Below are 227,825 nucleotides of genomic sequence, written 5' to 3' on the forward strand. Positions count from 1 at the left end.
CTTCGGCCAACTGGTAGTCGCTGCGGTGGCGTTCCAGGGCGCGGGTCGCCAGTTGCTTGCCGCGGGCCTGCTGGGTGAACAGGCCGGGGTAGTCGTAGTCTTCCAGGTCCGGCATGGCCCCGGACTTGGCCGCGCCTTCGGGCAGCAGCCGTGGTTTCTCGAAGTCGTAGTCGCGGCGGCTGACGCGACTGGTGCGGGTTTCCAGGCGCAGGTTGAAGCGCTTGATCACCGGCTGTTCGGCGGCCATGCCGGAGTCCTGCTGGTAGTTCACGGCCGCCAGCTTGCGGAACACCGTCTGGTCGTCGCCGAACACCAGCTTGTGGCCACCGGCACTGTGCTGGAAGTGGAAGTGAATGCCTTCTTCTTCGCACAGGCGCTGGATGAAGTGCAGGTCGGACTCGTCGTACTGGGTGCAGTAGACCCGTTCCGGGTAGGTGGCGCCGAGCTGGAAACTGTAGGCGTCGGCCAGGATGCCGCGGGCTTCGAGGACCTGGGCGATGATCTTCGGCACGCTCAGGTGCTGGTAGATCTTCTGGTTGACGCTGTGGCGCAGGTAGTTGAGCTGCGGGGTCAGGCTGATGCTGTAGCGGGTCAGCTTGCGCCCGGAATCGCCCTGGGCGATGCGGTACACCAGGCCATGGATCAGGCCTTTGCCACTGCCTTTGCCTAAGCCGCCGAAGGTCAGGCGGGCCGGCTTGTGCAGCAGTTCTTCGAGCTTGAGGTCGGGACGCGCGCTGACCAGTTCGATATCGAAGCAGAAGGGCTGATTGAGGGCTTCGCGGCCAACGAAACTGAGGACCTGAAGATCGACCGAGGCGCCTTCGATCGTCAGGGAAATATGGGTAGCGTTAGCATCCAGCATGCCGTGAAATCCATCCGTTGAATAAGCAAGGGCTGAATAGTGGGGGACGCCTCTCCCGAAACTCAATACCGGCCAACTCCAATCACGATAAAGAACAGAAAATCAGACGATTCCTACATCTCCCGAACTTACCTACTTACAAAATCGGGACGGTTATGCCCTACCTCCTACAGTCGCCCACTCTGCACTCTTTGCCTGAACACCCGTGCCAACCGCATATCCCCCCGACTATCTTCAGCCTCTGGAAAAAAAACCGCTGGCCCCTGCGACGGCGGCCAACGGCTGTGTATGATTGATCACTCTTGCAAGACGGCAATCCAAGGTATGGAGCGCCGGCACCCGAACCGACGCCGGGTGCGAACCCAAGCGGCCCGGTTCATCACCGCACGCCGACTGCCCCGGAACAAGGATGTGACACCCATGAGATCCATACCCCTGAGCGACAACTGGCCGGAGCAGGTCTGGAACGGCGCCCGCCAACTGCTCGACGTCCCCCCCATCAACCTTGCCAGCCTGGTGCCGCCCGGCTTTCGCGCGGTGGTCATCGCCCCGCACCCCGGCGACGAAGTGCTGACCTGCGGCGGCCTGCTGCAGGTACTGGCCCACCACGGCCATCCGCTGCAACTGATTTCCGTCACCGACGGCAGCGCCAGCCACCCCGGCTCCGACCTGTGGTCCGAGCGGCGCCTGAGCGTGTTCCGCCCCCAGGAAAGTGTCGAGGCCCTGCGCCGCCTGGGCTTGCCCCTGCACAGCCTGCAGTGGATTCGCGGCGGTTTTGCCGACAGCGGCCTGCAGGAACGCGAGCACCAGTTGAGCCAGTTCATCGGCCGCTACCTGCGCCCCGATGACGTGGTGTTCAGCACCTGGCGCGAAGACGGCAACGACGACCACGACGCCGTCGGCCGGGCCAGCGCCAAGGCCGCGGCCCAGGCCGGCGTGGCGTTCCACGAAGTGCCGGTATGGGCCTGGCACTGGCCGGCGCGCGATGAGCACCTGCTGCCCTGGCACCGCGCCCGCAAGCTGCGCCTCGACACCTGGACCGTGGCCCGCAAGCGCCATGCGGCGCATGCCTATGCCAGCCAATTGCAGGGCGACCCGGGCATCGGCCTGGCCCCGACGCTGACGCCGGTGGTGCTGGAGCGGCTGCGCCAGTCCTACGAAATCATTTTCATGTAGGGCTGCCCGCTGCAGGCAGACCGGGGAAAAACCTGAACTGACCGGCAAAGTGTCAGTCGCATGAGTAACCGCCCTGATTACGAGGAGTGAGCGTGAGCACCGATTCAACCAGGCGCCCGGTCACGTCGGCAGCGCCAGACGAAACCCCGGCGATCCATCGCCTGCGCATCCTGACCGTCAATACCCACAAGGGCTTCACCGCCCTGAACCGCCGTTTCATTCTCCCGGAGCTGCGTGACGCGGTCCGCAGCACCCAGGCCGACCTGGTGTTTCTCCAGGAAGTGCTGGGCGAGCACGATCGCCACGCCAACCGCTACAGCAACTGGCCCCAGCAGTCGCAATACGAGTTTCTCGCCGACAGCATGTGGAGCGATTTCGCCTATGGGCGCAACGCGGTCTATCCCGACGGCCATCACGGCAACGCCCTGCTGTCGAAATACCCGATCCGCCAGTACCGCAACCTCGATGTCTCGATCACCGGCCCCGAGCGCCGCGGGCTGTTGCATTGCGTGCTGGATGTACCGGGGCATGCCGAAGTGCACGCGATCTGCGTGCACCTGAGCCTGCTGGAAAGTCATCGCCAGCTGCAGCTGGCGCTGTTGTGCCAGTTGCTCGAGTCGCTGCCGGACGATGCGCCGGTGATCATCGCCGGCGACTTCAACGACTGGCAGTTGCATGGTAACGCCACCCTCGCCCGTCGCAACGACCTGCACGAAGCCTTCGAACGCCACCATGGCAGCCCGGCCAAGACCTACCCGGCACGCTGGCCGCTGCTGCGCCTGGACCGCATCTACCTGCGCAATGCCAGCAGCCACGCGCCGAAGATCCTCGGGCACAAGCCCTGGACTCATCTGTCGGATCACCTGCCGCTGGCGGTCGAAGTGCACCTCTGAATATCCGCTCGAACATTCGCCGTGCACCGCCGGCGATTGTCACCAATACTCGACCACTCTCATTCCGACGCTGCCCACAGCGTCGGGGCGCTGTCTGGTGTGTTTACCAAGGAGTCATCCCATGAGTGACAAACCCGTGATTGTGCTGGTCCATGGTTTCTGGGGCGGTGCCGCCCACTGGAACAAGGTCATTGTCGAGCTGTTGCAACGGGGCTACACGCGGATTCGCGCGGTGGAGCTGCCGCTGACCTCGCTGGCCGACGACGTCGAGCGCACCCGCAAGCTGGTGGCCCAGCAGCAAGACCCGGTGCTGCTGGTCGGGCATTCCTATGGCGGCGCGGTGATCACCGAGGCCGGCCTGGCACCGAATGTCGCGGGCCTGGTGTACATCGCCGCCTTCGCCCCCGACGCCGGCGAAAGCCCGGGCAGCATCACCCAGCAGCATCCGCCGGTGGCCGCGGCGAACCTGCAACCCGACAGCGACGGTTACCTCTGGGTCCAGCCGGAGCTGTTCCATGAAAGCTTCTGCCAGGACCTGCCGGAGCAGGACGGGCTGGTCATGGGCCTGACCCAGAAGGCGCCGCTGGCCAGCACCTTCGGCGACCCCATCGGCACCCCCGCCTGGAAGCACAAGCCGTCCTGGTACCAGATTTCCACCGAGGACCGGATGATCGCCCCGCAAAACCAGCAGCGCATGGCCGCGCGCCTGGGGGCGAAAAAAATCATCAGCCTGGCCGCCAGTCACGCCTCCCTCGCCTCCCAGGCCAGCGAGGTCGCCGGGCTGATCGACGAAGCGGCCAGCGAGCTGGCCAAGGGCTGACACCGTCCCTGGCGCAGGAAAATGACCGACTCGCGCGCCCAGGGCGAGTCGGTAGCGGGCTACCGAAAATCGCTTTCTCTCGCCTTTCTTGACGTTTTTCCGCGCAAACAAGAACTTAGAGAAACGCTTTTTTTCAGTCGGTTACAACGCCTAAATATCCTACGCCGCTGGTCGGTCATTTTCTTGACGGCTGCCCTGTCGTCTCCTTAGCTACAGCTTACTACCCCCGGAAATACAACCAGGGGCAAGCCTCGGATACCTGCTCTAGAGCGGGTCGCCGAGCCTTGCCTCAACGAACTCGGTCGCCCCTCATTCGGGGTAGGAGAGACGCCACGGCGAGACACGGCATGCGATTGCAAGGTAGCCCTCCATGAAAACTTCACTCACCCCACAAGAGATCAAGATCATTCTGTGCACAGTTTCCGCTTCGGTATTGCTGTGTTCTTCCATGGAGGTACAAGCATCCCCTGCCGAGGATGAGGCGCAGCTCTGGTATCGCCAGGACCTGCTCCTGAACCGCCTGTTGACACCCGCGACATCCGCGACATCCGCGACGCCCATGCCGGCCAGCCAGCCCATGGGCAACAGCCTGGGCATCGTGCAAGGCAGCCCGCAGGTCTGGGACCCGTCGTACGGGCCCGCGGCGCGGCAGACCGAAGTCGGCTATCTCGGTTCGCGTTTTGCCAGCAGCATCAACGGTACGCCCGGCGGCTCGGTGCTCTACACCCTGGAAAGCAGCAGCGGGCATACCCAGCGCATCGGCCTGTTGGGCGGCCAGAGCCAGTTCCAGGCCAACAGCCAGGGAATGCCCGGCGGTTTCAGCGACCCGCGTAACGACAGTTTCAGTGTCCAGGGTCAAAGTCTTGGCGCGTTCTGGAGCCTGACCGGCCCGCAGGGCTGGCACGTCGACCTGTCGGCCAGCGGCGCCCGGGTCAGCGGCTTCAGCCGCACCGAGCAAGGCCAGCGGCAAGCCGCCGAAGGCAGCGCGGTGACCCTGTCGGTGCAAGGCGGGATTCCCATCGGTATCAGCGACAACTGGGTGGTCGAACCCCAGGCGCAATTGATCAACCAGCGCGTCAGCCTGGACAACCCGAATGCCGACAGCAGCACCCGCTCCGCCGGCAACCTGAACGCCTGGAGCGGCCGCGTCGGGGCCCATCTGCAAGGTCGTTATGACGTCGCCGGGCACTCGCTGGAACCCTATGTGCGCACCAGCTTGTGGCACACGGTGTACAGCGGCGATGTGCTGACCCTGGACAAGGTCGACAAGATCAGCAGCAGCCACAAGTCCTCCACGGTTGAAGTCGGCCTGGGCCTGGTGGCCAGGATTACCCCCGTCGTCAGCCTGTATGTGAGCGCCGACTACAGCAGCGACGTGGACGACAACGACCTCAACGGGCTGATCGGCAGCCTGGGTGTGCGGATGCGCTGGTAAAAACCTGCGTAGCCGCTGCCGCAGGCCGCGATCGGCGGCGCAGCCGAGGCAAAGGAGGCGTCGGCAATACGCGTTGTCCGGGTTGCGGGCTCTGCGAGCCCGATCGCAGCCTGCGGCAGCGGCTACAGGGATTGGGTTCTCAAGGACAAACTGATGATGCCTGAGCGGGCCTTATCGCGAGCAAGCTCGCTCCTACAGGATATATAGCGTCCTTTGTAGGAGCGAGCTTGCTCGCGATCCGCTGCGCGCAGCGGTCAGCCCTCGGGCTGCAGGATCAGCACCGCCAGCGGCGGCAGGTTCAACACCAGCGACAACGCCTGGCCGTGGCTCGGCTCATCCTCGGTGAAGGCCCCGCCACCGTTGCCATAGTTGGAGCCGGCGTAGGTGTCGGAGTCGCTGTTGAGCAACTCGCCCCAGCGCCCGGCGAACGGCACGCCGACCCGGTAGGCCTGGCGCGGCACCGGGGTGAAGTTGGCCACCACCAGCAGCGGCTTGCCCTCTTTGCTCCAGCGCAACCAGGCGTAGACGCTGTTGATCGCGTCGTCGCCGATCAGCCACTGGAAGCCCTGGGGCGCGTCGTCCTGGTCGTGCAGCGCCGGATGCTCGCGGTACAGCCGGTTGAGGTCGCCCACCAGTTTCTGCACGCCACGGTGCTCGGGGTATTGCAACAGGTACCAGTCCAGTTGCTGATCGTGGTTCCACTCGCGCCACTGGCCGAACTCGCAGCCCATGAACAGCAGCTTCTTGCCCGGGTGGGTCCACATGAAGCTCAGGTAGGCCCGCAGGTTGGCGAACTTCTGCCAGCGATCGCCGGGCATCTTGTCGATCAACGAGTGTTTGCCGTGCACCACTTCGTCGTGGGAGATCGGCAGGATGAAGCGCTCGGACCAGGCATACACCAGGCCGAAACTCAGTTCGTTGTGGTGATGGGCGCGGTACACCGGGTCCTGCTGGATGTAGTGCAGCGAGTCGTGCATCCAGCCCATGTTCCATTTATAGGCGAAACCCAGGCCGCCCTGCTGGGTGCTCTGGCTGACGCCGGGCCAGGCCGTGGACTCCTCGGCGATCACCAGGGCGCCCGGTGCCTCGAGGGACACCACGTCATTCAGGTGACGGAGGAAATCAATGGCTTCGAGGTTCTCGCGCCCGCCGTGGCGATTGGGCACCCACTCCCCGGCGTTGCGCGAATAGTCGCGGTAGAGCATCGAGGCCACGGCATCCACCCGCAGGCCGTCGACATGGAAATGCTTGAGCCAGTGCAGCGCCGACGCCAACATGAAACCGTGGACCTCGGTGCGCCCCAGGTTGTAGATCAAGGTGTCCCAGTCCTGGTGGAAACCTTCCAGCGGGTTGCCGTATTCGTACAGTGCGGTGCCGTCGAACTGCGCCAGGCCGTGGGCGTCGGTGGGAAAGTGTGCCGGCACCCAGTCGAGGATCACGCCGATGCCCGCCAGGTGGCAGGCGTTGACGAACGCCGCGAAGTCGTCGGCGCTGCCGTAGCGGGCGCTGGGGGCGAACTGCGACAGCGGCTGGTAACCCCAGGAGCCGCCAAAGGGATGCTCCATGATCGGCATCAGCTCGATATGGGTGAACCCCAGGTTCTGCACGTAAGGGATCAGGCGCTCGGCCAGTTCGTGCCAGTCGTACTGGCGCGCCACCTCGCCCAGATCGTCCACCTCGCATTGCCAGGAGCCGGCATGCAGTTCGTAGATCGACAGGGGTGCGTCCGCGCGCTGGCGCTCGCCCCGGGCCTGCATCCAGTCGAGGTCCTGCCAGTCGATGCTCAGCGGGCTGGCGACTTTCGAGGCGGTGTCCGGCGGCAGCTGGGTGGCCAGCGCCACCGGGTCGGATTTCAGCGGCAGGATGCCGTGGGCGCCGAGGATTTCATATTTGTAGGCTTCGCCCGGGCCCAGGCGCGGGATGAACAGCTCCCAGACCCCGGACGGATGGCGCAGGCGCATCGGGTGCCGCCGCCCGTCCCAGACGTTGAAGTCGCCGACCACCGAGACCCGCCGGGCATTCGGCGCCCAGACCGCGAAACGCACGCCGTCGACGCCATCCACGGTTTTCAGCTGGGCGCCGAGGCAGCTACTGAGGTCGCGGTGGTTGCCCTCGGCGAACAGGTACAGGTCCATCTCCCCCAGCAACGGGCCGAAGCTGTAAGGGTCTTCGCCGATGTGCTCGCCACCGGCCCATTGGGTGCGCAGCAGATAGGGCTGGGCCTGGGCAAAATGCCCGACGAACAGCCCCGGCACCTCGGTGCCCTCCAGGCTGCCCAGCACGGTAGTGCCATCGCGGGCCAGCACCTGCACACTCAGGGCGCCCGGCAGGAAGGCACGAATGAATTGGCCACCGGCGTCGTCGCCATGGGGGCCGAGTACGGCAAAGGGATCCTGGTGCTCGGCGCGCACCAGCGCCTCGACATCCCGGGCGCCGGGCATTGCCTGTTTGACCTCACCCTGTTCCTTGTTCGAGAAACTCATGACTGCTCTCCACCACTTTTTGTATCGGAAAAGGGTTTCACATCACTCAACCTTCATATCACTCAGCAGCGCCTGCAGCCCGCGCAGCGGTACCGCGAGCCAGGCAGGACGGTTTTCCGCTTCATACACCACTTCGTAGGCTGCTTTTTCCAGGCTGAACAAGGCCAGCGCGGCGTCCTCCCCGTTTTTGTCCTGCCAGGCATGAGCAAGACTAGCTGCCGCCAGCCGGTACGCCTGGACAAACGACTCGCGGGCTTCGTGCAGATAACGCTCGGCAACCCGCTGCCGGGCCGCCAGGGTGTGAGCCGAAGCGTCGAGGCTCTGGCCGCTGAGGGCCAGCGCCGCGGCATAGTCGAAGGAGCGCAGCACGCCGCTGACGTCCTTGTACGGGCTGTGCTTGCCCCGGCGCTCGTCCAGCGGCCGCGCCGGTTCGCCCTCGAAATCGATCAGGTAGGCATCGCCCTTGATCACCAGCACCTGGCCCAGGTGCAGGTCGCCGTGGACGCGCATGCGCAGGCCGCCGACCGCCTGTTTCGCCAGGCCCTGGATATGCGCCAGGATCGCCTGCTTGTGTCGGGTCCATGACGCCACGCGCTGTTGATCCTCGGCCGTCAGCTCGGCGTGATGCTGCTGGAGCAAGTGCAAGGCGCGTTCCAGCTGCGCGCCGATCTGCCTGGCCCAGGCCTGGGCATCCTTGTCCGTGCTCGGCTGCGCGCGAAAGTCCGGGTTGGCGGTCGGCGCCGCGAGGATCTGGTGCATTTCCCCCAAGCGCTGGCCGAGCATGCCGGCAAAGTCGCGCAGCTCGCCCAGGGCGTTGTAATGCTGGTCCTGCTCGGACATGGCGTCGGCCAGTTCGTCGCGGATCGCCCGTTCCAGGTTGTTCTGGGTCCACTCCCAGGCGTCGCCCTGATTGCTCAGGTAGCCCTGGGCGATCATCAACAGGCTGTCGCCCTGCCCGTCCCGACGAATCACCGAACCGAGCAAGGGTGAAATGTGCTGGAAGCCGGCGGCGGTCAGGTAGGCGCCCATCTCCAGTTCCGGGTGCACGCCGCTGGCCACCTTGCGGATCAGCTTGAGCACCAGGCTGCCACCGATCACCACCGAGCTGTTGGACTGCTCGGCGGACAGGTAGCGCACCTCGGAGTCCGCGCCCAGGCCGAGCGCGGCCAGTTGCTGCGTGGCCTCGAAGCGGATCTCGCCCTCGCCACAGGGCAGTACGGTGTGCGTCTGGATCGCCTGCAGGACATTGTGGACAAAACTTTCCAGGGCGAAGGCGTCGGTGATCAGCCCCACCTGGCGACCCCGGCGAACCCGGGCCAGGGCCAGTTGCTGCGGCAGCGCGGCGCCGATCTGCTCTTCGCCGAGCAGGCCGAACGGCAGTTGGTAGCGCCCGCTCTGGCCGCCGCCGCTGACCTCCAGCTCGCTGAGCAACACCGGATGCTGCGGATCGCCGAAGCGCACGCCGTAGGCGATATGCACCTGTTCGATGGCGCTGTCCTTGCCGGCGAACCAGCGCCGCTTGGGCAGCCAGGTCGGTAGCGAACTCTGCTCCAGAGTGGTGCGCGACGGCGCTTCGAGCAATTCCTCGAGGCGCTTTTTCAGCACCAGGGTGGTGAAGTCCGGCATGCTCTGGGCCGGTTCCACATGCCAGCTCGGCATCTGGTTTTCCGCCGCCAGGACGAACCAGTAGAAACCGTAGGGTGCCAGGGTCAGGAGGAAATTCAGCTGGCCGATCGGTGGGAAGGCGTTCCCGCCGAGCATCTCCACCGGCACCATGCCGGCGAACGCCGACAGGTCCAGCTCCGCCGCCTGGGCGCTGCGCGAGACGTTGGCCACGCAGAGGATGATTTCGTGCTTGCCGTCGGGCCCGGTGTATTCGCGGGTGTAGGCGAGGATCCGGCGGTTGCTCGGCGACAGCATCTTCAGGCTGCCGCGGCCGAAGGCCTTGGACTGTTTGCGGATCGCCAGCATGCGCCGGGTCCAGTTGAGCAGCGAATGCGGGTCGCCGGCCTGGGTCTCGACATTCACCGACTGGTAGCCGTACAGCGGGTCCATGATCGGCGGCAACACCAGGCTCGCCGGGTCGGCCCGGGAGAAGCCGCCGTTGCGGTCGATCGACCATTGCATCGGCGTGCGCACGCCATCGCGGTCGCCCAGGTAGATGTTGTCGCCCATGCCGATCTCGTCGCCGTAATACAGGGTCGGCGTGCCGGGCATCGACAGCAGCAGGCTGTTGAGCAGCTCGACCCGGCGCCGGTCGCGCTCCATCAGCGGCGCCAGGCGCCGGCGAATCCCCAGGTTGATCCGCGCGCGGCGGTCGGCGGCGTAGTAGTTCCACAGGTAGTCGCGCTCGCGGTCGGTGACCATCTCCAGGGTCAGCTCATCGTGGTTGCGCAGGAAAATCGCCCATTGGCAGTTGGCGGGAATCTCCGGGGTCTGGCGCAGGATGTCGGTGATCGGGAAGCGGTCTTCCTGGGCCAGCGCCATGTACATGCGCGGCATCAGCGGGAAGTGGAAAGCCATGTGGCATTCGTCGCCGTCGTTGCCCTTCACATCGCCAAAATACAATTGGGTGTCTTCCGGCCACTGGTTGGCCTCGGCCAGCAGCATGCGGTCCGGGTAGTTGGCATCGATCTCGGCGCGGATCTGCTTGAGCACGTCATGGGTCTCGGGCAGGTTCTCGTTGTGGGTGCCGTCGCGTTCGATCAGGTAGGGAATGGCGTCCAGGCGCAGGCCGTCGATGCCCATGTCCAGCCAGTAGCGCATCACCGACAGCACCGCCTTCATCACCTGCGGGTTGTCGAAGTTGAGGTCCGGCTGGTGGGAATAGAAGCGGTGCCAGAAGTACTGGCCGGCCACCGGGTCCCAGGTCCAGTTGGATTTTTCGGTATCGAGAAAGATGATCCGCGTGCCGTCGTACTTCTGATCGTCATCGGACCACACATAGAAATCCCGCGCCTTGGAGCCGGCCTTGGCCTTGCGCGCCCGCTGGAACCAGGGGTGCTGGTCCGAGGTGTGGTTGATGACCAGCTCGGTGATCACCCGCAGCCCGCGCTTGTGGGCCTCGGCGATAAACCGCCGGGCATCGGCCAGGGTCCCGTAGTCGGGACTGACGCCACGGTATTCGGCGATGTCGTAGCCGTCGTCGCGGCGCGGCGAGGGGTAGAACGGCAGCAGCCAGATGGTGTTCACACCCAGGTCGGCAATGTAGTCGAGCTTGGCGATCAACCCGGGAAAGTCGCCGATCCCGTCGTTGTTGGAGTCGAAATAGGATTTGACGTGAACCTGATAGATCACCGCGTCCTTGTACCAGAGCGGGTCCTTGATGAAGGTGGCTGACCTGGTTTTCTTCGCCATGGGTAACTCCTGAAAAATTCATTGGTCCGTGGCTGTGTCACTGCCCTGTAGCCGCTGCCGAGCCCGCGAGGCTGCGCCAAGGCTCGCAGGGCCTTCGACGGCCCCAAGAGCGCGTCCCGTTCCGGGCCGATCGCAGCCTGCGGCAGCGGCTACACCGATCGCGCCTGTAGCCGCTGCCGAGCCCGCGAGGCTGCGATAAGGCCCGCAGGGCCTTCGACGGCCCCAAGAGCGCGTCCCGTTCCGGGCCGATCGCAGCCTGCGGCAGCGGCTACATCGATCGCGTCAAGCAACGCTGATACGCCAGATGCCGAACGGTTGCTGCCAGGGTTCGATCCGCATGAACTGGGTCTTGCCGTACCAGGTCCAGCGATGGCCGTTCATCAGGTCCTCGCCCTGGGTTTGCGCATCGTCGGGCAGGCCCAGCTCCCACAGCGGCAATTCGAAATGCGCCTCCTGGGCGTTGAACGGGTCGAGGCTGACCGCCACCAGGATGAAGTTGCTGAGGTCGGCGGTACGCTTGCCGAAATACAGGATGTTGTCGTTCCAGGCGTTGTAGACCTGCAGGCCCAGGTGGGTATGCAGCGCCGGGTTCTGCCGGCGGATGCGGTTGAGCTGGGCGATCTCGGCAATGATGTTGCCCGGAGCGCTGAAATCCCGGGGGCGGATCTCGTACTTCTCCGAGTCGAGGTATTCCTCGCGCCCCGGAACCGGCGCCGACTCGCACAGCTCGAACCCCGAGTACATGCCCCACAGGCCCGAGCCCATGCTGGCCAGCGCGGCGCGGATAAGAAACCCCGGCCGTCCCGAGTCATGGAGAAAGAACGGGTTGATGTCCGGCGTGTTGACGAAAAAGTTCGGCCGGTAGCACTCGCGCCACGGCGACTGGTTGAGTTCGGTGAAGTAAGTCGCCAGTTCGCTCTTGGTGTTGCGCCAGGTGAAGTAGGTGTAGCTCTGGGAGTAACCGACCTTGCCCAGGCGCGCCATCATCGCCGGCGTGGTAAAGGCCTCGGCGAGGAAGATCACCTCCGGATACCGCGCCCGCACATCGGCGATCAGCCACTGCCAGAACGGCAGCGGCTTGGTGTGGGGGTTGTCCACGCGAAAGATCTTCACCCCCTCCTCGACCCAGCCGACCACGATGTCGCGCAGTTCCAGCCACAGGCTGGGGATGGCCTCGATGGCATAGAAATCGACGTTGACGATGTCCTGGTATTTCTTCGGCGGGTTCTCGGCGTATTTGATGCTGCCGTCCGGACGCCAGTTGAACCAGCCCGGATGTTGCTTGAGCCAGGGATGGTCCTGGGAACACTGGATGGCGAAATCCAGGGCGATCTCCAGGCCGTGCTCGGCGGCAGCCGCCACCAGGCGGCGGAAATCCTCGCGGCTGCCGAGCTGCGGGTGGATCGCCTCGTGGCCGCCCTCTTCGCCACCGATCGCATAGGGGCTGCCCGGCTCGTCGGGGCCGGCGGTCAGCGAGTTGTTGCGGCCCTTGCGGAAGCTGCGGCCGATGGGATGGATCGGCGGGAAGTACAGCACGTCGAAGCCCATGTCATGGATCATCGCCAGGCGCGAGTGCACATCATTGAACGTGCCGGGCCGGGCCGGATCGTCGGTGATCGAGCGGGGAAACAGCTCATACCAGCTGGCGAACTGCGCGCGCTCGCGTTCCACATCCAGCGGGTATTCCGGGCTCAGGCTCAGGTAGGGACGGTGGTCGGCCTCGGCCATCAACTGTGCACTGCGTTCGTGCAGGAACAACGCCACCTGCTCGGCTTCCAGCTGCGTCGCCAGTTCATGGTGCAGCGCCAGCAACTGCTCGCGCAGCGGCCCTTCGCTGCGCTCGGCGGCCTGCAACACGTGGCTGCGGCCCTCCTGCAATTCGAGGCTGACGGCGATGCCGGCCTGGTGTTTCTTCTGCAGGTCGTAGCAGAAGCTGGCGAACTGATCGATCCAGGCCTCGATGCAATACAGGTAGCGGCCCTGGCTGGGCACTGTGAACTGGCCTTCCCAGCTATTGTTGCCGAGGTCTTCCATGGTTTCGCTGTGCCAGTGGCTGTCGTTCTCGGCGCACCAGCGGATGCGCACGGCCAGCTTGTCGTGGCCATCGGCGAACACCTTGCTGCTGACCTTCACCACCTGCCCCACCACCGCCTTGACCGCGAACTGGCCACCGTCGATCAGCGGCCGGGTGTTCTCGATGACGATACGTGGCAGCAACAAGGCCTGCGACAGCGGCAGGTTCGGGTTGTATTGCAGTTCAGTCGGTCTTTTTTCGGCAGTCATCGAGCATCACTCCTTACGCCCCATGGACGCTCTGTTGCTGGTCTATTCCGGCGCGGCGCCATCTTTTGAGATCGGCCCTCGGTGTCGGCAACGTCCCGCGCGGATCAGCGAAGCACTTAGGTTCCGAGACACCAGGGCCGGGAAAGTTCACCCGGATTTGCCTCCCTTCGCGCCGGGAATCAAATCACCGGGTCGAGGGTCCACCTTGGGCGACTGTGCAAAACCAAGCACAAAGGAGGCCATGCCAATGAGTATCCCGATCCCTGCGGAAACGCCCGATCCGAACATCGATCGCCCGACCTTGCCGCCGATCGTGCCTCCAACAGGGCCGCAACCGGTACCCGAGGAAGATCCACCGGAAACGACCCCGCCGCCCAAGGAGGAGCCGCCGAGCGATCCGGCGCCGGTCATCGCTTGCGGTCACAGCATTACGCCCAAACCATGACAAGCGTAGACAATCGGTTGCCCGTCGCTGCCGTCGCCAACCCGTCGCGGGCATCCCTTCGTTGCTGGCGGCGAGCGTGTCCACAACGCTTCAGGGCGTTCCTTCGGGCGGTTCATCGTCGCCTTCCAGCTTGCGCACTATCCAGGGCATCACACTGAAGACCGCCAGCGCCAGCAAAGTGCTGAGCACCGCCGTGGCTTCGCGGCCAACGCCCACCGAGACGCCGATCGCCGCGGTCATCCATAGCCCGGCCGCGGTGGTCAGGCCCTTGACGTGCCCTTCCTCGTCCTGCTTGCCCTTGAGAATGGTGCCCGCGCCGAGAAAGCCGATACCGGCGATCACCCCCTGCACCACCCGGCTCATGGCATCGGCCTGGGAGCCGGACATCTGCGGCACCAGCACGAACAGCGCCGCCCCCAATGCCACCAGCATATGGGTGCGCACCCCGGCGGCCTTGCCCTTGTGCTCGCGCTCGAAACCGAGAATGCCGCCCAGCAGCGCGGCGATCAGCAAGCGTACGGTGATCTGGGTGAGTTGCCGGGCATCGCCGATGTCGGCGAACTCGGCTTGCAGGGTGACCCAGGCTTCATTCCACCAGGCGTTCATGCGCAGGTCCTTTTCCGTTCGGCGTCTTGTTGGCGGGCGGGCGACGCCCCTGGCGAGGCGGCCCTCCTTAATGAGAGGACAGCGACGCCAGGCAAAAGGTGCGATCTGCCGGCGGTCGACCTCGAAGGGCTGCGCATCTGCATCACCGAAGCAGAAGCCAACGCATTGACCGTAGCAGGCGCCACCGACGGCCGGCGCCATCTGCGCGCCAGTGACAGTGATTCGGTGATTTGACTGATCTGCATCACGGTATCCGCCACAGGCTTGTGCCAGACACCGCTTGCGCCCGATATCGGGCGCTTTGCCGGGTATGGCAAGTTGTCGCAGGGCGGCCCTTCGCGGTCATCTGATCTGCTTTTTATTGCGATACCTGAGTCTGTTATGCAAACAGATCGCTGGGCATAGTTCATTGGCCTGATGGAGGCTGATGAGCGAACGACCATGAGCGAAAGAATCCCCGTCCGATTAGTAGAAACATTCGAGCCTGCGCGCCCAAAGACGAAGGCCAAATCCAGCGACAACCTGATCCACACCCGCAGCTTCACCGGCTTGTTCCGCACCCTGCGCATGAGCGGCGCAGGGTTCCTGTTCCTGTTGTTCTTCGGCACCGTGTGGCTGAACTGGGGCGGCCGCCAGGCGGTGCTCTGGGACCTGGCGGAAAGCAAGTTCCATATCTTCGGCGCCACCTTCTGGCCGCAGGATTTCATCCTGCTCTCGGCCCTGCTGATCATCTGCGCCTTCGGCCTGTTCGCCATCACCGTGTTCGCCGGCCGCGTCTGGTGTGGCTACACCTGCCCGCAGAGCTCCTGGACCTGGCTGTTCATGTGGTGCGAGAAAATCACCGAGGGTGAACGCAACCAGCGCATCAAGCTGCAAGCCGCGCCCTGGAACCTGAACAAACTGATCCGCCGTTCGGCCAAGCACACCCTGTGGCTGGCCATCAGCCTGCTCACCGGGCTGACCTTCGTCGGCTACTTCACCCCGATCCGGCCGCTGGCCGAGGAACTGCTGACCCTGCAGATCGGCGGCATCAGCCTGTTCTGGGTGCTGTTCTTCACCGGCGCCACCTACCTCAACGCCGGCTGGCTGCGCGAGGCGGTGTGCATGCACATGTGCCCTTATGCGCGGTTCCAGAGCGTGATGTTCGACAAGGACACCCTGACCATCTCCTACGACCCGGCCCGTGGCGAAATCCGCGGCCCGCGCAAACGCGGCGTGAAACCCACCGATATCGGCCTCGGCGACTGCATCGACTGCCAGCTGTGCGTGCAGGTCTGCCCGACCGGCATCGACATCCGCGACGGCCTGCAGATGGAATGCATCGGCTGCGCCGCCTGCATCGACGCCTGCGATTCGATCATGGACAAGATGGGCTATGCCCGGGGCCTGATCAGCTACACCTCGGAGCACCAGTTGCAGGGTGGCAAGACCCACCTGCTGCGCCCGCGCCTGATCGGCTACAGCGCGGTGCTGCTGGTGATGATCGGCGCCCTGGCCCTGGCGCTGGTGGAGCGGCCGATGGTGTCGCTGGACGTCAGCAAGGACCGGGGCCTGTTCCGCGAAAACAGCCTGGGCCAGATCGAGAACATCTACAGCCTGAAGATCATCAACAAGACCCAGCAACGCCAGGATTACCGCCTGCAACTGGTGGACGGCGACGGCTTCCAGCTGCAGGGCAAGAGTGAAATCAGCCTGGCCGCGGGCGAGATCGTCGACCTGCCGGTGTCGGTGGCGATGATCGCCGACAAGCCGCAGAGCAGTTCCCAGGAGCTGAGTTTCAAGGTGGTCGACGCCGACCAGCCAGAGATCTACAGCGTGGCCAAGAGCCGGTTTGTTGCGCCCTTGAACCGTTGATCCCTTAGACTGGGCGCCGCTTTGCGGCTATCGCGAGCAAGCTCGCTCCTACCCGGGCCCCTGTAGGAGCGAGCTTGCTCGCGATAAATCCCTCAGCCACCGCAGCCCCCAACCCGAGCCGCCCCATGAAACGCTACGAAAAATTCGCCGACGACATCGCAGAACTGATCCGCTCCGGGGTGCTCGGCCCCGGCCAGCGCGTACCTTCGGTACGTTATGCCAGCCAGACCTATGGGGTCAGCCCGTCCACGGTGTTCCAGGCCTATTACCTGCTGGAACGCCGCGGCCTGATCCGCGCCCGACCGCGCTCCGGCTACTTCGTCAACACCCATGCGCCCAGCCCGTTCTCGGAGCCGGTGATCAGCAGCCAGGTCAACGAGTCCACCGAAGTCGATGTCAGCGAACTGGTGTTCTCGGTGCTGGACTCGATCAAGGACCCGACCACCGTGCCGTTCGGTTCGGCCTTTCCCAGCCCGACCCTGTTCCCGCTGCAACGCCTGTCGCGCTCCCTGGCCAGCGCCAGCCGCGAGATGGACCCGCGCGTGGTGGTCACCGACATGTCGCCGGGCAACCCGCAGCTGCGCCGGCAGATCGCCCTGCGCTACATGGTCGGCGGGCTGATGCTGCCCATGGAAGAACTGCTGATCACCAACGGCGCCCTGGAAGCCCTGAACCTGTGCCTGCAGGCAGTGACCGAACCCGGCGACCTGGTGGCCATCGAAGCCCCAGCCTTCTACGCCAGCCTGCAAGTGCTGGAGCGCCTGAAACTCAAGGCGGTGGAAATCCCCGTGCACCCGCGGGACGGCATCGATCTCGGGGTGCTGGCGCAGACCCTGGAACGGCATCCGATCAAGGCCTGCTGGTGCATGACCAGCTTCCAGAACCCCATGGGCGCGACCATGCCCGAGGCGAAGAAACAGGAACTGGTGGAGTTGCTGCGCAGCCATCAGGTGCCGCTGATCGAGGACGACGTCTACGCCGAGCTGTATTACGGCCAGCAGGCACCGAAACCGGCCAAGGCCTTCGACACCGAGGGCCTGGTGATGCATTGCGGCTCGTTCGCCAAGAGCCTGGCCCCGGGTTATCGCATCGGCTGGGTCGCCGCCGGGCGTTACGCGCAGAAGATCGAACGGCTGAAGCTGATGACCTCGCTGTGCGCCTCGATGCCGGCCCAGGCGGCCATCGCCGACTACCTGCAACACGGCGGCTACGACCGCCACCTGCGCAAGCTGCGCTACGCCCTGGAAGAACAGCAGAGCGCCATGCTCGCCGCCATCGCCCGCTATTTCCCGGCGCAGACCCGGGTCAGCCAGCCGGCCGGCGGCTACTTCCTGTGGCTGGAACTGCCGGCGCAGATGGATTCGTTGAAGCTGTTCCAGATGGCCCTGGCCCAGGGCATCAGCATCGCCCCGGGACCGATCTTCTCGCCGACCCAGCGCTTTCGAAACTGCATCCGCCTCAACTACGGCAGCCCGTGGAACGAAGCGGCGGAAAAGGCCATGGAAACCCTGGGCAGGATCGTGCGGTCGTTCTGAAGCCGGGACGGTGCTCTAGCTGTAGCCCTGTAGCCGCTGCCGAGCGCAGCGAGGCTGCGATCGGTCGCGCAGCGACCGCAAATCCTGAAACCACGATCTGCCTGGATAATTGCACCAGCCGGCCTTGCGACTGCTGCGCAGTCGATCGCAGCCTCGCTGCGCTCGGCAGCGGCTACAGGGCTACAGGATCAGCGGCCGCCGCCGAGGTCGATAAAGGTCCCGGTGGAATAGGAGGCCTTGTCCGACAGCAGCCAGATGATTGCCTCCGCCACTTCGTCCGGGCGCCCGCCGCGGCCCATGGGAATGGCGGACTCCAGTTTGCTGACGCGGTCGGCATCGCCGCTCAGGGCGTGGAAGTCGGTGTAGATATAGCCCGGGCGCACCCCGTTGACGCGGATGCCTTCGCCGGCGACTTCCTTGGACAGGCCGATGGTGAAGGTGTCCAGCGCCCCCTTGGAGGCCGCGTAGTCGATGTACTCGCCGGGCGAGCCCAGGCGGGCGGCGACCGAGGACACGTTGACGATGCTGCCGCCCTGCCCGCCATGCCTTGGCGACATGCGCAGCACCGCGTGCTTGGCGCAGAGGATCGGCCCGAGCACGTTGGTTTTCATGGTCTTCAGAATGCGGAATTCGGACATTTCGTCGAGCCGCGACTTCTGCCCGACGGTCCCGGCGTTGTTCACCAGCGCGGTGACCCGCCCCAGTTCGGCGTCGACCCGGTGGTACAGGCCAATCACTTCGTCCTCGATGCTGACATCGGCCCGCACGGCAATCGCCTGGGCTCCCAGGCCGCGCACCTGCTCCAGCACCTGGAAGGCCGCCTGTTCGTCGGCCTGGTAGTTGATGCAGATGCGATAGCCCTGTTGCGCGGCCAGCAGCGCGGTGGCCGCGCCAATACCGCGACCGCCACCGGTGATGAGGATGACTTTGTCCATGCTGCCAACTCCCTCGCTGATCTTTGAACGCCAGCAATTAAACACCCTGGGGCCAGCGTTGCAAACCTTCTCGGGGCCGTCATCCGTCCCGTGGCTGATCACCGGTCGGCGTGTCTATCCAGGCAGATCGCAGGCTTGGAGTTACGCTCGCTACGCGACCGATCGCAGCCTCGCAGGCTCGGCAGCGGCTACAGGAGTCGGCTACAACGCGATCGATGTAGCCGCTGCCGCAGGCTGCGAACCGGCGAAACAGACAGGCTTGCGAGGCCGCTCAGAGGGCCAACTGTTCGGCCTGATGGATGTTCTGCATGAAGCGCGCGGCCGGCAGCGGATGACCGAGGAAATAACCTTGCAGCGAATCGCAGCCCAGCTGGGTCAGGAAGCTTTGCTGCACATCGGTTTCCACGCCTTCGGCGACGATGCGCAGGCCCAGGGCCTGGCCCAGGGCGACGATGGCCGAGACGATTGCCGCGTCGTCGCTGTCGTGTTCCAGGTCGCGGACAAAACCGCGGTCGATCTTCAATTCGTTGGCCGGCAGGCGCTTGAGGTACATCAGGCTCGAATAACCGGTGCCGAAGTCGTCGATCGACAGGTCCACGCCCATGTCCGCCAGTTGCTTGAGCACGGTCATGCTGGCATCGGCATCGCTCATGGCCGTGGTCTCGGTGATCTCCAGGGTCAGGCTGTTGGCCGGCAGGTGGTGGCGGCTCAACGCCCTGGCCACGCTGTCGACCAGCCCGGCATGGCAGAACTGCAGCGCCGAAATGTTCACCGCGATCCGCCAGCCTTCGTAGCCTTCGCTGTACCACTCGCGCATCTGCCGGCAGGCCTCGTTGAGCACCCACTCGCCGATGGGGATGATCAGCCCGGTCTTTTCCGCCAGGTCGATGAACTTGTCCGGCAGCAGCAGGCCCAGTTGCGGGTGTTCCCAGCGCAGCAAGGCTTCGGCGCCCACCGGCAAGCCGTTGGCGGCGTCGAACTTGGGCTGGTAATACAGCCTGAACTCGCCGTGCTCGACGGCATGGCGCAGGTCCTGCAACAGTTGCAGTTGCCTGCGCGCGTCGCTGTTCATCGAGGCGTCGAAGAAGCTGTAGCCGTTCTTGCCGGTGCCCTTGGCGTGGTACATCGCCGCATCGGCATTCATCAGCAGTTCCTGGGGCGTCAGGCCGTTGCCCGGGTACACCGCGATGCCGACGCTGGCGGAGATCTGCAACTCATGCTCGGCCACCCGGAACACCTGGCCGATCAGCCCCACCTGGCGCGCGGCCAGGCGCAAGGCGTCGTCCGCCTCGTTCAGTTGCACCAGCAGCACGAACTCGTCGCCGCCGATCCGCGCCAGGGTGTCCTGGCTGCGCAGGTCTTCGCGCAGGCGCACCGCCACCTCGCGCAGCAACTGGTCGCCCATGTGATGGCCAAAGGCATCGTTGACCGGCTTGAAGCCGTCCAGGTCGATGAACATCAGGGCAAAACAGCCGCCCTGCTCCGTCACCCGCTGCATCGCCTGGTCGATCCGGTCGGCCAGCAGCGTGCGGTTCGGCAGGCCGGTCAGGGTGTCGTGCAGCGCCAGTTGGGTCAGCTCGCGGTTGGCCACGGTCAGCGATTCGGCCAGTACCGCGGTGCGCGCTTCCAGACGGGCGTCGAGTACCGAGGTCAGCAAGGCAATGACCAGCACCGCCAGGGTGGTGATCAGCACCAGGTTGTCCAGGCCCTTGCCGCTCAGGCCGTCCACCGCCGCGCCACAGAAACTGCCGTCGGCGAAACGCGCCGCGGCCATGCCGGTGTAGTGCATGCCGACAATGGCGATGCCCATCACCACCGCGGCCCCGCAACGGGCCAGGCGTACATAAGGGGTATTGCGGCGCAGGCGAAAGGCGATCCACAGCGCCGCGGCCGAGGCGCCGACGGCAATCAGCAGCGAGGCGCCGAACAGGCTCGGGTCATAGTCGATGCCCGGCTGCATGCGCATCGCCGCCATGCCGGTGTAATGCATGGCGCTGATCCCGGCGCCCATGACCAGCGCGCCGAAGGCCAGCTGCCACAGCGGCAGGCTCTGCTGGCTCACCAGCCACAGGGCGAAACCGCAGGACAGCACGGAAATCAGCAGCGACAGCGCGGTGATGCCGGTGTCGTAGCCCAGGTCGATGGGCAGGCTGAAGGCGAGCATGCCGATAAAGTGCATCGACCACACCCCGATGCCCATGGCCAGGGCGCCGCCGGCCATCCACAGCAACGCCGCTCGACCACGCGTGGTGGCGATGCGACCGGTCAGGTCGAGCGCGGTGTAAGAGGCGAGAATCGCCACAAACAGGGAAATCAGAACCAGGGCGGGAGAGTAGGTACCGGTGAGCATGAACGTCTCGTGGCGTGAGCCGGAAGCTTCCATGCCCGGCGGTAAAAAGGCGCAATTGTACTGATTGCGTACAGAAACACACTCACAAAGTAAGCAAAAAGCCATCAGTCGGACGAAAGTAGCCGGTTGATAAAACAAATCGGTGACAGCGACCCGGCTTCTGACAACGCCAGGCTCGCCGCTATCGATGTAGCCGCTGGCGCAGCCTGCGCGCGACCGCGTAGCGGTCGTGAAACCAAACAGCGCATTTATCCAGGCAGGCCGTGGTTTCAGGAGCTGCGGTCGCTACGTCGGAGTGCCGCCCAAACCGTTCGCAGCCTCGCGGACTCGGCAGCGGCTACAAGGGTCAGGCAGCGGTCGTAAACCCGGGCGGATCACGGATTCAGCCTGTTACTCCTTGCTGGCCTGCAGCTGGCCGTCCCAGCCGCCGCCGAGGGCGGCGATCAGTTGCACGCTGGTGACCAGCCGGCTTTGCAGCAGGCTCAGCACGCTGCGTTCGTTGTTCAACGCGGTGGCCTGTACCACCACCACGTCCAGGTAGGCGATCACCCCGGCCTTGTACTGGTTCTCGGTCAGGCGCAGCGACTCGCGCGCCGAATCCAGGGCCTGCTGGCGCACCGCGGCCTCGTCTTCCAGGACCTTGAGCTGCACCAGGTAGTTCTCCACCTCGCGGAAGCCGTCGAGCACGGTCTGGCGATACTTGGCCACGGTCTGGTCGTAGGCCGCCTCGGTGCGGTCGACTTCCGCCGAGCGCTGGCCGCCGTCGAACAGAGTCATGGCCAGTTTCGGCCCCACCGACCAGAAGCGGTTCGGCAGGCTGATCCAGTCGGCGTAGGTACTGCTGCTGTAGCCGCCGGCCAGGCTCAGGGTCAGGTCCGGGTAATAGGCGGCCTTGGCCACGCCGATATTGGCGTTGGCAGCGATCACCGAACGCTCGGCCGAAGCGATGTCCGGGCGCCGCTCCAGCAGTTGCGACGGCAGGCTCAGGGGCACCTGGGGCAAGGCCGGGATGTCCTGGGTCTCGGCCAGGCTGAACTCGGCCGGCGGCAGGCCGATCAATACCGCAATGGCGTTTTCCAGCTGGGCGCGTTGCCAGATCAGGTCGATCAGGTCGGCCTGGGTGGTTTTCAGCTGGGTTTGCGCCTGGGCCACCGCGTCCTTGCCGGAGACGCCGGCGCGGTACTGGTTCTCGGTCATGGTCAGCGAACGCTGGTAAGCCGCCACCGTGGCTTCGAGCAGGCGCTTCTGCTGGTCCATGACCCGCAGTTGCAGGTAGTTCTGCACCAGTTCCGACTGCTGGCTCAGGCGCATCGCCGCAAGGTCGGCGAAGCTGGCTTCGGCGCTGGCTTCGTTGGCTTCCAGGCCACGGCGCAGCTTGCCCCAGACATCAGCCTCCCAGCTCACCCCGAGCTGGGTGTTGTAGGTGTCGCGAATGCCGCTGGACGAGCTGCTCAGGGCCGAACTGCTGCTGCCGGTGCCCTGGCTGGCGCGGGTTTTCCCGGCGCTCAGGTCGACCGTGGGGAACAGCGAGCCACGGGCGCTGCGCACCAGGGCCTGGGCCTGGCGGTACTGGGCCTCGGACTGCGCCACGGTCTGGTTGGCGCTGTTGAGCTTGTCGATCAGGCCGTTGAGCTGTTGGTCGCCATACAGCTCCCACCAGGCGCCACGGGCCAGCGAATCGCTGGGGCTGGCCTGGCGCCAGCCTGCCGCTTCCTTGTATTGCGCAGGCTCGGCGACGGTCGGGCGCTGATAGTCCGGGCCGATGGCGCAGGCGCTGAGCAGCGCCAGACTCAAGCTCAGGCTCAACAGCCGCGAACCGCGGGCCAGGGCCAGGCGCTGAGGAAGGTTGCGGGGCGAGCAGTCAGTCATAGCGGCGTTTCCAGAGCGGCATCGGTACGGACCCCACGCCAGTGGTTGAATTTATGGCGCAGGCGATCGAGATAGAGGTAGACCACCGGGGTGGTGTAGAGGGTCAGGATCTGGCTGAAGACCAGGCCGCCGATAATGGTCAGGCCCAGGGGCTGGCGCATTTCCGCGCCTTCGGCGCTGCCGAGCAGCAACGGCAAGGCGCCGAGGATCGCCGCCAGGGTGGTCATCAGGATCGGCCGCAGGCGCAGCAGGCAGGCGCTGCGGATCGACTCCAGCGGGCCCAGGCCCTGGTGGCGCTCCAACTGCAGCGCCAGGTCGATCATCAGGATGGCGTTTTTCTTCACCACGCCGATCAGCAGGAACAGCCCCAGCAGCGAGATCAGGCTGAACTGGCTGCCCAGCACATAGATCGACAGCAAGGCGCCGACCCCGGCCGACGGCAGCGTGGACAGGATGGTCAACGGGTGAATGTAGCTTTCATAGAGCACGCCCAGCACCAGGTACACCGCCAGCAGCGCGCCAAGGATCATGAACGGCTGGCTCTTCTGGGTCGCGGCGAAGGCATCGGCAGTGCCGGCCATCTTGACGATCACGTCTTCGGGCATGCCGACCTTGGCGATCGCCCGTTCGATGGCCGCCGTGCCCTGCTCCACCGTCACCCCTTCGGCCATGTCGAAGGAAATGCTTTCCGAGGCGAACTGGCCTTCGTGGCTGACCCGGTCGTCTTCCAGGCTGTTCTCGTAGTGGGCGATGGTCGACAGCGGCACCCGTGCACCGTCGGCGGTGATCACCTGCACCTGGTTGAGGGTGATCGGGTCCTGGGCGTATTTCGGGTTGACCTCCATCACCACCTGGTACTGGTTGAGGCTGTCGTAGATGGTGGAAATCTGCCGCTGGCTGTAGGCGTTGTTGAGCACCGCGGTGACCATGTTCATGTCGATCCCCAGGCGCTTGGCCTGGTCGCGGTCGACCACCAGGGTCACCTGCTGGGCACCCTGCCCCTCGCGGGCGTCGATGGCGGTCAGCTCCGGCAAGGCACGCAGCGCGGTAACCACCTTCGGGTACCACTCGCGCAATGCCCCCAGGTCGCCGCTCTGGATGATGTAGGAATACTGCGAGGTGGTCTGTTCGCGACCGCCGCCGAACTGCAGGTCCTGGTCGGCCATCAGCATCAGCTGGGCGCCGGGCACCTTGGGCATTTCCTTGCGCAGGCGCTCGATGACCTTCTGCGCGGAAATGTTGCGTTCCTTGATCGGCTTGAGGCGCACCAGCATGAAGGCGTTGTTGGTGCCGTTGTTGCCGCCGATGAAGCCGGCCACGCTCTCCACCGCCGGGTCCTTGAGCACCTCGCGGCGGAAGATTTCCATCTTCGGCTGCATCACGGTGAACGACAGGCCGTCGTCGCCCCGCACGAAACCGATCAACTGGCCGGTGTCCTGCTGCGGCATGAAGGTCTTGGGCACCACCACGTACAGCGCAATGTTGACGCCGATGGTCACGAACAGGCTGAGCAGGGTCAGGCGTTTGTGGCGCAGCACCCAGTCCAGGCTGCTGGCGTATTTCGCCACCATCCAGTCGTTGCCGCGCTGGCTCCAGCGCTGCAGACCGTTCTCCTGGCCCGGCACATGGGGCTTGAGCCAGCGGGCGCAAAGCATCGGGGTCAGGGTCAGGGACACCACCAGGGACACGATGATCGCCGCCGCCAGGGTGATGGAAAACTCGCGGAACAGGCTCTCGATGATCCCGCCCATGAACAGGATCGACAGGAACACCGCCACCAGCGAGACGTTCATCGACAACAGGGTGAAGCCGACTTCCTTGGCTCCCAGGTAGGCTGCCTTCATCGGCGCGATGCCTTCGTCGATGTGCCGGGAAATGTTCTCCAGCACCACGATGGCGTCGTCCACCACCAGCCCGGTGGCGAGAATCAGCGCCATCAGCGACAGGTTGTTCAGGGAAAAACCGTACAGGTACATCACCGCGAAGGTGCCCACCAGCGACACCGGCACCGCCAGGGTCGGGATCAGCGAGGCGCGCAGATTGCCGAGGAACAGGTAGACCACCAGGATCACCAGGGCCACGGCGATCAGCAGGGTCATCTCGGCTTCATGCAGGGTGGCCTTGATCACCGGCGAGCGGTCCATCGCCAGGTTGAGCTTGACGCTGGCCGGCAACACCGCCTGCAACGCCGGCAACTGCGCCTTGATCTCATTGACCGTCTCGATGATGTTGGCCCCGGCCTGGCGGTTGATCACCAGCAGCACCGCCGCGTCGTCGTTGAAGAAGCCACTGTTGTAGCGGTCCTCGACGCCGTCGCTGACCTTGGCCACGTCTTTCAGGCGCAGGGCCGCGCCGTCCTTGTAGTGGATGATCAGCGGCTCGTAGTCCTTGGCCTTCTCCAGCTGGTCGTTGGCCTGCACCTGCCACATCTGCTCGCTGTTCTCCACCGAGCCCTTGGGCCGGCGCACGTTGGCCTCGGCGATGGTCTTGCGCACATCGTCGAGGGCCACGCCGTACTGGTTGAGCAACTGCGGCTCGAGCTCGATGCGCACCGCCGGCAGCGAACTGCCGCCGATCTGCACCTCGCCCACACCGGAAACCTGGGACAGGCTCTGGGACAGGATGGTCGAGGCCAGGTCGTACAGCTGGCCCTTCTCCAGCACATCGGAGGTCAGCGACAACACCATGATCGGCGCCTGGGACGGGTTGACCTTCTTGTAGGTGGGCATGCTGCGCATGCCGCTGGGCAGCAGGTTGCGCGAGGCATTGATCGCCGCCTGCACTTCCCGCGCCGCGCCGTTGATGTCGCGGTCCAGGTCGAACTGCAGGATGACCCGGGTCGAACCCTGGCTGGAGCGGCTGCTCATGGTGTTGACCCCGGCGATCGCGCCGAAGGAACGCTCCAGGGGCGTGGCCACGGTGGACGCCATCACCTCGGGGCTGGCCCCCGGCAGGCTGGCCTGGACCACGATCACCGGGAAGTCCATCTGCGGCAGCGGCGACACCGGCAGCAGGCCGAAGCTGACGCCGCCCAATAACATAATCGCCAGGCTCAAGAGCATCGTCGCCACAGGACGGCGGATAAAGGGTCCGGACAGGTTCATGGGCGGCAGCTCCAAGCTTCAAGCCGCAAGCTGCAAGAGAAAAGCAGGGATCGCGCAGGCTTTGACTTGCGGCTTGAAGCTTGAAGCTTGTAGCTCGCCGTCATACCACCACCTCTTTCGAGTCAGACTTGCCAAAGCGGCGTCCCAACCGATCGAAATACAGGTAAATAACAGGCGTGGTAAACAGCGTGAGGATCTGGCTCAGCAACAGGCCGCCGACCATCACCAGGCCCAGAGGCTGGCGCAGTTCGGCGCCGGAGCCGGTGGCCAGCATCAGCGGCACGGCGCCGAACAGCGCGGCCAGAGTGGTCATCAGGATCGGCCGGAAACGCAGGAGCGCCGCCTGGTAGATCGCCTGCTCCGGGGCCATGCCCTGGTTGCGTTCGGCGTCGAGGGCGAAGTCGATCATCATGATCGCGTTCTTCTTGACGATGCCGATCAGCAGGATGATGCCGATGATCGCTATCATGCCCAGGTCATTGCCGCTGAGGATCAGCGCCAGCAAGGCCCCCACTGCCGCCGACGGCAGCGTGGAAAGGATGGTGATCGGGTGGATGTAGCTCTCGTAGAGCACCCCCAGCACGATGTACATGGTCACCACCGCCGCCAGGATCAGCAGCAAGGTGCTCGACAGCGAGGCCTGGAACGCCTGGGCCGCGCCCTGGAACTGGGTCTGCACGCCGACCGGCATGCCGATGTCCCGCTGCACCTGCTCAATGACATTCACCGCCTCGCCCAGGGCCACGCCGGGCGCCAGGTTGAACGACATCATCACCGCCGGGAACTGGCCGATATGGGCGATGGCCAGTTGCGCCTGGCGCTCCTCGACCCGGGCCAGGCTCGACAGCCGCACCTGGCCGCCGTCGGCGGTCTTCACATGGATCTGTTCCAGCGCCTGCGGGCCGATGCTTTCCCCGGCCTGGGCCTGCAACACCACGCGGTACTGGCTGGCCTGGGTGTAGATGGTGGAAATCTGCCGCTGGCCGAAGGCGTCGTACAGCGCGTCGGTGATGTTCGACACCGAGACGCCGATGCGCGAAGCGGCGTCGCGGTCGATCACCAGGTACACCTGCAAACCCTTGTCCTGCAGGTCGCTGGCGACGTCGGTCAGCTCCGGCCGGTGAGCCAGGGCATCCACCAGGCGCCCGCTCCACAGGGCCAGCAGGTCGGCATCCGGCGACGACAGGCTGAACTGGTACTGGGTGCGGCTGACCCGGTCCTCGATGGTCAGGTCCTGCACCGGCTGCATGAACAGGCGGATGCCCACCAACTGGTCGACCTGGGGCTGGATGCGCGCAATCACTTCGGCGGCGCTGAGGTCGCGTTCGCGGTGCGGCTTGAGGTTGATCAGCAGCCGGCCGCTGTTGAGGGTGGCGTTGTCGCCGTCGACCCCGATATAGGACGACAGGCTTTCCACCGCCGGGTCGGCCAGGATGATTTTCGCCAGGTCCTGCTGGCGCTGGCTCATGGCGGCGAAGGACACCGACTGCGGCGCTTCGGAAATGCCCTGGATCACCCCGGTGTCCTGCACCGGGAAGAAGCCCTTGGGCACCACCATATACAGGAACACGGTCAACGCCAGGGTGGCGACGGCCACCAGCAGGGTCAGCGGCTGATGCTTGAGCACCCATTGCAGCCAGCGACCGTAGCTGGCGATCAGCCAGTCGATCCAGGCGCCGCTGGCGCGGTAGAACCGGCCCTGCTCTTGCTCCTTGGGCTCACGCTTGAGCAGGCGCGCGCACATCATCGGCGTCAGGGTCAGGGACACCACCAGGGAAATCAGGATCGCTACCGCCAGGGTGATGGCGAACTCGCGGAACAGCCGCCCGACCACGTCGGCCATGAACAGCAGCGGGATCAGTACGGCGATCAGCGACAGGGTCAGCGACACCAGGGTGAAGCCGATCTGCTTGGCGCCCTTGAGCGCGGCCTGCATCGGGCTGTCGCCCTCCTCTATGAAGCGCGAGATGTTCTCCAGCATCACGATGGCATCGTCGACCACGAAGCCGGTGGCGATGGTCAGGGCCATCAGGGTCAGGTTGTTGACCGAGAAACCCGCCAGGTACATCACGCCGAAGGTGCCGATCAGCGACAACGGCACGGCAATCGACGGGATCACCGTGGCGCTGGCCCGGCGCAGGAACAGGAAGGTCACCATCACCACCAGGGCGATGGCGATCAGCAGTTCGTGCTGCACGTCGGTGACCGAGGCGCGGATGGTCTGGGTGCGGTCGGTGAGCACGGTGACGTCGAGGCCCGCCGGCAGGTTGTCGGTAATGCTCGGCAGCAGCGCCTTGATCCGGTCCACCACCTCGATCACGTTGGCCCCGGGCTGGCGCTGGATATTGAGCAGCACCGCCTGGTTTTCATTGGCCCAGGCCGCCAGGCGTTCGTTCTCGGCGCCGCCGACGATCTGCGCGACGTCCTTCAGGCGCAGCGGCGCGCCATTCTTGTAGGCCAGGATCAGCTCGGCGTAATCCTTGGGCGAAGTCAGCTGGTCGTTGGCGTCGAGCATCGACACCCGGGTCGGGCCGTCGAAGTTGCCCTTGGGCTGGTTGACGTTGGAGGCGCCGATCAGGCTGCGCACGTCCGCCAGGTTGAGGCCGTTGGCCGCCAGGGCCTCCGGGTTGACCTTGATCCGCACCGCCTGGCGCTGGCCGCCAGCGATGCTGACCATGCCGACGCCGCTGATCTGCGCGATCTTCTGCGCCATGCGGGTATCGACCAGGTCGTTGAGCTTGGGCAGCAGCATGGTCTTGGAGGTGATGGCCAGGGTCAGCACCGGGGTGTCCGCCGGGTTGACCTTGTTGTACACCGGCGGCGCCGGCAGATCCGTGGGCAGCAGGTTGGTCGCGGCATTGATCGCCGCCTGCACCTGTTGCTCGGCGACATCCATATTGATGTCGAGGTTGAAGCGCAGGGTCAGCACCGAGGCGCCGCCGGAACTGGTGGAGGCCATCTGGGTCAGGCCGGGCATCTGGCCGAACTGGCGTTCCAGGGGCGCGGTGACCGCGCTGGTCATCACGTCGGGACTGGCACCGGGGTACAGGGTCATCACCCGGATGGTCGGGTAATCGACCTGAGGCAAGGCCGAGACCGGCAGCAGGCGATAGGCGATCAGGCCGGCCAGGACAATGGCCAGCATGCTCAGGGTGGTGGCTACCGGACGGAGGATGAACAGCCGCGAGAGGTTCATGCGCCGACCTTGCTCGCCGGGGCGTCAGCGGCCGGGGCCGTGGCAGGCGTAGTCGCCGAACTGGCCGGCTTGCCCTGCAGGTGCTGGGTCGGGGTGGTTGGCACTTCCTCGGTGGTGTTCACCACCTCCACTTCGCTGCCGTCTTTCAGGCGGTCGGTGCCTTCCAGCACCACGCGATCGCCGGCTTCCAGGCCGGCCTTGATCACGGTGGAGTCGCCGTTGCTGTCGCCGACCTGCAACTGGCGGATCTTGACCTTGTTGTCGCCGTCCAGGGCGTAGACGAAGGTGCCGTTGGTACCGAACTGGACCGCCGCCGACGGTGCCAGCACCACGTTTTTCAGGGTGTCGGCGAGCACGCGCACGTTGACGAACTGGTTGGGGAACAGCACCTGGTCGCGGTTCTCGTAGCGCGCCTTGAACTTCAGGGTGCCGGTGGTGGTGTCGATCTGGTTGTCGAGGCTTTGCAGCACGCCGCTGGCCTGCAGTGTCTGGTCGCCGCGGTCCCAGGCTTCCACCGGCAGCCTGGCGCCGCTGCGATAACGTTCCAGCACCCTGCTCAGGTTGTTCTCCGGCAGGGTAAAGGCAACGCTGATCGGCTGGGTCTGGGTGATGATCGCCAGCGCGGTGGTGTCATTGGCCGCCACCAGGTTGCCGACGTCCAGCTGGCGCAGGCCCACGCGGCCGGTGATCGGCGCGCGGATCCTGGTGAATTCGAGATTGAGCTTGGCGTCGTTGACCGCCGCCTGGTTGGTCTTGACCGTGCCCTGGTACTGGCCGACCAGCGCCGCGGCGGTGTCCAGGGTCTGCTTGGCGATACTGTCCTGGGCGTACAGGCCGCGATAACGCTCGTAGTCGACCTGGGCGTTCTTCAGCTGGGCCTGGTTCTGCAACAGCGTGCCTTCGGCCTGGAGCAAGGCGTTCTGGTAAGGCCGCGGATCGATTTCCGCCAGCAGGTCGCCGGCCTTGACCATCTGCCCTTCCTCGAAGGCCACCTTGACCAGCTCACCGGCCACCCGGCTGCGCACATTGATGGTGTTCAGCGCGGTGACGGTGCCCAGCGCCTTGTAATACAGCGGGAAGTCCCCGCGCGTGGCCGGTGCCACCCGCACCGGGATCGGCCCGCTCGCGCCACCGAACCCTGGCCGCATCGACCCGCTGCGCCCGGTGTGTCCGACGGCGGCCTTTTGCCCGGCGGCATCCTTGTGGGTGGTCGAGGCCGGCCAGAATTTCCAGCACAGGCCGACGATGGCCAACAGGACAAGCAGGCCGAGCAGCCAGCGACGGGAGTTGCGGGAAACGGAGGATTGCATGGAATGATCAACCATTGGGCGCGAGGGGATCTTTTTCAGAAGGCTGAAAGATAAGCACTGGCCGGTGTTTAGCAAAGCGCCTTTACCGGCAATTTACCTTGGGCTTACGTTTGCAAGTGTCTGCTAAGCCACTGAAGCACAAATAAAAACGGCCTGGACAGGGCCAGGCCGTGAATAATTGTAAAACCTGTTACTTCAGAACGGCCAAGGCCGCGTCGTAGTTAGGTTCTTCAGCGATTTCCTTGACCAGCTCGCTGTGCAGCACGGTGTCGTTCTCGTCCAGCACCACCACCGCGCGGGCGGTCAGGCCGGCCAGCGGGCCGTCGGCAATGGCCACGCCGTAGTTTTCGATGAACTCACGGCCACGCAGGGTCGACAGGTTCTGCACGTTTTCCAGGCCTTCGGCGCCGCAGAAACGGGCCTGGGCGAACGGCAGGTCAGCCGAGATGCACAGCACCACGGTGTTGTTCAGGTCGTTGGCCTGGGCGTTGAACTTGCGCACGGAGGTGGCGCAGGTCGGGGTGTCGACGCTTGGGAAGATGTTCAGCACTTTGCGCTTGCCGGCAAAGCTGCTCAGGGTGATGTCGGCCAGGCCGGCGCCCACCAGGGAGAACGCTGGCGCCTTGGAGCCGGCTTGTGGCAGTTGGCCGTTGACTTGAACCGGGTTGCCTTTAAGGGTGACTTGAGCCATGAACGGAGTCCTTTTAAACGATTGTCATTGAACAGCTGTAAAGAACATCGAGAGGCCGGAAGTTAAACATGAAACGCTCCGGCTACCTATGCCCGGGATACAAATTGTCGCCCTTTTGCGCCCTTGAGTGGATACAGGACGCGAGGCCGCCGCCATCCAGCCCGCAGGCTCGAAGCGACAGTCGTCAACCCGGCCAGCGCGCTGACCTCACGTATAACCAGCGTCCATGTCGCCGGTATGACACCCCCACATCCCGTGCCGAAAGCTGAACTGGCGCCCGGCACTGAGCCGCAGGCTATCGATACCCACACCTTTCACAGGGCTGATGCGCCCGGGAAAGATCTTCGGGAAGTTGGCGCCTTCAAGGCAGAAATCCAGCGCCTGGGCCGGGCTGAGACCGGCGATAAAAGTCGTGCGTCCGACCACAGGCATGCCAGCAAAGCTCCTTGAGAGCATCAATAATATGTAATTAATAACATCACAAATATTCTATAACTATATGTTTTTATTGAATTTGTTACTCTTGATAAATCACATTAACTTAACCATTCAAAAAACATGGAAATCATCACCATTCACATGAACATCCAGGCAGGCCTTGAAGCTCCGCTGCCATTCGATCCAGGAGCCCGTCACCCTGCTGCGGACGGAAAAAACCTGCCATGGACAATGCCGTCGGCAGGCCTTGTGCCCTCGCCTCGCCAGAGAAACCTGTGCTTTTGATTGACTGCCGGAGCTGCTCGTTGACGGGGTCAGGCACCCGCCCTGACCCCGACGCAGTGGGCAAAAAAATGCTCGGGAGATACCCCGGCCCCAACTACTTTTTCAGTTTCTTAAAGGACTGGTGCAGGTCTGAGGCCCAGCCGTCGATGACGTTTTTCACGTCCGCAGGCTGCATGACCTGGGTGTCGTTCTGCAGCGGCTTGCCGCTGCCCTTGCGCACCACCTGGGCGATCACCTTGTTGTTGCCGCCGTCGATGAACTGCGCCTCGGTACCCAGGGTAGTCTCCTGGTCGCGGATTCCGCTGGCCGTGCTCACCGCCGCCGCCACCAGGGCGATGGGAATGATTTCGTAGGGTTTCAGGCCTTCGGTCTTGCTGCTCACGGCGGTGATCGCCGCGCGCACCACAATCACGCCTGGCCCCGGTGCGCTGGCCAGCGGCATGGCCTGGCCGATCTCGCGCTTGAGCGCCTCGTCGTAATAGCGGTTGATACCGTACAAGGTGTTCTGCGGGATCTTCACCGTCGGCTGCGGCTTGGGATAGAACTGGGTGGGCTCGATATAGACGCTGCGGTACTGCTTCAGGTCCAGCTTGGGATCGACCCAGCGCATCACTTCGACGCCCGATGGCGACTTGGCCTCCTTGAGCTGGCTGTAGTCGCCGAGAAAACCGGAATACTCGTCGGGCTGGGTGACGTTGCTGGAACAGCCCACCAACCCGAGGGTGGCCAGGCACAGCGTGCTCATCATTGATGCGAGCTTCATGGGGTAACTCCTGTCAGAAATCCGGAAGCGCTACTGGTTTGAGGAAATCTAGGTATAGCCAATAGCGGGCATATCAGCACGGCAAAAGCGGATTAATCGCCAAGGCGGGCCAGAGAATTCTTGTCGGATTGAACAGATACAGGTGCGGCGTCAAAGCCGCACCTTGCCCAAGCCCGTTACCAGGCCGTCCGTTACCAAGTGGTTCCGCGCCTTGCCGCCGCCTCGCGCCGAGCGTCGATGCGCATGGCCTTGAGCAGGGAAAAGGTCCCGGCCAGGATGATCACGACGCCAAACACGAAGTCGATGCCGTACAACTGGTAGTCCTGCAGCGGCCCGACCAGGAATACCCGGACCGCCGCCACGCCCAGCAGCGTGGCGAGAAAATCGATGGTCGGCTCGTCGCGGTACAGCACCATCAGCAGCGGCAGGCACAGCACCAGCAACAACAGCAGCACGATGATCTTGAACGAGCCTTTGCGCTCGATGCTGAAGGCGCACTCGCTGGCGCCATAGGCCGGATAGTCGCCGGGCTGGACCAGGCTGTTCTGCTCGGCGATGTAGTCCGCCGGGTTGTACACCCGGGTCGGGGTGAAGGTATTGGACAGGTTCATCTGCGTGGTGATGCGCTTGAACGGCAGGTCGACCTGCTCGTTGCCCTTGAGGATGTACAGCACCGGCTTGTAGCCGTAACGGTAGACCTCGAAGGGAAACCGGCTGGACTCGCCGATCACCCGGATCGGCCGGCTTTCCAGGTCTGCGTAGGCGTTCTTGTGCGGCGAATTGAAGTTGCGGTTCAAGGGCTTGACCTTGACCTCTTCAAAGAACAGCGGCGGCAGGCTGTAGGTGGACTGCAACGGCTCCAGGCGCAATTTCAGCGGATAGCGGCCCAGTTCGTAGCGGTTGTAGGTGCGTTCGGAAACGTTGACCTCTCCCGATACCCTGAACTCGCCCTGGGTGCTGTTGGTGACCCTGAGCAGCAGATAGTCGCGCTTGAAGGAATGCGGCGAATCCGCGGCGGGGCCGCACCAGCCGTAGCTGTCGAGGGGGTCGCCGAGGCGCCCGCTGCGGGCATCCTGGTACACATAGAAATAGCCGACCCACAGGGTCAGGATCAGCAACAACGAAAACAACCCGAGTATCTTTTTAGCAACGCTCACAGCCGCGACTCTCTTCCATGGATGGCCCATGCCAGGCACGCCTGCGACTGATCGCCGGACGCCGATCCCTGGCTCCTTCATAAGGGGTGGGACTCTACCAAAGTGCCATCAGCGACCCAAGGACAAATGCCCCTGGCGGCCAGACAATGGCCGTTGCCTGCCCTGTTCACGGGCGACGGTGAGCATCGATGGAAGCGCCGGCCGGTGCCGGCGCCCCTCTTCAGCGCCTCCGGAACAGCGGCCGCGGCTCGATCGCCGAGCGCCCGTAAAGCACACTCATGCCCGCCAGCCCCTTGAGGGCGTCGTCGGCGCATTTGTCTTCGCGGATGGCAAAGCTGTCAAAACCGCATTGGCGCATATGGCTGAGCTGGTCACGCAACACATCGCCCACCGCCCGCAGTTCGCCCATCCAGCCCAGGCGGGTGCGCAGCAGGTAGGCCTGGCTGTAGGCGCGGCCGTCACGGAAGCTGGGAAAATCCAGGGCGATCAGCGGGATCAGCTTGAGCCAGGGCCTGAGGCTTTCCACCTCATCGTCCGGGCCGAGCCAGACCCCGTCCCGCGCCGGCTCGTGCTCGATGCGGCGGATCAGCCAGCGGGCCAGTGGCAAGATCAGCGGCCCCTCGGGCAGCGGGCCGTCCACCTCGCGCACCAGGTTCCAGGGATCGTCCTCGACCCGCCCAGCCTGGCCATCCTGCAAGCGCAACAGATTGTTCATGGTTTTAGTCTCTCGCTCACGGCTGTAATTCCTCGCTCACGGCTGTGCTTTCTGTTGCCCGGTCGCAGTGCTGGCTCATGGCTGTGCCTCCAGCACTTTCGGATAGACCCGCTCCTTGAACGGCTCCAGGCCGATGCGTTGCACGGTATCGACGAACAGCTCCTCGCTTTCCCGGTAACGCACGAAGGTGGCGATGATGCGTTCGATCACCCCGGGCACTTCCTCGGCGCTGAACGACGGGCCTATGACCTTGCCCAGCGCGCTGTGCTTGCCCTGGGCGCCGCCGAGGGTGATCTGGTACCACTCGCTGCCGTTCTTATCGACGCCGAGGATGCCGATATTGCCGATGTGGTGATGGCCGCAGGCGTTCATGCAGCCGGAGATGTTCAGGCTGATGTCACCCAGGTCGTGCAGGTAATCCAGATCATCGAAACGCGCCTGGATCGCCTGGGCGATGGGGATCGACTTGGCGTTGGCCAGGGCGCAGAAGTCGCCGCCGGGACAGGCGATGATGTCGGTCAGCAAGCCGACGTTGGCGCAGCCCAGGCCCTGCTCGCCCGCTAGCCGCCACAGTTCATGCAGCGCGGCCTTGGGCACGTCCGGCAGGACGATGTTCTGTTCGTGGGCGATACGGATCTCACCAAAGCCGAAGGCCTCGGACCACTCGGCCACCGCCTCCATCTGCGCCGCCGTCACGTCTCCGGGCGGCGAGGTGCTGCCGGGTTTGGTCGACAGCACCACGCTGGCGTAGCCCGGCACCTTGTGCGGCTTGACGTTGTGCGCCACCCAGCGTTCGAAAGCCGGCTCCTCGGCCAGGCGGCTGCCGTAGTCGAGATCGGTGGCTGGCTGGCGCTCGTAGAGCGGCGGGATAAAGGCACTGGCGACCCGCTGGTATTCGGCCTCGGTCAACTGCGCCGGGCCGTCCTTGAGGTGCTGCCACTCCTCCTCCACTTCCTTGGCGAAGGCCTCGATGCCCAGGGCCTTGACCAGGATCTTGATCCGCGCCTTGTACTTGTTGTCGCGCCGGCCGTGGCGGTTATAGACCCGCAGCACCGCCTCGACATAGGACAGCAGGTGCTGCCACGGCAGGCCGTCGCGGATCTGCTGGCTGAGGATCGGCGTGCGCCCCAGGCCGCCGCCGACCATCACCCGCAGCAGCATCTGCCCGCGCCAGTCGCGGTACAGGTACAGGCCGATGTCATGCATCATGATCGCCGCCCGGTCCTCGCGGGCCGAGCAGATGGCGATCTTGAACTTGCGCGGCAGGAACAGGAATTCCGGGTTGATGGTCGACCACTGGCGCAGGATCTCCGCCAGGGGCCGCGGGTCCATCAGCTCGTCGGCGGCCACCCCGGCGAAGGCTTCGGTGGTGATGTTGCGCACGCAGTTGCCGGAGGTCTGGATTGCGTGCATCTCGACACCGGCCAGGCGTTCGAGGATGTCCGGCACCTGGGCCAGCTCGATCCAGTTGAACTGCATGTTCTGCCGGGTGGTGAAGTGGCCGTAGCCGCGATCGTAGTCGCGGGCGATGCTGGCCAGGGTGCGCATCTGCCGCGCACTGAGGGTGCCGTAAGGGATGGCCACCCGCAGCATGTAGGCGTGTTTCTGCATGTACAGGCCGTTCTGCAGGCGCAGCGGCAGGAACTCTTCTTCGCTCAGCTCGCCAGCCATGAAGCGTTCGACCTGATCGCGAAACTGCGCCACCCGTTCAAAGACCAGGGCCCGGTCGTACTCGTCATAGTGATACATGTCACGGCCTCATCAGTACTGACCCCGATCCCGCCCCTGGCGCTGAAGCCGCTGTAATCCTGTAGCCGCTGCCGAGCGCAGCGAGGCTGCGACCGAGCGCGTAGCGTTCGCAATCCGGACGATGCGGTCTGGCTGATAGAACACATGTGTCGGTCTTTGCGGCTGCTTTGCAGCCGATCGCAGCCTCGCTGCGCTCGGCAGCGGCTACAGGGCTACAGAGCCACGGGGTTATGGCATTCCAGGGGTGATCCGGGGGTTTTGGTGTGGCGGTGACTATGCCCTTACGGCTCAGAGCGTTACAGATTCAGGTAAAAACTAAAAAACCGTATCAGCCGGCCCCGGACCTGCACCGGCAGGCGGGCAAATCTGATCCGTATTAATGGTTTTTTTCTGAGCCTGTTTTGTTTCGCCGCTGCTTTCTACAGTGCATGGCATGCCAGGCCGGGTGGCCTGGCAAGCCTTTGCAACCGTGGAAGCATTGACCATGAGCACAGCAACAATGGAACCGGCCTACAACTACAAGGTGGTGCGCCAATTCGTCATCGCCACCGTGGCCTGGGGCGTGATCGGCATGGCCATGGGGGTGTGGATCGCCTCCCAGCTGGTATGGCCACAAATGAACCTCGACCTGCCCTGGACCAGCTTCGGCCGCCTGCGCCCGCTGCACACCAGCCTGGTGATCTTCGGCTTCGCCGGCAGTGCCCAGTTCGCCGCCAGTTACTACGCGGTACAGCGTACCTGCCAGGTGCGGCTGTATTCCGACAAGCTCGCCGCCTTCACCTTCTGGGGCTGGCAGTCGGTGATCCTGATCATGCTGGTCACCCTGCCGCTGGGCTACACCACCACCAAGGAATACGCGGAAATCGAATTCTCCGGCGCGGTGTGGATGGCCGTGGTCTGGGTGGTCTACGGCATCGTGTTCTTCACCACCGTGGTGCAGCGCAAGACCAAGCACATCTACGTCGGCAACTGGTTCTTCGGCGCCTTTATCCTGGTGATCGCCATGCTGCACGTGGTCAATCACCTGTCGATCCCGGTGGACTGGTTCAAGTCCTACCCGGTGTACTCCGGCGCCACCGACGCCATGGTCCAGTGGTGGTACGGCCACAACGCCGTGGGCTTCTTCCTCACCACCGGTTTCCTGGGGATGATGTATTACTTCGTGCCCAAGCAGGTCGGGCGCCCGGTGTATTCCTATCGCCTGTCCATCGTGCACTTCTGGGCGCTGATCACCCTGTACATCTGGGCCGGCCCGCACCACCTGCACTACACCGCCCTGCCGGACTGGGCGCAATCGCTGGGCATGGCCATGTCGCTGATCCTCCTGGCACCGAGCTGGGGCGGCATGATCAACGGCATGATGACCCTCTCCGGCGCCTGGCATAAATTGCGCACCGACCCGATCCTGCGCTTTCTGGTGCTGTCCCTGGCCTTCTACGGCATGTCGACCTTCGAAGGGCCGATGATGGCGATCAAGACCGTCAACGCCCTGTCCCACTACACCGACTGGACCATCGGCCACGTCCACGCCGGCGCCCTGGGCTGGGTGGCGATGATCACCTTCGGTGCCATCTACCACATGGTGCCCAAGGTCTTCGGCCGTGAGCAGATGCACAGCATCCCGCTGATCAACCTGCACTTCTGGCTCGCCACCATCGGCACCGTGCTCTACATCGCTTCGATGTGGGTCAACGGCATCACCCAGGGCCTGATGTGGCGCGCGGTCAACGACGACGGCACCCTCACCTATTCCTTCGTCGAAGCCCTGCAGGCCAGCCACCCGGGCTTTATCGTGCGCTTCGCCGGGGGCGTGTTCTTCCTCAGCGGCATGCTGCTGATGGCCTACAACACCTGGCGCACCGTGCGCGTGGCCGACCCGCGCCTGGCCCTCAGCGACGCCCAGATCGCCTGATCGCCCAAGAGCACGACGCGAGCCACACCCGGCCCGCGTCGTTCATCCCTCTCCTGCAGCACAGCGAGCCCTCCGATGATCGAATTCGCCCTTGACCTGCTCGGCGTGACCTTCCTTTACCTCAGCATCGGCTACTGCCTGCGTCATCAATCGGCCAAGAGCCTCGACGACGCCAGCCTGATCCCCTTCGCCGACGACCCGGACGTGGCGCGCCGGGTGGAACTGGCCACCGGCAAGAAGATCGACGCCGTGGCGCCGGAACCGACCGAAGCCCGGCCGGGCTGGGGCAATGTAGAGATCTGACCCCGCCTCGCAGCCTGACCGCCGCTGTAACTGCAACGGAGCCCGATTGGCCAACGGCGGGTGTTTCGCTTAGTCTTCGCCGCTGAACAAACACGGACGTTTCTAGAATGAGCGGAAAACCGGCCGCGCGGGTAACCGACCCGACTTCCTGCCCGATGCCGGGCCACGGCACCAACCCCATCGTCAGCGGCTCCCCCGATGTTCTTTTCGACGGCCTGGCCGCGGCCCGGCACAACGACCAGAGCGCCTGCGGTGCGGCGATCGTCGGTGGGGTGTCGGCAACCGTCTTCATCAATGGCCGCAATGCCGCGGTACAGAGCAGTACCGGTGACCACGGCAGCATTATCGTCGGCGGTTCGGGCAGTGTGATCATTGGCGATACCGTTACAGCGGCGCCCGTCAGCGCGGTGTCGGCGATGCCGAACACAGCTGCCGTCGTGGCCGCCCTGCTGCCTCCCGCGCCTTCTGCCCCGCAGGCCGCAGCGCTGACTGGCGCGCCAGCTGTAGCAGCGCTGACCCCGACCAGAAAGAGACCAGCCTCTGCGGTCCGGCCACCTTCTTCTATGCCTTGTTGATGGATCGCCCCGACCTGTACGCAAAAGCCATCACCGAGCTCTGGGAAACCGGTGAAACGACCATCGGGCAGTTGCACATCAAGCCGAGCCACGGCGCCTGCAATCCAAAAAACTTCAGTCACGGTGCAGAAGGTGACCGCATCTGGGCTATCGACTGGATCACCCTGGCCAGCTTGCGTGACAGTGAAAACATATTGTTCGCCTATGACGAACCAGATGACATGTTCTCTGGGATCACCCTGCCCGCGGGGCTCAGAAAATGGTTCAAGCAAGCAGGAGCCGAGATCCTTTTCGACAACACCCAGTTCTCGTCCCATATAAACCAGAATCAGTTGAGCGAACTGTTCCAGTACATTCGCCCCGGTACTCATGTCGCGACCCTTATCGGCGCGGGGATGCTGGCAGCCAATGCAGGGCAAATGAAAAACCACTGGGTTACCTGGGAGCAACCGGCAAAAACCTTATCCGGCCCCATCACCCCGGCCACTGCACCGAGTGACACCATCAGTTCCTCGAGGATCTTTTCCTGGGGTGAGTTGTTGCATCAGATCCCAGCGGGATCGACCCTGCAGACCATTCTCAAATACATATACGGCGGCCTTGTGTTCAGCAAGATCCCTTGAACGGCCCCCAGGAAACTCCCATGAAGCGCGCACTGATTTCCGCTATTGCTCTTTCACTCATGCTCAGCGGTTGTGGGCTGGGATTTGTTCCCGGCTGCTATACCCGTCCGGATCTCACAATGCAGCCAGAGACACTGCCCAGTGCCGTCGCCGGCCAGCCGTTCAGCGTCAAGCTGGAGGTGGTGGGCGCCGATACGCCGCTGACCGGTTTTTATATCCACCCCGACTACCCGTTGCCCGAGGGGTTGGAACTGAGTTACCAGAAAAGAACCCATTACGTGCTGATCACTGGCAAACCGCTGACGCCGGGCACCTATACCATCAACGCGTATGCCAGTAGCTACGGGACTCAATGCCCAGGGCAGAAAGCGCAGAGGATCTATCAACTCAAGGTGCTGCCAGCTCCGCAGCCCTGATCCCTGACCTCACCCACGCTCCCGGGGAATCAGCACCTGCAGCTGCGACGCCAGGAAGTTGCCGTCGAAGGTAAAGACGTCGGGTTCCTTCAGGCCATTGGCCTTGCGCCATTGCCAGCTGCCGTCGGGCAGGCCCACCAGGGACACGCTGCCGTAACGCGCGGCGGTCAGGCCCATCACCGCCAGGGAAATCTGCCCGGCGGCGCCCATCACATCGGGCACGAACTCCACCGGTTTGCCGGCGATGACGATGGTCAGTTTCTCGGTCTTGAAGGTCGAGGTTTCCACCGGGACGCTGGGGCTGAAGGCCACGTAGGGTTCGCGAGTCAAGGCCAGCAGGTCCGGCATCAGCACCGGCGCCAGCCACTGCTGGATATGGTCGAACAGCTCATTGATACGGTTCGTCCAGACCACCGACTGGCTTTCGAACAGCTGTTTCTTGTGGGCTTCGCTTTCGGCGTAGTGGCGAAGCATCTCGCCCAGTTGCTGTACGTCGTCCATGTTCATGCCTCTTCGAGGAACCGCGATTGCGGAACTCGATCATGGCAGATGCACGACCGCGTCGTATGACTAAAAGCCGAACCCTGGCGGTACGGCTGCCGAACGGTGAACGCGCGCTCGCCCTCAGCCACGTCCGCCGCGGAGGGCGCGGTACTGGCTGGGGGTCAGGCCGAGGATCTTGCGAAAGGCGCTGCCCATATGGGACTGATGGGCGAAGCCGGTTTCCAGGGCGATGGCGGCGAGCGACAGGTCGCTGTGCTCGATCAGCCGGCGCGCCGCCTGCACCCGCACTTCGACCAGCCAGGCATGGGGCGTCATGCCGATGGCGCGGGTGAAGTCGCGCAGGAACCGCAGTTCGTTGCGCCCGCTGCAGGCCGCCAGTTCAGAGAGTGACAGGGGCTCGGCGAACTGCTGGTCGATCAGCGTCAGCACCCGGCTGAACTCGGTGCGCCTGACAGCTTTGGTCGGTGGTTTGTCGAGGACGGCCAGGCCGGCGAACTGCAAGGCGCATTGTTCCAGAGCCAGTTGATCCTGGTTGGGGTCCAGCAACAGCCGCCGCGCCTGCCGTCCCAGCGCCAGGGCCTTTGCATGTCCTGGCAGTTGCAGGCGCCGCGAACCGCTGGCGATACCCAGGCCCTGTGGTTCGGCCAGCCAGCGCAGCAGCAGGTATTCACCGCCGTGGGGCGACTCGGAAAACACCTCGACCCCGGCCGGGGTCAAGGCCAGGGTTCCCGGCCAGCTGTCGAAATCCTCGCGCCGGTCGCTGCCGATGGCATGCACGCCCCGCTGGCGCTCCAGGCTCACGCCGAGGCTTTGCCACTGCAACGGATCGCGCGCACTGTAGGCCGCGCGCGGCAGCAATTGCAGGTCGAGCGTGCCGCCCAACAGTTCGCGACGCGGCAACTCGTAACCCTGGGCCTTGTCGCTCAGTGCGCCGGGCATATGAAATTTCTTGATAGATCGCGGGGCTGTGCCACGGGACACTCTCGGCATTCAGGTTGGTCAGCAACAGGAGCTGTGTATGCGCACCATCGGCCTTATCGGCGGCATGAGCTGGGAGTCCAGCGCCGAGTATTACCGCCTTATCAACCAGCAGGTACGGGACCGTCTCGGCCCGCTGCGTTCGGCGCGGCTGCTAATGTACAGCGTCGACTTCGGGCCTGTCGAACAGGCCCAGCACGCCGGGCGCTGGGACCTCGCGGCAGAGATCCTGGTGGATGCGGCGCGCCGCCTGGAGGCCGGTGGCGCCGAGTGCGTGGTGCTCTGTACCAACACCATGCACAAGGTCGCCGAGCAGATTCAGGCCGTGCTGTCGGTGCCCTTCCTGCACATCGCCGACCCGACCGCCGAAGCCGCGCTCGAGGCTGGAACCCTCAGCGTGGGCCTGCTGGGCACGGCCTTCACCATGGAACAGGATTTTCTCAAGCAGCGCCTGGTCGATCGCGGCCTCAAGGTGCTGGTGCCGGACGCCGTGGACCGCCAGGCCGTGCACCGGATCATCTACGATGAGTTGTGCGTGGGCGTCATCAGCGAGACCTCGCGCCAGCGCTACCAGCAGGTGATCCGGGCCCTGATGGACCGCGGCGCCCAGGCCATCATCCTCGGCTGCACCGAGATCGGCCTGCTGCTCAAACCGGAACACAGCCCCCTGCCCCTGCTGGACACCACCGTGCTGCATGCGCGGGCAGCGGTGGCGTTTGCCTTGGATAGAGGGGCGTAGCGCCAGATCGTGGATCATTGGCCACCGCAAACCTGTAGCCGCTGCCGAGCTCCAGCGAGGCTGCGATAGGTCCGAAGGACCTCAGCGATCTGAAGTCCGCCGCGCCCGTTCCGGGCGATCGCAGCCTCGCTGGCGCTCGGCAGCGGCTACAGGGGCGAATCAGGCCTGGGGCGTGCGGCGCAGGCGCGCCATGCTCAGGACGTCGACGTACTGACCGTCGCGCACCGCGTAATCACGCAGCAGACCTTCGCGCTCGAAGCCGAACTTGCGGTACAGGCCCAGGGCGGCTTCGTTGTCGGCGAACACCGTCAGTTCTACCCGATGCAGGTTCATCCAGTTGTCCGCCACGTCCAGCACCGCCGCCAACAAGCGGCTGCCGACGCCCTGGCCCTGCCATTCCACCGCCACGCCCATGCCGACACCGCCGCAGTGGGCGCGGCGGATACGCGAGTACTGCTCGATGCTGCAACTGCCGATCACCGCGCCCTGGTGCAGCGCCACCAGCGATACCAGCCGTTCGTTGTTCGGCGCCAGGCGATTACGCCAGACCTCGGAAGGTTGAAACGGCATTTGCAGGGTCTGACAGGCGACCGCAGGGTCGTTGTACAGCGCGGTGATGCCCTGCACATGGGCTTCGCTGAAACGTTCGATGACGATGGTGGGGGTCTCGGCGGGCATAAAGTCTTCCTTGGTTTATGCAGTAGGGCTGTCGAGTGTAGAGCGCCAGTGGCACGGGTGGCGAGAGGGAGCGTGTTGCAGGCGCCTTCTCCGGTACAACCGCCCTCCTGCAGGAGCCAGCTTGCTGGCGATTAGGCCAGTAGGTCTTGCGTCGTCCTTGAGATTGTTTCGCGAGCAAGCTTCGCTCCTACAGAAGCAGGGCGAAGCAGCAGCGTGCCGGCGGCTATTCAAACCATTCGCTGCGCTCATTGAAGGTGTTCAGGATCAGCTCCACCAGCATCCGCACCTCGGCGTCGTGCTCCACTTCGGCATTCACCGCCATCCATACCTGACGCGGCATGGCCTCGTCGAACAGCCCGGGCAGTGCTGTCAGGCCGCGGTCGAAGCGGCTCATGTAATGGGGCAGCAGGCCGATGCAGGCGCTGCAGCGGATCATCTCCAGCATCAGCGCGTAGGAATGCACCTGCACCACCCCCGCCAGGCGCTGCTCCACCAACTGGTTCCACGGTCGCAGCGGCTCGACCTGACGATCCTGCTGCCACTGCACCAGCATGTAGTCGGCCAGGTCGTCGAGGCTGTCGGGGCGCGCCGCGACCCGCGAGTAACGCTTGGCGATATGCGGCAGGTAGTCCAGGCGCACCAGCGGCTGCGGCGGACTGGTGACGAAACTCGGCCCCGGTGCCGGCGAATCCACCCCGCCCAGCCACACCACCACGTCGGCGCTGAGGGCCCGCAGCGACAGCTCGCTGTCGATGGAGATGATCTCCAGGCGCACGCTGGCGTTGCGCCGCAACAGGGAAATCAGGTCGCGGCCGAGGATGTCATGCAGGATCGACTCGGCCACCGCCAGGCGCAGCAGCGGCTGTTCGAGCACCGGCAGCGTGCGTTCGTGAGCCAGGGCGATCAGTTGCGCCTTGAGTTGCTGGCCTTCGCGGCTGAGGCTCAGGGCGCTGCCCTGGAAGCTGAACAAGGAGCGACGCAACTGTGCCTCCAGGTGCGCCAGCTGTTTGCGCAGCAGCGTCGACTTGATGTTCAGGCTGCGCGCCGCCTGCATGAAGCAGCCGCAACGGGCGGTGACCAGGAAATACTGGGCCAGCTCCGGCTCGATCCCGGCGGCCAGGGCCAGCCAGGCTTCCCGGGGTTCGGCCGGAGCGATGTAGGGTGTGATGCCCGAGATCGGGACGGGTTCCAGAAAGGACATGGGTGACTCCCTGTCGTGTGGGTGATGGCATCCATTGCACATTGTTCATAGCAGGTCGGACGGCTACGCCGTCCATCGCGAGCAAGCTTCGCTCCTACAGGGGGATTGCGTTGCTTGTGTAGGAGCAGCCGGTCGACGCTCGATTGCTCGCGATAGCGATATCGGCCACACCGCCCTACTTACAGTTTCTCCTCCAGCACCTTGTTCAACTGCGCGCCGTCGATACTCAGGGTCGCGGTGTCGAGCATGCCTTCCAGGTAGGCCTTGGCGATCTGCTCCTGGCGCTGCGCTCGCAGGGCCTGGGTCAGGCGTTCGCGCAACTCGTCCAGGGTCGCGGTGCGGGCCGGTTGCTGCTCGGTCAGCTTGAGCACATGAAAACCCGCCGCGCTCTGCACCGCATCGGACACCGCGCCGACCTTCAGGCGCGCCACCGCGCCGCGGACCTCGGGCACCAACTGCTGCAACGGCTGTAAACCCGAGTCGCCGCCGCGCCGGGCGCTGTCGGGTTCCTGGGAATACTGGCTGGCCAGGGCGGCGAAGTCGCCGGGGGCGGCCTGGGCCTTCTTGCTCAGTTCCTGGGCCTGCTTGCGCGTTGCTTCCAGCGCCTGCGGGTCACTCACCGCGAGGAAGATCTGGCTGACCCGGTACAAGGCCGGGGTCTGCCACTGCGCCTTGCCCGCGTCGTAGGCCTGCTGCAACTCGGCCTCGCTCGGGTAACCGGCCGGCACCTGGCTGACCGAACGCAGGTAGTCACGAAAGACGATCTGCTCGGTGGCCACCCGGGTCTGCAAGGCCACGTCCGGACGCTGGCGCCAGCCCTGGGCATCGGCCTGTTCGAGCACAGCCTTTTCCGCCAGGCGGGTGCGAATCCAGTTTTCCAGGGCCGGGCGATTGCCCCGCAGCTGCTCGCGGGACGGCTCGGGCAACGCCGCGAACAGTGCCTTGAGCTCCTCCGGCGCCACCCGCTGGTTACCCAGGCGCGCCACCGCCGGGCCGTCGTCGACCGGGCTGGCGGCCATCGGCCTGGACTGTTGCGCCGCCACCGGATCGCTGCCCGGGCGCACGCCCAGCCATACCGCCAGCGCCACCAGGGCCAGGGCTCCGACACCGACCATCAGGCTTGGCTTCTTCACTGCGCAGGCACCTCGGCGGCCTCGGGCGTTGTTTCAGGCGCATCGGCCTGGGCCTGCAGGCGTGCGGCGTGCTGGCTGTAGTCGCGCAGGTAAACGATGAATTCCTGCAACAGCCGATCCCAGAGTTCCAGCTGGCTGCGCAGGTGATCGTGGCTGACCCCGGCCACCACCACGTCCATTTCCATCACCAGGAACTCGCCCTGCACCGAGAGCCGGGCAAAGCGTCGCGAGGCGTTCCACAGTTCGGCCAGGCCCGCCGGCAACTCGCCCTGGACCCGCAGCGCGCAGCTGAAGGTGAAGTCCACATAGCGACCCTGTCCGGCACCGGCCGCGTTGCCGAAGCGCACGGCATAGCCGATGCCCTGGCTGGCGCTGAGCAGTTGCACGATGCCGTTCTGGTCGGTCTGGTTGACCCGGTAGCCGGCACCTTGCAGCAGTTCGGTGAGGCTCTGCGGGGTGACGCTGGCGATCAGTTGGGTTGGTTCAGTCATGCTCGATTCTTCCCTGATATTCAGTGGGTGCTCGCTGCCTGGGGGGCATCGAACTGGGTCTTGTACAGGTCGTCGCCAAAGCCCTGGGCCAGTTCCTCGAACTTGACCCGGGCGCCGCCGGCGAAGGGCTGGCGGATTTTCATCACCTCGGCCACGTCGATCTTTTCGTAGGCCGCGAGAATCTGTTTGGCCACGCCATACATCTGCTGATTCTTGACCGAACATTGCTGCACTTGTGTGTCACGTTCGCTCAATTGCGCCTGGAGCCGGGCCCGCTCGGCCTCTTTGGCCCGGGCCATGACCAGCAACTCGTCATAGGCCTTCTTGAACTTGCCGATCTGCTCGCTGCTGGCGGCCATCTGCGCCTGGGCCTGGCTGTGCAGGTTCTGCTGCTGGCCGGCCAGTTGCTCGGCGACGCCGCGGGCCTTGGCCAGGTCGGCGGTCAGTTGCTTGATCTGCGCCTGCGCCTGCCTGGCCTGGTTCTCGGCGGCGACGCGGGCGGCGCTGGCCTGGGCCTGTTCGCTCTGCAGGGCCTGCAACTGCTGGGTGGTGCTGCGCAACTGGGTGCGCAGGCGCTCCTCCATGCCTTCGGCGCTGGCCCCGCTGGCCAGCAGCACGCCCAGCGTCAACAACAGGCAGCGCCCTGCCCTGGCTCGCGTGTTCATCGCCGTGCTTTTCATCGCAAGACTGGTCATGACAATGCCCCTTGCGCCCTAGAAGCGCGTGTTGATTTCAAGCTGCAAGACATCGATGTCGAACGGCGCGCCGTACACCGCCTCGGAGCTCAGCCAGCGGCCGGTGGCGAAGACGTTCTTGGCCAGGCCGTAGTTGCCGCCGAGGAAGTAACCCTTGGCGTTGGTGCCGCCGAGGTGGAACGAGGAGTCGTTGAAGCCGTCAGGCAGCGCATCGGGCTGGATGTACTTGTAGCCGGCGAACAGGTTCCAGTCGCCCTGCTTGGCCAGCTCCAGGCTGTTGCCCAGGGTGAACTGCACCATCCAGGCGTTGGCGCCGCTTTCCAGCTCGCCGTTGCTGTCCAGGTTGTTGACGATCTGGCCGGCGGAGCGCTTGCGCATCTCGCCTTCGTCGTAGCCCAGGTTGTGGACGTAGTTGGCCTGGCTGCGCAGCTTGAAGTTCTCCGGCAGGTCGGCGTCCCATACCAGGTTCAGGTCCAGCAGGTTGAACTCCGAGGCCAGGCCGACGAACTGCGGCTGCGCGGTGGCGGCCGGGTTGAGCGGGTTGGGCGTGATGTCGCGCAGCAGGAACACGCTGTTGCCCTTCTGCATGAAGGCCACGCGGCTGCCGTCGCTGTCGCAGCCCGGCGCCCCGGCCCAGGGTTCGCAGGCACTGGAGCGCTGGCCCTCGATGTCGTCGAAGCGGTAGTAGGCCAATGCGCCCTTGAGCCGGTGGTTGCTGTTGATCGCCCAGTTGGCGCCGATCTGCGCGCCGTACAGCCATTTGTTGTCGCTCTCTTCCTTGTCGAAGCCGTTGCTGGTGGAGGTGTCGTTGGTGTACTCCACCGGGAACGCGCCGACCGTACCGAACAGGCCCCAGTCGCGATTGAGCTTGTGGTTGAAGATCGCCGCCACGCCGTCGAAATTCAGGTCGTTGGAATACAGCAGGTCGGTGGAGAAGAACGGGTTGGCGATCCGCCCGCCGGTCAGGGTCAGCTCGTCGGTGGCCTTCCAGGTCAGGTAGCCCTGGTCGAGCCAGATGTCCTTCTTGCCGAACCCGCCGCCCAGGGTCTGGGTGGTGGACACCGGGTTGTTGTCCGAGCCGGTGCCGATGCGGATGCCAGCGGTCCAGTCCTCGGCGACCTGCGCCTTCATGCCCAGCCGGGCGCGCAGGCGGAACAGGTTCTCGCGGTCCTCGCGGGTGTTGAGCAAGGGCGGCAGGTTGGAGCTGCTGTTGGGGTTGACGTCGTATGGGCCCTTGTCGTTGAGCTTGGCGAAGTCGACGATCTCGTTGCTGTTGCTGCCCGAGTAGTAGCGCGACTCGTCGCGCAGGCGAATGTCGCCGTCGAAGCTGATGCGCGATACCCAGTCCGGGAAAGTGTTGGGCTGGGCCCAGTTTTCCTGCTTGGCGGTGGCCATGACCTCGGCCTTGACCTGGTCGCGGATCTGGTCGCGGACAATGGCCGGCACGTATTGCACCCGCACATCCCCCGGCGTCGCCGCCGGCCCTGCCGCCACCGCGGTGTTGGCCTGGCGCGCCTGCTGCGCTTCGCGCTCGGCCTGGGCGATCAGGCCGTCGGCCTGCTCCTGTTTCAGCACGCCCTGCTGCACCAGCAAACGGATCAGATTGATCGTGGCGTTTTCCGAGGGCGCAGCGGGCGCGGCCGCTACCGGTCCCACCAGGGTCGCGATGACCATGCCGATCGCCAGGGACAATCGATTCACGTTGGAAATCATTTGCACACAGCTCCTTTTGGCAAAACTTGCATCAGTCGTTCGGTTAACCCGGACGCCGCCCCTGCAGGGACAGGCGTACAGGCAGGGTCAGGGAGGCCGGTGGCCGTTCCGTCAGGTGCGGTGCGCCGCGCAAGGCGGCCAGCACCAGGGTGTCGATTTGCGGGTTGCCGCTGGACTTGACCAGCTCGACCCGGGTGATCTCGCCGACGGCGCTCAGCCAGACGTCGGTTTGCAGCGAAAAGGCCTGGTTGCGCAGGTCCGGGTTTTCCCGCAGCACGCGCTGGAAGGTGAAGGCCAGGAACTGGCTGTAGGTGCCGTTGCCCAGGCGCCCACCGCCGGAACCGGCCATGCCGCCACCCTTGCCGGCGCCGATGTTGAAGGCGTCGCTGCCGGCCTGGGCATCGCCATCCATCTGCATCGGGTTAGCCAGATCGTCCACCGGCGACGGCGGCGCCTCTTCCTCGGGCTTGACCTGTTCCGGCTCCGGGGTCGGTTCCGGTTCGGGCACCTTCTCCTCGACCGGCGGCTCCGGCTCCTTGGGTTTTTCCGGCGGCGGTGGCGGTGGTGGCGGCAACGGGATGATGGTCGGCACCTTGGGCGCCTCGCGGCGCACCCCGCTCATGTCGTTGGCCCACTGCCAGAGCAGCCAGGCAGCGCCGGCCCCCAGCAGCAGGCCCACGCCCCACTTGAGCAGGCGCGGCGCCGTGCGGTTCTTCACGGGCGGCAGGTGGATCGGTTGTTGTGCGGTCATGGGGTCAGCCCTGGCTCGGTTTGCCGGTGACCAGCCCGACCTGGGACAGCTCCAGCCGGCGCAGCAGGTCCAGGACCTCGATGACCTTCTGGTACTGCACCGTGGCGTCGCCGCGCACGATCACCGGGAAGTCCGGGTTCAGGGCCTTTTCCATGCGCAGGCGTTCTTCCAGCTCGGGCAAGGTCACCGGGTAGGCGTCGAGGAACACCTGGCCGCCGTCGTTGACCGAGATCGCCTTGGTCTTGGCCTCGGACAGCGACACCGAGGCGCTGGCCTTGGGCAGGTTGATCTGGATCCCGGAGACCTGGGCGGTGGCGGTGAGGATGAACATCACCAGCACCACCATCAGCACGTCCACCAGGGGCGTGATGTTGATGCTGTCCACTGCCGCGTCGTCATCGTCGTCGTGGGAGGCGTTCACAGAAGCCATGACGTTTCTCCTCAGGCCGGCACGCTGGCGTTGGCGTTATGCCCACGCGCCGGCGCGGCTTCACTTGACTGGCCGGCGCCATGCAGCTCGGCCAGGCGGGTGATGAACTCGTCGACGAACACCCGCATGTCGGCGCTGACTTCCTTGTTGCGGGTAATCAGCCGGTTGTAGCCGAACAGCGCCGGGATCGCGACGAACAGGCCCATGGCGGTAGCCAGCAGGGCCGCGGCCATGCCCGGGGCGATGGCGTTGATGTTCACGTCGCCGGCCATGGCCGTGCCGAGGAACACCACCATGATCCCCAGCACCGTGCCCAGCAGGCCGATGTAGGGCCCGCCGGCGATGGCGTTGGACAGGGTCGAGAGCTTGGAACTGAGCTGCTGGTTCTCGCGGGTGCGCACGCCGTCCATGGAGCAGCGGATGGCTTCGATGGTCGCCGCCGAGACCGACGAGGTGTCGGCGCCCTGCTCGCGACGGGTGCGGATCTCCTGGACCGCCACCTGGTACAGGCGCCACAGCGAGGAATGCTCCAGGCGCTGGGCCAGTTCGCGGTCGTCGGCGAACATTTCCAGGCGAGTGCCGACCCGGGCGAACTGCTCGCGGAACAGCTGGTTGGCACTGCTGACGCGGCCGACCATGCGGTTCTTGCGGATCATGATGATCCACGACTGGAACATCATCAGCACCAGCACCGCGATGATCACCCAGGCGTCCACCGGCACCGCCTTGAGCAAGAAGCCCAGGCTGCCGAAACCGAAGCCCGACTGTTCTTCATCGACGCCGTACACCACCAGTTTCGACTCGGCGCCCTGGGCCGCGGCATCGGCCAACAGCAGGCCGGCGGGACGCGCCACCTTGGACAGGCGCAGTTCGTCGATGGCGCCGTTGAACGGCAGGAACGCACTGGCCTCGGTAGCGGCCTCGGCCCCCGCTACCGGCGGCAGGTCGGCACCGATGGCCAGCGGCGAATTGAACGCCGGCAGCGCCACCGCCAGGCGGGCACTTTCGCGGCCATTGACCCACAGCGCCAGCTGGCTGCCCTGAGCGGTCAGGGCCAGGTGCTGCCACTGCCCGGGATTGAGCGGCTGGGTCGACACTGCGCGTTGGCCGTCGACCTCGACAAAAGGCACACCCTGGTTGATCCCGATCAGCAGGCTGCTGGTCCCTTCACGCCGGGCCAGCAACAACTGTTCGCCACTGGCCTGGTCCAGGCGCAGCCAGGCGCTGAAGGTAAAGGCGCCCTCGACGCTGTGTTGCAGCGACGGGCTGGCCGGCAACAGCAGCGGCTGGCCGTTGAACTGCAAGGCCCGGCCGATGACCCCGTCGATGCTCGCACCGGTGGTGTTCTGCGCGTGATTGCCGTAGGCCGTGGTGTCCTTGGCCGGGGTACCGTTGGCGCCGTCGAAGTGATAGAGGGCGATGTAGTTCGGATCGAAGGTCAGCTGGCCATTGGCGCTGGCCGGGGCTTTCTGGTTGCCGTAGTACATCCAGATGTCCTGGCGCTGGCCGCCCTCCACGTTCGGCACATCGACCCAGACCAGGGCCATGCCCATCAGCGGGTCGAAGCTTTCGATCTGGTGGTTGAACACGGTCTTGTCATCGGCGCTGACGAAGCGCAGGTCGGAGCCGTCTTCCTTGACCCCGTCGAAGCTGAAGTTGCCGGTGTGCAGGCGCACCAGCAGCGCGGTGCGGCCCAGGGCCTGGTTGATGGCCGCGCCTTGCGGCGTGGTGTCGATGGAGATCTGCTTGCGGTAGTGCCAGTCGTCCTGCCACCACGCCTGGGCCGTCGCCGGGAGCACGAAGCCCAGGCAGATCAACAGGGAAATCAGTAAGCGCTGCATGAAAGTTACTCCGTGAAAGATCAAAACGTCGCCTGCACACTGAAGTGCACGCGCGAGTCCTGTTTCTGGGTGTTCGGTCCATCAAGCAGCGGGTAACCCCAGTCCAGGCTGCCGGAAAGCCATTTGCTCAAGCTGGCGCGGGTGCCCAGGCCGACGCTGGCCAGGCTGTAGTCGGCCTCCTGGTCGGGAAGCTCGTCGCGCAGGTACATCTGGGCCCCTTCGGCGAAGGCGTAAAAGCGCCATTCGTTGACATAACCGCCCAGGTACTTGGCCAGGGACGGCGTGCGCAGTTCCTGGGAAAACAGGTAGCCGTCGTCGCTGGTGCGCTCGGCCGCCAGGTAGCCGCGCACCGAGGTGGCGCCGCCGGCGGAGAACTGCTCGTTGGAGACCAGCGGCCCCGAGGCCAGCTGGAACGCGGCCTTGGATGCGCTCTGCCAATCGTTGGCGAAGGTGTAGGTGTAATTCACATCGCCCTTGAGCACGGCGAAGCTGGGGTTGGCGCGGTAGCGCTTGTAGTCGAAGTCCTCGTCCGAGCTGCTGTAGCCGAACAGGCTGCGGGTGCCGGCCACCAGGCTCAGGCCGAGGCCCAGCTGGGAGGTCTCGGTGTAGCGGAAGCCGTTGTAGGCGAAGGTGAACGGCGCGTACTTGAGCGGCACCTTGTCGCTTTCACCGCCCAGGCTCAGCTCTTCCTCGAAGTCCTTGAAATCCACCCCGACCGAGAACGAGTTGGCCCAGGCGCCGCTGGCCGGCAGGCTGTAGATCAGCGACAAGCCGTAGGAATGGCCCTTGCCCAGCACGTTGCTGCCGCCGATGGTGGCGACGTTGCTGTCGGACTTGTAGCCGGCGAACTGCAGGCTCCAGCGCTCATTGAGCGGTGCGGTGTAGGAACCGGACCAGACCTTGGCGTTGTCCTGGTCCTCGGGCGCGGTGAAATAGGTCAGGGAAATGCTGTGGCCCAGCTGCCAGAGGTTGTTGTAGCCGAGGCTGGTGACCGCCCGCAGGTGCTTGGTGTCGGCGCTGTAGTCGTTGTTCAGGCCGATGCTGGCCTGCCAGGGGTTCTGGTCCTCCACCTGCAAGTCGACGTCCATGGTGCCGGGGCGCTGGCCTTCGCGGACCAGCGGCATGACCTGACGCCCGGGGGTCTTGTTCAGGCTCGCCAGCTGGCCCTGGACCTTGGCGAAATCCGGTACCTGGCCTTCCTGCAGCGCCGGCACCTCGTCGCGGATTTCCACCGGCGAATAATGCTTGGCCCCCACCACTCGCACCCGTCCGACCTTGGTCTCGCTGACCTGCAGGTAGACGATGCCGTCCTCGACCTTCTGCTCCGGCAGCTCGACGAACACCGACTGGTAACCGCGGGCCTGGTAGACCTTCTGCAAGGCGTCGCGGGCGCCCTCGATATCGCCCAGGGCCTTCTGCGGGCCGAGGAAGGGATACACCGCTTCTTCGATGGCCCGGGCATCGAGCACGGTGTTGCCGCGCACGAAGTACTCATTCACATCCACCAACCGCGCGGGTGCGGCTTCGCCTTGCGCCGGTTCGCCTTCCACCGGGCCGCCCTCCTCGGCCAGCAACGGCTGGCTCAGCGCAACCAGCGCCAGCCAGCCGCACACCGGCAGCCAGCGCCTGGTCGGCCCCGGCCGCCCCCTATCGAACAGATGCTCCACACCGCCCCCTAGATTTCCAAGAATGTCGAACCGCGTCGAAACCGCCGTCGCCGTCTGTACGGCGTTTGGCCGCCTCAATTGCTCAAGGTCGATGTCGTGGCGTGCTTGGCCAGCCAGCTGTGCAGCAGCGCGAAGTTCAACGAGAACTCGGGCATTTGCAGCAAGGCGCCACAGAACACTTCACCGATGATTTTCTGGATCAGCAGCACCGCCCGTGCGTCGTTCAACAGCGTGGCGATGTCGCGGCTCAGCACGCCGAGGCTCCAGACCTTCTGGTTCAGGTCCAGGCCGACGAACCAGCGAAACAGCAGGTTGTAATTGAGTTGCTCGTACAACTGCTGCTCGCCGGGCACCGAATACAGCAGCTGCAACAGCAGGATGTGCATCACCGTGCGTGGGGCGATGAGCATGCCGGGCTCGCTGTCCAGGCCCTGGAGAATGTCGCGGTGCTGGTCGAGCAAGGCGTCGATCTGCGGGCGCAGCAACACCAGCGAATGGCCCGGTGGGATATAGCTCGACACCTCCTTCAAGGCGCCCTGCCAGTCATCCTGGGAAACGATCCAGACCCACGGCGCACCGTAGCGATAGACCGATACCGGCTTCTTGCGCGCGGCTTCGACGATCTTCGACAACCGCTGGTCCAGCTCCTGCATGCCCACTTTCGCGTAGCGTTCCATAGTCCCCATAACCTCACTCCCGGCGTCCCGCCTCGGCTCAGAACAGTGGCCAGAAGGCCCCCTCAAGCGCGTCACATATCCATGACGGGACTGGCGAAGTGCTACCGAACTTTTGTCACAAAAGCTTCATTCACCAGAGGGTGGGGGTTGTTCGCGATGACAACGCTGAGAGCACCAGGTACTCGAATCGGATAGGGGATATCCAAGAAAGACGGGGGCCCCGTGAGACCGGCCCAGATAGCACCGACCCGCCAGCAGACGAGCCGAAAAAGGCTGAAGCCTCGCGTTCATCGGGGCTCAGAGAACGGGTAGGAGCGAGGCTTGCCCGCGATGGCGTCGGCACTGTCGCTGATACGCTGGATGGAGTACACGAGACTCCCAGCCCACCACCATCGCCGCTGCTATAAAAACTGCCCGTCTGGCAGGCCCAGGTCGATGACCCCGCTGGCAAAATCCGACGCCGCCGCCCTGGCCTTCGCGGAAAACAGCCGCAACAGCACGACTTTACCCAGCGTGTCGCTGCGCAACGCCCCGTCGTGCCGGTTGCCGGTCAGGACCACATCCGGCGCAATCGTCCAACCGCCGGCCCGGGCATAGAAACGCGCCAAGGGTGGATCACAGGTGAAGACGCCAATATCCAGATGGCTGTGCTCCATGCAGCGGGTGGCCGCGGCGACTGTCCTCAACCCCAGGCCTTGCCCCTGATAGTCGGGATCAGTCATGACGCAGCTGAGCCCGCCAATGTCGAAGGTGTCGCCAGCATGCTCGATGGTCTTCATGGCAACGGCGGCATAGCTGACCACCCTGTCGTGCGTGCAGATATAGAACGAGAATGCGTCGAACACAGGATCGTGCAACGGTGCGACCTGCGCTTCTTCAGGCGTATCCGGCTCGGGATAGACGCACTGCTGCAACAAGGTAAATGCTCGCTGCAAGGCGGAAGAGGCCCGGTTGTAGGCAATAGCGTCGACAGCCCCCGGTTGCGAGGGTTTGAGGTCTGTCATGGGGTTGTCCTTGTCTGAAGTGAATGTCGCTGCTTGTTATTTTCGTGTTGACTCAAATACTTGTTCAGCGCTGGCTTTTGCTACGTAATCAACTCCATCACTGCATATTCTATGAAGAACTTTGTCAGCAGCCCTCCCAGAATATAATGCGAGGCGATCAATTTTTTCTTGAGTGGTTCAGGAAAACTATCGACCTCATCAGCATCTAGCAGCCCCCTTTTAATAAAGTAACCGGAGTGCGCCAGAAAGCCTGCTATGCCCCCAATCACCGCCATCTTTCCCCAGGTTCCGAAATACAGAAACCCCCTTTGTTGATTGACGATGGGGCTGTTCTTGAAGTGCTCAAGTGCCTCATTCAAATGGTTGCGAATCCAATAGAGGTGCACACCAATCATAATGAAGGCCCCGAGAATAGTTCCCGCCATAAAAAAGCCAAGTACGATATGTGCAGTCGTTATTTCGTTCATTTTTCTGTTCCATAAAGCAGTTCTCCAAGAAACTTCCCGCCGCCTTCCCCCGCCTTTCCGGCTGCATAGGTACCTCCGCCGATCAGTACCAGGCCACATGCAAGCCCCCCGATACCACCGGTGGACGCTGCAACCGCAGCACAGATAGTTGCCGCGCCGGAGTTTATAAAGGGAGTAGCGATTGCCCCGATAGCTACCCCGCCTGTAAAACTCCCCGTCTCGGTAAACTTCACCTTCTCACACGCCTCCTTGCTTCCCGCCAAACAAACATCCTGCACCTTCACATAAGAGGCCCCACCACCAAGAGCCGTCCCAATCCAACCACCCCACTTTAGAACCTTGGACGCCCGGGAAACACCTTCAATATGTGTCGCGTACCCCGGTATCTGTCCCACTGCGCCCGCCTGGGTCCAGCGATGCACTAGGCTACGACTGGAAATCCCCAAGGCGCTTTTAAGGCTGGGATGGTCGGGGAAGGCAATGCTCATTTTCGTGATGGAGGTCAGGTTGGTATCCAGTTGTGCAAACAGCTTTCTCCTTTCACTGAAGAACTCAACGCTGCGCAAATGCCCATCCCGCAGAAAGAACTTCTGATGGAGTTCTTCGATATCCAGCAAGGTTCTTTTCAAGCTGTCCATATGGTTGCCCACGGCCGCCGTGCTAACACCTAAAGCAGTCGAACCATAGGACAGTATCGATTCAACCTGCACCCGATACTTGAGCATAAAGGCCGCTTCTTCATCGCTCATGGACGCCAATGCCGCACTGACCTTCTCCGCCGCTTCCATCAGCAAGGCTTCTTCACGGGTGCATTGGTAGTTGTCGGGATGACTGAGCACAACAAGTTGCCCAGGCTTGGCAGGACTCGATAGCTGGGGATTGAGCCGGCGGAATTTCTCCAGCACAACCTCATCGGCCTGGCCGAACAGCACTGTCTCCAGCGCAGCGCGGGTCATCGGCGTTTGCACGATATGAAACCCCGGTTCCACCAGATGTTGTGTGTCCTGCACGGACAGCGGCGGAGAAACGATATTGCCGTGAGCAACGCTCAGGCCGCGTACCTGATCCCGCGGCACCGCATCGGCAAACTCATTCTGCGGATACCCCTTATGAATGGCGTCGGCCCAGCGCTGGGTATTGATCACCGCGGGCCCGATGTAATCGCTGTCGAGCGGGATAGTCGGTTGATTCCCGGAGCAGACCGTCCGCTGAGTAGCGATCAGGCGGTTGGCCCCGGTCGGGCAGCCGCACTGCACAAGGCCACCCTCCACCGCCGTGGCTTGGTGGTTATCCGCCCAGGTGTGATGGCCTTCGGCGATATAGCCCACCGTCTGACACACCGGGCACCACACCGGGTCGGCAATGCGGGCGACCCGTTGATCCACGACAAAGGTGGTGGCCGATCCGGCAATGACCTTGCCGCCGGTTGTGGTGGGGTCGCCTTCCCTGATGACAAAGGCCATGAGCTACGTTCTCCATGAGGAATTTGCCTCGAACGTAACGACGAAAATCAGGCGGCTGAATCAGGCGATCCTGAAAAGCTTGCCCCTCTGAAACCCGCGTAAAACAACGGGCAACGGACAGCGATTGGCCCTACACAACTTGCAGAAAGTGCTGACTTGTTTGCTGCGCAAACCACGCCCTATAGTCCTGGCTCGCCCATAAGGCGACCGGGTTTGGCGACCTGGCCATTCATCTACAAGCAGTCACGCTTGCAATCTTTGCCGTCGGGCCTTTATGTTCGCGGCGATCTTTTATGGCGGCTGTGCGCGGGAGATCTTCGGATCTGCCGATTTGTGGATGGTCGGTTCGCCAACCTGCGTGCAGCTGCCACCCTTTCGTTTGGCGACGACGGCAGCTCCTCTCATCCGCGAAGGAGTACCCCATGAACAAGCAATACATTCCCCTCACGGGCATCGACAGCCTCATCCCCTGCCTGCTGATCGACAAGAACACCCCACTGGACGTCCTTCACGCCAACAGCGCAGCGCGCCTGCTGGCCGTCACCCAAGTGCTGGAAAGCCTCGCCCGCCTCGACCTGAAAGACGCCGACAGCGCCGACCTGCAACACCTGGCCAACGCCAGCGCCATCCTGCTGCGCGACAGCTGCGACCTGCTCGACGTCATGGGCTGGCGCCTGCAGGCCTGACACCGCACATCTGTAGCCGCTGCCGCAGGCTGCGATCGGCCGAATGGCCGTGACGGTTTCAAGACCGCTGAAGGTCCTTCGGACCTTATCGCAGCCTGCGGCAGCGGCTACAGAGCAAGCGTCAGGGAAGTAAGCGCTCGGGGCCCCATCAGCATGCGGGCGCCCGGCAGTTGAACAGCCCTGGATTCAGAGCTGCTTGGCCATGGACTCGCTGATGGCCTGCAAGCCAGCCTCGGTGATCAGTTTCCAGTCATCCTCGGTAATCATCTGCATGCCTTCGCGTTTCAAGGTCTTGACCTCGACAGGCGAGGACGCGCTACCGGTGTCCACCTTCAGATGCGATTTGTTGTTCACCGCAACGGAGAAGGCACCCGGCGACATCCATGACCAGAACTCGACCACATGCACGGTGATGGTCCTGGCATCCGGCGCCTGCTCGGCGCTCGGCACCACTTGATAACCGGCTTTGCCGTAGGCTGCGCCGATGCTCTTGGCAATCAGCGTGCTGACCTTGACGCCCTCCGGCAACAGCACATCGCCCAGCCCCATGCCATAGCCATTGCGCTTGCGCGCAATCGCGCGCTCGGTGATCGCCTTGTCGTTGATCTCGCCATTCTTCAGCGAAGGAATGTCGGCACTGCGCGGATCGGCTTCAAAACGACGCTCGTCGAGCACGTTGGTCACCACCTTCTGGCCGTTGCCGCTGGCCACTTCAGGCCCGTCGATATCTACCACCGAACGGCTGGTGGCGCAGCCGAACAAGGTCGTGGTCGCCAGCTGCAAACCAGCGAGTTTCAGGTATTTCATGGCAATTTCAGTCATTGGCATCCATCCAGTCCCGATTCAGTAAACAAGGTCGCCCGACGCAACGAGGCATATTCGGGCAGCGCAGAACAATGCGCATAGCCACTGAATTGCCGTCACTCAAGCCATGAATCATCGCAAAGGCGGCGACCAGTGCAGGCAAAAAAAGGGGTGATCAACGATCACCCCGAGGCTTGGTACCACGAGAGAACCTACAAGGTCAGTTGCCGCCGCTCCTCCTCGGTCAACTGCTGCCGCGCCTGATCGCTCAGCGGCCCGGCGCCCAGCACCTGCACCGGGCTGTTGGGGTTGTAACCGGGGTTGGCCCGGCTGGCGCCATCCTGGGTCGGCGCCAGGCGTTCCTGGCCGAAACTCAGCACCTGCACACTAAACACCGACGGCATATTCTGCCGCGCCGCCGCCTGCTGCTGGCGCGCCACATCCTCGGCGGCCTGGCTCGCCGACGACGCCGCCGAACTGGCCGACGTCAAGGCCCCGGTATTGACCGACGCCACCACCGGAATCCCCGAGGACTCGCCCTGGGTCTGGATATTTGCCGCGTTGACTACCTGCAAGGCGAAGATGTTGACGTTGCCCGAGACCCTGATCCCGGCCTCGCCGGCATCGATGGTGCCCAGCGGCGCCAGCAGGTCGATATCCCCGGCAGGCACTTCGGCAATCGGTGCGAGGGTGGCGATCCCCGCCCCCGAGCTTGGCACGTTCGACGACAGCGTGACGTTGCCCCAGTTGTCGTAGACCCGCTTGGGCGGCGTATAGATCACGGTGGTCTTGGAACCACGCCCGGCGTTGATGTCGCCAGCGTTCGACCAGCCGAGGATCGACCCGCCAAAGGTGGTCATGACCCGGCTCTGGCCCAACAGGATGCTGCCTTGGGAGTACAACTGGATATCGCCGGCGCCCTGGGTGATGACCCCGGCACTGGCCGGCGGCGCTTCGCCTTCGATGCCGAATACCTGTTGCCCGCCCGGGGTCAGCATCTGGATGTCACCACCAAACAGCGTGCGTACACCCGCGCCGCCGTACAGGGTTATGTCGCCGTCGTAAACGATCGGATTGCCCGCCACATCCTTGGTTGGCAGCAAGGAGGCGATCGCATTGCGACTGCGCAGGAAGCTGCCGAAACGCGGGCCGCTTGCATCGTTGTACTCGCGGCCGCCCTCACGCAGTTCCTCGAAGTAGACGCGACGGGCGAAGACCCGCTGCTGCTCCGCCGGCAAGCTGGCAAAGTAGCCCCGCGCCTCGTCGCCGGAACCCTCGAAAGCAAAGCGCTCCTTGAGCCACTTCAACAGTTCGGCTTCATAGGTCTTGGCGACTTTGTCCCGTTGCTCGGCCAGCGGCACACCAGCCTGAGCCTGATTGATCGGGTCCAGGTACGGCGTGACGAACTTCAGGTAATCCAGGCCCGCGGCCCCGACACCGGCCTGCATCACGATACTCGCGCCAGGCCGCGAGTCGCCGGCCACCACCGGCCCGAGACTGTTCACCGAGGCCTTGTCCTGCATCAGGATATTGCGTCCGGCGCTGATCTCCAGAGTGCCGGGGCCGGCGACGTTGAAGGAGCTGAACAGCAGGTCGCGTCCGGCGGAAACAATGGAAATATCGTTGGGGTTGTTATGGACAAACAGGTTGCCGCTGCTGGTGCCGCCACCGAGCATATTCCCCAGGGAACTGGCAATGATGCCGGGGACCCCTGTCGGCTCGCCCAAAGCAGTTCCCGAGTTGACAATATCGCGACCCGCCTTCATCCACACCGGCCCTGCTGCTTCGTACCAGGTTTGTCCAAGCCGTGGGCCAAAGGTGAAGTTCAATATTTCACCACTGCGCAACCCGACTATGTCCCCGCCAACTGCATAAAAGCGCGCCGCCTCACTGCTAGTGAACTGACTGTTGGCGGTGTTGGCACCAAAGGTGAACAAAGAAAACTCGGCCTTGGTGTTCGGGATCGTAATGCCGTCGCTGCTCAGATTAGTCACTATGGGGGCGATGTCCGTACCCCAGCCTGCAAATGCCGGTGTGAACGGCGTGGGCATCGCGCTCAGAGAAGCTCCAGACTGGTTGATGGCATACCCGCCGGCATAAATCGAATCCCCGGCCAGAACGTCCAGACGACCATGGGGCGACGGCGCCAACAGCAACGAGTACTGCTGGTTGTTACTCGCGCCACCCAGCGCCGAGCCACCGATGAACACATCACCACTGGCGGCAATTGCGCTCAATTGCGAAGGGAAGATAAATCGGCCATCGGTCGGCGAGCTGTTGCGGTTGCCAATAGGTTGAGGTTGACCACTACTGCCTACATCACCGGCCTGCACACTCGGGGTCAGGCTGCCTCCCGCCGAAAACAGATCGATGGCAGTGCGCTCGGTCCATAACGAAAACCAGCCATAGCCCCCCGTTCCATAAGAAGTACCGTCATAGGTGAATGCCGAGGCGTTTTCAGTAGAAGTCCGCCCTGGGTCGCCCGTACCGGCCAGCACCAGGTCGCCACGGGTGGCCAGACTGGCCGTGGCATCGCCGAGCATCAACACCATACCCCCTGTCGCGGTGCCCAGGGACGCGTTGAACGGATCGTAGGCGCGGGTCTCCTTGCTGTCGTTAAGCTGCACGAGACTGCCATAGTTCAAGGCAATCCCCCCCAGGCTCGAGGCTTGCAGGTCGAGCGCGCCACGCAGGTTGCTCAAGACCCCGTTCAGACGCAGATCCTGCCGGGTATAGTCGGTGGAGACCGGATTGGCAATCGATGTAGTGGTGGCGGCCCGAGCCGATAATCCGGGGTTCAGATCACCACCCACGCGCACATCCAGATCACCACCACCGGTCAGCAGCAATTCACCTGTCGGGGTCACCCGACCGCTGCTGCCCACCGCCAGCACCAAGCCCTGACTGCGTGGCGAGGAAACCGCGTCCGGAGCGCCACGTCGGCTGAGCAAACCGGCATCACGGCCCACGTCCAGGGTCAGATTGCCGCCGCCCAAGGTGCCGATACCGGTAAAGCCCACCAGCATTGGCAGTTGCGCAATCAGGCTGCTATCGGGATTGCTGGGGTTCACTGATCCGCGACCCGTCACATAGGTGCCGAAGTTGATCCACCAACTGGCAGGAATCGGCGTAACCCCGACCGTATCGCCGGTCCCCTGACGCCAGAGCCAATTGCCCAGGTTGGAACTGGCCAATTGAGCACGGGCGTTTTCGTTACGCGGGAGGGTGGAGCTGCTGAACACATCGCCGGTCAGACTGCCACCACTACGCAACAGCAGGTTGCCACCCTGATCCGGGTACCAGGCCGCATACAGACTACTCGGTCCCTCGTTGACCAGGGTTTCGTAAGCGGCCGCCGCACTGCCCAGCACACTGTCATCGCTGCCACGACTGCGCGGCTGATCGAAAGCGCCCTGCAGATCACCGGCTCGTGCGGCCGTCGAAGCCCCGGCGGTATACACCCCATACGACGACTGCATGGCCACATTACCCGCCGCCAGCAGGTCCAGATCCCCAGTACCAGTGCGCAGTACGCTGAAGTTCTGGGTGACCGGCACCACCTTGTTCACCGGACCGACGATGACTTGCTCCGGCGTACCGGGGATGGCCTCGCCCAACGAGACACACAATCCGTCTGAACACCAGGACTCATACTCCGCCGTCACCGGCGCACCCTCGATAAAGCTAGGGTCGATCAACACCCCAAGATCGCTCCAAACGTAGTTGAAGCGATTGCACACGCCGTCGACACACCAGCTTTCATCGGCAGGAGAAACCCGCGTGCCTTCAACGAAGCTCGGGTCGATCAACACCCCCAGGTCGCTCCAGAACCACGCGCCGCCCGGACGCTCCGGAGTCCCCGGAATAATGATGGTCTCGTGCCCCTCAAAGACCGCGTAATGCGTGTCGGCCAGGGTCAGGTCACCGGCCATCACCGGTTTGATCGCCCGGGTGTCGGCGGCCTGGGTATCGGCCCCCGAAACCAGGCGCATCGACCAGGACAACGAACCCTCCGGCAACAACGAGGCGACGGCCCAGTTGCGACCCTGACGCCCGCCAGTCACCGTACGCAGCGGCACCGAAATCACCCCGGACGGCAACTTGATATCGGTTTCCGACGGGATCAAGGCACCCACCTTGAGCGCCAGCGAACCGGCCAGCTGCACGCCGTCCGGGTTGTTCGGGCCAACGCTGTCGCGACTCGGCAAGGGCACCCCGGCCGGCCAGGTCATGGCGCCCAGCGAAGCCGCCGCGGGCAGCCGTGTGCCAGCGTCCAGAGTCATGCCGCTGGCCAGGGTCACGGCTTCGCGGATCAGGGTACCGGCGGCATACACCTGATTGCCGGTACTGTCGCGCACGGCCGCTTGCAGTACCGTACCGGCCGGCAGTTCCAGCGGTGCCTGCAGGGTCGCCTCGACCGGCAGCAAGGTGCCCTGCGCCAGGCGCGCCGGTTTGATCGGCAATGCATAGTTGAGGGTCTTGCCGGCCGGGAACAGGCTACCATCGGCCAGCGTCACGCCCGGCCCCGGCACCACCACGTCGCCGCCAAAGGCCTGACGACCGGGGGTCAACACCCAGCCGGCATCGTCCGGGGTCGGCGGTGGTGGCGCAAAACCGTCGTTGATGCTGCCGTAGAGGTCCAGGTTGCCACCGGCGCGAATCACCAGGTTGCCCGGCTCGCCCGAGCCATACACCGAGGTTTTCTGCGCATGAGGATTGACACTGGTATAGCGATAACCAGAGAGATCCAGGTCGCCGCTGATCACCAGATCGCCCTGGGTGACGATCTCCAGCCCCGGGCGCAGGTGAAAGGCGTCGGCATAGGTGGCGTTGTTCAAACCGGCCAGCTTGCCGTTCATCAGGCTGGCATTGCTCAAGGCATTGTCGATAAAGCGCTGGCTGTCCTGATGCTTGGCGTCCAGGTAGGCCTGATCGATCACCTGGTACGGCCGACCGCTGGCGGCCGGCGCCGTGCCCTCGGGGGCATCGGTGTAGCGGGCGGTGCCGTTTACCGCGATGGAGCGAGCACCCAGGATGTTCAGCCGGCCACTGGCGTCGATAGCAATATCGCCCAGGGTCGGGTCGCTGGCATCCAGGCGCGGGGCATTGAGCTCCAGCGTCCCGCGGGCCTGGCCGTCGTACTGGCCAGGCGCCGTACCGGCAGCGACCGAGGTGCCGTGGCGCAGGTCGATGCGTGCGCCGTCGGCCAGGGTCAGTTGACCAAGACCGGAGTTGAGTTCGACCACCGCACGGTTAGGCGAATCGATGATCTTGCCGTAGCTGTCGACCCGCAGGGCCGTGCCATGGGTATCGAGCAAGGCACTGCCGGCCAGGGTCAGGCCCTGGCTGGCAGCCAGGCGAATGCTGCCGACCCGCTCGCCACTGGCATCGATGGTGCCCAGCACCGTCAACTGGCCGTTATCCACGGAAACGTTGACTTCGCCGGCCTTGAGTTCGTTGCCGATCGTCAGGTCGCCGCGTTTGATCTGGAAGCTGCGGGCGCCGAACACCTGGCCCTGGTTGAGACGCTGGTTGAGCGTAGCGAAATCCCCCAGGGTCTGCGCGCGGATATCGACGCTGCCAGCCTTGTAAGGCACCAGGGTGCCGCCGGCGTCGTAATGCCCCGAGCTGGCACCGAGCAGCTGGCCTTGCAGGTCCACCTGACCGCCACCCTCGCCCACGGCTACCACCTTCAGGCTCCCACCATGGTTGTTCTGCGCCGACAGATCGATCAGCGAACCAGCCGCCTGGCGGATATCGCCCTCGCGGCTTTGCAGGATCACATCGCCGCCCCAACTGTATTGGCTGACTTCGTTGAACATGACCTGGCGCCCGGCCAGGTCGAGATGGACGCGGTCGGTCAGGTTCAACCCATGCTCGGCATTGACCGTCAGCTTGCCGCTGGGCAGGACCACCGCGCTGTCCAGTTCGACGTTGTTGCCAGCCAGCAACACTTCAGCGCCAAGGCTGTCGATGGCCGGCAAGGCCGCCTGCTGGCCCGGTGCGCGACTCAACCGCAGGTCGCCCCCCGCCGTGATGCGGTTGACCGACCCCGCCTCGCCGGTCAGCAACGGCGTGCTGATATTCAGGTTGCCGCCGCTGTAGACGAAGCCCTTGCCAGCTTCATAGGCCCCCTGGGACTGATAGACCGCCAGGCTGCCCTTATGGTTGGCGGTCAGGCGCTCGCTGGCGCTGAGATTGACATTGGCAAAACCCAGGGCCAGGCGCGCGTAGTCGGCCAAAGGATCGGGCTGAGTGTTGGGGCCATAGCCGAATTCGATGCGCCGGGCCTGGATCTCCAGGGTGCCGCTGCCGGTGCCGGCACCGTTGGCGATCACCGCAGCGGGCGTACCGGCTATCCCGTTCCAGATCAGGTTACCGGTCTGGATCAACGCCACATCGCCGGCCGCGCCATCGCCGTAGATCGCCGGGGTACTGAGCATCAGATTGTCGAGCATCGACTGGCCGTTGCTGTCCAGGGTGCTCAAGGTGGTGCTGCCGTAGAAATTCAATGACTGGCCGGCGGTCAACGACAGGGTTTCCAGGGCCGGCGCCCCACTCGCGATATCGCCGCGCAGCAAACGGTTCATGACATCCTGGTTGAGGGTCAACCCCGACGGCAGGGCATTGCGCGCCTGGGCGGCGGCCAGGGCCTCCGGACTGCCGACATTGATCCCACCGACCGCCAGGGCCAGATGGCGGGTGCCATAACGCACCGCATCACCCAGCCTGAAGGTGTTGGTGGTGGCAAAGGCAATGGTGCCTTGGGAGTACAGCGTGGTTTCGCCCTGGCAGGCAGCCTGGGCACAATCGCCGATCAAGATACTGCCAGGCCCCCTCCTGCTAGTACTGCCCTCGGTTGGCGCGAGCATTTGCAACACGCCATTGGAAACGGCCAGCACGCTGCGAGTTCCGGGTTGGTAGATAAAACCATCGGTGGAATCATAGGCCGCGTTGCCACGGCCCAGGGTGTTGATCGATGCGCCCTGCTCGATTTGAATCGCGCCACTGGGCAGGCCGGAAACGAGGAACACTTCAGAGGCCGACAAGGTCACGCCCTGGCGCAACGTCACCGAGTCCGCGGCACCGTTCGCATCGAAGCCAACAAAATTGCCGCCCTGGCCATACACCACGGTCGGCGCTCCGCCAATGCTCATGCGGGCCGTGCCAATGGCGTTCAGATCATCGGCATGGAACGACACCCCACTGCCGCTGGCAGTGGCCCCGGCAGGCAGAATATCGATCGCGCTGCCGCTCGCCCCGGACATCACCTCCAGGCTCGCGCCAAAACCACCTTCGGCCACCGCCGAACGTGCCACCCCGGCGAACTCGAAGCCGCTGGGAGAACCGCTCTGGCCGGCGATCAGGCTGACCCGCAAGGTTTTGCCATCGGCCTCCAACGCTGCGCGAGGCACGCCCTGGCGCGCGGCATCGCTACGGACAAAATCGGCATACGGGGTTTCGTTGTATTGCGAGTAACTGCGCAGCACCGCGGCCGGGGTCAGGATCACCTGGCGGCTCAAGGCATCCTGAATCCCGGTCTGGGCAATGGACAGCCGGCCCGCGCTGGACCAGGAACCGTTGCTCATGACCGTGCCACGGGTCAGCGCGGTCGCGCCGAATGGCGCGGCCAAGCCATTGATCTCGACCCGGAACGCCCCCGGCAGCAAGGCATAGGTCGAAGGCAGCAAGGTGTAGGTACCCGCCGGCAAGCCGGGGACGCCCGCGTCGATGCTGATCTGCTGGCCCACCAAGGGTGTTGTCGCCCCCGCCTCGCCACCGCTGGGCGCGACATTCGCCTGGACCCCGGGCACGATGGCGTATACCGGGTTGGTGTCCAGCCCCGGCAAGGTGAAGCGACCATTGGCGCCGAACTGCACCAACGGGTTGTAGCGCGCATCGGTCGACCCCCCGCGCCCGGAAACGAATGCCGCGCCCAGCAGCTGGCCACCGCCGGAAAGGTCCAGTACCGCACCCTGTTGCACGTCGATCGACTGCCCCAGCAACTGCGCGCCCACCACCAGGTTGGCGTTGGAACTGGTGCCACCCACACCCAGCAAGTCCACTTGTTTACCGTCGAAGCGCCAGGTCACACCGTCCACCGTGCCGCCATAGGGCAAGGTCAGGCCCGCGGCGCTGACCGACGTCAGGCTGCCCGGCAGCAGGTTGAGTTGTTTGGTGTAGAGCAATATCCCCACCTGGGTGCCCAGGGAAATATTGCCCAGGGGCGCCCGCAGCACGCCGCCCTGCTCGATGACCGCCGCCCCAAGAGTCAGCTTGCCGAACACCGAATAGGGTTGTGCCGGATCGACGCTGCCGGTGCGCCCGATACTCAGGGTCCGGTCTGGATCGTAGTCCAGGCCATTGCCCCGATAACCCGCGAGCACCTGCGCCACCGCGCCGGTGGCCGGGTAGATCTGCGCAGCGGCCAGCCGCAGGTCGGCCTGGGTGCTCAGGTTGGTGTTGCGCGAATCGACGGTACTGGCCAGGAAGCGCATATCGCCCTGACTGATCAGTTGCGTGTCGTCGAAGGCACGGCGGTCGATGGCCTGGCTCAAGCCACCGGCGGTGGTGCCATGGGCACCGATACTCACACCGTCGCGGACATCCAGTACGTTACCCGCCGTGACCAACAGGCTGCCCGTTGAAGCCTGCGTCGAAACCCCACCCTGCACCGTAGGGCGCATCCATTGGTCAGGTGCAACCACCGCGCCGACACCCGCCAGGCGTACATAAGGCGCGGTCAGTTGCACCCGTGAGCCGGCCGCGGCGCCATCGCTCAATGCCAGGGCACCGGCATACAACTGCAGGCTCTGCCCCAGGGACAGCGACAGCGCGCCGTCGAAACTGATCAGGCCATTACTGAGCAGCGACAGGTTATCGAAGCCCCCGGCCTGAACCTTCTCCAGCCCCAGCCGGGCATGGCCATAGGCAAGGGTGTCTTGCACGGCTTCGGGACCGGCGCCGCTGGGTAGCAGGCTGTCGGCGCTGACCTGGCCAATCACCATTTCCCGCGCCTGGCGCACCCGCTGCGACACACTGGTACGGTAGATCGGCGCCTCCAGTGCCACATTCAGTGAGCCGCCTGCGGCGCCGCTGCCACCGGCTCGGGCGTTGAAACTGCCGTCCAGGTACAGGCCGTGGTTCGACGCCAGGGAAATACTGCCGCCGCTGCTGGCAACCGCCACAGGCCCTTGCCCCGCCACATCGACCATGGCTTGGGCGCCGGAAGCCTCCAGGCGCGCGCCTTCACGCACCACCACAAATTGATTGGCCGCGCTGGCGATGCCGGTCTGCGGGTCGATTTGCCCGCCGATGACGATGGTGCCACCTGCGTCCACCTTCCCGTAGCGACGCCGCAGGGCATCGGTCGCGGTGACCGCCCTCGCGGCGACATCGAGCACCGCCTGTTCCCCCACCCAGATCGAGCGGCCATGACCGACGCCCTCGACGGCTTCGGCCACATCCGGCGCAACCGAGATGCCGCTCAAGGTGATGGCGCCGCCCCAGGCATTCAATGCACCGTCCAGGGTCAACTGGCCAATGCTGCCCAGGGCGATCGACTGGCCGGGGTCGACGCTGATGGCGGCACCCTTGCCCACCACCAGCTGGGTACTGGCCATGTCCGCCGCGCTCGAGCGCGCGGTGCCGGCCCGCAGGCTGATACTCGCGCCCTGGCGCTGGCTGAGTACGGCCTTGATCGGGTCTTCCTGGTAAAGCCCGGGCAACCAGCGTTCCAACGCAGAGGCCGGGTCCGCTCCAGTCGCTGTGCTCCAGGCCTGATCGCCCAACAGATAGACCGGTTGGGTCACCTCGACCTGTGCACCATCGGCCACCCGCAGGCCCTGGTTGCTGGTGATGTCATACGCGGCGAAACCTTTATCGAAAAACTGCGGGGCCAGCACCAGGGTGTCGGCGGCAGTGTCGGCGGCGCGCTCACCGATCAGCACCTTGCCGCTCTGGAGGCTCAAGGTGCCGCCACCGTTCACGCCATGGCCGCGCAGCTCGCCGTCCAGGGTGAGCGTGCCGATGGCCGCCGCGCTGTTGGCATTGGCCACCAGGGTGAGATTACCGCCCTTGCCAGCGCGGGTCTTGCCGTCGCTCATAAGTGCCGCGCCCGATGACACGTCGATCAGGCTGCCGCTCTCCAGCGCGACATCGGCGCTGCTGCGCAGCGAGACGCTGCCGCCATTGAGGTAAGGCAAGCGACTGCCATCGGCAGGGTCCAACAACAGGTTGCTCCACAGGCCGCTGGTGTCCAACCGGACGCCACTGCCAACCGTCAGCGTCGCGCGCTTGCCTCCCGTCGCCGCCAGGGTGGTGTCGAGCTTGCCGTTGCTGGTGATCTGCTGCAGCACATTGCCCAGGGCGAGATTGCCGCCATGAGCCGTCAGGTCGGCTTCAACCTGCACCTGCGGTCCATACAGGGTGATATCGCCGCCGGAACTGACCTCCAGCGCACCGTCAACCAGGATGCTGCCGGTGGCGGCGACCTTGACGCTGCTGAGTTTGAAACCGTTGAGCTGCTCGGTGTCGAGCCACAAAGTGCCCTTGCGCTCGTCGGGCAGAACAGTGTCCAGGTCCAGCCCACTGGCTATCGCCGCGGCCTGCCCCAGCACCACTTGCTTGACGGTATTGGCATCGGCACTCAGGGCGTACTGCAGGCTGGCGCTGTCCTTGACGTAGTAAGGCACATAAGCCCCCACCACCAACTGCCCGCCCCGGGCCACGGCGTTCTGCCCCTGCTGGTAGCCGTCAAGCCCCGGACGCGGGGCCTGAGTCTGACGGTCGCCCTGGAAGGTGTCACCAACGATCTGCCCTTCGAGTACCGCATTGCGGGTGCTGACTTCCAGACGGCCGGCATCTCGACCTACGCTGTAGCCTTGCTCCAAGCGCTCGCGGGGAGCAATCAACGAGTTGTAGTGGTACTCGGTCTGGCCCCAGCGCACGCTGTGCTCTTCGAAGCCTTTGTAGAGCCCGCTGTAGAGAATGTCACCCGGGGCCCTGGACAGCTCGATCAGCCGGCCATCGGCGGCCCGCAGCCAGGTCTGCTGGATCATCCCGTCCTGCACGTCCAGGGTGCCGCCGGAGAGGTTGATCTGCGAACCCTGCTGAGTCACCACCTCATTGCCGCTCAGACGTACGCTGCCGCCCTGGGCCATCCATTCGCCGACGTTGTGCGGCTGGGTGCCCAGATAACCGCCCACCTCCAGCAAGCCGCCAGCGGTGTACCAGCGATCCGTGGCGTAGCCGTTGGTCCCTGCCGGGACCAGCACCAGCTCGCGGGCATCGACCCAGACATCGTTGTTGTTGAGGTTCTTGCTGTCGCGGTTGACCGAGGCATCACGCTGCTCGTTGCCCTGGATATTGACCTTGACGCTGTTGGACTCCATCGCCACCTTGACGCCCACCGCCCCCGACACATCGATCACCGCACCGTCGCGCACCAGGCTGCGCTGCCCGGCATTCACCGCGACCTGGCCGCCGGTGGCCAGGGTGATCGAACCGCTCTGGAAGTCCACGGTGCCGCCGCTGACGATCTCCACCAGTGACTGGTCGCGACGATAGGTATCGGCCGGCGTAGAATTTCCAGCCTGGTTCAAGGCTGGCGTCAACAGCCCCTCGCGCTGGCTGTCCAGGGCCATGCTGCTGTCGATCAGGATGGCACTGGTACTGCCCTCGCCCAGGGTGACCTTGGCGTCGCTGCCCCGGGCATTCAGATGCAGGGTGCCGCGGGCGTCCACCGAAGTGCTGCTCAGGGCCAGGCCTTTTTGCAGCACCTCCTGGGCACTCAGGGTGATGTCGCCGGTAGCCGCCTGGATCGAGCCGTGGTTGCTGACCTTGCCGCCGCCTGAAGCGACGACTTCGTTGCCGCGGGTGGTCGAGGTCGGGTTACCGTCGGTGCTGTAGCCTTTCTTGATCACAAAACTGTCGCCGGCGACCAGAGCGGTCTGGCCTCGCGGGGTATTGATGCTGCCGGCGTTATCCACCTCCTTGCCGAGCAACAACACATAACCGCCGCTGGAGGTGGAAGATCCTGGCACATGGGTCTGCAGTTGCGCGCCCTGCTCCACCAGCACCTTGCCGGCGGCGTCGCTGAACGTCGGCGCGCTGTCGCTGGCGCTGAACAGCCCACGGTTGTTGAACTGTTCATCGCTGATAGTGGTGGCTGCCGCCACCAGGTTGCGCACATTGATCTGGCTGCTGCCGCTGAATACCACACCGTTGCGGTTGAGGATCATCACCGTGCCGTCGGCCTTGAGCGCGCCCTGGATCTGGCTCGGCGAGGTGCTGTTGTTGACACGGTTGAGCGCGGCCCAATCGGCGTTCTGCTGGAACTCGACGGTGGTGTCACGGCCGATATTGAAGGTTTCCCAGTTGAGAATCGCCTTGTCGGCGGTCTGTTTGATCGACACCAGCGCCTTGCCGTTGGTATCGGTCTGCACTGGCCCTTCGGCATTGACGAACAGCGGCTTGCCGTCGGCCCCGACCAGCACATTCAGGCCATTGCCCCCCAAGCCGTTATGCAGGGTCTGCGGGGCGGTCAGCGCCGCCGCGCGCCCAGCCGCTTGCGCGGCCTGCTGGGCAGCGATGGCGGCAACAGTGTTGTTGAGGTTGCTCATCGAGCGTTGCAGCTGACTGTTGACCCGCTGCTGTTGCGCCAGGGGCGGCGGCGTACCGACCGGCAGCCCCCCACCGACAGATCCATGCGCCCCCCCGTTCTGGCCGCCCCCCATGGCCCCGAACCAGCCCGAACTGAAGGCCAGAGGCTGCGCGGCCTGGGCCGTGCCGGCGAGCATCAACAGGGCAATGGCCTGCGCCAGCGGCTTGAGTCGCAGCACCGGCTGTCCATTGGCAGCAGAGGCGTTGATGAGTCGGGAAACAGGCAGATTCGGCTCAGAGCGCATCACTTGCGGATCCTTTTTACTGTTCGGGCGAATGGCGGGTACGACGGTTGCCGCCAAAACATTCGCGGGATTACTGCTAAGGCGGTTATGGGCAGGCGCGACCGAACTCTTGTCATGCAAAGTTCATCTGCGCGACAACAACCGGAAACGAGAAAGCCGGCAATGGCTTGAGCCATTGCCGGCGGTTACACGAACCCTGCCGATGGCGGGGTATCAGGCCGGACGACCAATGCCGTTGCAGACGTTGGTGTTGCCGACGCGCAGGGCGCTGGTGGTGTTATAGAAAGTGTTGTGTACAGCGGCCTGCCAGGTAGGCGACAGCGGGATGAAGGAGTGGCCCGACACCGTATTGTTGTTAGCGCCGGTGTAGTGGGCATTGAGGAAGTTACGGATGCGCAGGTTATCGCCGGCATCCTTGTAGCACTGGCTGAAGACCAGGTTGGTGTAACCAACGATTGGATAGCCGGTGCTTGGGTTAGGGAAGGTCGGTACCCAGTCCAGCGGATTGGTGACGTCCTTGCCGCTGAGCGGGTCGGTCGGTGGACGTTCGGTATCCAGAGTGATCTGCACATTGACTTCGGTCGGCAGGAAACCGTTGACGGTTGCCACCTTGGCCGCATTGTTGAACTCGGCAAAGTCAGGGCTGACATAACCGATGGCGCCATTGGTGTTGGCCACGGTGGAAGCGATCGCGCCGCTACCGGAAACACCGGCGTAGGTGGAGCCGGCTGGAGCGTTGGTGGCCGGATTGAAGCCTACGGCAGTGGCGAAGCTGTTGCTGGCGGCAGGTACCGACGCAGGTTTCACAGCTTTCAGATGGGTAGTGAAGATTTCGGTGGTACCGCTGCCGTCGGTGCGATAGACGACCGTGATAGGCAGGCTTGGACCGGCAACTCCGTCGAAGTCGATTTCATTCCAGTTTTGGATCTTGCCCGAGAAGATATCAGCCAGTTGAGTGCTGGTAAGTTTCAGCGAAGTCTTGCCAGCGACGTTGTAAGGCACGGTCACCGAAGTGGCTTCGGCCGGGATCTGAATCAAAGGACCGAAAGTGGCACGGCCCTTGTCGGTGCTGGCATTGTAGGCGTTACGCTCAGCCAAACTAACAATCGAGTCGCTACCGGCATAGTCGACGTTGATGCCAGCAGCAAGGTTGAACTTGGTGGAGTCGTTGTTGAAGAAGGCCTGCTTGCCTGCACCGCTGCCCACACCAATGTAAGCATTGAAGCCTGGAACCGACGAAGCCAGGATACCGGTACCGGCAGTGGTGCCGTACAGGTTCTGTGGCAGAGTGGCACCGCCACCCACAACAGCCGCCATCGATTGGGCCGAAGCCAGAGCCGCTACGGCCAGGGAAGCTGCGATCATAGTGCGCTTAAACATGAAGAATCTCCTTTCGTCGTGTGTATACGGAGGTCAATGGTTCTTGCATGACGCCATGGCGCTCAGATCCTCTGCCCTGCTCTGAGAGCGTTGTGCGGGGTGAGGCCATGGGTAAGAAGTTCGCAGCTTCCGGTGACAGATAAAGGAAAAAACCTCGGGAGAAAGCGCTTGATTTTCAAAAACTTTCTCGGGTGTTCGGGGCAGGTCTCACGGGGCTTCGGACGAAGGTGACAGCGAGGTTTCCGGGCCCTTTTGCGAGATGCCTTTGCAAGCCGCGCAAGCCGTGCTTTACAAAAGCCGGGAAGGTTTTGCATGACAGAACGGCGAACCCGAGTTCACATAAAAAAGCACTCGGGAGCGCGCGTAATGTCGAAAATAATCAGGACTGATGAATCACAGGGGCCGACCGATTCCGTTGCACACATCCGGGTTGCCGACACGCAACGTACTGCTGGCGTTATAGAAGGTGCTATGAACCCCGGACAGCCACATCGCTGGCAGCGGGATAAATGAATGGCTGGTAACCGCCGAGTTATTCTGGCCAGAGTAATGACTGTTGATAAAGGCACGAATGCGGATCGTGTCTGCCGGGTCCTTGTAGCACTGGCTAAAAATCATGTTTGTATAGCCAATGATGGGATAGCCATTGGATGGGTTGGGGAAGGTAGGCACCCAGTCCAGAGGGTTGGCTGGATCCTTGCCGCTGGATGGGTGGGTAGGTGGCAACTCGGTGTCTAGGGTGAGCTGTACGATGGCGCCGGCCGGCAGGAAGCCGTTGACCGAAGCTACCACTGCGGCGTTGTCGAAATCCGTAAAGTCGGGGCTGATGTAACCGATGGCGCCATCGGTGTTGGCCACGGTGGAGGCGACCGCCTCGCTACCGGACACGCCGATGTAGGTGGAACCCACTGGTGCATTGGTTACAGGGTTGAAGCCGACAGCAGTAGCGAAGTTGATACTGTTACCGGGTACCGAAGCAGGTTTCACAGCTCTCAGGTGAGTGGTGAGGATCTGAGTGGTACCACTGCCGTCGGTACGATAGATGACCTTGACTGGTAGATCAGGGCCTCTCACATCGCCAAAGAGCACCTGCTTCCAGTTCTGGATCTTGCCCGAGAAGATATCGGCCAGTTGAGCGCTGGAGAGGTTCAACGCAGTCTTGCCAGAAACATGGTAAGGAATAGCCACAGTAGTGGCCGCTACCGGAATCTGTATCAATGGCCCGAAGCTGGCACGGCCGACGGTGGCGCTGGAGTTATAGGCGTCACGTTCGGCGAGGCTCACGATCGAATCGCTGCCAGCGTAATCAATGGCAGTACCGGCCGCCAACCGTAGTTTCGTCGCATCGTTGCTAAAAAAAGCAGCTTTACCCTCTCCACTGCTCCTCCCGATGTAGGGTTGGAACCCCGGGTAGGAAGCAGTAAGAATTCCGTCCCCTATGGCCGTGCCATAAAGTTTCATCGGCAGGCTGGAGCCCCCTCCAACCACCGCGGCCATGGCCTGAGCGGCCCCCAGGGCCATACCGCACGACACCGCCATCAATCCGTACTTGAACATCATAAGAACCCCCTTTAGCGTTTTGGCCTGGTCAGGCCAGGACTGTTTTAAGGGCTGCACAGCTGCCAACCCGCTCAGCAAGGTCGCAGCTACAGATGACAAGAATGGGAAAAAAACTCGGGTGTCGCCCTTGGCTCAGGCCACCGAGACAAGTTCCGTAAATGGGGTTGCCTATTGCACCAGTTGGTTGATCTCGATGATCGGCAGCAGCACCGCCATGACGATCACCAGCACCACTCCGCCCATGACCACGATCATCAGTGGTTCGAGCAAGGCGGTCATGCCCATGGCGCGGCGTTCGATGTCGCGGGACAGGGTTTGCGCGGCGCGTTCGAGCATGGGTGGCAGGGCGCCGGTTTTTTCGCCGCTGGCGATCAGGTGGATCAGCACCGGCGGGAAGACTTTTTCCACCCGCAGCGCGGCGGCCAGGTTGACGCCTTCGCGGACCTTGGCGGTGGCGTCGCTGACGCTCTGGCTCAGGCGATCGTTGGACAGGGTCTGGCGCGCCGCTTCGAGGGCGCGCAGCAGCGGCACCCCGGCTCCGCCGAGGATCGCCAGGGTCGAGGCGAAACGCGCGGTGTTCAGGCCCAGGACGAAGCGCCCGATCAGCGGCAGGCGCAGCACCCGGCTGTGCCAGTTCAAGCGGGCCTGGGGGTTACGCAGGTACAGGCGCCAGCTCCAGAAGCCACCGGCCAGCACGCCGAAACACAGCCAGCCCCAGGCGCGAATGAAGTCGCTGGCGTTGAGCATCGCCAGGGTCAGCCCCGGCAGGTCCTGGCGCGCCTGGGAGAAGGCGCTGACCACCTGGGGCACCACGTAGCTGAGCAGGAAGATCACGATGCCCACCGAGACCAGCCCCACCACCCCGGGGTAGATAAAGGCGGTGAGGATCTTGCCGCGCAGGGTGTTGCGTTCCTCGATGTAGTCGGCCAGGCGCTCCATGACCTGGGCCAGGTCGCCGGACTCTTCGCCGGCGGCGATCAGCGCCCGGTAGATGTCCGGGAAATCCCGTGGCCGCGCCGCCAGGGCTTCGGCCAGGCGCATGCCGCTGCGCACGTCGGCGCGCACTGCGCTGAGGGTGTGGGCGATGTGCTTGCGTTCGGCCTGCTCCACCGTGGCGCTGAGCGCCGCTTCCAAGGGCAGGCTGGCGCCCAGCAGGCTGGCCAGCTGGCGGGTGGCCCAGGCCAGGTCGTTGTCCGACAGCTTGGCGCTGAACAGGCCACCGCCACCGGCCTTGGGCGTGTTGCTCTCGACCTGCACCATCAGGGCCGTCAGACCACGGCTGCGCAGCACGCCGAAAGCGGCGCTCTGGCTGTCGGCTTCCAGGTGCCCGGACTCGATCTTGCCGAGGGCGTCGGCGGCTTCGTAGCGATAACGGTTCATCAGGCGTCCCGGGTTACGCGAAGGATTTCTTCAGGGGCGGTGGCGCCGCTGCGCACCCAGCGCTCGCCGTCCTCGCGCATGCTGAACATCCCGGCGCGGCGCGCGGCGGCGCGCAGCGCCTGTTCGTCGGCGCCCTGGTGGATCAGGCTGCGAATGTCGTCGTCGATGCAGAACAGCTCGTGGATGCCGGTGCGCCCGCTGTAGCCGACCTGATTGCAGGCCGGGCAGCCCACCGGGCGCCAGGTGCCGGGGGCGGTCGGGTCTTCTTCCTTGCAGTGCGGGCACAGGCGCCGCACCAGGCGCTGGGCCAGCACCCCGAGCATCGACGAGGCCAGCAGGAACGGCTCGACGCCCATGTCGATCAGGCGGTTGACCGCCGACACCGCGTCGTTGGTGTGCAGGGTCGCCAGCACCAGGTGGCCGGTGAGCGAAGCCTGCACGGCGATCTGCGCGGTTTCCAGGTCGCGGATCTCACCGATCATGATGATGTCCGGGTCCTGGCGCAGGATCGCGCGCAGGGCCAGGGCGAAGGTCATGTCGATCTTGGCGTTGACCTGGATCTGGCTGATGCCCGGCAGGTCGTACTCCACCGGGTCCTCGACGGTGAGGATGTTGCTGGTGCTGGCGTCCAGCCGCGCCAGGGCGGCGTAGAGGCTGGTGGTCTTGCCGCTGCCGGTGGGGCCGGTGACCAGCACGATGCCGTGGGGCTGGCGGATCAGGTTATCGAGTTTGCCCAGCACCTGCGGGTCCATCCCTAAGGTTTCCAGTTGCAGGCGCCCGGCTTGTTTATCCAGCAGACGCATCACCACCCGTTCGCCATGCCCAGTGGGCACCGTGGACACGCGGATATCGATGGGCCGCCCGGCCACGCGCAAGGCGATGCGGCCGTCCTGGGGCAGGCGTTTTTCGGCGATGTCGAGCTGGGCCATGATCTTGATCCGCGACACCAACGCGCCGTGCAGGGCCTTGCGCGGCGAGACCACGTCACGCAGCGTGCCGTCGACCCGGTAGCGCACCACCGAATGGCTTTCATAAGGCTCGATATGGATATCGCTGGCCTCGTCCCGCGCGGCCTGGGTCAGCAAGGCGTTGATCATGCGGATCACCGGCGCGCCGTCTTGGGTGTCGAGCAGGTCGGTGATTTCCGGGATGTCCTGCATCAGGCGGTCGAGGTCGACTTCGTTCTCGGCGGCACCGACCACCGCGGCGGCGCTGCCGGTGTCGGAATAGGCGCTGGCCAGCAGGCCGTCGAGTTCTTCGTCGCGCACCCGCTCCAGGCGCGCCGGGCCGAACTGGCGGCGTGCTTCGCTGATCGACCAGCCGGGGGTCGAGGGGCAGACCAGGAGTACGGCGCCCTCCTCGCTGTGACGCAGGAGGATGCGTTGGGATTTGGCCCAGGCATAAGGGAGTTGTGGGTTCATGGGAGTGCCTCCGGGCCTTGGCCTTGGCCGTGTACATATCCGTTGCTGCGGTAACGGCGGCTTAGGGTTCCGCCCTTACGGCGGGTCACTTTGGAAAAGCCCCAAAGTAACCAAAGGGCTCTTGCCCCCAGCGTCCGGTCCTCGCTAAGGCTCGGATTCCCTCGCTCCGGTCCTGCTCCGTGGGCCGCCGCCACAGGCCATCCATGGCCTGGGGCGGCTAACTCGGCATCCCTGCCGAGTTGCCCACTGCGCAGAACCTCCACTCGGCCTCCCGACGGGGCAAGAAAATCAAAAACAACGCGAGGCGGCCTACCGGCCGGCCTGGATTTGGCGGTGATCCCTGTAACTGCTGCAGGCCATCCACGGCCTGGGGCGGCTAACTCGGCATCCTTGTCGAGTTGCCCACTGCGCAGAACCTCCACTCGGCCTCCCGACGGGGCAAGAAAATCAAAAGCAACGCGAGACGACCTGCCGGTCGGCCTGGACTTGAACGTTATCCCTGTAGCCGCTGCCGCAGGCTGCGATCGGCTGCGAAGCAGACGCAGAACCATCCGCCTCGATCGGCCTGATACACCGAGCCGTCTGATTTGGCGGCCGCTGCGCGCCCGATCGCAGCCTCGCTGCGCTCGGCAGCGGCTACACGCAGAGGCCTGAGCGGCTACAAGAGGCGCGTAAAACGCGCTTGGCTTTCGCTTTTGATCTTGATCTTGCCCTTGATCTACCCGCCCCTTTCCCAGAGGCCGAACGCAGGCGTTGCGTAGGGGGTAGCGCGGCAGGGATGCCGCGCTAGCCGCCCCAGGCCATGGATGGCCTGTGGCGGCGGGCCCCCGGAGCAATGCCGGAGTGAGGGCATGCCGAGCCTTAGCGAGGCACCGAATGGAGGGGCGAAGCGCTTTGGTTACTTTGGCGCTCTTCCAAAGTGACCCGCCGTAAGGGCGGAACCCTAAGCCGCCGTGACCGCAGCAACGGATATGTACCCCATCACCCAGCGCACCAGACGCCGGGCGTGTAAACGCAACATGCGAACTCATTGCACCGGCACCGCCCTGATCCTCGCCCTCGGCACCTGCCCGGAGCCCGCCCCCGACACTGGCGACGACACCGGCACAACACCCGGCCCACCCGGCACCCCCTGCTCCGCCGTCGGCAGTTGCGGCGCCTGCATGTCCGGCATGGCCCAGCTGCGGTCCGGCTGCAGGCCGCCCTGGGCGCGGCGCATGAAGTCGTAGCGGTTGAGGGTGATGCTGCGCCCCGCGGCGCTGTCGCGAATGATGTAGGGGCGCAGGAACACCATCAGGTTGGTCTTGTTGGTCGAGCGGCTTTCGTTGCGAAACAGCGCGCCGATCCCGGGGAGGGTCGACAGCCACGGCACCGCGTTGTTGCTCTGGCTGTAGCCGTCCTGCAGCAGGCCGCCGAGGACCATGATCTGGCCGTCGTCGAGCAGGATGCTGGTGTCGATCGCGCGTTTGTTGGTCACGGTGCCGGCCTGCACCGAGGCGCGCTGGTCGACGCTGCTGACCTCCTGATAGATGTCGAGCTTGACCGTGCCGCCCTCGGAAATCTGTGGCCGCACATTCAGCTTCAGGCCGACTTCTTCGCGCTGCACGGTCTGGAACGGGTTGTTGCTGTTGCCGCCCCCGCCGGTGACGTAGCTGCCGGTGACGAAGGGAATGGTCTGGCCGACGAAGATGCTCGCCGCTTCGTTGTCCAGGGTCAGCAGGTTCGGGGTCGACAGCACGTTGTTCCCGCCCTTGCTCTTCAGGGCCCGGGCCAGCACCTTGAGGTCGAGGATCTTGCCGATCCCGGGGATGTCCACGGTGCCGTTGACCAGGCCGACGTTGAGGCCCTGGGGCAGCACGTCGACACTGGTCTTGCCATTGAGGTTGAAGCCACTGCCGCCCAGGTTGGCGCCGCCGATGATGCCGCTGCCACCGAGATTGCCGGTCTGCCACTGCACGCCGAATTCGGCGGCGTCGTCTTCGTTGACCTCGACGATCAGGCTTTCGATCACCACCTGGGCGCGGCGCTGGTCGAGCATGTCGATGACTTCCCGCAGGTTGCGGTACAGCGGTTCCGGCGCGGAAATCAGCAAGGTGTTGGTGGTGGCATCGGCCTGGATGGTCACGCCGCCGGCACTGAAGGCGGTGTTCTGGTCGGACGCCTGGGTGCCGCCCTGGCTACTGCTGGAACTGCCGCCCTGGGCATAACCGCTGCCGGAGCTGCCGCCGCTGAGGCTGGAGCTGCCACTGGTGGAGCTGGTACTGCCGCTCTGGCCGCTGCTGGAACTGCCGCCCTGGCTCATGCCACCCATGCTGCCGAGCATGGCCCGCGCGTTATCGCCGGTGCCGCTGTCGCTCTCGCCGGTGAGCAGGCCGCGCAGGGCCTGGGCCAGCTTGCCGGCCTGGGCGTTGCGCAGGTACACCACGTGCAGGTTGCTCGGGTTGCTCTGGGCGTTGTCCAGCTTGTAGATCAGGTTGCGCGCCAGCTCGGTGCGCTCGGGGCTGCCGGTGCGGATGATGATCGAGTTGGAACGCGGGTCGCCGACCACGCTGACTTTCTGGGTCGGGTCGGCGCCCTGGGTTTCCAGCAGTTCGGAGACCATGCCGGCGATGTCCACGGCGATGCCGTTCTGCACCGGCACCACGTCGGTGTCCAGGGCGCTGGGGATGTCGATGCCTTCGATGATCTGCGCCACCCGGGTGAGGTTCTCGGCGTAGTCGGTGATGACGATGCTGTTGTTGCCCGGGTAGGCGTTGATCGGGTTGTTCGGCGACACGATCGGGCGCAGCACCGGGATCAGGTTCACCGCGTTTTCGTACTGCAGGCGGAAGGTGCGGGTCAGCATGCCATTGGCCGACGGCTTGCCGGCGTTGTAGATCGGCCCGCCGAGCAGCTTGGCGTCGGCTTCCGGCACCACCTGGGCCACGCCGCCGACGTCCACCACGCTGAAGCCCTGCATGCGCAGGGCCGCCAGCAGCATGTCGTAGGCCTGGTGGGCCGGCACTTCGCCTTCGCTGACCAGGGTCAGGTTGCCCTTGACCCGCGGGTCCACCAGGAACTGCTGGCCGGTGGAGCGCGCCAGGGCCCGGACCACGGCCTGGATATCGACGTCGACGAAATTCAGGCGCACCGGCTGGTCGCCCAGGGGATTGCGCACCACCGTGCCGCTGGCGGCGGGAGCACCGGGGGCGCGTCCCGCACGGCTGATCGGATGCTGGTATTTGGGACGCTGGGTCTGTTGCGCCTGGGCCCTCTCCCGCTCGGCCACCACGTCGCCGCCACTGCGATTGGTCTCGCCCAGGGGCCGCCCCAGTTCGCTGTCCACCAGCAACGGTGGCTGTGGCTCCTTGTTGTTACTGCACGCCGCCAGCGCCAGGGCCAGCGGCCCCAGCAGGAGCAAGGGCAGCGCCTTGCGCGATTGGCGGGCGTAAAAAGAACCTGACCACTTCATGAAGCTTCCTTAGCGCCAAGCGCCTGATCCATGCGAACGGTTCCGGACAGTTTGCCCGCCGTGCCATCGATGTCGGCCGGCCCCGCGCGTTGCAGGCGAGCCTCCACCACTTCCAGGGAAAACTGCCGGGGATTGCCCAGCAGCCAACCGACCACGGCATCCGCCGGGGCCTCTTGAAAACTCAAGTGCCAGGCCTGGGACTCGCCCTCGCCCGCCAGCTGCAACTGGTACAGCCCCTGCAGGCCGGCGGCGTCCAGGGTCTGGCGCAAGGACTGCTCCAGGCTCTGCCCTGCTTCGCCGCCACGGGGCCCGCCGGCCTGGTGCAGCACCAGCTCCAGGGCTTCGGACTGGGAGCGCAGCTTGGGGATCTCGGCCTGCCAGTAATCGATCTTTTTCAGCGCCGGTTCGATCAGCACCAGCCACACCAGCAGGCCGCCCAGCACCGCCGCCGCGCCGGCCAGCAGGCGTTTCTCGCGCAGGGCCAGGCCGTTCCAGTACAGCTGTGCCTGGGCGGCCTGACGCTGCCAGCGCTGGCGGTAATGGCTGAGGCTCAGCTTATTCATCCTCGTCTTCCTCGCTGTCGTCGGCTTCCATCGGCACCGCGCCGGTCGCCGCACCGCTGGCCGCGCGCAGGGTCCAGCCCTGGTCGCCAGAACTGGCTTCGAGCCCGGCCTGGGTCAGCAGGCCCTGCCAGCCGCTGTCGGGTGCGGGGACGCGGGTGTCGCTGAGCAGGCTCAGCTGCAACTCGCCGTTTTCATAGATCAGTTGCTCGACTCCGCCAATCACGAAAGGCATGGCGTTGCCGGCCTGCTGCACCAGGCTGTTGAAGCTTTGCGGGGCGTCGCCGCTGGCCCCGCTCTGGCGCGCCGCCAGTTGCTGACGCGCCTGTTGCAGGGGGTTGAGGATCACCGGCAATTCCGGGAACACCTGCTGCACCCGTTGGCTCATCTGCGCCTTGAGCTGCTGGCCCTGGGCCGCCTGACGCGCGGCGTACAGGTTCAGGCCCAGGGTCCAGACCACCAGCGCCGCCGCACACAGTGCCGCGGCACGGCCCCAGCCCTGTTGGCGAGCGCTGTTGTTCTGCACCCCACCATGCAGGCCCCAGGCGGGTGCCTGGCCGGTCCAGCGACAGCTGTCCGGCAGTTGCTCCAGCGCCCCTTGCGGGGCCGCCTCGCCCACCCATTGCAACCCGGCGCCATTGGCCAGCAACGCCTGCAAGGCGTCTTCCGGCAGCGGTTGCACGCTGCCCTGCTGCGGGCTGTGGCGCAGCAACAGGTGCTGGTCCTGCAGGCAGGCGGTCAACTGGCCCGCCGCCGGCACCGGCAAGGCATAGGGCGCCGGGTACAGGCCGCGCAGTTTCAGGCCGGCCTGCTCCAGCACCTGGCCCAGCCGCGCCAGCGCTTCGCGTGGCAACCAGCTGATGTGCACCTGGCCGTCGCAGTCGCGCGGGCTGTGGGCCACGTACAGGCTGTCGCTGTGGCCGAGAATCAGCGCCTGGGCGGCGCAGGCCACCGCCGCGCTGACCTTGGCCGGCGCCAGGGCCGGCAGCTCGATGCTCGCCAGCAGGCTGTCCTCGGGGTGCAGGAAACACTCCACGGCCGGCGCCTTGGGCACCTGCCCCAACTGCATCAGGCTGGCTTCGCCGGCTTCCTGGACCTGGCCTTCTTTAGCCTGGAGCCGGGCAAAGCTCACCCGGCTCTCGGCCGTCAGTGTGTGCAAGGGCGGCAGGCTGACGCGCAAGCGGCTCATACGCCCACCCGCGACCAGATCACCCGCGGCATGTTGTCTTCGCTGCGGTGCAGCAAGGCCAGCAGCTTGACCCGGCGCCGCTCGCCGCGGGCCTGGCCTTGCAGGCGGAACCACTCGCTGGTGATGCCGACCCGCACCGCGTCCGCCGGTACCTGCGGCATGCGCAGGCGGTTGATAAAGTCGCCCTGATTGATGAACCACTGGCCGCTGTCGCGTTCGGCGATCAGCGCCTTGGCCCGTGGCAGCGCAAGCCCCGGCACGGTCGCGGCGAGCACCTCGGCGCTGGCGGTATTGCCGTTGACCCAGGTATTGGCCGGCAGGATGGTGACAAAGGGTTCCAGGCGCGCCAGCAGCTTTTCATCGACGCCGTTCACCCCCAGCAGGTCGTCGAGGCTGCGCAGCATCGGCTGCTTGGCCAGCAGCGGCTTGCGCGCGGCCTCCGGCGAAGTGTCGCGACCGCTGTGGAAACCGCTATTGACCGGCGACGCCGTGCCTTCCGGGCTCAACAGTCGTGGGTAGGACGCGATCACCCGCTGGCTGATGCGCTGGCCCAGGGTCGCGTTGACCCCCAGCAGCTCGCACAGGCGCTGGAAGTTCTCTATCTGCAACGGGTCGAGGCGATCGTTGGCCAACAGGTTGCGCAGGTTGAACTTGCTCTGCTCGTCCTCCAGCCGGCCCTCGAACGGCCCGGCGCCCGGGCCCAGGGCCGCGAGCTGGATCGGCCGCGCCCAGTTCTGGTCGAGGCGGGTCAGCACGTCGCGCTGGCGGTCTTCCCACAGGCGCTGGCGGCTGACTTCCATGCCGCCCTGCAGCTGCCAGCTACCCTGGACTCGCAACTGCTCGCTTTCCAGCCCGCGGGTGAACAGGGTCTGGCGGGTCAGCATGCCGCCGGCGATCACCGCCACCACGGCGGCGATCAACAAGGCGCTGATAATGGCCATGCCACGCTGTTTCGCCGCTGTCGGCGAACGGGCTGTCATGGCGGCGCTTACAACTGCCAGGAGCCGATATCGGCATTCACGCCGTCACCGTCTGGCTGGCCGTCGGCCCCCAGGGAGAACACATCCACTTCGCCGTTGGCCCCCGGGTTCAGGTAATGGTAAGGACGGCCCCAGGGGTCGTTGGGCAGGCGTTCCAGGTAGGAGCGCCAGTTGCTGTTCTTGGCATCCGCCGGGCGCTCCACCAGCACTTTCAGGCCCTGGTTCATGCTCGGGTAGGTGCCGTGGTCGAGGCGATAGAGCTTGAGGGCCTGCATCAACCCGCCGATGTCCTGCTTGGCCGCGGTGGCCCGGGCCTGGTCCGGACGGTCGAGCACCTTGGGCACCACCATCGCGGCCAGGATCCCGAGAATGACCACCACCACCATGATCTCGATCAGGGTGAAACCGCCCTGGCCGCGCGGGCGACGGGGCTGGCGGCGGGGCTGAAGATGAGGCTGGGGGTGTGACGTGAAGCGCACGACATCCATCTCGACGTTCCTTGGCTTGATTTCGATTCGTCGGGCAGTGTTACAAGAAAATATGTCAGTGATATTGACGTTGCTCGGGAGTGACCGTAGCCAATCGGTCAAATTTGCCGGTTAGGCTGCAAGCCTTCCTTTGCGCCACGAGACGTCCATGCCGCGGCCACGCCAGCCACTCCCCCAACGACCCGCCAGACGGCCAGCCACCCGACAACGGGGTTTCACCCTGATCGAGGTGCTGGTGGCGCTGGCGATCATCGCCGTGGCCATGTCGGCGGCGATCCGCGTGGCCGGGTTGATGACCCAGAGCAACGGTTTGCTGCGGGATAGATCCATCGCCCTGCTGGCGGCCCAGTCGCGCCTGGCGGAACTGCGCCTGGAAGGCCGCCTGCCGCCGGGGACCAAGAACATCGAGTGCGACCAGGGCCGGCTCAAGCTGCGCTGCGAGCAGAACATCGCCCCCAGCCCCGATCCGCGGCTGTCCCGGGTCAGCGTGCTGGTTCTCGACCGCAGCCGCGAGGCCCCGCCCCTGGCGCGCCTGGACACCCTGGTCGCGCGGGCGCCGAAGAACCCCAATCGTTAAGGATTAACCCTGTAGGAGCAGCCGGTCGACGCTCGATTGCTCGCGATGGACCTGAGAGCGCCGCGTTCATCCAATCCACACGCGTTATCGTTAACGTCCATCGCGAGCAAGCTCGCTCCTACAAGGGCCCCGCTACTATCAGGAATCTGTTTAACCAGGCACTTTTCGACAGGGTCGTCACTGGCGGATCAGCACCGGCAACGCCGGGCTCTCCGGCAACTTGCTGACATCCAGCCGCGAGCGCTCGCCGCCGCGTTCGATCACCACCCCGTCGCCCTCGATGGCCACCAGTTGCACGCCCTGGGCCAGGCGCTCGCCCACCAGGAAGCTGCGCGGCGGCGCGTCGTTGAGGCTGAGAATCGCCACCGCGCCGCGAGGGCTGGCCATCAGCCCGGTGACCTTGATGTCCAGCGCCAGCGGCTGGTTGGAAAACCACTGCTGCGCCGGGCTCTGGGCCTGGGCGGCCAGGGCTTGCGGCGGCGCCTGCGGGGTGCGCGACTCGGCGGGGGTCAGCAGCAGCGACGACCAGGTCGCCACCCCGGCCACGATCGCCAGCAGGGCCAGGGACTGCACCAGCTGCGGCGGGGAAAATCGATGGACGAATGCCATGGCAAGGACCTCCTGTTTGTCCGTCTTCGCAGCCTAGCGCGCAATGGTCACGTTTTTATTTCACATTCACCCGGCAGGATGAAAAGCGACGCACAGGAGGCGTGCCCCATGACCCCATCCCGACAACAGGGCTTCACCCTGATCGAGCTGATGGTGGTGCTGGTGATCATCGGGATCGCCAGCGCCGCCATCAGCCTGAGCATCCGCCCCGACCCGCTGCAGGGCCTGCGCAAGGACGCCGAGCGCCTGGCGCAGTTGCTCCAGGTGGCCCAGGCCGAGGCGCGCGTGGATGGTCGGCCCATCAGCTGGCGGGCGGATGCCAAGGGTTTCGCCTTCAGCCGGCCCAGCGACGACGGCCGCGGCCTCGACCAGTTCAAGGACGACCCGCAGCTGCGCCCGCGGCCCTGGGAAAGCCCGTCGATCAAAGTGCGCATCGAGCCCGGCCCGCGGCTGGTGCTCAACGCCGAATGGATCGACGCGCCGCTGCAGGTGCAACTGTCCGACGGCCAGCACAGCCTGACGGTGCAACGCACCGCCACCGGCGTGGTACGGGTGGTGGCGCTGCCATGAGGGCCCGGATCAACCAGCGGCAAGGCGGCTTTACCCTGATCGAGGTGATGGTGGCGATCCTGCTAATGGCCGTGGTCAGCGTGATCGCCTGGCGCGGGCTGGACAGCGTCAGCCGGGCCGACAGCCATTTGCAGGCCAGCAGCGAGCAGACCGAGGAGCTGCTGCGCACCCTGCACCAGCTGGAACGGGACGTGGCGCTACGGGCCAGCGTGGAATTGATGGAGCCGGTGCCGGCGGGAAGCGACGCCGAAGCCAGCGATGTGCCGGCGGCCCTGAGCGTGCGCAGCGCCGACAGCGGCACCTTCCGCCTGGATGTGATCCGCAGCGCGGCGACGCCCGGCGAGGGCCTGCAACGGGTGCGCTGGTGGCTCAAAGGCGACACCCTGTACCGCGCAGCGGCGCCGGCCCGCGACCGTTACCCGCTGCCCGCGCCGAAAAACGCCGTGGCGGTGCTGGAGCATGTCAGCGACTTGCAGCTGCGGGTCTGGGATCGGGACAAGGGCTGGCGCCAGCTCAGCGGCAACCGCAAGGAAAACCCACCGGGCCTGGAAATCCGCCTGGTGCGGCAAACACCCCAAGGCGAAGAACGTTATCGCCAGGTGCTGGGGCCGTTGGAGTGATTGCCGCATCAGGCTGGATGCCGTTGTAGCCGCTGCGGAGCGTAGCGAGGCTGCGATCGAGGACAAAGTCCTCGCAAAACCTGAGCACGCGATTTTCAAGGAAGAACAGGTTGTCCGGTTTACGGCCGCTGCGCAGCCGATCGCAGCCTCGCTACGCTCCGCAGCGGCTACAACGGCTACAGCGGCAACGCAGTTAATGCAGCGGCTACAGGTCGACGGCGATTCTGTAGGAGCGAGGCTTGCCCGCGATCCAGGCAACGCGGTTGGCCGGAACGGACGCTATCGCGAGCCAGCGTCGCGCCTACCGGTTTTGTGCTTCAGCTCAACAACACCACGCCACCCGGCAACTCAGTGCATTTGGCGCCGTAGGCGTCGCGGATCAGCAGGGCCACGCCGGCCAGCTGGTTGAGGTTGAAACGCGCCTGCACCTTGCGCTTGCCCAACTCGGCGTTGAGCAGCACCAGCATGCCCGGGCGGTAGCGGTTGATCTCGTCGATCACGGTGTTGAGGGTGGCGTTGTCGAACACCAGCACCTGCTCACGCCAGGCGATCACCGCCGTCGGGTCCACGGCCGTCGGCTCGCCGACCTGGCGGCTGTCGTAGGTCAGCTGGCGACCGCTGTCCAGGCGGATCAGCCGGCCCGCGACCTCGACCTGCAGCGCGCCATCGATGCAGGTCACGCAGACGCTGTGATTGATATTGCGCACGTTGAAGCGCGCCTGTGATGCGCTCAGCCAGCCGTTGCCGGCCTGGACCCGCACCGGTAGCGCGCCCTGGCTCGACACCTCGACCTCGCCTTCGAGCAGTTCGATGCCCTGCCCGCCTTGCGCCAGCTCGCGCCGGCTGATGCGGGTCTGGGTGTTGAGTTCCAGGCTCAGCCCGTCTTCCAGCTCGACCCGGCGCTGCTCGCCGACCTCGGTGCGGTAGTCGGCGCTCAGCCCGGCAAAACCGCCCGGCACCGAGACCCGCACCGCCACCAGCGCCACCGAGGCCGCCAGCGCCCCACCGAGAAAGGCCCGGCGCCCGAAGCGCCGCGACTGGGTCTGCTGCTGGCATTGTTCGGCGGCCGGCTTGAGGCTGTGCCACAGCAACTTGGCCTGCTCGAAGGCCTCGGCATGCTGCGGGCTCTGTGCGCACCACTGCTGCAAGGCCCGGGCATCGGCCGCGGTGGCCCGCCCCGAGGTCAGCAGGAGCAGCCAGTCCTGGGCCTCGTTGCGCAGCCGGTGGTCCGGTGTCGCCCGAGAAGTGGAGATGCTAAAGATGTTCAAGCGTGCGGGTACTCACGGATTAATCGGGGCCTTTAGTGACTAGGACGGTTTTCCGGCGCCGGGACCGAACCGCTGAATCACTTTTCTTTCAAGGCGCGAGGCGCAATGGCCCAGGGCCGCCTTGATTTCCTTCTCGACCATCCGTGTCGAAATGCCGAAGCGCTGGGAGATTTCCAGGTGCGGCGCCTCTTCCAGGCGCGCGGCGATAAAGATCTTGCGCCGGCGCGCCGGCAGTTCGTAGAGCGCCTTGAGCAGCGACTGGATTTCCTTCTGCCCGCCCACCACCCGCGACGGGTCCAGGGCTTCGTCGCTGATCTGCAACAGCTCCTCGACCTCGCTGCCGGTGAGCAGCCGGGCATCGGCCTGGCGGCGGTCGGCGGCGATGTTCAGGGCCATGCGATAGAGGTAGGCATTGGGCTGGGCCAGGTTCGGCGGCTCTTCCATGCGGTCGACCCGCAGGTAGGTTTCGTGCAGCACATCGTTGGCCAGGTCTTCCGAGCCCAGGCGCCGGCGCAGACGCACCTTGAAGTCGTCGTAGGAGGTCAGGAACAGCCTGACCATCGCACTGTGCCCGGTATTCTTCATCCCCCGGAGGCTCCTTGGCGTTGTCTGCAATCCATGCGTTTTCCTGCGCTGTCGGGTATCAGGAGCAAGGTCACCGGCTGGCGCAGCGAACTCGGTGCGGGCCGTTCGACCCAGGTTTCGCTCAGGCTCTGCACCAGCGCCTCGTCGCGCCGCAGATCGCCGGTAGTGGTGACCAGGCGGCTGTGCTCGATATGCCCGCCACGGTCGATCCATAGTTGCAGCACCGCCCGATAGCGACCCGGCCGGGTCAGTTCCGAACGGCACAGGCCGGCCTCCACCGCGCGTTGCAGGGCACTGGCGAAACTGTCGCTGGCCCAGGTCCCGGCGTTGCCGCCCGCGCCCTTGGGGGCAGGCGCATCGCTGAGCTGGGCGACTTGCAGGGTAAAGGCATCGGAACGGGCGTAACGGGCCATCAAACCACTTCCTGTCAGCAGGCGACTCAGGGCATCCCGGGCGCTGTAGCGCCCCTGGACCCGTACCGAGCGGCGCCCTCGGGTCAGCTCGCGATCCACCAGCACCGCCATCCCGGTCGAGCGGCTGAACAGTTCCAGCGCTTCGGCCAGGTCTTGCGCGGCGATGTTCAGGTCCAGCAGCCGGTGCGAATCCACCATCGGCGGCGCAGATGGCGCCGCCCACAACCCGCCGCAGGCCGCCAGCGCCAACAGCAGCGCAAGCCCCCTGCGCGCGAACCTCGCGTGAAAGAAAGACCGATACCCGACCTTTGCTCGGCGTCGCTGCACGGCTGACCTGTCCCTGAAAACCGTCATCCTGAGGCCAGTTTATGAATCTGGTGTTACGGCACCCGCAAAAAAACCATCACTTTTTCGCCACCCGCCTTGCTCTACACTCAAGGACCGCAACGGCCCCTCCCGGGCCCGCCAGGAGGCCCCCGATGAAACAGCTTTGCACCCTTGTCGCCAGCCTGATGCTCGGCACCCTGCCGCTGGCCGGCCACGCCGCTACGCCGGTCGAGGCGCCCGCCGCGGCGCCTGGCAAAGCGCCCACAGAGGGTTGCATCGACGTCAGCGTGGGGGGCTACAAGGCCCCGGACTACGGCTGCCTGAGCAAGCAGATGGGCAACAACCCCGACGGCGCCAAGGCCGAGCAGAAGAACCAGGAAGCCATGCAGGTGCCGATCCACAAGCGCCCGCCAAACCAGATGGGCCTGTCCACCCCGGCGGCCACCAGCACGCGGATGGGCAATACCTTTGGTACTTCGGTAAAGCCGCAGCGGCCTTAGGTTTTTGCACTGGCCGTTCGGGCCCTATCGCGGGCAAGCCTCGCTCCTACACGGATCGCGTGAGCTTCTGTAAGAGCGAAGCTTGCTCGCGATAGACGGCGCAGCCGTCGTTGCTGCGGTTACACCCCCGCCCACTGCCGCGCCACCATCTCCAGCTCCGCTCTTGCCCGTTCCAGGGCTTGCTCGCGGGCTTCGGGGTTGGCGAATTGCAGCGGCTGGGCATCGACGAACACTGGGTTCTCCACGCCGATAAAGGCAAAGGCGGCTTTCAGCGCCGGGGTCAGCGCGTCCATCCAGGCCATGGGATTGCCCGGGCGCAGGTCGGCGCCACGGCTGGTGAGGAACAGCACCTTCTGCCGGGTCAGCTGGCCGACGATGCCGTCCGGGGTATTGAGGTAGGTCAGCTCGGTGCGGGTGATGCTGTCGATAAAAGCCTTGAAGGTCGAAGGCATCGACCAGTTGTACATCGGCATGGCGAACAGACAGGCATCTGCGTCCATCACCCGCTGGCACAAGGCATCCGAGGCCGCCAGGGTCTGGCGCATCTGCGGCGTGCGGGCATTGAGAGCGGTGTAGGTGGCGATGGCGAAGGCCTCGCTGACGTGGGGCGGCGTATCCACCGTCAGGTCCAGGTAGTCGATCTTAAGGTCGACGCCCTGGCCTTGCAGCCGCTCGATGAAGTAGCGGCCCAGGGCCCGGGAGTTGGAGCGTTCGCCTTTGGAGCTGGCATCGACGTGCAGCAGTTTCATTGAGCATTACCTTGCTGGGATGGAAAGAGATCTGGGTTAAACGCTGGGCTGTTGGCGGAACGCCACGGCGAGGCGGTTCCAGCAGTTGATGGCGGCCACCGCGACGGTCAGGTCGACCAGCTCGCGCTCGCTGAATTCGCCGCGCACGGCCTGGAACAATTCATCCGGCACCGCAGGGTCGGCCAACAGGGTCACCGACTCGCTCCAGGCCAGGGCCGAGCGTTCCCGCGGGCTGAACAACCCCGAGTCGCGCCATACGCTCAGGGCGTACAGGCGCCGCTCGCTCTCGCCGTTCTGGCGCGCCTGCACCGCGTGCATGTCGGTGCAGAACGCGCAGTGGTTGAGTTGCGAGACGCGGATCTTGATCAGCTCCAGCAGCGGCTTCTCGATGGACAGGCCGAAGGTTTCTGCCTCGAGCATCAACAGGCCCTTGAGGGCTTCCGGCGAGGCGCTGTAGTAGTCCAGGCGGGGTTCCATCGGGGTCACCGTAAGCGTGCGTTTGTGTTCTTCCTAGCCTAAGGGCCGTGCTGGGCTGTCCCTATAGCCAATCCGCGGGTTTATCGGCAGTCCACCGGACCTGTGTCGGACTTGATCCCGCCGAAGCCCTGCGGGCTTATCGCAGCCTGCGGCAGCGGCTACACCGCCCGGTCCGAAGGCAGCGTCGCACCCCGTAGCCGCTGCCGAAGACTGCGATCGCGTACGCAGTACGCGCCAGGATCTCAGGCCAATCCCGATACCAGGCCCGCTACACCAAACCCCGCCGGGCGGGTAATCTGGCGGGCACTGATCGTTTTGGAATGTCATCGATGGAACTGCATGTCGTCATCAACGGGCGCAAGGACCTGGCCGACCAGCTGTATCGGCAACTGCGCGACGCCATCGAATCCGGGCGACTGGCGGCGGGCGCCCAGTTGCCGCCGAGCCGCCTGCTGGCCGAGCAACTGGGAATCTCGCGCAAGACGGTGTCGGACACCTACAGCCTGCTGACCTACGAGAACTTCCTGATCGGCAGGATCGGCCGCGGCACCTTCGTCAATGCCCGGCCGGTGAAAGCCGAAGCCAAGCAGAGCGCCGCCGACCTGGCCTGCGCGCAGAGCCTGGAAAAATGGCGCGAGCTGCCCTCGCCCCTGCGCCATCCGACCCTGGAAGGCACCTCGCGCTACGAGTTCATCGGCGGCGCCACCAGCCGCAATCAGTTCCCCCAGGAAGAATGGCGGCGCTGCACCCAGGACGCTTTGCGGCGGATCGCCCAGAGCGGCGGTTTCTACAGCCAGCCGGAAGGCCTGCCGGCGCTGCGCAGCGCGATTGCCGGGCATGTGTCGTTCTCCCGCGGCGTGGTTTGCAGCGACGCCGACATCGTGGTCTGCAACGGCGCGCAACAGGCCCTGGACCTGATCGCCCGGGTGGTGCTGGAACCCGGCAGCCTGGTGGCCATGGAAGACCCCGGCTACACCCCGGCGCGCCTGCTGTTCAGCGCCCAGGGCGCGACGGTGATCGGCGTGCCGGTGGATGATGAAGGCATCCAGGTCGAGCGGATTCCCGACGGCGTGCGGCTGATCTACGTCACCCCGTCCCACCAGTTCCCGCTGGGCATGCCCATGAGCCAGGCCCGCCGCGAGGCCCTGCTGGAGCGGGCGCGGCAGCTGGGGGCGATTGTCATCGAGGACGATTACGACAGCGAGTTCCGCTACGAGGGGCGGCCCACCGACTCCCTGCAAAGCCTGGATAAACGTGGCGTGGTGGCCTATGTCGGGACCTTCTCCAAGACCATGCTGCCGCAGCTGCGCCTGGGCTACGCGGTACTGCCGCCGGCAATTCTCGGCGCGGTGATCAAGGCCAAGCGCCTCACCGACTGCCACACCTCGACCCTGCCGCAATGGGCGCTGGCCAAGTTCATCGCCGAGGGTTACCTGCTCAAGCACATCCGCCGCTGCCACACGGTGTACGCCGGGCGCCGCGAGCGCATCCTGCGGCGCCTGAACGGCGACCTCTCGCCCTGGCTGCAGGCGGTGCCGTCCACCGCCGGCTTCCACATGGCGGCACTGTGCAAGGTGCCGGTGAACATCCCGCTGCTGCTGGAGCTGGCGAAGAAGGTCGAGGTCGGGCTCTACCCGCTGCACGGCTTCTATGATCAGGAGCCGGCCAGGGACGGGCTGTTTATCGGCTTTGGCGCCATCGAGACCCTGGACATCGACCCGGCCCTGGACAAGGTCCGTGACATCCTGCAACAGATTGCCTGATTGGCCCCGGGCTTTTCCCGGGGATTGGTTATTTTCGTTGCAATCTCCTGGCCTTATTCTGAGCCTCCAGCAAACGCCGTGACTGCAACTGCGATCTTGAGCCCCTGCACCTGCTACGTCGCAGTGCCGCCCAAGCCGATCGCAGCCTGCGGCAGCGGCTACAGGTCGTGGAGGGTTCGAGATGTCCAGTCCAGCCATCAATATCGTGCAGATCCGAGCCGCCCAAGGCCGTTCGGATGAACTTGACCAGCATTTGACAACACTCCTCGCCGCCCTGCGCGAGGCCCCGGGTTGCCTGGAGTACACCGCTCGCCGCAGCGTCGAGGATCCCCGGCATTGGACCGTGCGCGGCCAGTGGCGCTCGGCGGCCGAGATGCAGGCGCATTTCCATCTGCCGGCGGCCCAGGGCTTCATCGACCTGCTGGCCAGCCGCCTGGCCTGCGCCCTCGACTTCGAACACTGAGGCATTGGTCTGCGCTTCTTTGCCGGGATTGGTTATAGGCCGGTCGCGCCAGCGGGCTTACCTTGAGTCGGCCCCTTTCGCACCGGAGAAACCGACCATGAAGAAGACCCTCGCTGCCCTGACTTGCGCCCTCGCCGGCCTGACCCTGCTCACCTCCCTGGGCGCCGCCGCCCATGACCCGGAGTACGGCCAGGAGAAACTCAAGATCCTCCAGGAACATGCTCTGAGCAACTTGCCGGGCAAGACCGCGCTGATGCTCACTGTCGACTACGCGCCGGGCCAGGCCACGGTGCCGCACATGCACAAGGGCGCGGCCCTGGCCTATGTGCTCGAAGGCGAGATCACCTCGCGGGTCAACGACGAGCCGGCCATCACCTACAAGGCGGGCGAATCCTGGTACGAACCGGCCGGCTCGCAGCACCCGGTGTCGGCCAACGCCAGCACCAGCAAACCAGCCAGACTGCTGGTGTTCGTGCTCAAGGACACCAAGGATGAGGTGCTGACACCGTTGCAGCAGTAAGCGCCTGGCCGCTGCGCGGAGTACATTTTTTCTGTAGGAGCGAGGCTTGCCCGCGATGACGTCAGTACAAACAGCACAAGGCCAAGCCGATAAAAAGGCGTCTGGCCGCTGCGCGGATCGCGAGCAAGCTTCGCTCCTACAGAAGCCGCGTTTTTTTGTAGCCGCTGCTGCAGGACCTTGAGCCCCTTGCGAGCGTTCCGCTCGATCCTAGCCTGCGGCAGCGGCTACAACATTTCGCGAGACCATAAAAAAGCCCCGTATCTCGCGATACGGGGCTTTTTCATTTAGCGCTCGATCAGGCCGCCGCTACAAGGCCCGATTGACCGCTCATGGCCAAGTCCAGCAATTCGCGGTTGGCCACTGCGTACATGGCGTAGTCGGTGCCGCTGGCGGCACGGATTTCCACCAGCATCGCGCGCCAGCGCTCGACCATGCTCTGGTTCTGCTCCAGCCACAGGGCCACGCGGGCTTCCATGTCTTCTGGCGCGTCGGCCATTTGCAGGACCGAGATGGTGATCGCCCGCTGCTGCCAGTCCACGTCGTCGCGGAAGGCTTCGCGTGCCTGGGCCTGCCAGTTGTTGGCCACCGGCAGATCGCTGATCTGCTGCAGGTACCACGGCAGGTCCAGGGCGCTGCCCACGGCGAAGTAGGCCTTGGCCACATCGGCGGCGTCGTGCCCGGTGACATCCGCGGCCTCGATGATCGGCAACAGGGTGTACAGGTGGGTGGTACCTGCCACCATGCGCGCCAACAGCTCGGGCACGCCGGCTTCGACGTAAGCGGTGTAGCGGGTCTGCCAGCCTTCGCGGGTCGGGCCTTCCAGCAGTTCGTCGAGCTTGAGGCCCAACGCTGCCAGGTGCGGACCGAAGTGCGCGACGTCACGCGCGGCATCCTGCTCGTTGCGGCGACTGCGCAGGAACCAGCGGGTGGCACGACGACCAAGGCGCATCAGCTCGTCCATCAGCTCCAGCTGCACCTGGGCCGAGACCTGGTGGTCCAGGGCCTCGATCTGGCGGAACCAGTGCGGGAGATGGAAGATGTCACGCACAATCACATAAGCACCGGCCACGTTAGCCGGGCTCATGCCAGTGGACTCCTTCAGGCGTTGCACGAAGGTGATGCCCATGTGGTTGACCAGGTCGTTGGCGATCTGGGTGCTGACGATCTCGCGCTTGAGGCGGTGACGGCGCATGGCTTCGGCGAACTTGCTGACCAGGGTCGGCGGGAACGCGGTTTCCATGTCGCGGGTCAGGTAGTCGTCGTCCGGTACCAGGGAGTTGAGCAGCTGTTCCTTGAGGTCGATCTTGCTGTAGGAGATCAGCACCGACAGTTCCGGACGGGTCAACCCGTGGCCGGCGGCGACGCGCTCGTTGAGCTGCTCTTCCGACGGCAGGAACTCGATGGCGCGATCCAGCTTGCCACGGCCTTCCAGGTCGCTCATCAGGCGCTTGTACTCGGCGATCCGCGCGAAGGCGCGACGGGCCGCCAGGGACAGGGCCTGGGTCTGCTTGTAGTTGTTGCCCAGCACCAGGCCACCGACTTCGTCGGTCATGCTCGCCAGCAACTGGTTGCGTTGCTTGTCGGTCATGTCGCCGGCATGCACCACTTCGTTGAGCAGGATCTTGATGTTCACTTCGTGGTCGGAGCAGTCCACGCCACCGGCGTTGTCGATGAAGTCGGTGTTGGAACCGCCGCCATTGAGGCCGAACTCCACACGACCCAGCTGGGTCATGCCGAGGTTGCCGCCCTCGCCCACCACCTTGCAGCGCAGCTCGTTGCCGTTGACCCGCAGCGCATCGTTGGCCTTGTCGCCGACATCGGCGTGGCTTTCGCTGCTGGCTTTCACATAAGTACCGATACCGCCGTTCCACAACAGGTCCACCGGCGCCTTGAGCAAGGCGTTGAGCAGCTCGGTCGGGGTCAGCTTGTCGGCCTGGATGTCGAAGCGTTCTTTCATCTGCGCCGAGATGGCGATGCTCTTCGCGCTGCGCGAGAAGATGCCGCCGCCTTCGGACATGATGCTGGTGTCGTAGTCGCTCCACGCCGAGCGCGGCAGGTCGAACAGGCGCTGGCGTTCAGCGAAGCTGGTGGCCGGATCCGGATTCGGGTCGATGAAGATGTGCAGGTGGTTGAAGGCCGCGACCAGTTGCAGCTTGTCGGACATCAGCAAGCCGTTGCCGAACACGTCGCCGGCCATGTCGCCGACGCCTACCACGGTGATGCTGTCTTGCTGGACATTGATGCCGCGCTCGCGGAAGTGGCGCTGCACGCCGACCCACGCGCCCTTGGCGGTGATACCCATCTTCTTGTGGTCGTAGCCGGCGGAACCGCCGGAAGCGAACGCGTCGCCCAGCCAGAAGCCGTAGTCGATGGCGATGCCGTTGGCGATGTCGGAGAAGGTCGCGGTGCCCTTGTCCGCCGCCACCACCAGGTACGGGTCATCGTCGTCGTGACGCACGACGTTGGCCGGCGGCACCAGGGCGCCGTCCTTGAGGTTGTCGGTGATGTCCAGCAGGCCGGAGATGAAGATGCGGTAGCAGGCGATGCCTTCGGCCGCGATCTCGTCCCGGCTGCCGCCCAGCGGCAGGCGACGCGGCAGGAAGCCGCCCTTGGCGCCCACCGGCACGATCACCGAGTTCTTCACTTGCTGGGCTTTTACCAGGCCCAGGACTTCGGTACGGAAGTCTTCTTCACGGTCGGACCAGCGCAGGCCGCCGCGAGCGACGTTGCCGAAGCGCAGGTGCACGCCTTCGACGCGCGGCGAGTAGACGAAGATCTCGAACTTCGGCACCGGCTTGGGCAGCTCGGGAATCAGGTGCGGGTTGAACTTGAAGCTGAAGTACGACTTGTTATGGCCGTTGCCGTCGGTCTGGTAGAAGTTGGTCCGCAGGGTGGCCTTGATCAGGTCCAGGTAGCGACGCAGGATGCGGTCTTCGTTGAGCACCTGGACATCGTCCAGGGCGGTGAGGATCGCGTGCTCCAGGCGTTGCTGCTTGTCTTCCAGGTCATCACCGGTGAGCTTGCGCGCCAGGTAGAAGCGGGTCTTGAACAACCGGGTCAGCTCGCGGGCGATATCGGTGTGGTTGTTCAGGGTGCTGGCGATGTAACCCAGGTCGAAGCCCAGGCGGATCTGCTTCAGGTAACGGGCGTAGGCACGCAGCAGCGCGACGTCGCGCCATGGCAAGCCGGCGGTCAGCACCAGACGGTTGAACGCATCGTTCTCGGCATCGCCACGGACGATGTGGACGAAGGCGTCCTGCAGCGTGTCGTTGAGCTGCTGGATATCCAGGTTCAGGCCTTCGGCCGCGGTGAAGGCGAAGTCGTGGATCCAGAACTCACGGCCGCTGGCGTGACGCAGGCGATACGGGAACTCGCCAAGCACGCGCAGGCCGAGGTTTTCCAGGATCGGCAGCACGTCGGACAGCGCCAGCGGGGTATCGGCGTGGTACAGCTTGCAGTGCAGCAGCGGCTGGCTGGTGGACTGGGTCAGCGGCTGGTAGAAGCTCATCACCAGCGGGTTGGCCTCGGACAGGCTCAACAGGTGCTGCATGTCGACCACCGCCGAATGCGCGGCGAAGCGCTCGCGATAGCCGGCCGGGAAGCCTTTCGGGAAGTCGGCCAGGACGTTGGTGCCATGGGCTTCGCCGAAGCTTTCGACGGTCAGTGCGGCGTAGTCGTCCTGCCAGCTGCGGCAGGCCTGCACCACTTCTTTTTCCAGCAGCAGCGGGTCGATGTCGATGCGGTTCTTCGGGTCGACCCGCAGGATCAGTTGCACGCGCGCCAGCACGGACTCGGAGAAGAAGGTCCAGAACTCGCAGTCGGTGGCCTTCAGGCGATCCATCAGCACCTGCTGGATCTTCTGCCGCACTTCGGTGGAATAGATGTCGCGCGGCACATAGGCCAGGCAGTAGCAGAAACGACCATACGGGTCCTTGCGCAGGAACACGCGGATCTTGTTGCGTTCCTGGATCTGCACGATCGACATCACGGTGCTGAACAGCTCGTCGACCGGGGTCTGGAACAGGTCGTCGCGGGGCAGCACTTCGAGGACCTGGGCCAGTTCCTTGCCCAGGTGCGCCTTGGCCTGGAAGCCGGAACGCTGTTCGATGATTTCCACCTTGCGGCGGATATAAGGAATCACCCGCACGCTTTCGCCGTACACCGACGAGGTGTACAGGCCCATGAAGCGGCATTCCTTGATCACATTGCCGTCGGCATCGATCTGGCGGATCGACACGTAGTCCGGGTAGGCCGGACGGTGCACGCGGCTTGGGTGCGCGGCCTTGGCGAACGACAGCGGCGTCGGTTCGCGCAGGTAGTTCACGGCGTAGTCTTCGATGCGCAGGTCGTCGACGGTGAGGCCGGCGCGCAGCAGCTTGGTCAGGCCGAGGAAGGAGTCCTGGTCGTACTCGATATGGCCGCCGTGCTGGTCTTCGCGCACCACGAACTCTTCATAGCCGAGGAAGGTGAAGTGGTTGCCCACCAGCCATTCCAGGAAGCTCTTGATCTCGCCCTTCTCATCGGCGTCGATCTCGAACTGGCTGTTGCCGATGCCATCGATCAGTTCCTGGACCTTGGCTTTCATCGGCTCGAAATCGGCGACGGCGACGCGCACTTCGCCGAGCACCTGCTCCAGTTCCTTGCTCAGCACATTGAGCTCGGCGGTGTTGGCGCAGCGGTCGATCTCCAGGTACATCAGCGATTCTTGCAGGATGCCTTCGCCCTGGGTGCCCTTGGGCAGGATTTCCAGCAGCTCGTTCTTGCTGCCGCGACGCACGCTCAGCACGGTGGTCTGCAGGGTGTGGATGCTGTAGCCGCGGCGGTTCAACTCGGTGCGGACCGAGTCCACCAGGAACGGCAGGTCATGGTGCAGCACTTCGACCGCGGTGTGGGTCGACTGCCAGCCATGACGTTCGTAATCGGGGTTGTAGACGCGCACTTGCGGTTGCGCGTGGTCGAAGCGCTCAAGCAGGCGCCAGGCAGAAAGGGTGCAGCCCGCCAGGTCGGACAGCCGACGCTGGGTGAGTTCGTCCAGAGAAATGATGCCGAAGAATTGTTCAGCGAACAGCGCCACTTGTGGCAGTGCCTGTTCACTGATGTGCTGCGCCAGTGCCGCTTGCAGTTGGTGCTGGAAGTCGGCCTTGCTGGCTGCGGTGAAGAACGCCATCTGTGGTACTCCGCTTGGGCTTGTTATTGATGAAAGCGTCGCATGCAATCCCCCTTGCGGGGGTGTCGGTCATCCTGCTCCTGGATCTCGGGCAGAGGTCGCAGGATGACAGGGTGGTGAAGCTGTACGAGACGCTCAGGTCACATTCACCGTTCCCGGAGGGGCATCTGCAAAAACGACTGCCCAGGTGCGCCGGGCAATGCCTTTACAGGTGCTCATCCGTTGCGCAGCTTAACGAGTGCGGCAAGCCCGCTGCTTGCGGTGCTGCGACATATTCGGTCATTGGCAGGCAACTGGCGGGCCAGGCCTTGAACAACACTAGCAGTCGCCGGGCAAAACAGCGGCCGCGCCGAGGCTTTACGGGACTGTCGTGCCAGAAACGGACCATTGCAGCGACGCCGGCGTGACCTGTTCTCTGACACACAAAGCAGCAGAAATTCCCCCGGGCTGGCAGAATTGCACTTTGTTCGCCCCGCTCCCCCACGGAGCCAGACCCAGGACTCGCCCCATGCAAATGACCACCGCCCACCTGATCGCCAACCCGTGCGACGACGAAGAAGACAACATGGCCATGCTCTGCTGCCACAGCAACCAGGGCGAGATGTTCCTGATGACCCGCTACCCGGATGAGGACGAACTGGAAATCACCCTAGACGGCGAACCCTCGACCCTGGACGGGGTGAAAGTCACCCTGGGCCCGACCCGCCTGCTGATCGAAATCGCCGCGACCGACGCCGACGCGCTCAATGGCAGCGACCATCTGGAGATCAAGCACAACACCGCGGCGGCGGACCTGGCGGAAGTCGAGCAAACCCTGCAGAACATCCTCAAGGGCACCGGCACCTATATCAGCGAGCTTTGACCTACGAGCTTTGATCCTACGAGCGTCGATCAACGAGCCCTGATTCAATCCGCTGTGAGCAAGCGACTGGTTTCTTGACAAGAAACCGGCGCCCCGGCATTGTCTGACAACCTGACTTACGAGCCACCTCCTCCATGCTTCAGCTCCAGCGCCCCGACACCCTGGTCGAACGAGTGGTCAACGCCATCCGCAAGGAAATCGACGCCGGTCGCCTGACCGCCGAATCGCGCCTGCCGACCGAACAGCAATTGACCGAGCAACTGAACGTCAGCCGCTCGGTGGTGCGCGAGGCCGTGGCGCAACTCAAGGCCGATGGCATCCTGGTCAGCCGCCGCGGGCTGGGCTCGTTCATTTCGCAGAACCCCAGCGGCAGCGTGTTCCGTTTCCCCAGCCAGAAGGGCCGCAAGCCCGACCTGGTGCAGATGTTCGAAATGCGCCTGTGGATCGAGACCCAAGCCGCCTCCATCGCCGCCCAGCGCCGCGACGAAGCCGACCTGCAACGCATGCGCACTGCCCTGCAGGAAATGCACGACCAGCGCAGCGATCTGGCCGCGGCGGCCCTGGCCGACGTGGAGTTCCACCGGGCCATCGCCGACGCCAGCAAGAACCACTACTTCGTCGCCTTCCATGATTTTCTCCGTGGCCAGTTGGCCGAAGCGCGGCGCACCGCCTGGGAAAACTCGGCGGCCCATTCGGTCGGCGGCTCCGCCGATGCCGGCCGCGAACACCAGGCACTGTACGAAGCCATCGCCGCCGGTGACCGGCAGCAGGCCGCCGCCTGCGCCGAAGAGCACCTGCGGGCCGCGGCCAAACGCTTGAAAATCGACCTGCCGAGTATCGATTGAATCCCTGAAACCACTGTCTGGCGGACGCTGCCGTGCGGCGTCTTTTGTTTGCCTAGCTTTGTCTGACAACCTGATTATCAGACTCAAACAAGAATAACCAAGGTGACATCTGCATGATCTACGACTACTGCATCATCGGCGGCGGCATCGTTGGCCTCGCCACCGCCATCGCGCTGCTCGAACGCCAGCCCGGCGCCTCGCTGCTGATTCTGGAAAAGGAAAACGTCCTGGCCCGGCACCAGACCGGCCACAACAGCGGGGTGATCCACGCCGGCATCTACTATGCCCCGGGCAGCCTCAAGGCCGACCTGTGCAAGCGCGGCGCCCAGGCGACCAAGGATTTCTGCACCCAGCACCAAATCAAGTTCGAGGTCTGCGGCAAGCTGCTGGTGGCCTCCACGCCGCTGGAAGTCGAGCGCATGCACGCCTTGTACGAGCGCTCGCAGCAGAACGGCCTGAAGGTCGAACAGCTGGACGCGAAAGAGCTGCAACGGCGCGAACCGAACATCGTCGGCCTCGGCGGCCTGTTCCTCGATGCCACCGGCATCGTCGACTACAAGCAGGTGTGCGAAGCCATGGCCCGGGTCATCCAGAAGGCCGGCGGCGAAGTGCAGCTGCAAACCAGGGTGCGCGCCATCGTCGAAACCGCCGACAAAGTCACCATCAGCAGCGACGACAAGGTCTGGAGCGCCCGCCAGCTGGTGGCCTGCGCCGGCCTGCAATCGGATCGCCTGGCGGCCCTGGCCGGGGTCAAAATCGACCACCAGATAGTCCCGTTCCGTGGCGAGTACTTCCGCCTGCCGGCGGCGAAGAACAACATCGTCAATCATCTGATCTACCCGATCCCCGATCCGGAGCTGCCGTTTCTCGGCGTGCACCTGACCCGGATGATCGACGGCAGCGTCACCGTCGGCCCCAACGCCGTGCTCGGCCTGGGCCGCGAGAACTATCGCAAGTTCTCCATCAACTGGCGCGACGTGGCCGAGTACGCGACCTTCCCCGGCTTCTGGAAAACCATCTGGAACAATCTCGGTTCCGGCACCACGGAGATGAAGAACTCGCTGTTCAAGCGCGGCTACCTGGAACAGTGCCGCAAATACTGCCCGTCCCTGGAAGTCGACGACCTGCTGCCTTATGAGGCCGGGATTCGCGCCCAGGCGGTGATGCGCGACGGCACCCTGGTGCACGACTTCCTGTTCGCCGAAACCCCGCGCATGGTTCACGTCTGCAACGCCCCCTCGCCGGCCGCGACCTCGGCCATCCCCATTGGCCAGATGATTGCCGAGAGAATCCGCAAAGCCCGTTGATCCCCGCTGCACGGGTGCCTGGCGCCCGCTTGAAAATAACTACAAACAACAAGGAATCCTCAGATGTCAGTACATGAGGCGGCCCCGGCCGCATGCGAAACGCCGCAACAAAAACAGAAACGCCTGCGCAAGGTGGCGGCGGCGACCATCTTCGGTTCGATGCTGGAGTGGTACGACTTCTATCTGTACGCCACCATGGCGGCCATCGTCTTCTCGAAAATCTTCTTCGACCCCAGCAACCCGAAAGTCGCCTCGCTGCTGGCGTTCTCCACCTTTGCCATCGGTTTTATCGCCCGTCCCTTCGGCGGCATCCTGTTCGGCTACCTGGGCGACAGGTTCGGGCGCAAACAGGTATTGGTGATCACCTTCTGCATGATGGGCGTGTGCACCACCCTGATCGGCCTGATTCCCAGCTATGCCTCGATCGGCATCTGGGCACCGATCATCCTGGTGCTGGTGCGGATCATCCAGGGCCTGGGTGCTGGCGCCGAACTGTCCGGGGCGGCGGTGACCTCCTACGAGCACGCCAGCGAAGGCAAGCGCGGCAGCCAGGGTGCCTGGCCAGCGCTGGGCCTGAACCTGGGCCTGCTGCTGTCGTCGCTGACCGTCTACCTGCTGACCATGAACGGCAACGAGTTCCTGCTCTCCGGCGGCTGGCGCATTCCGTTCGTCTGCAGCATCGCCCTGGTCGGCGTCGGCCTGTGGGTACGCCGCAGCATTCCGGAAACCCCGCAGTTCGAGAAGCTGGACAAGGAACAGGACAAACACAACGCCAAGGCCCAGGCCTCGCCCCTCAAGCTGCTGTTCAAGAACGACCTCAAGGGCCTGGCCGTGGTGCTGTTCGTGGCCATCGGCTACAACGCCCTGAGCTACATCTTCAAGACCTTTTCCCTGGCCTACCTGACCCAGTACAAAGGCGTCGAAGCCCATGTCACTTCACTGTCGGTGACCATCGCCAGCCTGGTGGCGATCGTTGCCGTGCCCTGCTTCGGCTGGCTCTGCGACAAGTGGAGCAGCAAGAAGGTGCTGATGCTCGGCGGCCTGTGCTCGGTGCTGTTCGCCTATCCGTTCCTGAGCCTGCTCAATACCGGCGAGCCGCTGATGATCTACCTGGCCATCGCCATCGGCACCGGGGTATTGGCGCCGATGATGTTCGCCCCCCAGGGCTCGTTCCTCAGCCGCCAGTTCCCGACCCAGACCCGCTCCTCCGGCTTCGGTACCGGCCGGGAAATCGGCACTGCCATCGCCGGCGGCCTGGCCCCCCTCGGCGGGCTGGCCCTGGTCGCCAACTCGGCCACTCACTCGACCGACGGCGTGGCGCTGATCCTGGCGGTCTCGGCGGTGATGGTGGTGGTCTTCGCCCTGTGCGACCAGGGCCGCAAGCACTCCAGCTTCAAGAACTGAGCACAACCCACTGACGCGCCGTGCTGGCGGCGCGTCAGGCACCCGCTGCCATCCCCTTCCCCCGATCCTCACAACAGGTCCCGGCGTTGCGGACCCTTACCGGTTATTTGCGCAATTGCACGCCACTTGAGCACCATTTGCATCCGACCTGACCGGTCATTTGCATCGGATTTCACCAGCACGCGTTGTAACCATGATCGGCAGAGAACGGCCAGGAGCCGCTGGGGGACGTAGCAATGACGAAAGAGCAACTATGCTAGGCCTGATGCCGGAATTGATCGAGCAGATCGGGCCTTGCGTCCATACGCCGTGGCAAAACAATGGGAATGGGATCGATCCGCTTGTGTTGGATCGGCCGTTGCTGCCTCTCAAGGCAGGTCTGACAGAGGAGGTCTGAAGTTGCGAATCGCTTTTCTGGTGAACCGGGACGTGGAGAGCAATCTCACGCTCAATTTCCTGTTGCCTGAGATTCACCAGAGCACAGTGGGAATCTTCCTCTCGGAGAGAGTGGGATCGGGCAGGAAGGTGCCACCCATGCTCGGACAACTGGCATTGATCGAGCAGGACCTCTTCAATGCCTTGCCCCCTGGGTTAAGCGGATCGAGCGACCCGGTCAGCAGCGGGCATCGACTCGGTTTTGCAGAACTGCAGCAACGCTTTGGGGTTCCTGTGCAGGTATTGCCCAGCTTGAGGGATCCTGCGGGCCTGCAAATGCTGCAGGATGCGGGAGCGGATCTGTTCATCTCCATCCGCTTTGGTCAAATCCTGAAGAATGAAGCCTTGGCCATTGCGCCACGCGGCGTCCTCAATCTGCACTCTGGCCTCTTGCCTCAATATCGAGGTGTCCTCGCGACCTTCCGGGCGCTGCTGAACGGGGACCCGGAGATCGGTTGCACTCTCCACTGGATCGACAGTCCCGGCATTGATGTGGGTCGCATCATTGACACTGCGCGTGTGGCCGTCGAAAAGGAGCGCTCCTTGCTGTGGCACATCCTTTCACTTTATCAACCAGGCGCGGGTCTCATCATGAACGCAATCAGGCGCTTGGAGCGCGGTGAGCCCATGACGGGGACGCCCCAGGATCCATCTGCCGGGGCCTACTACTCCTTTCCCGACGAGGATGACCTGATGCGGTTCACGACACTGGGGTGGCGGCTCTTCGATCGCGAGGACGTCTGGGATCTTTTCGAATCGTACGGATTTCCGTTGCGCATAAGCGCTCCTTGAGCGCTGGACGGCGGCAAGGCTTGCCGAGGCCTTGTTGCTGGGGCATTGAAAATGCTCAAAACGACGCCGCAAAAGGTTGGCGTCGCTCAACGCAATTACCCATTATTTACAGAAATTTGCCAGGTGCCGTTAGTCGCCAGGGGCCCGGATAGATTAAAGTAACGCCCCCAGCCCTGGCGTTATTCGAACGCCTTCGGTCACCCTCTGCAGGAACAGTCATCGATGGAACATCGTGAAGCGCTACTCGCGCTGCGAACCTTTCTTTCAACGCAGATTCTCGGCCAGGAAAAACTCATCGAGCGCTTGCTCATCGCCCTGCTCGCCGACGGCCACATGCTGGTCGAGGGCGCCCCGGGCCTGGCCAAGACCAAGGCCATCAAAGAGTTGGCGGAAGGCATCGAAGCGCAGTTCCATCGCATCCAGTTCACCCCCGACCTGCTGCCGGCCGACATCACCGGCACCGAAATCTATCGCCCGGAAACCGGCAGCTTCGTGTTCCAGCAAGGGCCGATCTTCCACAACCTGGTGCTGGCCGACGAAATCAACCGCGCCCCGGCCAAGGTCCAGTCGGCCTTGCTCGAAGCCATGGGCGAGCGCCAGGTCAGTGTCGGCCGCAGCACTTATGAGTTGTCGCCGCTGTTCCTGGTGATGGCCACGCAGAACCCGATCGAGCAGGAAGGCACCTACCCGCTGCCCGAAGCCCAGCTCGACCGTTTCCTGATGCACGTGAAGATCGGCTTCCCCGACGCCACCGTCGAACGGCGCATCCTGCAACAGGCCCGTGGCGAAGCGCTGAACGGCGAAACCAAGCCCGAGCGCCGCATCAGCCAGCAGGCGATCTTCGCCGCGCGCAAGGAAATCCTCGGCCTGTACATGGCCGACGCCGTGGAGGAATACCTGGTGCAACTGGTGATGGCCACCCGCACCCCGGCCAAGTTCGACCCGGAGATGGCCGAATGGATCGCCTATGGCGCCAGCCCGCGGGGTTCCATCGCCCTCGACCGCTGCGCCCGGGCCCACGCCTGGCTGGCCGGGCGCGACTTCGTCAGCCCCGAGGACATCCAGGCGGTGCTGTTCGACGTGTTGCGCCACCGCATCATTCTGTCCTTCGAAGCAGAAGCCGCCGGCATCGATCAGGACCGGGTGGTCCAGCGGATTCTCGACGTCGTAGCCGTCGCTTGACCCCGATGAACGCCAGCTCAGTCGATGCCCCGGGCATCCGCGTCAGCCTCGCCGAGCTGATCGAGATGCGCCATCGCGTGCGCGAAGTGCAGCTGTTTTCCACGCCGAGCCAGCGCAGCCCGCTGGTCGGCCTGCACCACTCCAAGCTGCGCGGCCGCGGCGTCGACTTCGACCAGGTGCGGGTCTACCAGGCCGGCGACGACGTGCGCACCATCGACTGGCGCGTCACCGCGCGCACCCAGGAGCCGCACACCAAGCTGTTCCACGAAGAACGCGAACGGCCGATCTTCATCATGGTCGAGCAGAGCCGGCGGCTGTTCTTCGGTTCCGGGCTGATGTTCAAGTCGGTGCTCGCCGCCCAGGCCGCGAGCCTGATCGGCTGGGCCGCCCTGGGCCACAACGACCGGGTCGGCGGCCTGGTGTTCGGCGACGACGACCACTACGAGATCAAGCCACGGCGCAGCAAACAGAGCCTGCTGCAACTGCTCAACCGCCTGGTGCGGGTCAACCAGTCGCTGCACAGCGAAACCGAACCCGAGCGCGACGCCCTCGGCACCGCCCTGCGCCGTGGCCGCGAAGTGCTGCGCCCGGGCAGCCTGGTGATCGTGATCTGCGACGAGCGCGCCCTGAGCGACGCCGCCGAGCAGCAACTGAGCCTGCTGTCGCGGCATTGCGACCTGCTGTTGATGCCGCTGTCCGACCCGCTGGACCACGCCCTGCCCGCCGCCGGCTTGCTGCGCTTTGCCGAGCGTGGCGCGCAGCTGGAGCTGGACACCCTCAACTACGAACTGCGCCAGGCCTATCGGGCGCAGGGCGAAGCGCGCATCGCCCGCTGGGAACTGCTGGCGCAGAAGCTGCGGGTGCTGCTGATGCCCCTGAGCACCCAGAGCGAAATGGTCGAGCAACTGCGCGAGTACCTGAACCCGCAACGCCCGGGGAAAACCCGATGAGCAGCCTCGACCAGTTGCAACCCTTGATCGCCCCGCCCGCCATCGGCCTGTGGCCGCCGGCGCCGGGCTGGTGGCTGTTGCTGGTGTTGCTGCCGTTGCTCGGTTTCGGACTGTGGCGGCTCAAGCGCTTCTGGCCACGCCAGCCCGCCCTGCCCCGCACCGAACAACCGCTGGACCCGGTGCGCCTGGCCGCCCTCGCCGAACTGGCGCTGCTGCCCAAGCCCTACGACGGCGCGCCCGCCGGTGCCTGGCTGCAACAGCTCAATGGCTTGCTCAAGCGCCTGTGCCGCAACCATTACCCCTACAGCCAGAGCCACACCCTCAACGGCCGCAAGTGGCTGGCGTTCCTCGACAACCGCTGCCCGGCGGCCGGCCTCACGCGCTGGATGGTCCTGGTGGAAGGCGCCTACAAGCCCGAGTGCAAGCTCGACGACAAGGCCATCGCCGGCCTGACCCAGGCGGTGGAAATCTGGATTCGCAAACATGTTTGAGTTCGCCTGGCCGTGGATCTTCGCCCTGCTGCCGCTGCCCTGGCTGCTGCGGGTGCTGCTGCCGGTGGCCGATAGCGGCGAACCGGCGCTCAAGGTCAGCTTCCTCAGCGACCTGGAAGGCCTGGCCAAGCGCCGCGCCCGGGCCAATCTGCCAACCTGGCGCCAACAGGCCCCCTTCATCCTGTTGTGGCTGTTGCTGCTGGTTGCCGCCGCCCGCCCGCAATGGCTGGGCGAGCCGCTGCCCGTGGCTGCCAGCGGCCGCGACCTGCTAGTGGCGGTGGATGTCTCCGGTTCCATGGACTTCCCCGACATGCAGTGGCAGGACGAAGACGTCAGCCGCCTGAACCTGGTCCAGCACCTGCTCGGCGACTTCCTGGAAAGCCGCGAAGGCGACCGCGTCGGGCTGATCCTGTTCGGCAGCAAGGCCTACCTGCAAGCGCCGCTGACCTTCGACCGACACACCGTGCGCGTGTGGCTGGACGAAGCGAAGATCGGCATCGCCGGCAAGAACACCGCCATCGGCGACGCCATCGGCCTGGCGCTCAAGCGCCTGCGCCAGCGGCCGGCGCAGAGCCGGGTGCTGATCCTGGTCACCGACGGCGCCAACAACGGCGGCGAAATCGACCCGCTGACCGCCGCCCGCCTGGCCGCCGAAGAAGGCGTGAAGGTCTACCCGATCGGCATCGGCGCCGACCCGGAGCAAAGCGCTACCCTGGGTTTCCTCGGCCTCAACCCGAGCCTGGACCTGGACGAACCGGCGCTCAAGGCCATCGCTGCTGCCACCGGCGGGCGCTACTTCCGCGCCCGTGACGGCCAGGAACTGCAAGCGATCAAGGACACCCTCGACCAACTGGAACCGGTGACCCAACAGCCGACCCAGGCCCGTTCGGCCCAGGCGCTGTACAGCTGGCCGCTGGCCGGGGCGCTGCTGCTGAGCATCCTGCTGGTGGTGCGCGAGCGCTGGCCGGACCATCCGCTGCACCGTTTCTTCACCCGCGAGCGTTTTCTGCAACCTTTGCCAGACTGGCGCGAACGGCTCAAACGCCTGCGCCTGCGGAGGCGTCGATGAGCGCGCCGTTCTGGGCCGAACTCTGGCCCCACTGGTTCCGCCCCTGGTGGCTGCTGCTGTTGCCGCTGCTCGGCTGGCTGCTGTGGCAGTTGTGGCACCGGCAGAAACGCGCCGGACGCTGGCAGATGATCCTGCCGCCGGCCTTTCACGCCGCCCTGCTCAGCGGCGGCAACGGCCGCGAAAGCAAGCTGCCGTGGGTCGCCCTCGGCCTGGCCTGGATCCTCGCCGTACTGGCCCTGCTCGGCCCCGGCTGGCAGCGGGTCGAACAAACCAGCCAGAAGCCGGCCGACCCGTTGGTGGTGCTGCTGGAGCTGACCCCGGAAATGCTCGCCGGCGACGTCCCGCCCAATCGCCTGGAGCAGGCCCGGCGCAAGCTGCTGGACCTGTTGCAGGTGCGCAGCGATGCGCAGACGGCAATCGTGGTCTATGCCGGCAGCGCCCACACCCTGGTGCCGCTGTCGGATGACCTGGCCACCAGCCACAACCTGCTGGAAGCCCTCAAGCCATCGATCATGCCCCAACCCGGGCACCGCGCCGACCTGGCGCTGCTCAAGGCCTTGAAGCTGCTGGACCAGGGCGCGCTGGGCCAGGGCCGGATCCTGCTGATCGGCTCGTCCCTCAGCGAGCAGGAACGCCAAGGCATCCGCCAGGCCCTCGGCGGCCAGGCGCCGCAACTGTTGATGCTGGGGGTCGGCAGCCGCCAGGGCTCGCCGGTGGCCCAGGAAGACGGCAGCTTTCTCAAGGACGAACAGGGGGCGATTCTGATGTCGCGCCTCGACAGCCCGAGCCTGAAGCGCTTTATCGGCGAGGTCGGCGGCCGTTATCGCCCGGCGCGCCTGGACGATAACGACCTGCGCGGCCTGGGCCTGCTCAGCGGCCCGCAGAACCTGCGCAGCGACGGCCAGACCCTGCGCCTGGACACCTGGGCCGACCAGGGTTACTGGCTGCTGCTGCCCTTGTTGCTGCTGGCCGCCTGCGCCGGGCGCCGCGGCTGGCTGTTCTGCCTGCCGCTGCTGCTGTTCACCGTGCCGCAGCCCAGCTACGCCTTCGAGTTCAACGACCTGTGGCTGCGCCCCGACCAGCAGGGCCAGCGCCTGCTGGAGCAGAAGCGGCCCGGCGAGGCGGCGCAGCATTTCGAGGACCCGCAGTGGCAAGGGGTGGCGCTGTACGAGGCCGGCAACTACGCCGCTGCCGCTCAGCGCTTTGCCGAAGGCAACGACGCCCGCGCCCACTACAATCGTGGCAACGCCCTGGCCAAGAGCGGCGAGCTGGAAGCCGCGCTGGATGCCTACGAGCAGGCCCTGGAGCTGCAACCGGAGCTTTCGGCCACGCAAAAGAACAAGGCCCTGGTCGAACGCCTGTTGCAGGAAACCGAGCCCGCACCCGCGGAAGAACCGGCCAAGGGCGAAAGCCAGGACAACGACGAAACCCATCAGCCGCCACAAGCCGGCGCGGCGACCCAGGCACCGGTCACCCCGGGTCAGCAGCCACCGGAGAACGGTCACCCCGCCAGCGCCGACGAGGCAACGGACGACGAGGTCGCCACCCCGGGCAACGATGCGATTCCCGGCAGCGAGCTGGGCGACGAACAGACCACCACGCCGCCGCTGCGCGATGCCCAGGACAATTTCGACGGCGAACACCGTCAGGCATTGGAACAATGGCTGCGGCAGATTCCGGACGATCCGGGCGAGCTGCTGCGCCGCAAGTTCTGGTACGAACAGCAACAACATCAGGATCAGGGAAAAATTCGATGACCCGCTTCACCACCCTCCTACTCACGCTGGTATTGACGCTCGGCGCCTTCGCGGTCCGGGCCGAGGGGCTGGTCGCCAGTGTCGACCGCAGCCGCGTGAACTCCGGGGAAACCGTCGAGCTGACCCTGGAATCCAACAATGTCACGCTGTTCGGCAAACCCGACCTGACGCCGCTGCAAGCGCAGTTCGAGGTCCAGGGCACGCGCCAGGTCAACCAGTTGACCAGCCTCAACGGCGAAAACCGCGCCATCACCCGCTGGATCATCACCCTGCTGCCCAAGACCACCGGCACCGTGGTGATCCCGGCCCTGCAACTGGGCGAAGTACAGAGCCAGCCGATCACCCTGCAAGTGCTGCAAAGCGCAAGCCGCAGCGACAGCGCGCCGCTGGAACCGGTGTTCATCGACGCCAGCCTCGACCAGGACAGCGTCTACGTGCAGGCCCAGGCGGTGCTGACCCTGCACATCTATCACTCGGTGTCGCTGTACGACGACAGCAGCCTGACGCCGTTGCAAATCGACGATGCCCGGGTCGAACAGCTCGGCGAGTCGCGCACCTATGAAAAGGTCATCAACGGCGTGCGCCACGGCGTGATCGAGATCCGCTACGCGATCTTTCCCCAGCACAGCGGCGTGCTGAACATTCCCGAGCTGATCTTCAGCGCCACCCTGGCCGATGCCGCGAACACCCAGGCCCCTGCGCCCCAGGGCCTGAAACCGGGCAAGCTGGTGCACGTGAGCTCGGCGCAGATGCCGTTGACGGTCAAGGCCAAGCCGGTCGAATACCCGGCCGACGCGCCCTGGCTGCCGGCCCGCAGCCTGAGCCTGAGCGAAAGCTGGAACCCCGAGCCGGATCACAGCCAGGTCGGCGACTCGCTGACCCGCAGCCTGACCCTCAAGGCCGAAGGCCTGTCCAGCTCGCAGCTGCCACCCTTGCCGGTGACCGAGGCCAATGGCCTGCGCAGCTACCCGGACCAGCCGCAACTGAGCAATCAGGTCAGCGACCGCGGGCTGATCGGCAGCCGCGAAGACAGCCAGGCCCTGGTGCCGAACCGCAGCGGCAGCATCGACCTGCCGGCGCTGGAAGTGGTCTGGTGGAACACCCATGAGGACCACCTGGAACGCAGCAGCCTGCCGGCGCGCACCCTGCAAGTGGCGAACAACCCGAGCCTGGTGGTGGACACCCCGGCTGGTGCGGCAACGGCTGGTGCCGGTGGCGACAGCGGCACCCTGTGGGCCTGGAAACTCAGCACCCTGCTCCTCGCCTGCACCACCCTGCTCGGCTTCGGCCTCTGGTGGCGGGCGCGCTGGCAACCGGCGATCCTGCGCGCCGCGCAGACCGGCCCCAGCCCGCGCACCCTGCTCGACGACCTCAAGCGCGCCTGCCTGGCCAACGACCCGCAGGCCACCCGCCAGGCCCTGGACGCCTGGGCCCGCCAGCAACCGGAAACCCTGGCCGACATGGCCGCGCGCTTCGTGCCCCTGTCCGACGCCCTGGACGGCCTCAACGGCGCGCTCTACAGCGAAACCGGCCACTACTGGCAAGGTGAAGAACTGTGGCGCGCAATCCGCGCCATCCCGATCGCCGAACACGTACAGACCCCGCTGGCCGACACCAGCAGCCTGCCACCGCTCTATCCGAAATAACCGAGGAAACCGCACAGCCTTGCGCTGCGGTTTCTGCACCCCATTTCAGAATTCTCCCATTCCTCAGCACGGGCCGAGAGTGAGCTAATCCCCACTCTCCCCCGCCGAGGCAGGCCACGAATTTTGATCATCACCTCCAGCGCCCGATTTCTGCTCGTCACCCATTTGAGTGGCGGCACCCTCCAGCCAACCACTCACCTGCGAGAGCAGCTGAACTCGATTCTCGATCATGAACTGAAGGCTGATTGCCAGTTGTTGTTCTGCAATGCCGAGCAGACTGAGTTGGGATGGCTTATTCGGTCCAACCAGCCTTACCGTGTGCTTGATGACTGCTTGTCCCGGCTGGCCTTAGCCGACTGCCTGGCACTGCGCACTACCGGATTGCGCCTGGAGCGCTTCGAACTGTTTGAGCAATACGAAAAGCGTGGGCTGGGAGCCAATCTGCTTGAACGGATGTATCTGCTACTACTGGCGCGTATTTGAGCGAGTTTGTGTGGTATTGGGTAACTCCTAGAATCTAACTATCGACATCCAATTTATCGTGCCCATTAAAAATCTTCGTCATCTGGACTACTAAAATGCGGATCTCGACCGAGTAGAGCCCCCCGAAAACGGCGGACTGATGAAGCTAGCCATTCATTTTCAGGAAAACCTTCGTCTCTAAGGAGTCTTCGAGTCATTCCTAGTACCGCATCCGCATCAAATATTTGATCAAGAGTGCTTAGATCAACAATCACGTTAGGAGGACTCAACAGAGCGGCGATTGTAGAGATTGCACTCATGCTATCTAGCTGTGCAGTCAGAGATTGCCTAAGTGCATCATCCCAGAAGTTGCTGTTGAGTATGCAAAAAATCGCTTCAGTATCCGGAAGCTTACGAATCGCAACCCCTGACTTTACAGAATTATAATAACGAGGGAGCTCCAAATCTCGAAGTTTAATGGTCTCTTCAAGGTCAAAAATCACCTCACCATGATTTTGCTTACGATATGGTGTCAACCCGTGGGCAAAGAGGTGTTTTCTGAGTATCCAGGGAACGATGAGCAGATCTCCATTCGCTATCAACGACTGTACAATAGCTTTGACCCGCACTTTGGCGTCTGGTGTAGACGGTGCAAAGTTCCAAAGTATTGCGCCGGCATCATCGACGACGTTGCCTGTATTTTCCTCACCTAAAATCCAATCGTGTTCACGGACCAATAAGTGTGAAATTGCAATCCAAAAAACCTGATCTCCAGAGCTTGATAAAACTGGCAAAATATCGCCGACACGATCGATAACCTGATCAAGCCGCCCAGAACTTTTCAGCACTCTCAACGCACTTAGTGCTTTGTCAACGCTTTGAAGCGACCATACTCTTTCAATATCAGTTCTGGACATCATGCCAGGTGGATTACCTAAGTAGAGCAGCCTAATAAGGTTTCTGCGTTTCGTAATCCTATCACCGTTTTCCACCCCTATAGAAACCGCTCGATCGTCACCGAAGCGAGGAAATAACAACCTAAGCATATCTGCGTAGCTTTCATCTATGGTGCCCAGCACATCGTGTAGCGTTTCAACGGCATCCTTATTAGCCGCCCTCCACTGTTGCTGTCTGAGCATTTCTGAAACACCTGGATCATCCACAAGCCTCTGAATGCGGTCTGCAATAAGCTGACGAATACTTGGTGCTTTGGTGACTAACCAGCTGTATGCAAGGACATCATATGGACAGATTTCGCCATGGACGATTTCCTCCAACACTGAATACGCACCAATCAATCGCTTTATTTCTCGTGGTGTACGCACTAAGCGAAGTAACTGTTCATAGATTGCAGTCTGATGCGGACGATCTGCTGGTGGCAACTCAACTCGGTTATATTTCATAGAGTTGAGTAGGAGTGCCCTTGCGTCGCCTTCGAATAGAGGCCTCAGAGGGATTGGAAACTGGATGATTTTTTCTAGATAGCCTTCTCCTGTTTTACGCCGCTCCTCAGGACTGCTGCCTTTTCCCAACGCTTGAGTTACGCGATCCGGATCGTAGGCTACTAAGTAGGAGATCCCCTTGATATCCCCTACTGCTTTGACGAGTTGTGCGACCGCACGCACCTCCTCATCCTCAACTCGATCCAATTCATCAATCAGCACAACAACAGCGACGTTGGCTTCCGCAAGCTTGCACTCAAGGGACTTGCGTTCTTGTACCGCAGTCAGGTCTTTGGGTTTGATCAACATACTAACGGCTTTTACTAGCCACTTTTTCCAGAATACCGTGGCGGCTCCATTCCCAATTAGAACATCGATGACCGCTGCACTCGTCGCTCCGACAAACTTTATCGATGCCTTATAACGCTCAAGATATCCCCGCAGGCTTCGAACTTTCTCACTTGAGCTTTGGCCGAGAGCTTCTCGCAAACTGTTGAAGTACGCCTGTACTAGCTCATCACGCCCCTTAAATAACCATGGATTTAAAGTTGCCACAACAACATGCTCCATGACTTTAAGCTCTTCACCAAGCAAATTAAGGACACTCGATTTCCCTAGTCCCCATTCGCCCGTTAGACCAACAACAAATCCAGTCGCCTTGCGTGACGAGACAGTACTATCTTCGTTGTGTTCGGTGTGGACAAGCGTTTTTACAAGACTCGCAATGAACGGGCCTCGTTCTAAAGCGTCGGCTTCGGAGCTCTCAATTGCCCGGTCTTGTCTTGCTAGAAAGCTAATATTTTCCACGCCCAAAATCATCTTCCCTTTACCAACGGTTCAATTTTTAGATGCTGTATGGTGTCGACAAAAATTGTAGGCGAAATCTTTAATAATCCCCACATCCATGTGAATCGCCCTTGATAGGTAGGTGCTCGATGGCCTTTTCTAACCGATAGTTGCCCCTGGCGAATGACTACCTCGAGTCAAAAGCAGCCTCTTCTACAGCTTCCATCTACACATCCAATCAAGCCCCACACCCGATTTACCATTAAACTCTCCTCCCTCACGCCGCTCTCCTCCTCCCTGCGGCTCACCTGATTGTTTGCGGAGTTTGCCTTGCGTCTGTTTCACACCTCCGACTGGCACCTGGGGCAGAACCTCCATGGCCAGGAACGCGACTTCGAGCACGCCTGCTTTCTTGAATGGCTGTTGCGCCAGCTGGCGCTGCACAGCCCTGACGTACTGCTGATCGCCGGCGATATCTTCGACACGGTCAATCCGCCGGTCAAAGCCCAGGAGCGGCTGTACGACTTTATCGTCAGCGCCCATGAACAGCAGCCCGGCCTGACCATTGTGATGATTGCCGGCAATCATGACTCCGGTTCGCGCATCGAGTTGCCGGCGCCCTTGATGCGGCGTCTGCGCACCCATGCCCTGGGCCGGGTGCTGTGGCTGGACGACGGGCAGCTGGACAGCGAGCGTCTGCTGCTGCCGTTGCCCGATGCCAGCGGCGCGATTGCCGGTTGGTGCCTGGCGCTGCCGTTCCTGCGGCCGGCGGAGGTCACGGGCGCGCACCTGGGTGACGATTACCTGCGGGGTATCGGCCAGGTGCATGAATGGCTGATCGCCGCGGCCAATGCCAAGCGTCAGCCGGGCCAGGCGCTGGTCGCAATCAGTCATGCACATATGGCCGGCGGTTCGATATCGGAAGACTCCGAGCGCAGCCTGATCATCGGCAATGCCGAGGCCCTGCCCGCCAGCCTGTTCGGCCCGAGCATCAGCTACGTGGCCCTGGGGCATCTGCACAAGCCGCAGAAGGTCAACGGCGAGGAGCGCATTCGCTACAGCGGCTCGCCGATCCCGCTGTCGTTCTCGGAGATCGGCTACCAGCACCAGATCCTCGATATCCAGCTCGACGGCGAAACCCTGGTCAGCGTCGAGCCGCGGCTGATCCCGCGGGCGGTCAACCTGCAACGCCTGGGCCCGGCGCCACTGGCGGAGATCCTGCTGCAACTGGAAGAACTGCCGGACATCGACCTGTTGGCCGAAGAGCAGCGCCAGCCCTGGCTGGAAGTACGGGTGCGCCTGGACGAACCGCAACCAGACCTGCGCCAGCAAGTGGAAAGCGCCCTGCAGGGCAAGGCCGTGCGCCTGGTGCGGATTGCCGCCGAATACGCCGGCAATGGTGGCCGCGAGGGCGACGACGGCGCCGCGCAACTGGTGGAGCTGGACCAGCTCAGCCCGCAGGACCTGTTCAGCCGCGCCTGGCTGGACAGCTACGGCAGCGAGGTGGATGAACAGACCCTCAAGGACTTCGCGCAACTGCTCCAGGAAGTGCAGCACGAGGAGGAGCAGCCATGAAGATTCTTGCCATCCGCCTGAAGAACCTGGCCTCCCTGGCCGGCCCCTTTGAAATCGACTTCAGCGCCGAGCCCCTGGCCAGCGCCGGGCTGTTCGCCATTACCGGGCCCACCGGCGCCGGCAAGAGCACCCTGCTCGACGCCTTGTGCCTGGCGCTGTTCGGCGCGGTGCCGCGGCTGAACAATATCGGCCGCGAGACCAAGGTGCCGGAGGTGGACAGCGAGATGCTCACCAGCGACCCGCGCACCCTGCTGCGGCGTGGCACCGGCAGCGGTTACGCCGAGGTCGACTTCGTCGGCATCGACGGCCATCGCTACCGCGCCCGCTGGGAAACCAACCGCGCCCGGGACAAGGCCAACGGCAAACTGCAGGCCAGCAAGCAGAGCCTGCACGACCTGGACAGCAATCAACTGCTGGCCAGCCAGAAGCGCGACTACGAGCAGTTGATCGAAGCCAAGCTGGGGCTCAACTTCGAGCAGTTCACCCGCGCGGTGATGCTGGCCCAGAGCGAGTTCAGCGCCTTTCTCAAGGCCGACGACAAGGAACGCAGCGAGCTGCTGGAAAAGCTCACCAACACCTCGATCTACAGCCAGCTCGGGCGGCGCGCCTACAGCAAGAGCAAGGAAGCCGAGGAACAGCACAAAACCCTCAAGGCCCAGGCCAGTGGCATCACCCCGCTGGAGCCAGAGGCCCGCGCCGAGCTGGACCAGCGTTTCGACGCCGCCCAGCAACAGCTCAAGGGCCAGCAGGCGCAACTCAAACAGCTGGAGCTGCAACACGGCTGGCTCAAGGAACTGCAGCAGTTGCAGGACCAGCAGCGGAGCGCCGCCGAGCAACTGCAACAAGCGCAAGCGACCTGGGAAGGCCTGGGCAGCGAGCGGACCAGGCTGACCCGCCTGGAGCAGCTGGCACCGCAGCGTCATCAGTTCGCCCGGCAGGTAGAACTGAACCAGCTACTGATGCCACTGCGCGAACAGATCCGGCAACAGCGCCAGCAACAAGGCGCAGAGCAGCAACGCCAGGGCGAACTGGAGCAACAACTGGGCACGGCCCAGGCCGCGTTACTCGCCGCCCAGGAACAGCAAAGCGCCGGCGCCCCGCTGCTGCGCGAGGCCTTTGCCGAGCAAAGCACCCTCGCCCACCTGGGCAAGACCTGCGGCGAAGCCGGCGAGCTCAAGGACAAACTGCAACAGGCCAGCGAGCAAGGCCAGCAGGCGATCCAGGCCATGCTCGAACAGCAGCGGCTGGTGGGCGAACGCCTGCAGCGGATTGCCGAGCAGCTGGAACACAGCACCCATCTGGCGCCGCTGAGCGATGCCTGGAATGCCTACCGCGATCGCCTGCAACAGCTGATGCTGGCTGGCAACCGGCTGAACAAGGGCCAGGAAGAGCTGCCCGGCCTGCAACAACGGGCCGCCAGCGCGGCGCAGCAACTGGCCGCGCAACGCGATGAGCTGCAAGTGCTGTACAGCGAGGCCGGCGCCCAGCCCCATGCGGTGGCCGAACAGTTGCAGATTCTCAGCGACCTGCTGCAGGACAACCGCAAGCAACAGCGCGCGTTCGAAGAACTGGCGCGGCTGTGGGCCAGCCAGCAGGAGCTGGACAAGCGCGGCGCGGAACTGGCGGACAAGCAGCAGACCGCGGCGCGCCAGCGCGAAGAGCTGAACCGGATCGGCCTGCAGAGCAAGGCTGAACTGACGGTCGCCGAACAAACCCTGACGGTGACCCAGCAACTGCTGGAACGCCAGCGCCTGGCGCGCAGCGCCAGTGTCGAGGAGCTGCGCGAACAGTTGCAGGACGACCAGCCCTGCCCGGTCTGCGGCAGCCACGAGCACCCCTACCATCAGCCCGAGGCGCTGTTGCAGAGCCTGGGTCGCCACGACGAAAGCGAAGAAGCCAACGCGCGCAAGGCGGTGGACGAACTCAAGGAAAAGCTCGCCGAACTGCGCAGCCAGGTCGGCGGCCTGATCGCCCAGCAAAAGGAATTCCTCCAGCAACAGGAGCAACTGGCAAGCCAGCAGCAGGCCCTGGCGCCGAGTATCGAAGCCCATCCGCTGTCGGCGGCGCTGCTCGACCAGGACGCCGGCAAGCGCGACGCCTGGCTGAACCAGCAACTGAGCCAGCTGAACCAAAGCATCCAGCAGGACGAACAGCGCCAAGGCGCCCTGCTGAAACTGCAAAAGGATGCCGGGCGCCTGCAACAGCAACTGCAAGCGGCGGTCGAGGCCAGCCAGGAAGCCACGCAACACCTGACCCAGCAGCAACAGCAGCTGGGCGCGGATCGCCAGCGCCTGGAGGAAGAACTGTCGGCCTTCGCCACCCTGCTGCCGGCCGATACCCTCGAAGCCCTGCGCAGCGACCCGGCCGCGACCTTTATGCAGATCGACCAGCAGGTGATGCAGCGCCTGGAACAGCTCGACCAGCAGAAGGAAGAACAACAGGAGCAGCAACAGCGCCAGCTGGCCCTGGACAAGGAACAGGACCGCCAGCAGAGCCGGGTGCAGCAACTGCAAGCCGCGCAGGAGCAATTCAAAACCCTGGCCGAACAGCAGCAGGCCGCCCGCAACAAGCTCGCGCAATTGCTGGGCGAACACGCCAGTGCCGAGCAGTGGCAGCAACATCTGGAACAGGCCGTGGAACAGGCGCGCGCCGCCGACGTGCAGGCCAACCAGCAGTTGCAGGAAGTTCGTAGCCTGCTGGTGCAGCTGGGCGCGGAACTGCAAGGCAAGGAGGAACGCCTGCTGGCCCTGGAAGCCGAACAGCAGGCGCTGGGCAGCAAGATCGCCGACTGGCGCCAGCAGCACCCGGAACTGGACGACGGCGGCCTGGAACAGCTGCTCAGCCTCGACGACCAGCAGGTCACTGCGTTGCGCCAACAACTGCAAGCGAGCGAAAAGGCAGTGGAACAGGCCAAGGTCCTGGTCACCGAACGCGAGCAACGCCTGCACAGCCATCAGGCCCAGCACGACGGCCAGCTCGACGCCGAACAACTGGCCAGCGCCCTGAGCGAACTGCACAGCCAGCTGGCCGCCAGCGAACAGCTGAGCGCCGAACTGCGCGCCCAGCAGACCGAGGACCAGCGCCGGCAAGACGCCAACCAGGCGCTGGGCGAGCAGATCGCCCAGGCCTACGCCGAATGGCAACGCTGGGCGCGGCTCAATGCCTTGATCGGCTCGGCCAGCGGCGACACCTTCCGCAAGATCGCCCAGGCCTACAACCTCGATCTGCTGGTGCATCACGCCAACGCGCAACTGCGCCAGCTGGTGCGGCGCTATCGCCTCAAGCGCGGCGGCAGCATGCTCGGCCTGCTGGTAATGGACACGGAAATGGGCGATGAACTGCGCTCGGTGCATTCGCTGTCCGGCGGCGAGACCTTCCTGGTGTCCCTGGCGCTGGCCCTGGGCCTGGCGTCCATGGCCTCCAGCACGCTGAAGATCGAGTCGCTGTTTATCGACGAAGGCTTCGGCAGCCTCGATCCGGAGTCCCTGCAACTGGCGATGGACGCCCTCGACGGCTTGCAGGCCCAGGGCCGCAAGGTGGCGGTGATTTCCCATGTGCAGGAAATGCACGAGCGGATTCCGGTGCAGATCCAGGTACGGCGCCAAGGCAATGGCCTGAGCACCCTGGAGGTGAAATGAATACTTTGTATTCGTTCCGCCGCTGCCCCTACGCCATGCGCGCCCGCCTCGCGCTGCGCTACAGCGGAGTGCCGCTGGAGATAGTCGAGGTCAACCTCAAGGCCAAGCCGGCCGAGATGCTGGCGCTGTCGCCCAAGGGCACGGTGCCGGTGCTCAACGCTGACGGACGGGTGATCGACGAAAGCCTGGACATCATGCGCTGGGCCCTGGCCCAGCACGATCCGCAGGATTGGCTGCTGAAGGACGATGGGCCGGCGCAGCAACGGATCGAGGCGCTGATCGCGGAAAACGACCAGATGTTCAAGCTGCACCTCAATCGCTACAAATACGCCGAGCGTTATCCCGAGCAGCCGATGGAGCATTACCGCGGCCAGGGAGAAGTATTTCTACGGCAGTTGGATGAGCTGTTGAGCCAGTGCGATTACCTGCTGGCGGATCACCCGAGCCTGGCGGACATGGCCCTGGCGCCTTTCGTGCGGCAGTTCGCCCATGTCGATCGCGAGTGGTTTGCGCAGGCGCCTTACCGGAATCTGCAGCGCTGGTTGCAGCGATTCCTGGAGTCGGAGCTGTTTGTCGCAGTCATGGCCAAGGCCTGAGCCTGACACCTGTTATGTAGGAGCGAAGCTTGCTCGCGATAAATCCGCAACGATAACGCGATGCGATGGATGGAGCGCTGCTGCGCAGCGATCGCGAGCAATCGAGCGTCGACCGGCAGCTCCTACAGAAGACTGTGTTGCGCTCAACTCAGCACACTGCACATCTGCAACGCCGAGCAATCGACGCTGAACGGGCCGAAGAACGCGGCCCTGGGCTTGGCTGGCGGGTTGCCGGCCAGCAGGCCCTGGGCCTTGGCGGTTTCAATGTTGTGGGCGATGTTGTGATTGCATTCGATGGCCCGGGCCAGCGAGCCCGCTGAGCCCTGCCCGATCCCCAGCAAGGAAGCGCCATTGGTCATGAACGCCAGGACGGCAATGACCCAGAACCTGCGTCCTTTCATAGCAGCGCCACTCCCGCATCAGGGACCTGTTCGGCGGCTTGCGCGCGGTGTTCGAACTGGATGGCCGGGTAAGCGACCTGGATCGGCGGTTGCACCGTCGACGGGGTCTGGGCCGAGAGGCTGACCAGGAGGACCATGGCCAGGTACAGGCCAATGGCGACATAGGCGCCGCGCTTGGCAGAGGTGAGGATCGAGTGGGCCATGGTGGTCTCCGTGGGCATGTTTCAGTGCCCACAGAATCCGTTAAAAACGCCCGCCGCAGAAACAACCTCGGTGCATAGTCACCATCAGTTGGATTGATCGTTGGTCCGCGGCCAATCAACCCTCAAGCAGGGTCAGCATTCGCTCGCGGGAGGTTTCCGGCTCGCCTTCGACAGGCTGGGCAGCCGAGAGAATCGGGGTGGAATAGAGGAACAGAAGAACCACTGCCAGACGCATCGCCATGCTGTCGATCCTTGGAAAGAAGGAGTCAATTAATTAGCGTCAAATTTAAACATATGGCGATGTGACATTACCAAGCTAATTTGCCTGGCATGGGGGAAAACGTCGCATACAGGTGATGCAGGAGCGACATCACTGCTGTCCGCTGGATGAACGAGTCCATTCAGGGAAGCCAGTGACTTCGCTCCTGCATACCTGGGCGGTACGGGGAATTTCAGTGTTGGATCTTGTGATCCAGCGCGGCGTAGAAGTTGGCGCTCTGTTGCAGGTATTTCTGGGTGTAGGTGTTGGTCGCGGATTTTTTCTCGCTGATTTCCACGTTGGCGCTGGCTGGCAGGGCCACGGTAGCGGAGATGGCGGAAGCGGCGATCACGGAGAAGAGATTGAAGTTCATTGGGTAACCCTCGTATGCAGTCGGCTTGTTTGCCCGGAAGCCTTGATGCGCCGGGCCGTGAAGCAAAACTACGCCCGAGGGTTGGCGGGTTGAAATTTTTTCCAGCAGTAGCAGATATCAGCGTCATTAATAGAAAGGCGCAGGCCCCGTCAACCGGGGCCTGCGGCCTATTGACGCACCAGGAATTTGATATCGCTGGGTGAATCGAACGGCAGTTTCTGCACGGTCTTGCCGAGGAAACCGGTCTTGGCGTCGCGCTCGATCACCACGATTTCGTTGCTCTTCTGGTTGCCGATCAGCACGTACTTGTTGCTCGGATCGAGGCTGAACTCACGCGGGTGATCGCCCTCCACCGAACGCCGCTGGATCTCCTTGAGCTGGCCGGTGGCTTCGTCGATGGCGAACACCAGCAACTGATTGGCCGTGCCGCGGTTGCTCACGTACAGGTACTTGCCGTCCTTGGAGGCATGCAGCGCACCCGCCGCCTTCTTGTCCTTGCCGCCGCTGGTCAAGTCGAGGATCTGCTTCTGGGTCAGCTTGCCGTCCTGGTAGTCGAACACCGCCACCTGGGCGCTCATTTCCAGGGTCAGGTAGGCGTGCTTGCCATCGGCGCTGAACAGCAGGTGGCGCGGGCCGCTGCCCGGCGGCAGCTCGACGAACGCCGGCTCGGCCGCGGTCAGTGGGCGTTCGGCGTTGGCCTTGGGGTCGTAGCGGTAGACGAAGACCTTGTCCGCGCCCAGGTCGCTGGCGAACACGAACTGGCCGTCCGGCGACGACACCACCGAATGCACGTGGGCCGCCACCTGGCGCTCGGGGTTGACCCGGCTGCCTGGGTGGCTGCTGAGCTGGACCACCGGCGACAGCTTGCCATCGGTACCGACCGGCAACACCGCGAGGCTGCCGCCCGGATCCGCGACCACCGAGTAGTTGCTGACGAACAGGTAGCGGCCATCGCCGCTCAGGCTCGAGTGCGTCGGCTCGTTGCCCAGGCTCTGCACCTGGTTGATCGGGTTCAGCTTGCGGCTCTTGGCTTCGATGCTGAAGCTGCTGACCCGGCCGATCGGGTCGGCTTGCCCAGGCCCGTTCTCATTGACCACGAACAGCTGCTTCTGGTCCTTGGACAGGGTCAGCCAGGACGGGTTGGCGCTCTTGACCACCTGCAGCGGCTTGGCCTCGATCTTGCCGGTGCGACCGTCGAACTTGAGGCGGTAGATGCCTTCGCTCTGGCCCTGGGTGTAGGAACCGACCAGCAGTTCCTGGGTCTCGACCGGCGCGGCCTGCACGGCCATGGCGCCGATACTGCCAGCCATCAGCAGTGGCCAGAAGTTACGCATCCTCATGTTCATCCTCCTCATCGTTACGGGCACTGAAAGCACTCATGCACACCAGGCGGTGCTCACCGGAGTCGCCGACGATGGTCCAGCTTTGCAGGGTGTCGTCGAAGGTCGCGGCGTTGACCTGGGCCAGGCTGAAACTCCAGCGCTTGGCCGCACGGCCGTCCATGCATTCGATCAGCAGCTGTTGGTCGTCAAGGGTGAAGTCGAAGGCATGCAGCCCGTCGATTTCCAGCATGTCGCAGGCTTGGAGGGCAGTCAGCAAAGTGTCTGTAGCGGCAGTCATGGTCGTCAGTCAGCAATGGAAAGCGGCCATGATAGCGGGTCCGGCGCGGCGCGGCTGTAGTGGCATTGCAAAGTTCGCACGAACCATTGCTACAAATTCTGTAGCCGCTGGCGAAGCCTGCGCCAGGGCCGAAGGCCCTCCTGCACCAGGAACACCGCTGCGACCGTGCCGGTCGATCGCAGCCTCGCGGGCTCGGCAGCGGCTACAGGGGCCGGTGGTGTCTGGCCGGGCAATAAAAAACCGCGACCTGGGTCGCGGTTTTGCTTGGCGCTTCGAAGCTTAGTGGGCGAACAGCGAGTGGCCCTTCTGCCCCGCCAGTTTCTCCGGCTTGATCAGGAATCGCGCCAGCGCCGGCAGCAGCCACAGCGCGCCGAACATGTTCCACAGGAGCATGAAGGTCAGCATCAGGCCCATGTCAGCCTGGAACTTGATGGCCGAGAAGATCCAGGTGGCGACGCCGATGGCCAGGCACAGGCCAGTGAACAGCACCGCCTTGCCGGTGGATTTCAGGGTCTGGTAGTAGGCCTCCTGCAGCGGCAGACCGGCACGCAGGAAACTTTCCAGGCGGCTGTAGATGTAGATCCCGTAGTCCACGCCGATCCCCACCCCGAGCGCCACCACCGGCAAGGTCGCGACCTTGACGCCGATGCCCATGAACGCCATCAGCGCGTTGCCCAGCACCGAGGTCAGCACCAGCGGCAACACGATGCACAGGGTCGCCGCCCAGGAGCGGAAGGTGATCATGCACATCACCGCCACGCAGATGTACACCAGCACCAGGATGGTCAGTTCCGAGCGCTTGATCACTTCGTTGGTGGCCGCCTCGATCCCGGCGTTACCCGCCGCCAGCAGGAACTCCAAGCCGTCCTTGTTGTGTTCCTTGGCGAACTCCTGCACCGCATGCACCGCGCGGTCGAGGGTCTCGGCCTTGTGGTCGTTGAGGAAGATCAGCACCGGCGCCAGCGAGCAATTGTTGTTGTACAGGCCGTCGGCGCGGGCGATGGAGTTGTTCAGCACATCCGGGTTGCGCGACAGGGTTTCCCATTTCAGGTTGCCCTCGTTCATGCCCTTGATCATCTGCTTGGACACGGTCACCAGGGAAATCGCCGATTGCACGCCCTCGGTGTTCTGCATCTTCCACATCAGCTCATCGATCGGCGCCATGGCTTCGTAGCGCGAGCAGCCTTCGGAGGCGGTCTTGACCATCACCACCAGCACGTCGGAACTGGTGGAATAGTTGTTGATGATGAAGTTGTTGTCCTTGTTGTAGCGCGAGTCCGGACGCAGCTCCGGTGCGCCCTGGTCGAGGTCGCCGATCTTCAGGTTCTGGCTGTACCAGAGGCCGCCACCGAAGGCCAGCAGGGCCAGGAAGATCGACACCGGGGCGACTTTCGGGCTGGCGAAGTTCGACAGCAGGCGCCAGAACGGATGCTCGCGGGTAGCGTCCCTCTTGCTGCGCTCGATTGCGCGCTTGCTGATGCCGACATAGGAAATCGCCACCGGCAGCAGGATCAGGTTGGTGAACACGATCACCGCCACGCCGATGGACGCGCCGATGGCCAGCTCGCGAATCACCCCGATGTCGATGATCAGCAGGGTGATGAAGCCCACGGCGTCGGCGAGGATCGCGATCATCCCCGGCAGGAACAGCTGGCGGAAGGTACGCCGGGCCGCGGTCAGGGCGTTGTCGGCACCGCTGGATTGCAGGGCGATACCGTTGATTTTCTGCACCCCGTGGGAAATGCCGATGGCGAAGATCAGGAACGGCACCAGCATCGAATAGGGGTCGAGGCCGAAGCCCACGGCGTGCATCAGGCCCAGCTGCCAGACCACCGCCACCAGGGTGGTGATGAGCACGGCGATGGTGCTGCGGATGCACCAGGTGAACCAGTACAGCAGCACCAGGGTGATCAGGAAGGCGACGCCGAAGAACATCACCACCATGATCAGGCCGTCGATCAGGTCGCCGACCTTCTTGGCGAAACCGACGATGTGGATCTTCACATTGGGGTTCTGCGCCTCGAACTTGTCGCGGATCTTTTCTTCCAGCTCATGGGAGAACTTCTGGTAGTCCAGGGCCAGCAGCTTGCCCTGGTCCTGCGGGTCCGGGTAGGACTCCAGCAGCGGAATGTCGACGATGCTCGACTTGAAGTCGTTGGCCACCAGGCGCCCGACCTGGCCCGACTTGAGCACGTTGTTGCGCAGCAGGTCGAGGCTGTCGGCCGAGCCGTTGTAGCTCTGCGGGATCACTTCGCCGCCGGCGAAGCCTTCCTCCGTCACCTCGGTCCAGCGCACGCTGGGGCTCCACAGCGACTTGAGGCCCGAGCGGTCGACGCCGGAGATGTAGAACACCTCGTCGTGGATCTGCCGCAGCGTCTCCATGTAGTCCTTGGTGAAGATGTCACCGTCCTTGGCTTCCACCGAGATGCGCACGGTGTTGCCCAGGTTCGCCAGGTCGTTGCGATGCTCCATCATCTTCTCGATGAAGGGATGCTCGAGCGGGATCATTTTTTCGAAGCTGGTGGACGGTTTGATCAGCGTGGCCTGCCAGAACAGGAAAACGCTGACCAGCAGGCAGATGACGATCACTGCCGGGCGGTTGTTGAAAATCAGACGCTCGAGAAACGTCGCCTTGTCGGTTTGATGACTGCTCATGGAAGTGTTCCCGCCTTCTTATTATTGGCCCGGCTTGCTTGCCCTGATTATTTTCCGAGATCGGCGCCATTCGACGAGGTCGAGCGCACACCGCCCTGCCCCGCCAGAATCAGGTTGCCATTGCCGGCTGCCGTCACCGCTGCCAGGGAGATCCGGTCCGGACGGTTGTAGACGCTGAAGGTCACGCCGTTGTCGGTGCTGCGCACCACGCTGCCGCCGTTGCCGACGATCACCAGCGAACCGTCGTCCAGCAGCGTGGCGCCGGACAGGCCGAACTCCAGGCTGCCGCGGGCGGCCTTGAGCTCGACCTGCTCCCAAGTGCTGCCGAAGTCGGTGGAGCGATAGAGGTTGCCGCGCAGGCCGTAGGCCAGCAGCGTGGCGGGCTGGGCGGTGCCGATCACGCCGAAGAACGAACCTTCATAAGGGCCTTCGAGGCGTTCCCAGGTTTGTCCCCAGTCGGCGGAGCGGAACATGCTGCCCTGCTCGCCGACGATGAACAGGCCGGAATCCTTCACCGCAGCGATGGCGTTGAGGTGGTACTGGTCTTCGTTGTCCAGGCGGTCGCTGGCGTCTTCCCAGGTTTTACCGCCGTCGGTGGTGGCCAGCAGCGCGCCGTAGGCGCCCACGGCAAAACCGTTGCTGATGTCCTGGAACCACACGTCCAGCAGCGGCGCTTCGCGCTTGAGGTCTTCGAATTGCTTGGTCCAGGTCAGGCCACCGTCTTCGCTGGCGAGCACCTGGGCATCGTGGCCGACGGCCCAACCGTGCTTGGCATCGACGAAATACACCGCGGTCAGCAGCTGCCGGGTCGGCACCTTGGCCTGGGTCCAGGTCTGGCCCTGGTCGTCGGAATAAAGAATGTGCCCACGATCGCCGACGGCGACCAGGCGCGGACCGGCATGCACGACATCGAGCATCAGGCCCTTGCTGGCCTTGGCCGATTCGGTGGAATAGACAGTGTCCGCCGCGGACGCGGCGGCCTGGACCGGGGCCGACAACAGGGCGACCCCCAACAGCGAGAGCGCTGTAGCCAGCAACGCAAATCTGCGCAAGGCCGGCGGGCGGCAGGAACTCACACCCATGACAGGCTCACTCATAGACCTCTCCCCCATTTATTATTGTTAGGTCGTTCAACCTTTACAGGGCGCCGTTCGGGGCGGTTAGGACAATGTCCTGAAACCTGCAATCTAGAGCCCCTTCGGAAGCTGACCTATCCTATCGGGCTTTCGAAACGTCTGACAATCGACACCACGTTATCTTTTGTTAACCATCGCCCCAGCCTGGAACCTGACTGCTCAGTCGATACTGGGGGTGGTGTACGAAGCGTAGCTGAGGCAAGAACACCAACGCCGCGGACTGCACTCCTCGATCCCAGTGGCTGCAGCCGATAGTCGCGCAAAGACTGACTCAGGCCATGGGCCGCGCCTCCTGGCTTTGGCTATGATGAGCAGCGTGATCTGCGAGTCGGATGTCGGGAGTGAGCCATGATTGCCATACGCGAGGCGTGGAAAGCCGGATTGCTGGGACGCGCGCACTGGGCCCGCAACCTGGTGTCCGGGGTGATTGTCGGCGTGGTGGCGCTGCCCCTGGCCATGGCCTTCGCCATCGCCTCCGGGGTCAAGCCCGAACAGGGGATCTACACCGCCATCGTCGGCGGCCTGCTGGTGTCGCTGTTCGGCGGCAGCCGCTTGCAGATCGCCGGTCCCACCGGGGCCTTTATCGTGATTCTGGCCGGGGTCACCGCCAAGTACGGGGTCGACGGCCTGCAACTGGCGACCATGATGGCCGGGATCATCCTGTTCCTGCTGGGCATCAGTCGCCTCGGGGCGCTGATCAAATTCATCCCGGACCCGGTGATACTCGGCTTTACCGCCGGGATCGGGGTGATCATCTGGGTCAGCCAGTGGAAGGACTTCTTCGGCCTGCCCGCCGTCGGCGGCGAGTACTTCCACCAGAAACTCTGGCACCTGCTGCAGGCCCTGCCCGACCTGCACCTGGCCACCACCCTGCTAGCCCTGCTCAGCCTGGCGCTGTTGTGGGGCGTGCCGAGGATCGCGCAGCTCAAACGCCTGCCGGCGCCGCTGGTCGCCATGACCCTGGCCACGGCCCTGCAGTCCCTGTTCCAGTTCGACGGCGTGGCCACCATCGGCAGCGCCTTCGGCGGTATTCCCCAGGGGTTGCCGGCGTTGCAGCTGCCTGAAATCAGCCTGCCGCGAGTGCTGGACCTGATCGGTCCGGCCTTCGCCATCGCCATGCTCGGCGCCATCGAGTCGCTGTTGTCGGCGGTGGTGGCCGACGGCATGGCCGGCACCCGCCACGACTCCAACCAGGAACTGATCGGCCAGGGCATCGCCAACCTGGCCACCCCGCTGTTCGGCGGATTCGCCGCCACCGGCGCGATTGCCCGCACCGCAACCAATATCCGCAACGGCGGCAGCAGCCCGCTGGCGGGCATCATCCACGCGCTGGTCCTGGTGCTGATCATCCTGTTTCTCGCGCCACTGGCGGCCAATATCCCGCTGTGCGCCCTGGCGGCGATCCTGTTCGTGGTGGCCTACAACATGAGCGAACTGCACCACTTCAAGCGCATGGTGCAACGGGCGCCCCGGGCGGACGTGGCGATTCTGCTGGCCACCTTTGTCCTCACGGTGTTCAGCGATCTGGTGATCGCGGTGAATATCGGGGTGATCCTGGCGATGCTGCACTTCCTGCGGCGCATGGCCTCCTCGGTGGAGGTGCAACAGGTGGTGGAGCAGGACCTGCAACACGAGCTGCACGGCAACGGCCAGTTGCATCTGCCACCGGGCGTGCTGATCTACACCATCGAGGGGCCGCTGTTCTTTGGTGCCGCGGAGACTTTCGAGCGCGCGCTGGCGCAGACCCACAGCGACCCGCAGGTGCTGATCATTCGCCTGAGACACGTGCCCTTCATGGACATCACGGGCTTGCAGATGCTGGAGGAAGTGATAGGCCAGCTGCACAAGCGCGGGATTGTGGTGAAGCTGTGCGAAGCCAACCTCAAGGTCCACACCAAGCTTGAACGGGTCGGCATCCTGCACGCCATCGGCGCGCAGAACTATCACCGGGATCTGCCTGACGCCTTGCAGAGCGAGCCGGACAGCTCCACTCCCCTGTAGGAGCGGCCGGTCGACGCTCGATTGCTCGCGATAAGACCTGAACGACAACGCGCGGCATCTGGGGCCGCGCGTTGGCTTGAGTTTTTTCGCGAGCAATCGAGCGTCGACCGGCCGCTCCTACAAGGGTCAGGCCAGGCTTTTGCTGACCACTTCGAACACATCGCTGGACAGCTCACCGGAGGCGCGGATGCGTTCCAGCTCGCCTTTCATCAGCGCCTGGCGGGCGCTGTCGTATTTGCGCCAGCGGGTCAGCGGCGCCAGTTGCCGCGAGGCGATCTGCGGGTTGAAGCCGTTGAGCTGGATCACCAGGTCGGCCAGGAAACGGTAGCCGGAGCCGTCCGCGGCGTGGAAGTTGATCAGGTTCTGGCCGGCGAAGGCGCCGATCAGGGCGCGCACCTTGTTCGGGTTCTTGATGTTGAACGCCGGGTGCTGCATCAGCGCCTTGACCCGCTCCAGCCCGCCCGGCAGCGTGCTGCCGGCCTGGACGCTGAACCACTGGTCCATGACCAGGGCATTGTCCTTGAAGTGCTCGGCGAACACCGCCAGGGCCTTGGCCTTCTCGGCCTCGAACGGCGAGTTGACCAGCACCGCCAGCGCTGTCAGGCGCTCGGTCATGTTGTCGGCGGCGTCGAACTGCTCGATGGCCGCCGCCAGCACTTGCGGCTTCTCGGTGAGCATCAGGTACGACAGCGCGATGTTTTGCAGGGCGCGACGGGCGAAGTGCGCGGACTCGGCGACATAGTCGGTGCTCCGAGAGACCTCGCGATTGGCCTGGTAACGCTTCCACAGCGCGTTGAACAGGCTATCGGCCAATTGCTGGCGAGCGAACTCGCGCGCCGCATGAATGGCCTCGACATCCGCCACTTCGCTGATCTCGGTCAGGTAGGCCTCGCCCGGCAGCGAGAGCATTTCCGCGACCATGGCCTGGTCCAGGCTGTCGTCGGCCAGCAGCGTCGCCAGCGCGGTGACCAGACGCTGGTCCAGCACCAGTGCCTGGCCCTGCTGGTGCTGGGCAATCAGGTCTTGCAGCACCTGCACCGCCAGTTGCTGGCCGGCGTCCCAACGGTTGAAGCCGTCGCTGTCGTGCTGCATGAGGAACATCAGCTGGTCGCGGTTATACGGGAAGCTCAGCTTCACCGGCGCCGAGAAGCCGCGCAGCAAGGACGGCAGCGGTTGTTCGGCGATGTCGACGAAGGTGAAGGTCTGCTCGGCCTCGGTCACCGAGATCACCCGCGAAGTGCCTTGCGCGGCGGATTCGCCGGCCAGGCGCAGGGCAATGGCCGCGCCCTTGGCGTCCAGCAGGCCCAGCTCGACCGGAATCACGAACGGCAGCTTTTCCACCTTGTCCGGGGTTTGCGGGCAGCTCTGGCGGAAGGTCAGGCTGTAGGTCTTCGCCGCCGCGTCATAGGCCTCGCTGACCGCCAGGCGCGGGGTACCGGCCTGGCTGTACCAGCGCTTGAACTGGGCGAGGTCGATGCCGTTGGCGTCTTCCATGGCCTTGACGAAATCGTCGCAGGTCACGGCCTGGCCGTCGTGGCGCTCGAAGTACAGGTCGCTGCCCTTGCGGAAGCCTTCGGCGCCCACCAGGGTGCGGATCATGCCGACCACTTCCGAGCCCTTCTCGTACACGGTCAGGGTGTAGAAGTTGGAGATCTCGATAAAACTTTCCGGGCGCACGGCGTGAGCCATGGGGCCGGCGTCTTCGGCGAACTGGTGGGTGCGCAGGTAGGCCACGTCCTGGATGCGCTTGACCGTGCGCGAGTTCATGTCCGAGGAGAAGCCGGCATCGCGGAATACCGTGAAGCCTTCCTTGAGCGACAGCTGGAACCAGTCGCGGCAGGTCACGCGGTTGCCCGACCAGTTGTGGAAGTATTCGTGGGCGACGATCGCCTCGACCCGCTGGTGCGCGGCGTCGGTGGCGGTTTCGGCGCGGGCCAGCACGGCGCTGGAGTTGAAGATGTTGAGGCCCTTGTTCTCCATAGCGCCCATGTTGAAGTCGTTGACCGCGACGATCATGAAGATGTCCAGGTCGTACTCACGGCCGTAGGTCTGTTCATCCCAGCGCATGGACTTCTTCAAGCTGGTCATGGCGTGCTGGCACTTGTCGATGTTTTCCGGCTCGACGTAGATGCGCAGCGCGACCTCGCGCTGGTTCATGGTGGTGAAGCTGTCCTCGACACACCACAGATCGCCCGCCACCAGGGCGAACAGGTAGGCCGGCTTCATGAACGGGTCTTCCCAGGTCGCCCAGTGCCGGCCGTCTTCGCCCGGCCCGCTGGCGATCGGGTTGCCGTTGGACAGCAGCACCGGATAGCTGTGCTGCTCGGCGACCACTGTGGTGGTGAACTTGCTCATCACGTCCGGGCGGTCGAGGTAGTACGTGATCTTGCGAAAGCCCTCGGCCTCGCACTGGGTGCAGAACATGCCGCTGGACTTGTACAGGCCTTCCAGGGCGGTGTTGCTTTCCGGGTGGATCTTGACGCTGGTGTCGACAGTGAAGGATTCGCTGGTCGGCTGCAGGGTCAGGTGGTTGGCGCTCAGCTGGTAATCCGCGGCCGTCAGCTCGCGGTCGCCCAGGGACACCGACAGCAGTTCCAGCTGCTGGCCGTCGAGCACCAGCGGCGGCAGGCCACCGCCATGCACTGGGTTGCGGCGCATCACCAGTTGCGCATGGACCAGGCTGTGGTCCTCGAACAACTCGAAGGTCAGGTGTGTTTCGTCGATCAGGTACTCGGGCGCCTGATAGTCCTTCAGGTAAATCATCTTCGGTTGTTCGGTGCGCATGCGTCGAATCCTTCTACTGATGCACGGCGAGCTGGTAGGCCGTGTATTTACGAATATTGATCACGCCGGTATCGAAGATCAGGTATTGGCCCTTGATCCCCAGCAGCGTGCCTTCGGCAATCGGGTTCTTGTCCAGGTTGAAGCTGACGATCTTGGCCGGGTACTGCTCGACCGGGTAGCGGATCTCGATCGGCTCGACATCGCTGACCGGTTGGATCGCCTGCAGGCCGAAGCGTTCCTGCAAGGCGCGCAGGCCCTCGGCGCAGGAGGCGAACAGCTGGTCGCGCACCTGCGCCAGGTCCACCGCCTCGGCGTCGCCCTTGAGCAAGGCGCGCCAGTTGGTCTTGTCGGCCACCTGGGTGCGGAACAGGTCCTCGACGAAACCGGACTGCTGGCGGGTCGCCACGCGCATGATCGGCAACGCCTGGCTGGCGCCCTGGTCGAGCCAGCGGGTCGGTAGCTGGGTGGCGCGGGTAATGCCGACCTTGATCCCCGACGAGTTGGCCAGGTACACCACGTGGTCGGTCATGCAGAACTGCTCGCCCCAGGACGGCTCGCGGCAAGTGCCGGCGTCGTAGTGGCAGCGTTCCGGGCTCATGATGCAGACATCGCACTGGGCCAGCTTGGTCATGCACGGGTAGCAGTAACCCTGGCTGAAGCTGGTCTTGGTCTTGCGCCCGCAATGGGTGCAGTGGATCGCCCCCAGGTATTCCAGGCGCACGGTGCTGCCGATCAATGGATTGACCGGCACCTCGGTGTCGCCAAGACGAAAGGCGTACTGGACATCCGCCCCGTCCAGGCGCGCCGACATTTTACTGATGGAGCCACGGCCAATTTCGATCAATGGATGGCATCCGACTTGAACAGGATGTTCGGCACTTCGATCGACTTCGAGGCACACTCCTGCGGGCCCATGTAGCCGGTGCGCTGCTCTTCGGGCAGGTTCTGCATTTCCCAGGCGATCATCGCCTGCAGGGACAACTCGCGCTGCTCGGCGGTGAGCTTGCGGCCATCGGACCATTTGCCGATCTCTACCGCCAGTTTCAGGCTCTGGTAGATGTCCGGGGTGATGTTTTCAATCATTTCAACAAACGACGACATAAGCGGTCTCCAGCATTAGAGGGCCAGTTTACGGCGACTGTACAAGCCGCCCAACAAACCTGTGAGGCATCCGACGAGCAACCCGCCGACGTGGGCGGCGTTGGCGATTTCACCGAAGCCGATCACCGAGATCAGCCCCGACATACAGATCAGCAACCACACCAGCATCATCGCCAGGACTCCGCGAGGCAGGCGATAGGCCGGGTTGGGCGACAGCAACTGATAGATCCAGCAATGCCCGAGCAGGCCGTAGAGCACGCCGGACAGGCCGCCGAACAGGCTCGGCCCGCTGAACAGGTATTGCGCGTAGTTCGACACCAGGCTGAACAGCAACGTCAGGCCCAGCAGGTTGATGCTGCCCTGGCGCTGTTCGATGCGCCGCCCCAGCTCCCAGTACCACATGCCGTTCATGGCGATGTGCAGGAAGCCGAAGTGAATCAGCATCGGCGTGACCAGGCGCCACCACTGCCCCGCCGCCAGGCTGTCGGCCAGGGGCGTGAACTGGATGTAGTCGCCGACCACGCGGAACTCGAGGAAAGTCAGCCAGCGCAGGGTGCCAAGGTTTTCACCGAGCAAAGTCAAGGCGGCAACAATCAGGCTCAGCAGCAGGATCAGCGCGGTGGCCGGGCTACGCCGCAGTTGCTCGACGAACCCCGGACGACGCAGGGCGGCGCCGGCCTCGGGGATGTCCAGTTGCTGCTCGGGATCGCCCGCCGGAAAACGCTCGTACAACGAACGCACGTCCTCGCTGATGGCATCCGGCACCCAGAGCACCTGCTCCCCCGCTTCCTCGCTGACCCGGTGCGGCACCTGCATGCGCTGCAACAGTTTGACGAAGCCACTCAGGTCCACATTCAACGGCAGACGCAATACCGCAACCGCACTCATTGCTGCTCCTCCGGTCGCTCGACATAGACCCAGACGAATTTGTCCGGGTCCAGGCGGGTTTCCTGGTCCAGGCGATAAGCCACCAGCTTGCCGTAGAGCACCGCGCTGTAATCCAGGCAGGCCAGGTTCGAGCGAATCGGCGCCGGTTTGCCGCTGCGCCAGTAATGGCCGACGAACAGCAACGGCTCATCGACGCCGTAGCGCAGCAGGTTGTTTTTCTCCGCCGAGGACAGCGGCGTGCGAGCTACCGGCTCGGGCAGCGCATCGGGCTGGAACACGATGTCGCCGTAGGTCTGCGGGTCGTCTTCCCAGAACTTGGTGCGGAAGAACGAACGGGTCAGGCCATCGCCGCTGGTCATGGTCAGGCCATGGGGCAGGCGCATGTCGGTGCCGCGCAGCAGGCGGTCGAACACGTTATTGGCGAAGCTGCCGGGTACCGCCGAGGCCTGGAGGAAGTGCTCGTCGATGCAGCCGTCGGGGTATTGCGCCCGCAGCGGTTCGATCAGGCCGGCGTCCCAGCAGGCATGCACCACGCGAAAACGCCCGGCGTCGATGAACAGCGGCATCTGGTAGAACCAGTCGAGGAAATCGTGCCAGTCCTTGGGGTACTGCTCGAATTGCGCCAGGGTCTCATTGATCAGCCGGGCATGGCGCGGCGTGTGTTCGCGCACGAAATGCCTGCCGCCGCCGGGCGCTGCCGGGGTGACCCAGCCCAGGGCGTTGAACTCATGGTTACCCATGACGCACAGCGCCTGGCCGGCCTCGACCATGTCGTGGACGATGTGCAAGGCTTCGCGGATCCGTGGGCCGCGGTCGATGATGTCGCCGAGGAACACCGCCATGCGCGACGGATGCCGCCAGACGCCGCCCTGCTTGCGATAACCGAGCTTGTCCAGCAGGTGTTCGAGGGTCAGGGCGCAACCGTGCACATCACCGATCAGGTCATAACTTCGCGCGGGATCGAGCATCAGTCGCCTCCACCACCCAGTCGGCTGCCCCAGCCGAGCTTGGTCCGGCAGACCTCGTAATAGTTGTGGTCCAGCGGATGGATCAGGCGCAGTTTCTGCGCCTTCTTGCTGACAGTGATGGTGTCACCGGGGGCACAGGTGAAATGGTTCTGCCCGTCGCAGGAAACCTGCGGGTAGATCTGCATATCCTTGGACACGACGATTTTCAGCTCGCTGTTGCCATCGACCACGATCGGCCTTCCCGACAAGGTATGGGGGTACATCGGCACAATCACAATGGCGTCGAGCTTGGGATGCATGATCGGCCCGCCGGCGGACAAGGCGTAGGCGGTGGAGCCGGTCGGCGTGGCGACGATCAGGCCGTCGGCCTTCTGGCTGCAGACGAACTGGCCGTCGATGTAGATCTCGAACTCGATCATCCGCGTCGACTTGCCCGGGTGCAGCACCACATCGTTCAGTGCATCGCCCTGGCCGATGGCTTCGGCGTGGCGCCGCACTTCGGCCTGCAGCAGGAAACGGTTTTCCACCAGGTAATGGCCGTCGAGGACTTCGGCGACCTTGACTTCCAGCTCGTCCGGACGAATGTCGGTGAGGAAGCCCAGGCTGCCGCGGTTGATCCCCAGCACCGGAATGTTGTGGCGCGCCAGGGCACGGGCCGCGCCCAGCAGGCTGCCGTCGCCGCCGACCACGATCACCATGTCGCAGACTTCGCCGAGCAGCTTGCGCGAGGAGGTCTGCAGGCCGTGGCCGGGCAGCACTTCGGCGATGGTGTCTTCGAGGATCACATGCAGGTGGCGGGCGAGCAGAAACTTTTTCAGTCGGCGAACTGTGTCCAGCACCTGCGAACTGCCCAGGCGACCGATAATGCCGATATTGCGAAATTGCTCCATGGGGCTCCTGCAGGGGTTCTGGGACGGGCAAAGCAGAGATTATGGGCGAAAGCCGGCCATAGACAAAATCCTTTCAGCCTCGACGTTAGGCGCTATGCTCGCAGAATGATCCTGTTTCCCGGCTTGCTCGACCTCCCCCGCCAGTTGCGCCACCCTGAAGTGCGCGACCTGGCCTGGGTCATCCTCGCGCCGCCGATGCTCGACCAGACGCCCTGGCCGCAGCGCCATCCACTGGCCGGCAGCGACTGGGTGCAGGCGCCGCAGTTGCTGGCGCACTGGTTGCGCCAGCTGGACCAGGACGGCCGCGCCCTGCGCCGCTGGCTGGCCCTCGGGCCGACCAAACGCCTGGGGCTGTACTACGAACGCCTGTGGCAATTTGCCGTACAGCACGCGCCCGGCGTCGAGCTGCTGGCGGCCAACCTGCCGATCCGTCGCGCCGGCCACACCCTGGGTGAACTGGACATGCTGCTGCGCGATCGCGACGGCATTCACCATCTGGAACTGGCGATCAAGCTCTACCTCGGCCCGCAACATGGCAACGGCACGAACACCGCGTTGTGGCTGGGCCCCGGCTGCCACGATCGCCTGGACCGCAAGCTGGCGCACCTGAACGAACACCAGTTGCCGATCTCCGCCCGCGCCGACAGCCTGGAAGTGCTGGCGGCCATGGATATCCAGGACTTCAGCGCCCACCTGTGGCTCGGCGGCTACCTGCTCTACCCCTGGCCCGGCACCACGCAACCGCCCCGCGGCGCCCACCCGCAGCACCTGCGCGGGCGTTGGCTGCACCAGCGCGACTGGCCAGCCTTTATCGCGCAAAGCCCGCCCGGGCGCTGGCAACCCTTGCCACGCCAGGCCTGGCTGGCGCCCGCGTCCTACCCGGCGGAACAAACCTGGAGCGCCCCACAGCTGCAAGCCTGGCTGGAGGAACTCGACCCGCACGCCCCGGCGCAACTGCTGGTGCGCCTCACGGAAAACCGCGCCGGCGACTGGGAGGAAGCCGAACGCCTGTTCCTGGTGGCGGACCTCTGGCCGAATGTGCCGGGGGCGAGTTGAGCTTCTATAACTCCTTCAACTGCGCCAAACACCGAACCTGTAGGAGCGAGCTTGCTCGCGATAGGGGCAACGCGGGGTGCCAGATACGACACTTCGCGAGCAAGCTCGCTCCTACAGGTTACGTGGTGGATGCGGGTTTTCGACGAATACGAACCTGCCCCTCACGTCACCGACAAGCGCAGGGCCAGCGCCGCCAGGGTCACCAGCAGCACCGGCAGGGTCAGCACGATGCCGACCTTGAAGTAGCGGCCCCAGCCGATATGGATGTCCTTGCGATCCAGCACGTGCAGCCAGAGCAAGGTGGCCAGGCTGCCGATCGGAGTGATCTTCGGCCCCAGGTCGCTGCCGATCACGTTGGCGTAGATCATCGCGTCCTTGATCACGCCGCTGGCCTGGCTGGCGTCGATGGACAGCGCGCCGATCAGCACCGTCGGCAGGTTGTTCATGATCGATGACAGGACCGCGGTCAGCAGCCCGGTGCCCATGGCCGCGCCCCAGATGCCGTAGTCGGCGAAGCGGTCGAGCCAGCCGGCCAAGTGGGTGGTCAGCCCGGCATTACGCAGGCCGTACACAACCAGGTACATGCCGAGGGAGAAAATCACGATCTGCCACGGCGCTTCCTTGAGCACCTTGCGCGTCGAAATCTTGTGGCCCTTGGCCGCGATGCCCAGCAGCAAGGCCGCGCACACCGCCGAAATCGCGCTGATGGGAATGCCCAGCGGCTCCAGGGCAAAACAGCCCAGCAGCAGGATGACCAGCACCCACCAGCCGGCGACAAAGGTGGCCTTGTCGTGGATCGCGCTGGCGGGCGGCTCCAGTTCCTCGGGGTTGTAGGCCTGCGGAATGTCGCGGCGGAAGAACCACAGCAGCACCGCCAGGGTCGCGGCCACGCTGACCAGGTTCACCGGCAGCATCACTGCGGCGTACTGGTTGAAGCCGATATTGAAGAAGTCCGCGGAAACGATGTTCACCAGGTTCGACACCACCAGCGGCAGGCTCGCGGTATCGGCGATGAACCCGGCGCCCATGACGAACGCCAGGGTCGCCGCCCGGGAGAAGCGCAACGCCAGCAGCATGGAGATTACGATCGGCGTGAGAATCAGCGCCGCCCCGTCGTTGGCGAACAGCGCCGACACCAGCGCCCCCAGTAGCACCATGAAGGCAAACAGCTTGCGCCCGCTGCCCTGCCCCCAGCGCGCCACATGCAAGGCCGCCCAGGCGAAAAACCCGGCCTCGTCGAGCAGCAGGCTGATGATGATCAAGGCCACGAAGGTGCCGGTGGCGTTCCAGATGATCTGCCAGACCACCGGAATGTCCGTCAGTTGTACCACCCCGAACAGCAACGCCAGCACCGCGCCGAACACCGCGCTCCAGCCCACGCCGAGGCCCTTGGGCTGCCAGATCACCAGGGTAATGGTCAGCAGGAAAATCAATGAAGCAGTCAGCATGCCGGGCAGCCTTGAACAGGAAAAGTGAGGTGGATGGGAATTCAGCAGCAGCGCACGGGGCGATCGGGACGATCGGCCATGGTCTGCAGGCGTTGCAGGTCAGCCTGCAGCCAGGGGCTGTTGGCCTCCAGCGTGTCCTGCAGCAATGTGGTCACCCAGGGTGACAATTGCGGGTGCAGCCGGTAGTAGATCCATTGCCCCTGGCGGCGGTCGGCCAGCAGGCCGCAACTGCGCAACAGCGCCAGGTGCCGGGAGATCTTCGGCTGGCTCTGGCCCAGGGCGGCGGTCAACTCACAGACACACAACTCGCCTTCGCGGGTCACGAGCAAGGCGATGCGACTGCGGGTTTCGTCGGCAAGCGCCTTGAACAGTTCGGCGGGGTTGAGAGCGTCGGACACCAGGGCCACTCCAGGCAGTTGGAGCGGCGAATATATGAATATTCAGATATGCGGTAAAGCGCTTTTCTCACGACGAGAGGAATATCCCATCACCCGCGGAAGCCGGCTGGCCGACTCCCGCGGTGCCAGGATCAGAGCTTTTTGTGCTGCTCGACCCACTGCGCGTAGGCGTTGATGAACTTCTCCAGGAACGGCTTGAGCGACTCGGACAGCTTGCCCGCCTCGTCGAAGGCCGAACCGGCGCCGCTCAGGTAGGCTTCCGGCTGCTGCATGCACGGTACATTGAGGAACACCAGGGACTGGCGCAGGTGATGGTTGGCGCCAAAACCGCCGATAGCGCCCGGGGATGCGCTGATCACCGCCCCCGGCTTGCCGTTCCAGGCGCTCTTGCCGTAGGGGCGCGACCCCACGTCGATGGCGTTTTTCATGGGTGCGGGAACCGAGCGGTTGTATTCCGGAGTGACGAACAGCACGGCATCGGCGGCGCTGACCTGCTCGCGGAACACCTTGTAGGCGGCCGGCGGATCCACATCGATGTCTTCGTTGTAGAGCGGCAGGTCGCCGATCTCGACAATCTGCAACCGCAGGTTGGCCGGCGCCAGTTCGGCCAGGGCCAGCGCCACTTTCCGGTTGATCGAGGCCTTTCTCAGGCTGCCAACCAGCACTGCAATCGTGTAGACGTTGCTCATAGTGAATCCCCGACTTCTGGTTAAGGAGGCTGGTAGTTATAGATGATCCACCCCGACCACAGCCACCCCGCCACAGGAAATTCCGTGGGCTTTTCCAGGCCCTCGCTCCGCTGCACGCCAGTTGCAATCAGGACCGCGGACTATTTTTTTTCCGCCGCTAAACTTACTTCGCCCAGGCAGGGTCTACAGGACCGCAAATTGAGTGTTTTATCTCCAGAGGCTCTAAAGATGGCAGCAGTACTCGTCGGACAATTTCATGCCAGGGACGCGGAAGGCCGGGTCTATTCGGTGCATGAGTTCCAGGAATCCACCCCGTCGCCAGACGGCATCGCCGGCTCGGAGCCCGTTACCACCTATCGCCTGGCCATTGGCGACCGCGTCAACAAAATGGACGACAACCAGTTTCTCCTCGTGCAATCGGGCGTCACCCTCATTCGCGAACCCGAGACCATCCTTCCTTCATAACGTGCCGTTATGAGCAGAAGTCATATGCGCGGACATGAGTTAGGATTCAGTGTGAATCCCTCACCGGCTGGACATGGACTTCAAGCATGCGTTTACGTCATATCGAAGTGATTCAGGCGCTCCTGCAAACCGGACACCTGGGCACGGCCGCCGAGCTGCTGCGACTGCCGGTGGCCGAGGTGGAAACGATCCTGCGCGACGCCGAAAGCCAATCGGGTTTCATGCTCTTCGCCAGTGTCCGCGGACGCCTGCAAGCCACCCGGGAGGCCCGCGAGCTACAGCCGGCGATCGCCACCCTGTATGACGCCTTCGAACCCGTGCAACGCCTGGCCGACAGCCTGAAGCAATACCAGGCGCCGCCCTTGCGCATCATCGGCACCCCGCCCCTGGCCCAGCAACTGTTGCCACAGAGCATCGCCGCCCTGCGCCGGCGTTTTCCCGATACCCCGTGCAACCTCGCCAGCCAGGGCACCCGCGACATGGTCAAGAGCCTGTTGCTGCGCGAAGGCGACCTGGGCCTGAGCCTGCACAACCCCGATCACCCCGATATCCAGTGCGTCGCCCTGGCCCAGGGCAAGCTGCAACTGCTGGCCCCGCACGGCTGGCTGCAACCGAAGCAGAAGTACATTTCCCTGCAGGACCTGGCGGGCCAGGCCATGGTTGGCCTGGAAGGCCAGGACCCGCTGAGCGTGGCCCTGGACAGCAAGCTGCAGAACCTGCGCCCGAGCCCGACTATCCACACCCGGGTACAGACCCACCAGATGATGCGCAGCATGGTCGAGGCCGGCGAAGGCCTGGCGATTGTCGACCCCTTCACCGCACTGGGCGCGCGCGAGGGCGGCCTGGACGTCTGCCCGCTGTCGCCACCGATCCCGGTCACCCTCTATGCCCTGACCCGCAGCGGCACCCCCTCCTCGCCCACCCTGGAGGCGCTGCTGGAAACCCTGACGGAAAAGGCTGAAGGCATGCTGGCCGGCTAGACCCCGGCTTCCCGCGCCAGCTCGTCGTTGAACAACCGATACCAGAAAATCGCCACCTCGGCGGTGGTCGGATCAATCCCGCGGTAACGCAGGTGATCGATGCCGCCGACCACATAACCGCAGCGCTCGTACAGGCGGCAGGCCCCAAGGTTGTTGTTCTGGGTCTCGAGCATGATGCCCGGCAGTTTTTTCTTGCGGCTCCAGAACTGCGCCACATCCAGCAGGGCCTTGGCCACCCCGTGACGCCGCGCCGGCGCATGCACCGCCAGCTCGTCGATATGGGCGTAACCGTTCCAGTTGGTGCTGACCACCACATGGCCGACCGGCTCGTCATCCAGGTAGGCCATGAACACCGCACTGTCGGCGGCATCGCGATAGCTGCTGAACTCTTCGGGGTCGATGCCGTAGCACTTGCGGTACGGAGTGATGTGGTGCAACGGCCACTTGGCCACCACCTGCTCACTCTGTGCCTGGGCATAGGCGCTGACTTCGAAGCTGAAGTCGCTGCCCCAGACATACGCGGCGAAACCGTCGTCGGCGACGCGTACCGACAGGCCGGGGTACTTGGGGTTGATCATTGGCTGCATAGCGGGAAACGTCCTCAAACCTTGATGCAATCGACGGTGTACTGCCGCCCATTGCCTTCGTCTTCATGCTGCAATCCATGCACATCCGCGACAAAGCCGGGAAAGCTGCTATCGAACGTACGGGCGAAAGCCAGGTAATCGATGATCGAGCGGGTCGACTCGGTGAAGCGCTCGCCCGGCATGATCAGCGGAATACCCGGCGGGTATGGCACCAGCATCACCGCCGCCACCCGCCCGGCGAGGGCATCGATGGACACCGCCTCGACCTCGCCCCGCACCAACTGATCGTAGGCGTCGGCGGGCTTCATCGCCACCTCGGGCAGCACGGTGTACATGCGCTTGAGGTGCTTGGCCGTGGCATTGCTGCGGTAGCAGGCATGCAACTGATCGCAGAGGTCGCGCAGGCCCATGCCCTGGTAGCGCGCCATGTCCTGCTGGGCGATGCTCGGCAGGCAGGCGGCGAGGCTGACATTGGCGTCGTAGTTGCGCTTGAACTCCAGCAGCTCGGTCAGCAGCGTGCTCCACTTGCCTTTGGTGATGCCCATGGAAAACAGCACCAGGAACGAATACAGGCCGGTCTTTTCCACCACCAGGCCGCGCTCCCAGAGGAACTTGCTGACCACCGCCGCCGGTATCCCGCGCTCGCTCAGGGCACCGCCAGCGGTGAGCCCGGGCATCACCAGGGTGACCTTGATCGGGTCCAGCAGCACATAGTCGTCGGTCACCCCGGCGAACCCGTGCCACTCGCCTTCAGGCTCCAGCAGCCAGTCCGCGGTGCTGACCTGGTCGATGCCTTCCACCCGCTCCGGCTGCCAGATGGAAAACCACCAGTCGTCCACGGCGATGTGCTGGCGCAGGTTGGCCAGGGCCCGGCGGAAGCTCAGGGCCTCGTCGAACATTTCCTGCAGCAGCGAACGCCCCGCCGGCCCTTCCATCATCGCCGAGGCCACGTCCAGCGAGGCGATGATGCTGTACTGCGGCGAGGTGGAGATGTGCATCATGAAGGCTTCGTTGAAGCGGTCGCGGTCCAACTGCCGGGCGCCGCCATCCTGCACATGGATCATCGAGGCCTGGCTGAAGGCCGCCAGCAGCTTGTGGGTGGAATGGGTAGTGAACACCAGCGGGCTGTCGGCGCTGCGCGAGGTGCCCATGCCGTAACGCCCCTCGAAGAACTCATGGAAGGCCGCGTAGGCGTACCAGGCTTCGTCGAAATGCAGCACCTCGACGCTGTTGCCCAGGCTCTGCTTGATCAGCTCGGCGTTGTAGCAGAGGCCGTCGTAGGTCGAGTTGGTGACCACCGCCAGCTTGACCTTGGCCGGCCGGCCCTGGGTCAGCGGGTTGGCGTCGATCTTGGCCTGGATCGACTCGCGGCTGAATTCGCTCAGGGGGATGGGGCCGATGATCCCCAGCTCGTTGCGCTCCGGACAGAGGAACAGCGGGATCGCGCCGGTCATGATGATCGCGTGCAACACCGACTTGTGGCAGTTGCGATCCACCAGCACCAGGTCATCGCGACCGACCATGGAGTGCCAGACGATCTTGTTGGCGGTCGAGGTGCCGTTGATCACGAAAAAGGTATGGTCAGCGCCGAAATTGCGCGCCGCCCGCGCCTCGGCTTCCGCCAGGGGCCCGGTGTGATCGAGCAGCGAGCCCAGCTCCGGGACCGACACCGACAGGTCCGAACGCAAGGTGTTCTCGCCGAAGAACTGATGGAACGCCTGGCCCACCGGGCTCTTGCGATAGGCCACGCCACCGCCGTGCCCCGGGGTGTGCCAGGAATAGTTGGAGTCGGCCGTATGTTGCACCAGCGCCTTGAAGAACGGCGGCAACAGGCCATCGAGGTAATTGCGCGCCGCCCGCGCCACCTGCCGCGCCAGAAACGGCACGGTGTCTTCGAACAGGTAAAGAATGCCGCGCAGCTGATTGAGCTCGCTCATGGCGTCGGCCGGGGCGTTTTCCAGGGTTACCTGCTCGCCCAGGGCGAAGATCGGCAGGTTCGGCGCGCGCACCCGGGCCAGGCGGATCAGTTCCACCATGTTCTGCAGCAGGTGGGTGTTTTCCCCGGCGCCTTCGGCGGCGATCAGCATGCAGGCCAGGCCGTGATGGGTCGAAGCCACCAGGCGCCCCTCGGCATAGTCCACCGCGGAAAAGATACTGAAGCCTTCCTGCTCCAGCTCCCTGGCGATCCCCCGCACCCGGTCGCCGGCGACGGTGTCGGCCTTGATGTCGCGATGCACGATAAGGATGGGGAATTTCAGGTCTTTGTACATGGCACCAGGCATCCTGAGGCGGCGGACAAGGGTCCGCCAATCACCTCAGGGTAGAAGCTCGGGGGCCGGCGCGTAACCCCGTCAACGACCTCCTGTAACAAAAGGTCGCCCACGAACAACTACTGTTGCTGGGCCTTGGCTTCGGCCAGCTGGGTCCAGAGCGCCGGGGCCCCGGCAGATTTGGCGATGATTTCGAGACGCACCTGGTGCTCGGCCAGTTCGGCTTCGCTGGCGCGAATGATCCGCCCACGCTGGCGATCCGCCGACAGACGCCGGATTTCGCTGGCGCGGTTGCCCGAACCTTCGCTGCCGTTACCGTCCGAGGCGTTGCCGGCCAGGGACAGGCTGGTCTGGCCGCCGGTCATGGTCAGGTAGACGTCGGCGAGAATCTCCGAGTCGAGCAAGGCGCCGTGCAGTTCACGGCCGGAGTTGTCGACGTCATAGCGCTTGCACAAGGCATCGAGGCTGTTGCGCTGGCCGGGGTGACGTTCCCGGGCCATCAACAGGGTGTCGAGGATGGTGCAGTGCTGGGTGATGTCGGCGCGGTCGTGCTGGCCCATCAGGGCGAATTCGTTGTTGATGAAGCCAACGTCGAACGCCGCGTTGTGGATGATCAGCTGCGCGCCCTGGATGAACTCGAAGAACTCGTCGGCGACTTCGGCGAAGCGCGGCTTGCCCACCAGGAACTCGTTGGTGATGCCGTGGACGCCGATCGCGCCCTCGTCGCTCTCGCGATCCGGTTGCAGGTAGACGTGGAAATGCCGACCGGTCAGGCGCCGTCCGATCAACTCGACGCAACCGATTTCAATGATCCGGTGGCCGTCGGTCACCGGCATGCCGGTGGTTTCGGTATCGAGTACAACAGATCTGTTGGCCATCAGGGGTCAGTTCTCAACGGTGGAAGTCTTTCAAGGCGCGGGATTTTAGCACGCTCTCGCGGCATGGCACGCATGGCGGATTCGCCTGGCCCCGGCGTGCGCAGTTTTTAACAATCATTCGCAAAGCTCATGCAGTTTGCCGCACAGGGGCTTGTTAGGGTGCGCGACGATATTTTTAGCGGACTCCACCCTGCCATGACTACCTGTAAAACCCGCCTGGCCTTTTTGTTTTGCACCTGCCTGTTCGCCGACATCGGCCAGGCCACCAGCCTGGTGATCAGTACCGACATCACCATGAGCCTGGCCTTGAGCACGACCGAAGGCAGTTCGAAAGCCACCAGTTCCTTCAAGGACGACAAACTGGTGCTCGCCGCCAGGACCGATGCCGCGGCCTTTGTCGCCAGCGCCGGCGAGATCCGCGGCGCCCAGCTGGAAGCAGCGATGCGGCACATTCGCCAGACGCTCGGCAACCCACAGTACTCCGACCTGCAACTGGCCAGCGCCATCCTCACTCTTTGATCGCCCCGGAACAGGGCCACTCATTCACCCCGAGCACCACGCGTTTGTTTAAATGAGCGCGGCCATTGCGCTACTGTACGGCCCACTCAGGCGGGCAGGGCTGGCACCCGGCCTTGCACTCATTTCCAGGAAACCGCCCTCCCATGCTCAAGACTCGACAGATGCTCCCACTGCTGTTGGCCGCGGCCTTCATCAGTGGCTGCTCTTCCCTGCCAGCAACGGAGCCCGACGCCGGGCAAGCCCCCTTGATCGTCGCCCATCGCGGCGGCGCCGCAGACTTTCCCGAGAACACCCTGCTGGCCATCGACAACGCCCTGCGCAACCGTGCAGACATGCTCTGGCTGACGGTGCAACTGAGCCGCGACGGCGTGCCGGTGCTGTACCGACCGGCGGACCTGAGCGCCAATACCCCGGCCTCCGGCGCGGTCAGCGAGAAAACCCTGGCACAGTTGCAAACACTGAATGCCGGCTGGAACTTCAAGCAGACCGCGGCCGATGGCCAGGTGACATTTCCCTTTCGCTCCCAGGCGGTGAGCATCCCCTCGCTACAGCAGGCGCTGGCGGCGATCCCCGACGCCGTGCCGGTCATTCTCGACATGAAGGCCCTGCCCGCCGCGCCCCAGGCCCAGGCGGTCGCGCAGTTGCTGGAACAGCTGCACGCCTGGAACCGGGTGCTGATCTACTCCACCGATGCCAGCTACCAGCAGGCGTTCGCACACTATCCGCAGGCGCGGCTGTTCGAGTCCCGGGACAACACCCGGGATCGCCTGGCCAGCGTCGCCCTGGCCCACAGCTGTACCACGCCGCCGGCACCGGCCAGCTGGGTGGCTTTCGAGTACCGGCGCCCGGTGCAGCTGGTCGAGACTTTCACCCTGGGTGAGGCCCGTTCGAAGGTGGATGCCCGGCTGTGGACGCCCGCGGCGGTGGATTGCTTCCAGTCCCGGGGCAAGGTGCGGATGCTGGCGATCGGGGTCAATACGGCCGAGGATTACCAGGCGGCCGCCTGCCTGAAGATGGACGCGGTGCTGGTGGATTCGCCCCGCGCGATGCGGGACATGAAGCAGCGGCTCGAACGGCCGCTGCGCTGCGACTGACTACCCGTTCAGGGCATCAGGCCTGTTTGTAACCGCGCACCTCGTCGACGCCGCGGTTGGCCAGTTGGTCGGCCCGTTCGTTGCCGTGGTGGCCGGTATGGCCGCGCACCCATTTCCAGGTGACCTGGTGGCGGTTGACCTGCTCATCGAGCTGCTGCCACAGGTCGGCATTTTTCACTGGCTCCTTGGCCGCGGTTTTCCAGCCGCGCTTTTTCCAGTTGGCCATCCACTCGTTGATGCCCTTCATCACGTACTGCGAGTCGGTGACCAGGATCACCTGGCACTCGCGCTTGAGCTCTTCCAGGCCGCGGATCGCCGCCATCAGCTCCATGCGGTTGTTGGTGGTGTTGGCTTCGCCGCCCCAGAGTTCCTTCTCCACGCCCTTGAACACCAGCAGTGCGCCCCAGCCCCCCGGGCCAGGATTGCCCTTGCAGGCGCCGTCGGTGAAGATTTCTACGCTATCGCTCATGCCAGACTTCCAATCGAAAATACCTGTGGCTTGCCGATCGTCGATCGACAACGCCCAAGCCGGGCAGGTTCGGCCCGGCTGAATTAAAGAGGGGGTTCGCTGTGCCGGCGGTTGACCTTGGCCATCGGCAGCGGCACCAGCTTGCCCATCGGCTCGCGGCGTACCTGGCGCACCGGGCGCAGGCCGACCACTATCTTGCGTGCCACCAGCAGGTAGAAGCCGCCGCCGGACAGTTGCCAGTCACCGGCCTTGCGCTCCCAGCCGGCCAACCGAGCCTGCCAGGCCGCCGAGGCAAGCGGCGGACGATAGCACCCGAAGCGGCGTTTCTCCAGCGCGAAGCCCAGCAGGTTCAACCAGTCGGCGACCCGCGACGGGGAAATGCAGCGCGCCTTGCGCAAGGCGTCATGGGCGAACACATGGCGCAGGCCCCAACTGCTCCAGGGATTGATACCGACGATCAACAGGTGCCCACCCGGTCGCACGGCGCTGGCGGCTTCGCGCAGCAGGCCGTGGGGCGACAGGCAGAAATCCAGGCCGTGCTGCAGCACCACCACATCGGCGGCGTGCTCACTGAGCGGCCAGGCCTGCTCCTCGCAGACGATCTCGACGCCGGGCAGCGGCGCGCCCAGGCGTACATTGCGCTGCACCTGGGGCGCCGTCGGCGGGGTTTGCGCCGACGGGCCGTAATGCACCAGGTAGCCGCCGAAGAAGCGCCCCAGCTCGTCGTCGAGCATGCGCCGTTCTTCATCCAGCAGAAATTGCCCCAGTGGCCCGGACAGCCACTCACGGGCGGCACTGATCAGGGCCAGCCAGTCAGGATCGGCCTGAGCGAACGCTTTATCGGTCATTGCATTCTCCAACCCGCCAAGAAGTTCTAAGATGCGCCAATGTTTTCCGCTTGGCGACTCCAACGATGATACAGATCAGTGCCCTGCCCGCGTTCACCGATAACTACATCTGGTTGTTACAGGACCATCGCCATCAGCGTTGCGCGGTAGTCGACCCGGGTGACGCCGCACCGGTACAGGCCTGGCTCGCCGAACATCCGGGCTGGGTGCTGAGCGATATCCTGGTGACCCATCACCACCACGACCATGTCGGCGGTGTCGAACAACTGAAAAAAGCCAGCGGCGCCAAGGTCTGGGGCCCGGCCAACGAAAACATCCCGGGGCGCGACGTGGCCCTGCACGACAACGACCGCGCCAGCATCCTTGGCTGGGACTTCGACATCTACGCGGTGCCCGGGCATACCCTGGGGCATATTGCCTACTACCATCACGGCCTGCTGTTTTGCGGCGACACCCTGTTCGCCGCCGGGTGCGGGCGTCTGTTCGAGGGCACGCCGGAGCAGATGCACCATTCCCTGAGCCGCCTGGCCGCGCTGCCCGAAGACACCCTGGTGTACTGCACCCACGAATACACCCTGAGCAACCTGCGTTTTGCCCAGGCGGTGGAACCGGACAACCCGGACATCGCCGCGCGCCTGCGCAAAGTCAGCGAGCTGCGGGAAAACGGCCGCATGACCCTGCCTTCCACCCTGGCCCTGGAAAAGCTCACCAATCCCTTCCTGCGTACCGGTGAAACATCCGTTAAACAAAAAGCGGACGAACGGAATGGCCTCGATAACCGGGCTCAGAGTGCGGTTTTTGCTGCCTTGCGGGCTTGGAAAGATAAGTTCTAAGCAGGCTGCGAGTTGGTACGAAAATTCTGAATGGTTGACCGCACCGGGTGCGCTTTCTAGAATCGCCCGACATTTTTGCCCGGAACTTACTTCCAGCCAATGTCGTCATCTATTCGTAAATCCATCAATTCAGACGCATTGACGCGGTTGGCTCAAGCCATCGCGGTGGCTGTGTCCGCCACCCTGGCGGGCTGCCAAAGCACGAGCCACGTCCCGCAAACCGACGCTTCGCACACCCAGAATTTCAACGCCCGCATCAAGCAGAAACCCATCTGGCTGAATGAAAAACCCAGCCCGCAATTGCCCCAGGACGTCTGGGAGCGCATGCGCGAAGGTTTCCAGTTGCAGGAAGGCATCGGCGTCAACCCGCGCATCGAACAGCAGCGCCTGTGGTTCGCCAGCAATCCATCGTTTCTCGAGAATGCCAGCGAACGCGGCAGCCTCTATATCCATTACATCGTCGAGCGCCTTGAAGAACGCAACATGCCGCTGGAGCTGGCCCTGCTGCCAGTGATCGAGAGCGCCTACAACCCGATGGCCTATTCCCGGGCCGACGCGGTGGGCCTGTGGCAGTTCATTCCGTCCACCGGTCGTTCCTTCAACCTGCGCCAGACCCGCTTCTATGATGGCCGTCGAGATATCACCGCCTCGACCACCGCGGCCATGGATTACCTGACCCGCCTGCACGACATGTTCAACGGCGACTGGCTGCTGGCCCTGGCGGCCTACAACGCCGGCGAAGGCACGGTCAGCCGGGCCATCGAGCGCAACGAGAAACTCGGCCTGCCCACCGACTACTGGAACCTGCCGCTGCCGTCGGAAACCCAGGCCTACGTGCCCAAGCTGCTGGCCCTGTCCCAGGTGGTGCTGGCGCCCGAAGCCTATGGCGTCAACCTGAACCCGATCGCCAACGAACCCTACTTCCAGGTCGTCGAAATCAACCAGCGCATGGACCTGTCCAAGGTCGCCGCGGTGGCCAACATCGACGAGGACGAGCTGTTCCAGCTCAACCCGGCCTTCAAGCAGCGCACCACCATCGACGGTCCCCAGCATCTGCTGGTGCCGACGTCCAAGGCGCAACTGCTGAGCGCCAGCCTGTCGACCATGAAACCCGAAGAGCTGATCAGCCAGCGTTCGTTCAAGCCGGTGTTCGAGGGTGCCGACAGTCGCGAAATGGCCCAGGCCAAGCGCAACTACCGGGTCAAGCGTGGCGACAACCTGTCGCAGATCGCCAAGGCCAACAAGGTCGACGTCAAGGACCTGCAACGCTGGAACAAGCTGAGCGGCAAGCAGCTCAAGGTCGGCCAGACCCTGGTCATGCAGGACACCAGCAAAGCCAAGGGCAGCAGCAAGACCAGCGCCAAGGCTTCCGGCAAGAAGACCCTGGTCGCCAGCGCCGACAAGAAGTCGACCCAGTACAAGGTCAAGCAAGGCGATTCGCTGTACATGGTGGCCAAGCGCTTCAACGTCGAGATGCAACACCTCAAGCGCTGGAATCCCCGCGCCGGCCAGGCCCTCAAGCCAGGCCAGATGCTGACCGTCTACCTGCCTCACTGATCCTGTAGCCGCTGCCGCAGGCTGCGATAGGGCCGCAGGCCCTCCAGCGCCCGGAAGATCCCCGCGACCGTACCGGTCGATCGCAGCCTGCGGAAGCGGCTACAGGGCTGTGTCAAGCCTTTAGAAATGGATACTCCACCGACGCTGTAGCCGCTGCCGCTAGGCTGCGATAGGGCCGCAGGCCCTCCTGCGCTCGGAAGATCCCTGCGACCGTACCGGTCGATCGCAGCCTTCGGCAGCGGCTACAGATTGCGGCGTATCCAGCGGCGGCAAGCAAATGTCGTGACCAGCCCGGGGCGGCCTTTTTCCTGTCGATACAAGCTGTTACTGTACGGAGCACAAAGCCCAAGCCGCCTGGATCGGATCTCTGACTTGATGCGTCCCCTCCTCCTGTCCCTAATCAGTCTGGCCTTGAGCTTTCCCGCAAGCGCAACGATCACTGAAAGTCATGGTTACGCGCAGTTCGGCACGCTCAAGTACCCCGCCAAGTTCACCCATTACGACTGGGTCAACCCCGCCGCGCCCAAAGGCGGGACCTTGCGGGTCATGGCGTTTGGCACCTTCGACACCCTCAACCCCTACACCTTCAAGGGCAGCAGCCCGGTTTCCACGCCCAACTTCCTGCAATACGGGGTCAACGAGCTGAACGAGCCGCTGATGGTCGGCACCGGCCAGTACGCGCCGTCCGGCGACGAGCCGACTTCCAGCTACGGCCTGATCGCCCGCTCCGTCGAATACAGCGAAGACCGCAGCTGGGTGGTGTTCAACCTGCGCCCCGAGGCGCGTTTCCACGACGGCCACCCGATCACCGCCTACGATGTGGCGTTTTCCTACCGGCTGCTGCTCAAGGAAGGCCACCCGCAATACCGCACCAACCTGCAGGAAGTGCAGCGCGTGGACATCCTCGGTCCACAGCGCATCCGCTTCGTGTTCAAGCGCTCCGGCAACCCGCTGCTGATCCTGCGCCTGGGCGAGTTGCCGGTGCTGCCGCAGCACTACTGGAAAGACCGCGACTTCAAGGCCACCACCTTCGAGCCGCCGCTGGGCAGCGGCCCCTACCGCATCACCCGGGTGCAACCGGGGCGCTCGCTGCTGTTCGAGCGGGTCAAGGACTATTGGGGCAAGGACCTGCCGGTCAATCGCGGCTTCAACAATTTCAACAAGGTCGCGGTGGAGTTCTACCGTGACAGCGACGTCGCCTTCGAAGCCTTCAAGGCCGGCGAGTTCGACATCTACATCGAACACCAGGCGAAGAACTGGGCCAATGGCTACAACTTCCCCGCGGTCAATCGCGGCGACATCATCAAGACCCAGGTGGCGCACCAGATCCCGACCCAGACCCAGGGCCTGTTCATGAACAGCCGCCGGGCGATCTTCGCCGACCGTAAGGTGCGCGAAGCCCTGGGCCTGATGTTCGACTTCGAGTGGACCAACCGCACCCTGTTCAGCGGCGCCTACAAGCGCGCGACCAGCTACTACCCCAACAGCGAGTTCTCCGCCACGGGCCTGCCGGTCGGCCATGAATGGCTGCTGCTCTCGCCCTACCGCGAGCAGTTGCCCGCCAGCCTGTTCACCCAGCCCTTCAGCCTGCCGCAGACCGATGGCCGCGGCATCCCGCGGGCGACTCTGCGCCAGGCCCTGGGCCTGCTCGCCGAAGCCGGCTGGAAGCTCAACGGCCAGCGCCTGCTCGACAGCAACGGGCAACCGCTGCGCTTCGAGCTGTTGCTGGTCAACCCGAACCTGGAACGGATCCTCCAGCCCTACGTCGAGAACCTGGCCAGCATCGGCATCGACGCACGCCTGCGCACCGTGGACCGGGCGCAGTACAAACAACGCCTGGACCAGTTCGATTTCGACATGATCCTCATGACCCTGAACCAGACCCTGAGCCCGGGCCTGGAGCAATGGCAGTACTTCCACTCCAGCCAGGTCGGGGTCAAGGGCAGCAAAAACTATGCAGGCATCGACAACCCCATCGTCGATCACCTGCTGGAACAATTGCTCGCCGCGCAGAGCCGCGACGAGCAACTGGCCGCCGGTCGGGCCCTGGATCGGGTGCTGCTGTGGCAGCACTACATCATCCCCAACTGGTACCTCAACTATCATCGCCTGGCGTACCGCAACCGGTTCGCCTTCGTCACCACGCCGCCCTACCAGCTGGGCCTGAGCGCCTGGTGGCTGAAGTCTCTGGAGAAAGCCCAATGATGCCCCTGCGTGCCCTGCTCCCGTGGGCCGGCGGCGTGCTGCTGACGGGAATCGCCTGCCTCGCCCAGGCCGCCCCGCAACACGCCCTGACCCTGTACAACGAACCGCCGAAGTACCCGGCGACCTTCAAGCACTTCGACTACGTCAACCCGGACGCACCCAAGGGCGGTACCTTCCGCGAGTCCGGTTTCGGCGGCTTCGACAGCCTCAACCCGTTCATCAACAAAGGCGTGCCGGCGGACAATATCGGCCTGATCTACGACACCCTGATGCGCCAGAGCCTGGACGAACCCTTCACCGAGTACGGCCTGATCGCCGGGCAGATCGAGAAGGCCCCGGACAACAGCTGGGTGCGTTTCTACCTGCGCCCCGAGGCGCGTTTCCACGACGGCCAGCCGATCCGCGCCGAAGACGTGGTGTTCAGCTTCCAGACCCTGATGAAGGCCGGCGCGCCGATGTACCGCGGCTACTACGCCGACGTCGACGACGTGATCGCCGAAGACCCGCTCAAGGTGCTGTTCAAGTTCAAGCACAAGAACAACCGCGAGCTACCGCTGATCCTCGGGCAGCTGTCGATACTGCCCAAGCACTGGTGGGAGCACCGCGACTTTTCCAAGGGCAACCTGGAAATCCCCCTCGGCAGCGGCCCGTACAGGGTGGCCGAGGTCAAGGCCGGACGCTCGGTGCGCTATGAGCGGGTCAAGGACTACTGGGGCAAGGACCTGCCGATCAACCGCGGCCAGTTCAACTTCGACGTCATGGCCACCGACTATTTCCGCGACAACACCGTGGCCCTGGAAGCCCTCAAGGCCGGGCAGTTCGACTACTGGCTGGAAACCAGCGCGAAGAACTGGGCCAACGCCTACAACATCCCGGCCGTGAGCGAAGGCCGGCTGATCAAGGAACAGATCCCCAACGGCAACCCCACCGGCATGCAGGGCTTCGTCTACAACCTCCGCCGCCCGCTGTTCCAGGATGTGCGGGTGCGCAAGGCCCTGAGCCTGCTGCTGGACTTCGAGTGGACCAACAAACAACTGTTCAACGGTGCCTACACCCGCACCCGCAGCTACTTCGAGAACTCGGAAATGGCCGCCACCGGCCTGCCCGACGCCGACGAACTGCAGATCCTCGAACCGCTGCGCGGGAAGATTCCCGACCAGGTCTTCAGCGAAGCCTTCCAGCCCTCGGTGTGCGATGGCAGCGGCATGATCCGCGCCCAGCAGCGCCAGGCCTACCAGCTGTTGCAGGAAGCCGGCTGGCGCATCGTCGACGACAAGATGGTCGACGCCCAGGGCAAGCCGGTGGTGATCGAGTTCCTGCTGGCCCAGACCGAGTTCGAGCGCATATTGCTGCCGTTCAAGCGCAACCTCGCGGACCTCGGGATCGACCTGGTGATCCGCCGGGTCGACGTTTCCCAGTACATCAACCGCCTGCGCTCGCGGGACTTCGACATGGTGGTCGGCGGCTTCCCGCAATCGAATTCGCCCGGCAACGAGCAGCGCGAATACTGGAAGTCCTCCAGCGCCGACAACCCCGGCAGTCGCAATTTCATCGGCCTCAAGGACCCGACCATCGATGCGCTGGTGGAAGACCTGATCAACGCCGACTCGCGCCAGAGCCTGGTGGCCCATGCCCGCGCCCTCGACCGGGTGCTGCAATGGGGCTACTACGTGATCCCCAACTGGCACATCAAGACCTGGCGCGTGGCCTACTGGGACCATATCGGCCACCCGAAGGTCTCGCCCAAATATGACATCGGCACCCAGACCTGGTGGATCAAGCCCGACGCCAAGCCGGCCGTGACCCCGGACACCCACTCGCAGGCCGCCCCCGCCGGCGTGGAGCAATAAGATGCTGGCCTATATTCTGCGGCGACTGCTGCTGATCATCCCTACCCTGTTCGGCATCCTGCTGATCAACTTCGTGATCATCCAGGCCGCGCCCGGCGGCCCGGTGGAACAGATGATCGCCAAGCTCGAGGGTTTCGAGGGCGCCACCAGCCGCATCGCCGGCGGCGGCGCCGAAGTCTCGGTGGCAGGCTCCAGCTACCGTGGCGCCCAGGGCCTGGACCCGGCCCTGGTCAAGGAAATCGAGAAGATGTACGGCTTCGACAAGTCGGCGCCGGAACGCCTGTGGATCATGATCAAGAACTACGCCACCCTGGATTTCGGCGACAGCTTCTTCCGCGACGCCAAGGTGGTCGACCTGATCCGCGAGAAACTCCCGGTGTCCATTTCCCTGGGGCTGTGGAGCACCCTGATCATGTACCTGGTGTCGATCCCCCTGGGGATCGCCAAGGCCACCCGCCACGGCAGCCACTTCGACGTCTGGACCAGCTCGGCGATCATCGTCGGCTACGCGATCCCGGCGTTCCTGTTCGCCATCCTGCTGATCGTGATGTTCGCCGGCGGCAGTTATTTCGACTGGTTCCCGCTGCGCGGCCTGACCTCGAACAACTTCGACCAGTTGAGCTGGGGCGGCAAGATCCTCGACTACTTCTGGCACCTGACCCTGCCGGTGACCGCCCTGGTGATCGGCAACTTCGCCACCATGACCCTGCTGACCAAGAACAGCTTCCTCGACGAGATCAACAAGCAGTACGTGATCACTGCCAGGGCCAAGGGCCTGACCAAGCGCCGCGTGCTCTACGGCCATGTGTTCCGCAACGCCATGCTGCTGGTGATCGCCGGTTTCCCCTCGGCCTTCATCGGCATCTTCTTTACCGGATCCTTGCTGGTGGAGGTGATCTTCTCCCTCGACGGCCTGGGCCTGATGAGCTTCGAGGCGGCGATCAACCGCGACTACCCGGTGGTGTTCGGCACCCTGTTCATCTTCACCCTGCTGGGGCTGGTGGTGAAACTGATCGGCGATTTGACCTACACCCTGGTCGACCCACGCATCGACTTCGAAAGCCGGGAGCATTGAGATGAACCTGTCCCCCCTCAATCGTCGGCGCTTCGAACTGTTCAAGGCCAACAAGCGCGGCTGGTGGTCGCTGTGGCTGTTCCTGGTCCTGTTTGGCGCCAGCCTGGGCGCCGAGCTGATCGCCAACGACAAGCCGCTGGTGGTGCACTACGACGACGGCTGGTACTTCCCGGCGCTCAAGCGCTACCCGGAAACCACCTTCGGCGGCGAGTTCCCCCTGGAGGCCAACTACAAGAGTCCGTATATCCGCGAGCTGCTGGCGGCCAAGGACGCCTGGGTGCTGTGGGCGCCGATCCCGTTCAGCTACCAGAGCATCAACTACGACCTGAAGGTCCCGGCCCCCGCGCCGCCCTCGGCGGACAACCTGCTGGGCACCGACGACCAGGGCCGCGACGTGCTGGCGCGGGTGATCTACGGCTTCCGGGTCTCGGTGCTGTTCGCCCTGACCCTGACCATCCTCAGCTCGATCATCGGCGTCATCGCCGGGGCGCTGCAGGGTTTTTATGGCGGCTGGGTCGATCTGGCCGGGCAGCGCTTCCTGGAGATCTGGTCGGGGCTGCCGGTGCTGTACCTGCTGATCATCCTCGCCAGCTTCGTGCAGCCGAACTTCTGGTGGCTGCTGGGGATCATGCTGCTGTTTTCCTGGATGAGCCTGGTGGACGTGGTGCGCGCCGAGTTCCTGCGCGGGCGCAACCTGGAATACGTGCGCGCCGCCCGCGCCCTGGGCATGCAGAACGGCGCGATCATGTTCCGCCACATCCTGCCCAACGCCATGGTCTCGACCATGACCTTCATGCCTTTCATCCTCACCGGCGCCATCGGCACCCTGACTGCCCTCGACTTCCTCGGTTTCGGCCTGCCACCCGGCGCGCCGTCCCTGGGCGAACTGGTGGCCCAGGGCAAATCCAACCTGCAAGCGCCGTGGCTGGGCATCAGTGCCTTTGCCGTGCTGGCGATCATGTTGAGCCTGCTGGTATTCATCGGCGAGTCCGCTCGCGATGCCTTCGACCCGAGGAAATGAGATGAATCAGGACAATCTGATCGAAGTCCGCGACCTCGCCGTCGAATTTGTCGTCGGCGAGCACAAGCAACGGGTGGTCGAGGGCATCAGCTTCGACATCAAGCGCGGCGAAACCCTGGCTCTGGTGGGCGAAAGCGGCTCAGGCAAATCGGTGACCGCGCACTCGATCCTGCGCCTGCTGCCCTACCCGCTGGCCCGTCATCCGTCCGGCACTATCCAGTACGCCGGCCAGGATCTGCTGACCCAGAAAGAGAAGACCATCCGCCATATCCGCGGTAACCGCATCGCCATGATCTTCCAGGAGCCCATGACCTCGCTCAACCCGCTGCACAGCATCGAGAAGCAGATCAACGAGGTGCTGGGCCTGCACAAGGGCCTGACCGGCAAGGTCGCGACCCAGCGCACCCTGGAGCTGCTGGATCTGGTGGGCATCCCCGAGCCGCACAAGCGCCTCAAGGCCCTGCCCCACGAGCTGTCCGGCGGCCAGCGGCAACGGGTGATGATCGCCATGGCCCTGGCCAACGAGCCGGAGCTGCTGATCGCCGACGAGCCGACCACCGCCCTCGACGTCACCGTGCAGTTGAAGATCCTCGAACTGCTCAAGGAGTTGCAGGCGCGCCTGGGGATGGCCTTGCTGCTGATCAGCCACGACCTCAACCTGGTCCGGCGCATCGCCCACCGCGTCTGCGTGATGCAGCGCGGCTGCATTGTCGAGCAGGCGCCCTGCGAAGAGCTGTTCCGCGCGCCGCAGCATCCCTACACCCGCGAGCTGCTGGCGGCCGAGCCCAGCGGCAAGCCGGCGACCAATGTGGTCGGCCCGCCGCTGTTGCAGGTCGAGGACCTGAAGGTCTGGTTCCCGATCAAGAAAGGCCTGCTGCGCCACACCGTCGACCATGTGAAGGCGGTGGATGGCATCAACTTCAGCCTGCCCCAGGGCCAGACCCTGGGCATAGTCGGCGAAAGCGGCTCGGGCAAGTCCACCCTGGGCCTGGCGATCCTGCGGCTGATCGCCAGCAAGGGCGCCATCCGCTTCGAAGGCAAGCAGCTGGACGGCCTGTCGCAGCAGCAGGTGCGGCCGTTGCGCCGGGAGATGCAGGTGGTGTTCCAGGACCCTTTCGGCAGCCTCAGCCCGCGCATGTGCGTGAGCCAGATCGTCGGCGAAGGCCTGCGCATCCACAAGATCGGCACCGCCGCCGAGCAGGAACAGGCAATCATCGAGGCGCTCAAGGAAGTCGGCCTGGATCCGGAAACCCGGCATCGCTACCCGCACGAGTTCTCCGGTGGCCAGCGCCAGCGCATCGCCATCGCCCGCGCCCTGGTACTCAAGCCGGCGCTGATCCTGCTGGACGAGCCGACCTCGGCCCTCGACCGCACCGTACAGCGCCAGGTGGTGGAACTGCTGCGCAAGCTGCAGGCCAAGTACAACCTGACCTACCTGTTCATCAGCCACGACCTGGCGGTGGTCAAGGCCCTGAGCCATCAGTTGATGGTGGTCAAGCATGGCCAGGTGGTGGAACAGGGCGACGCGCAAGATATCTTCGCCGCGCCGCAGCATCCCTACACCCGGCAGTTGCTCGAAGCCGCGTTCCTGGTGCCGGCCGCCGAGTGACAACCGGCCAATAAAAAACCGCCTGAGGGCGGTTTTTTATTGGCTGGACTTTCTCTCCGTCCAGCCCACGCAGCGGGCTGGATCAGCGCCTAGTCCTTTATCTGCGGCCCGAGGCCCGGCCTGCTCATGGTCTTGTCGGCTTCCGCCAGCAAGGTTTCCACATCGGCCGGCTGGGCCGGATCGAACTCGATCTGGCCGATGCTGAAACAGATGTCGTAAATGCACTGCTGGGTGGCGGTGCGCTCGTCGAGGATGGCCTGCAGGCGAGCGATGATCGCCAGTTTTTCCACCCGTTCCGAGCCGGTCAGCAGTACCGCGAAACGCTGGTACTCCAGATGCCCGACCACGTCGCTTTCGCGAAAGGCGATGCGCAGGCCGTCGGCGAAGGTCTTCAGCGCCGCCTCGCCTTCTTCCGCACCGTAAGCGCGGGCGATGCGGTAGATATCGTCGAGGTCGAACAGCAGCAAGGTCGCCGGGCAGTTGAGGTCCTTGCAGGCCTGCAACGCATCGCCGGCCAGCACCGCAAAGCCGTGGAGGTTGGGCAGCAGGGTCAGTTTATCGAGGTTGGCTACCTGCACCGCGGCCAGTTCCTGCTCGGCCCGGCGGTTCTGATCGCGCAACAGTTGCCGGGACGGGTCGTCCGCCTCCGGGGATGGCACCTGGTCCGGTGCCTGGACAGGCTTGTCTGGGGAAAACATCGCACACTCCATTGGCGGGTAACTCCTATAGAGCTTAGTTGCCAGGGCCTGCGACTGCCCGCAACCAGCCCTCCCAGGGTGCCCCTGGCGTCAACTTCCGACCGCCGGACAGGGTCCGCCCGCCTCGGCCCAGAGTTTGAACTGGCTGACGAAGATGTCGTGGGGCACCGGGACCGGCGCGCGGTTGCCACCGGGGTTCCAGCCCCAGAGCACCAGCTTGTCTTCGCTGACATGCTTGATCAGCGCGGCAAAGTCGCGGTCGCCGTTGCTGGCCTTGTCCTTGATCACCTGACACAGGCGGTCGGCCGGCAGGCCGATCCAGGCCATTTTGTGCGCCGCCGGCGGCAGGCTCCAGTGCGGCGCCCCCGGTGGCATGTGCGGGCCATAGCTGGCCGGCGGGTTGCTTTCGCCATGGCAGGTGGCGCACGGCAGCCCCGCCGCGCCCTTGCCGTCCAGGCCACGGACCACGGCCATGGCATGGGGCGTGCCGGCGTCGAACTGCAAGGGCGCATCCCCGGGAATATGGCAATTCTGGCAGCGCGGGCTCTGGAACACCTTCTGCACCGTCGCGAACGCCGCCAGCGCCGGTTCATCGGCGGCGAACAGGTCCGAGGCATAACCGCCCAGGCCGACCAGGATCAGCGAACCGAGGAACAGGTGGCGTTTCATCTCACACCCCCGCCAGTTGCAACGGCAGCTCGCGCAGCCGCTGGCCGGTCAGGGCGAACACCGCGTTGGCCACCGCCGGCGCCGTGGGCGGCACGCCCGTCTCGCCGATACCGCCGGGCTTGTCGGTGCTGGCGACTATATGCACCTCGACCTGGGGCATCTCGTTCAGGCGCAACACCTGGAAGTCGTGATAGTTGGACTGCACCACCCGGCCGTCCTTGAAGGAAATGCGGCTGTGCAGGGCCATGCCCAGGCCGAAGGTGATGCCCGACTCCATCTGCGCGACGATGCTCTGCGGGTTCACCGCGATGCCGCAATCCACCGCGCAGACCACCCGGTGCACGCGAATCCGCTCGGCCTCCAGGGACACCTCGGCCACCTGCGCCACGTAACTGCCGAAGGACTCGTGCACCGCCACGCCCAAGGCATGGCCGTTGGGCACGGGCTTGCCCCAGCCGGCCTTCTCCACCGCCAGGTTGAGCACGCCCAGGTGCCGCGGGTGATCCTTGAGCAGGATGCGGCGGTATTCCACCGGATCCTTGCCCACCGCGTCGGCCATCTCGTCGATCAACGACTCGACGACGAACGCGGTATGGGTGTGGCCCACGGAGCGCATCCACAGCACGGTGATGCCGGTCATCGGCGAATGCAGGTCGACCCGGTGGTTCGGCGTGCCCTTCAGGTAAGGCCCGTCCGCCAGGCCCTCGACCGAAGTGTTGTCGATGCCGTTCTTGACGAAGCTGGCCTCGAACGAGGTGCCGGCCATGATCGACTGCCCCACCAGCACATGCTGCCAGGCCAGCGGCAGGCCCTGGGCGTCCAGGCCGACCTGTGCCTGGTGCAGGAACGCTGAACGGAAGTAGCCGCCGCGCACATCGTCTTCCCGCGACCAGACGGTTTTCACCGGGGCGGCGGCGGCCTTGGCCACCTCCACCGCTTCGCTGACGAAGTCCGAGGTCGGGTTGGCCCGGCGGCCGAAACCGCCACCCAGGAATTGCGTATGGATCTGCACCTGCTCCGGCTTGAGCCCGGTGATCTTCGACGCGACCATCTGGTCCAGGGTCTGGAACTGGGTGCCGGTCCAGATCTCGCACTTGTCGGCGCCGATGCGCACCGTGCAGTTGAGCGGCTCCATCGGCGCATGGGCCAGGTACGGCACGCTGTATTCGGCCTTGATCACCTGCGTCGCCTTGGCCATGCTCCCGGCCGCATCGCCGGCCTCGGCGGCCTTGGTCCCGGGGGTCAGCGCCAGTTTGCGAAAGCTCTGCATCAGGCTTTCGCTGCTCATATTGGCGTTCGGCCCCAGGTCCCATTCGGCCTTGAGCGCATCGCGCCCCTGCTTGGCCGCCCAGTAATGCTCGGCGACCACCGCCACGCCCGTGGGCACCTGGAGCACCTTGATCACCCCGGGGACCGCCAGCGCCGCCTGGGGATCGAACGACTTGAGCGTGCCGCCGAACACCGGCGAACGCAGGACCACGGCGGTCAGCAGGCCGTCGAAATACATGTCCATGCCGAATTGCGCGCGGCCGGTGATTTTCTCCGGGGTGTCCAGGCGCTTGGTCGGCTTGCCGATCAACCGCCAGTCCTTGGCCTCCTTCAAGTGCAGCGAGGCCGGGTCCGGCACCGGCAGTTGCCCGGCTTCGTTGGCCAGGTCGCCGTAGCTCAGGCGCTGCTTCCCGGCCACCACCCAGCCCTGCTCGGTGTGCAAGGTCGAGGGCGCCACCTGCAGGCGCTTGGCCGCGGCTTCGATCAGCATCTGGCGCGCTGCGGCGCCGGCCTGGCGATAGCGGTCGAACTCCATCCAGGTCGAGGTCGAACCGCCGGTGATCTGCATCCCGCCGAACGCCGGCAAGCCATACACCGCGGCGGCCGGCGCGTGCTCGACGCGGATCTTCGACCAGTCGGCATCCAGTTCCTCGGCGATCAGCATCGACAGCCCGGTCCAGATGCCCTGGCCCATTTCCGAATGACCGAGCACCACGGTGACCATGCCGTCCGGAGCGATGCGCAAGAAGGCATTGGGCACGAATTCTTCGCTCGCCGCCCGGGCAAAACGATTGGCCCCCGGAATGACGAACGCCACCACCAGGCCGCCGCCGAGCAGCGCCCCCCCTTTGAGAAATCCACGACGCGACGCAGTGATCATGCCTTGTCCCTCTTAATGCCGACTCAGCCGATTTCGGCGGCGCGTTTGACCGCCGCGCGGATCCGTGGGTAGGTGCCGCAGCGGCAGATATTGCCGGACAGCGCCTGGTCGATATCGCTGTCGGTGGGCGACGGGATCTTCGCCAGCAAGGCCGCGGCCGACATGATCTGCCCCGACTGGCAGTAACCGCACTGCACCACGTCCAGCTCGGCCCAGGCGCGCTGCACCGGGTGCGAGCCGTCCGTCGACAGGCCTTCGATGGTGAGGATTTTCTGCCCGTTGGCCACCGCCGCGGCCGGGGTCACGCAGGAACGCAGCGGCGCGCCGTCGACATGCACGGTGCAGGCGCCGCATTGCGCCATGCCGCAGCCGAACTTGGTGCCGGTCAGGTGCGCCACATCGCGCAGCACCCAGAGCAGCGGCATGTCCGCGGGCACCTCGAGCTGCTGGTCCTTGCCATTGATATTGAGTGTCAACATGCACAATTCCTCAGGCCGAGGGGGGACAGGATTCACGGGATCCTGGAGCGGCGTCGCTGTGGCCGAAGGCCTACGCGCGCCGCGAGGTTTTCCATACAGCTAAGCGCAGTTTGCCGAACAGGCCGGATTCTGCGACCGCCGGTCACGCCCAGCCGGCCTGGACGGGGCGGCCGGGCGATGAGCGCAGCATCAGAAATCGGTGGAGGCCGACAGCGCCCGCCAGGTCGCGGTTTCCTGCTCGACGTAGGCGTTCTTCGCCGCGATGGCGCCCAGGGTGTCGGTGCCCAGGGGCAGGCGCAGCGGCGGTTGCTCGGCTTCGACCAGGGCGATCATCGCCTGCGCCAGCTTGTCCGGATCGCCCGGCTGCTGCTGGTTATAGGCCTTGGCCTGCTGGCGTACCTGGCCAACGGTGGTCGTGTAGTCGGCGATCGAGGCCGGCGACTCCAGCAACGAATTGCCATCGAGGAAGTCGGTGCGGAAGTAGCCCGGCTCGACCACCGTGACCTTCACGCCCAAAGGCGCCAGCTCGCTGTGCAGGGCTTCGCTCAAGCCTTCGACGGCGAACTTGGTCGAGCAGTAGACCCCGTAGCCCGGCCCCGACTGATAGCCGCCGATCGACGAGATATTGATCACATGACCGCTGCGGGCGGCGCGCATGTGCGGCAGCACCCCGCGGGTGACATTGAGCAGGCCGAACACGTTGGTTTCATAGACCCGGCGGATCTCGTCGCCGCTGGCCTCCTCCACCGCGCCGAGCAGGCCGAAACCGGCGTTGTTGACCAGCACGTCGATGCGGCCGAAATGCTCGACGGCCATCTGCGCCACGTCGCGGGCCTGGGCCTCGTCGGTGACATCCAGTTGCGCCGCCAGCAGGCCCGGCTGCGCGCCGAAACGCTCGCTGAGCGACTGGGCATTGCGCGCGGTGGCCACCACCGCATCGCCGTGGGCCAGGGCTGCGGCGGTGATTTTCGCGCCGATGCCACGGGAAGCCCCGGTGATCAGCCAGACACGTTTGAAAGGGGTTTGAGCAGTCATGATCAGTACCTTGTAAGGAGTGGGTGAGCACAAGGTACGCAGGAACATTGGTGAGAAAAATGGCTCCGTGCTACAAGCACTATGAACGTGTCTTTCATAATGGCCTTGCAATGAACCAGGACCCTTTCGACGGCCTGACCGAGTTTCTCGCCGTCGCCGAACACAAGAGCTTCACCCTCGCCGCCAGCCAGCTGGGGGTGACCCCGACCGCCGTGAGCCATGCGGTAAAGACCCTGGAGCGGCGTACCGGGGTGCTGCTGTTCCAGCGCACCACCCGCCGCGTGGCCCTGACGGAAGCCGGCAGCAGCCTGTTCATCCGCCTGCGCCCGGCCGCCAGTGAAATCGGCGACGCCCTGGCGGTGCTGGGCAGCTATCGCGACCGGCCGATGGGCACCTTGCGCCTGACCGCGCCACGGCTGTCCGGCAAGCTGCTGATCGAACCCCTGGTCTCGCGCTATCGCGCGGCCTATCCCGACGTCAGGCTGGAGATTTCCCTGGACGATGCCACGGTCGACCTGGTCAGCGAGGGCTTCGATGCCGGTATCCGCCTGGGCGAGTCGATCGAAAAGGACATGGTCGCCGTGCGCCTGACCCCGGACCTGCAATGGTCGGTGGTGGGCTCCCCGGACTATTTCGCCCGGGCCGGCAGGCCGCAGACCCCGGAAGAACTGACCCGGCACCAGGGCATCGGCTTTCGCTTCCTCACCTCGGGCACGACCCACCGCTGGGAGTTCCGGCGCAATGGGCGGGATTTCACCGTCGGCGTCGAGGGTGCGCTGGTGGTCAACGATCGGCACTTGCTGGTCGCCATGGCGCGGGGCGGGCAGGGGCTGGCCTACGCCTGCGACTTCGAGGTGGCCGACGACCTGGCCAGCGGGCGCCTGGAGTCTGTGCTGCAACCGTTCGTCCCGCTGAGTTCGGGCCTGTACCTGTACTTTCCCAGCCGCACCCAGAGCCAGCCGAAACTGCGCGCCTTCATCGACATGGCCAACGCCTGGGTCGCCGAGCAAGGGCGGCGATCCTGAGCCGGATGCGCCGGCTCGATACCGCTCCTCGCCCGGCTGCGCTTTGTCGATCTACGGCAGTCCCGGCCGCCCCCGGGCTGGCTACGCTTGCTCAAGCGTGGACCATCCGCCGAGGAGAACCGTCATGTCGCTCATTCATCGCATCACCCCCTGCCTGTGGTTCGACCATCAGGCCGAAGCCGCCGCCCAGTTCTACTGTTCGGTCTTCGAGCACTCGCGCATCACCGCCCTCACCCACTACGGCAAGGCCGGCTTCGAGTTCCACGGTCGCCCGGAAGGCTCGGTGATGACCGTGTCCTTCGAGCTCGATGGCCAGACCTTCACCGGCCTCAACGGCGGTCCGGTATTCCAGTTCAACGAAGCGGTTTCGCTGCAGGTCAACTGCCAGAACCAGGGCGAAATCGATCATTTCTGGAGCGCCCTGTCCTACGGCGGCGATCCCCAGGCCCAGCAGTGCGGCTGGCTCAAGGACAAGTTCGGATTGTCCTGGCAGATCGTGCCCTGCGCGCTGAACCACTGGATGACCGACCCCGACACGGCCAAGTCGCAGCGGGTGATGCAGGCCCTGCTGCAGATGAAAAAACTCGATATCGCCGCGCTGGAGCGAGCCTTCGCCGGCGAGACCTAATACACTCGCAGGCCGACGCTTGCCGATGGGATGCCTTTGATGAAGCCGAGCTTGAGCCCCAGCCTCGATACCGCCCCGCAGTTCTGGCGCGATGCGGCGCTGCCCTTTATCGAGGCCCGCTCGATCGCCGACGGGCGCAAGGTCTGTTACGCCCGGCATGCCCATGAACATTTCTCCATCGGCGCCATCACCGCCGGGCACAGCACCTACCTGCACGAGCAGGCGCAATTTCGCATCAGCGCCGGCACCGTGGTGCTGATGAACCCCGGCGAAGTGCATGCCTGCAACCCGATCGACGACCAGCCCTGGTCGTATCTCATGCTCTATGTCGACACCCCCTGGCTGACCGATCTGCAACATCAACTGGGGTTCAGCCAGGACCAGGGCTTTCGCGCCTTTTCCACGCCCCACAGCGACGACCCCGAACTCTATGCCGGGCTCAACCGCCTGTATGAAGTGCTGGTGGACGAACAGGCCGAGGTCCTGCAAAAACACAGCGTCGCGGTGGCGTTTTTCAGCGACCTGCAACAGCGCCTGAACCCGGCCAGCCGGCCACCGCGCGAGAGCAACCAGAAGCTGCAACGGGCCGCCGACTACATTCGCCAACACTGCACCCGCTCGCTGAAGCTGGAGGAAATCTGCCAGGCCGCCGAGCTGTCGCCGTCCTACCTGATCCGCGCCTTCAAGCAGCATTACGGCATGACGCCCCACGCCTTCGTGGTCAACCAGCGGGTGCAGTTCGCCCAAAGCCGGCTGCGGGACGGCGAGCCGATCGCCGACGTGGCCCTGGAAGCCGGCTTCGCCGACCAGGCGCATTTCCAGCGCGCCTTCAAGCAGCACCTGGCGGCGACGCCGGGGCAATATCGCGGGTGATGCGTCGCCCCCCGGTGGCCCTCATCGCGAGCAAGCTCGCTCCTACAGAACACATGAATCCTGTAGGAGCGAGCTTGCTCGCGATAAGGCTAGACCGGCCAACGCCCTCTCAAGGCAACAACAGATACACCGCGCTCGCCACCAGCAGCGCCGCCATGCTGCGGTTGAACAGACGCATGCCCTTCGGGTTGCTCAGGTACTGGCGCAAAAACGTCCCGGCGTAGGCCCAACAGGCAATCGACAAGTAGCAGATCACGAAGTACACCAGCGCGAATTGCCACACCAGCAGCGCCTCGCCATTGGCGGCAAACGCGCCCATGCCGGCGACGCAGGCCAGCCAGGCCTTGGGGTTGAGCCATTGCATGATCGCGCCGTACCAGGCCGACGGCGCCTTGGCCTGGTCGTCGCTGCCCAGCCGGCCGTCGTCCACCGCCAGCTTCCAGGCCATGAACAACAGGAAGGCCACCCCGAACAACTGGATGCCGCGGGTCAGGAACGGCCACAGCCGCAGCAGCTCATGCAGGCCCAGGCCGATCAGCACCAGCAACAGGACAAAACCCAGGGTCGCGCCACCGACATGCCGCAGGCTGGCGCGAAAGCCGAACTGCGCGCCGGAACTCAGGGCCACGATATTGACCGGGCCGGGGGTAATCGAAGAGGCTAGCGCGAAGGCCGCCATGGAAAACACTACGCTCATCACACACCTTCAAAGGATCAATCGGAGAGTCCGGTGACCAAGGTAAGTGCGCAGGCCGCCCAGTGTATTGAAGAAAAATACCCCCCTCGCGTACGGACGAACCCTATGCCCGATGCTCCCCCTTCCGCGACCACCCTCACCGCCCGCCTGCTGTTGCGCGCGCCAACGGCCGCCGACCTGGACGTCACCCACCTGATCCACAGCGACCCACGGACCCAGCGCTACAACCCGGCCGGTCCCGACAGCCGCGAGAGCTGCCAGCACCGGTTGCAGGGCTGGATACAACACTGGCAGGACCAGGGTTTCGGCTATTGGGTGGTCTGCGACCGCGCCCAGCCCGAACGGGTGCTGGGGTTCGGCGGCGTCATGCACAGCCGCTTCGGCGAGCGCAGCGGGCTGAACCTGTACTTTCGCTTCGCCGTCGAGGCCTGGGGCCAGGGTTACGCCAGCGAAATGGCCGGCGCCGCGCTGCACCTGGCGTTCCGCGTGCTGGGCAAGGAACAGGTGATCGGCCTGGTACGCCCCGACAACCTGCCGTCGCGCCGCGCCCTGGAGCGCCTGGGCCTGACCCGCGACGGCGAACTGGACGACTTCCCCGGCCTGGCCCCCAGCCTGCTGTACAGCCTCAGCGCCGAACGCTACTTCGCGGCCAAGGCCGCCTCGCCCACCGACACCGTGCGAAGCCGGGAACCATGAGCCAGATCGAACTGCACCCAGCCCAGCGCGACGAGCTGGAATGCATCGAAAACCTGATGCAGTTCTACCTGTACGAACTCAGCGAGTGGCTGCCGCTCAAGCTCGGCCGCCACGGTCTGTTCGAGATCCGTCCGTTGCTCGAATACTGGCGCGAGGCGGCCACGCGCCCCTACCTGATCCGGGTCGATGGCGAACTGGCAGGTTTCGCCACGGTGGACGACAAGGTGAAACTGGCCGAGGTGCAGTACAACCTCGCCTACTTCTTCGTGGCCCGGCGCTTTCGCGGTCGCGGCATCGGCCGGCAGGTGGTGAGGCAACTGCTGGAACAGCTGCCCGGGCACTGGCAGGTCGTCCACATCGACGACAACCGGCCGGCCCGGGATTTCTGGGCCCGGGTCATTCCCGCGCTCGTCGGCGACGCCTACAGTTGTCATCCGATCACGGCAGACGGCTATCCCTGCACCCTGTATAAATTCCACGTCCCGACATCGCCCGGGCGATGATCGAAGCGCGATCATCAACAGCCTCGCCCGCCGCACAAGGACCGCCCCGGCATGGATTCAATGAGCCTTCTGGACACCGAGCACTGGCGCATCAGCTATCGCCGCGATGCCCAGGTCGAACGCTTGCGCCCGCGGCTGGCGAGCTTGAATTGAACCCCGGAAACCTCGCTTTACCGATGGAAACCGCCGTTCCAGAGCCCTCCAGTTATTTTTTCGATGCATCGAAAAATATCACGCGTGAGTCATTGAGTCGTAACAAAATCCCCTGTAATGTTCTCACGCGTGATACGTGCACAACGGAGTCACCCCATGGAAAAGACCCTCCCGGCCAGTCAGCCTGCTGACCTACCGGCTTCCTCAGAGAGTCGACAAGGAGAGCGCTCGAAACCTTCCAGCAACAAGGCCTCCAGCAACAGGGCCCCCAGCAGCAAGGCTTCCGCCAAGAAGCCGTCGAGCTTCTACATGAAGCAGATGCGCGCGGGCCTGAGTGCCGCTGGTTATGTGAAACACGAAACCTGGGTACTTCCGGAAAACCGGAGCGTGCTCAAGCACATTGAGAAGAAGCTGCGCCAACCCCTGATCGGCGGCGCACCGGTATTGGAGAATGACATGATCGCAGGTGAGAACTGGACCATCGACCGCCTCTTCAGCGCCTTGCAGGCCCTGGACGAAGTGACCTCGAACGAAATCGGCCTGAGCCTGATTCAAGGCGCCGAGCCAAGCATCAAGCTGGAAATGCACGACTTCGGCGGCCTGCCGATCTACATCGCGGTGGTCGGCGAGCAGATCATCGTCGACACCGTGCTGGTAGACCTGGAGTCGATCAACGACGTCGCCCGCTTCAATGACGCGGTGCTGCGCAGCCGGGAGATGTTCCCCCTGTCCTCGATCGGCATCGAGTCCATGCCCAACGGCCAGACCGTCTACAACATGTTCGGCGCCCTGAGCGCCAGCTCGAACCTGACCAACGTGGTGACCGAGGTCAAGACCCTGGTAGACAACGTCCAACGCGCCACCGAAGCCTTCGAAAGCTTCTTCAACTGATTGCCGAGAATCCGGAGTACGCCTACATGACTCAGTCCATCTGGAACAAACTGTTCACCGCCCTGCGCGGTGGCGCCAACGAAGTCGGCGAAAGCATCGCCGACCAGCAGGCCCTGCGCATCCTCGACCAGGAAATCCGCGACGCCGACAACGCCCTGTCCAACGCCAAGCGCGAGCTGGTCACCATCATGGCCAAGCACAAGCTGTCCACTGAGCGGGTCAGCGAATTCACCGCGAAGATCGCCGACCTGGAATCCAAGGCCCTCGCCTCGCTGCAGGCCAACCGCGAAGACCTGGCCCTGGAAGTCGCCGAAGCCATCTCGACCCTGACCACCGGCCTGGAAGCGGAGCAGAAGCAAGCCAGCGAATTCGGCGCCTACGCCGAGAATATGCGCAAGGACATCGGCAAGGCCGAGGCGCGCATCCGCAGCCTGCGCCAGCAAGTGGACATGGCCAAGGCCCGGGAAAGCGTGCAGAAGGCCCAGGTCAGCGCCTCGATCGCCAGCGGCGGCGCCAACGGCAAGCTGGAAACCGCAGTCAACACCCTGAACCGCCTGCAGGCCCGCCAGGATCAGCGCGCGGCGGAAATGGAAGCCCAGGAGCAACTGGCCGATGCGAGCAACGGCAACGACCTGGAACGCCGCCTGCGCGAAGCCAACATCGTGCCGGACCAGGGCAGCGCCAACGCGATCCTCGAGCGACTGAAGAAACAGAAGTCGGCCGAGTAAGGCTCCTGGAGCAGTAAAAAAGGCACGCGGTGCAATGCCACGGAAACTGTAGGAGCGAGCTTGCTCGCGATGGACTGGAGAGCGCCGCGCTCATCCAGTCAGTACGCGGTATCGTTAACGATCATCGCGAGCAAGCTGCGCTCCTACAATGGATCACCTGCGCTTAAGCACCCTGCGCCCTTTTTCTGGCCTATGGGAGGGCCTCGATGGCGGTTGCAAACGGTTTCAAGACCCTGGCGGGCCTGGCCCTGGTGATGATCGCCGTACAGGTGCTCAACAGCCTGAGCGGCTACAGCCTGAATCTCTTCGGCCTGATCCCGCGTACCCTGCAGGGTTTGCCGGGGATACTCACCTCGCCCTTTCTCCACGGCTCCTTTACCCACCTGACCGCCAACCTGGTGCCCTTGCTGATCCTCGGCGCCATGGTGATCGCCGAAGGCCAGCGGCGCTTCGTGGTGGCCAGCCTGATCATCATCCTGCTCGGCGGCGCCCTGGTCTGGCTGTTCGGCTTCCGGGGCATCCATGTCGGCGCCAGCGCCTGGGTCTTCGGCCTGTGGGCCTACATCCTCACCCGCGCCTGGTTATTGCGCAGCTGGAGCAGCCTGCTGGCCGCCGCGGTGACGATGTTCCTGTATTCCGGTCTGGTCCTGGGGTTCCTGCCACGGGCCGGGGTTTCCTTCGAAGGCCACATCTTTGGCGCCTTCGCGGGGTTCATCGCAGCAAAAATGCTTTTATCCGGCGCCAAGCCGATGTCTAATGCCGCGCGGCAATGAGCCATGCCTTGCCCGGGCACGGCGCGCTGCATCACGGATAGATCAGCTCAACAGGAAATCAGGGATTCGATGTCGATTTTCATCTTGCTTCGGGTATACGCGGCCACCTTCTTCCAGCGCTTCGGCTGGATGGGCCTGGCCATCGCGCTCGGCGTGCATGCCGCGACCTCCTATCTCGGCCTGGTGGCCCTGGGCGAGCAGCACCTCACCGCGCCCGCGACCTTCATCTATTTCTATTTCACCACCACCCTGACCGTGGGTTATGGCGACCTGTCGCCGCAATCCGCCGCAGGCCGGGTCTTCGTGGCGGTGTGGGTGATGCTCGGCGGCATCGCGCTGCTGACCGCGGCCATCGGCAAGACCACCAGCAGCGTTATGGACCTATGGAGAAAAGGCATGAAAGGCAAAGGCGACTTCACCGGCCAGACCGGGCATACCGTGCTGGTCGGCTGGGAAGGCGCGTCCAGTGAGCGGGTGATCGAATTGCTGCTGCAGGACGAAACCTCCAACGACAACCTGATCGTCATCTGCGACGCGACCCTCGACGAGAACCCGATGCAGGGCAAGGCCGCCTTCGTCAGGGGCGAAAGCCTGTCGTCCGCGGCCCTGCTGCTGCGCGCCGGGATACCCGGCGCCGAACGGGTGCTGGTGCGCACCAGTTCCGACGACCTGACCCTGGCCAGCGTGCTGGCGATCAACCAGCTGCGCCCCGCCGGCCATGTGGTCGCCCACTTCAACGACAGCGAAATCGCCACCCTGGCCGCCTCCTACGCACCGAAGCTGGAGTGCACCTCGAGCATGGCCATCGAGATGCTGGTGCGCTCCTCCCAAGACCCCGGCTCCTCGGTGGTGATCAACGAACTGCTGTGCGTCGGCCAGGGCGCCACCCAATACGTCATGCGCCTGCCCGAGACTTACGAGGGCCGTTTCGCTGAGCTCTACGTACACCTCAAGGAACGCTACAACGCCACCCTGATCGGCTACCGCGCCCGCGGCGCGCAACACCCGCAGATCAACCCGCACAGCGATACGCGGATCCAGGGCGGAGAACTCTTCTACATCGCTTCCAGCCGCCTCAAGGACATCGACAATGGGATGGTTTAAACGCTTTCTGGGGCTCCAGGCCCCGGCCACCACAAGCTCGAGTTTCGCCACCGGCCCACTGGGCCTGAGCATGGGCGCGGGCATCCGCTTCGATGCCAGCCTCAAGCTGCTGCTCGCCGACAACAGCCGCGTGGCGATTCCCGGCGACCAGGCGGTCTACAGCGAAGGCCTGGTGGACCTGGGCCAGTCCGAATGGCTGTCGCGCTACTACCTGGACGACGAGGACTACTGGCTGCAGGTGCACACCAGCGGCGGCATCGACGGCCAGGTCAAATCGATCATCCTGTTCAACTACCTGAGCAACCAGGCCGTCAACAGCGAAGCCGAGCTGCGCCGCCTGGCCGGCCCGGACAGCCTGATCGGCCAGCCCACCTACAGCCTCGACGGCGTCGAGTACCAGCGCGAATGGGGTACCGAAGCCGGGCAGACCGAGCTGGTGCCGCTGCGCGAGCAGGTGTCCAAGCCGGACGAGACCTTCGCCTTCGAAAGCCACTCGATGCTCTATGCCCGCGACACCGGCCTGACCAATCGCCGCGAATTCCTGCTGTTTTCCGTGGAGCAATACGCCGACGGCAGCGTCAGCCTGGTGACCTCACTGGGCATTTCCCTGTACATGACCGACCTGCAAACCCTCTGACAAGGACCAGAACCCATGCTTGAAGCCCTTTCCATTTCCCTGAACAAATTCGCCGTGGTCGGTTTCCTGACCTACATCCTCGGCGCGGCCGTGCTGTTCGCCCTGTTCCAGTTCGTCTACACCCGCCTGACGCCACACAAGGAGTTCCAGCTGATCCGCGAGGGCAACATCTCCGCCGCCATCGCCCTGGGCGGCGCCATCATCGGCTTCGCCATTCCGGCGAGCAATGTCATCGCCTACTCCATCAGCCTGCTGGACTTCGCCGTCTGGGCGCTGATCGCCGCCGTGGTGCAACTGCTGGCGTTCCTGATGACCAGCCTGGTGCTCAAGGGCACTTCGCAGCGCATCCGCAACGGTGAAATCGCCGCCGGCATCTACGTCGCCGCGGTGGCCATCAGCGTCGGCCTGCTCAACGCCGCCTGCATGACCCCTTCGCAGAACTGATCGACCGCACGGAGCCCTCGATGAAACGAAGCCAATACGTTCAGCTCTCCCTGGCCGCCTCGGTGGCGCTGGCGATCTCGGGCTGCAACTCGGAGCCGGAGACCCTCGCGGTCCAGCAGAAATTCAACTTCCAGTCGGTGCAGGAATGCGTGGACGGCAAGATCGCCGTGGACGTCTGCTCCGATGCCTATATCAAGGCCATGGCGGAGCACCGCGCCCAGGCGCCGGTCTACGACAACCAGGCCGATTGCGATGCCGACTTCGTCGAAAACTGGTGCCAGATAGACTCCAACGGCAAGTTCGTGCCGAAGCTGGGCGGCTTTGAAATCAACGCCCAGGGCGCCTTCACCCGCGAGCAGTTGGCGGCGGCCGGGGTCAGCCCCGGAGCCGGACAGGGGTCGTCGCTCAGCAGTATCGACAGCGGCCTGCTCACCGGCCTGCTGATCGGCAACCTGCTCAGCGGCGGTAGCCGCAACTATTACTCCGAGCCGGTCTACCGCTATCGCGACGACCGCGGCAGCTACGCCAACTCGACGCTCAACCAGCGCATCGCCAGCGGCTCGACCTTCTCCAAGTCGCGCCAGGCGCAGTCGGGCAGCGGTTTCCGGACCACCACCCGGCCGATGTCGGTGTCCTCCTCTACCTCCCGTGGCGGCTTCGGCAGCCAGGCCAGCGCCCGCAGCGGCTGGGGCGGCTCCAGCTCCTCGAGCTGGAGTTCGGGACGCTCGAGCAGCTAAGGAAGCGCGCCATGAAGAAGATCCTCTGCAACGAACGCCCGGACTGGCGACAGACCGCGGAAAAACTCGGCTTCCTGTTCCACACCATCGACGGCGAAGCCTACTGGGACGAAAGCGCCTACTACCAATTCAGCCTCAAGCAGATCGAGGACGACCTGGAAGACCCGACCACCGAAATCCATGAGATGTGCATGGACCTGGTGGACCGGGTGGTGCGCAGCGAGGCCCTGCTGGATCGCCTGAGCATTCCGCCGGCCTTCTACGACATGATCCGCACTTCATGGCTCGAGGGTCACCCGCACCTCTACGGCCGCCTGGACTTTTCCTATAACGGCCAGGGCCCGGCCAAGCTGCTGGAGCTCAACTACGACACGCCCACCAGCCTCTATGAAACCGCGGCGTTCCAATGGGGCTGGCTGGAGCAGAACATCGAGCGCGGCGTGCTGCCGCGGCATGCCGACCAGTTCAACAGCATCGACACCCGGCTGCACCAGGCCTTCGCCCAGCTGGGGATCGAGCGCCCGTTCTACTTCGCCTCGATGAAGGATTCGGTGGAAGACCGCGCCACCACCGACTACCTGCGCCTGATCGCGGAAAAGGCCGGCATCGAGTCGCGGCATATCGACGTGGAAGACATCGGCCTCACCGCCGAAGGCCGCTTCGTCGACCTGCAGGACCGCTGGATCCCGCACCTGTTCAAGCTGCACGCCTGGGAGTTCATCTTCCATGAGCCCTTCGGTGCGGCGATCGCCGCCAGCGACACGCAGTTCTTCGAACCGGCGTGGAAATCCATCCTCTCCAACAAGGGCATCCTGCCGCTGCTCTGGGAGGCTCACCCGGGCCACCCGAACCTGCTGGAGACGCACCTGGACCTGCACCCGCAGCGCGATGTGCCCAAGGGCTGGGTGCGCAAGCCGTTCTTTTCCCGCGAAGGCGCCAACATCGAGTTGCGCACCCCGCAGGACGAGGTGGTCAAGGAAGACGGCCCCTACACCGACGCGCCCTACATCCTGCAGTCCTTCGCCCCGCTGCCGCGCTTTGGCGACAGCTACACCCTGATCGGCTCCTGGGTCATCGGCGACCAGGCCGCTGGCATCGGCGTGCGCGAAGACGACAGCCTGATCACCAAGGACTCCAGCCGCTTCCTGCCGCACCTGATCCTTGACTGATATATCCGCCGGGGCGCGCAATGCGCCTCGGCCTGTTATTCAATGGCTGCCGCACAATAACAATAGTGTGCATTGTTTCAATGCCAGTTACTCAAGGCTGCCCTATATAACTTGCCCCTTCATTTATCTGACTCCCGATACAGACCTTACTTAAAGCTGAACGAACATATGATTCGTGGCAATTTAATCTTGACTTGACAGGTTGGCCTGAGTAAATTGCGCGGGCCGGCCAAACCGGCCTTTTTTCAACTCACTAAAGAAGCCAATGGACACAGTATCTAGACGCTGTCTGGTCGATGCGCTTGCGCAAGGCTGGGCACTTAACCCAGAAAATGACGGGGCTCGACTTTTCGGTCGGGTGAGCTGCGCTAGAGCTTGACGCTCCTTCGTAACTTGCCTTCACCGGAGCCAGTCCGGTCGCGAGGCAACTGTTATGAACTTCAAATCCACTGTAATGCCCGGCGTACGCGCCTTTGCATCGACCATGCGGGTCAAGCCCTGCGCTGAGCGCGCGGGCGTTTCCCGGGTCGCCACCCTGTATTCCACCCCCTCCTCGCAAACCCGGCCGCGGGCCAACTGGCGCGTCTGCCCGGTCACCTGCCGGCTCCAGCAACGCTGGAGTTTCGACGACAGCCAGGACCCTCAGAGTCGGAGCCTGGCCGGCCTCCTGATGCGGGCCGGCCTGCTGCTGAGCCTGTCCCGGGACTCGCACTTCTAGTTCAACCGAAGGCACTTTCAAGTCCTTCCTGAACGTTTTCCTTAATAAGGAATTCGGCAACTTCCTATTGCCTGCTTAAAACTAAAAGTTGGTGGTAACTGTTATGGACGAAGCCAGTAGTAGGTTCGTCGTCTATTCATGCCCAGTGAATAGGCGGCGAACGTTAAAACCAATAAAACGCAACTACCTGAATCGATCGCTTACTTGCGGCTCGACATACGTTCGCTCGTCTTTGAATAGGTGAGTGGTCTGTGTGTCGTGCCGCAAGCCTGCGGCAGGAGCACACGTAATGACTACGGTAAAAACCCGCACCTCCTCCTCGCAAAACCCCACCCGCGACGACACCCGGCTGTCGATGCGCGCCGCCCGCGAAGCGCAGAACAGCCTTGGCGTGACCCTGGACAACGTCAAGTCGAACGCCAACGGCCTGACCGAACTCGATGCCGAAGGCCGCCTGCAGCGTGACGGCTTCAACGAAGTGGCCCACGACCGGCCGCCCCACGCCCTGGTGCAATTGCTGCAAGCCTTCAACAACCCGTTCATCTATGTGCTGATGACCCTGACCGGCATCAGCTTCTTCACCGACTTCTGGCTGCCCCTGCAGTCCGGCGAGGAAACCGACCTGACCGGGGTGATCATCGTCCTGGTCATGGTCCTGGTCAGCGGCCTGATGCGTTTCTGGCAGGAATACCGTTCGGCCAAGGCCGCCGAGGCGCTCAAGGCCATGGTGCGGACCACCGCCACCGTGCTGCGGCGCGAGCAGATGGGCATGAAGGCTGCGCTGCGCGAAGTGCCGATGCGCGACCTGGTGGTCGGCGACATCGTGCAGCTGTCGGCCGGCGACATGATCCCCGCCGATATCCGCCTGATCGAATCCCGCGACCTGTTCATCAGCCAGGCGGTGCTGACCGGCGAGGCGCTGCCGGTGGAGAAGTACGACACCCTGGGCGCGGTGCAGGAGAAATCCGCCCACCGCACAGCTGCTGCCGACCAGCAGGACCTGCTCGACCTGCCGAACATCTGCTTCATGGGCACCAACGTGGTCAGCGGCACCGCCACCGCGGTGGTGGTGGCCACCGGGTCGCGCACCTACTTCGGTTCCCTGGCGCGCTCCATCGTCGGCTCGCGGACCCAGACCGCCTTCGACCGCGGGGTGAACAGCGTCAGTTGGCTGCTGATCCGCTTCATGCTGGTGATGGTGCCGGTGGTGCTGCTGATCAACGGCTTCACCAAGGGTGACTGGGCCGAAGCCTTCATGTTCGCCCTGGCGGTGGCCGTCGGCCTGACCCCGGAAATGCTGCCGATGATCGTCAGCGCCAACCTGGCCAAGGGCGCCGCGGCCATGGCCAAGCGCAAGGTGGTGGTCAAGCGCCTCAACGCGATCCAGAACTTCGGCGCCATGGACGTGCTGTGCACCGACAAGACCGGCACCCTGACCCAGGACCGGATCATCCTCGAGCACCACGTCGATATCAGCGGCAGCCGCTGCGACCAGGTGCTGCAACTGGCCTGGCTCAACAGCTACCACCAGAGCGGCATGAAGAACCTGATGGACCGCGCGGTGGTGAGCTACGCCGAAAACAACCCGAAGTTCAGCGCGCCCGACACCTGGAGCAAGGTCGATGAACTGCCGTTCGATTTCGTCCGCCGGCGCCTCTCGGTGATCCTCGCCGACGCCAGCGGCCATCACCTGCTGGTGTGCAAGGGCGCGGTCGAGGAAATGCTCGACACCGCCACCCGGGTACGCCAGGACGGCGTCACGGTGGCCCTCGACGCCGGGCGCCGGGCGGCGCTGCTGGAGCTGGCCGAGGAGTACAACCGCGACGGTTTCCGCGTGCTGCTGGTCGGCACCCGCGACCTGGCGCCGGGGCAGACCCGCCAGCAGTACAGCGCCAGCGACGAGCGCGAGCTGATCATCGAAGGCTTCCTGACCTTCCTCGATCCGCCCAAGGAAACCGCCGGCCCGGCCATCGCCGCGCTGCGCGAGAACGGCGTGACGGTGAAGGTGCTGACCGGCGACAACCCGATCGTCACCGCGAAGATCTGCCGCGAGGTCGGCCTGGAAGTCGGCCAGCCGCTGCTCGGGCGCGATATCGAGCACATGGACGATGCGGTGCTCGCGCGCCTGGTGGAAGAACGCACGGTGTTCGCCAAACTCACCCCGCTGCAGAAATCCCGGGTGCTCAAGGCCCTGCAGGCCAACGGGCATACCGTGGGTTTCCTCGGCGACGGCATCAACGATGCGCCAGCGCTGCGCGACGCCGACGTCGGTATCTCGGTGGACAGCGGCACCGACATCGCCAAGGAATCGGCGGACATCATCCTCCTGGAAAAGAGCCTGATGGTCCTGGAAGAAGGCGTGATCAAGGGCCGCGAGACCTTCGGCAACATCATGAAGTACCTGAACATGACCGCCAGCTCCAACTTCGGCAACGTGTTCTCGGTGCTGGTGGCCAGTGCGTTCATCCCGTTCCTGCCGATGCTGGCGATCCACCTGCTGCTGCAGAACCTGATGTACGACATCTCCCAGCTGTCGCTGCCGTGGGACAAGATGGACAAGGAGTTCCTGCGCAAGCCGCGCAAGTGGGACGCCAAGAACATCGGGCGCTTCATGCTGTGGATCGGGCCGACCTCGTCGATCTTCGACATCACCACCTACGCCCTGATGTGGTTCGTGTTCGCCGCCAACAGCGTGGAAATGGCCGCGCTGTTCCAGTCCGGCTGGTTCATCGAAGGCCTGCTCTCGCAAACCCTGGTAGTGCACATGCTGCGCACCCAGAAGATCCCGTTCATCCAGAGCACCGCGGCGTTGCCGGTGATGCTGATGACCGGCCTGGTGATGGCCCTGGGCATCTACGTGCCGTTCTCGCCGCTGGGTGAAATGGTCGGCCTGGTACCGCTGCCGTGGGAATACTTCCCTTGGCTGGTCGGCACCCTGCTGTGCTACTGCGTCGTCGCCCAGACCATGAAGACCCTCTACATCCGTCGCTTCAAGCAATGGTTCTGAGGGCTGACGGTTAGCGGCGCGGCCATCGCGAGCAATCGAGCGTCGACCGGCTGCTCCTACAGGTTGCAACTGTCCTTGTAGGAGCGAGCTTGCTCGCGAAAACCGCAACGCGGCGCCAGACCATACGGCCACGCCCCTGTCTGGCTCAGCCAAGTGGAGCATCCACCATGAAACCTATCACCGAGCTGCTGGCCCGCGGCGAGCGCACCTTGCGCGCCCTGCTGGTGAGCACCCTGGAAGGGATCGCCGCCCTGATCACCCTGGTCGGCATCCGCCTGTATGCCAGAAGCCTGTTGAGCCGCGCTGCCATTCGCCTGCTGCTGGGCCTTGCCAGCGCCATTCATCGCCGCTGCATCCGCCTGCTGCGATCCGCCAAGCCATGAAACACACAAGGGAGAGTCCTCATGTCGGGAACTACTCTGCTGATCAACCTCGCCGGCTCCATCGCCCTGCTGCTGTGGGGCACCCAGATGATTTCCTCGGCGCTGCTGCGCGGCTTCGGCACCCAGTTGCGCCAGTGGCTGGGGCAGCACCTGAACAACCGCTGGATGGCCCTGCTGTCCGGCATCGCCATCACCGGGGTCCTGCAAAGCAGCACCGCGGTGAGCCTGATGGCCAGCTCCTTTACCGCCACCGGCACCCTGGGCCTGGCCCCCGCGCTGGCGGTGATGCTCGGGGCCAATATCGGCTCGACCCTGGTGGTGCAACTGCTCAGCGTCGATATCTCGATCCTCACGCCGCTGGTGCTGCTGGCGGGCTTTATCGTGTTCCGCCTGCGCGACGACTCGCGCTTTGAAAGCCTCGGCTGCGCGCTGATCGGCCTGGGGCTGATGCTGCTGGCCCTGCGCATGCTCGGCAGCACCCTGGGCGAAGTGGAAGGCACGCCGGTGTTCGCCGCGCTGATGCGTGGCCTCGACGGTGACCTGCTGATCGCCCTGCTGGCAGCGGCGCTGCTGACCTGGCTGTGCCATTCCAGCGTCGCCGTGGTGCTGCTGGTGGCGTCACTGGCCGCCACCGGGCTGCTGTCCTCGGTGACCGCCATGGCCCTGGTGCTGGGGATCAATATCGGCGGCGCCCTGCCGTCGCTGCTCAACGCCGATTCCAGCGTCGCCCGGCGCCTGCCCCTGGGCAATCTGCTGGTACGCCTCAGCGGTGCCGCCGCGCTGCTGCCGTGCCTGTCGTGGATTGCCCAGAGCGCGCCGGTCGCCGCCCTCGATGCCAGCCTGCAGGTGGTGTACCTGCACAGCCTGTTCAACCTGGTGCTGGCCCTGCTGTTCATCGGCCTGACCGGGCCCATGGCAACCTTGCTCAACCGCCTGCTGCCGGAGCCGCCGCGCGACGTCGACCCGGGCATGCCGCACTACCTGGACGAAGCCGGCCTGGCGGTGGCCAATATCGGCCTGTCCAACGCCGCCCGCGAAGCCCTGCGCCTGGCCGACATGCTGTCGCTGATGCTCGACCGGGTGCTGCGCCTGTTCCAGGCCTCGACCCCGGCCGGTGCCGATGAAGTGCGGCGCATCGACCAGTCGCTGGACCTGCTCAGCGCGGCGATCCGCGCCTACCTGGCGGATATCGGCCAGGACGGCATCAGCGACCAGGACGCCGACCGCGCCCAGGAGATCCTGCTGTTCGTGATCAACCTGGAACACGCCGGCGACATCCTCTCCAGCAGCCTGACCCAGCTGGCGGCGCGCCGGCTGCGGCGTGGCGAGCAGTTCTCGGTGTTCGAGCTGGATTGCATCGAGCCTCTGCACCAGGCCGTGGTGGACAGCCTGAGCCTGGCGATCACGGTGTTCCTGCGCGAAGACCTGGCCAACGCCCACCAGTTGGTGAACCGCAAGGAACTGGTCAGGCGGCTGGAAGCCGACGCCAGCCGCGAGCACTTTCGCAGCCTGCGCGAAGACCGCACGGCCTGGGCCGAATCCGGCGACATTTTCCAGCGGGTGCTGCGCGACTACCGGCGCGTGCACCACCACATCGCGGCCCTGGCCTATCCGGCGCTGGAGCGGGCCGGCGAGCGCGACCTGGATAACGCCGAGCTGGGCGACGTGCTGCTGGACAACCCGTTGAGCATCCAGCCGACGGCGCAGGAGCGCGCACGATGCGTGTCCTGATCTGCGCGGGGCGCCATTACGCCGACGTCCAGCGGTGCCGGCGGGTACTCGACGCCTTTCAGCGCCTGCATGAAGTGCAGGTGCTGATCCACGGCGGCAGCCAGTTCCTCGGCGCGGAGATAGAAGACTGGGGCCGGGAAATCGGCGCCGACATCGTGCGTTACCCGGCCAACTGGCAGCTGCACGGCAAGCTCGCCGAACGCCTGCGCAACGCCTTCATGCTGCGCGACAGCCGGCCCGACCTGGTCATCGCCCTGCCCGGCGGCGACGACACCGAAGAGCTGGTGGCCCTGGCCAGGGCCGCCGGCATCCAGACCCTGTCAGTGAGCGACTGGCAATGACCCTGTTCCCCACTCGACCACGGAGCGGCCCGCGCAGCGCGGCCGCTTCCCATGCCTTAGCGAGAACCGTCATGTCCAAGTACAACCCTTCCCGCCACAACCGCTTCGCCAGCCTCACCCGCGACCTGCCCCCGGCGAAACGGCGCATGCTGCGACGCAACCTGATGTTCGTCACCCTCACCCTGAGCCTGATCGGCCTGCTGACCCTGGTCGCCAAGGCCAACGCCGCGGGCGGCGCCTATGGGGTGGACGACGGCGCGATCAACGCCCCGGGGGAATGCAACCTGGACATCTGGTACCAGAGCCTGCGCCACCAGGGCTCCAACCATGGCGCGGTGTTCTCCCCGGCCTGCACCTTCGCCGGCCTGCCCTGGTTGCAGGTGGGCGCCGCCCTCGAGCGCAGTCGCGAGGACGGCCACGGCGAAACCCAGCTGAGCCCGCAGCTCAAGGCGCAACTGTGGAACCGCGAAGACCTGGGCCTGCAACTGGCGCTGGCGACGTCCGCGCATTTCGCCCTCGACCGCGGCCATGCGTTCGACGGTGGCGACATCAGCCTGCCCCTGACCTACCAGCCCCTGCAAAGCCTGCGCCTGAACTTCAACGCCGGCTGGGCCCACGCCTATGACGACGGCCAGCAGAACCATCGCTGGACCTGGGGCAGCGGCTTCGAATACGACCTGGGCGAACGCCTGACCCTGGTCGCCGAACGATACGGCCAGCGCGGCGGCGAACAGGCCTGGCAAGCCGGGCCACGCCTGCATCTGGGAGCAAACCTGGACCTCGACCTGGTGCTGGGCGGCCAGTTGAACGAAGGCCGCGACCGCTGGCTGACCAGCGGCGCGACCTTGAGGTTCTAAGAGGCTTCTGGCGGTGTGCCGCACAAACTGCGCGAAGACATCTTCTGTAGGAGCCAGGCTTGCCGGCGATTGCAGCAACGCGGTGTGCCTGACACAACACTTCGCACGCAAACTGCCCGAAGACATCTCCTGTAGGAGCGAAGCTTGCTCGCGAGGCGGTGTGTCAGATGTACCGCAGCGTATCTATCGCCAGCAATCGAGCGTCGACCGGCTGCTCCTACAGAAGCAGGACGCCGGTCTATCGGGTCAATGCAGCCTCAGCGTATATCGCTGCGCCGATACAGGCTCAGGCCCACCGCCAGGACCGCGAGCATGCCGGCGCAGCTGCGGTTGATCCACAGCATCGCCCGCGCGGAGAAGGTGCGCATGGCATAGCGCCCGCCAAAGGCATAGGTCGCCATCATCACGCAATTGATCGCCGTGCTGACCAGCGCCAGGATCAGGTACTGCTGCGCCACCGGCTCATCGGGGCGTACGAACTGCGGCAGGAAGGCGGAGAAAAACAGCAGCCCCTTGGGGTTCGACAACCCCACCAGCAACGACCGCACAAACGCCCCGCGCCCGCTGCTGGCACTGCCGCCTGTCTGCGCGGCCAGAGCCTGGGTCGGCGCCTTCCACAGCACCCAGGCCAGGTACAGCAGGTACGCCGCGCCGCCCCACTTGACGATGGAAAACAGCTGCTCGGAAGCTTGTAGCAACGCCCCCAGGCCGCAGCCCACCGCACCGATCAGCAGCAGGTCGGACAGCATCGCGCCAGCCATGCCGCAACCGGCGATGCGCATGCCATGGGTGGCACCGTTATTGAGAGCCAGCAGCATCGACGGCCCCGGGGTCATCATCACCGCGCTGACGGTGACGACGTACAGAAACAATGTGGTGGCGTCCATTCGAACCCTCCGTAAAACCACAGGTACAACAGGTCGGCTAGCATACACCAGAGGCTTTCAGCCCTACAGCGATGCGCCCCAGTCCGCCACCTGGCGGGCGCTGATGCTGACACCGCCGCACACCACGATCACCACGTCCCGCGCTGCGGCGATGGCCGGGTGATCGAGGTAGGCCACCGCCAGCGAGACGCCGCAGGCCGGCTCCACCAACTGGCGCAGATCGTCGGCATAACGCACCACGCCGAGGATCGCCTCGGCATCCGACAACACCAGCGACTGATAGGCAAAACCCTGGATCTGCTGCAACGGCCAGGCCGCCACCTGGGCCGCGCCGAGGGAACTGGCGACGGTGTCGATCTTCGCCAACTTGACCGGGTGCCCGGCCGCCAGCCCCGCGGCAAAGGAAGCGCTGCCGGTGGTTTCGCAGGCAATGATCCGGCAGTCCTGGCGCTGATGGCGCAACAGGCCGGTGAGGATGCCGGCCAGCAAGCCACCGCCGCCCACCGACGCGACGATGGTGTCGACCTGCGGACAGTCTTCGAGGATTTCATCGACCATGCTGCTGTGCCCTTGCCACAGCACCGGGTGGTCGAAGGCCGGCACGTATTCACTGTCGGCGTCGCTGCTCAGTTGCAGCGCGCGCTCGTTGGCCTGGTCCCAGACCTGGCCGTGCACCAGCACCTCGGCGCCGGCCCGGGCGATGCGTTCGCGGGTGGTTTGCGGGGTGGTCTGCGGCACCACGATGCAGGCTTGCAGGCCGAGGCTGGCCGCCGCCACCGCGGTGGCCAGCCCGGCATTGCCGCCAGAGGGACAGACCACGCGGCGCTTGCCCTGCTGCGCCGCCTGGGAGCAGAGCAGGCCCAGGCCGCGCATCTTGAACGAGCCACTGGGTTGCAGGTTTTCCAGCTTGAGCCAGATGCGCCGGGTGGCCGTGGACAACCCGGGATGCAGGATCAGGGGGGTGCGGATATGCAGCATCATGGGCTCCTTGGAGGAAGACGGGCGTCTTGCAACCCTAGCTGCTCAGGCCTGCCTATGCCGCCTCCCCCTGGCCGCTCGCCGGTCAGCGAATCGGCGGTACGCGGATATCGCCTTTGCGGCACTGGGTGCGCACGCCCTTGCCACAGGCGCCGAAGCCCAGGTTCTTGTCCAGGCAGACCCGCACTTCGGAGAGTTCCGGGCCGCTGCACAACACCGCTACGCCCTTTTCGGGAATGCCCGGGTTGGCCTGGCGAAACAGCTGCTCGATCTCCCGGGCCTCGAAGTAATGCACGGTGATCGAAGGTTCCAGCACCTCAGGAATCTTCACCTTGCCCAGGGCCTGGTCGGAGCTCTCCAGGTAACCCATGGCGCCCAGCCCGCTGCAGGTGCCGTGCTTGCTCCATTCATGCTCCATCAGCTTGGCCGTCGGGAACAGGGTCAGGCCCTTGGCCCGTTCTTCGGCGGTCAACTGGGTCAAGGGCGGGCAGGATTCCGGCCAGCCACCCTTGGCGTATTGCGGCCACAGGCCATGCAGGACAAAACCGTAGCCCTTGCCCGAGCACTGCTCGTTTTCCGGATGGGTCAGGCAAAAGGTCGGCGACCAGGACAGCGACAGCAGGTAGTAGTCGAACACCCCGGCGACCGAGTCGCGCTGCTGCCGCGCCTCCCGTGCCTGGCTGACACCGACGGTGCAGATCATCAGCGCGGCCAGCGCCGCGGTTGCGAAAAGTTTTCTCATAGACCCTCTCCTTGGGATGGGGCGGTAGGTGAACGGCCCCGTAGCGACCTGGCCGGTATCGGCCAGACACCTTTCTTGGCACGGGGCTGTTGCAGGAAGATGACAGGCCGCCTCCCGCGGGGAAGCTGGCCGATGCTAGCGAAGCGTTTTAGCAGACAGATCGGGTTGGCGCCATGGCCGACGGGCAGCTTCTACGGAATGACCAGGCGAATGCGGGATTTGTAGCGAACACTCGCTTCTGTAGGAGCCAGGCTTGCCGGCGATTGGGATGATGCGGTGTGCCTGACACGACGTCTCGCGAGCAAGCTTCGCTCCTACAGAGGCAAACCTGGGCCTGGCAATAAAAAATGGTCGTTGGCGGCAAGTGCGCAAGATCGTTCAAGCCATTCCCGCTGCGGGCTGGCACAGTCGGTTTCCGTTCCTTGATTGCAGGCTGTCATGTCCAGCGTTCATCTTCCCCGCGCCGCATTCCTGCGCGGCGCCGTTGCCATCATGCCGCTGTCCCTGGCCACCGCGCCCTGGGGCCTGCTGGCGGGTTCCATGGCCATCGAGGCCAATCTCACGCCCCTGCAAGGCCAGGGCTTGTCGAGCATCGTCTTCGCCGGCGCCGCGCAACTGGTGGCGATCGGCATGCTCAAGGGCGGCGCGGGGATCTTCTCGATCCTGCTCACCACCCTGCTGCTGACCTCCCAGCACCTGCTGTACGGCATGAGCCTGCGCTCGGTGATTTCGCCGCTGCCGGGGCGCTGGCGGATCGGCCTGGGCTTCCTGCTCACCGACGAGCTGTTCGCCCTGACCAGCCAGCACGACAAGCAACAGTTCGACCGCTGGTACGCCCTCGGCGTGGGCCTGACCTTCTATATCGCCTGGAACCTGTTCACCCTCGCCGGCATTGTCCTCGGGCGCGCCATTCCCGGGCTCGAACACCTGGGCCTGGACTTCTCCATCGCCGCCACCTTTATCGCCCTGATCACCCCACTGGTGCGCAATGTGCCGACCGTGGTCTGCGTGGCCGTATCGCTGTTCTGCTCGGTGCTGCTGAGCTACTGGCAATGGGGCTCGGCCCTGGTGCTCTCGGGCCTGCTGGGCATGACCGCGGGTTTTCTCTGCAACAAGTTCTACCGGGAGCGCACATGATGGTCTGGGCAGTGATTTTCGGCATGGGCTTGCTGGTGTTTCTCAACCGCTATGTGTTTCTCGAACCGCGCCTGCCGGTGCGCCTGAGCAGCAACGCCCGGCAGTTCCTCGGGTTTGCCGTACCGGGCATGCTCACGGCGATCTGCGGGCCGATCGTGTTCATGCCCGAACACCAGCTGAACCTGGCCTACGACAACCCGTACCTGATCAGCTCGCTGGTGGCCATCGTCCTGGTGATCTACACCCGCAACACCCTGCTCAGCATGCTGCTGAGCATGGCGTTCTTTTTCCTGCTGCGGTGGTGGTTGTAGGAGCTGGCTTGTCGGCGATCGGGGCTGCGCGGGGCATCAGGCAGGACGCCTCGCGAGCAATCGAGCGTCGACCGGCTGCTCCTACAGGTTCGGTGTTCGCCGCAAATCCGGCATGCGCCGCAAACCTGTAGGAGCCAGGCTTGCCGGCGATTGGGGGCAACGCGGTGTCACTGACTCACCGCCCCGCAAATCCCCGACCGGCAACCCTGCCCCTCACGACGCCTTGGCCTCCCGCAACAACTGCTGGATCACCTGCTCCTGCGCGTCATAACTCCCTTCGCCAAAGTGGCTGTAGCGCACCTGCCCGCGGGCGTCGATAAAGTAGTGGGCCGGCCAGTACTGGTTGTCGAAGGCGCGCCAGATCGCGTAGTCATTGTCGATGGCCACCGGGTAGCCGATATCCAGCTTGCGCACCTGGGCCTTGACGTTGTCGATGACCTTTTCGAAGGCGTACTCCGGGGTGTGCACACCGATCACCACCAGCCCGTCCTTGGCGTACTTTTTCGCCCAGGCATTCACATAGGGCAGGCTGTGCTGGCAGTTGATGCAGTCGTAGGTCCAGAAATCCACCAGCACCACCTTGCCGCGCAGGGCTTCGGCGTCCAGCGGCGGTGAGTTCAGCCATTGCACCGCGCCACTCAACGAAGGCATCGGGCCCTTGCTCGGCAGCGTCTCGGCGGGCGCCGCGCCAGCCTTGTCGATCAGGTAGTCCAGGGCCTTGGGCACGCTCTTCAGCAGGCCTTGCTCGAGGGCCGCGCCGCCTTGCGATGAAGTGCTGGCCAACAGACGGTCGTCCACCCCACTGCCGATCGCCACAACTGCCAGCAACACCAGGTAACCGGCGGCGCGGCGCAACCAGGCGGTGGCCGGCAGGGATGGCTTGAGCCGGTTGACCAGCCCTCTTCCAGCGAAGATCAGCAGCCCCAGGGACAAGGCACTGCCCAGGCCGTAGGCCAGCAGCAACAGGCTGGTCTGGGCGCTGGCCCCCTGCAGCATGGCGCCGGTCAGGATCACCCCGAGAATCGGCCCGGCACAGGGCGCCCAGAGCAAGCCGGTGGCCACCCCGAGCAACAGCGCCGCCAGTGGCCCGGAAAGCTGGCGCGCCCGGTCGAGGCGCAGGCCATCCAGGCGATTGCCCAGGCTGACCCAGGGCCGGGCCAGCCAGTTGCCGAAGCGGGCAAAGATCAGCGACAAGGCGAACAGCCCCAGCACGATCAGCGCCAGCTGGCGCCCGATGCCGTTGGCACGGACGATCCAGTCGCTGCTGACCACCGCCAGGCTCGACACCAGGGCAAAGGTCAGCGCCATGCCGCCGAGGGTCAGCAGCACCGAGCCGCGCGAGCGGTCGGCCCGGGCGAACAGGAACGGCACCACCGGAAGAATGCAGGGGCTGAGGATGGTCAGGACCCCGCCGAGAAACGCTATGAGCAACATGGCATCACCTGTGATCGGTCAATGTCCGCCCGCCATCGGCGGCGGGCGTATCCAGGGGTGGCAGGCCCGGTTCAGGCCTGGTGGTCGGCGCGCATCCCCTGCGGGGTGCGCTCGTAGCCGCCTTCGGCCAGCCAGCTGTGCGTCTGCAAGGTGCCGGCTTTCAAGGTGCTCGCTTTCAAGGTGGCAGCCTTCAAGGGGCTGGCACTTGAGAGCGGGCTGAGCTGGAAGCAGGTCGCACAGGATGAGTCGGCGGCGCTGGCATCCACGGCCACGCCGGCCAGGGTCAAGGTCAGGGCAAGCAGGGAGCTTTTCAGGGCGTTCATGGGCGAATCCTCATGGCGAACAGGGTGATAGGACAGGGAGTGTGTTCAGTTGCCGTCGTTACAGTTGTTGGCGAACTTGCGGTAATCCAGGGCCTGGGTGCGCCCCTGGGAATCGAGGTAGGTCATGCGCGCATTGACCACGCCGCAGCTCGGCTCGGCGTCTTCGGTCATCGACAGGACCTTCTGGATATCCAGCTGGGTGCCGTAGCTGTAGGTCTGGGCCTGCACCGTGCTTTCGGCGCGGGCCGACAGGGTGCAGATGTTCAGGGCGGCGAACAGGCAGGCGGCGTAGAGGGCGGTGCGTTTCATGATGTGTTCCTCGGGCGACAATGGGTTTGGGTGGCGAGGCAGTAGCTGTGCCTCGATGGAGCCCATTGAATGCGCGGGAGGTATCGCGCTTGTGTCGGCGAACCGCCCTTGCGGTCTCCCTGCGTATCCACGCCGCCGGGGGATACAGAGCGATACAAAAGCGCCGGAAAAACCTTGTTTTGCATCGCCGTGTGTTCAACCAGGCGCCAGATACACTGCAATACAAAAGCCCGCAGGCAGGCCCGCCCGGGCCCTATAAACTAGGCAGCACGACCCTATACAGAGGCAGCCCCATGGATCATGTCGATCACGTATTGATAGTCGATGACGACCGCGAAATCAGAGAGCTGGTAGGCAACTACCTGAAAAAGAACGGCCTGCGCACCACCGTAGTGGCTGACGGCCGGCAGATGCGCAGCTTCCTGGAAACCACCCCGGTGGACCTGATCGTGCTCGACATCATGCTGCCCGGCGACGATGGCCTGCTGCTGTGCCGCGAGCTGCGCGCCGGCAAGCACAAGGCCACACCGGTGCTGATGCTCACCGCGCGCAACGACGAGACCGACCGCATCATCGGCCTGGAGATGGGCGCCGACGATTACCTGGTCAAGCCGTTCGCCGCCCGCGAGCTGCTGGCGCGAATCAATGCCGTGCTGCGCCGCACGCGCATGCTGCCGCCGAACCTGGTGGTCACCGAAAGCGGCCGCCTGCTGGGCTTCGGCCGCTGGCGCCTGGACACCACCGCGCGCCACCTGCTGGACCAGGATGGCACCATGGTCGCCCTGAGCGGCGCCGAATACCGCTTGCTGCGGGTGTTCCTCGACCACCCGCAACGGGTGCTCAACCGCGACCAGTTGCTCAACCTGACCCAGGGCCGCGACGCCGACCTGTTCGACCGCTCCATCGACCTGCTGGTCAGCCGCCTGCGCCAGCGCCTGCTGGACGACGCCCGCGAACCGGCCTACATCAAGACCGTGCGCAGCGAGGGCTATGTGTTCTCGCTGCCGGTGGAGATCCTCGAGGCCGCGTCATGAAGCTGGCGCTGCACTGGCCGCGCACCCTCGCCTCGCGGTTGTCGCTGATCTTCCTGATCGGCCTGGCGCTGGCCCAGGGCCTGTCGTTCGCCGCGCAGTCCTACGAGCGCTACCAGAGCGCCAAGATGACCATGCTCGGCAACCTGGAGAGCGACGTCTCGACCTCCATCGCCATCCTCGACCGCCTGCCCGCCGCCGAGCGCCCCGCCTGGCTGCAACGCCTGCAACGGCGCAACTATGGCTACCTGCTCAGCGCCGGCGAACCCGGCCAGCCCCTGGACGGCGAGGATGTACCGGTCTCGGTGTACTCGATCAAGAACGCCCTCGGCCGCGACTACGACCTGGCATTCAACAACATTCCCGGGCCGCGCCAGCACTACCAGGCCCACCTGCGCCTGGCCGACGGCAGCCCGGTGACCATCGACGTGCGCCCGGCGCTGACACCGATGTCGCCCTGGCTGCCGGCGGTGCTGTTGGGGCAGTTGCTGGTGTTGATCCTCTGCGCCTGGCTGGCGGTGCGCATCGCCGTGCGCCCGCTGACCCGGCTGGCCCAGGCGGTGGACAGCCTCGACCCCAACACCCACGGCGTACACCTGGACGAAAAGGGCCCGATCGAAGTGGTGCACGCGGCCAAGGCCTTCAATGCCCTGCAGGCGCGAATCGGCGCCTACCTCAAGGAGCGCATGCAACTCTTGGCGGCGATCTCCCACGACCTGCAGACGCCGATCACCCGCATGAAACTGCGCGCCGAGTTCATGGACGAGTCCGCCGAGAAGGACAAACTGTGGAACGACCTGAGTGAAATGGAGCACCTGGTGCGCGAAGGCGTGGCCTATGCCCGCAGCATCCATGGCGCCACCGAGGCCAGTTGCCGCATCGACCTGGACGCGTTTCTCGACAGCCTGGTGTTCGACTACCAGGACACCGGCCAGGACGTCGAGCTGACAGGCAAGAATGGCGCGCTGATCGACACCCGCCCCCACGCCCTGCGCCGGGTCCTGGTGAACCTGGTGGACAACGCGCTGAAGTTCTCCGGCGCGGCGCGGATCGAGGTCCAGGCACAGGCCGGCGATCGCCTGTCGGTCAAGGTCCTGGACCGTGGCCCGGGGATCAGCGAAGAACAGCTGGCCGAAGTACTCAAGCCGTTCTATCGGGTGGAAAGCTCGCGCAACCGCGACACCGGCGGCACCGGCCTGGGCCTGGCCATCGCCCAGCAACTGGCGGTGGCCCTGGGCGGCTCGCTGCGCCTGAGCAATCGCGAAGGGGGCGGCCTGTGCGCCGAGCTGATCCTGGTCAGCAGCAAAGCCAGTCTCTGAACACTTTGCTACACAGGCATACATAACCGCCCTTTGCCGACACAGCCGATATACACGGCCTTGCAAGACTCCTGGGACACGCCGCGACAGCGGCGCCCAACCTCAAGGAGCCTCTCATGCCCACTCAATCCCTTCCCTCGCGTTTCCACGGCTGGCGGCTGTTCAGCCTGCTGGCCGCCGCCGTGCTGCTGATGACCGCACTGATCCTGCTGTTCGAGCCGGACCTGGTCGAGGCCACCCGCAGCGCCATCCGTGCCACCGCGCGTTCGTCCTTCGTGCTGTTTCTGCTGGCCTTTACTGCCTCGGCATTCGCCGTGCTGCTGCCCTCGCCGCTGAGTCAGGCGCTGGTACGCGAACGCCGCTTCATCGGCCTGGCGTTCGCCTTCTCGCACCTGGTGCACGCGCTGCTGATCTACAGCTACGGACAACTGAACCCGGAGTTCTGGCCCGGCCGCAGCACCCTGGGCAACCTGCCCGGGTCCGTGGGCTACCTGTTTATCCTGCTGCTGACCCTGACCTCGTTCAAAGGCCCGGCCGCGCTGCTCAGCCGTGTCGCCTGGAAACGCCTGCACACCACCGGCATGTGGGTGATCGCCGCGATATTCGCTTTCTCCAATTTCAAACGCATTCCGCTGAGCGCCTGGTACCTGCTGCCCTTCGCCATCACCTGCTCGGCCATGACGATCAACCTGCTGGGCAAGCTGGCCCAGGCCAACAAACGCCGGCAACGCCAGGCCCTGAGCCCACGCTGAATTCAACCACCCTGTAGCCGCTGCCGCAGGCTGCGATCGACGCCGCAGACGGCGCCGCTTTTGTAATGCCCCCACTTTGCACAGGAGATCCACCCCATGATCCTCACGCTTTCATCCGCCCTCGACGGGCTGCAACGCCAGCTCAATCGCGTCTCCCCCTGGGTCGCGCTCCTCAGCCTGCGCCTGCTGCTGGCCTGGGAGTTCTTCGAGTCGGGCCGGGAAAAATGGCAGGGTGAAAACTGGTTCCAGGAGATCCAGTCCGCCTTCCCGTTTCCCTTCGACCAGCTGCCGGCGAGCCTGAACTGGCAGCTGTCGATGTGGGCCGAGCTGCTGTGCGCCCTGGCGCTGCTGCTGGGCCTGGGCACCCGCTTCGCCGCACTGGTGCTGATTGTGGTCACAGTCGTCGCTACCGCCGCCGTGCACTGGCCGGCCGACTGGTCGACCCTGAGCGAGCTGGCCCAGGGTTACGCCATCAGCAACAAGGGCCACGGCAACTTCAAACTGCCGGTGATCTACCTGGCGGCGCTGCTGCCGCTGCTGTTCCAGGGCCCGGGCAAGCTCAGCCTGGATGCGCTAATCGGGCGCCTGCGCCACAGGCGCTGATACCCCCGGGGCAGAAAAAAGCCGCAGCTTGAGCTGCGGCTTTGGTGTTTCTGCGGGGTGGAAGTTCTATAACAAGCGCATCGCCCTGTAGCCGCTGGCGCAGCCTGCGATCGGCGGCGTAGCCGTCGTAAAACCGGCTATCGCATTCGGTCTGATACACCGCGTTGCCTGGGTTTGCGGCCGCTGCGCAGCCGAGCGCAGGCTGCGCCAGCGGCTACACAGGGCCGATAACGCCTTGGTTGTGCAGCTGTCGCAGCAGGCTCAGCCAGTTGATCGGGGCCTGCGCCACAGGCGCTGATGCCCCGGGGACAAAAAAGCCGCAGCGTGAGCTGCAGCTTTGGTGTTTCTGCGGGGAAAAGTTTGATAACAGGCACATCTCCCTGTAGCCGCTGGCGCAGCAGGCTTTGGTCAGTTGATCGGGCGCCTGCGCCACGGGCCCCGGGGCAAAAAAAGCCGCAGCGTGAGCTGCAGCTTTGGGGTTTCTGCAGGGTGGAAGTTCGATAACAGGCGCACCTCCCTGTAGCCGCTGGCGCAGCCTGCGATCGGCGGCGTAGCCGTCGTAAAACCGGTGATCGCGTTCGATCTGATACACCGCGTTGCCTGGGTTTGCGGCCGCTGCGCAGCCGGGCGCAGGCTGCGCCAGCGGCTACATAGGGCCAATAACGCCTTGGTTATGCAGCTGTCGCAGCAGGCTTTGGTCAGTTGATCGGGCGCCTGCGCTACGGGCGCTGATACCCGGGGCAAAAAAAGGTTCTTCACGGAATACCGGGAAAGACGCTCTTGATCTTCATGAAAAAGAATTCGCTATCCCGGTAACCGTACGCCATTCGTTTGATGACCTTTATGCGATTGTTTATTCCTTCCAGCTGACCGGTGTGCATCGGCCAGCGAACGCGGCTGACGATGCCCCGCCAGTAACTCTTTAGCCGTTTGGCGAACTGGATCAGTGCCGGTATTTCGCTTTCATGAGCATGGCGCAACCATTGCTTCCAGGCCGATCTCCAGCTCCAAGCGGTATTCGGCGTCCAGAGCGTTTTGAGTTCAGCCTTCATCAAGTAGACCGTCATCAACGCCTGGTTGGCCGCCAGTAAATCCTGCAAGTGAACCTGTTGTTCCGGCGTTTTCAGATTCTGTGGATTGCGTAGCAGTAGCCATCGCGCTTGCTTGATGACCTTACGAGCAGGCTTGTCGTGGCGTAGCCGATTAGCCTCGTCAACGCGGACCCGATCAATCACCTCTCGGCCATATTTGGCCACCACATGGAAGAGGTCGTAGACCACGCGCGCTTTGGGGCAGTGCCGGCGAACCTCCAGGTCAAAGGCGGTGTTCATGTCCATCGCCACCGCTTCGATTCGAGCGCAACCCTCTGGCCCCAACTCTTCGAAGAACGGCCTGACCGCCGCACGGCTGCGGCCTTCGCCGATCCACAGCACTCGTCGTGTATCCGCATCCAGCACCACACTGGCGTAACGATGGCCCTTGAACAGAGCGAACTCGTCCATCACCAGACGCCGTGGTTGCGCCTTCGGCAGATCGCTCAATGCCGTTTGCAAGGCGCGACGCTCTAGCAGCCGAACGGTGTCCCAATGCAACCCAAACAGTTGAGCCACGTGTAACGTGGGAAGGCGCTCGCAGGCTTGAATCACCGCATCGGCCAAGCGGCGCGTCATACGGGCATAGCGATCCAGCCAACTGACAGTCTCCATGCGTTTGCCGCAGTCACGACAGCCAACACGTCTGAGCAAAACGCTGAGGCGCACTGCACGGCCGAGAATGGGCAAATCACGAACGACTCGCTCGCAATACTCGTGAGTGGTTGAGCAGGGCTTTTGGCATCCACCACAGGAAGGGAATCGGGTGGTGTGGGGCGTCAGATCGATCTGTAGGGCATCGCCATCAGGCTTGATCGTGACGACAGAAAAGCCCTCCCAAAAAGGAAGGAAAGTATTAATATCGTGCATAAGAACGCCGGTTTTTTAGATGTGTTTGCTCGCACGAACATCATCAATCAAATCGGCGTTCTTGTTTCTGTGTTTCCCGGAATTCCGTGAAGAACCCAAAAAAAGCCGCAGCGTGAGCTGCGGCTTTGGGGTTTCTGCAGGGTGGAAGTTCGATAACAGGCGCATCTCCCTGTAGCCGCTGGCGCAGCCTGCGATCGGCGGCGCAGCCGTCGTAAAACCGGTGATCGCGTTCGATCTGATACACCGCGTTGCCTGGGTTTGCGGCCGCTGCGCAGCCGGGCGCAGGCTGCGCCAGCGGCTACACAGGGCCGATAACGCCTTGGTTGTGCAGCTGTCGCAGCAGGCTCAGCCAGTTGATCGAGCGCCTGCGCCACAGGCGCTGATGTCCCGGGGACAAAAAAGCCGCAGCGTGAGCTGCGGCTTTGGTGTTTCTACGAGGGGAAATTCGATAACAGGCGCATCTCCCTGTAGCCGCTGGCGTAGCCTGCGCTCGGCGGCGTAGCCGTCGTAAAACCGGCTATCGCGTTCGATCTGATACACCGCGCTACCTGGGTTTGCGGCCGCTGCGCAGCCGAGCGCAGGCTGCGCCAGCGGCTACACAGGGCCGATAACGCCTTGGTTGTGCAGCTGTCGCAGCAGGCTTTGGCCATTGGCGAGAAAGGTGTCGATATCGTCGATGCCCGCTTCCAGGGCCAGGCCTTGCAACTGGTCGCGACCGTGGAGTTGGGGAAAGGCCTCGATACGCTCCAGCAGGCGCCAGGCCAGCGGGCTGAGCTCGGAGAAATGCACCCGGTAGTCGGCATCGCGGCGGATCAGCAGCAAGGTCGGTGCTGCCCCGGGCTCCCTGGGACGCCAGGCCGGCCCCAGGCGCTGCACCGGCCAGGCGTAGGCCAGCGGCCAGGCCAGGGGCGACAGGCGCAAGGGCTGGGTCAGCAGCCGCTCCGGGTCGCTGGCTGGCAGCGGCTCAGCCTCGGCCTGTTGCAGGGCCATTTCGATCCACTCGTAATGGCTCAGCTCGAGCATAAAGGCCGGCCAGTTGGCGTCCTGCAAAGCGGCGGGCGTGGAAGCCATCCAGGCCACGAACTCGCCGGCGATCTCGCCGAACTTCGGCGTGGCGCAACGGTGTTCGCGCAGGAACACCCGCAGCAGCCGGCGCCAGTCCGCCTCGCCGAGTATCGAGCGCAGCACCGGGAAGGTATTGCCAAGCAACGACAGCAGGTTGTCGAACACCAGCTCGCGATAAATCTCCACCCGCGCGCGATCCATCCCGGCGGGTGGCGCGCGGTGCTCGGGGTCGCGCAGGTAGGCGGTCAGGGCCTGTTGCTGTGCGTCGAGGGCGATCAGTGGCTTAGCCATGGGCCAGCCTCCCCTGTGCCTGGCAGGCATCGGCCTGCAACCGGCGGATGCTGTCCAGCTCGCCCAGCAGCTCGGCGAATGGCGGGAAGTTGAAGTCCCGTTCCAGCAGGGTCGGTTGCACGCCAAACAGCTGGTAGGCGCGCGCCAGTAAATCCCAGACCACCGGTTTGACCGGCGCGCCATGGGTGTCGATCTTCAGGCTGGCGGACTGGTCGTAGTGCCCGGCCACATGCATCGCCACCACCCGCTCCGGCGGCAGGCCGGCGAGAAAGGCCTGGGGCTCGAACCCGTGGTTCACCGAGTTGACGTAGAGGTTGTTGACGTCCAGCAACAGGTCGCAATCGGCTTCGGCCAGCACCGCGTTGGTGAAGGCCAGCTCGTCCATGTCCTGGCGTGGCGCGGCGTAGTACGAGACGTTCTCCACCGCCAGGCGCCGGCCCAGCACATCCTGGGCCTGGCGGATGCGCGCCGCGACATGGCGCACCGCCTCTTCGGTGAACGGCAGCGGCAGCAGGTCGTAGAGGTGCCCGTCGTCGCCGCAGTAGCTCAGGTGTTCGCTGTACAGCGGCACCTTGAAGCGCTCGAGGAACTGCCGCACTTCCCGCAGGAACCCCAGGTCCAGCGGCGCCGGGCCACCGAGGGACAACGACAGCCCGTGGCAGCTCAACGGGTAACGCTCGGCCAGGGCGCGCAACGCGGCGCCATGGGCACCGCCGATGCCGATCCAGTTTTCCGGCGCCAGCTCCAGAAAATCAAAAGCGCCCGCAGGCGCCGTATTCAATGCGTCGAGCAAGGCACGACGCAAGCCAAGCCCCGCGGCTGCCGAAACGGGCAGCCGTGGGGCTTGGGCGGATGATGGGATGTTGCAGGGTGGTATTGAGGGAGGCATGGGTCCGTCTCCTGGTTGCCCCGGAAAAAAACGGGGGGCACCTGAGTGCCCCCCGCCACCGTCGATCAGGACTCGATCGCCGCACCGCATTTGCCTTCGCCACATTTGCCTTCGGCCGAACCGGCCTTGGCCGCCAGGTACTGCTTGGCTTCGCTCAGGCTGATGGCGCCATCGTGGTTGGCGTCGATCTTGTCGAACTCGGCGGCGCGCTCGGGGGCGGCGGCGATGAACTCCTCGCGGGAGACCTTGCCGTCGTGGTTAGTGTCGGTCTTGGCGAACTTGTCTTCGCCGCACTTGCCTTCGGTGGAGGTCTTGACCCCGTCGGCCGCGGCCAGGGTGTAGCCCTGGGACAGCTCGGTCATGCTCAGCGCGGAAGCGGCGGTGGACAGGCCCAGGCCGCCGACCAGTGCCAGGCCGAGCGCGACGTTGGAAACATTGGAGAGTTTGAACATGCTGATACCCCTTCGATGGATTGATTAACGGTTCCCGCCACCGACACCGAGAAGCTCGGTGCTGGCGGGTGGACGTAGTTAATCCTCGGGGTGTATCCGGGTTGTGTGCACAACCGGCGCCAGGACAAGCAGGTGTATCAGCGCCGGGCCGATACACACTCCGATACAAGGCCGTCGGCCAACCGGCCAGTTGAGCGCTGACTCAACTGGCCGAAGTGCAACACGGGATGTCCTGCAGCGAACGGTAGACCGGCAGGCCCAGGCGCTCGCCCATCGCGACCAGGGCATCGGCACTGGCGCAGGCACCGCCGATGCGCAGCAGCGCGTCGCAACGCTGCAACTGCTGTTGCGCACGCTCCTGGAACCCGGCGCCTGGCTCGCCGGCAGCGCTCGATTCCTCCGCCGCCAACCCCAGCCACTGGCCAAAGACGGGGCTGTGCCCGGCCTCGAACAGCCGCGCGGCACAGTCATCCAGGCTGGCGACCTGCTGCGCCAGCGCCGCTGCATCGTCGGTCGCCGAATACCGGGGCGCGGCCACCAGGATCGTCAGGCGGCGCGGCGGCATCAGGCGCAGTTCCAGATATTGCAGGAGCATGATGGTCTTGCCGTCGACGATCTCGCCGCTGCGCACCATGTCCAGCGCTTGCTGGTAACCCAGCTCCAGCACCTCGATGTCCTCGCCCTCTTCTTCCAGGCCGCCACCGTCGCCGATGCGGTCGTCGGGGGAATACTCGCCGATGAAAAAGTGCAGGCGCTCGGTGACCGAGCCGGGGCTCATGAAGGCTTCATAGACCTTCTGCACCGCGCCGACGCGGTAGCCGGTTTCCTCCTCGGCCTCCAGGCGGATGCGTGCTTCCGGGCTGGCATTGTCCAGCAGGCCGGCGGCGGTCTCGATCAGGTAGCCGCTGTGGTCGTTGACGTAGGTCGGCATGCGGAACTGGCGGATCAGCAGCACCGTGCGCCGCTCGCGGTTGTACAGCAGGATGGTCGCGCCATTGCCGCGGTCGTAGACCTCGCGGGTCTGCGCCTGCCAGCTGCCGTCGCGGCGTTGCAGGTCGAAGCTGTATTTCTTCAGCAGGTACCAGTTGTCGGAGAGCATCTCCTCGGCGGTGATGCGCACGGGTGCGGCTTGCATGGTCTTCCCCCTTGGCAATTGGATGTCGTTCAACGCGTCACTGATGGGCGCCGATCGAGCGCCAGGCGGCCTCGGCCAGTTCCTGGCGATAGGTGCCCGGGCTGCTCTGGACCCGGCCGGACAACCAGGCGCGGCAGTAGTTTTCCGCCTGCCCGACGATCAGCGACGGCAGCAGTTCGGCGGGTATCCGCGGTAATTCATCGGCCCGGGTGTGGGCCGTCAGCCACTCGCGCAACTGGCGGTTGCGCGCCTTGTTGCGGCTGGCCAGCTCTTCGGCAAACGGGCCCTTGGCGACCGCATACCGCGCCTGGAACTGGAACCGCGCCCATTCGGGCTGGGCGTCGACCCAATCCACATAGCTGTGCACCAGCGCCTGCACGCCCTGCTCCAGGGTCTGGGCGTCGCTCATGTAGCGCTCGCGCAGGCCGGCCTGATCGTCCAGCGCGGCGAAAAACAGCGCGGCCACCAGCCCTTCCTTGTTGCCGAAGTGGTGATAGATCGCGCCGACGCTGGTATCGCAGGCCGCGCGAATCATTTCGATGGTGGTGGCTTCGATGCCCTGTTCGTTAAAGCACGCCAGGGCTCGGCGCAGGATGTCGCGTTTGAGTTCGGCCCTGCGGCCGGGGTAGCAGCGTTCAAGCAGATCGATCGTGTCCATTGCCCATCACAAAACCAAGGTCCAGGGAACAAGGCGCGCACGCCTCAGTGAATGGTGGCGCCAGCTTGACATATTTCGCGAAAGCCGAATATTGTTCTTTTACAGAATATTATTCTGTAAACCCAAAAATAATCCGCTACGAGGCATTACCATGAGTCAGGTTCTCAGCATGTTCAGCGCCGCAGGTCCGGAAAAGTTCAGTCAGATGGCCTGCCAGATGGCCCCCTACTTCAGCACCATCACCCCGTTGATCGCCGAGCTGAGCGCGGGACGTTCGGTGGTGCAGGTGCCGTTTCGCAAGGAGATCACCAACCACCTGGGCACAGTGCACGCCATCGCCCTGTGCAACGCCGCCGAACTGGCGGCCGGGGTGATGACCGACGTGTCGATCCCGGCCGGCGCGCGCTGGATTCCCAAGGGTATGACCGTGGAATACCTGGCCAAGGCCAAGACGTCGGTGCGCGCGGTGGCCGATGGCGGCGCGGTGGACTGGAGCAGCAGCGGCGACAAGATTGTCGCGGTGGAGATCTACGATGAGGAAGACCTCAAGGTCTTCAGCGCGCGCATCACCATGAACGTGAAAACCGCCTGACCCAGAAACGACAACGCCCCTCACGAGAGGGGCGTTGTCGATGACGCAGTAAGCTCGCTTACACCTGGATCAGGTTGGCGATCTTCACGTCCGGATCGACATCGGCTTCGTAGTCGACGCCGTCGATCTCGAAGCCGAACAGGCGCAGGAATTCCTGCTTGTAGCCGGCGAAGTCGGTCATCTGGTAGAGGTTTTCGCTGGTGACTTCATCCCACAGCTGCTTCACGCGGTCCTGGACGGCGGGTTCCAGTTCCTTGTAGTCGGCACGCAGGCGGCCTTCCTGGTCGATGATCGGGTTCGGGTTGTACAGGCTGTCCTTGTACAGACCGTAGACCTGCTCGATGCAACCTTCGTGACTGCCCTGCTCTTTCATGACCTTGAACAGCAGCGACAGGTACAGCGGCATGATCGGGATCGCCGAGCTGGCCTGGGTCACCACGGCCTTGAGCACCGATACCCGCGCGTCGCCGCCCAGGTCCGACAGCTCCTTGCGGATGCCGATGACTTTCTGGTCCAGGTCCTTCTTGGCTTCGCCGATGGAACCGTTCCAGTAGATGTCGTGGGTCAGCTTCTCGCCCAGGTAGGTGAAAGCGGTGGTCTTCGCGCCTTCGGCCAGAACGCCGGCTTCGTGCAGCGCGTCGATCCACATCTGCCAGTCTTCGCCGCCCATCACGGCCACGGTGCCGTCGATTTCTTCCTGGGTGGCTGGCTGCAGGGTGGTTTCTTTAACGATTTCCTTGTCGGTGTCGACACCGCGCAGGGTCACCGATTTGCCCAGCGGCTTGAGGGTCGAGCTCAACACTTCGCCGGTTTTCGGGTGGGTGCGACGAGGAGCGGCCAGGCTGTAGACCACCAGGTCGATCTTGCCCAGGTCGCGCTTGATGGTTTCGATGGTCTGGCGCTTCACTTCGTCGGAGAAGGCGTCGCCGTTGATGCTCTTGGCGTACAGGCCTTTTTCTTCGGCGAACTTGTGGAAAGCCGCGGTGTTGTACCAGCCGGCGGTGCCGAGCTTGCCGTCAACGCTGCCGCGCTCGAAGAACACACCCAGGGTGTTGGCGCCGCAACCGAAGGCGGCGGTGATACGTGCGGCCAGGCCGTAGCCGGTGGAAGCGCCGAGCACCAGTACGTTCTTTGGCCCAGCGTCGATGGCGCCTTGTTCGGTGACGTAGTCGATCTGTTGCTTGACGTTGGCTTCGCAACCGACCGGGTGGGTCGTCACACAGATAAAGCCGCGAACGCGGGGTTTGATGACCATACACAATCTCCCAATTTCAATATGCCAAGAGCCAATACGGGCTGCAGCAGCGTCACTTGTTCAAGTCGTAGACGCTCGGAACGTCCTCGCGTCACGCCTTGGGTTTTCAATGAGTGCAGATTTGCCCGCCAGCATAAGTTCATTCCGGGGTTTGGGCCAGAAAACGCTGAGATTGCTCCATGGCCTGTACGGCGTGGGAAAAGCGACGGTCATTTGTTCAAACGGTGGGCATCGTAGGCATCCAGGGCCTGATAGGCGGTGTAGGTCGCCTGCGCCGCGACCAGGCCGGCCAGGCCAAAGGTGGGCACCAGGCCGAACTGGCCAAAGCCCTGGGGAATGGGGATGGCCTTGGCGATGGCATCCGCCAGCACCTCCCCCGCCACCGTGGTCGGGGCCATGCCGTGACCGCCGAACCCCACGGCATGCCACACGCCGTTGTCGTCCCGGCCGATCTGCGCCATCTGCTGGCGGCCGTAGCTCATCAGCCCGCCCCAGGCATACTCGATCTCGACGTCGGCCAGTTGCGGGTAGACCGTCACCAGATCGGCTTTGAGCAAGCCGGCGATCGCCTGCGGGCCACGGTTGAGGATGGAAATGCGCCCGCCCCAGAGGATCCGGCTGTCCGCCAGCGGGCGATAATAGTCGAAGGCAAAACGGGTGTCGTAAATGGCCGACTCGCAGTTGATCGAATCCTTCAGGGCCTCGCCCAGGGGCTCGGTCGCCACCACATAGGTGGCAATCGGCAGCGTCGCCCGTTCCACCGGACGGTACAGCCCACGGGCATAACCGCCCGCGGCGAACACCACCTGTTCGGCCAGCACCTCACCGCCTGCGGTCTTGACCAGGTACTTGCCGCCCTGCCGCTCGATCGCCAGGGCCGCGGAGTGTTCGTGGATATCGATGCCGTAGCCAGCGACAGCCGCGGCCACGCCATACACATACTTGAGCGGGTGGAAGTGAAAGGCGTTGCTCTCGAACAAGGCGCCGAAGTAGCGCTCGGTCTTGAGCTTTTCCCGCAACTCGCCCGGCGGCACGTACTGCCAGTCGACGCCGTAGACCTCCTTCATCAACTGCCGAGGTTTTTCCAGGCGCGCCGGGTCGTTGAACCAGTTGGCCAGCAGCACGCCCCTGTCGGTCAGGTCGCACTGGATGCCGTATTGCCGGATGCGCTGGCGAATCAGCTCGACCGCGTCGATGGTCAGCCGGTAGAGTCGCCGCGCTTCCTCGCGGCCCAGGGTCTTGAGCAACTCGGCATTACCCAGGCAGTAACCGCCGAACACAAAACCGCCATTGCGCCCCGAGGCGCCGTGCCCCACGGTGTGGGATTCGAGGATCACCACATCCTTGACGCCGCGTTCGGCCAAACCCAGCGCCGTGGAAAGCCCGGCCAGCCCGCCGCCCAGAATGCACACCCGGGTCTCCACCCGGCCGCCGAGCGCCGGATAGGCGGTCTTCTCGACCGTGGCTTCGTAATAACTTTCGAGAAAATCCTGACTCATCACTTGGCTCCGACCTGGGTCATGCGCACAGGAAGACCCACATTCTCATTCATCGCCGATTCCGCTGGCAGATCACATTCGGACTTGTTGCGAATCATTGAAAAGCTCATGTCATCGAACCTGACGAACCTGGATCCACTGATGACTTTGTGCGCCAGCCAGATCCCCAGGAACAGCACCAGGCCAATATAGGTGGCGGTCAGCCCGGCCCAATCGATCGAGTCGCCGAGCAGGGCTTGATAGTTCTGCCCCAGGGTGACGAACAGGCACAGGACAAAGGCGAAAATCGGCCCGAACGGAAAGAACCGCGACACATAGGGCAGATTGCCCAGATCGTTGCCCTGGCGCACATAGCCGCGACGAAACCGGTAGTGGCTGACCGCGATGCCCAGCCAGGCGATAAAACCGAGCATGCCCGAGGTGTTGAGCAACCAGTTATAGATCTGCCCCGGGCTGAAAATGAAGGTCAAGAAGCACAGGGCCGCCACCGTAGCGGTGGCCAGCAGCGCCCACCGCGGGGTGCCGGATGCGCTCAAACGGGCAAAGATCGCCGGCGCCTTGCCTTCCAGGGCCAGGCTGTAGAGCATCCGCGAGGAGGCATACATGCCGGAGTTTCCGGCGGACAGCACCGACGTCAAGATCACCGCGTTCATCACCGCGGCCGCGCCGAGCATGTCGGCCCGTTCGAAGATCAGGGTGAAAGGGCTGACACGGATATCGGACACCCCATTGCGCAACAGGCTGGGGTCGTTGTAGGGAATCAACAGGCCGATGATCAGGATGGTTAGCACGTAGAACAGCAGGATCCGCCAGAAAATCTGCCGCACCGCGCGCGGCACGTTTTTCCCGGGGTCCCGGGTTTCACCGGCGGCGATACCGACGAACTCGGTGCCCTGGAACGAAAACCCCACGATCATCGCCACCCCGACCAGGGCCCCCAGGCCGCCGACAACAGGCGCATCGCCAATCAACCAGAGCCTGGGGCCGGCATTTTCGCCGCCGCTGAGAATGCCGGACAGCATCAGAACACCCACTGCGATAAACAGCAGGATAGTGATGACCTTAATCAGGGCGAACCAATATTCGGACTCACCGAACAAGCGCACCGAGGCCATATTGAGTGCGGTAATGATCAATAGAAAACCCGCACTCCAGATATACCCCGGCACATCCGGAAACCAATAAGCCATGATGATCTGCGCGGCCACCAGATCGACCGCAATGGTCACCGCCCAGGCATACCAGTAGTTCCAGCCCAGGGCGAAGCCGAAACTTTCATCGACATACTTGGAGGCATAAGTTGAAAACGAACCGGTGACCGGCATGCAGGACGCCAGTTCACCGAGGCTGGTCATCAGAAAGAACACCATGGCGCCAATGACCACAAAGGCCAGCAGCGCTCCGCCGGGGCCGGACTGGGCAATGGTCGAGCCTGAGGCGACGAACAGCCCGGTGCCGATGCTGCCGCCAATGGCGATCATGCTCAGGTGCCGGGGCGTCAGGGTTCGTTTCAGTCCGCCGGTGGTTTTCTCGCTGTGAAAATCGCCGGCCATGTCGCACGCACCCGGCACTTTTGTGGAGTCTGTCATGGATCACCTTTTTATTATATTTAAGCCACCGATGAGTTGACTCACGCGGTATGGCAGTGTCCCTGGATTGTTTTCCGCACTCACTAAAGCCCACAAAAATACCGCTGACAAATGATTTTCCAGCATCACATCAGTCGTATAAGGAATACGCCGGAGGTTACAAAGTTAAAAAAACCGACGCACTAGCAAAGTGCTATCCGACTACAAACCATAACTAAATCCCTGTCAGGATTAGTTGGTTTTCCACGGAGAAAAATAGAAGTTTCCTACACGCGAATAACTTGCACTAAAGAAAATACTCATCAAATAGCCCAGCCCGTTCCTGGCGCCCGGCAGGCCTTGATCCTTGACAGAAAGTGCAGGCCGAACCGCCCCGCCCGCTAACGGTGCCAACCAACAAACCACTGCCCGAACACCCGGGCCGGCATGGGTGAGGAAAACAGCTGGCCCTGCCCCACGTCATAGCCCCGCGCTTGAAGAATGTCGCGCTGCGCGGCGTGTTCGATGCCCTCGGCGACCACCCGCAGGGACAGGCCCTTGCCGATGCCGATGACCGCCTCGCTCAAGGCGCGGCAGGAGGCGTCGTGCTCCAGCTCCTCGACGAAGCTCTGGTCCAGCTTCAGCTCGCTGATCGGCAAGCGCCGCAGATAGCCCAGGCTGGAATAGCCCGCGCCAAAGTCATCGATGGCCAGGCGCACGCCCAGGGTGTGCAGGTCCTGGAGGGTCTGCTCGGTGGTCGGGTTGCTGCACAGGAATACGCCCTCCGTGACCTCTACGCACAGGTCCGCCGGCTGCAGGCCGCAGCGCTGCAACTGGCGGGCGATCAGGGCCGCCAGGTTGAAGTTATGGAAGTTGATCGGCGACAGGTTGACCGAGATGGACGGCACCCGGATTCCCGATCGGCGCCAGCGCGCCAGTTGCTCGCAGGCCTCGCACAGCACCCACTGGCTGAGGTAGTTGATCAACCCGCACTCCTCGGCCAGCGCGATGAATTGCGCGGGCGCGATAGTGCCCAGGCTCGGATGCTCCCAGCGCGCCAGCGCCTCGACCCCGACCAGGCCATTGGTGTGCAAGTCGATCTGCGGTTGATAGACCAGGTGCAGGCCGTCGCTGGTCAGGGCCTGGCGCAGCGCCGTCTCCAGTTGCAGGCGCTGCTGGGCGAGCTGGTCCATCTCCTCGAGGAAAAACCTGAAACCGCCGCGCTCGGTACGCTTGGCCTGGTACATGGCGATATCGGCGCAGTGCAACAGGCTTTCCATGTCCTGGCCGTCGCTGGGGTACAGGCTGACGCCGACGCTGGCCGAAGGAACCATGGCGGTCCCGGCAATATCGGCCGGGGCGCCCAGGGTCAGCATCAGGCGCTCGATAAAGGCCGTGACCCGGGCGGCGTTCATCCGCGGCAGCACCAGCACGAACTCGTCACCCGACAGCCGCCCGACGATGTCCGACTCGCGCAGCACGCTGCGCAGCCGTTGCGCCATGACCTTCAGCAGCTCATCGCCCGAGGCATGCCCCAGGGCATCGTTGACCTGCTTGAAGCGGTCCAGGTCGACATACAGCACCGCCAATTCGCCCTGCTCCAGGGCGACCTCGGCGAGGCTGCGGTTGGCCTCGGCCAGCAGGGAACTGCGATTGGGCAAGCCGGTCAGGGCATCGGACAAGGCCATGCGCTGGATCGACTGGCGCGCCTCCTCGCGCTCCAGGGCCAGCATGCACAGGTAGGTCCCGGTCATGATCAGATGGGCATGGGTGGTATCGGGCTTGCGGCTCTCCCTGAAGTACAGGGCAAAGGTCGCGCAGACCCTGCCGCCGCTGTTGCGCACCGGCATCGACCAGCAGGCTCGCACTCCTGCCTGCTGCGCCAGCCAGCGGTAATCGGCCCACAGCGGATCGGTGTCGATATCGCTGACCAGCACCGGCTCGCCGCGAAAGGCCGCGGTGCCGCAGGAGCCGGCGGCGGGCCCGATCGGCAGCCCCTCCATGGCCCTGGCGTAATCGGCCGGCAGGCCGGGGCTGGCCAGGTGATGCAGCAGCCCCTGTTCATCCACGCTGAGGATCGAGACGACGACCTCCGGCGCCAGGCGCTCGATTTCCTGGCACAGCAGGGTCAATACGCTTTCCAGGGGCAGCTCTTGCAACAGAGCGCCGATGACCTTGTCCTGTAGCACTTCGGGCAGCCTGGAACGGGTGATGTCGGTGAACACGATGATGATGTTGCCGATCCGCCCCTTGGCGTCGAACACCGGCGCCGAGCAGACATGCACCCACAGCCGCTGGCCGTTGCGCTTGCTGACCAGGCCGCAGGCTTCATGGGGCTGGCCACTGAGGATGCTCTCCAGATGCAGCTCGTCGGCCTGGGCCGCCCCCGGGGTATCGGCGACGAAGAACATCTGCGGCGAGCGCTCCAGCAATTCCTCGCGGGAATACCCCAGCAAGCACACCAGCCCGTCGTTGATATAGATCAGCCGGCCGTCGGCGTCGACGATGCAGGTGGCCGAGCTGCTGGCGTTGACCGACATCGACAGCAAGCGCTGCTCAATATCCTTGAGCCGCGTCTGGGTCACGTCCTTGAAAAAGGCGGCGTAGAGAATGCGCCCCTGCAGGGTGATTTTCGAGATCGCCATCGCGCCCCAGCGTTCTTCGCCATCTTTGCGGGTGATGCACACATCGCGGCTGGTGCCGATGATCTTGTTGATCCCGGTCTCGCCGTCGTTCCGCGAGCGGATGGGGATCGGCACCAGCGTGCCGACCTCGCTGCCCAGCACCTCGTGCCGTTGACAGCCCCAGAAACGCTCGGCTGCCGCGTTGAAGAACACCACCTGGTTGCGATCGTCGATGATCACCACGGCATCGTTGGCCTGTTCCAGGGTCTGCGCGAAAAAGTCCGCCGCCTCTTCTCCGGTCGTTGACCCGACGCTCATATCCATTGCCGCCACTGCATGCATGCCATCACGGTCATCGTCCCTGATCACGGTGAAGCGCCATCAAGAGCCCTCGAACTGGAGGGGGCCGGTCCTCGAAGCAACACCCGGCACGGCTCAGCGACACTGAGAAACGCGCGTTTACCCGAGCGAGCAGGACATCAGGCCATCGGCGTGGACATGGATCATTTAGGCCATCGACCTGAAATTAGAGAATAGCCGCGAAGTGACAGGGCCACGGAAAACCGTGCGAACGCCGCCAAACCTCGGCGTCCTGTCGCTGCTCGATCCGCGCCAGGCCATCGCCTTCGCGCAACGCACCAACGAGCAGGTCACCGAGCAGTTCGTCGCCCGCCACCCGCAGCGCTTCAAGGCCTTCGCCACCGTGGCCCTGCAATCGCCCAGGGCCGCGGCGGACGAACTGGAACGTGCGGTAAAGGATTACGGCATGGTGGGGGCACTGATCAACGGCTACACCAACATCGGCAACGCCGATACCGCGCAGTACCTGGACGAACCGCCGGTATGGGAATTCTGGGAGCGAGTCGCGGCGCTCAACGTGCCGGTCTACCTGCACCCACGCGAACCGCTGCCGAGCCAGCGACGGATCTATGAGGGTTACCCATCGCTGGTCGGCTCGGCCTGGGGCTTCGCCCACGAAACCGCCACCCACGCGATCCGCCTGATGCTCAGCGGCCTGTTCGACCGTTTCCCCAACCTGACCCTCATCCTCGGCCACCTGGCCGAAGGCCTGCCGCTGATGCTGCCGCGCCTGGAACACCGCCTGCACATGCAACGCGAAGGCGAAGGCCTGGGCAACGCCAAAAAACCGGTCAGCCACTACTTCAGCCACAACTTCTACCTGACCACCGCCGGCCACTTCCACACCAAGGGTTTGCTGGACGCCATCAGCGAAATTGGTGTCGATCGTGTGCTGTTCTCGGCGGACTATCCGTATGAAAGCATGGCGACGGCGAGTGACTGGTTTGATCAGGCGCTGATCAGTGAGAACGATAGGGAGAAGATTGGGCGTAGTAATGCCCCGCGGTTGTTTGGGTTGAAGTAATAAAAAATGGGAGGCGGGTATTTGGGGGGAGTGGGGCCTGAATATCCGCTCTATCAACATCAAATACTCCGGGACTATCTGTCAGTACGCTCCTGCGTAAAGTGCTCAAACTGATAGACGCTCACCACATCGAAACTCTCTAGGGATGGATCAACCGGCCATCTAAGCCAATCGATCCCCTCGACAATTCAAAGGTCAACTTTTTGAGATCGAGCAAGCTCGCAACCACAGAAAAGAACTCTACTCAAAACTTTCCTCTCGCTCCCGATCGCGCTTCCGCCCGTTCTCGATCCAACCATCAAGTTCGGGAAGGAGCTCATCGACCCAACGACGCACTTCTCCGTGCGGGCTTTCGCGTAATTCAAGTATCTGCGACCGGCGCCGAATCAAAATATCAGCTAGAGATCCCATCCAGCTCCTGGGATGCATGCGTGTCCAAAAGCTTCCGAGAAAGTTGTACTTATCCGGTGCATCCTTGAGCATCTCCAAGAACAACGGAGCGAAGTCGTTACTTTCTTCGCCCTGCCCGCGCTTGAACATTGGGATAGCTTGGCCGAGTTTTGGATACCTAGTTGCTGCATCAAGATCTGCCCACTGACGGAGAGTTGCTGGATCCATGTCTTCGATCGGCGTGCCAGAGCTGAAGTCAGCCTCGAACAAGCTCGAATATCCTAATGTGGCCTCGCTCAGCAGGAATACGTCCAGTGCAATAAAGGGCTGAGCTTCGAACACTCCCTTGAGCATGTAACTCACATCATGGGAAGAGAGACGCACTGTCTTGAGTGCAGCGTAAAGACGCATGCAGAAGTCTCGCGCAGTTACTTCACCATCCTCTCCTGAGCAACAGATGCTGAGAGTAGTTTGCATACCAAGATCATAAAGTACTCCCCCCTTTTTGCTAAAATCCGTTCGAAGCAAAAGATCTCGACCAGTTTCAATTAGTAGCTGATTTTGCGGGCGCTTTTCATCCTGGGCGCAATAAAAATGCATATGGAGGATATCAAGGGCGATTTCCACGCCGCCTGGCAATCCGGCTATATCAAGAAGGAGCGCGCTAAGTTCCTCCGGAGGGGAGTTTCTGACAGAACCATTGGCGATTATGCGGAAGTCCCCTGCGTGGAGAACACCCTTCCCAATTGCACGTCGCAACCTTTCAATACCATCTTTATCAATCCCAACGCCGGCCTGGAGATAGGGCAAGCTTGGAGCAAGATCATGATCGTCCATGGCAGCCTCAAGCATCGCCAGCGTGATCTGGGCATCACGCTGATACGCTTGGTAGATAAACCCATGGAGCAGCGTCGCATTGCGTTTTTTGGGATCAGTTGATGTAAACAGGGCTGCCAGCTCACTCCACATGGCCAAAAGATCATCTGCCCCTTCGGCAAGACCTCGACCACATTCGGAGGAGCGCTGTTGGTTTCTCTCAGGTAGGAGTTCGGAGAGGAATTCCTTGCGCGTTTCAGTATCCTGCGCCAGCAATCGTCCAATATCCTGCGCCATCTGTGCTGCCTTATTCCACGGCTGCATCACGTCGTCATTATCGGGATCGCAGTCAGCAATATCCCAGCCTGTAGCTCGGTTGAGCACTACCGCACGAGCCTGATGCAGAAGATCAGACGGCCTCAGTCGCTGGATAATTGCCTCAAGCGTTGCCCTGACATCATTAGGCATAGCTTTACCCTCAAAACGAAGCAGAGTTCGAAAACCCAGCCATCCTTCGATCCAAGGTTTTTCCTTCAAAAATGTAGTGCTGGCACGTTCGAGTGCCTTCTGACAGGCGCCTATGTTCCAAAGCTCACGAACTCTGCCTGCAAGAACGTCGCGGGCACCATCAATCACTGGCGAAAGCTCTACAGCAAGGCCGATGGCAGCGTCGTACCAATCCCAGATATCCCGATTGAATTTAGGGTTCCATCCCCAATCGCGTGGGCGTGCACCGAACTCGAAGTTGCTCGACGAACTAAAATGGCGTGCTGTCAACAAAGCATCGAGCGCAATCAAGGCACAGCGGTGTTGCGACGAATCGACTGACTTCGCCAACCGTTTGACAACCTCAAGTCGCTGGCTTGGCAGAGCTTGCGTTCCAGACAAATACAGATGAAAGAGCTCGGCGAATGTTTCTTTAGCAGAGTTATTGTTATGCCCTTCCGGTTCAGCAGCAACAAAGCGAGCAAGCAACATCGCGGCACGCTCGAACATGTGCGGCTCGTAACCAAGCATCTTTATAAGACGGAACCACTGCCAACGCGCTGGAGCCCCGGGTACGATGATCAGCTCTCCGTTGGAGTTATCCAGTTCGCATTCAATTTTCGCGAGCACAGCATCAGGCGCGACCGGAGCAATATTGGTAATGATCTGAAGTCCATCACTTCCCAAGGAGATAAGGTCTCCGAGCGGGCCGTCAATTTGGAGCCATCGAGCAACAACCGCCCGTGCCTCAGCGCTGTCGTGAAGATAGCCTAGCCGCCGAGAAAGTGATTTCTGCATCCTCCGTGTCAGTGATCTGCAAAAACGATCGAAATCTGCCGGGGGGATTCTTTTCAGTGCAAAGGTAGCGAGCGGGTTGGCGATTGCATGAGGCAATATTGCGCGCCACCGCCCACGTGACTGAACAATGCCGCGGTCGTGCAACTTGGCAAGCGCGGCATACAAGACATGTGCACCGACGACACGCAAGCTTCCGAGCAGTGCCAGCTCCCCATTGTCCGAACTATCCTCGCCATCCACCGAATAGAGAAGAGAGAGGTCCTCTGCCGCAAAGAGTAAATTCTGGTCAGGTTCATTTCGTTGTTGGAAGATGCGCTCAAACAAGTCGTGGCTCTTGAGTCTGCCCAAGGTCTCGCCCTTGGCTAGCGTTTCGGCTATCGCTCGCGCAACACGAAAATTGCCGTCACTGAAATTTGCAATTGTGCCCCGGTCGACCTGCGAAACATTGGGAAAAGACTGCTCGAGCCATTGTGAAACCAGCTCAGGTGATGCCGATTGCAGACGGAAAACCTCAGTCCATTCAGGCTCATCGTCGCGTACGTCATATTCGACGGTCAGCAAGCTGATGTTGCTCGCCCTATCGGAACAGATACGCGCGAGTTCGCTGTGTGTGGCTGGATTGCAATTGTCCACGACAAGAATGGCACGTTGGCCTTGCGTGATGAGGTATCGCGCCATGTCCCGAGCAGTTGGATCGGTCTCTACCGAATAATCGGTGTAGACAGCGAGGCTCGGATCTAATGGCTCATCTCCCACACCACTCTCGAAAAGGGCTTGTACCAAGCGTGTCTTTCCAAGTCCCGACAAACCGATCAGCCGGATGCATTGCCTTGGCGCGCCCAACGCTACGCGAAGCCTTGCAACCCCTTCACCGATGGTCAATTGCTCTCGCTCACGCGATCTCTCATCAGTTAGGCATGCCTTATCGTCGAAAAGATAAGTATTGGGCTCAACGACTGTTGTCCCAACCCAGTCACCGATACTGCTCCAGCCAGTGAGGCGAAGGCTAGTCCGACTGCGGACCCATGCAGCGATGCCTGGATACTCATTGACCCAAGTAGCCAATCGGTCCCGGTCATAGAAGTCAGTGTGGAGCTTTTCGGCATCGGCAAGGTCATGGAGTTGATTGCGGATTGCCCTGCGCCGATCACTCAAAGGTTTGTCTGCAACCGACCCTTGGGCACTCACAATGATGTAGGCGCCAGATACCGCAGCAAGTTCGCCGATTACTGGCCGCAAAACGTTCTTAGGGCGCATCTCGACGCGGATTGCTCCGGCAGACATGTCAGGCTTCTTAACCTGAAACCCTGTGCTCGCTCGCGGCACGAAATCAGGCTTAGTAATTACGCTCGGACACTCGACTCGGACGTCGAGGCCACCGTCTGCGGCATCTTGATTGCCGCCGGCAGTCACGGACGAGAGCGGGTAGCCTTGTCCTCGTAATTCCGACAACGCCAAACGCGCGACAAGGGTGCGTAGATCGGCATCGTTCAAGTTCGTGATATCGGTCCCTGTTATTTCGAACATAGTGTTAGCTACGAGCTCCTGACTTAAAACGCATTAACGTGATACTCGCTGAGGATGGAAGTCTGTTCGGGTAACTCATAACTGGTCTAGGCCAGAGACCTCATCCAAATCAATGCCGCGCGACAACACCGCTTCGCTGAATTGTGGTCTACCGCTTTAGCTATATAGCAGTCACTTGCTCATCGCGGCCTCAAATTTTCCTAATCCCCAAAAATGCACCACGCCCCTCCCACCGAGACGCAGCGCCTAACGCCCTCTCCTTTAAATCTGCAACACCTCCTCTTCCCTCAGCCCCAATCCCACATCATCAATCACCGCCTTGCCCATCTCCGCCAGAAAGTGCGCGGCCCAGGCGTAACGTTCGCCCTGCTCTTCCATTGCAGCATCCAGGGCGAGTTTCTTGGCGTAGTACAGCAGGGTCGAAGCATGTTCCAGGGCTTGGTACAGAGGCACGTCGGCATTGACACGAAACAGGGGCTGATCGCCGTCGCCGCAAGGGCCGAAGGTGACGAAGCCAAGGGTTTTGACGGGGGTGGAGGTGCTCATAGCACACCTCCTTTTACCCCGTTGAAGCAACCACGATTTGCGAAGGTTTTAATAGCGCACATGATTGAAACTCCCATATCAAAGTGAGAGCTGCCACGTTCGCGACCAAACGAATGGGTGGCAGCCGTGCGCGGATTGGTCGACCGGAGATACAGGAACCCGGCAGGGCCGAAGCCCTTCCACGCACAGCCGCCATTGCACGGAAATGCGAGCGCAAAAAAAGCGCCTGCAATCGTCAAGGGGGCGCTGTTGCGCCTGTATCAAGTCGGGCGACCAAACCCGCTCGCTGCATTTGCAGCGACGGTCAAAGGCTAGTCCCGGGCTCGATACGGAGCAACGACAAAGGCGTGGCAGTTTATGTCCAACCAATCGTCTTGGAAATATCTGGAGTGCGGTAAGTCAGGGCGGGCCGCACTCTGCGCGGGGTATCGAGGTGCCGGCCTATCCGGCCATGGTCGCAGCTGGAAACACAGTCCGAACCTCGGGGCCTTAAAGTCCACTTTTTTTTACATAATTCCAACACACAACCATTGCTCCGCCGACCAACACCCCAGCCACGACCAACGCAATATTCACGATATGCAACAGGATCAGCTTGCGCTTTAGGGTCGATGGAAAATCGTCCAAGTCCGCCTGACTGACTCCGCCGTGACGAAGATAAACTCCGGGAAACGTCATGATTCCCGCAATCGACGCCGTGAGCATGACTGTCCCCCACGGCCCGACGTGCATAAGAAACTTTCTTTGCTGTATTGCTTGGCAATTCTCAAGATGGCCCAGTATTTCCTCCATACGTGAATACCCGACATACAGAAAAACACCCATCAGGATAAAAGCGGCGGCAAGTATCCCGGCAAACAAAAAGGCCAATACCGTTGCCATCGTGCTCAGCAAACTCACTTGCCAGCCTCGTAGATGATCTCATCCATGATTTCACCCCCTTTCTCTCCGGCCTTCCCCGCAGCATAAGAGGCCATGCCGGCTGCACCTGAGCAAAACTAAAGGCGCTCTACCAGGGTGTTCGCAGCGTCCAGGCTGGGTTCGTCAGCAAGCAGCCTGGCACGCCAGCCAGCTATCTCACTCTCATCCACATCCAGGCGTTTGAGCCACTGATCGGCCGACCAGCCGACCAGGCGCAGTTCGCCGTCGTGAGAACCTCCGTGCAACGAGCCCACGGTCTCGTAGCGGATGCCCTTGAGGACATGGTTCAGCAGTACGTAGGGGGCGGGCCTCGGGTCTTCGGCATCGCCGCCGAGGTAGGGGTAGGCTCCGGCCTGGATCACCACGCCGGCACCGTAGTCGTAGAAAGCGAAATGGCTGGAGGGCAGTTGGGCACGCAAAGCGTCCAGCCCCCCAACCAGGTCCAGGCGTTCCTGATCGAGTACGGTCAACCAACTGACGGTCTTGATCCTGGCGGGTTTGAACTTCGGACGATTAGCCAGCAATCCCGCAGTGCCGACATCCAGGCCAGGCATGCGCGCAGCCATAAAAGCCTCAGTCGGCTGATTATCGTCCCGGTTGGTTATTGAGAGGTTGTAGGCATGGCCAGCATAGCCCTGCTCTGGGTTCAGTCGCCGTGCAAAGTCCAGGAACAGTTGCAAGAATCTCAGTGGCTGCTGTTCCTGGTAGAGAAGTGGTATGGAGAACTCCAGAACGCTAAGGTCATCCCCTATCTTGGCTTCCCAAGCAGCTTGGCCAAAAATATCGAAGTACCAAGCGCTCGCATCGTTAGATTGCTTGCCGCTGGTGTAGTAAAAGCTCAGCGGGTAATCCTCATCCATATTGGCCAGCATGTCGCGCAATGGCTTTGCATCAGGGTACGCCGTCAGCGGCTTGCCCTCTGGCGGTTCCTCACGCCAAAGCCAGGTGAGATAAGGCTCGGCCAATCGCTTGAACTCGTCGAAGCATTGGCACAGTGCCTCGCGCACCAGAGGGGTATGGGCCTCCTTGAAGTAGAGCGTGCCCCGTAGGCAGAGCACGGCGCCGATATAGTCCTCGGGGCCACCCTTCATTAGCAGGTTGCCGGGCACTTCCAGCAGATGAGGCTGTTTGGCCAGCTCCTCAGCCAAATTGAACTCCTGTTCCATAAGACTTCCTCCGAATTAATAGGCCAGTTCACTGCCCTTCCTCTACGGTGTATTTCACTATGGGCCTTCCTTGAAGTTGTACATGCCGCCCAAGGGCAGCGTGAGTTGGCCTGCGTATCGAGTGAGGTCAGTGAGCGCCCCCCCGCTGGCCAGACGTAGTGCGTGAACAGTTTCATTGGGATCCTGTCCGCTTCCACATTGCCAAAAAAATGCCCCCATCAGGATGGAGGCAAAATTGTCAGCAGTTGGCGGTGGAACGTTACGCCAAATGACTACAAACAGGCTGTAGGACAGTTCTGAACTGAAGACCCCAAAAGTCTCTTTGTGATGCGAGTTGCTTCTCCCTTAACGCTCCGGCGGACTCAACCTTCCATCCAGCGCAAAGCGCTCCTGCAACACCAGCTCATACAACCCCGTGGCCAGCAATGGGTTGATCAGCAAATTCCAGCTATGGCGCGACACGCTGGAGGGGATCAGTACGAAGGGGTGCTGTTCCAGCAGGCTGGCGCCGAAGGCTTGTTGGCTGTGGCTGGGGGTGCCGGGGATCAGCCAGTTGGGGTTGGGGATGTCTTCGGGGCGGACGGTGTGGACCTTTGAGGGGTCCAGCACCCGGGCGGCGGTCAGGGTGTGGGGCAGGCAGTCGAGGGCCTTGAAGCCTTTGTGCACCGCCACTTCCAGGATGGCGGTCGAGGCGTCCAGGCTGGCGTACACCACTTGCAGGCCCTTGGGGTTCCAGCGGCCGCCGCTGCCTTCGGCGCCGATGCCGCTGTTCCAGGTCGAGGCATGCCGGGCCTGGTCGAGGCGCCAGAAATGCAGGGACGGGGCCAGGGGGTCGGTGAGCATCAGTAGACCCCGAACTCGAGCCGGTGCAGAAAGTCCGTCACCAGTTCATAGCCCACCGGGTTGGCCAGCAGGTCGATGGGGACTTCGCCATCCAGGCCCAGGGCCGGCTGGGTCATCCAGTCTTCGGCCAGCGCCCGCGAGCCCAGTACCGCCTCGGCCTTTTCCAGCACTTGCGCGTAGTGCAAGGCGCGGGCGCTCTGTTCGGGGGTCAGGGCCTGCTCCTGGTTCTTCAGCCGCCGCGCCAGGGTGCGCTCGGAGAAACCGACGATCTTCGACAGCACGTTGTAGCGCTTGAAGGCCTCGACCGACTCCACCAGCTCGATCACCGCGCCGAGGGAGAACCCCAGCTGGGTGGCCCTGAAGACCGCCATGGGGTCATCGGCGTCGGTGCCCGGCAGCAGCCCGCGCACCATGGGCGAAGGCAGCGCATAGACCGCCGCCTCTTCACGCAGCAGGTTAGCCTTGGCCTTGGGGATGCGGCTTGCGGAGGGCTTGCGTGGCTCGACCTTGGCGATGGCCTTGGGCGCAACGCCCTTGACCTTCTCGGCCTTGGCTGAAGGTTTCACGGTGGCGGTATTCTTGGCTGCGGCGGTCATGCTCATCTCCCTGCCTGATGACAGATGGCATTAATAATAATGCCATTTGGCAAAAGAAAGAACCGCCAGCTTACCAACGGTCGCCAGGGCCCGGTGACGCTTCGCCGGCATGCGCCACGGCGCCGCTCAGCCCTGCGCCCGCTCCAGCGCCCGTTCGATATCCTCGGCGGCAACCGCAGTGCCCTCCAGCCACAGGCTGTTGTCGGCCAGGCGAATGCTCAGGCAGATCGCTTCACGATCTCCGGGGTACTGGCGCAGCAGCAGTTCCACCGCCGTTGTCGATTGCGAGCTGGATACCAGGTCCCAGGGCCCGCCGCTCAGGTCCAGCAGCACCCGGCCATCGCGACCATCCACCACCTTCGGGGCGTATACCCAATGGCTCATGCGCATTTCATGGGGCTCGACGCTGATTGTCAGGTGTTCATAACGTTTGGGGTCCATGACCGTTCCTTGGTAACCGCTCGTACACGCCATTCTGTAGGAGCGAGGCTTGCCCGCGATAGCCGTCACGCGCAATACCGGGATACCGCGTCATCGTTCATCGCGAGCAAGCTGCGCTCCTACAGAAGAAGCACGCGCCATTCTGTAGGAGCGGCCGGTCGACGCTCGATTGCCCGCGATAGCCGTCATGCGCAATACCGGGATACCGCGCTATCGTTCATCGCGGGCAAGCCTCGCTCCTACGGAAGAAGCCGGTGTGCACCGCTTCTCGTCCACTCCTCGCGGATTCGCTACTATGTCCGCCAGTTACCCGCCTTCTGCCCAACCACTGCGGAGCCTCAATGCCCAACCCCAAGGACATCGCCAGCGATAGCGGCGCCCCGATGATTCCCGAGCAGCGTCGCGAGCTGATTCTGCGCCAGTTGCGCAAGCACCAGGTGTTGAGCGTGCATCAGTTGATGGAGATGTTCGACTGCTCGCACATGACCGTGCGCCGCGATATCGCGCTGCTGGAGCAGGAAGGCCGGGCCTATTCGGTGACCGGCGGGGTGCGTATCGCCAGCCAGTTGCACAGCGAGCCGAGCCACCAGAGCAAGGCGGTGGTCGAGCTGCCGCAGAAGCAGGCCATGGCCCGGCTGGCGGCGCGCCTGCTGCACGCGGACATGACGGTGTACCTGGACGCCGGCACCAGCACCCTGGAGATCGTGCCGTACATCAAGGCGCTGTCGGGCATGACCGTGGTGACCAACGACTTCGGTATCGTCCAGGCGCTGATGGAGGCGCCGCAGGTGACGGTGATCCACACCGGCGGCCAGCTCGACCACGACAACCATTCCTGCGTCGGCGGGCTGGCGGTGGCGACCCTGCGTCAGGTGGTGACCGATATCGCCTTTATGTCCACCAGCTCCTGGGACCTGCGCCGCGGCATCACCACGCCGTCGGCGTTGAAGGTCGAGGTCAAGCAGGTGGCGATGCAGTCGGCGTCCCAGATGGTGCTGGTGGCCAGCAGTTCGAAGTACGGCACCTTCAGCATGTACCGCATCGCCGGGCTGGAGCAGTTCGACGTGATCATCAGCGACGACGACCTGGCCCAGGCCGCGGCGGACGGGATTCGCAAGCAAGGGGTGGAATTGCTGCTGCCGTCCGACCCGGAAGTCAAGGCAGCCAAGGACTGACAGCCGGCCGAGCGCGTCTCAGCGGTGCTGTTTTCTGAACCACAGCACGCAGGCGATATCCCGCAGGTCTTCGCCCAAGCCGTCGAGGGCCACCCGGGTGGTGCGGCGAATGCGCCGCAACCACTCCACCACCGCGCACAGGCTGGAGAAAAAGAACAGCAGCACGAACAGTTGCCGCAGGCCGAAGCCCTGGTCCAGCCCCTGGGCGCGGAAGTGGTTCCACAGCCAGAGGCCGCAGGCGGCGCTCAGCACCACCAGCAGCACGCTGGCGATATTGATCCACTGGCCAAGCATGGTGGTGCGCCGGGCGCGGCGGTATTCGCGCTCGATGCGCTCCAGGGTCACGGTGGGGATCTGTTCCCAATGCAGATCGCGCGGGCGGCAAGGCGCATCGTCCAGGCCCGACTGATCGACGAATATCGACTTTTCCATGTTCCCCGCTCCCATTGATGGCACCAGTGATGGCCCTGGCGACAGGGAGCCAATGTACCCGCAGGTGGGAGGCGAAGGCCGACACCTTCAGAAATGTTCAGATTCGCGCAGAATCACGCTTCGCGGGCGGTAGGCACTGACCAGTGCAGCCGCCCTGCCAGCCCCTCAGAAGGCTTTCCAGTCCCGCAGCCATTGCAGGCCGGCCGAGGTATCGCCCCGCGGCCGGTACTCGCAACCGACCCAGCCGTCGTAGCCCAGCTGGTCCATAAGCGCGAACAGATACGGATAGTGCAGCTCGCCCAGGTCCGGCTCGTGGCGATCCGGCACGCCGGCGATCTGGATATGGCCGATGCCGGCGAAGTCGCGGCGCAGCTTGGTCGCCAGGTCGCCCTCGACGATCTGGCAGTGGTAGCAGTCGAACTGCACCTTGAGGTTGCTCGCGCCGACTTCCTTGCAGATCGCCTGGGCCTGGTCCTGGCGGTTGAGGAAGAAGCCCGGCATGTCGCGGGTGTTGATCGGCTCCAGCAGCACCGTGACGCCGACCTTGGCCGCCTGGGCGGTGGCGTAGGCCAGGTTCTCCAGGTACACCGCGTGATGGCGTTCGCGCAGGCTTTCCGAGGGCAGCAGGCCGGCCATCACATGGATCCGCGAGTTGCCCAGCACCGCGGCGTACTCCAGGGCGCGGTCGAAACCGGCGCGGAATTCCGCCTCGCGCCCCGGCAGGGTCACAGTGCCCCGCTCGCCCGCCGCCCAGTCGCCGGGCGGCGCGTTGAACAGCGCCTGGACCAGGCCGTTGTCGCTCAGGCGCTGCTTGAGTTCCTCGGCGCTGTAGTCGTAGGGGAACAGGTATTCCACCGCTTCGAAACCGTCGGCCGCCGCGGCGGCGAAACGGTCGAGAAACCCGTGTTGCGGGTAGAGCATGCTTAGGTTGGCAGCAAAACGAGGCATGTTGGCTCCTAAAAACGGCTCAGACAAAAGGCCAGATCAGCAAGGTAATACAGAAACCCAGGGTACCGAGCAAGGTGGTGATCACGGTCCAGGTGCGCAGGCCGTCGGCCACGTTGAGCCCGGCGAGCTTGGTGAAGATCCAGTAGCCGGCGTCGTTGATATGCGACATCGCCAGCCCGCCACCGCCCATGGCCAGGCACAGCAGCGCCATGTGGTTGGGGGTCAGGTTCAGGGTGGCGATCAGCGGGCTGATGATCCCGGCAGTGGTCACCAGGGCCACGGTGGTCGAACCCTGCACCGCGCGCAGCAGCATGGTCAGCAAGAAGCCCAGGGCCAGCACCGGCAGGCCGGTGGTGCGCAGCAGGTCGGAGACCACCGCGCCGATCCCGGTGTCCACCAGCACCTTGCCGAACACCCCGCCGGCCCCGGCGATCAGGATCACCATGGCCACGCCCGGCAAGGCCGAGCCGATCACGTCCGACACCTGGCTACGGCTCCAGCCACGGCGCGAACCCAGCAGCCAGGCGCACAGCAAGGTATCGATCAGCAGCGCCACCAGCGGCGCGCCGAGCACGGTCATGACACCGCGCAAGGTCGATTCGGCCGGCAGCAGCGAAGTGGCCAGGGTGCCCAGCAGGATCAGCACGATCGGCAACAGGATCAGGCTGACGATCAGGCCGAAACCGGGCGCAGGCGCGGGCGGCAGCTTGGCGACTATGGCGCTGGTGGATTCTTCCAGGCCCATGTGGGACACCGCCACCGCGGCCTGTTGCGGGTCCTTGGCATTGCCGTTGGTCCAGGCCAGCAGGTCCTCGTTGGTCACGTGGGGGCCATAGACTTCGGCGCGGATGTCGTCGGTCATCGGGTAGAAGCGCCGGGTCATGCGCCCGGCCACGCGGTAGCCGACGTAACACAGGAAGGCGGTGATCGGCAGGCCGAACATCAGCACCCGGCCCAGGTCGGCGCCCAGCTGGCTGGCCGCGGCCACGGCGCCCGGATGGGGCGGCAGGAACGCATGCACGGTGAGCAGCGCCGCGCACATCGGCAAGGCGAACACCAGCAGCGGCTTGCGCGCCCGCCGGGCCACGCCATAGGCCAGCGGCATGAGGATGATCACCCCCACCTCGAAGAACACCGGCACGCCGATGATGAACCCGGCGATGGTCAGCGCCAGCGGCGTGCGGCGGTTGCCGAAACGCTCGATCAGCGACTTGGCCAGGGCCTCGGCGCCGCCGGACAGTTCGATGATCCGCCCGATCATCGCGCCCAAGGCAATGATGATCGCGATATGGCCGAGGGTCTTGCCCATGCCGCCTTCGATGGTCGCCACCAGGTCGGCCGGTTTCACCCCGGCCACCAGCGCCACCAGGATGCTCACCAGCATCAGCGCGACAAAGGGCTGGAACTTGTACTTGAGCACCAGGAACAGCAGCAGCGCGATGCCCGCGCCGGCCGTCAACATCAGGATAAGCGGGCTCATTGCGCGGCACCTCCCTCATAAGAGAAAGAAGCGCTGGTGAAACCAAAACAGCTGCAGTCAGGGAACGTCATGCGGGGATGTCCTGTTGTTATTGTTTTTTCAGGCAAGCCGGGGCCCTCGAGAGCCTGACGACGACTCCCGGGCGGTGCTTGCAATGTCGGTTTACAGTTTCGAGTTGCAGCGGCGCGCTACCTACCAGTGCGCGCCGAAGGTCTCGCGCAGCTCATCCAGGGCTGCCTGATCCAGCGGCGCGGGCTTGGGGTTGCTCATCAGCCAGAGTCGCGCGGTTTCTTCCAGTTCTTCCAGGGCGTAGCTGGCCTTGGCCACCGAGCTTTCCCAGACCACCGGCCCCAGGCGTTCGAGCATCACCCCGCGCACGCTGTTGGCCAGTTGCGCCACCTGCTCGGCGACCTTGGGCGAACCCGGGCGCTGGTAGCCGATCAGCGGAATGTGCCCGACCTTCATCACCTGGTACGGCGTCAGCGGCGGCAGGATGTCGTCCGGCCGCCATACACCAGCCAGGGTCAACGCCACCAGGTGGGTGGAATGGGTGTGCACCACGCCACCGACGCTCGGGTTGCGGTCATAGACCTGGCGATGCAGGGCCAGGGTCTTGGATGGCTTGTTGCCGGACACCCACTCCCCCGCCAGGTTGACCTTGGCGATGGCCGCCGGATCGAGGCGGCCGAGGCAGACGTCGGTCGGGGTGATCAGCCAGCCATCGTCGAGGCGCGCGCTGATATTGCCGGCGCTGCCCACGGTGTAGCCGCGCTGGTAGAGGCTGCGGCCGACGTCGCAGATCTCTTCGCGCAGGGCCTGTTCCTTGCTCGCCGCGGCGCTCATTGGCCACCTCCGGCCAGTTGCCTGAGGGCCTTGGCAAAGAAGTCGCGGCTGCCGAAGTTGCCGGACTTCAGGGCCAGCGCCAACGGCTCGGCGGCGTTGCTGAGGGTGGCCGGTACGCCCGGGTCGATCTGCGCGCCGATCTGCAACAGATTTACCCCGAGCGCCTTGACCACCGCACCGGAGGTTTCGCCACCGGCAATCACGAAGCGGTGCACGCCGTTCTGGCGCAGGCCCGCGGCGATCTCGCCCAAGGCGTTCTCCACCAGGGTGCCGGCGCGCTCGACGCCGAGTTGCTGTTGCACCGCCTTGACCTCGGCCGGGGTGCTGGTGGCGTAGATCAGTACGGTTTCGTCACTGTCGCGGGCAAAAGCCAGGGCCTGCTCCACCACCGGTTCGCCGGCGGCCAGGGCCATGGGGTCGATGCGCAGGGCCGGACGATCAGCCTCCAGCCAGGCCGCGACCTGGCCGATGGTAGCCACCGAGGCGCTGCCGGCCAGCACCACTTCGCCGCCTTCGACGGTCGGCAGCGACGCCGCATCGAAGTCGCGCAGTTTGCCGGCGCGGCGGAAGTTGCCCGGCAGGCCCAGGGCCAGGCCCGAGCCGCCGGTGAGCAGCGGCAGGTCGGCGCAGGCGCTGCCGAGGGTATAGAGGTCCTGGTCGGACAGCGCATCGGCGATGGCCATGCCGATCCCCTGCTGGCGCAGTTCGGCGATCTTCGCCCGCACCGCCTCGACGCCCCCGGCGATGCTGTCATAGCGCAGCAGGCCGACTTTCAGCTGGGTCTGGGCCTGCAGCACGCGCACCAGGTTGGCGTCGATCATCGGCGTCAGCGGGTGATGCTGCATGCCCGACTCGCTGAGCAACTGGTCCTGGACGAACAGGTGGCCACGAAAGATGGTCCGGCCGTTTTCCGGGAACGCCGGGCAAGCCAGGGTGAAATCGCTGTTCAGGGCCTTGAGCAAGGCCTCGCTGACCTGGCCGATATTGCCGGCGGCGGTGGAATCGAAGGTCGAGCAGTACTTGAAGAAGATCTGCTCGCAGCCCTGTTCGCGCAGCCAGTCCAGGGCCGCGAGGGACTCCTCGACTGCCTCGGCAGCCGGCGTGGTGCGCGACTTGAGGGCGATGACGATAGCGTCGGCATCCAGCCCGGCCGCCACTTCGCGGCTCGGGATGCCGATGCTTTGCACCGTGCGCATGCCGCCGCGCACCAGCATGTTGGCCAGGTCGGTGGCGCCGGTGAAATCGTCGGCGATGCAGCCCAGCAGCGGGCGTGCGGTGGAATCGGTCATGAAAGCTTCCTCAGACAGGCTCGGGCTTGGCGGTCGGCAGGTCGATGCCCGGGAAAATCTTGATCACCGCCGAGTCGTCCTCGCGGCCGAAACCGGCGCTGGAGGCCTGCATGAACATCTGATGCGCGGTGGCCGACAGCGGCAGGGGGAATTTGCTGGCGCGGGCGGTATCCAGCACCAGGCCCAGGTCCTTGACGAAGATGTCCACCGCCGACAGCGGTGTGTAGTCGGCCTTGAGGATGTGCGGCACACGGTTCTCGAACATCCAGGAGTTGCCGGCGCTGTGGGTGATCACTTCGTACAGGGCGTCGGCGTCCACCCCTTCGCGCAGGCCCAGGGCCATGGCTTCGGCGGACGCGGCGATGTGCACCCCGGCCAGCAGCTGGTTGATGATCTTGACCTTGGAACCCAGGCCGTGGGCGTCGCCCAGGCGATAGACCTTGCCCGCCATGCCGGCGAGGATCGCTTCGGCCTTGGCGTAGGCGGCCGCCGGGCCGGAGGTCATCATGGTCATCTCGCCGGCGGCGGCCTTGGCCGCGCCGCCGGAGATCGGCGCGTCGAGGTACAGCAGGCCCTGTTCGGCCAGGCGCTCGCCCAGCTCCACGGCGTAGGTCGGCGCCACGGTGGCGCAACCGATCACCAGGCTGCCGGCCCCCAAGGCCGACACCGCGCCCTCTCCACCAAACAGCACGGTTTCGGTCTGCTCGGCGTTGACCACCACCGTGATGATCACATCGCAGGCTTCGGCCATTCGCGCCGGCGACGCACAGGCCACCCCGCCTTCGCTGGCGAACTGTTGGGTGACCGCTTCACGCACGTCACAGGCATGCACATTGAAACCCGCGCGCAGCAGCGAGCGGGCAATGCCCAGGCCCATCGCGCCCAGGCCGACAACACCGACATTCTTGTTATTCATGGGGTACTCCAGGGAAGACAGCAGCCTGGTCCGCGCCGGCAAGGCGCGAGCGGCGGGCCGCGGGATAAATGGGAGCACGGGCGGCGGGGGCGACAGGGTCGCTTGGCAGGTGAATCGAGACCTTGTCGGACATCGAAGGGCCGTCCTGTGATTTGTTGTTATCAGGTTGTGGCCGATCATCTACCAATGAACAGATTATGTGAAGTATTTTTTCAACCTAACATTTATTAACATTGCCGAACACGGACGCCAGGCACCCCGCGACAGCCTTGCAGCCCGCGCAGAATCAAACAGACGAGCGGTAGCCCATTGCGACCAGCGCACTGATCTGCGTCAACCAGGCGTCTACACTCGAGACCGATGCTGTTAGGCGCAACATCAACGATCAGCGGTACCGCCCTTCATCGTCCACCGATTGACGGTGGGCGCCGGACAGCGCTGTATGGTCAATTCCGCAATGCTTGAACAAGGATATTCAACATGGCAAAGATCAATGTATTGGCTGGTGATTTTCTACAAGGGAATGGTGAGTATCGTCAGGGAGTCTTCAGGTTGGCCACAGCCACCAACCCCTCACCGGGGGTCGAGGTCAAAGCCTCCGCATTCAAACATCTGGAAATCGCGACACAGGACAGCATCACCAACAGGGACGCCATTGGCTACGGCATTGCCGGGGCCATGCTGCTGGGTCCGGTGGGTGCTCTGGCGGGCTACCTGATAGCCGGCAAGGAAACCGAGGTGACCTTCATCGCCACCTTCAAGGATGGCCGCAAACTGCTGGCGGCCACAGACAGCGAGACCTACCGGGATATTGAAAAACGACTGACGGCCTGACGCCCGTCGTCTGTCGTCCGCCCATGCCCGCAACTTCGGGCATGGGCTACTCCCCTGCCCTACACCGATTCCGCTTCGCCCGGCCCAGCCCGGCGTTGCTGGCGTTTGCCTTCCAGCCAGACCACCAGCCCCAGCAGGCTGCCGCCGGCGATCAGCAGGCTGACGAACCAGCCCAGGGTTTCCGCCAGCTGGGTGAAGAACAGCGTGTACAGCTGGATGATGAAGAAGGTCGCGCCATAACCCACCAGCATGGAAAAGCGCAGGCGAATGCCCAGCGCCAACAGGCCCAGGCTGAACGCCGCCCACAGCCCGTTGAACAACACCAGCTCGCCGGATTCGGCCAGGTGCCAGGGGCCGTCGATCAGGTCGTAGCTGCCGAACAGCGACAGCAGCCACAACGACATCTGCGCCATGAACAGCCCGGCGGAAATCCACACCTTGGCAAAGCCGCGATAACGGGCAAGCGTTGACGCCTCGCCCCACAGATGAACAAAACCGAACAGCGCCATGGCCAGGGCCGCGCCGAGGAAACGCAGCGGATAGTTCATGCCGAACCAGTAGGCGCCCCAACCCGACTCGTAACCGCTGCGCCCGCCGAACCAGACGAAGAACAGCACACTGCACAGGGTCAGCAGCAAGGCGTTGTTCAGCACATAACTGAGCACCAGCAACAGCAGCAGGTCCACCAGCAACAGCGCCGGCCAGTTGCCCGAGCCGTCGGAGTAGATCATGCCCAGCACCAGGCTCAGGCCGATCAGGGCAAAGCCGCCGAGCAACTCCAGGGTCGCGCCGAGCAGCTTCAACTGCTTGCCCAGCAGCCAGCGCCCGGCGGCAAACAGCCCGACCATCAATACGCCCAGGCCACCGGCCAGTTTCGGCAAGGTGAACGTCAGGTGTTCATGCAGCAGGATCAGCAGCCCAGCCGCCAGGCTGATGGCGCCGAAGGTCAGGAACCAGCGCCCCAGGGAACGCCAGTCCCAGCGGGTCAGCGGGTACAGCTCGGCGATCCGCGCGTGGGCCTGGGTGTCGATCAGGCCGTCGCGCAGCCATTGGTCCAGGGCGTTGTGCACCTGGCGATTACGGCGATCCGGGTTCATTGGCCAGCCTCCCCGGCGCGCAGCGCGGTGCGTTCGAACAACCAGCCCAGGAGCATGCCCACTGCGCCGGCCACGGCAAAGAACATCGCAGCGCTCAGCTGTTCCCAGGCGTACTCATAAAAGCGCGTGTACAGGTCGATGCCGAGGAACACCACGCCGAAACCGGTGAAGCTGGGGTGCTTGAAGCGCGCACCGAGCACCAGCTGGACGATGGCGCCGAGGGTGAACAACAGGGTCCAGGTCAGGGGCTGGCGGTAAGCTTCCTCCAGGCTGAGGAACCACAGCGAGCAGTTGAAGTACAGCAGCCCGAAGATCACATACAGCCGTCCGAAACCGCTGAACCGGCGCAAGGCATGATCCTCGGCGTGCTGGTGCCACAGCCCCAGGAGCGCCGTCAGCGCGGCGATCACGGCCATGGAGCGCGGGTCCTGGATGCCGAAATAGTACGTGCCGGAACCGCCATACCACTCCCACGAACCCAAGCCGTGGAAGACGCAGAGCAGGCCCAGCAGCAGCGGCCAGCGCAGGCGATAGCCATAGGCGGTGGCGATGCTCAGGGCGGCGGTGACCAGCAGCGCCAGCGGCAGGTTGCCGAACTCGCCGGTCTCGCTGTCGGAGCTGCCGAGCAACAGGCTGGCGCCCATCAGGATCAGACCGATGGTCAGGATCGCCACCCCGGTGACCGGCATGCGCCGCGCCGGGTCGCGGGCCAGGCGCGCGCCGATCAGCCACAGCCCGACCCCGGCGGCGAAAAACAGCACCGCCCCCACCAGCACCGACTCGGCCAGCAGGCCAATGCCGCCCAGCACCGCCATGCCGATCAGCAGCACCGCGCCGATACCCAGCCATTGCAAGACCGTGGACAGGCGGTGTTCGGGACGTTCATACAAGGCGCCGAGCCGCTGCTGCGCCTCGGCATCGATCAGGCCACGGTGGCGCCAGTCGGCGATTTCGTGGAGCAACATCTGCTGGGTGGTTTTTCTCATGGCGCTCTTGGTTCAAGGTGTGGACATCGGCCGCCAACCGGCCGTCGACTGTGCAGCATAGCCGAGCCTGTGCCTGGCAAGACGCCTCGCAACGCTAACGCGGCACGCCGCGCCGATGAAAAAGGCCGCCCCGAGGGCGGCCTTGTTTTCCGGCCAGCGGCCTCACCTCGCCCTGGGGCAAGGGTATGCCGAGCCAGGCGCGCGCCTGTCACCGCAAGGCACTACTCCGCTGTCGTCGGATCGATGATCGAGGTCACCCGCGATACCCGGTCCGCCGGAAAGCCGCCTTGCCGGGCATGCTCCCGGATGAGCTCCTCGCCTGGCGCGATATAGACGCAGTAGATTTTGTCGCCGGTGACGTAGCTGTGCAGCCACTGCACCTGCGGCCCCAGTTCATCGAGCACCTTGCAGGACTTTTGCGCGATTCCTTGCAGATCCTGCGCCGACAGCGCTCCAGCGCCCGGGAAATCGCGTTCAATCACAAATTTAGGCATGACAACCTCCAGTTCTGTCCCGCTCTTGCCGAAGCAACAGCTTCAGGCCGATCGCCAACGGCTATTGCTTGCCGATCACCGCCGCCAGCAACGGCGCGGCCTGTTCATCGGTCAGCGCCGGGTGCACGTCCATCCTGAGCAGGTCGCTCCACTCCAGCACCCATTTCTGCATCAGCGTGAGATCGTCGGTCTGTGCGATACCAAACCCCGTCATGCCACCGACGGCATGCCAGCGCCCCAGCATGCTCACCCCTGCGGGTGGCGCCCCACCCGTCTTGAGAAATCGCTCGATCGCACTGTTACGACGTTCGGGGCTGATTGACCAACTGACAATGAATAACATCTGCCACCTCCTGCGAAACGGGCGCCCGTTGTTCATTGCGTGCGCCAGGCAGGCACCGTGACCACGGCCACGCATCGGCATCGCCCCGCCTCTCGGCCGGCCCGAAACCATTGCCCCCTAGGGAAGGCATAGCAGCCTTGCGCGGTCGGCGCATGACCGCCGATCCTGTTTCCAGGACGCTCCCGCCCCAAGCGCGAACGAGCGAAGCCGCGGCCAATGAATGGCTATGCTTGATCTGTTGCTGGAAGCAATCCCGTCGCCCCGATAACGGCTGCGACGGGCCCACCCTTTCCGCCAACGCCCCCTAGCGCCGCGCGACACCGGCAAGGAGCGGTTCGAGATGCAACTGATCAGCGTGAACATCGACAAGCCGGAAGCCACCAACTTCATTTTCGGCCAGACCCACTTCATCAAGTCCATCGAGGACATCCACGAAGCCCTGGTCGGCGCCGTGCCGAACATCGCCTTTGGCCTGGCCTTTTGCGAAGCCTCCGGCCAATGCCTGGTGCGCTGGTCCGGCAGCGATCCGACGATGATCGCGCTGGCGCAAAAAAACGCCCAGGCGATCGCCGCCGGCCATAGTTTCATCGTGTTTCTCGGCGACGGTTTTTATCCGTTGAACGTGCTCAACACCCTGAAGATGGTGCCTGAGGTGTGCCGCATCTTCTGCGCGACCGCCAACCCGACCCAGGTGATTCTCGCGGAAACGGCGCAGGGCCGGGCGGTGCTGGGGGTGGTGGATGGCTTCTGCGCCAAGGGCCTGGAAGGCGACGACGACATCCTGTGGCGCAAGAACCTGCTGCGGCAGATCGGCTACAAGCAGTAAGCGCTGCGCCGACAGGCTACTCGGACGGCGTGGTCCGGCAACTCTTGCGCTGACGGATTTCCTGCTCCGAAGGACGCTCCTTGACGAACTCGAAGCGCGGCTCGCCCTCGCTGTAGGTGACCAGCCAGCCCCACTCCAGCTCGGACTCATCCTGGCCCGGTTTCGGCGGCGCGGCCCACCAGGGCTCTTTGCTGACGATCTGACGCATGTCCTCCTCCCATTGATTCGGCCTCATCAACTATAACGTTCAGGCCTTGAGGCACGCGGATTTCGGCTGATCGGTGAGCCTGTCGACAGGGCTGCTCCGACCGTCAGCGCGCCAGCGCCCATTCGGCCAGTGGCCGGTAACGGCCTTTATGCGACTCGAACAGGGCGAAGTGCCGGGCACTCAGGTGAAAGTCCGCAGGGGTCTGGGACTCGGGCACCGGCGCCCGATAGTCGCGCATCAAGGTCAAGTGCGGACGAAACTCCCGCGGCGAATCGACCAGCCCCAGTGGCAGCAGCGCTTCCTGCAAGGCATACACCAGCTGGCGCAACTCCAGCGGCGCCTGTGTCGGCGCCAGCAACAAGACCCCGGCCCGGCGCCAGACCTCCAGGCGGTCGAGCGGGACGTCCAGCGGCTCGCCACAGGTGCGCACGCTCGCCGCCGCGGCGCAGATCCGCGGAATCTGCGCCACCGCGACCGAGCCCAGGAACATCAGGGTCAAATGAAAGTTTTCCGCCGCCACCGGCCGGCCGCTCCTGAGGCCCAGCGCGCCGCGCCACTGGGCGATGGCCCGGCGTTGGGCGACGGTGCAGGGCAAGGCGAAGAACAGCCGCTTGAACGGCTCGCGGGACTCATCATTCATGCCCTGTCCTCCGGTTCGGTTCGGACGAAGTGCTGTCTGTCAGGCCGTTCCCCCACCGGCCCTCTGCGACTCGCCCACCGGGAATCTCAGGCCGGTTTAGCCCTTTCTTGAGTTCAGCATAAAGAAGGCAACAAGACGCCGCGCCTGTCGGCATTCGGTCATTTTTATCGGTTGTAATGCTCATTGACGTCCGCCCCCTTTCACAGGAAGAGCACGATGAGACTCGCGTCCTACAACGTTGAAAACCTGTTCAACCGCGCCAAGGCCATGAACCTGGAAGGCTGGGCCGAGGGCCGGCCTGTGCTGGAGCGTTTCGCCCGGCTCAACCAGTTGCTGGGCGAGCCCATCTACACGGACCAGGACAAGGCGCAGATGGTCAAGCTGCTGACCGAGCTGGGGCTGAGCAAGTCGGACCAGGGGCCCTTCGTGATCCTGCGGCAGAACCGCGGCAGCCTGGTCAAGCGGCCCAAGGCCGGCGGCCTGGAGATTGTCGCCAATGGGCGCACCGAGTGGGTCGGCTCGCTGGAGCTGATCGAGGCCCCGGTGGACCTGGAAGCCATGCGCAATACCGCGCGGGTGATGATCGACCTGCAAGCCGATGTGCTGGCGGTGGTCGAGGCGGAAAGCCGCCCGGCCCTGCGCGACTTCAATACGGAGATCATCGGCGCCCTGGGCGGCCCGCTGTTCCGGCATGTGATGCTGATCGACGGAAACGATACGCGAGGCATCGACGTCGGCCTGATGACCGCCGAGGGCTACCCCATCGGCCAGCTGCGCAGCCATGTCGACGACACCGCGGCCAACGGCGAGCTGATCTTTTCCCGCGATTGCGCGCAGTTCCAGATCCCGCTATCTGACGGCAAGCAGCTGATCGTGCTGGTCAATCACCTCAAGAGCAAAGGCTTCGGCAGTCTCGCGGCTTCGGCAAAAAAACGCCTGGCCCAGGCCGAACGGATCAAGCTCATCTACCAGGCGCTGGTGGCCCAAGGCGAGATCTATATCGCGGTGGTCGGCGACTTCAACGACACCCCGGACAGCGCGCCGCTGGAGCCCTTGCTCAAGGGCACCGACCTCAAGGATGCCTTCGTCCATCCGGCCTTCGATGACGGCGGTTACCCCGGCACCTTCGACACCTGCAAGGCGGCGAACAAGATCGACTACCTGCTGCTGTCTCCCGCGCTGTTCGCCACCGTCACCGCCGGCGGCGTATGGCGCAAGGGCATGTGGCCGGGCAGCAAACCCAAGCGCTGGGAGGTCTACCCGCAGTTGGACAAGAAGGAAAACGCCGGTTCGGATCACGCGGCGGTGTGGGTCGACCTGGACCTGTAAGCCGAACAGGCCCCGCTCCCGAGCGGGGCCTGAAACACGGCCTTGTCAGCCCTGGACGCTGGCGCTGGCGGCCTCGTGGATAAAGGCCGCGACCTCCGCCGCCCGCGAGGCCAGCGAGGCATGGGAGCTGGCCAGGGTCAGGGTCTTTTGGGGGTTGAGCCGAGCGGCCATCAGTTGCTGGTTGCGCGGGTGGATCATGCGGTCGTCGCTGGAGATCTGGTACCAGGACGGCTTGTTCTTCCAGGCCGGCGCGCTGATGGTGTCGCCGAAGGTGCTGGCCAGCGGCGCCTTCTGGGTCACCGCCATGACCAGCGCTTCGTCGGCGCCCAGGTCCTGGCAGAAGCTCTCATGGAAGGCCTGCGGCTTGAGCCACAGGTAGCCATCGCTGTCGGGCTCGAGGTTGGCCGCCGCCACGGGCAGGTGCTGCTGGGTGATCGAGCCCGGGCTTTCCCCGGCATCCGGGGCGAAGGCGGCGATATACACCAGCCCAACCACATTGGACTGGTCGCCCACTTCGGTAATCACCGCGCCGCCGTAGGAATGCCCCACCAGCAACACCGGGCCATCGACCTGGGCAATCATCTTGCGGGTGCGTTCGACGTCATCGGCCAGCGACGTCAAGGGTATTTCCACCGCGCGGATCGCGCTGTAGCCCTTGCGCGAAAGCTCGATGATCACCTTGCTCCAATGGGCCGCATCGCCCCAAAAACCATGCACCAACACAATCGTAGGCTGACCACTCATGACCTTGAATCCTCTGTCTGGATAAAGACCG

Annotated in this window: 196 protein-coding genes and 1 pseudogene (1 of these 197 only partly in view); 81 read left to right on the plus strand and 116 right to left on the minus strand. The window is 64.2% G+C overall.

Annotated elements, in window-relative coordinates:
- Nucleotides 1-862 carry the 5' end (the start) of a type VI secretion system tip protein VgrG gene (locus tag NRG23_RS04885; protein ID WP_257373869.1) on the minus strand. The gene continues 1,442 nt to the left of window position 1, outside the view, so only the first 862 of its 2,304 coding nucleotides appear in the window; its start codon is at nucleotides 860-862; its stop codon lies beyond the left edge, outside the window.
- 420 nt (nucleotides 863-1,282) lie between these two features.
- Here NRG23_RS04885 and NRG23_RS04890 point away from each other — a divergent pair, with 420 nt between their 5' ends.
- The 4 genes from NRG23_RS04890 to NRG23_RS04905 all read left to right on the plus strand — a co-directional run bounded on the left by NRG23_RS04890 (nucleotide 1,283) and on the right by NRG23_RS04905 (nucleotide 5,186).
- Complete coding sequence (locus tag NRG23_RS04890; RefSeq protein WP_009048817.1) at nucleotides 1,283-2,038, plus strand: PIG-L deacetylase family protein; 756 nt, start codon at nucleotides 1,283-1,285, stop codon at nucleotides 2,036-2,038.
- A 92-nt stretch (nucleotides 2,039-2,130) separates the two neighbouring features.
- A complete protein-coding gene (locus NRG23_RS04895; RefSeq protein WP_016704743.1) occupies nucleotides 2,131-2,931 on the plus strand; it encodes an endonuclease/exonuclease/phosphatase family protein in 801 nt (266 codons plus the stop codon).
- 121 nt (nucleotides 2,932-3,052) lie between these two features.
- Nucleotides 3,053-3,751 (plus strand): alpha/beta hydrolase, encoded by a 699-nt coding sequence (locus tag NRG23_RS04900; protein ID WP_110175998.1) that lies wholly within the window; start codon nucleotides 3,053-3,055, stop codon nucleotides 3,749-3,751.
- Between the two features lie 370 nt (nucleotides 3,752-4,121).
- Complete coding sequence (locus NRG23_RS04905; RefSeq protein ID WP_041984073.1) at nucleotides 4,122-5,186, plus strand: autotransporter outer membrane beta-barrel domain-containing protein; 1,065 nt, start codon at nucleotides 4,122-4,124, stop codon at nucleotides 5,184-5,186.
- A 254-nt stretch (nucleotides 5,187-5,440) separates the two neighbouring features.
- Here the strand turns inward: NRG23_RS04905 and glgB are convergent, their stop codons facing one another.
- From glgB to NRG23_RS04920, 3 genes are all read right to left on the minus strand, one after another.
- A complete protein-coding gene (glgB, locus tag NRG23_RS04910; protein ID WP_038632164.1) occupies nucleotides 5,441-7,669 on the minus strand; it encodes a 1,4-alpha-glucan branching protein GlgB in 2,229 nt (742 codons plus the stop codon).
- Between the two features lie 42 nt (nucleotides 7,670-7,711).
- Nucleotides 7,712-11,026: a maltose alpha-D-glucosyltransferase gene (treS, locus tag NRG23_RS04915; RefSeq protein ID WP_029527223.1), complete on the minus strand. Its 3,315-nt coding sequence runs from the start codon at nucleotides 11,024-11,026 to the stop codon at nucleotides 7,712-7,714.
- Nucleotides 11,027-11,308: 282 nt separating this feature from the next.
- Nucleotides 11,309-13,309, minus strand: coding sequence for an alpha-1,4-glucan--maltose-1-phosphate maltosyltransferase (locus NRG23_RS04920; protein WP_198918798.1), 2,001 nt, complete (start codon nucleotides 13,307-13,309; stop codon nucleotides 11,309-11,311).
- A gap of 247 nt (nucleotides 13,310-13,556) precedes the next feature.
- Here NRG23_RS04920 and NRG23_RS04925 point away from each other — a divergent pair, with 247 nt between their 5' ends.
- Nucleotides 13,557-13,754: a hypothetical protein gene (locus NRG23_RS04925; protein WP_036985574.1), complete on the plus strand. Its 198-nt coding sequence runs from the start codon at nucleotides 13,557-13,559 to the stop codon at nucleotides 13,752-13,754.
- 90 nt (nucleotides 13,755-13,844) lie between these two features.
- Here NRG23_RS04925 and NRG23_RS04930 read toward each other — a convergent pair whose 3' ends face one another.
- A complete protein-coding gene (locus NRG23_RS04930; RefSeq protein WP_053268946.1) occupies nucleotides 13,845-14,360 on the minus strand; it encodes an MgtC/SapB family protein in 516 nt (171 codons plus the stop codon).
- A 105-nt stretch (nucleotides 14,361-14,465) separates the two neighbouring features.
- On the opposite strand from NRG23_RS04930, the pseudogene NRG23_RS04935 reads away from it, so the two are divergent.
- The 3 genes and pseudogenes from NRG23_RS04935 to mapR form a co-directional block, all read left to right on the plus strand.
- Nucleotides 14,466-14,594 (plus strand): annotated as a pseudogene (locus tag NRG23_RS04935) (DUF3203 family protein); the annotation flags it as partial.
- Between the two features lie 207 nt (nucleotides 14,595-14,801).
- Nucleotides 14,802-16,214, plus strand: coding sequence for a cytochrome c oxidase accessory protein CcoG (ccoG, locus tag NRG23_RS04940; RefSeq protein ID WP_009048809.1), 1,413 nt, complete (start codon nucleotides 14,802-14,804; stop codon nucleotides 16,212-16,214).
- Nucleotides 16,215-16,339: 125 nt separating this feature from the next.
- The gene (mapR, locus tag NRG23_RS04945) at nucleotides 16,340-17,749 is read left to right on the plus strand and encodes a GntR family transcriptional regulator MpaR (protein ID WP_009048808.1); all 1,410 of its coding nucleotides are present in this window, start codon (nucleotides 16,340-16,342) and stop codon (nucleotides 17,747-17,749) included.
- 188 nt (nucleotides 17,750-17,937) lie between these two features.
- Here mapR and NRG23_RS04950 read toward each other — a convergent pair whose 3' ends face one another.
- From NRG23_RS04950 to NRG23_RS05005, 12 genes are all read right to left on the minus strand, one after another.
- Nucleotides 17,938-18,684 carry an SDR family oxidoreductase gene (locus tag NRG23_RS04950; protein WP_009048807.1) on the minus strand — a complete coding sequence of 249 codons (747 nt, stop codon included), beginning with the start codon at nucleotides 18,682-18,684 and terminating at the stop codon, nucleotides 17,938-17,940.
- Between the two features lie 271 nt (nucleotides 18,685-18,955).
- Nucleotides 18,956-21,034 carry a bifunctional diguanylate cyclase/phosphodiesterase gene (locus tag NRG23_RS04955; protein ID WP_009048806.1) on the minus strand — a complete coding sequence of 693 codons (2,079 nt, stop codon included), beginning with the start codon at nucleotides 21,032-21,034 and terminating at the stop codon, nucleotides 18,956-18,958.
- Between the two features lie 390 nt (nucleotides 21,035-21,424).
- Nucleotides 21,425-22,903: an efflux transporter outer membrane subunit gene (locus NRG23_RS04960; protein WP_009048805.1), complete on the minus strand. Its 1,479-nt coding sequence runs from the start codon at nucleotides 22,901-22,903 to the stop codon at nucleotides 21,425-21,427.
- Complete coding sequence (locus NRG23_RS04965; protein WP_257373873.1) at nucleotides 22,900-26,007, minus strand: efflux RND transporter permease subunit; 3,108 nt, start codon at nucleotides 26,005-26,007, stop codon at nucleotides 22,900-22,902. Before NRG23_RS04965 ends, NRG23_RS04960 begins: the two co-directional genes overlap by 4 nt.
- Nucleotides 26,008-26,107: 100 nt before the next feature.
- Nucleotides 26,108-29,203 carry an MdtB/MuxB family multidrug efflux RND transporter permease subunit gene (locus tag NRG23_RS04970; RefSeq protein WP_257373874.1) on the minus strand — a complete coding sequence of 1,032 codons (3,096 nt, stop codon included), beginning with the start codon at nucleotides 29,201-29,203 and terminating at the stop codon, nucleotides 26,108-26,110.
- Entirely contained in the window at nucleotides 29,200-30,528 is a 1,329-nt protein-coding gene (locus NRG23_RS04975; RefSeq protein WP_009048802.1) for an MdtA/MuxA family multidrug efflux RND transporter periplasmic adaptor subunit, read from the minus strand. Before NRG23_RS04975 ends, NRG23_RS04970 begins: the two co-directional genes overlap by 4 nt.
- A 175-nt stretch (nucleotides 30,529-30,703) precedes the next feature.
- Nucleotides 30,704-31,204: a thiol peroxidase gene (gene tpx / locus NRG23_RS04980; RefSeq protein WP_009048801.1), complete on the minus strand. Its 501-nt coding sequence runs from the start codon at nucleotides 31,202-31,204 to the stop codon at nucleotides 30,704-30,706.
- A 207-nt stretch (nucleotides 31,205-31,411) separates the two neighbouring features.
- Nucleotides 31,412-31,636, minus strand: coding sequence for a hypothetical protein (locus tag NRG23_RS04985; RefSeq protein WP_050899140.1), 225 nt, complete (start codon nucleotides 31,634-31,636; stop codon nucleotides 31,412-31,414).
- 385 nt (nucleotides 31,637-32,021) lie between these two features.
- Entirely contained in the window at nucleotides 32,022-32,690 is a 669-nt protein-coding gene (locus NRG23_RS04990; RefSeq protein ID WP_016704733.1) for a DUF3313 domain-containing protein, read from the minus strand.
- Between the two features lie 191 nt (nucleotides 32,691-32,881).
- Nucleotides 32,882-33,847 carry a hypothetical protein gene (locus NRG23_RS04995; protein ID WP_257373876.1) on the minus strand — a complete coding sequence of 322 codons (966 nt, stop codon included), beginning with the start codon at nucleotides 33,845-33,847 and terminating at the stop codon, nucleotides 32,882-32,884.
- 220 nt (nucleotides 33,848-34,067) lie between these two features.
- On the minus strand, nucleotides 34,068-34,562 hold the full coding sequence (locus tag NRG23_RS05000) for a DUF934 domain-containing protein (RefSeq protein WP_041984101.1): 495 nt from the start codon (nucleotides 34,560-34,562) through the stop codon (nucleotides 34,068-34,070).
- A 75-nt stretch (nucleotides 34,563-34,637) separates the two neighbouring features.
- On the minus strand, nucleotides 34,638-36,311 hold the full coding sequence (locus tag NRG23_RS05005) for a nitrite/sulfite reductase (protein WP_009048796.1): 1,674 nt from the start codon (nucleotides 36,309-36,311) through the stop codon (nucleotides 34,638-34,640).
- A 484-nt stretch (nucleotides 36,312-36,795) separates the two neighbouring features.
- Here NRG23_RS05005 and ccoN point away from each other — a divergent pair, with 484 nt between their 5' ends.
- The 5 genes from ccoN (at nucleotide 36,796) to NRG23_RS05030 (ending at nucleotide 40,140) form a co-directional block, all read left to right on the plus strand.
- Nucleotides 36,796-38,223: a cytochrome-c oxidase, cbb3-type subunit I gene (gene ccoN / locus NRG23_RS05010; RefSeq protein WP_009048795.1), complete on the plus strand. Its 1,428-nt coding sequence runs from the start codon at nucleotides 36,796-36,798 to the stop codon at nucleotides 38,221-38,223.
- A 75-nt stretch (nucleotides 38,224-38,298) separates the two neighbouring features.
- Nucleotides 38,299-38,526: a hypothetical protein gene (locus tag NRG23_RS05015; protein WP_009048794.1), complete on the plus strand. Its 228-nt coding sequence runs from the start codon at nucleotides 38,299-38,301 to the stop codon at nucleotides 38,524-38,526.
- A 107-nt stretch (nucleotides 38,527-38,633) separates the two neighbouring features.
- Complete coding sequence (locus tag NRG23_RS05020) at nucleotides 38,634-39,101, plus strand: PAAR domain-containing protein (RefSeq protein WP_257373877.1); 468 nt, start codon at nucleotides 38,634-38,636, stop codon at nucleotides 39,099-39,101.
- Nucleotides 39,101-39,724 carry a hypothetical protein gene (locus tag NRG23_RS05025; protein ID WP_172666943.1) on the plus strand — a complete coding sequence of 208 codons (624 nt, stop codon included), beginning with the start codon at nucleotides 39,101-39,103 and terminating at the stop codon, nucleotides 39,722-39,724. Before NRG23_RS05020 ends, NRG23_RS05025 begins: the two co-directional genes overlap by 1 nt.
- A gap of 20 nt (nucleotides 39,725-39,744) precedes the next feature.
- Nucleotides 39,745-40,140 (plus strand): hypothetical protein, encoded by a 396-nt coding sequence (locus NRG23_RS05030; RefSeq protein WP_110176006.1) that lies wholly within the window; start codon nucleotides 39,745-39,747, stop codon nucleotides 40,138-40,140.
- A gap of 9 nt (nucleotides 40,141-40,149) precedes the next feature.
- On the opposite strand, the gene NRG23_RS05035 is transcribed toward NRG23_RS05030, so the two are convergent.
- Nucleotides 40,150-40,641 carry a hypothetical protein gene (locus NRG23_RS05035; RefSeq protein ID WP_177411719.1) on the minus strand — a complete coding sequence of 164 codons (492 nt, stop codon included), beginning with the start codon at nucleotides 40,639-40,641 and terminating at the stop codon, nucleotides 40,150-40,152.
- 123 nt (nucleotides 40,642-40,764) lie between these two features.
- Complete coding sequence (locus NRG23_RS05040; RefSeq protein WP_257373878.1) at nucleotides 40,765-41,583, minus strand: helix-turn-helix domain-containing protein; 819 nt, start codon at nucleotides 41,581-41,583, stop codon at nucleotides 40,765-40,767.
- Nucleotides 41,584-41,662: 79 nt separating this feature from the next.
- Here NRG23_RS05040 and NRG23_RS05045 point away from each other — a divergent pair, with 79 nt between their 5' ends.
- Nucleotides 41,663-42,361 (plus strand): aspartate/glutamate racemase family protein, encoded by a 699-nt coding sequence (locus NRG23_RS05045; protein ID WP_257373879.1) that lies wholly within the window; start codon nucleotides 41,663-41,665, stop codon nucleotides 42,359-42,361.
- Nucleotides 42,362-42,520: 159 nt separating this feature from the next.
- Here the strand turns inward: NRG23_RS05045 and NRG23_RS05050 are convergent, their stop codons facing one another.
- The 14 genes from NRG23_RS05050 to NRG23_RS05115 all read right to left on the minus strand — a co-directional run bounded on the left by NRG23_RS05050 (nucleotide 42,521) and on the right by NRG23_RS05115 (nucleotide 56,572).
- Nucleotides 42,521-43,039: a GNAT family N-acetyltransferase gene (locus NRG23_RS05050; RefSeq protein ID WP_016704724.1), complete on the minus strand. Its 519-nt coding sequence runs from the start codon at nucleotides 43,037-43,039 to the stop codon at nucleotides 42,521-42,523.
- A 223-nt stretch (nucleotides 43,040-43,262) separates the two neighbouring features.
- A complete protein-coding gene (locus tag NRG23_RS05055; RefSeq protein WP_257373880.1) occupies nucleotides 43,263-44,240 on the minus strand; it encodes a LysR family transcriptional regulator in 978 nt (325 codons plus the stop codon).
- 179 nt (nucleotides 44,241-44,419) lie between these two features.
- Entirely contained in the window at nucleotides 44,420-45,373 is a 954-nt protein-coding gene (locus NRG23_RS05060; protein ID WP_041984108.1) for a peptidylprolyl isomerase, read from the minus strand.
- A complete protein-coding gene (locus tag NRG23_RS05065; RefSeq protein WP_257373881.1) occupies nucleotides 45,370-45,864 on the minus strand; it encodes a YbjN domain-containing protein in 495 nt (164 codons plus the stop codon). Before NRG23_RS05065 ends, NRG23_RS05060 begins: the two co-directional genes overlap by 4 nt.
- A 20-nt stretch (nucleotides 45,865-45,884) precedes the next feature.
- On the minus strand, nucleotides 45,885-46,529 hold the full coding sequence (locus tag NRG23_RS05070) for a hypothetical protein (protein WP_038636573.1): 645 nt from the start codon (nucleotides 46,527-46,529) through the stop codon (nucleotides 45,885-45,887).
- A 48-nt stretch (nucleotides 46,530-46,577) separates the two neighbouring features.
- Nucleotides 46,578-48,272 carry a putative porin gene (locus NRG23_RS05075; protein WP_016704719.1) on the minus strand — a complete coding sequence of 565 codons (1,695 nt, stop codon included), beginning with the start codon at nucleotides 48,270-48,272 and terminating at the stop codon, nucleotides 46,578-46,580.
- 43 nt (nucleotides 48,273-48,315) lie between these two features.
- A complete protein-coding gene (locus NRG23_RS05080) occupies nucleotides 48,316-49,023 on the minus strand; it encodes a TonB C-terminal domain-containing protein (RefSeq protein WP_016704718.1) in 708 nt (235 codons plus the stop codon).
- Nucleotides 49,024-49,027: 4 nt separating this feature from the next.
- A complete protein-coding gene (locus tag NRG23_RS05085) occupies nucleotides 49,028-49,453 on the minus strand; it encodes a biopolymer transporter ExbD (RefSeq protein WP_009048781.1) in 426 nt (141 codons plus the stop codon).
- An 11-nt stretch (nucleotides 49,454-49,464) separates the two neighbouring features.
- Nucleotides 49,465-51,294, minus strand: a complete 1,830-nt coding sequence (locus NRG23_RS05090; RefSeq protein WP_257373882.1) for a DUF2341 domain-containing protein — start codon at nucleotides 51,292-51,294, stop codon at nucleotides 49,465-49,467.
- A gap of 20 nt (nucleotides 51,295-51,314) precedes the next feature.
- Nucleotides 51,315-52,961 carry a ShlB/FhaC/HecB family hemolysin secretion/activation protein gene (locus NRG23_RS05095; protein ID WP_241191519.1) on the minus strand — a complete coding sequence of 549 codons (1,647 nt, stop codon included), beginning with the start codon at nucleotides 52,959-52,961 and terminating at the stop codon, nucleotides 51,315-51,317.
- A 74-nt stretch (nucleotides 52,962-53,035) separates the two neighbouring features.
- Nucleotides 53,036-53,647: a transposase gene (locus NRG23_RS05100; RefSeq protein WP_172666944.1), complete on the minus strand. Its 612-nt coding sequence runs from the start codon at nucleotides 53,645-53,647 to the stop codon at nucleotides 53,036-53,038.
- Between the two features lie 392 nt (nucleotides 53,648-54,039).
- Nucleotides 54,040-54,642: a GNAT family N-acetyltransferase gene (locus NRG23_RS05105; RefSeq protein ID WP_257373883.1), complete on the minus strand. Its 603-nt coding sequence runs from the start codon at nucleotides 54,640-54,642 to the stop codon at nucleotides 54,040-54,042.
- Between the two features lie 80 nt (nucleotides 54,643-54,722).
- A complete protein-coding gene (locus NRG23_RS05110) occupies nucleotides 54,723-55,109 on the minus strand; it encodes a hypothetical protein (protein WP_028682433.1) in 387 nt (128 codons plus the stop codon).
- Entirely contained in the window at nucleotides 55,106-56,572 is a 1,467-nt protein-coding gene (locus NRG23_RS05115; protein ID WP_257373884.1) for a PAAR domain-containing protein, read from the minus strand. Before NRG23_RS05115 ends, NRG23_RS05110 begins: the two co-directional genes overlap by 4 nt.
- A gap of 422 nt (nucleotides 56,573-56,994) precedes the next feature.
- On the opposite strand from NRG23_RS05115, the gene NRG23_RS05120 reads away from it, so the two are divergent.
- Nucleotides 56,995-57,258, plus strand: a complete 264-nt coding sequence (locus NRG23_RS05120; protein WP_016704711.1) for a hypothetical protein — start codon at nucleotides 56,995-56,997, stop codon at nucleotides 57,256-57,258.
- A 186-nt stretch (nucleotides 57,259-57,444) separates the two neighbouring features.
- On the opposite strand, the gene NRG23_RS05125 is transcribed toward NRG23_RS05120, so the two are convergent.
- The 11 genes from NRG23_RS05125 to gspG all read right to left on the minus strand — a co-directional run bounded on the left by NRG23_RS05125 (nucleotide 57,445) and on the right by gspG (nucleotide 83,379).
- Entirely contained in the window at nucleotides 57,445-58,080 is a 636-nt protein-coding gene (locus NRG23_RS05125; protein ID WP_257373885.1) for a flagellar biosynthesis protein, read from the minus strand.
- 194 nt (nucleotides 58,081-58,274) lie between these two features.
- Nucleotides 58,275-70,970, minus strand: a complete 12,696-nt coding sequence (locus NRG23_RS05130; protein WP_257373886.1) for a filamentous haemagglutinin family protein — start codon at nucleotides 70,968-70,970, stop codon at nucleotides 58,275-58,277.
- A gap of 213 nt (nucleotides 70,971-71,183) precedes the next feature.
- The gene (locus NRG23_RS05135; protein ID WP_257373887.1) at nucleotides 71,184-72,350 is read right to left on the minus strand and encodes a substrate-binding domain-containing protein; all 1,167 of its coding nucleotides are present in this window, start codon (nucleotides 72,348-72,350) and stop codon (nucleotides 71,184-71,186) included.
- Nucleotides 72,351-72,743: 393 nt separating this feature from the next.
- The gene (locus tag NRG23_RS05140) at nucleotides 72,744-73,910 is read right to left on the minus strand and encodes a substrate-binding domain-containing protein (RefSeq protein WP_257373888.1); all 1,167 of its coding nucleotides are present in this window, start codon (nucleotides 73,908-73,910) and stop codon (nucleotides 72,744-72,746) included.
- A 168-nt stretch (nucleotides 73,911-74,078) separates the two neighbouring features.
- Nucleotides 74,079-75,290 carry a type II secretion system inner membrane protein GspF gene (gene gspF, locus NRG23_RS05145; RefSeq protein WP_038579400.1) on the minus strand — a complete coding sequence of 404 codons (1,212 nt, stop codon included), beginning with the start codon at nucleotides 75,288-75,290 and terminating at the stop codon, nucleotides 74,079-74,081.
- Nucleotides 75,290-76,711: a type II secretion system ATPase GspE gene (gene gspE, locus NRG23_RS05150; RefSeq protein ID WP_009048770.1), complete on the minus strand. Its 1,422-nt coding sequence runs from the start codon at nucleotides 76,709-76,711 to the stop codon at nucleotides 75,290-75,292. The genes gspF and gspE overlap by 1 nt, the downstream gene beginning before the upstream one ends.
- A gap of 1,027 nt (nucleotides 76,712-77,738) precedes the next feature.
- Nucleotides 77,739-80,162, minus strand: a complete 2,424-nt coding sequence (gene gspD, locus NRG23_RS05155) for a type II secretion system secretin GspD (RefSeq protein WP_257373889.1) — start codon at nucleotides 80,160-80,162, stop codon at nucleotides 77,739-77,741.
- The gene (gene gspM / locus NRG23_RS05160) at nucleotides 80,159-80,725 is read right to left on the minus strand and encodes a type II secretion system protein GspM (RefSeq protein ID WP_124308463.1); all 567 of its coding nucleotides are present in this window, start codon (nucleotides 80,723-80,725) and stop codon (nucleotides 80,159-80,161) included. The genes gspD and gspM overlap by 4 nt, the downstream gene beginning before the upstream one ends.
- Nucleotides 80,718-81,911, minus strand: a complete 1,194-nt coding sequence (gene gspL, locus NRG23_RS05165; protein ID WP_257373890.1) for a type II secretion system protein GspL — start codon at nucleotides 81,909-81,911, stop codon at nucleotides 80,718-80,720. The genes gspM and gspL overlap by 8 nt, the downstream gene beginning before the upstream one ends.
- Nucleotides 81,908-82,891 carry a type II secretion system minor pseudopilin GspK gene (gspK, locus tag NRG23_RS05170; RefSeq protein WP_028682251.1) on the minus strand — a complete coding sequence of 328 codons (984 nt, stop codon included), beginning with the start codon at nucleotides 82,889-82,891 and terminating at the stop codon, nucleotides 81,908-81,910. The genes gspL and gspK overlap by 4 nt, the downstream gene beginning before the upstream one ends.
- 8 nt (nucleotides 82,892-82,899) lie before the next feature.
- A complete protein-coding gene (gspG, locus tag NRG23_RS05175; protein WP_009048764.1) occupies nucleotides 82,900-83,379 on the minus strand; it encodes a type II secretion system major pseudopilin GspG in 480 nt (159 codons plus the stop codon).
- Between the two features lie 148 nt (nucleotides 83,380-83,527).
- Here gspG and gspI point away from each other — a divergent pair, with 148 nt between their 5' ends.
- A complete protein-coding gene (gspI, locus tag NRG23_RS05180) occupies nucleotides 83,528-83,956 on the plus strand; it encodes a type II secretion system minor pseudopilin GspI (RefSeq protein WP_037005849.1) in 429 nt (142 codons plus the stop codon).
- Nucleotides 83,957-84,133: 177 nt separating this feature from the next.
- On the opposite strand, the gene NRG23_RS05185 is transcribed toward gspI, so the two are convergent.
- A complete protein-coding gene (locus NRG23_RS05185) occupies nucleotides 84,134-84,565 on the minus strand; it encodes a type II secretion system protein N (protein ID WP_038579416.1) in 432 nt (143 codons plus the stop codon).
- 108 nt (nucleotides 84,566-84,673) lie between these two features.
- On the opposite strand from NRG23_RS05185, the gene gspH reads away from it, so the two are divergent.
- Together gspH and NRG23_RS05195 are read left to right on the plus strand one after the other, a co-directional pair.
- Nucleotides 84,674-85,135 (plus strand): type II secretion system minor pseudopilin GspH, encoded by a 462-nt coding sequence (gene gspH, locus NRG23_RS05190; protein ID WP_038579419.1) that lies wholly within the window; start codon nucleotides 84,674-84,676, stop codon nucleotides 85,133-85,135.
- Nucleotides 85,132-85,755, plus strand: coding sequence for a type II secretion system protein J (locus NRG23_RS05195; protein ID WP_257373891.1), 624 nt, complete (start codon nucleotides 85,132-85,134; stop codon nucleotides 85,753-85,755). Before gspH ends, NRG23_RS05195 begins: the two co-directional genes overlap by 4 nt.
- Nucleotides 85,756-86,072: 317 nt before the next feature.
- Here NRG23_RS05195 and NRG23_RS05200 read toward each other — a convergent pair whose 3' ends face one another.
- Genes NRG23_RS05200 through NRG23_RS05210 form a run of 3 tightly spaced genes read right to left on the minus strand, consistent with a single transcriptional unit; the run spans nucleotide 86,073 to nucleotide 88,219 of the window.
- Complete coding sequence (locus NRG23_RS05200; protein ID WP_257373892.1) at nucleotides 86,073-87,023, minus strand: FecR domain-containing protein; 951 nt, start codon at nucleotides 87,021-87,023, stop codon at nucleotides 86,073-86,075.
- Nucleotides 87,024-87,062: 39 nt separating this feature from the next.
- On the minus strand, nucleotides 87,063-87,608 hold the full coding sequence (locus NRG23_RS05205; protein WP_009048758.1) for an RNA polymerase sigma factor: 546 nt from the start codon (nucleotides 87,606-87,608) through the stop codon (nucleotides 87,063-87,065).
- Entirely contained in the window at nucleotides 87,605-88,219 is a 615-nt protein-coding gene (locus tag NRG23_RS05210) for an STN domain-containing protein (RefSeq protein WP_081001232.1), read from the minus strand. Before NRG23_RS05210 ends, NRG23_RS05205 begins: the two co-directional genes overlap by 4 nt.
- Nucleotides 88,220-88,500: 281 nt before the next feature.
- Between NRG23_RS05210 and NRG23_RS05215 the strand changes: the two genes are divergently transcribed.
- The gene (locus NRG23_RS05215) at nucleotides 88,501-88,848 is read left to right on the plus strand and encodes a hypothetical protein (protein ID WP_038632110.1); all 348 of its coding nucleotides are present in this window, start codon (nucleotides 88,501-88,503) and stop codon (nucleotides 88,846-88,848) included.
- A gap of 119 nt (nucleotides 88,849-88,967) precedes the next feature.
- On the opposite strand, the gene NRG23_RS05220 is transcribed toward NRG23_RS05215, so the two are convergent.
- Nucleotides 88,968-89,597, minus strand: coding sequence for an FMN-dependent NADH-azoreductase (locus tag NRG23_RS05220; protein WP_038632108.1), 630 nt, complete (start codon nucleotides 89,595-89,597; stop codon nucleotides 88,968-88,970).
- Between the two features lie 36 nt (nucleotides 89,598-89,633).
- A complete protein-coding gene (locus NRG23_RS05225; protein WP_038632106.1) occupies nucleotides 89,634-90,074 on the minus strand; it encodes a carboxymuconolactone decarboxylase family protein in 441 nt (146 codons plus the stop codon).
- Between the two features lie 329 nt (nucleotides 90,075-90,403).
- On the opposite strand from NRG23_RS05225, the gene NRG23_RS05230 reads away from it, so the two are divergent.
- The 3 genes from NRG23_RS05230 to NRG23_RS05240 all read left to right on the plus strand — a co-directional run bounded on the left by NRG23_RS05230 (nucleotide 90,404) and on the right by NRG23_RS05240 (nucleotide 92,820).
- Nucleotides 90,404-91,837 (plus strand): PLP-dependent aminotransferase family protein, encoded by a 1,434-nt coding sequence (locus tag NRG23_RS05230; protein ID WP_009048753.1) that lies wholly within the window; start codon nucleotides 90,404-90,406, stop codon nucleotides 91,835-91,837.
- A 181-nt stretch (nucleotides 91,838-92,018) separates the two neighbouring features.
- The gene (locus NRG23_RS05235) at nucleotides 92,019-92,300 is read left to right on the plus strand and encodes a putative quinol monooxygenase (RefSeq protein ID WP_038632105.1); all 282 of its coding nucleotides are present in this window, start codon (nucleotides 92,019-92,021) and stop codon (nucleotides 92,298-92,300) included.
- A gap of 97 nt (nucleotides 92,301-92,397) precedes the next feature.
- Entirely contained in the window at nucleotides 92,398-92,820 is a 423-nt protein-coding gene (locus tag NRG23_RS05240) for a cupin domain-containing protein (RefSeq protein WP_038632103.1), read from the plus strand.
- A 295-nt stretch (nucleotides 92,821-93,115) separates the two neighbouring features.
- Here NRG23_RS05240 and NRG23_RS05245 read toward each other — a convergent pair whose 3' ends face one another.
- Nucleotides 93,116-97,987, minus strand: a complete 4,872-nt coding sequence (locus tag NRG23_RS05245; protein ID WP_257373895.1) for an NAD-glutamate dehydrogenase — start codon at nucleotides 97,985-97,987, stop codon at nucleotides 93,116-93,118.
- A gap of 508 nt (nucleotides 97,988-98,495) precedes the next feature.
- Between NRG23_RS05245 and NRG23_RS05250 the strand changes: the two genes are divergently transcribed.
- The 12 genes from NRG23_RS05250 (at nucleotide 98,496) to NRG23_RS05305 (ending at nucleotide 111,210) form a co-directional block, all read left to right on the plus strand.
- Nucleotides 98,496-98,849 (plus strand): hypothetical protein, encoded by a 354-nt coding sequence (locus NRG23_RS05250; RefSeq protein WP_009048749.1) that lies wholly within the window; start codon nucleotides 98,496-98,498, stop codon nucleotides 98,847-98,849.
- 134 nt (nucleotides 98,850-98,983) lie between these two features.
- Nucleotides 98,984-99,694, plus strand: a complete 711-nt coding sequence (locus NRG23_RS05255; protein WP_009048748.1) for a FadR/GntR family transcriptional regulator — start codon at nucleotides 98,984-98,986, stop codon at nucleotides 99,692-99,694.
- A gap of 113 nt (nucleotides 99,695-99,807) precedes the next feature.
- Nucleotides 99,808-101,001, plus strand: coding sequence for an L-2-hydroxyglutarate oxidase (lhgO, locus tag NRG23_RS05260; RefSeq protein ID WP_009048747.1), 1,194 nt, complete (start codon nucleotides 99,808-99,810; stop codon nucleotides 100,999-101,001).
- A gap of 63 nt (nucleotides 101,002-101,064) precedes the next feature.
- Nucleotides 101,065-102,405, plus strand: a complete 1,341-nt coding sequence (locus tag NRG23_RS05265; protein WP_038632093.1) for an MFS transporter — start codon at nucleotides 101,065-101,067, stop codon at nucleotides 102,403-102,405.
- Between the two features lie 534 nt (nucleotides 102,406-102,939).
- Nucleotides 102,940-103,632 carry a formyl transferase gene (locus NRG23_RS05270; protein WP_256587584.1) on the plus strand — a complete coding sequence of 231 codons (693 nt, stop codon included), beginning with the start codon at nucleotides 102,940-102,942 and terminating at the stop codon, nucleotides 103,630-103,632.
- 222 nt (nucleotides 103,633-103,854) lie between these two features.
- Nucleotides 103,855-104,814, plus strand: coding sequence for a MoxR family ATPase (locus NRG23_RS05275; RefSeq protein WP_009048745.1), 960 nt, complete (start codon nucleotides 103,855-103,857; stop codon nucleotides 104,812-104,814).
- 5 nt (nucleotides 104,815-104,819) lie between these two features.
- Complete coding sequence (locus NRG23_RS05280; RefSeq protein WP_009048744.1) at nucleotides 104,820-105,764, plus strand: DUF58 domain-containing protein; 945 nt, start codon at nucleotides 104,820-104,822, stop codon at nucleotides 105,762-105,764.
- Nucleotides 105,761-106,255 carry a DUF4381 domain-containing protein gene (locus NRG23_RS05285; protein ID WP_009048743.1) on the plus strand — a complete coding sequence of 165 codons (495 nt, stop codon included), beginning with the start codon at nucleotides 105,761-105,763 and terminating at the stop codon, nucleotides 106,253-106,255. The genes NRG23_RS05280 and NRG23_RS05285 overlap by 4 nt, the downstream gene beginning before the upstream one ends.
- Entirely contained in the window at nucleotides 106,248-107,324 is a 1,077-nt protein-coding gene (locus tag NRG23_RS05290; protein ID WP_257373897.1) for a VWA domain-containing protein, read from the plus strand. Before NRG23_RS05285 ends, NRG23_RS05290 begins: the two co-directional genes overlap by 8 nt.
- The gene (locus tag NRG23_RS05295) at nucleotides 107,321-109,081 is read left to right on the plus strand and encodes a VWA domain-containing protein (protein WP_257373898.1); all 1,761 of its coding nucleotides are present in this window, start codon (nucleotides 107,321-107,323) and stop codon (nucleotides 109,079-109,081) included. The genes NRG23_RS05290 and NRG23_RS05295 overlap by 4 nt, the downstream gene beginning before the upstream one ends.
- On the plus strand, nucleotides 109,078-110,727 hold the full coding sequence (locus tag NRG23_RS05300; protein ID WP_257373899.1) for a BatD family protein: 1,650 nt from the start codon (nucleotides 109,078-109,080) through the stop codon (nucleotides 110,725-110,727). The genes NRG23_RS05295 and NRG23_RS05300 overlap by 4 nt, the downstream gene beginning before the upstream one ends.
- 123 nt (nucleotides 110,728-110,850) lie before the next feature.
- The gene (locus NRG23_RS05305; RefSeq protein WP_257373901.1) at nucleotides 110,851-111,210 is read left to right on the plus strand and encodes a hypothetical protein; all 360 of its coding nucleotides are present in this window, start codon (nucleotides 110,851-110,853) and stop codon (nucleotides 111,208-111,210) included.
- Nucleotides 111,211-111,275: 65 nt separating this feature from the next.
- Here the strand turns inward: NRG23_RS05305 and NRG23_RS05310 are convergent, their stop codons facing one another.
- Nucleotides 111,276-113,438 (minus strand): KAP family NTPase, encoded by a 2,163-nt coding sequence (locus NRG23_RS05310; protein WP_257373902.1) that lies wholly within the window; start codon nucleotides 113,436-113,438, stop codon nucleotides 111,276-111,278.
- A 309-nt stretch (nucleotides 113,439-113,747) separates the two neighbouring features.
- On the opposite strand from NRG23_RS05310, the gene NRG23_RS05315 reads away from it, so the two are divergent.
- From NRG23_RS05315 to NRG23_RS05325, 3 genes are read left to right on the plus strand one after another with little or no spacing between them, the layout of a single operon-like run.
- Nucleotides 113,748-114,992: an exonuclease SbcCD subunit D C-terminal domain-containing protein gene (locus tag NRG23_RS05315; RefSeq protein ID WP_053268914.1), complete on the plus strand. Its 1,245-nt coding sequence runs from the start codon at nucleotides 113,748-113,750 to the stop codon at nucleotides 114,990-114,992.
- Nucleotides 114,989-118,630 (plus strand): AAA family ATPase, encoded by a 3,642-nt coding sequence (locus NRG23_RS05320; RefSeq protein ID WP_257373903.1) that lies wholly within the window; start codon nucleotides 114,989-114,991, stop codon nucleotides 118,628-118,630. Before NRG23_RS05315 ends, NRG23_RS05320 begins: the two co-directional genes overlap by 4 nt.
- A complete protein-coding gene (locus NRG23_RS05325; RefSeq protein WP_257373904.1) occupies nucleotides 118,627-119,226 on the plus strand; it encodes a glutathione S-transferase in 600 nt (199 codons plus the stop codon). Before NRG23_RS05320 ends, NRG23_RS05325 begins: the two co-directional genes overlap by 4 nt.
- Before the next feature lie 143 nt (nucleotides 119,227-119,369).
- On the opposite strand, the gene NRG23_RS05330 is transcribed toward NRG23_RS05325, so the two are convergent.
- The 8 genes from NRG23_RS05330 to NRG23_RS05365 form a co-directional block, all read right to left on the minus strand.
- Nucleotides 119,370-119,627, minus strand: a complete 258-nt coding sequence (locus NRG23_RS05330; RefSeq protein ID WP_038632071.1) for a hypothetical protein — start codon at nucleotides 119,625-119,627, stop codon at nucleotides 119,370-119,372.
- Nucleotides 119,624-119,830, minus strand: coding sequence for a hypothetical protein (locus NRG23_RS05335; RefSeq protein ID WP_009048729.1), 207 nt, complete (start codon nucleotides 119,828-119,830; stop codon nucleotides 119,624-119,626). The genes NRG23_RS05330 and NRG23_RS05335 overlap by 4 nt, the downstream gene beginning before the upstream one ends.
- A gap of 115 nt (nucleotides 119,831-119,945) precedes the next feature.
- Nucleotides 119,946-120,071 (minus strand): hypothetical protein, encoded by a 126-nt coding sequence (locus NRG23_RS05340; protein ID WP_009048728.1) that lies wholly within the window; start codon nucleotides 120,069-120,071, stop codon nucleotides 119,946-119,948.
- Nucleotides 120,072-120,282: 211 nt separating this feature from the next.
- The gene (locus NRG23_RS05345; RefSeq protein WP_007923220.1) at nucleotides 120,283-120,462 is read right to left on the minus strand and encodes a hypothetical protein; all 180 of its coding nucleotides are present in this window, start codon (nucleotides 120,460-120,462) and stop codon (nucleotides 120,283-120,285) included.
- A gap of 167 nt (nucleotides 120,463-120,629) precedes the next feature.
- On the minus strand, nucleotides 120,630-121,802 hold the full coding sequence (locus NRG23_RS05350) for a lactonase family protein (protein ID WP_009048726.1): 1,173 nt from the start codon (nucleotides 121,800-121,802) through the stop codon (nucleotides 120,630-120,632).
- A complete protein-coding gene (locus NRG23_RS05355; RefSeq protein WP_016704661.1) occupies nucleotides 121,789-122,082 on the minus strand; it encodes a DUF5629 family protein in 294 nt (97 codons plus the stop codon). The genes NRG23_RS05350 and NRG23_RS05355 overlap by 14 nt, the downstream gene beginning before the upstream one ends.
- Nucleotides 122,083-122,361: 279 nt before the next feature.
- Nucleotides 122,362-124,737: an RND family transporter gene (locus NRG23_RS05360; protein ID WP_028682268.1), complete on the minus strand. Its 2,376-nt coding sequence runs from the start codon at nucleotides 124,735-124,737 to the stop codon at nucleotides 122,362-122,364.
- A 47-nt stretch (nucleotides 124,738-124,784) separates the two neighbouring features.
- Nucleotides 124,785-125,834, minus strand: coding sequence for a YCF48-related protein (locus NRG23_RS05365; protein ID WP_016704660.1), 1,050 nt, complete (start codon nucleotides 125,832-125,834; stop codon nucleotides 124,785-124,787).
- 387 nt (nucleotides 125,835-126,221) lie between these two features.
- On the opposite strand from NRG23_RS05365, the gene NRG23_RS05370 reads away from it, so the two are divergent.
- Nucleotides 126,222-127,874 (plus strand): SulP family inorganic anion transporter, encoded by a 1,653-nt coding sequence (locus NRG23_RS05370; RefSeq protein WP_038632067.1) that lies wholly within the window; start codon nucleotides 126,222-126,224, stop codon nucleotides 127,872-127,874.
- Nucleotides 127,875-128,000: 126 nt separating this feature from the next.
- On the opposite strand, the gene pepN is transcribed toward NRG23_RS05370, so the two are convergent.
- From pepN to NRG23_RS05400, 6 genes are read right to left on the minus strand one after another with little or no spacing between them, the layout of a single operon-like run.
- Nucleotides 128,001-130,658 (minus strand): aminopeptidase N, encoded by a 2,658-nt coding sequence (gene pepN / locus NRG23_RS05375; protein ID WP_257373906.1) that lies wholly within the window; start codon nucleotides 130,656-130,658, stop codon nucleotides 128,001-128,003.
- A 13-nt stretch (nucleotides 130,659-130,671) separates the two neighbouring features.
- Nucleotides 130,672-131,502: a DUF2797 domain-containing protein gene (locus NRG23_RS05380; protein WP_009048721.1), complete on the minus strand. Its 831-nt coding sequence runs from the start codon at nucleotides 131,500-131,502 to the stop codon at nucleotides 130,672-130,674.
- The gene (locus tag NRG23_RS05385) at nucleotides 131,499-131,759 is read right to left on the minus strand and encodes a YeaC family protein (protein ID WP_007920905.1); all 261 of its coding nucleotides are present in this window, start codon (nucleotides 131,757-131,759) and stop codon (nucleotides 131,499-131,501) included. The genes NRG23_RS05380 and NRG23_RS05385 overlap by 4 nt, the downstream gene beginning before the upstream one ends.
- Before the next feature lie 15 nt (nucleotides 131,760-131,774).
- The gene (locus tag NRG23_RS05390) at nucleotides 131,775-132,647 is read right to left on the minus strand and encodes a rhomboid family intramembrane serine protease (RefSeq protein ID WP_038579484.1); all 873 of its coding nucleotides are present in this window, start codon (nucleotides 132,645-132,647) and stop codon (nucleotides 131,775-131,777) included.
- A complete protein-coding gene (locus NRG23_RS05395; RefSeq protein WP_371920928.1) occupies nucleotides 132,644-133,618 on the minus strand; it encodes a metallophosphoesterase in 975 nt (324 codons plus the stop codon). The genes NRG23_RS05390 and NRG23_RS05395 overlap by 4 nt, the downstream gene beginning before the upstream one ends.
- Nucleotides 133,615-134,505, minus strand: a complete 891-nt coding sequence (locus tag NRG23_RS05400) for an NAD(+) kinase (protein WP_007920913.1) — start codon at nucleotides 134,503-134,505, stop codon at nucleotides 133,615-133,617. Before NRG23_RS05400 ends, NRG23_RS05395 begins: the two co-directional genes overlap by 4 nt.
- 105 nt (nucleotides 134,506-134,610) lie before the next feature.
- Between NRG23_RS05400 and NRG23_RS05405 the strand changes: the two genes are divergently transcribed.
- Entirely contained in the window at nucleotides 134,611-135,561 is a 951-nt protein-coding gene (locus NRG23_RS05405) for a DUF1853 family protein (RefSeq protein WP_038632062.1), read from the plus strand.
- A 161-nt stretch (nucleotides 135,562-135,722) separates the two neighbouring features.
- On the opposite strand, the gene NRG23_RS05410 is transcribed toward NRG23_RS05405, so the two are convergent.
- The 3 genes from NRG23_RS05410 to NRG23_RS05420 all read right to left on the minus strand — a co-directional run bounded on the left by NRG23_RS05410 (nucleotide 135,723) and on the right by NRG23_RS05420 (nucleotide 138,096).
- A complete protein-coding gene (locus NRG23_RS05410; RefSeq protein WP_016704655.1) occupies nucleotides 135,723-137,009 on the minus strand; it encodes an arsenic transporter in 1,287 nt (428 codons plus the stop codon).
- Between the two features lie 41 nt (nucleotides 137,010-137,050).
- Nucleotides 137,051-137,407, minus strand: coding sequence for a metalloregulator ArsR/SmtB family transcription factor (locus tag NRG23_RS05415; RefSeq protein ID WP_041988997.1), 357 nt, complete (start codon nucleotides 137,405-137,407; stop codon nucleotides 137,051-137,053).
- A gap of 131 nt (nucleotides 137,408-137,538) precedes the next feature.
- Nucleotides 137,539-138,096, minus strand: coding sequence for an NADPH-dependent FMN reductase (locus NRG23_RS05420; protein WP_009048715.1), 558 nt, complete (start codon nucleotides 138,094-138,096; stop codon nucleotides 137,539-137,541).
- Between the two features lie 228 nt (nucleotides 138,097-138,324).
- Here NRG23_RS05420 and NRG23_RS05425 point away from each other — a divergent pair, with 228 nt between their 5' ends.
- Nucleotides 138,325-138,561 carry a hypothetical protein gene (locus NRG23_RS05425; protein ID WP_009048714.1) on the plus strand — a complete coding sequence of 79 codons (237 nt, stop codon included), beginning with the start codon at nucleotides 138,325-138,327 and terminating at the stop codon, nucleotides 138,559-138,561.
- Nucleotides 138,562-138,647: 86 nt separating this feature from the next.
- Nucleotides 138,648-139,541: a LysR substrate-binding domain-containing protein gene (locus NRG23_RS05430; protein ID WP_257373915.1), complete on the plus strand. Its 894-nt coding sequence runs from the start codon at nucleotides 138,648-138,650 to the stop codon at nucleotides 139,539-139,541.
- Here NRG23_RS05430 and NRG23_RS05435 read toward each other — a convergent pair.
- The 3 genes from NRG23_RS05435 to dnaQ all read right to left on the minus strand — a co-directional run bounded on the left by NRG23_RS05435 (nucleotide 139,538) and on the right by dnaQ (nucleotide 143,276).
- Nucleotides 139,538-140,128 (minus strand): GNAT family N-acetyltransferase, encoded by a 591-nt coding sequence (locus NRG23_RS05435; protein ID WP_009048712.1) that lies wholly within the window; start codon nucleotides 140,126-140,128, stop codon nucleotides 139,538-139,540. The two genes, NRG23_RS05430 and NRG23_RS05435, sit on opposite strands and share 4 nt — an antisense overlap.
- 14 nt (nucleotides 140,129-140,142) lie before the next feature.
- Nucleotides 140,143-142,398, minus strand: a complete 2,256-nt coding sequence (locus NRG23_RS05440) for an arginine/lysine/ornithine decarboxylase (RefSeq protein ID WP_257373916.1) — start codon at nucleotides 142,396-142,398, stop codon at nucleotides 140,143-140,145.
- A 119-nt stretch (nucleotides 142,399-142,517) separates the two neighbouring features.
- A complete protein-coding gene (gene dnaQ, locus NRG23_RS05445) occupies nucleotides 142,518-143,276 on the minus strand; it encodes a DNA polymerase III subunit epsilon (RefSeq protein ID WP_124303869.1) in 759 nt (252 codons plus the stop codon).
- A 195-nt stretch (nucleotides 143,277-143,471) separates the two neighbouring features.
- Here dnaQ and NRG23_RS05450 point away from each other — a divergent pair, with 195 nt between their 5' ends.
- Nucleotides 143,472-143,795, plus strand: a complete 324-nt coding sequence (locus NRG23_RS05450; protein ID WP_038579500.1) for a DUF2388 domain-containing protein — start codon at nucleotides 143,472-143,474, stop codon at nucleotides 143,793-143,795.
- A 143-nt stretch (nucleotides 143,796-143,938) separates the two neighbouring features.
- Nucleotides 143,939-144,889 (plus strand): glycerophosphodiester phosphodiesterase family protein, encoded by a 951-nt coding sequence (locus NRG23_RS05455; protein ID WP_038632056.1) that lies wholly within the window; start codon nucleotides 143,939-143,941, stop codon nucleotides 144,887-144,889.
- Nucleotides 144,890-144,905: 16 nt separating this feature from the next.
- Here the strand turns inward: NRG23_RS05455 and rnhA are convergent, their stop codons facing one another.
- Nucleotides 144,906-145,358, minus strand: coding sequence for a ribonuclease HI (gene rnhA / locus NRG23_RS05460; RefSeq protein WP_009048707.1), 453 nt, complete (start codon nucleotides 145,356-145,358; stop codon nucleotides 144,906-144,908).
- Nucleotides 145,359-145,441: 83 nt separating this feature from the next.
- Nucleotides 145,442-146,206: a class I SAM-dependent methyltransferase gene (locus NRG23_RS05465; RefSeq protein ID WP_009048706.1), complete on the minus strand. Its 765-nt coding sequence runs from the start codon at nucleotides 146,204-146,206 to the stop codon at nucleotides 145,442-145,444.
- Between the two features lie 65 nt (nucleotides 146,207-146,271).
- Between NRG23_RS05465 and gloB the strand changes: the two genes are divergently transcribed.
- The 7 genes from gloB (at nucleotide 146,272) to NRG23_RS05500 (ending at nucleotide 156,356) form a co-directional block, all read left to right on the plus strand.
- Nucleotides 146,272-147,039: a hydroxyacylglutathione hydrolase gene (gene gloB / locus NRG23_RS05470; RefSeq protein ID WP_041988991.1), complete on the plus strand. Its 768-nt coding sequence runs from the start codon at nucleotides 146,272-146,274 to the stop codon at nucleotides 147,037-147,039.
- 99 nt (nucleotides 147,040-147,138) lie between these two features.
- Nucleotides 147,139-148,596 (plus strand): transglycosylase SLT domain-containing protein, encoded by a 1,458-nt coding sequence (locus NRG23_RS05475; protein WP_028682275.1) that lies wholly within the window; start codon nucleotides 147,139-147,141, stop codon nucleotides 148,594-148,596.
- Between the two features lie 375 nt (nucleotides 148,597-148,971).
- Nucleotides 148,972-150,801, plus strand: coding sequence for an extracellular solute-binding protein (locus tag NRG23_RS05480; RefSeq protein ID WP_257373921.1), 1,830 nt, complete (start codon nucleotides 148,972-148,974; stop codon nucleotides 150,799-150,801).
- Nucleotides 150,798-152,651, plus strand: coding sequence for an extracellular solute-binding protein (locus NRG23_RS05485; protein ID WP_257373922.1), 1,854 nt, complete (start codon nucleotides 150,798-150,800; stop codon nucleotides 152,649-152,651). Before NRG23_RS05480 ends, NRG23_RS05485 begins: the two co-directional genes overlap by 4 nt.
- A gap of 1 nt (nucleotide 152,652) precedes the next feature.
- Nucleotides 152,653-153,726: a microcin C ABC transporter permease YejB gene (locus NRG23_RS05490; RefSeq protein WP_009048701.1), complete on the plus strand. Its 1,074-nt coding sequence runs from the start codon at nucleotides 152,653-152,655 to the stop codon at nucleotides 153,724-153,726.
- Nucleotide 153,727: 1 nt separating this feature from the next.
- Nucleotides 153,728-154,747, plus strand: a complete 1,020-nt coding sequence (locus NRG23_RS05495) for an ABC transporter permease (protein WP_053268901.1) — start codon at nucleotides 153,728-153,730, stop codon at nucleotides 154,745-154,747.
- A 1-nt stretch (nucleotide 154,748) separates the two neighbouring features.
- Complete coding sequence (locus NRG23_RS05500) at nucleotides 154,749-156,356, plus strand: ABC transporter ATP-binding protein (protein WP_016704645.1); 1,608 nt, start codon at nucleotides 154,749-154,751, stop codon at nucleotides 156,354-156,356.
- 89 nt (nucleotides 156,357-156,445) lie between these two features.
- Here NRG23_RS05500 and NRG23_RS05505 read toward each other — a convergent pair whose 3' ends face one another.
- From NRG23_RS05505 to NRG23_RS05525, 5 genes are all read right to left on the minus strand, one after another.
- On the minus strand, nucleotides 156,446-157,054 hold the full coding sequence (locus NRG23_RS05505; protein WP_257373923.1) for a GGDEF domain-containing protein: 609 nt from the start codon (nucleotides 157,052-157,054) through the stop codon (nucleotides 156,446-156,448).
- A gap of 90 nt (nucleotides 157,055-157,144) precedes the next feature.
- A complete protein-coding gene (locus NRG23_RS05510; protein WP_257373924.1) occupies nucleotides 157,145-157,723 on the minus strand; it encodes a hypothetical protein in 579 nt (192 codons plus the stop codon).
- 1 nt (nucleotide 157,724) lies between these two features.
- Nucleotides 157,725-159,872 carry a xanthine dehydrogenase family protein molybdopterin-binding subunit gene (locus NRG23_RS05515; protein ID WP_257373925.1) on the minus strand — a complete coding sequence of 716 codons (2,148 nt, stop codon included), beginning with the start codon at nucleotides 159,870-159,872 and terminating at the stop codon, nucleotides 157,725-157,727.
- 23 nt (nucleotides 159,873-159,895) lie between these two features.
- Complete coding sequence (locus tag NRG23_RS05520; protein WP_009048695.1) at nucleotides 159,896-160,351, minus strand: (2Fe-2S)-binding protein; 456 nt, start codon at nucleotides 160,349-160,351, stop codon at nucleotides 159,896-159,898.
- 189 nt (nucleotides 160,352-160,540) lie between these two features.
- Entirely contained in the window at nucleotides 160,541-161,386 is an 846-nt protein-coding gene (locus NRG23_RS05525) for an oxidoreductase (protein ID WP_028682281.1), read from the minus strand.
- A gap of 110 nt (nucleotides 161,387-161,496) precedes the next feature.
- On the opposite strand from NRG23_RS05525, the gene NRG23_RS05530 reads away from it, so the two are divergent.
- The 3 genes from NRG23_RS05530 (at nucleotide 161,497) to NRG23_RS05540 (ending at nucleotide 163,912) form a co-directional block, all read left to right on the plus strand.
- Nucleotides 161,497-162,411 (plus strand): LysR family transcriptional regulator, encoded by a 915-nt coding sequence (locus NRG23_RS05530; protein ID WP_038579526.1) that lies wholly within the window; start codon nucleotides 161,497-161,499, stop codon nucleotides 162,409-162,411.
- Between the two features lie 124 nt (nucleotides 162,412-162,535).
- Nucleotides 162,536-163,039, plus strand: coding sequence for a VOC family protein (locus tag NRG23_RS05535; protein ID WP_023966168.1), 504 nt, complete (start codon nucleotides 162,536-162,538; stop codon nucleotides 163,037-163,039).
- Nucleotides 163,040-163,078: 39 nt separating this feature from the next.
- The gene (locus tag NRG23_RS05540; protein ID WP_257373926.1) at nucleotides 163,079-163,912 is read left to right on the plus strand and encodes an AraC family transcriptional regulator; all 834 of its coding nucleotides are present in this window, start codon (nucleotides 163,079-163,081) and stop codon (nucleotides 163,910-163,912) included.
- 109 nt (nucleotides 163,913-164,021) lie between these two features.
- On the opposite strand, the gene NRG23_RS05545 is transcribed toward NRG23_RS05540, so the two are convergent.
- Nucleotides 164,022-164,609, minus strand: coding sequence for a LysE family translocator (locus NRG23_RS05545; RefSeq protein WP_038632034.1), 588 nt, complete (start codon nucleotides 164,607-164,609; stop codon nucleotides 164,022-164,024).
- Between the two features lie 105 nt (nucleotides 164,610-164,714).
- On the opposite strand from NRG23_RS05545, the gene NRG23_RS05550 reads away from it, so the two are divergent.
- The 16 genes from NRG23_RS05550 (at nucleotide 164,715) to NRG23_RS05625 (ending at nucleotide 179,481) form a co-directional block, all read left to right on the plus strand.
- The gene (locus NRG23_RS05550; protein ID WP_124301481.1) at nucleotides 164,715-165,305 is read left to right on the plus strand and encodes a GNAT family N-acetyltransferase; all 591 of its coding nucleotides are present in this window, start codon (nucleotides 164,715-164,717) and stop codon (nucleotides 165,303-165,305) included.
- Entirely contained in the window at nucleotides 165,302-165,808 is a 507-nt protein-coding gene (locus NRG23_RS05555) for a GNAT family N-acetyltransferase (protein ID WP_016704636.1), read from the plus strand. Before NRG23_RS05550 ends, NRG23_RS05555 begins: the two co-directional genes overlap by 4 nt.
- A gap of 309 nt (nucleotides 165,809-166,117) precedes the next feature.
- Nucleotides 166,118-166,852 (plus strand): YjfI family protein, encoded by a 735-nt coding sequence (locus NRG23_RS05560; RefSeq protein WP_373922249.1) that lies wholly within the window; start codon nucleotides 166,118-166,120, stop codon nucleotides 166,850-166,852.
- Between the two features lie 26 nt (nucleotides 166,853-166,878).
- Nucleotides 166,879-167,580, plus strand: a complete 702-nt coding sequence (locus NRG23_RS05565) for a PspA/IM30 family protein (protein WP_009048686.1) — start codon at nucleotides 166,879-166,881, stop codon at nucleotides 167,578-167,580.
- Nucleotides 167,581-167,786: 206 nt separating this feature from the next.
- Nucleotides 167,787-168,353, plus strand: coding sequence for a rhomboid family intramembrane serine protease (locus NRG23_RS05570; RefSeq protein WP_028682286.1), 567 nt, complete (start codon nucleotides 167,787-167,789; stop codon nucleotides 168,351-168,353).
- A gap of 69 nt (nucleotides 168,354-168,422) precedes the next feature.
- On the plus strand, nucleotides 168,423-169,457 hold the full coding sequence (locus NRG23_RS05575) for a potassium channel family protein (protein ID WP_028682287.1): 1,035 nt from the start codon (nucleotides 168,423-168,425) through the stop codon (nucleotides 169,455-169,457).
- Nucleotides 169,444-170,094, plus strand: coding sequence for a DUF2491 family protein (locus NRG23_RS05580; protein WP_009048683.1), 651 nt, complete (start codon nucleotides 169,444-169,446; stop codon nucleotides 170,092-170,094). Before NRG23_RS05575 ends, NRG23_RS05580 begins: the two co-directional genes overlap by 14 nt.
- Before the next feature lie 15 nt (nucleotides 170,095-170,109).
- On the plus strand, nucleotides 170,110-170,538 hold the full coding sequence (locus NRG23_RS05585) for a DUF350 domain-containing protein (protein ID WP_028682288.1): 429 nt from the start codon (nucleotides 170,110-170,112) through the stop codon (nucleotides 170,536-170,538).
- Between the two features lie 20 nt (nucleotides 170,539-170,558).
- Nucleotides 170,559-171,275 (plus strand): DUF1190 domain-containing protein, encoded by a 717-nt coding sequence (locus tag NRG23_RS05590; protein ID WP_009048682.1) that lies wholly within the window; start codon nucleotides 170,559-170,561, stop codon nucleotides 171,273-171,275.
- Between the two features lie 11 nt (nucleotides 171,276-171,286).
- Nucleotides 171,287-172,444, plus strand: a complete 1,158-nt coding sequence (locus NRG23_RS05595) for a glutathionylspermidine synthase family protein (protein WP_016704629.1) — start codon at nucleotides 171,287-171,289, stop codon at nucleotides 172,442-172,444.
- A gap of 433 nt (nucleotides 172,445-172,877) precedes the next feature.
- The gene (locus NRG23_RS05600) at nucleotides 172,878-173,162 is read left to right on the plus strand and encodes a hypothetical protein (protein WP_053268892.1); all 285 of its coding nucleotides are present in this window, start codon (nucleotides 172,878-172,880) and stop codon (nucleotides 173,160-173,162) included.
- A 289-nt stretch (nucleotides 173,163-173,451) separates the two neighbouring features.
- Nucleotides 173,452-176,169: a magnesium-translocating P-type ATPase gene (gene mgtA / locus NRG23_RS05605; protein WP_009048679.1), complete on the plus strand. Its 2,718-nt coding sequence runs from the start codon at nucleotides 173,452-173,454 to the stop codon at nucleotides 176,167-176,169.
- Nucleotides 176,170-176,336: 167 nt separating this feature from the next.
- Nucleotides 176,337-176,552, plus strand: a complete 216-nt coding sequence (locus tag NRG23_RS05610; RefSeq protein WP_009048678.1) for a hypothetical protein — start codon at nucleotides 176,337-176,339, stop codon at nucleotides 176,550-176,552.
- Between the two features lie 21 nt (nucleotides 176,553-176,573).
- Nucleotides 176,574-178,283, plus strand: a complete 1,710-nt coding sequence (locus NRG23_RS05615) for a Na/Pi cotransporter family protein (protein WP_028682291.1) — start codon at nucleotides 176,574-176,576, stop codon at nucleotides 178,281-178,283.
- A complete protein-coding gene (locus tag NRG23_RS05620) occupies nucleotides 178,271-178,624 on the plus strand; it encodes a DUF2493 domain-containing protein (protein WP_038579555.1) in 354 nt (117 codons plus the stop codon). Before NRG23_RS05615 ends, NRG23_RS05620 begins: the two co-directional genes overlap by 13 nt.
- Nucleotides 178,625-178,695: 71 nt before the next feature.
- Complete coding sequence (locus NRG23_RS05625; protein ID WP_038632018.1) at nucleotides 178,696-179,481, plus strand: hypothetical protein; 786 nt, start codon at nucleotides 178,696-178,698, stop codon at nucleotides 179,479-179,481.
- A gap of 257 nt (nucleotides 179,482-179,738) precedes the next feature.
- On the opposite strand, the gene NRG23_RS05630 is transcribed toward NRG23_RS05625, so the two are convergent.
- The 3 genes from NRG23_RS05630 to NRG23_RS05640 form a co-directional block, all read right to left on the minus strand.
- Nucleotides 179,739-180,368, minus strand: a complete 630-nt coding sequence (locus tag NRG23_RS05630) for a LysE family translocator (RefSeq protein WP_009048674.1) — start codon at nucleotides 180,366-180,368, stop codon at nucleotides 179,739-179,741.
- A 63-nt stretch (nucleotides 180,369-180,431) separates the two neighbouring features.
- On the minus strand, nucleotides 180,432-181,346 hold the full coding sequence (locus NRG23_RS05635; protein WP_009048673.1) for a pyridoxal-phosphate dependent enzyme: 915 nt from the start codon (nucleotides 181,344-181,346) through the stop codon (nucleotides 180,432-180,434).
- An 85-nt stretch (nucleotides 181,347-181,431) separates the two neighbouring features.
- Nucleotides 181,432-182,088, minus strand: a complete 657-nt coding sequence (locus NRG23_RS05640) for a ribonuclease T2 (RefSeq protein WP_257373927.1) — start codon at nucleotides 182,086-182,088, stop codon at nucleotides 181,432-181,434.
- Between the two features lie 438 nt (nucleotides 182,089-182,526).
- Between NRG23_RS05640 and NRG23_RS05645 the strand changes: the two genes are divergently transcribed.
- Both NRG23_RS05645 and NRG23_RS05650 read left to right on the plus strand, forming a co-directional pair.
- Nucleotides 182,527-183,225 carry an AzlC family ABC transporter permease gene (locus NRG23_RS05645; RefSeq protein ID WP_041988962.1) on the plus strand — a complete coding sequence of 233 codons (699 nt, stop codon included), beginning with the start codon at nucleotides 182,527-182,529 and terminating at the stop codon, nucleotides 183,223-183,225.
- Entirely contained in the window at nucleotides 183,225-183,536 is a 312-nt protein-coding gene (locus NRG23_RS05650) for an AzlD domain-containing protein (RefSeq protein WP_009048670.1), read from the plus strand. The genes NRG23_RS05645 and NRG23_RS05650 overlap by 1 nt, the downstream gene beginning before the upstream one ends.
- A 213-nt stretch (nucleotides 183,537-183,749) precedes the next feature.
- On the opposite strand, the gene NRG23_RS05655 is transcribed toward NRG23_RS05650, so the two are convergent.
- From NRG23_RS05655 to NRG23_RS05665, 3 genes are all read right to left on the minus strand, one after another.
- A complete protein-coding gene (locus tag NRG23_RS05655; protein WP_257373928.1) occupies nucleotides 183,750-184,970 on the minus strand; it encodes a cytochrome c biogenesis protein DipZ in 1,221 nt (406 codons plus the stop codon).
- A 71-nt stretch (nucleotides 184,971-185,041) separates the two neighbouring features.
- Nucleotides 185,042-185,293 (minus strand): hypothetical protein, encoded by a 252-nt coding sequence (locus tag NRG23_RS05660; RefSeq protein ID WP_053268890.1) that lies wholly within the window; start codon nucleotides 185,291-185,293, stop codon nucleotides 185,042-185,044.
- A gap of 45 nt (nucleotides 185,294-185,338) precedes the next feature.
- The gene (locus NRG23_RS05665; RefSeq protein WP_009048667.1) at nucleotides 185,339-185,602 is read right to left on the minus strand and encodes a DUF2790 domain-containing protein; all 264 of its coding nucleotides are present in this window, start codon (nucleotides 185,600-185,602) and stop codon (nucleotides 185,339-185,341) included.
- Between the two features lie 293 nt (nucleotides 185,603-185,895).
- On the opposite strand from NRG23_RS05665, the gene NRG23_RS05670 reads away from it, so the two are divergent.
- From NRG23_RS05670 to NRG23_RS05685, 4 genes are all read left to right on the plus strand, one after another.
- Nucleotides 185,896-186,636, plus strand: a complete 741-nt coding sequence (locus NRG23_RS05670; RefSeq protein ID WP_009048666.1) for a response regulator — start codon at nucleotides 185,896-185,898, stop codon at nucleotides 186,634-186,636.
- The gene (locus NRG23_RS05675) at nucleotides 186,633-187,952 is read left to right on the plus strand and encodes an ATP-binding protein (RefSeq protein ID WP_016704615.1); all 1,320 of its coding nucleotides are present in this window, start codon (nucleotides 186,633-186,635) and stop codon (nucleotides 187,950-187,952) included. Before NRG23_RS05670 ends, NRG23_RS05675 begins: the two co-directional genes overlap by 4 nt.
- 116 nt (nucleotides 187,953-188,068) lie before the next feature.
- Nucleotides 188,069-188,704, plus strand: coding sequence for a hypothetical protein (locus tag NRG23_RS05680; RefSeq protein WP_016704614.1), 636 nt, complete (start codon nucleotides 188,069-188,071; stop codon nucleotides 188,702-188,704).
- A gap of 96 nt (nucleotides 188,705-188,800) precedes the next feature.
- The gene (locus tag NRG23_RS05685) at nucleotides 188,801-189,307 is read left to right on the plus strand and encodes a DoxX family protein (protein WP_124340050.1); all 507 of its coding nucleotides are present in this window, start codon (nucleotides 188,801-188,803) and stop codon (nucleotides 189,305-189,307) included.
- A gap of 755 nt (nucleotides 189,308-190,062) precedes the next feature.
- Here the strand turns inward: NRG23_RS05685 and NRG23_RS05690 are convergent.
- The 6 genes from NRG23_RS05690 to NRG23_RS05715 form a co-directional block, all read right to left on the minus strand.
- Entirely contained in the window at nucleotides 190,063-191,268 is a 1,206-nt protein-coding gene (locus NRG23_RS05690; RefSeq protein WP_009047489.1) for an ISL3 family transposase, read from the minus strand.
- A 594-nt stretch (nucleotides 191,269-191,862) separates the two neighbouring features.
- On the minus strand, nucleotides 191,863-192,624 hold the full coding sequence (locus tag NRG23_RS05695) for a DUF2063 domain-containing protein (RefSeq protein ID WP_257373934.1): 762 nt from the start codon (nucleotides 192,622-192,624) through the stop codon (nucleotides 191,863-191,865).
- The gene (locus tag NRG23_RS05700) at nucleotides 192,617-193,513 is read right to left on the minus strand and encodes a DUF692 domain-containing protein (protein WP_223815576.1); all 897 of its coding nucleotides are present in this window, start codon (nucleotides 193,511-193,513) and stop codon (nucleotides 192,617-192,619) included. Before NRG23_RS05700 ends, NRG23_RS05695 begins: the two co-directional genes overlap by 8 nt.
- 65 nt (nucleotides 193,514-193,578) lie before the next feature.
- Nucleotides 193,579-193,965 carry an EF-hand domain-containing protein gene (locus NRG23_RS05705; protein ID WP_009048660.1) on the minus strand — a complete coding sequence of 129 codons (387 nt, stop codon included), beginning with the start codon at nucleotides 193,963-193,965 and terminating at the stop codon, nucleotides 193,579-193,581.
- A 202-nt stretch (nucleotides 193,966-194,167) separates the two neighbouring features.
- Nucleotides 194,168-195,100, minus strand: a complete 933-nt coding sequence (gene nudK / locus NRG23_RS05710) for a GDP-mannose pyrophosphatase NudK (RefSeq protein ID WP_257373937.1) — start codon at nucleotides 195,098-195,100, stop codon at nucleotides 194,168-194,170.
- A gap of 37 nt (nucleotides 195,101-195,137) precedes the next feature.
- Nucleotides 195,138-195,758 carry a TetR/AcrR family transcriptional regulator gene (locus NRG23_RS05715; RefSeq protein ID WP_028682179.1) on the minus strand — a complete coding sequence of 207 codons (621 nt, stop codon included), beginning with the start codon at nucleotides 195,756-195,758 and terminating at the stop codon, nucleotides 195,138-195,140.
- A gap of 151 nt (nucleotides 195,759-195,909) precedes the next feature.
- On the opposite strand from NRG23_RS05715, the gene NRG23_RS05720 reads away from it, so the two are divergent.
- Nucleotides 195,910-196,350: a hotdog fold domain-containing protein gene (locus NRG23_RS05720; RefSeq protein ID WP_028682180.1), complete on the plus strand. Its 441-nt coding sequence runs from the start codon at nucleotides 195,910-195,912 to the stop codon at nucleotides 196,348-196,350.
- Between the two features lie 58 nt (nucleotides 196,351-196,408).
- Here NRG23_RS05720 and fabV read toward each other — a convergent pair whose 3' ends face one another.
- From fabV to NRG23_RS05740, 4 genes are all read right to left on the minus strand, one after another.
- The gene (gene fabV / locus NRG23_RS05725; protein WP_257373941.1) at nucleotides 196,409-197,605 is read right to left on the minus strand and encodes an enoyl-ACP reductase FabV; all 1,197 of its coding nucleotides are present in this window, start codon (nucleotides 197,603-197,605) and stop codon (nucleotides 196,409-196,411) included.
- 209 nt (nucleotides 197,606-197,814) lie between these two features.
- Nucleotides 197,815-199,104: an FAD-binding oxidoreductase gene (locus tag NRG23_RS05730; protein ID WP_257373942.1), complete on the minus strand. Its 1,290-nt coding sequence runs from the start codon at nucleotides 199,102-199,104 to the stop codon at nucleotides 197,815-197,817.
- Entirely contained in the window at nucleotides 199,104-200,657 is a 1,554-nt protein-coding gene (locus NRG23_RS05735; protein ID WP_257375130.1) for an amino acid permease, read from the minus strand. Before NRG23_RS05735 ends, NRG23_RS05730 begins: the two co-directional genes overlap by 1 nt.
- A gap of 416 nt (nucleotides 200,658-201,073) precedes the next feature.
- Nucleotides 201,074-203,638 carry an EAL domain-containing protein gene (locus NRG23_RS05740; protein WP_306674813.1) on the minus strand — a complete coding sequence of 855 codons (2,565 nt, stop codon included), beginning with the start codon at nucleotides 203,636-203,638 and terminating at the stop codon, nucleotides 201,074-201,076.
- Nucleotides 203,639-203,861: 223 nt separating this feature from the next.
- Between NRG23_RS05740 and NRG23_RS05745 the strand changes: the two genes are divergently transcribed.
- Nucleotides 203,862-204,680 (plus strand): amidohydrolase family protein, encoded by an 819-nt coding sequence (locus NRG23_RS05745; RefSeq protein ID WP_257373953.1) that lies wholly within the window; start codon nucleotides 203,862-203,864, stop codon nucleotides 204,678-204,680.
- Between the two features lie 240 nt (nucleotides 204,681-204,920).
- Here NRG23_RS05745 and NRG23_RS05750 read toward each other — a convergent pair whose 3' ends face one another.
- The 7 genes from NRG23_RS05750 to NRG23_RS05780 all read right to left on the minus strand — a co-directional run bounded on the left by NRG23_RS05750 (nucleotide 204,921) and on the right by NRG23_RS05780 (nucleotide 213,210).
- Nucleotides 204,921-208,454: a hypothetical protein gene (locus tag NRG23_RS05750; RefSeq protein ID WP_257373954.1), complete on the minus strand. Its 3,534-nt coding sequence runs from the start codon at nucleotides 208,452-208,454 to the stop codon at nucleotides 204,921-204,923.
- Between the two features lie 504 nt (nucleotides 208,455-208,958).
- Nucleotides 208,959-209,243 (minus strand): DUF3077 domain-containing protein, encoded by a 285-nt coding sequence (locus NRG23_RS05755; RefSeq protein WP_257373955.1) that lies wholly within the window; start codon nucleotides 209,241-209,243, stop codon nucleotides 208,959-208,961.
- A gap of 489 nt (nucleotides 209,244-209,732) precedes the next feature.
- Nucleotides 209,733-210,143: a hypothetical protein gene (locus NRG23_RS05760; RefSeq protein WP_257373956.1), complete on the minus strand. Its 411-nt coding sequence runs from the start codon at nucleotides 210,141-210,143 to the stop codon at nucleotides 209,733-209,735.
- Nucleotides 210,144-210,241: 98 nt separating this feature from the next.
- Nucleotides 210,242-211,330, minus strand: coding sequence for a DUF3396 domain-containing protein (locus NRG23_RS05765; protein WP_257373958.1), 1,089 nt, complete (start codon nucleotides 211,328-211,330; stop codon nucleotides 210,242-210,244).
- 345 nt (nucleotides 211,331-211,675) lie between these two features.
- On the minus strand, nucleotides 211,676-212,173 hold the full coding sequence (locus NRG23_RS05770; protein WP_009048639.1) for an RES family NAD+ phosphorylase: 498 nt from the start codon (nucleotides 212,171-212,173) through the stop codon (nucleotides 211,676-211,678).
- Complete coding sequence (locus NRG23_RS05775; protein WP_009048638.1) at nucleotides 212,173-212,769, minus strand: antitoxin Xre/MbcA/ParS toxin-binding domain-containing protein; 597 nt, start codon at nucleotides 212,767-212,769, stop codon at nucleotides 212,173-212,175. Before NRG23_RS05775 ends, NRG23_RS05770 begins: the two co-directional genes overlap by 1 nt.
- 126 nt (nucleotides 212,770-212,895) lie before the next feature.
- Nucleotides 212,896-213,210 (minus strand): hypothetical protein, encoded by a 315-nt coding sequence (locus tag NRG23_RS05780; RefSeq protein WP_124301463.1) that lies wholly within the window; start codon nucleotides 213,208-213,210, stop codon nucleotides 212,896-212,898.
- 341 nt (nucleotides 213,211-213,551) lie between these two features.
- On the opposite strand from NRG23_RS05780, the gene NRG23_RS05785 reads away from it, so the two are divergent.
- On the plus strand, nucleotides 213,552-214,385 hold the full coding sequence (locus NRG23_RS05785) for a DeoR/GlpR family DNA-binding transcription regulator (RefSeq protein WP_257373961.1): 834 nt from the start codon (nucleotides 213,552-213,554) through the stop codon (nucleotides 214,383-214,385).
- An 18-nt stretch (nucleotides 214,386-214,403) separates the two neighbouring features.
- Here the strand turns inward: NRG23_RS05785 and NRG23_RS05790 are convergent, their stop codons facing one another.
- From NRG23_RS05790 to ltnD, 6 genes are all read right to left on the minus strand, one after another.
- Nucleotides 214,404-214,817, minus strand: coding sequence for a hypothetical protein (locus NRG23_RS05790; RefSeq protein ID WP_257373962.1), 414 nt, complete (start codon nucleotides 214,815-214,817; stop codon nucleotides 214,404-214,406).
- A 165-nt stretch (nucleotides 214,818-214,982) separates the two neighbouring features.
- Nucleotides 214,983-215,765, minus strand: a complete 783-nt coding sequence (gene otnI, locus NRG23_RS05795) for a 2-oxo-tetronate isomerase (protein WP_081361784.1) — start codon at nucleotides 215,763-215,765, stop codon at nucleotides 214,983-214,985.
- Nucleotides 215,766-215,784: 19 nt separating this feature from the next.
- Complete coding sequence (locus NRG23_RS05800) at nucleotides 215,785-217,245, minus strand: SLC13 family permease (RefSeq protein WP_028682193.1); 1,461 nt, start codon at nucleotides 217,243-217,245, stop codon at nucleotides 215,785-215,787.
- Nucleotides 217,246-217,437: 192 nt separating this feature from the next.
- Nucleotides 217,438-218,088: an aldolase gene (locus NRG23_RS05805; protein ID WP_124334663.1), complete on the minus strand. Its 651-nt coding sequence runs from the start codon at nucleotides 218,086-218,088 to the stop codon at nucleotides 217,438-217,440.
- Nucleotides 218,085-219,377: a 3-oxo-tetronate kinase gene (otnK, locus tag NRG23_RS05810; protein ID WP_257373963.1), complete on the minus strand. Its 1,293-nt coding sequence runs from the start codon at nucleotides 219,375-219,377 to the stop codon at nucleotides 218,085-218,087. Before otnK ends, NRG23_RS05805 begins: the two co-directional genes overlap by 4 nt.
- A gap of 10 nt (nucleotides 219,378-219,387) precedes the next feature.
- Nucleotides 219,388-220,293 (minus strand): L-threonate dehydrogenase, encoded by a 906-nt coding sequence (gene ltnD, locus NRG23_RS05815; RefSeq protein WP_009048630.1) that lies wholly within the window; start codon nucleotides 220,291-220,293, stop codon nucleotides 219,388-219,390.
- Between the two features lie 480 nt (nucleotides 220,294-220,773).
- Between ltnD and NRG23_RS05820 the strand changes: the two genes are divergently transcribed.
- Nucleotides 220,774-221,127: a hypothetical protein gene (locus NRG23_RS05820; protein ID WP_009048629.1), complete on the plus strand. Its 354-nt coding sequence runs from the start codon at nucleotides 220,774-220,776 to the stop codon at nucleotides 221,125-221,127.
- A 59-nt stretch (nucleotides 221,128-221,186) separates the two neighbouring features.
- On the opposite strand, the gene NRG23_RS05825 is transcribed toward NRG23_RS05820, so the two are convergent.
- From NRG23_RS05825 to NRG23_RS05840, 4 genes are all read right to left on the minus strand, one after another.
- Nucleotides 221,187-222,224 (minus strand): DUF2157 domain-containing protein, encoded by a 1,038-nt coding sequence (locus tag NRG23_RS05825; protein WP_038631964.1) that lies wholly within the window; start codon nucleotides 222,222-222,224, stop codon nucleotides 221,187-221,189.
- Nucleotides 222,221-223,210: a DUF2157 domain-containing protein gene (locus tag NRG23_RS05830; RefSeq protein WP_016704578.1), complete on the minus strand. Its 990-nt coding sequence runs from the start codon at nucleotides 223,208-223,210 to the stop codon at nucleotides 222,221-222,223. Before NRG23_RS05830 ends, NRG23_RS05825 begins: the two co-directional genes overlap by 4 nt.
- 221 nt (nucleotides 223,211-223,431) lie before the next feature.
- A complete protein-coding gene (locus tag NRG23_RS05835) occupies nucleotides 223,432-223,704 on the minus strand; it encodes a DUF4242 domain-containing protein (RefSeq protein ID WP_009048626.1) in 273 nt (90 codons plus the stop codon).
- A gap of 61 nt (nucleotides 223,705-223,765) precedes the next feature.
- Nucleotides 223,766-224,047, minus strand: a complete 282-nt coding sequence (locus tag NRG23_RS05840; protein ID WP_016704577.1) for a DUF3303 domain-containing protein — start codon at nucleotides 224,045-224,047, stop codon at nucleotides 223,766-223,768.
- 340 nt (nucleotides 224,048-224,387) lie between these two features.
- Here NRG23_RS05840 and NRG23_RS05845 point away from each other — a divergent pair, with 340 nt between their 5' ends.
- Nucleotides 224,388-224,873: an adenosine-specific kinase gene (locus NRG23_RS05845; RefSeq protein ID WP_257373966.1), complete on the plus strand. Its 486-nt coding sequence runs from the start codon at nucleotides 224,388-224,390 to the stop codon at nucleotides 224,871-224,873.
- A 16-nt stretch (nucleotides 224,874-224,889) separates the two neighbouring features.
- Here the strand turns inward: NRG23_RS05845 and NRG23_RS05850 are convergent, their stop codons facing one another.
- Nucleotides 224,890-225,081 (minus strand): hypothetical protein, encoded by a 192-nt coding sequence (locus tag NRG23_RS05850; protein ID WP_009048622.1) that lies wholly within the window; start codon nucleotides 225,079-225,081, stop codon nucleotides 224,890-224,892.
- A 103-nt stretch (nucleotides 225,082-225,184) separates the two neighbouring features.
- Nucleotides 225,185-225,721, minus strand: a complete 537-nt coding sequence (thpR, locus tag NRG23_RS05855) for an RNA 2',3'-cyclic phosphodiesterase (protein WP_257373968.1) — start codon at nucleotides 225,719-225,721, stop codon at nucleotides 225,185-225,187.
- A gap of 216 nt (nucleotides 225,722-225,937) precedes the next feature.
- Between thpR and NRG23_RS05860 the strand changes: the two genes are divergently transcribed.
- Nucleotides 225,938-227,050, plus strand: a complete 1,113-nt coding sequence (locus NRG23_RS05860) for an endonuclease/exonuclease/phosphatase family protein (RefSeq protein ID WP_257373969.1) — start codon at nucleotides 225,938-225,940, stop codon at nucleotides 227,048-227,050.
- Nucleotides 227,051-227,095: 45 nt separating this feature from the next.
- On the opposite strand, the gene NRG23_RS05865 is transcribed toward NRG23_RS05860, so the two are convergent.
- Entirely contained in the window at nucleotides 227,096-227,794 is a 699-nt protein-coding gene (locus NRG23_RS05865; protein WP_257373970.1) for an alpha/beta hydrolase, read from the minus strand.
- Nucleotides 227,795-227,825: the final 31 nt, after the last annotated feature.

The sequence above is a fragment of the Pseudomonas sp. T8 genome, from assembly GCF_024610635.1.
Classification (GTDB): Bacteria; Pseudomonadota; Gammaproteobacteria; order Pseudomonadales; family Pseudomonadaceae; genus Aquipseudomonas; species Aquipseudomonas chlororaphis_I.

What these genes read in the sequence shown, in the direction of transcription:
- NRG23_RS05000 (WP_041984101.1), bottom strand. Translation starts at nt 34,562, where the DNA reads ATGAACAATCTGTTGCGCTTGCAGGATGGCCAGGCTGGGCGGGTCGAG.
- NRG23_RS05845 (WP_257373966.1), top strand. Translation starts at nt 224,388, where the DNA reads ATGCAACTGATCAGCGTGAACATCGACAAGCCGGAAGCCACCAACTTC.
- NRG23_RS05105 (WP_257373883.1), bottom strand. Translation starts at nt 54,642, where the DNA reads ATGACAGACCTCAAACCCTCGCAACCGGGGGCTGTCGACGCTATTGCC.
- NRG23_RS05110 (WP_028682433.1), bottom strand. Translation starts at nt 55,109, where the DNA reads ATGAACGAAATAACGACTGCACATATCGTACTTGGCTTTTTTATGGCG.
- NRG23_RS05780 (WP_124301463.1), bottom strand. Translation starts at nt 213,210, where the DNA reads ATGGACCCCAAACGTTATGAACACCTGACAATCAGCGTCGAGCCCCAT.
- gloB (WP_041988991.1), top strand. Translation starts at nt 146,272, where the DNA reads ATGATACAGATCAGTGCCCTGCCCGCGTTCACCGATAACTACATCTGG.
- NRG23_RS05270 (WP_256587584.1), top strand. Translation starts at nt 102,940, where the DNA reads ATGCTCGGACAACTGGCATTGATCGAGCAGGACCTCTTCAATGCCTTG.
- NRG23_RS05495 (WP_053268901.1), top strand. Translation starts at nt 153,728, where the DNA reads ATGAACCTGTCCCCCCTCAATCGTCGGCGCTTCGAACTGTTCAAGGCC.
- NRG23_RS05440 (WP_257373916.1), bottom strand. Translation starts at nt 142,398, where the DNA reads ATGTACAAAGACCTGAAATTCCCCATCCTTATCGTGCATCGCGACATC.
- NRG23_RS05295 (WP_257373898.1), top strand. Translation starts at nt 107,321, where the DNA reads ATGAGCGCGCCGTTCTGGGCCGAACTCTGGCCCCACTGGTTCCGCCCC.
- NRG23_RS04990 (WP_016704733.1), bottom strand. Translation starts at nt 32,690, where the DNA reads ATGAAGCTCGCATCAATGATGAGCACGCTGTGCCTGGCCACCCTCGGG.
- NRG23_RS05125 (WP_257373885.1), bottom strand. Translation starts at nt 58,080, where the DNA reads ATGACTGAAATTGCCATGAAATACCTGAAACTCGCTGGTTTGCAGCTG.
- NRG23_RS05340 (WP_009048728.1), bottom strand. Translation starts at nt 120,071, where the DNA reads ATGGCGATGCGTCTGGCAGTGGTTCTTCTGTTCCTCTATTCCACCCCG.
- NRG23_RS05740 (WP_306674813.1), bottom strand. Translation starts at nt 203,638, where the DNA reads ATGCATGCAGTGGCGGCAATGGATATGAGCGTCGGGTCAACGACCGGA.
- gspL (WP_257373890.1), bottom strand. Translation starts at nt 81,911, where the DNA reads ATGAGCCGCTTGCGCGTCAGCCTGCCGCCCTTGCACACACTGACGGCC.
- NRG23_RS05515 (WP_257373925.1), bottom strand. Translation starts at nt 159,872, where the DNA reads ATGATCACTGCGTCGCGTCGTGGATTTCTCAAAGGGGGGGCGCTGCTC.
- NRG23_RS05410 (WP_016704655.1), bottom strand. Translation starts at nt 137,009, where the DNA reads ATGCTGACTGCTTCATTGATTTTCCTGCTGACCATTACCCTGGTGATC.
- NRG23_RS05500 (WP_016704645.1), top strand. Translation starts at nt 154,749, where the DNA reads ATGAATCAGGACAATCTGATCGAAGTCCGCGACCTCGCCGTCGAATTT.
- NRG23_RS04925 (WP_036985574.1), top strand. Translation starts at nt 13,557, where the DNA reads ATGAGTATCCCGATCCCTGCGGAAACGCCCGATCCGAACATCGATCGC.
- NRG23_RS05580 (WP_009048683.1), top strand. Translation starts at nt 169,444, where the DNA reads ATGGGATGGTTTAAACGCTTTCTGGGGCTCCAGGCCCCGGCCACCACA.
- NRG23_RS05550 (WP_124301481.1), top strand. Translation starts at nt 164,715, where the DNA reads ATGCCCGATGCTCCCCCTTCCGCGACCACCCTCACCGCCCGCCTGCTG.
- NRG23_RS05610 (WP_009048678.1), top strand. Translation starts at nt 176,337, where the DNA reads ATGAAACCTATCACCGAGCTGCTGGCCCGCGGCGAGCGCACCTTGCGC.
- NRG23_RS05235 (WP_038632105.1), top strand. Translation starts at nt 92,019, where the DNA reads ATGTCCAGTCCAGCCATCAATATCGTGCAGATCCGAGCCGCCCAAGGC.
- NRG23_RS05230 (WP_009048753.1), top strand. Translation starts at nt 90,404, where the DNA reads ATGGAACTGCATGTCGTCATCAACGGGCGCAAGGACCTGGCCGACCAG.
- NRG23_RS04960 (WP_009048805.1), bottom strand. Translation starts at nt 22,903, where the DNA reads ATGACTGACTGCTCGCCCCGCAACCTTCCTCAGCGCCTGGCCCTGGCC.
- NRG23_RS05625 (WP_038632018.1), top strand. Translation starts at nt 178,696, where the DNA reads ATGTCCAAGTACAACCCTTCCCGCCACAACCGCTTCGCCAGCCTCACC.
- gspG (WP_009048764.1), bottom strand. Translation starts at nt 83,379, where the DNA reads ATGGATGTCGTGCGCTTCACGTCACACCCCCAGCCTCATCTTCAGCCC.
- NRG23_RS05265 (WP_038632093.1), top strand. Translation starts at nt 101,065, where the DNA reads ATGTCAGTACATGAGGCGGCCCCGGCCGCATGCGAAACGCCGCAACAA.
- NRG23_RS05830 (WP_016704578.1), bottom strand. Translation starts at nt 223,210, where the DNA reads ATGAGAAAAACCACCCAGCAGATGTTGCTCCACGAAATCGCCGACTGG.
- NRG23_RS05365 (WP_016704660.1), bottom strand. Translation starts at nt 125,834, where the DNA reads ATGAGTGAGCCTGTCATGGGTGTGAGTTCCTGCCGCCCGCCGGCCTTG.
- ccoG (WP_009048809.1), top strand. Translation starts at nt 14,802, where the DNA reads ATGAGCGAAAGAATCCCCGTCCGATTAGTAGAAACATTCGAGCCTGCG.
- NRG23_RS05525 (WP_028682281.1), bottom strand. Translation starts at nt 161,386, where the DNA reads ATGACTGCTCAAACCCCTTTCAAACGTGTCTGGCTGATCACCGGGGCT.
- NRG23_RS05635 (WP_009048673.1), bottom strand. Translation starts at nt 181,346, where the DNA reads ATGCTGCATATCCGCACCCCCCTGATCCTGCATCCCGGGTTGTCCACG.
- NRG23_RS05785 (WP_257373961.1), top strand. Translation starts at nt 213,552, where the DNA reads ATGCCCAACCCCAAGGACATCGCCAGCGATAGCGGCGCCCCGATGATT.
- NRG23_RS05775 (WP_009048638.1), bottom strand. Translation starts at nt 212,769, where the DNA reads ATGACCGCCGCAGCCAAGAATACCGCCACCGTGAAACCTTCAGCCAAG.
- NRG23_RS05360 (WP_028682268.1), bottom strand. Translation starts at nt 124,737, where the DNA reads ATGAGCAGTCATCAAACCGACAAGGCGACGTTTCTCGAGCGTCTGATT.
- NRG23_RS05505 (WP_257373923.1), bottom strand. Translation starts at nt 157,054, where the DNA reads ATGTTTTCCCCAGACAAGCCTGTCCAGGCACCGGACCAGGTGCCATCC.
- pepN (WP_257373906.1), bottom strand. Translation starts at nt 130,658, where the DNA reads ATGCGCACCGAACAACCGAAGATGATTTACCTGAAGGACTATCAGGCG.
- rnhA (WP_009048707.1), bottom strand. Translation starts at nt 145,358, where the DNA reads ATGAGCGATAGCGTAGAAATCTTCACCGACGGCGCCTGCAAGGGCAAT.
- NRG23_RS05430 (WP_257373915.1), top strand. Translation starts at nt 138,648, where the DNA reads ATGCGTTTACGTCATATCGAAGTGATTCAGGCGCTCCTGCAAACCGGA.
- NRG23_RS05130 (WP_257373886.1), bottom strand. Translation starts at nt 70,970, where the DNA reads ATGCGCTCTGAGCCGAATCTGCCTGTTTCCCGACTCATCAACGCCTCT.
- NRG23_RS05535 (WP_023966168.1), top strand. Translation starts at nt 162,536, where the DNA reads ATGTCGCTCATTCATCGCATCACCCCCTGCCTGTGGTTCGACCATCAG.
- nudK (WP_257373937.1), bottom strand. Translation starts at nt 195,100, where the DNA reads ATGCAAGCCGCACCCGTGCGCATCACCGCCGAGGAGATGCTCTCCGAC.
- treS (WP_029527223.1), bottom strand. Translation starts at nt 11,026, where the DNA reads ATGGCGAAGAAAACCAGGTCAGCCACCTTCATCAAGGACCCGCTCTGG.
- NRG23_RS05560 (WP_373922249.1), top strand. Translation starts at nt 166,118, where the DNA reads ATGGAAAAGACCCTCCCGGCCAGTCAGCCTGCTGACCTACCGGCTTCC.
- otnK (WP_257373963.1), bottom strand. Translation starts at nt 219,377, where the DNA reads ATGACCGATTCCACCGCACGCCCGCTGCTGGGCTGCATCGCCGACGAT.
- NRG23_RS05135 (WP_257373887.1), bottom strand. Translation starts at nt 72,350, where the DNA reads ATGTTTAAGCGCACTATGATCGCAGCTTCCCTGGCCGTAGCGGCTCTG.
- NRG23_RS05205 (WP_009048758.1), bottom strand. Translation starts at nt 87,608, where the DNA reads ATGAAGAATACCGGGCACAGTGCGATGGTCAGGCTGTTCCTGACCTCC.
- NRG23_RS05565 (WP_009048686.1), top strand. Translation starts at nt 166,879, where the DNA reads ATGACTCAGTCCATCTGGAACAAACTGTTCACCGCCCTGCGCGGTGGC.
- NRG23_RS05690 (WP_009047489.1), bottom strand. Translation starts at nt 191,268, where the DNA reads ATGCACGATATTAATACTTTCCTTCCTTTTTGGGAGGGCTTTTCTGTC.
- NRG23_RS05225 (WP_038632106.1), bottom strand. Translation starts at nt 90,074, where the DNA reads ATGGAACCCCGCCTGGACTACTACAGCGCCTCGCCGGAAGCCCTCAAG.
- NRG23_RS05325 (WP_257373904.1), top strand. Translation starts at nt 118,627, where the DNA reads ATGAATACTTTGTATTCGTTCCGCCGCTGCCCCTACGCCATGCGCGCC.
- NRG23_RS04950 (WP_009048807.1), bottom strand. Translation starts at nt 18,684, where the DNA reads ATGGACAAAGTCATCCTCATCACCGGTGGCGGTCGCGGTATTGGCGCG.
- NRG23_RS05355 (WP_016704661.1), bottom strand. Translation starts at nt 122,082, where the DNA reads ATGACTGCCGCTACAGACACTTTGCTGACTGCCCTCCAAGCCTGCGAC.
- NRG23_RS05530 (WP_038579526.1), top strand. Translation starts at nt 161,497, where the DNA reads ATGAACCAGGACCCTTTCGACGGCCTGACCGAGTTTCTCGCCGTCGCC.
- NRG23_RS04920 (WP_198918798.1), bottom strand. Translation starts at nt 13,309, where the DNA reads ATGACTGCCGAAAAAAGACCGACTGAACTGCAATACAACCCGAACCTG.
- gspD (WP_257373889.1), bottom strand. Translation starts at nt 80,162, where the DNA reads ATGAAGTGGTCAGGTTCTTTTTACGCCCGCCAATCGCGCAAGGCGCTG.
- NRG23_RS05860 (WP_257373969.1), top strand. Translation starts at nt 225,938, where the DNA reads ATGAGACTCGCGTCCTACAACGTTGAAAACCTGTTCAACCGCGCCAAG.
- NRG23_RS05520 (WP_009048695.1), bottom strand. Translation starts at nt 160,351, where the DNA reads ATGTTGACACTCAATATCAATGGCAAGGACCAGCAGCTCGAGGTGCCC.
- NRG23_RS05185 (WP_038579416.1), bottom strand. Translation starts at nt 84,565, where the DNA reads ATGGCATTCGTCCATCGATTTTCCCCGCCGCAGCTGGTGCAGTCCCTG.
- NRG23_RS05425 (WP_009048714.1), top strand. Translation starts at nt 138,325, where the DNA reads ATGGCAGCAGTACTCGTCGGACAATTTCATGCCAGGGACGCGGAAGGC.
- NRG23_RS05285 (WP_009048743.1), top strand. Translation starts at nt 105,761, where the DNA reads ATGAGCAGCCTCGACCAGTTGCAACCCTTGATCGCCCCGCCCGCCATC.
- thpR (WP_257373968.1), bottom strand. Translation starts at nt 225,721, where the DNA reads ATGAATGATGAGTCCCGCGAGCCGTTCAAGCGGCTGTTCTTCGCCTTG.
- NRG23_RS05805 (WP_124334663.1), bottom strand. Translation starts at nt 218,088, where the DNA reads ATGAGCGCCGCGGCGAGCAAGGAACAGGCCCTGCGCGAAGAGATCTGC.
- NRG23_RS05865 (WP_257373970.1), bottom strand. Translation starts at nt 227,794, where the DNA reads ATGAGTGGTCAGCCTACGATTGTGTTGGTGCATGGTTTTTGGGGCGAT.
- NRG23_RS05035 (WP_177411719.1), bottom strand. Translation starts at nt 40,641, where the DNA reads ATGGACGACGTACAGCAACTGGGCGAGATGCTTCGCCACTACGCCGAA.
- NRG23_RS05290 (WP_257373897.1), top strand. Translation starts at nt 106,248, where the DNA reads ATGTTTGAGTTCGCCTGGCCGTGGATCTTCGCCCTGCTGCCGCTGCCC.
- NRG23_RS05465 (WP_009048706.1), bottom strand. Translation starts at nt 146,206, where the DNA reads ATGACCGATAAAGCGTTCGCTCAGGCCGATCCTGACTGGCTGGCCCTG.
- NRG23_RS05840 (WP_016704577.1), bottom strand. Translation starts at nt 224,047, where the DNA reads ATGTTATTCATTGTCAGTTGGTCAATCAGCCCCGAACGTCGTAACAGT.
- NRG23_RS05655 (WP_257373928.1), bottom strand. Translation starts at nt 184,970, where the DNA reads ATGTTGCTCATAGCGTTTCTCGGCGGGGTCCTGACCATCCTCAGCCCC.
- mapR (WP_009048808.1), top strand. Translation starts at nt 16,340, where the DNA reads ATGAAACGCTACGAAAAATTCGCCGACGACATCGCAGAACTGATCCGC.
- NRG23_RS05790 (WP_257373962.1), bottom strand. Translation starts at nt 214,817, where the DNA reads ATGGAAAAGTCGATATTCGTCGATCAGTCGGGCCTGGACGATGCGCCT.
- NRG23_RS05750 (WP_257373954.1), bottom strand. Translation starts at nt 208,454, where the DNA reads ATGTCTGCCGGAGCAATCCGCGTCGAGATGCGCCCTAAGAACGTTTTG.
- gspK (WP_028682251.1), bottom strand. Translation starts at nt 82,891, where the DNA reads ATGACAGCCCGTTCGCCGACAGCGGCGAAACAGCGTGGCATGGCCATT.
- NRG23_RS04970 (WP_257373874.1), bottom strand. Translation starts at nt 29,203, where the DNA reads ATGAACCTCTCGCGGCTGTTCATCCTCCGTCCGGTAGCCACCACCCTG.
- NRG23_RS05755 (WP_257373955.1), bottom strand. Translation starts at nt 209,243, where the DNA reads ATGAGCACCTCCACCCCCGTCAAAACCCTTGGCTTCGTCACCTTCGGC.
- NRG23_RS05050 (WP_016704724.1), bottom strand. Translation starts at nt 43,039, where the DNA reads ATGCCCGCCGAGACCCCCACCATCGTCATCGAACGTTTCAGCGAAGCC.
- NRG23_RS05370 (WP_038632067.1), top strand. Translation starts at nt 126,222, where the DNA reads ATGATTGCCATACGCGAGGCGTGGAAAGCCGGATTGCTGGGACGCGCG.
- NRG23_RS05700 (WP_223815576.1), bottom strand. Translation starts at nt 193,513, where the DNA reads ATGCCTCCCTCAATACCACCCTGCAACATCCCATCATCCGCCCAAGCC.
- NRG23_RS05555 (WP_016704636.1), top strand. Translation starts at nt 165,302, where the DNA reads ATGAGCCAGATCGAACTGCACCCAGCCCAGCGCGACGAGCTGGAATGC.
- NRG23_RS05030 (WP_110176006.1), top strand. Translation starts at nt 39,745, where the DNA reads ATGAAGCGCGCACTGATTTCCGCTATTGCTCTTTCACTCATGCTCAGC.
- NRG23_RS05820 (WP_009048629.1), top strand. Translation starts at nt 220,774, where the DNA reads ATGGCAAAGATCAATGTATTGGCTGGTGATTTTCTACAAGGGAATGGT.
- NRG23_RS05675 (WP_016704615.1), top strand. Translation starts at nt 186,633, where the DNA reads ATGAAGCTGGCGCTGCACTGGCCGCGCACCCTCGCCTCGCGGTTGTCG.
- NRG23_RS05040 (WP_257373878.1), bottom strand. Translation starts at nt 41,583, where the DNA reads ATGCCCGGCGCACTGAGCGACAAGGCCCAGGGTTACGAGTTGCCGCGT.
- NRG23_RS05045 (WP_257373879.1), top strand. Translation starts at nt 41,663, where the DNA reads ATGCGCACCATCGGCCTTATCGGCGGCATGAGCTGGGAGTCCAGCGCC.
- NRG23_RS05015 (WP_009048794.1), top strand. Translation starts at nt 38,299, where the DNA reads ATGATCGAATTCGCCCTTGACCTGCTCGGCGTGACCTTCCTTTACCTC.
- NRG23_RS05665 (WP_009048667.1), bottom strand. Translation starts at nt 185,602, where the DNA reads ATGAAACGCACCGCCCTCTACGCCGCCTGCCTGTTCGCCGCCCTGAAC.
- NRG23_RS05630 (WP_009048674.1), bottom strand. Translation starts at nt 180,368, where the DNA reads ATGGACGCCACCACATTGTTTCTGTACGTCGTCACCGTCAGCGCGGTG.
- NRG23_RS05245 (WP_257373895.1), bottom strand. Translation starts at nt 97,987, where the DNA reads ATGGCGTTCTTCACCGCAGCCAGCAAGGCCGACTTCCAGCACCAACTG.
- NRG23_RS05390 (WP_038579484.1), bottom strand. Translation starts at nt 132,647, where the DNA reads ATGAGTGCGGTTGCGGTATTGCGTCTGCCGTTGAATGTGGACCTGAGT.
- dnaQ (WP_124303869.1), bottom strand. Translation starts at nt 143,276, where the DNA reads ATGGCCAACAGATCTGTTGTACTCGATACCGAAACCACCGGCATGCCG.
- NRG23_RS05275 (WP_009048745.1), top strand. Translation starts at nt 103,855, where the DNA reads ATGGAACATCGTGAAGCGCTACTCGCGCTGCGAACCTTTCTTTCAACG.
- NRG23_RS05695 (WP_257373934.1), bottom strand. Translation starts at nt 192,624, where the DNA reads ATGGCTAAGCCACTGATCGCCCTCGACGCACAGCAACAGGCCCTGACC.
- NRG23_RS05685 (WP_124340050.1), top strand. Translation starts at nt 188,801, where the DNA reads ATGATCCTCACGCTTTCATCCGCCCTCGACGGGCTGCAACGCCAGCTC.
- NRG23_RS05320 (WP_257373903.1), top strand. Translation starts at nt 114,989, where the DNA reads ATGAAGATTCTTGCCATCCGCCTGAAGAACCTGGCCTCCCTGGCCGGC.
- NRG23_RS05335 (WP_009048729.1), bottom strand. Translation starts at nt 119,830, where the DNA reads ATGGCCCACTCGATCCTCACCTCTGCCAAGCGCGGCGCCTATGTCGCC.
- NRG23_RS05485 (WP_257373922.1), top strand. Translation starts at nt 150,798, where the DNA reads ATGATGCCCCTGCGTGCCCTGCTCCCGTGGGCCGGCGGCGTGCTGCTG.
- NRG23_RS05070 (WP_038636573.1), bottom strand. Translation starts at nt 46,529, where the DNA reads ATGAACACGCGAGCCAGGGCAGGGCGCTGCCTGTTGTTGACGCTGGGC.
- NRG23_RS04890 (WP_009048817.1), top strand. Translation starts at nt 1,283, where the DNA reads ATGAGATCCATACCCCTGAGCGACAACTGGCCGGAGCAGGTCTGGAAC.
- NRG23_RS05065 (WP_257373881.1), bottom strand. Translation starts at nt 45,864, where the DNA reads ATGACTGAACCAACCCAACTGATCGCCAGCGTCACCCCGCAGAGCCTC.
- NRG23_RS04905 (WP_041984073.1), top strand. Translation starts at nt 4,122, where the DNA reads ATGAAAACTTCACTCACCCCACAAGAGATCAAGATCATTCTGTGCACA.
- lhgO (WP_009048747.1), top strand. Translation starts at nt 99,808, where the DNA reads ATGATCTACGACTACTGCATCATCGGCGGCGGCATCGTTGGCCTCGCC.
- NRG23_RS05590 (WP_009048682.1), top strand. Translation starts at nt 170,559, where the DNA reads ATGAAACGAAGCCAATACGTTCAGCTCTCCCTGGCCGCCTCGGTGGCG.
- NRG23_RS05705 (WP_009048660.1), bottom strand. Translation starts at nt 193,965, where the DNA reads ATGTTCAAACTCTCCAATGTTTCCAACGTCGCGCTCGGCCTGGCACTG.
- NRG23_RS05825 (WP_038631964.1), bottom strand. Translation starts at nt 222,224, where the DNA reads ATGAACCCGGATCGCCGTAATCGCCAGGTGCACAACGCCCTGGACCAA.
- NRG23_RS04965 (WP_257373873.1), bottom strand. Translation starts at nt 26,007, where the DNA reads ATGAACCTGTCCGGACCCTTTATCCGCCGTCCTGTGGCGACGATGCTC.
- NRG23_RS05645 (WP_041988962.1), top strand. Translation starts at nt 182,527, where the DNA reads ATGTCCAGCGTTCATCTTCCCCGCGCCGCATTCCTGCGCGGCGCCGTT.
- NRG23_RS05640 (WP_257373927.1), bottom strand. Translation starts at nt 182,088, where the DNA reads ATGAGAAAACTTTTCGCAACCGCGGCGCTGGCCGCGCTGATGATCTGC.
- NRG23_RS05835 (WP_009048626.1), bottom strand. Translation starts at nt 223,704, where the DNA reads ATGCCTAAATTTGTGATTGAACGCGATTTCCCGGGCGCTGGAGCGCTG.
- NRG23_RS05195 (WP_257373891.1), top strand. Translation starts at nt 85,132, where the DNA reads ATGAGGGCCCGGATCAACCAGCGGCAAGGCGGCTTTACCCTGATCGAG.
- NRG23_RS05280 (WP_009048744.1), top strand. Translation starts at nt 104,820, where the DNA reads ATGAACGCCAGCTCAGTCGATGCCCCGGGCATCCGCGTCAGCCTCGCC.
- NRG23_RS05800 (WP_028682193.1), bottom strand. Translation starts at nt 217,245, where the DNA reads ATGAGCCCGCTTATCCTGATGTTGACGGCCGGCGCGGGCATCGCGCTG.
- gspF (WP_038579400.1), bottom strand. Translation starts at nt 75,290, where the DNA reads ATGAACCGTTATCGCTACGAAGCCGCCGACGCCCTCGGCAAGATCGAG.
- NRG23_RS05435 (WP_009048712.1), bottom strand. Translation starts at nt 140,128, where the DNA reads ATGCAGCCAATGATCAACCCCAAGTACCCCGGCCTGTCGGTACGCGTC.
- NRG23_RS05475 (WP_028682275.1), top strand. Translation starts at nt 147,139, where the DNA reads ATGTCGTCATCTATTCGTAAATCCATCAATTCAGACGCATTGACGCGG.
- NRG23_RS05420 (WP_009048715.1), bottom strand. Translation starts at nt 138,096, where the DNA reads ATGAGCAACGTCTACACGATTGCAGTGCTGGTTGGCAGCCTGAGAAAG.
- NRG23_RS04900 (WP_110175998.1), top strand. Translation starts at nt 3,053, where the DNA reads ATGAGTGACAAACCCGTGATTGTGCTGGTCCATGGTTTCTGGGGCGGT.
- NRG23_RS04955 (WP_009048806.1), bottom strand. Translation starts at nt 21,034, where the DNA reads ATGCTCACCGGTACCTACTCTCCCGCCCTGGTTCTGATTTCCCTGTTT.
- NRG23_RS05350 (WP_009048726.1), bottom strand. Translation starts at nt 121,802, where the DNA reads ATGAGGATGCGTAACTTCTGGCCACTGCTGATGGCTGGCAGTATCGGC.
- ltnD (WP_009048630.1), bottom strand. Translation starts at nt 220,293, where the DNA reads ATGAATAACAAGAATGTCGGTGTTGTCGGCCTGGGCGCGATGGGCCTG.
- NRG23_RS05210 (WP_081001232.1), bottom strand. Translation starts at nt 88,219, where the DNA reads ATGGTGGATTCGCACCGGCTGCTGGACCTGAACATCGCCGCGCAAGAC.
- NRG23_RS05510 (WP_257373924.1), bottom strand. Translation starts at nt 157,723, where the DNA reads ATGAAACGCCACCTGTTCCTCGGTTCGCTGATCCTGGTCGGCCTGGGC.
- NRG23_RS05215 (WP_038632110.1), top strand. Translation starts at nt 88,501, where the DNA reads ATGAAACAGCTTTGCACCCTTGTCGCCAGCCTGATGCTCGGCACCCTG.
- NRG23_RS05585 (WP_028682288.1), top strand. Translation starts at nt 170,110, where the DNA reads ATGCTTGAAGCCCTTTCCATTTCCCTGAACAAATTCGCCGTGGTCGGT.
- NRG23_RS05650 (WP_009048670.1), top strand. Translation starts at nt 183,225, where the DNA reads ATGGTCTGGGCAGTGATTTTCGGCATGGGCTTGCTGGTGTTTCTCAAC.
- NRG23_RS05400 (WP_007920913.1), bottom strand. Translation starts at nt 134,505, where the DNA reads ATGGAGCAATTTCGCAATATCGGCATTATCGGTCGCCTGGGCAGTTCG.
- NRG23_RS05600 (WP_053268892.1), top strand. Translation starts at nt 172,878, where the DNA reads ATGAACTTCAAATCCACTGTAATGCCCGGCGTACGCGCCTTTGCATCG.
- NRG23_RS05385 (WP_007920905.1), bottom strand. Translation starts at nt 131,759, where the DNA reads ATGTCGTCGTTTGTTGAAATGATTGAAAACATCACCCCGGACATCTAC.
- NRG23_RS05450 (WP_038579500.1), top strand. Translation starts at nt 143,472, where the DNA reads ATGACTACCTGTAAAACCCGCCTGGCCTTTTTGTTTTGCACCTGCCTG.
- NRG23_RS04930 (WP_053268946.1), bottom strand. Translation starts at nt 14,360, where the DNA reads ATGAACGCCTGGTGGAATGAAGCCTGGGTCACCCTGCAAGCCGAGTTC.
- NRG23_RS04975 (WP_009048802.1), bottom strand. Translation starts at nt 30,528, where the DNA reads ATGGTTGATCATTCCATGCAATCCTCCGTTTCCCGCAACTCCCGTCGC.
- NRG23_RS05720 (WP_028682180.1), top strand. Translation starts at nt 195,910, where the DNA reads ATGAGTCAGGTTCTCAGCATGTTCAGCGCCGCAGGTCCGGAAAAGTTC.
- NRG23_RS05020 (WP_257373877.1), top strand. Translation starts at nt 38,634, where the DNA reads ATGAGCGGAAAACCGGCCGCGCGGGTAACCGACCCGACTTCCTGCCCG.
- NRG23_RS05100 (WP_172666944.1), bottom strand. Translation starts at nt 53,647, where the DNA reads ATGGGGACTATGGAACGCTACGCGAAAGTGGGCATGCAGGAGCTGGAC.
- NRG23_RS05620 (WP_038579555.1), top strand. Translation starts at nt 178,271, where the DNA reads ATGCGTGTCCTGATCTGCGCGGGGCGCCATTACGCCGACGTCCAGCGG.
- NRG23_RS05660 (WP_053268890.1), bottom strand. Translation starts at nt 185,293, where the DNA reads ATGAACGCCCTGAAAAGCTCCCTGCTTGCCCTGACCTTGACCCTGGCC.
- gspI (WP_037005849.1), top strand. Translation starts at nt 83,528, where the DNA reads ATGCCGCGGCCACGCCAGCCACTCCCCCAACGACCCGCCAGACGGCCA.
- NRG23_RS05055 (WP_257373880.1), bottom strand. Translation starts at nt 44,240, where the DNA reads ATGTCCTTTCTGGAACCCGTCCCGATCTCGGGCATCACACCCTACATC.
- glgB (WP_038632164.1), bottom strand. Translation starts at nt 7,669, where the DNA reads ATGAGTTTCTCGAACAAGGAACAGGGTGAGGTCAAACAGGCAATGCCC.
- NRG23_RS05715 (WP_028682179.1), bottom strand. Translation starts at nt 195,758, where the DNA reads ATGGACACGATCGATCTGCTTGAACGCTGCTACCCCGGCCGCAGGGCC.
- NRG23_RS05140 (WP_257373888.1), bottom strand. Translation starts at nt 73,910, where the DNA reads ATGATGTTCAAGTACGGATTGATGGCGGTGTCGTGCGGTATGGCCCTG.
- NRG23_RS05075 (WP_016704719.1), bottom strand. Translation starts at nt 48,272, where the DNA reads ATGATTTCCAACGTGAATCGATTGTCCCTGGCGATCGGCATGGTCATC.
- tpx (WP_009048801.1), bottom strand. Translation starts at nt 31,204, where the DNA reads ATGGCTCAAGTCACCCTTAAAGGCAACCCGGTTCAAGTCAACGGCCAA.
- NRG23_RS05455 (WP_038632056.1), top strand. Translation starts at nt 143,939, where the DNA reads ATGCTCAAGACTCGACAGATGCTCCCACTGCTGTTGGCCGCGGCCTTC.
- NRG23_RS05330 (WP_038632071.1), bottom strand. Translation starts at nt 119,627, where the DNA reads ATGAAAGGACGCAGGTTCTGGGTCATTGCCGTCCTGGCGTTCATGACC.
- NRG23_RS05480 (WP_257373921.1), top strand. Translation starts at nt 148,972, where the DNA reads ATGCGTCCCCTCCTCCTGTCCCTAATCAGTCTGGCCTTGAGCTTTCCC.
- NRG23_RS05115 (WP_257373884.1), bottom strand. Translation starts at nt 56,572, where the DNA reads ATGGCCTTTGTCATCAGGGAAGGCGACCCCACCACAACCGGCGGCAAG.
- NRG23_RS05575 (WP_028682287.1), top strand. Translation starts at nt 168,423, where the DNA reads ATGTCGATTTTCATCTTGCTTCGGGTATACGCGGCCACCTTCTTCCAG.
- NRG23_RS05670 (WP_009048666.1), top strand. Translation starts at nt 185,896, where the DNA reads ATGGATCATGTCGATCACGTATTGATAGTCGATGACGACCGCGAAATC.
- gspH (WP_038579419.1), top strand. Translation starts at nt 84,674, where the DNA reads ATGACCCCATCCCGACAACAGGGCTTCACCCTGATCGAGCTGATGGTG.
- NRG23_RS05595 (WP_016704629.1), top strand. Translation starts at nt 171,287, where the DNA reads ATGAAGAAGATCCTCTGCAACGAACGCCCGGACTGGCGACAGACCGCG.
- NRG23_RS05250 (WP_009048749.1), top strand. Translation starts at nt 98,496, where the DNA reads ATGCAAATGACCACCGCCCACCTGATCGCCAACCCGTGCGACGACGAA.
- gspM (WP_124308463.1), bottom strand. Translation starts at nt 80,725, where the DNA reads ATGAATAAGCTGAGCCTCAGCCATTACCGCCAGCGCTGGCAGCGTCAG.
- ccoN (WP_009048795.1), top strand. Translation starts at nt 36,796, where the DNA reads ATGAGCACAGCAACAATGGAACCGGCCTACAACTACAAGGTGGTGCGC.
- NRG23_RS05220 (WP_038632108.1), bottom strand. Translation starts at nt 89,597, where the DNA reads ATGAAACTGCTGCACGTCGATGCCAGCTCCAAAGGCGAACGCTCCAAC.
- NRG23_RS05850 (WP_009048622.1), bottom strand. Translation starts at nt 225,081, where the DNA reads ATGCGTCAGATCGTCAGCAAAGAGCCCTGGTGGGCCGCGCCGCCGAAA.
- NRG23_RS05570 (WP_028682286.1), top strand. Translation starts at nt 167,787, where the DNA reads ATGGCGGTTGCAAACGGTTTCAAGACCCTGGCGGGCCTGGCCCTGGTG.
- NRG23_RS04985 (WP_050899140.1), bottom strand. Translation starts at nt 31,636, where the DNA reads ATGCCTGTGGTCGGACGCACGACTTTTATCGCCGGTCTCAGCCCGGCC.
- otnI (WP_081361784.1), bottom strand. Translation starts at nt 215,765, where the DNA reads ATGCCTCGTTTTGCTGCCAACCTAAGCATGCTCTACCCGCAACACGGG.
- NRG23_RS05090 (WP_257373882.1), bottom strand. Translation starts at nt 51,294, where the DNA reads ATGCAGCGCTTACTGATTTCCCTGTTGATCTGCCTGGGCTTCGTGCTC.
- NRG23_RS05730 (WP_257373942.1), bottom strand. Translation starts at nt 199,104, where the DNA reads ATGAGTCAGGATTTTCTCGAAAGTTATTACGAAGCCACGGTCGAGAAG.
- NRG23_RS05545 (WP_038632034.1), bottom strand. Translation starts at nt 164,609, where the DNA reads ATGAGCGTAGTGTTTTCCATGGCGGCCTTCGCGCTAGCCTCTTCGATT.
- NRG23_RS05770 (WP_009048639.1), bottom strand. Translation starts at nt 212,173, where the DNA reads ATGCTCACCGACCCCCTGGCCCCGTCCCTGCATTTCTGGCGCCTCGAC.
- NRG23_RS05005 (WP_009048796.1), bottom strand. Translation starts at nt 36,311, where the DNA reads ATGTATCACTATGACGAGTACGACCGGGCCCTGGTCTTTGAACGGGTG.
- NRG23_RS05085 (WP_009048781.1), bottom strand. Translation starts at nt 49,453, where the DNA reads ATGGCTTCTGTGAACGCCTCCCACGACGACGATGACGACGCGGCAGTG.
- mgtA (WP_009048679.1), top strand. Translation starts at nt 173,452, where the DNA reads ATGACTACGGTAAAAACCCGCACCTCCTCCTCGCAAAACCCCACCCGC.
- fabV (WP_257373941.1), bottom strand. Translation starts at nt 197,605, where the DNA reads ATGGTCATCAAACCCCGCGTTCGCGGCTTTATCTGTGTGACGACCCAC.
- NRG23_RS05490 (WP_009048701.1), top strand. Translation starts at nt 152,653, where the DNA reads ATGCTGGCCTATATTCTGCGGCGACTGCTGCTGATCATCCCTACCCTG.
- NRG23_RS05735 (WP_257375130.1), bottom strand. Translation starts at nt 200,657, where the DNA reads ATGGCCGGCGATTTTCACAGCGAGAAAACCACCGGCGGACTGAAACGA.
- NRG23_RS05680 (WP_016704614.1), top strand. Translation starts at nt 188,069, where the DNA reads ATGCCCACTCAATCCCTTCCCTCGCGTTTCCACGGCTGGCGGCTGTTC.
- NRG23_RS05540 (WP_257373926.1), top strand. Translation starts at nt 163,079, where the DNA reads ATGAAGCCGAGCTTGAGCCCCAGCCTCGATACCGCCCCGCAGTTCTGG.
- NRG23_RS05120 (WP_016704711.1), top strand. Translation starts at nt 56,995, where the DNA reads ATGAACAAGCAATACATTCCCCTCACGGGCATCGACAGCCTCATCCCC.
- NRG23_RS05345 (WP_007923220.1), bottom strand. Translation starts at nt 120,462, where the DNA reads ATGAACTTCAATCTCTTCTCCGTGATCGCCGCTTCCGCCATCTCCGCT.
- NRG23_RS05300 (WP_257373899.1), top strand. Translation starts at nt 109,078, where the DNA reads ATGACCCGCTTCACCACCCTCCTACTCACGCTGGTATTGACGCTCGGC.
- NRG23_RS05405 (WP_038632062.1), top strand. Translation starts at nt 134,611, where the DNA reads ATGATCCTGTTTCCCGGCTTGCTCGACCTCCCCCGCCAGTTGCGCCAC.
- gspE (WP_009048770.1), bottom strand. Translation starts at nt 76,711, where the DNA reads ATGAACCCACAACTCCCTTATGCCTGGGCCAAATCCCAACGCATCCTC.
- NRG23_RS05255 (WP_009048748.1), top strand. Translation starts at nt 98,984, where the DNA reads ATGCTTCAGCTCCAGCGCCCCGACACCCTGGTCGAACGAGTGGTCAAC.
- NRG23_RS05080 (WP_016704718.1), bottom strand. Translation starts at nt 49,023, where the DNA reads ATGACCGCACAACAACCGATCCACCTGCCGCCCGTGAAGAACCGCACG.
- NRG23_RS05025 (WP_172666943.1), top strand. Translation starts at nt 39,101, where the DNA reads ATGGATCGCCCCGACCTGTACGCAAAAGCCATCACCGAGCTCTGGGAA.
- NRG23_RS05765 (WP_257373958.1), bottom strand. Translation starts at nt 211,330, where the DNA reads ATGGAACAGGAGTTCAATTTGGCTGAGGAGCTGGCCAAACAGCCTCAT.
- NRG23_RS05615 (WP_028682291.1), top strand. Translation starts at nt 176,574, where the DNA reads ATGTCGGGAACTACTCTGCTGATCAACCTCGCCGGCTCCATCGCCCTG.
- NRG23_RS05240 (WP_038632103.1), top strand. Translation starts at nt 92,398, where the DNA reads ATGAAGAAGACCCTCGCTGCCCTGACTTGCGCCCTCGCCGGCCTGACC.